Origin of the sequence: Paenibacillus sp. BC26, assembly GCF_900116125.1 — a bacterium.
Lineage (GTDB): Bacteria > Bacillota > Bacilli > Paenibacillales > Paenibacillaceae > Paenibacillus_Z > Paenibacillus_Z lignilyticus.
In genome coordinates this window covers 2,191,325-2,422,010 of the sequence record NZ_FPAD01000001.1, presented here as the reverse complement: position 1 = coordinate 2,422,010, position 230,686 = coordinate 2,191,325, and the positions used below count along the sequence as shown (strand labels likewise).

Genomic DNA, 230,686 nt, shown 5'->3' with positions numbered 1-230,686 from the left:
ACGAATCGACAGGTAAACGCGTGCTGCTTGATGTTGCTTGCCGTATGGCGGATCATTACGATAGCTTATTTGGTCCCGGTAAACGGCATTGGGTAGAGGGGCATGAAGAAATTGAGCTCGCCCTCGTGAAGTTATACCGCGTTACGCAAGAAGAACGATACTGGAAGCTTGCATTATGGTTATTGGAAGAGCGGGGACATGGACATGGGGTCGGGGCAATCTGGGACAAGCCGGATTGGGGACCTGCATACTGCCAAGACGATGTTCCTGTACGCGATATCGAGAAGGTGACCGGACATGCCGTTCGTGCCATGTATTTGTATACGGCGATGGCAGATGTCGTCCATGCTTCGGGCGATCCTGCTTATGTAGGCGCGCTGCACCGGGTTTGGTCGCATACCGTGGAGCGCAACTTGTACCTAACCGGAGGCATCGGACCTTCGGTGCATAATGAAGGATTTACGCATGATTATGATCTCCCGAATGAATCAGCCTATTGCGAAACCTGTGCGGCTATTGCGATGGCATTCTGGAATAATCGCATGAATCTACTATTCGGCGACGCCAAATATGCGGATCTGGTAGAAAGAGAACTGTATAACGGCGGATTGTCCGGGATATCGCTCTCCGGCGATAAATTTTTCTATGTGAATCCGTTAGCTTCCAAAGGAGAGCATCATCGGGTGGAGTGGTTCCATACGTCCTGTTGTCCGACGAACCTTGTTCGTTTCCTGCCTTCTATCGGACAGTATACGTATGCGAGCACAAATGACGGAATTGCAGTGAATCAATATATGAGCGGCGATGCGGTTGTCACATATGGCGAGGGGCAGCAAGTGAGGCTCCAACAAACGACGAATTATCCGTGGCAAGGGTCCATTGCGATTACGGTGGAACCGGAGCGAGAAGAGGAGTTCGTTATTCGTCTTCGCTTACCTGACTGGTGTAGAGGCTATAGTTTGCGTATCGGTGGGGAGAAAGTGTCTGCGCTGCCTGTTCGAGGCTATTTGGAGGTTAACCGGAGATGGACTGCAGGAGAGGTCATCGAGCTAGTGCTGGACATGCCGGTTGAACTGGTGCGTGCCAGATACGACGTCGAAGCCAACCGCGGCCGTGTTGCCTTGCAACGAGGGCCGATTGTATACTGTATGGAAGAAGTAGACAATTCCAATCTAGCATTTGACGAGAGTGCGATTACCGATAGGGATTCGATCTACATTGATCACGAGCCCGAACTGCTAGGCGGCATCACGGTGCTGACTGTAAGCGGCAGAGAGGCAGGAGCAACACCGCTTCGGTTCATCCCTTATTATGCATGGGATAACAGAGAACCCGGCTATATGCAGGTCTGGATTCGCGAGCAAGACGCTACGCATCTCTATCGTTATTAAAGGATTATGGAGGGACTTATTCTAATGACTACAGGAAGCACATCTGCAAATGAAGGCAAGAAATTATCCGGTAATCCGATCGTGCCGGGCTGGTATGCGGATCCGGAAGCCAGAATATTTGAAGGCAGCTATTGGATTTATCCGACCTATTCAGCGCCGTACGATGAACAGCTGCATTTGGATGCTTTTCATTCGTCTGATTTGGTAGAGTGGACAAAGGTGACGAATATCCTGGAAATGAGCAGCATTTCTTGGGGAAGACGCGCGCTATGGGCTCCATCGCCGATTGAGCGGGATGGCAAGTACTATCTGTATTTTGCAGCAAATGATATTCAGAGCAACGACGAGCTTGGCGGCATCGGGGTAGCCGTTTCTGACCGGCCGGAAGGCCCCTTCCGTGACGCGATCGGCAAGCCGCTGATCGATAAGTTCTATTATGGAGCTCAACCAATTGATCCGCATGTATTCATCGATGATGATGGGACTGCTTATCTCTATTACGGCGGCTGGGGACATTGCAATGTCGTGAAGCTGAATGAAGATATGGTGAGTTTGGATTCCTTCGAGGATGGCACCACTTTCGTAGAAATAACGCCGGATCACTTCGTGGAAGGGCCTTGCATGATTAAGCGTAACGGCCTTTATTATTTCATGTGGGCCGAAGGCGGCTGGGGAGAGCCGGATTATTCCGTCGCGTATGCCGTCTCGCCATCGCCTATGGGTCCATTCGAACGCGTCGGCAAAATCTTGCAGCAAAATGCGGAAATCGCCACCAGCGCAGGTCATCACGGCATCATCGAGGTTCCGGGTGCCGACGAATGGTATATCGTGTATCACCGCAGACCGTTGACCGAAACAGATCGCAATCATCGTGTTCTCTGTATCGACCGGATGCATTTCGCCGAGGATGGCAGCATAGAGCCCGTGCAGATTACGTTCGAAGGCGTAAGCGAGAGATTGATATAAGTTCAGGTAGAAGTATGCATGAGAATCCGCGAATCGCCGCGGATTCTTTTTATTTTCCAATCGCTCGAAATTAGCTATACAAAAGCTGGTGAATCGTTTAACCTAAATAGAAATGACTTCAGCAGAGGGACGACATATGACTTGGAAATTGCCTTTTTTTCGTAACCGCAAAGATTCAGAGCAACGCAAGTATTTAAAGATCATTACCAGCGAAGGCATTTCGGGTGTTCTGCTGGCCGGCTTGATCGGGGGTCCATTCCTGACCGGTTACATGCTGCACTTAGGCGCATCGGCCGCGCAGATCGGAGTTGCGCTCGCCATTCCGGCCTTTGCCAACTTAGCTCAAATCTTCACCGCGATCGTCACGCATAACATTGATAATCGCAGAGCATATGTGTTTGGGTATGGTGTTATGTACCGATTGTTGTGGGTGATGACCGGACTTATTCCGTTTGTGCTTCCTCAGAGTTACTGGGTGTATACGTTTATTATCCTGTATTTTCTTTCTTACCTATGCTCTAATATTTCCGGTGTCATATGGGCGTCGCTGATCGGGGATATGGTTCCCGCAAAGGTTCGAGGACGTTATATGGGCATTCGAAATACAATCGTAGGCGGACTTGCTGCAGCAGCCGTATTGTTCGGCGGGCAGTTGTTGGAGCGCTATTCGCAGGAAAAAGGGTTTATCATCCTTTATTCCTTGGCAGCGGTTTGTATGGTGTGGAACGGGTACCACTTGTTCCGTTATCCGAACATCCCATTCGAGAAATCGAAGGAATCGCAGAAGCTGAAGCTGCTGCTTAAACCGCTTCAGGATCGTTCCTTCATGCGTGCAACTTTGTTTCTGGCTGCGTGGATTTTTATCCAAAATGTAGCCGTTCCGTTATTCTCCTATGCCATGCTCGACGTCATTAAAGTGAGTATTCAGTGGGTTTCGATCATCACAACGGTTCAGATGATTGTCATGATGATCAGCTATTATGTATGGGGAAATTTGAATGCGAAGTACGGCACGAAGAAAACGCTGATGTGGACGCTTCCGATTATTGCGGCTTCCTGCATGTTATGGGGAGGCATTGCGTGGTTGCCTGCGATACCGGTGCTGGTTATCGTACATGTGCTGTTAGGAATTGGGACAGGCGGCTTTACCCAGCTGACGTTTAATTTCACCATCGAAGATTCGCCGAGCGCAGAGCGTACTATCTATGTGGCGGTTTACGCGATGCTGACCGGTTTCACGGGGTTTATCGGACCCATTCTGGGCGGTGAAATCTATCATCAGCTGAAAACCATGCCGGCATGGATGGAACAGTATGGATTCAGCGCCATGATGGGGCTTGTACTGCTTGGCATTGCCATGACAGTGGGGCGTGCGATGTTATTGAGCAGTAACCCTGCCGGTAAGCCGGAGCGAACGACTATGGTGCGCAACAAGAAGAAAGAGCTGCTCGGTTAGCGGCATCGAAGTCTATCATGAGCTGTCGCGGAAGAAACCCAACGTTTTATAACGTTGGGTTTCTTTTTGCATTCGGTTTGTTTGAGCTGCACAGCCGCGCTGTTCTTGAGCGAATGTTTGGTTGAATTCCGTTCTTCGTTTATCTGAATAAACTTTAACGGTTGCCAGCGTGGCTATTCATGGAATGGGCAACTTTAATAATTCTAACGGTTGTGAGCCGCGTTATTCGCTGCCATTTAGTCGATTTCTATTGGAAAATGACCCAATAAGCTCGGTGGCAACCGTTAGAATAAAAAAAGGGGCTTTTTAGGGTAAATAAGCCCTGTCACAACCGTTACAGGTTATTAGTTTGCTCTAATGCAGTTCCGGAAAACTAATAACACGCTCAGAACAGCCGGAATAATGATTTCGGCAGCTTTATGGGAGCGGTTCTCATATTAAGGTGCTCTGGGATAATAAAGGAATTACTAGCTTGTGTCTCGAAATCCCATTATTAATAGTTGAGCGAAAGTGGGGTAATTGCATTGCAAACAACGATTTATCTGACAAGACACGGCGAAACCAAATGGAATGTTGAAGGTAGACTGCAAGGGCATATGGATTCCGACCTCACGGAGTTAGGCGTGCGACAAGCCGGTTGGTTAGGAATTTCATTGCAGGGCGTTCCTTTCGATGCGATCTATACGAGTATAAGTCCTAGAGCGCGACGTACTGCTGAGACTATTAGAGGCAATCGCAGCATAGAGTTGATCCCCTGCGAAGAGTTGAAGGAAATTTATTTAGGCACTTGGGAAGGACAGAAATTTACGGAGATTGAGCAAACGTTTCCGGAGGAACATATAGCCTTCTGGAATACTCCGCATCGGTATCGGCCACGCAATGGCGGCGAATCATTCGAGCAATTGCAGGAAAGAGTCATTCCGAAAGTAAAAGCAATAGAAGCTGCGCATCAGGGCGGAACGATTCTGATCGTTACGCATGCCGTTACATTGAAAACGATCATGGCGTATTTCAAAGGTGAACCGCTGGAGCAACTGTGGTCGCTGCCGCATATTCATCCTACTTCGTTGAATAAAGTGGTTACAACAAAGAATGGGTATCATATCGAGCTTCATGGCGATATCTCACATTATGAAGCTTAGTTCGCCGGTGCTCCGGCTAGCCTCTGCTCGAAGAGGTCGATGAGATGCAAGAACCGCTCCGCCTCGCGATACACGTGATCAGCAAGGAGAGGGTGGATAATGCTCTTGATCCGGCAAGCCTCAATGAGATCGCGAGCCGCTTTCTTGAAATCCCGCAGACTGGCAACCGAAACCCGGTTCTGATCCAGAAACTGCGTTAAGAGCGGCGTCGTTTGAGACTGCGGTCGCATCGAGCTGAGATCCTGGGCTTGAAACAGCAGCTGATCGAAATCATGGCTGAAATCTCTCGCTTGATCAACCAGCTTCCGCTCAGACGGATCCAGCAAATGTCCAATAAACTTGGCGTGATCAGCCATAATCTTGAGAAAAAATACGTTCTCGTCAATAATGGCATCCGGCAGCGGCTCCAGCTGACCCTCGTTTAATTCATGAAGACGGTTTCGAAAATAATTCGCTTCTCGGCTTACATGGTCCACTAAGAGTGGGAAGTTGTTGCCGCCTGGGAGTTTGCATGTAAGAATTAGCCCTAATATTTTGCGCTTGTATACCCAAATATGAGATGCAGCCGTACATACCTCTGTGTTAAACGCTCTGATTAGCTGAGGGTCTGTCGTGAGAGGAAGTGCGTTCGCTTTGGCCTCAATCTGTTCGAATACCGAGTAGAATCCGTTCGCTTCCTGGATGAGCTGCGTATCTTCGCAGCGAAATCCAAGCTTAAGGAATAAGGAATGCTCCTTCATGATGCGTGACCAGAAACGGATCTCTTCCAAGGATTGCGTGACAAAGCTATCTGCCATGGTACAACCTCCTTTGTTCGGCTGCCTTTATTACCATATGGGCGAATGTCGGAGGTTAGATGTTGTCCGCTGCTAACTTACTGAAAAAGGAATTATTGAGGAGGTTTTGGATATTGCATTTTTATTAATTTTCTTTATGTTTATTGTTGTTATGGGTTTAATCAGCTTAGATAAAAGCTTTAAACGCAAATTGGCGAATGATAAGAAAATCATTGCTCTTCTTACAGAAATTTCGGAGAAGATAAAGAAGGAATAACCTAGCCCCTAGGCGCCCATAGCATGATAGAAACGCCAATAAGACAAACAGCGGCGCCGACCCAGTCATACATGTCCGGTGATTTGCGATCGACTAACCAACCCCATAGAACGGCCAGGATGATGAATACACCGCCGTATGCTGCGTATACCCGTCCGAAAGACGGGAAATGTTGCAGCGTCGGAATGAGCCCGTATGCGATTAGGATCACGCTGCCGATTATGCCATACCAGAGCGGCTTGGATTCCCGCAGCCAGAGCCAAACCAGATAACCGCCGCCAATCTCGGCAAGACCGGCAATGACGAAGAGTAGAATTGCAAGCAGCATGGTTCATGTCCCCTATCTAATAAGCACAACAACAGCTCAGTTGTTGGCATTAGTTAGAGTATAGTGGGTAGCAGGGTGGGGGAGCAAATATAGAAAGGCCGCTTTCGATTGCTGCTTAGAAGCAGAATCGAAGGCGGCCTTTTAAGTCGATGCCTTAGCGGTGACTACGATTTATTGTCGGTAACGTCTTCTCTGGTATCAGAGACAAGTTCCTTCGCCGAGGTCTTAAACTCATGCAAGGTACGGCCAACCGCACGGCCAAGCTCAGGCAGTTTGGATGGCCCGAAGATAATAAGAACGACAACTAAGATCATCATTAGTCCCGGAAATCCAACATTTTGCAACATGCGAATCATCTCCTGTCGAATAGTAGTATTAATCCTGATTATGATTGCTTGGATAGGCCGCAACCGCTTCGATCTCAATCAGCCAGTCGGCATTCACGAGGCCGGCGACGCCGACAGTGGAGCGCGCGGTCTTGGTTGGATTTGTCTTAGTGTTGAAATATTTGGCGTACGCCTTGAACCAGCCGTCAAAGTCGAATTTGCCTTCCTTGGCAGCATCAGGCGCGATATACACGCGCAGATATGTAACATCCTTCATCGACAAGCCTTGTTCCTTCAATTGCTTCTCGATGTTTTGGAGAATGCTGGTTCCTTGGGCTTCCGTGTCCCCGTAACGCTCGTAGATGGTTTTACCATCTTTATGGATGACAGCCGGCGTTGTGCCGCTCGTCTCAAAAGTAGCTGTTCCGGCAGGCATGGCAACCGCGCTGGAGATCGAGGATTGAGGACTTCCGTAGAACTCAGGCTCATTGATCGGCGTGAGGGGATATTTGTGCGGTGTTACGGCGGCATAAACACTTGCCGTAGCTGCCAAGGAAGAGATAATGACGGTGAAGACGGCGATTTTGACCTTGCGTTTCAATTTCATGGTTCTTCCCTCCCGAATGTGTGGTCTATTCTTTCATGACACGCTCATGTATATCGGTGACGACTTCCCGTGCGGACTCAATGCCGCCCGCCATCCAAGCCGTAATGTAGCTGATATGCTCTCCTGCGAGATAGACGCGGCGATCAGGCTTGCAGAGCACGGGATAGTTGGTTTTTCTTTCTTCCGCGGAATAGGAAACCCAGCTGCCCATGTTATATTTGATCGTTTTCCAGTTCACGGAGAAGGAAGACTCGAATTCGCTGTAATATTGCGGATGAATCTTAGCCCCTTGTTCCAGCGCAAGCGCTTCGCGCTGCTGGAAGTTGAGCGCTCCGAACTTGTCGGCGCTTGCGCCAAACGCGTAGTAGCCGAGCAGTACCCCTTTCTTGGCAAAGTAGTTCGTAGGCGGGTAATAGATGGAGGAAATATCCAAGTTCGTCAGCGTGTTGCCTCCATAGATTTGATCGTCTTCCTCCCAAAATCTGCGCTTGAACTGCAGACCGATCTTGCCGGCGTTCGCGTAGCTGGTGTTGTTGATCGCTTTGGTCATCTCTGAAGATAGGTCATGTTTGATCGTCTTCAGCACGGACAAGGGGATTGTGCAGATACAGAAGTCGCCTTCGATTTGCTTAGCCTCTCCGCTTAGCAGGTCGGTGTAGGACACTTGGACTTTCTCCCCGACATGCTTGATCTCGGTTACTTCCATATTGTGTTTGATCCGGTTGCCAAGCCGCTTCTCGAAAGCCTTCGGAATCGCGTCTATGCCGCCAACGGGGTGGAACATCATCATCTGCTGATCATAGCTGTACTCGCTGCTGAAATAATTGGCGAACCCGGAATTAATGATGGCTTTCATATCGAATGGATCGCGGATGACGCCGGCATCGAGCCTTGAACCGGGCTCGTCTTTGTAGCCGCCTCGAGACGACCCCTTGTAGAACAAATCCGCATCCAGATTACCTTCGGAGCGAAGGTATGAGACGATTTTTTCTTTCTCTTCCGGTGAAATCGGCAGATCAAGGCCCGGCTGATTGACGGCTTTGGCGAGCAGCTCGCTGATATAACCTTTCGCATCGGCTTTCGCGGCACGTTTACGGACACGAGTGCCGGATAAAGCGCCGACTTTCTCATTGTAATAGTAGGCGCTGTCGTTCACGTTATTGAAAGGCTCCATTGGAATGCCGAACTCACGGCAATAGTCCATCGTGACATGAAATTGCGGGATACGCATTGGACCTGCGTTCAAGTAATGACCATCATCGAATCGAGCCACTTGCTTCTGCCCGCCTACCTCTGTCACCGTCGTGCCCCGGCGCACCGACCAGTTGCGACCGCCTGAACGAGCGCGGGCTTCGAGGATCGTACAATCGTAGCCGGCTTTGCCCAGTTCGTAAGCGGCTGTTAAGCCGGCGATGCCGGCGCCTAGGATGACGATCTTCTTGCCGGAGCGGTTCGTCCCTTTCAGATCCCAGCCGGAGGGAGGTGTGTATTCCGCCGCTTTCATCGTTTGGGGTGTAAAGAGGCCCATCGTGCCCATGACGCTGAATACGGCAGCAGCACCGCCGATCTTGCCGACCGTCGTCAGAAATTGTCTGCGCGACACTTCGTTTGGTGATTCTTTTGTTTCCATGCGCTTCAGCTCCCTTTGGTAGATCGTCTGTTCGACTCTGCGAGAAATGTATCATGGATTTTTTCGGAAGCGCCAATATTTTGTTAGAAAATCTAACATCAATAAAATTTATATAGTCGATAGAAATAATGAATCAGATTACAATAACCTTACAGTGGATGCTGATTTAACGCGGGTTTCAATCGAAGCACACGAGAGAGGACAAGGTAGTATTTACCAGGAAATCCGATATTCTGGGTAATCCGTCCCATTGAACATTCCAATAGATGGTGATAACATTTCAACCCAAGAAGGTTTATGTAATGTTTTCTAACATTCGAAGTTGTCAGAAGCACTTTCGACGATCAAATACTTGAAGTCTAGGGAGGCTGCCAGCAATGAATGACAAGGTGATGAGCATTGGTACGGTGTGCGACTTGACGGGATTGACGGAAAGACAGATTCGCTATTACGAAGAGAAGCAGTTGATTTTCCCGGTTCGAACCAAAGGCGGGGCACGCAAATACTCATTCGACGATGTGGAAAGAGTGAAAGAGATCAACATCAAACTCAGAGATGGCTTTCATACGTTTGAGCTTAGAAAAGCCGGAAGGGCGTGCGGGGAATGAAGCGCAGCGAAGAGACGATGACCATCATGTCACATATCATGGAGCTGCGAAGCCGAATATGGCGGATACTCGCCGTCGTGCTAGTGTCGCTGGGAGCAGGATTATATGTATCACCTAAGGTGCTTCGTTATTTGAAAAACGTGCCGCCGGGCTCGGATATCACCTGGAACGTGTTCTCGCCATGGGATGGTATTCGCATGTATATGACGATCGCGTTTGTTTTCGCATTGGCGGTATCTCTCCCGTATATTCTGTTTCAGTTGTGGAGCTTCGTGAGAAGAGGCCTTCATCCCGAAGAGCGGTCGGCAGCACTGCGTTATGTCCCTTACAGCGTGGCCTGTTTCTTGATAGGGCTGGCATTCGGGTATTTGGTCGTCTTCCCAATGAGTTTCGACTTTACTTCCAAAATCACGACAAGCATGGAATTGGTGGAGACTTACGGCGTCGCGCAATATTTTGGATTTATGTTCAATATCGTCATTCCGCTAGGTGTCGCTTTCGAGCTTCCTGTCGTTGTGATGTTCTTGACGAAGATCGGCGTACTGACGCCTCATGGGCTTAACCGGATGCGGAGATATGCGTATTTGGTGCTGGTCATCGTTGCGAGTCTGATCTCGCCTCCGGAGCTCATCTCACACCTGATGGTATTCATTCCGCTTGTCATTCTATATGAGATTAGTGTCCTGCTCTCTCGTGTTGTGTACGGGAGGAGAAGAAGCAGCGCCGCAGCCGAGATTTCCGGCTCGTTATAAGAAGAGCGCCCCGCAAAGTTGCGGGGCGCTTTTTGGTTTTATTCACGAATAATGTCCTGTTTCGTTCGCTGTTTCCGATAATCGGAGGGGGTGATTTGGAATAAACGCGTGAATGCGGACGAGAAATAATTAATGTTATTAAAGCCGGTTGAGTACGCGATGTGAGCAATGGACAAGTTCGTTTTACTCAAGAGATCGGTTGCTTTATTCATGCGAATCTGCATCAGAAACGCATGCGGTGAAATGCCGGCATGTCCTTTGAACATTTTCGTAAAATAACTGCGCTCTAAACCGAGCTGATCTGCGACGATAGGGACAGTTAACGGTTCGGCATAATTATCCGTAATGAATTGAATTGCTTTGGCGATATACACGTCAGCTGTAGAAGAGCTGCGGGAAATCGGTTCGCGATGCGCTGTGTCCCTCATGACATTCGCAAACAATTGATAGATAAGTCCTGTTACCAGAAATTCGGTATAAGCAGGACTTCCTTGGATTTCGAATAGCTGCTGGAAGTGGGCAACGATAGCTGCTGATGAGCTGTGCGTGATGACAGGGCATTCCGGCGTTAAACCGGCAAACTGCGCTTTCGAATCGCTCTTGGTAACGTTGAAACCGATCCACATATAGCTCCACGGGTCATGCTGGTCTGCTTGATAGTACCCCAATTGCTGCGGAAAAAGCAGGAAGCTGTCGTTTTCTTTTAACTCATAAGTCGTATCATTCAATCGGAAGATGCCTCTCCCATGCCTCACGAAGACATACAGATAATGATCTCGTATTGCCGGACCATACGAGTGGCCGGGTAAACATTCCGACTGCCCATAGAAATGCAGATGGATGGGAGGGGCATGATGATTGAACACATATTGTGAGGCTTGGATGTGAATCACGTCTCCTTCAAGTGGGTAACTCCAGATTACCACACAAAAGTGTAAATTTAGCACGCATTTATTCATATACGATGTCATTGATTCTGAATAAAATCAAGCTATATACCACGCCAAAGAGGTGAAGTACATTGTCGAATTTATCGATGGGCAAACAACAGCTGGAATGGAACAGTAAGTACTTAACAGAGCTTCGTGACTCCAATTCCTTGCTTGGGAATGTTCGTGCGTTGAAGCATAGATTGGAAGAGGATGGCTATATATTGCTGCGTTCGTTTCACGACCGTAATGCGGTCAATAGAGGCCGAATGGATATACTGCAGCAGCTGTCGGCGGCTGGTTGCTTGGATCCTCATGCACCAATGGAGGAAGGCGTAATTGGACCGGAGAACCGCGCCTATGGACTGGATTATAAACGTATGCCTGCTTTTCTTGACGTCGTAAACGCACCAAAACTGATGTCTTTCTTCGATGAATTGCTGGGAGGAAAGTCGATCACTTATGATCATAAATGGATTAGAGCCATCCAGCAAGGCGCCAATACTGGCGCGCATTATGATCGGGTGTACATGGGCAGAGGAACACAAAATCTGTATACGGTGTGGACTCCGTTCGGGGATATTGCAAAAGAACAAGGAACGCTTGCGATTACGCTCGGGTCGCAGCATTGGGACAAGGTCAAGAACACTTACGGGCAGGTCGATTCAGATTCGGGGCCGGTCAAAGATGCATTGTTCAGTCGCGATCCGTATGAAATCGTGGACAAATTCGGGGGGCGCTGGGGAACGACTGATTTCGAAGCCGGCGACATCATTATGTTCGGCATGTTCACGATGCATGCGTCGCTGGACAATAATACGAATCGTTATCGGTTAAGCTCCGACACGCGTTATCAATTGGAATCTGAACCGAAGGATATGCGGTGGATCGGGAAAGATCCCATCGGTCACAAAGGAGCCGATTCCTCGAATGAGCACAAGCAAACGATGGCGGAAGCGCGTAAGAGCTGGGGATTGGATTAACAGTAACATTCGTCGATTATAAGTAATCCACTTCGTTTATAATGAGAGGGTGGCCTTGTATATCGGCCAAGCTTATGGCGGAGGAGAGATTCGGTTCATGTACGAGACGAAAACCAAGGAGACGGACAAAAGCGTTCTGGAGTTTATCGAGAATGTGGAGAGTGTGGCAAAACGCGAGGATGCTTATAAGCTGCTGGATATTTTTACGGAAGAATCCGGATTTGAAGCGAAGATGTGGGGACCGAGCATTATTGGCTTTGGTTCGTATCATTATAAATACGAATCCGGCCATGAGGGCGATGCCCCGTATGTGGGATATTCCCCTCGCAAAGCCAAGATCAGCTTGTACTTTGCTCCGGATGACCCCCAGCGGGAAGAATTGCTGCAGCGATTAGGCAAACATACGTCGGGAAAATCATGTGTTTACATCAATAAAATAGCCGACATTGATGTTCAGGTCATGAGAGAGCTTATCCAAAATACGCTCGCGTATGTGCGTGAAAGATACGAATAAATAAGGCGATCGTAATCGCCAGCAACCTCCGTATGCCGCTTAAGAGCCGCATACGGAGGTTTTTTGCATATCGTACTTATCTAACATGTCCCGTAACTCCTCGGCAACATGGAGCGGTGTCAAGGGCATCTTGTTTATGATCCACCATTCCACGACGCCGACGTGTGCGGATAACAGAAATTGAACGGCAACCTGATTGTTACTCTCCTCGATATTTCCGCTCGCTTTCAGTCGTTCCACTATTCCGTTTTTGACCAGTTGAATCAATTGTTCCCGAAAACATGAGATTCCTGTGTGAGTAAGTACGGTGTAATAGAACGAGAAATGGGCTTCAAAATAAAGAAACATCTGAAGAAGGGAACGATCAAGATCTAATCTCTCTTCCGGAAGCTTGGATAGCATGCAAAATTTCATCATATTTCCCAAATGGTTTTTTATCACTTTTTCGAGCAGATCAAATTTGTCCGAGTAATGCAGATAGACGGTACCCCTGTGAATATTGGCTTTATTTGAAATATCGTTAATCGTAATCGCATCGAAATCTTTCTCGGACATTAATTCAATCAGAGCTTGATAGATGGCTTCCCTAGTCTTAATCGTTCTTCTGTCTAACTTTGACATGGAGTTATGACCTCCGTTCGGATTAAGTTTATGAACAAATTTGAACAAAGCGTCAATTACATGACATTATGCGCTATTTTGGCGATTGAGATCGAATGTGGACTCTCTATAATGTAAATCAATACATGTGAGTTAATCAACGGATGTCGTTTAATCTTGTTGAAAGATAAACACGTAAATCAAAACATGACGAAAAGAGGCGGAGAGATTATGAAAATCGAAGTTTGGTCGGATATCATGTGCCCTTTGTGTTATATCGGCAAAACGAATTTAGATAAAGCAGTAAACCAATTCGTTCATAAGGATCATGTCGAAGTCATCTATAGACCGTTTCAGTTATTTCCCAATGCTCCAAGCCATACGGGAAAATCTTACTATGAATGGACAGCCGAAATTCATGGCGGGGGAATGACCTCGGACTTTGTAAGAGAGAGCAACAAAGCTGTAGTCAAGATGGGAGCAGCTATTGGCCTCATTTATAATCTTGATTCATTGATTCCGTCCAATACGACAGATGCTTTGCGCGTGGCGATTTATGCGCAGGAACAGGGCAAGGCAGCGGAGTGGATGTCTGCCGTTTATAAGGCTTATTTTACGGATGCCTTGGATATCGGCGATCATGACACGCTAGCCAAGTTAGCGGGGGAGAGCGATCTTGACGCCAGCTTAGTTCTTACTATGTTATCCAGCGATCGATACAAGGATACAGTCACAAAGGAACGCGAAAACGGTTCAAAAAATGGGATTGGCGGAACGCCGTTTTATATTTTTAATGACAAATATGCGATTTCCGGAGTAAGAAGCAGCGACACATTTCTCGAAGTATTGGAACAGATCTGGAGAGAGGAGCATCCTCTGCAGATGATTGACAAGGGAGCAAACGGCAATTCCGAGGGCGGTATTTGCGGAGTAGACGGCATGTGCAACGTTACTAAATGATTACAAATTTAACCACATGACGAAGTCATGTGGTATTCTTTTGTCTATATGAATATGGTTGTTGCTTGAATACGAAATTCGAGGAATGGAGGGCATACCTTGTGACGCGAATTGGACTAATCAGACATGGGATAACGGACTGGAATGTGGAGGGACGAGCACAAGGTCAAAGCGATATCCCGCTCAATGATACCGGTAGATTACAAGCGCATGCACTTGCCGAGCGATTGCGGAATGAGCCATGGGATATGATTTACTCAAGTGACCTGTCGCGCGCCAAGGAAACAGCTGATATTGTGGCTGGGTTTATGGGATTGACGGTTCTAACGGATCGACGCTTAAGGGAAATGTATAAAGGCGAGATGGAAGGCACGACGTTACAGGAACGTTTGCAGAAATGGGGAGAACAATGGCCGCATTTAGCCCCTGGAATAGAAGATGACGACTCCATCATAAGTCGAGGAGCTTCGTTTATCTCAGAAGCTGCCGAAACTTATAAGGGCAAAAATATTCTGGTGATTAGTCATGGTGTTTTAATCGGCTCAACGATAAAGCATTTAATCCCTTCCGTTGACACGAAGGTGCATATCGATAACACCTCTGTCACAACTATAACGCAGCGTGGTTCGAGATGGGAATGTGAATTGTTTAACTGTTCCAAGCACGTAGTTAGAATCGATAAGGAATTGGAGGAATCCACATGAAACCAATCCAAACCACGAAACGAGCGCTTAGGCGGTTTTTACTGGAAAAGCAGCTATTGCTTGATTCGCAGGAGTCATCCATTAATGTTAATGTAACGATGCCGCAACGTGTGCTTGATGTAATCCGGCAGCTGGAATGTATCCAGATCGACCCGGTAGCAGCGGTACGTCCGAATCAGCATCTGGCTTTGGCTGCAAGAATTCCCGGCTATGAGCCTGATGTGCTGAATGAGTTGCTGAGCAGCAATGAGGTTTTCGAATACATGGCGAATGCGGCTTGCATCATCCCAATGAGCGATTACCCGATATTTGAACCTACAAGGCAGCGGTTTCGGGAGAACATCCAGCCTCATCTCGATCAAATTGCGCCTGTCGTTGAACAGGTACTGCAAAGATTGGAGATGGAAGGACCGCTGTCTGCAAAATCCTTCGATTCGAGCGAACGCGTACATGGGTATTGGGATAACGTTAACGTCAATGCGAAAACGAAAGCCACCTCACATGCACTTAATTTGTTAACTGACGCGGCTCAAATCCGCATAGTCGGAAGAGAAGGGAACCAGCGCAGGTTTCATCTCACCAGTCAAACTGTTCCTGCCCGGTTGATGCAGCAGGCGGAGAATATCGATGAACAGGTCGCGCTTCAAGCGATGCTGCTAAAGTATTTCCGGGCTTATCGCGTATTTGATGCAAGCGATCCTCGTTTGGGCTGGCAGCGGCTGCGCGCAAGCGAAAGAAGAGAAACGATCGATTCCCATATCAGAGACGGCATAGTGTCTCCGGTCGAAGTAACGGGTCTGGACAAGCCCTATTACATCTTAACTGAAGATGTGGAGCGTCTTCTTGCGCATATGGATGAAGCACGTGGGCTTCCTCATTACGAAGAGGACGCGGATTCAACCGTGCATTTCTTACCGCCGCTCGACAACCTATTATGGAGCCGAAAGAGGCTGACCGATTTATTCGAGTTCGACTATCGCTGGGAAATCTACACACCTGCAGTCAAACGGACCTATGGCTACTATGCGATGCCGATCTTAGCGGGAGATCGATTAATCGGCCGGATGGATCCGCGTCTGGATAAGAAACAAGGCCGCTTGACGGTGGAGTACCTGCAAATTGACCCTGTAATCGACTTTACCAAGAAGCTAAGGGATCAAGTTTACGGTTCGCTTGAAGCATTCGCAAAGGCTCATGGCGCGACTACCGTTTCCGTTGCCCGCTGTTCTTTTGAATAGTTTACGCATTTTGAATTTTTTTTGAAAATATAGTTTACCTCGCTACGGTTATTTGATACTATAAACGAAATGTTAAAATGCGATGAAGAGACGAGTAAATAAAAGAAACCTTTCACAGAGAGCTCCGGCAGCTGCAAAGGAGTAAAGGGTTCCTTATTGAAAAAAGACTCTGAGCAGCACATCGGCAACCTACGGTAGGTGATGGTGTGACAGGAGCTCCTGTTACAGAGCTAGAGTATAAACATGACACGTTCATGTCGTACTCGAAGAGGCTGATATGGCGACATGTCAGCGAATTTGGAGTGGTACCACGAGCGGATCAATCTCGTCTCCAAGACTTATTAAAGTCTTGGAGGTGGGATTTTTTTATTGTTTCAGAGGAAACACCGCTCGTTTGCACGCATAAGGTACACCAAATCAAACTTTACCGGAGTATGAAACCATTCTGAAGGGGATTGAATTGCTAATGACTAACAAGCTAAGAGTCGGTATCGTCGGAGGAACAGGCATGGTCGGCCAGCGTTTTGTACAGCTGCTGGATCAGCACCCATGGTTTGAAGTAACAGCGATTGCTGCCAGCAGCAGCTCCGCTGGTAAAACATATGAAGAAGCGGTAAAAGGAAGATGGAAGCTGTCCGGTTCGATTCCGGACGGAGTGAAACAAATCGTCGTTCAGGATGCTTCCCAAGTAGAAGAAGTCTCCGCTCACGTTGATTTTGTTTTCTGTGCTGTAGACATGAAGAAAGATGAAATTAAAGCATTGGAAGAGGCTTATGCCCGTACAGGTACGCCCGTTGTTTCCAATAACTCCGCACATCGCTGGACGCCGGATGTTCCTATGGTCATCCCGGAAATCAACCCAAGCCATCTTGAAGTCATCGCGGCGCAAAGAAAGCGTCTGGGCACATCCACTGGATTCATCGCGGTTAAGCCTAACTGCTCGATCCAAAGCTATGTACCGGCACTTCACGCATTGCTCGATTTCAAGCCTACTCAAGTAGTGGCTTCCACTTACCAAGCGATCTCCGGTGCGGGTAAAAACTTCACCGATTGGCCGGATATGCTGGACAATGTCATTCCGTACATTGGCGGCGAAGAGGAGAAAAGCGAGCAAGAACCGCTTCGCATCTGGGGAAGCGTTGAGAACGGTGAAATCGTGAAAGCGAGTGCTCCGCACATCACAACGCAATGTATCCGCGTTCCGGTAACCGATGGCCATCTGGCTACCGTATTCGCTTCGTTCGAGAATAAACCGGCGAAGGAAGAAATTCTTGCGCGCTGGAAGGCCTATCAAGGACGTCCGCAAGAGCTTGGCCTGCCAAGTGCGCCGAAACAGTTCATCACGTACTTCGAAGAAGAGAACCGGCCGCAAACGAAGCTGGATCGTGATATCGAGAACGGCATGGGCGTTTCGGTCGGCAGATTGCGCGAGGATTCCCTCTACGATTATAAATTCGTAGGGTTGTCGCACAATACGCTGCGCGGTGCTGCGGGCGGTGCCGTTCTGATCGCCGAATTGCTGAAAGCAGAAGGTTACATTCAAGCCAAATAAATCGCAAAGTCGTCATAAAGAAACAGCAAGCACGCTGATGTGCTTGCTGTTTCTGCATATTCGGGGCATAAATCAATTGAAGCTCCGCAGCACGAAAGTAGGTTTGTTATTGGCATCGACATCGATGCTCATCGCCTCATAATAACCGTCCGTTATCGATCGTTGTATCGCCTCTGTTTGAAGGTCAATCTTTATCACTTCGGTAACATATAAATTATGCCCTTCTTGATTGTCCTGATTATGGGTATAGCGATCATTTTGGTTATGATGCAGCAAGAAATACAGATTCCCATCATGCAGGTTGAGCTCTCCGAGGTCGGCGTAATTTTGCCTGAACAGAGTACTCACGGATTCACGTTTCAGATTAATCTTCAATATGCGGTACCCTTGCAGGAGGTATAGGGTATCGGATTGACTATCCAGGATGTATGAATTCTCGCCTTGTGTCGTGCGATCGTAAATCCCATCAGGCGTAGAACGCGGGAATTCGATGGTGCCAAGCCGTTTGCCTTGTCGATCGAAACGTTCCAGACGTCGGTCAAGCAGCACAATAACCTCATCCTGATGGGGAAATATCCGCACATGGGCCATCATGTTCTCGTTATCGCTTAAGTAGAAGGAGCGATATTGTTTCTTCTTGTCATGCACCTGATACAACGTACCGAGGAGGTAATACCAGGTGATTCCGCTATCCTTATCGTAATACCACTCTTGCTCATGAAAGTTGGGATAGTCCACCTTGCTCAGCTTAGCTGTCGACTGATAGCTCTGTGATTTGACATTGATCCGGTTCAAATCCTGATCAACGATCCAGGTAAGCGCAGTAGAAGCGATCTGCAGCTGTTTTCCTTTGAGCGTCAGCTTATAGGGAGTGGGCATGTAGATGACAGCGGTTATCTCCAGCTTGTCATTCAGCTTAATTACCCGTGATGCTTCCGTATCCGCAACAATCCAACTGCCTTGCCATCGCATGAAATCCCGGACACCGATTCCTCCGGCCGCTTCTCCAATTTTAACGGTCACCGTTACAGGCAGCTCTCCGATTTCCGTTAACGCTCCGGATTTGTAGGCATAGAAATGACGATCAACCGATACGAACCAGCCGGAACCGATCTTACGGAACGTTTTGGCATAACTATAATCTTCTTCGCGGTAGAGCTTATCTATTGCTTCATGCAGATCCTCAGGTATAGGAGCATTCGTGTTGTCTTCCTCGAATGTCCATTCCAGAATCTTGTGATTGAATGTAGCGTATGGCTTGCGATTCTCATTCTTGACAGTGAAATTCTGAAGTGGGGAAGACCAGATGGAATCCGGCTTTGCATCCTCGGAATTAATGAGATCAGGCCAGGATAAGGAGATGATCTTGCCTTTATCTTCATAATCAACCTGCGATCCGCGAGAAGCGATCCAGGTGAGCCCTGTCGTTGGGAACTGAGAGATTGCAGGCGGGTATTTCGCAATCATTTCGGCTACAGATTCAGCTCCGGATTCGGCTTCGAAATCATTACGCTCCTCTTCCGGATACTGAAGGATTTCCAGTTTGTCAGGCGCGACATGAGTGAACGTACGAAAATTGAATGCTTGCCAATCTTGCTGCCATAGCCTTGGTTCAACCGGAAGCGGGCTGAGTTCATAACCCAGGAATGACATGAATTCTTCACCGGTTTGGTTGCGGAAAAGACCGATCAGCTGCGGAGTATCTTCCAAGAAAGGGATCCGTTTCACTTGCAGCAATTCATACCCGACATACCGTCTCACGAGATAGTAAGGGTCTTTGAAGTAGACAATGCTGCTTCCCTCATCCAGGAATGTGTAAACCGTGGGTCCTTCCGGTAACGGAAAGACGCGATTGTTAGTTAATACTTGCGTTTCCGGCGTGTTAGCCGAAGTTTCGGGCACAACAGTATCAGTCGTTCCTCTATCGATGGTTTCCCAGCCGTCGTGAGAAGGATCGAATACTTCTTCGGAGAACCCTGATCCGTTGCGTACCTTCAGGAGGAATAGCCGTGGCTCCTCCGTAAGCCGGATCGACAATACTTCATGAGGCCCGAAGAAAAGGGTCGTATCCTCAATAACGACAGGCGCAGGCTCTATTCGAATGGCGATCCACGCACCGGTTGCGTTAGAAACACCATCTTGAGCGCTATTCTCGGTAAGCTGCGCGCCTATGAGCAAGTAATCTCCGTTCAACCATGCTTCCAGCGGGAGGGTGGTTTTCCATTCATATAAGAGTTGCTTGTCGGTACCGTCTGATGAGTAATACAGTTGAAGGTCTTGGACATAAATCATGGCTTGATCCTGCTTCCAGAGCACGTGGGCTTCCTTCGAGTCGGCCATGAATTCACCTTCAGAAAGCTTCCTGTCCGCATTTACAGGAGGTGATGGGGATTGATTCTCGGCAACGTTTGCAGTGGTTGGAGTCGGGTCAACGATTGCTGTCTTCTCCGAAGGAGAACTCCCGGTAATGGGGAGATTATCTTCTGATAGCCCATGAAAATAGAAGAATGCGATTGTGAGCAAAGAAAGTGCGATAAAGGTGATAATGATGAGCATACGACTTTGTGGTTTCATATAGCCACTCCTCAACACTCCCCAAATAATCTCAATAATTAGACGTCTTTTAGTGGGAAAAGTTGCTAGTTTACCCGATCATTTTGAAGGGCCGGTCGCACATTCAACAGCCAAAGAAAGAGAGTCAGTGCGACTCTCTTTCTTGACGAACGCTATGATGGTCTTGTGAAAAGTCGATTGATCGTTTCCATCGCAAGATTGACATTGATTAAAGCCTGCCGAATCATGTCTTCGGTCATCACGGCAGACTTGCTGCCTTGTTGAATCGGCTCCTTATACGCGATTTGCTCCATGAGTTGATTATTTTCCTCGATTCGAAATTCGGTTATCGCTTCAAGTGATTTCAGATGCTGTTCATACTTTTCGCGTTCAACGGACTTGTATGGCGTGCCTTGTTCCAATGAAATCAAGGCATCCTCAAAGAAATACTTCATATAAATGACTATAGGGCCTGCCAGCAGGTCCTTCATCGTTGCCAATTCTTCCTCCGTTGCGCCAACCTCATCTACCAGTTCCCAGAATTGTCGATGCGTTTCAGGGGTTAGATTGTTGCGATTGCGCAATACTCGTGCAAGAATTTCTTGAAAAATGTCCTTCTGATGTTCAGTCATGTTCGCAGTGAGGGTCTTCTGCGGTTCTTCTTCGACCGTACTAGGCTGGTTTGTGTTCACAGTACAACCAACGAGCATAACGACAGCCAGTAAGGAAATGATCAGCTTTTTCAGATCGATCGACACTCCCATCGGGCAACAATGCTGTGGAATTACATACCCAGATGTATATGCATAAAAATCCGCTACAGCACAGGAATATTCATCGATTTATCACTTGATTTAGGAGGACGGTGGGCATTTGAAAGTAAAATATGGACTAGTTTCATTGTTGATTGCGGGAACAGTTCTCTCGTTAACGGGATGTGTGCCCGGAGATGGAACGAATACGGTGAACCATCCTGCAGGTTTTTTCTGGGGGATCTGGCATGGCTGGGTTGCTCCGGTTTCCCTAATCATTGGCATCTTTAAACCTCACATCAGAGTTTATGAAGCGCTGAATACAGGCTGGTGGTACGATGCAGGGTTCTACATCGCCGTTATCTGCGGATTTGGCGGAGTATCCTTCCGTCGACGGAAGAAAGTCAAACCGGATTAACGAATGGCAAAAGGTGGGATGGTCGATATATTCGACTGTCCCATTATTTGGTATGATCACATTAGGAAATGAATGGATAAATAAAGTTGGTTACATATTTATAATTATGTAAACTAAATTACGAGTTTCGTAGGAGGCTTACAGCTATGATGGAAACAAAACGTTTAATCATAAGAGAATTTATCGCTTCCGATTTGGAAGCAGTCCATGCGTATGCCTCAGATCCTTTGGTCTGTACCCATACCATATGGGGGCCAAACACAATCGAAGATACACGGCATTATCTCAATAGTGTTATTGAAATGCAGGGACAGCAGCCGCGCATGGATTATGAGTTTGCTGTTGTTCTGAAGGAAAGCGGGAAATTGATCGGCGGTTGCGGCATGCACATCGGTAACCCTCTGCAAGCGGAGCTGGGTTATTGCTTCAATCGCGCATTCTGGGGCAACGGCTATGCCACTGAAGCGGCTGCTGCCTTACTGCAACTGGGTTTCCGTGAGCATGGACTTCATCGCATGTATGCAACCTGTCGCCCGGATAACGTAGGTTCAGCTACGGTGTTGCAGCGAATCGGGATGAAATTCGAAGGTCATCTGAGAGAACATATGCGGCACAAAGGAAAGTGGCATGACTCCTATCAATATTCCATTTTAGAGTATGAATGGGCGTAATCCGCAATCGGACGGAGATGATCATGAAGATGAAAGCAATCGTTTACACATCATATGGGCAACCGGAAGTTCTATCCCTTCAGGAGGTGCCCAAACCTACTCCTAAAGACAATGAAGTCCTTATTCAGGTTCATGCGGCATCGGTGAATTCTTGGGATTGGGATCTGCTTAGAGGGGTTCCGTATCTGGTTCGACTCGGAGGACTGCGGGGACCTAGATACCCTACTCTCGGAGCTGACGTGGCAGGACGAGTAGTAGCGGTTGGAAAGGATATCAAGCAGCTGCGCGCAGGTGATGAGGTGTTCGGTGACATCTCGGGATGCAACTGGGGCGGTTTTGCAGAGTATGTATGTGCGAGAGAAGAAGTTTTATCGATTAAGCCCGGAGGCATGTCATTCGAGGAAGCAGCAGCCTTACCGCAAGCAGCTGTTCTTGCTCTGCAGGGTCTTCGAAAAGGCGAGCTCCGAAAGGGGCACAAAGTACTCATTAATGGCGCCGGTGGAGGAGTGGGAACATTTGCACTTCAAATTGCAAAGTCATACGGTGCTGAAGTAACCGCTGTAGACCACGGGAGTAAATTGGATCTCTTACGTTCGCTGGGCGCGGACGAAGTCATTGATTATACGAAAGAGCATTTTACAAGTAATCGTCACCGGCGTTATGATCTGATTCTTGACGTTGCGGGTTTTCGCTCCATGTTCGACTACAAACGGGCATTATCGCCTACAGGTAGTTATGTCATGATTGGCGGTTCGACGCCTCGGATCCTTCAGTTAATCATTGTCGGGGCATGGACGAAGCGAACCGGAAACAAGAAAATGAATCTCTTATTGCACAAACCAAGCAGAGATGATCAAGATACCATCAGAAAGCTCTGTGAGACCGGTCAAATCAAACCCGTTATTGATCGGAAATACCCTTTAAGCCAAACAGCCGATGCGCTGAAGCAGCTCGGAGAAGGCAATGCGAAGGGGAAATTGATCATTCAGGTGATGGGGAATTGAGTTTTATATATATCGACTTCACTTTGCTGGGCTAGTATAATGAGTGGATAAAATCCTACGGACAGTGGAGTGTAGACATATGGACATTAGAATCGATGATCTTACCGGAGCCAAAATCATTGCGCTAATTGAGGAGCATGTTCAGAATATGGCTGAGCAATCTCCTGAAGAAAGCATGCATGCGCTGGACCTAGATGGACTAAAACAACCTGACATTACGTTCTGGAGCGCTTGGGATGGTGAGGAATTACTCGGCTGCGGCGCCATCAAGGAGCTGGATGCGGAGCATGGCGAGATTAAATCCATGCGGACTTCGGAGCAGCATTTGCGTAAAGGAGTTGCGAAGCGGCTGCTTGAACATATGATCGAAGAAGCGAAGAAACGCGGGTATACGCGGTTAAGTTTGGAGACGGGATCGCTGGAATCGTACAACCCCGCCAAGCGATTATATGGTAGTCTTGGCTTCGAAGAATGTGAGCCGTTCGCGGATTATGTCATAGACCCTTACAGTGTTTTTATGACGAAAGCATTATAAATAAACAGTCGTACTACTGAAGGACTGATAATCATGACCTTACAGCAATTAAAATATATACTGGCTATAGTCAGTTGCGGCTCCATCAGTGAGGCGGCCAAACAGCTATTTATTTCGCAGCCCAGCTTATCCAGTGCAGTGAAAGAATTGGAGCAGGAGATCGGCTTAGACATTTTTTTGCGGACATCCAAGGGAATCGCGCTTTCCAACGAAGGGGCTGAATTTTTATCCTACGCCAGGCAAGTCGTGGAGCAAGCAGAGCTGCTTGAGCAGCGGTACATGGATAAGAAACCAACGAAGAAGCTATGCTCCATATCGACGCAGCATTATGCTTTTGCCGTGCAAGCGTTCGTCAGTTTATTGAAGGATTTGAATACGAACGAATATGAATGCACGTTACGAGAAACCAGAACCTATGAAATTATCGAAGACGTGCGGCATATGCGCAGTGAGATCGGCATTCTGTACCTCAGTGATTTTAACCGGAAGGTTATCGAGAAGATAGTGAAAGAAAGCGGACTCCGATTCCATCCGCTGTTCGAAGCGGAACCGCATGTCTTTATCAGCACCGAGCATCCGCTGGCGGATAAGACGATGTTGGCGATTGAAGATTTGGACGAATACCCGTGTCTTGCCTTCGAGCAAGGGGAATATAATTCGTTTCATTTCTCGGAGGAAATTCTAAGTACGCGGTCCTACAAAAAGAAAATTATGGTGAGCGACCGGGCAACCTTGTTCAATCTACTGATCGGCCTGAATGGGTATACGATCAGTTCCGGTGTGCTTAATGAGGATTTGAACGGGGAAAATATTAAATCGGTGCGTTTGCGGACGGATGAGAATATGCAGATTGGCTATATCACGAACAAGAAAGCCAACTTAAGCCGGCTCGCCACCGATTATGTCGGCAAGCTTGAAAGCATCATCACGGATTTCGGATACGCCATTCTAAGTCAAAAGGATGAACTCAGTTGAGTTCATCCTTTTCTTGTATCCATTACAGCTTCGCTCTGACTTCTTTCGCAGCTTGTACCAAATGACGCAGGCTTTCCCATGTTTCGGTTACGCCGCGCGTCTTCAACCCGCAATCGGGATTAACCCATAGCTTAGTAACGTCGATCTTATCCAGCATGCGATTGAGCCCTTGCTTGAGTTCATCCACGCTTGGAATACGAGGGGAGTGGATATCGTAGACTCCTGGTCCCACTTCGGTTTGGAAGCCGCAATCATTGATGGCATCGATAATCGCAAGATCCGACCGGGATGCTTCAAACGTAATGACGTCGGCGTCCATAGCATCGATATCGCGAATAATATCGCTGAATTGGCTATAGCACATATGGGTGTGTATTTGCGTGTCGGCCTGTACGCCACTGTGCACCAAACGGAAAGCAGGGATGGCCCAGCTTAAGTACTCCGATTTCCAATCCGACTTCCGCAGCGGCAGCTTCTCTCTGAGCGCAGCTTCGTCGATCTGAATGATCTCGATATGATTCGCTTCCAAATCCAGCACTTCGTCCCGGATGGCAAGCGCGATCTGGAGGGCACTGTCTTTCAAGCTGATATCTTCGCGAGGGAAAGACCAGTTGAGAATGGTAACCGGACCGGTCAGCATTCCTTTTACAGGTTTGTCGGTCAAGCTCTTCGCATAGGCAGAGTACTCGACTGTCATCGGTTTGGAGCGGCTAATATCTCCCCATACGATCGGCGGTTTTACGCATCTGGTCCCGTAGGATTGCACCCAAGCGTTTTCCGTGAAAATAAAGCCGTCCAAGCTCTCGCCGAAGTATTCCACCATATCGTTGCGCTCATATTCGCCATGGACCAGTACATCCAAACCAATCTCTTCTTGAAGCTTGATACATGCCGCAATCTTGTCGAAATTGAACTGTTTGTATTGCTCTTCGGTAATTGCGCCTTTCTTGAAGGAGAAGCGGTTCGCTCTTACTTCAGCTGTCTGCGGGAACGATCCGATGGTAGTCGTCGGAAGCGGAGGCAGCTTGAACTTATCATTCTGTATGGCTTCACGTTCGGCAAAAGCAGGAAGTCTGGTGAAGTCGGCGTCCGTTAACGCGGACGTTCTCGATAGTACAGCCTCATTACTTGCGAAACGCACGCCATTGAAGAGCTCCTCGTTCTGTAAGTAGAGGTCGGAGGCATAGGGATTCGCATGTCCCAAGATCGCTTTGAGCTCCGCAAATTCACGAAGCTTCTCTTCCGCGAATGCGAAGTGGCGTTTATTGGCATCGGATAGCTTAGTTTCATTCTGCAAGGAGTATGGTACGTGCAGTAGGGAGCAAGAGGAGCTAAGCACCAGCTGCTTCGCCAGCCCGTTCAGCTCTTGCACGATTGCAAGCGTGTTTTTGTAGTTGTTTTTCCAAATATTCTTACCGTTTACGATACCGGCGAACAGTACTTTATCAGCCGGGAATCCATATTGGCGCACGAGCTCCAAGGATTGTTTTCCTTCAACAAAGTCGATTCCGATGCCATCGAATGGAAGGGTTTGAAGCGTTTGATAACAATCGCGTACGTCGCCGAAGTAGGTTTGAACAAGTACTTTGACATTGCCTTTGGCGGATAAAATTTGGGCATACAGCTTCGTGAACAGGGCAAGATCCTCTTGCGATAGATCTGTTACCAGCGCAGGCTCGTCCACTTGAACCCACTCAGCGCCAAGCTCGTTTAGCTTGTTCAATACGTCAGCATATGCTGCAGCCGTTTCTTGAACGAAATCCCCGGCTTGTTTGACGCCGGTATATTTAGCGAGCTTGAGCAGCGTGAAGGCACCGATCAACACCGGTTTCGTTGAGATATCAAGCTGTTTCGCTTCCAAGAACTCATCGAACAGCTTCGTGCCCGCCAATTGAATGCTGGTGGAATCGTCAACTACAGGAACCATGTAGTGGTAGTTGGTATTGAACCATTTTTTCATAGCCAGCGCTTTCACATCGCCTTCTGAACCTTGGTAACCTCTCGCCATAGCGAAATACGTTTCCAGCGGACTAAGACCGAGCGATTGATAACGTTCCGGAATGATATTGAACAAGCAAGCCGTATCAAGCAGGCCGTCGTAGAATGAAAAGTCGTTGGAAGGGATGAAGTCAATTCCGTTGTCTTGCTGTTTTTTCCAATGGTTCGCTCTAAGCTCAACGCCGGTCTGATGGAGTTCATAGATCGTAATGTCGCCTTTAAAATACTTCTCGGATGCGAATTTCAGCTCTCGCAATGATCCGACTCTAGGATAGCCAATAAGTGATGTTCTCAATGTCAATCTCTCCCTGCGCTGTGTGATGTGCTTATTATAGAGCTGGAAGTTTGCTATCGGAAAACACATAAATACTATGCCAGGGTATAGCTTTTTGCTATGGGTTTGAACCGCGAGTACCTAATTTCATAGACAAAAGCAATATTATTCTATAATATGAATAGCAATTGAATAGAACTAGTCAAGGTGCACGCTTAGTAGACAAGCGCTGCTTAATAGGGAAGACCGGTGAAAATCCGGCGCGGTCCCGCCACTGTAAATGAAGAGCTGATCTGGGAATTGCCACTGGCCGACAGGCTGGGAAGGTATAGAGAAGCGTTGACGCATAGCCAGGAGACCTGCCTTGATTTGATTTCACACACTCTACGGATGATGGAGGCGGTGCTTTTTTTGTTGTCTTTTCTAATAGCAGACGACGCCGGCAGCCCCTGATTGTTAGATGAATCGGGGGTTTTTTGTTATGTATGCCACAGATTGCTGTGGGAGGAAGGAATGATCGCGTGAGAGGCAGGTTAGGCAATCGAATACGCCCTGCATGTTTAATGTTATTAATTATCTTGATTTCTATGTTTTTGAATCCGAACTCAGCTAAGGCTGCTTCTACATCGGCATCCATTAAGGATGTGGATAGAGTTGTTGCGGATACGGCCGCTTTCATGCTGTCTACCGTAAAAGATCCGCAGGTTGGCTCTGTCGGCGGCGAGTGGGCCATTATCGGGCTTGCGCGGTCCGGCTACACCGTACCGCAGCGCTATTATGACGACTATTATAGTCATGTTGAGCAAGTCGTTACGGCAAACAGAGGTGTTCTTAGCGAGAAGAAGCATACCGAGTATTCACGCTTAATTCTGGCCCTAAGGGCAATCGGTGCGGACCCGGCCAATGTTGCCGGCTATAACTTGCTGATGCCTTTAGGCGATTATGACAAAACCGTTTGGCAAGGGATTAACGGTCCGATCTTTGCACTGCTTGCGCTGGATAGCGGCAATTACGAGATTCCTTTTAACAAATCTGCCGGTACACACGCCACCAGAGAAATGTATATCGATGACATTTTATCGCAGCAATTGAAGGATGGAGGTTTTGCGCTTTCCGGGATAGCGGCAGATCCCGACGTAACGGGCATGGCGATACAAGCTCTTGCCAAATATCAGAATCGAACAAGCGTAAAGGCTGCAATAGAGAAGGCGATTCAAACCCTATCTCGTCTCCAGGATGACGATGGCGGTTATGCAAGCCTAGGCGTAAAAAACGTCGAAAGCACCGTACAAGTGCTCATGGCGTTATGTGAACTTGGCATGCCATTAGACGACAGCCGCTTCGCCAAGAACGGGAAAACGATTCTCGATAATTTGCTGACTTACTATACCAAAGGACAGGGTTTCCGCCACAACGCAGATGGAAGCGGAGTAACAGGCATGTCGACGGAGCAGGCGCTGTATGGACTCGTCAATTACCAGCGAGCAGCAGCGGGGCGATCCAGCTTATACCGAATGAATGATGTCGCATCGCTGCTGTCCACCAACCATCAAGCTAATGTTGGATTGCCGAATAAGCATAAGGATGTTCAAGTTATGCCGGTCGTTGAGTCTGGAAAGACCTTCTCCGATATTCGTGAACATGCAAACAAGACTGCAATTGAAGCACTTGCAGCACGGGGGATTATCTCGGGGATTAACGCGACTACATTCGCGCCGAATCAATCCATGACAAGAGCTGAGTTTGCCGCCGTTATGACGAAAGGTCTGGGGCTTAAACCGAAAGCGACAAATGCCTTCAAGGATATTACTCCTGCAAGCTGGTATTCAGGTGCTGTAGGTACCGCTTATGCGTACGGTATCGTGAAAGGAACGTCGACTGCTGCATTTTCACCGAATCGCACAATATCGAAGCAAGAAGCAGCTGTAATGATTGCCAATGCGGCCAAGCTATGCGGAATGAATACGGCACTCGGCACCTTGGAGACGAGAGATATGTTAGCCCAATTCGGCGATTATACGAAGACGGCCGAGTGGGCGAGAGCTGCACTGGCATTCAACTACCGCGAGAACATCCTATCGCAGGATGTATGGAATATAGAACCAACGGCCGCAGTGAAACGCGCCGAAATTGCAGACATGCTGTACCGCATGCTTATCGCTGCGAAACTGTTATAGAACAGCGCTATTAAACTAAGAGAGAAGGCAGTACTATGCGTTCAAAGTTACTAAAATCATTTGCTCTTATCGTTTCATCCATGATGTTGCTCTTATCGATCACTGCAGGAATCGGTCCGGTGAAGACCGCTCAAGCCGCGGCAGCCTTCGACCTCGAAGAAACGATTGAGGCTGCATCGAGCTACTTCGAAAATAGTGCTAACGGTGTTGGCTCGGACTGGAGTGCGATCGGACTGATGAAAGCGGGTAAACAGATACCCGATACCTATGTTCAATCGTTAATTAATCGCGTTAAATATAGCAACGGCGAGTTTGATCGCGTCACTGAAATCGAACGCACCGTCATGGCCTTAACGGCTGCCGGTCAAGATGCAACCGATATTGCCGGCATTGATTTAATCGAGAAGCTTTATAATAGCGAAATCATGACAAGCCAAGGGATTAATGGACCGATATTCGCGTTAATCGCGTTGGATACCCTCCGCTATGAGGTTCAATCCGATGCAAGCTGGACAAGAGAAGCTATAATCGATGTCATTGCCGCTCGCCAAAATGCAGATGGGGGATTTTCACTCAGCGTCGGCAACAATAGTGACCCGGATATTACGGCAATGGCGTTAATCGCTCTTGCGCCTTACGGAGACAATCCAACCGTGAAGAGTATGGACTTGCTTGCGGATCTCACGCATTGGCTGTCTGTGAATCAATCGCCGGAAGGCGGATATGTCGTTACATATGGAAAAGGGATGCCTTGGGAAAGTAGCGTCGATTCCAGTGAAAGCGTCTCGCAGGCGATCATCGGTTTGACTGCGTCCGGGATCGATCCAACCGGTCCGGATTATACGAAGAATGGGATTACACTGATCGACAAGCTCATGCAATTCCGCTTGCCGGACGGAACGTTCTCACATACAGCTGACATGCTGATCTCAAACGGAATGGCTACGGAGCAAGCCTTGCAAGCATTAGATGCTTACAAGCTATTGCTAGAGGGAAAAGGCGAACGGTTATATGATTTCACCGGCACATTGCCCGGACTGAAGCCAATCCCGGCTGCGCCTGTTAAGATCCGAGTCGAAGGACCGGAACCTAATCAAACGTTTTCCGAGGGAACGGTAAACGCAGCTACCCCTTTAGAGGCGTTAAAATCATTGTCGACAGTAAGCGGCCTCGAGCTCGAAATTTCTTCAAAATGGGGCATGCTGGCGCTTGAGATTGAACGGATTGCATACGATCATTATAACGGCGACTACGGTAACTGGGATTTTGCGATTCATAGAGGCAATGATTGGTTGACGTCATCGGATGGCGCAATCGATCAGATTCCATTAAAGCCCTCGGACAAGCTTGTGATCTATTATAATAATTACGATACTGTGCCCATTGACTCGATCGAGGTGCTTCCTGAATCAGGTACATCTCTGAATGAAGAACATGCTTTCGACATCCGTGTCTATAAATTGAAAATGGACTACAGCACTTTTAAGCTAGTTCCGGTTTTGGCAGAGGGCGTATATGTCGACATCGTCCGCGATGGAGAAACGATCTCCACGCAGACGACCAATGCTGAAGGCACCGCAAGATTCGAAGGGGTATCTGCAGGAAGTTATACGGTATCCGTATCGAAATATATCACCGGCAGCGCTCCTGCGGTCGTACATACGACCATGCCGCTGGAAGTAAGAAGCGGAATACCGCCGATCGATCTGCCTTTACCAAGTGGGGATCAGCCAACGGTAACGATTCCGTCGGATGATCGCCCGTATATTATCGGCATAGCCGATGCGGATTCGCATAAGCAAATTGCCATCACGATTCCGGAAACCAATCAATCGCTGGTGATGTTGAACTTGCCACCAACTACTGACCTGCCTGCCATCGAGGCGAAGAAGGGAAGTTTAACCTTCAGTCTATCGCAAGGCACGCGGATCATTAGCGGCGACGGATCTTCCATAGAACTGTTAACTTCTAAGAATAAGTCGGATTCCGCGCTGGTCAGCCGCGTTAAAACCTTAATTCCGAGTGGCTCAGCGCTTGATCAGGTGAGCGAAGCGATTACGGTCGGAGGTGGAACCGGCAGAGTCGAGTTTAATTCGTTCTTAAAATTGACTTTCGCTGGATTCAAAGGCAACCAGGCTGCTTATATCGAGCACGGATCTCCTCATATGATCCAGCGATTCGGGAGCGATGCCGAGGGGCTGGCTAGCGGGAAAGACGAGTATGCCTACGACAGCGGCGATGATTTGATTGTAAAGACGAAGCATTTTACGGACTACATTGCCTTTACGACAAAAGCAGTAACAATTCCGTCGATCCCAACGCCTCGTGCTACTTTATCTGTAGATAAGCTCACTATCAACAAAGGTTACGTTCTGCAGAACACGAGCTTTGAACTGCAACCGGGCGATACCGCATGGAGCGTGCTCAAGCGATCGCTCGATGCTAAGGGAATCAGCTATAAAACGGAATATTATGCTTCGTTCGGTAGTGTTTATGTGCAAGCTATCGCTGGTGACGGAGAATTCGACCATGGAAGATATAGCGGTTGGATGTATAACGTGAACGGCCAATATCCTGGTTACGGCTCCAGCAGCTACACGTTGAAGGACGGCGATAAAGTCGAGTGGAGATATACGACTAATCTTGGTAAGGACTTAGGAGCGTCAAACAGCCAATGGCCGGATTTGTCGGAGGACACAACGACTATTGAAGTTTCCGCAAATAATCAGCAAGACCAGAGTATATCCATTACGCAAGCCATGAAGGACAAGGGGAAAGTGGCCATTCATATACCGGACATCTCGTCCAAAGTGTTTTTGGATTTGAATGAGGTGCGTAGCAGCAGTCCTTCGATCCTCGCGGAGAGAGGGGGCATTTCATTCACCATGGATAACGGAACCGCCATCCAATCCGGCAATGCGAAGTTTGAGTTATTATCGAAATACGCTGCGGATGATTCCGGCATGATTAAGCTTGTGAAAGACAGCCTTGCAAGTGGCAATAAGAAGCTGTCAGCTCTAAGTCATGGGATCGGAATGGGCGGTGACAAGGAGTCTTATGTATTCGATCGTCCGGTCACGATTATGGTTAAAGGTGGCAAAGATCAAACTGCCGGTTTCATCGAAAATAATACGTTTACGCCGATTACAAGTTACGATTCCGAAGAACAAGGGGCTAAGGCGACGAAAGATGATAAGAAGCTCACCTATGCTTTCGTTGCCGGAAATGATCTGGTTATCAAAACGAACCATTTTACCTCTTTCGTAACGTATTCTGTTGCAGACTCTGCTTCAAACGTGGATCTGAACAAGCAATATGCGGATGCGAAGCAAATTGCAACATGGGCAACCGGTTCCATTGAGGCGGCAACGAGCAAAGGCTTCGTGCAAGGCGTCTCAGGCAAGCTGAATCCGAAAACGAAGATAACAAGAGCTGAGTTTGCTAAACTCATGGTCGAAGTGCTAGGGGTGAAGCTGTCATCCGGTACAACAAGTAGCTTCACTGATGTTCCTCGGAACAAATGGTTTACAGCCTATATTAATACGGCATATGATGCAGGAATTATTGCGGGCTATGACAATCGGTTTCATCCGAATGAAACGATTACTCGTGAGCAGATGGCGGCTATGGTAGCGAGGGCTTTGAAACTTAAACCATCTTCATCGCCAGTGCCGTTCCTGGATCGAGATCTGGTATCCAAATGGGCGCAAGCTGACGTTCAGACCGTTATCGCGCTGCAAATCATGCAGGGATCCGATAACCGCTTTAACCCGGTTGATTCCGTTACACGCGAGATGGCTATAGTTGTCGCGATGCGAGCTTATACGTACATGCAAGACCACAATTGATCGTCAAAAATAAAGCAAGAGCGATTCGATCGCTCTTGCTTTTATTTTACACCGAGCAGTTCCAGTCCCAGCTGTACGCTTGGATTATCATGCTTCTCGGTAAGGAAGCTGGCATAAGCTTGTATCTTATTGATTTCCGGCATCGGGAAATCGCATTCCACCAAGAATAGCTTCTGCTCATCCAGGAAGGACCGGGCAGCTGATTTCGTTAGAAATCCGAAAGCCTCTCCGCGCATAATCAGCGTCATAATGATACCTGAATGGTCGATTTGCATCGTCGGAATGTATCCCGGTCCAACCATCTCCGAGAACCATTCCGGGAAAGAAAAGCCGACGTGGATATACCGCTGGGAGAAGAAATCCAATCTGCTGACCCGAAGATTCTTCTGCGCAGAGACTAGTACGAATTCATCCTCGAACAAGAGCATTTTCGACACCTTGGGATGATCCGGCGGATCGTAGCGAACTGCGATGTGAACCGTACCATCCAGCAGCAAATCTCGCACCATATAGCTGGAGTCGATATAACTGAATATTTTGAGGGCCGTATCCGGATGATTTCGTCTAAAAGCCAGAATGTCATCTAAGTAGCGATAATGCCATACGGCGCCGGGACCGCTAATGACGATATAATTCTCGAACTGTTCCGAAACCGTGAGCTTACTTTCCTCGAATAAACGCAGCATGCGTTCGGCATAGGGGAGGAAAGCCATTCCGGCTTGCGTCAAGCTGACATTGCGATTATCCCGCATGAATAACGTTTTCCCAATCGTAATTTCCAACGCTTTGATTCGCGCCGTAACGGCCGACTGCGAGATATGCAGGAACTCGGCGGCTTTCGTGAAATTCAGCGATTGATAAACGGCGATAAAGGCCTCCAATTGTGAAATGTCCACCCTGCACCTCATTGATTAATGACATTAATTATTAAGGTTTGTAGAATCGTTAACCAGATTATACGATAAACGCGCTGTTTTGCTAATAGTTGCATTTTGAACTTATGCCGAGTACGATTTAAGTTATGCGAAGAAAGGATCGTGACAACACTATGAATAACTTCGAGAATATCAAATTAACTTCACTCTCCAGTAAAGGAGGCTGCGGCTGCAAAATAGGGCCTTCGGATCTGTCGGAGGTGCTGCGTAATCTTCCTGCTGCCGAGCCGAATCCCAATCTGCTGGTAGGTTTAGATACGAGTGATGATGCCGGTGTATTTCGTTTGAGCAATGAGCTGGCACTGGTGCAAACGCTTGATTTCTTCACTCCGATTGTGGACGATCCCTATGATTTCGGACAAATTGCTGCGGCCAACGCGATCAGTGATATTTATGCGATGGGCGGAAAACCATTAACGGTATTAAATATCGTTGCTTTTCCGATATCTACATTGGACAAACGTATTCTCTCCGAAATCTTGCGGGGAGCAGCGGATAAGGTGCAGGAAGCAGGAGCAACGCTCGTCGGCGGGCATTCCATTGATGACAAAGAGCCAAAATTCGGGCTTGCGGTCACAGGTCTCGTGCATCCAGACAAGGTACGTACCAATGCCGGCGCGAAACCGGGAGATCGATTGATACTCACGAAGCCCATTGGAGTTGGAATCTTAACTACCTCGATAAAGAAGGATCAGCTATCGACCGAAGAGACGAAACGATTGACCGCAGTTATGGCTACTTTGAATAAAACAGCAGCAGAGATAATGGAGCCTTATCCGGTACATGCGTGTACGGATGTAACAGGATTTGGATTAATCGGCCATGCACTGGAGTTGGCTAAAGGCAGCAAAATGACTGTTAAACTTCACCACGGGGACGTTCCCCTGCTGCCGAGAGTTCGAGAGCTCGCGGATAAAGGATTTGTACCTGGCGGCACGAAGAATAACTATGCTCATGTACGGGATGATGTCTCATTCCCGGATGAGCTGGATCAGATCGGTCGTTGGATACTTTGCGACGCGGTTACTTCAGGAGGGCTGTTAATTTCTGTTGCCGGTGACCAAGCGGAAGCACTCTTAGAGGAACTGCTTCAAGCTGGGGTAGAGGCGAGTATGATCGGTGAGATTACGGATGAGAGACCAGGACATATTATTGTAGATTAGAAGGGGAAGCCGATATGTTTCAAGACCTAAAGCTCCATGCATTACTCGACTTGCGACAGCAGAAGAAAGTGGTAACGATTGATGTAAGATCGCCTACCGAGTTTGAGGAAGCCACCATTCCCGGTAGCTTGAATATCCCTTTCTTCGATGATAACGAGCGAGCAGAGATCGGCACCATCTACAAGCAAGTTAGCATCCAAGCGGCAAAAGAACGAGGACTGGAGATTTTCTCCGCAAAGCTGCCTTCTTTTATTAAACAATTCTCCCAGATCCCCGGCAAAAAGGCTGTTTTCTGCTGGAGAGGGGGGATGCGAAGTAAAACTACCGCCACGGTCTTGTCCTTAATGGACATACATGTAAGCAGGTTGGAGGGCGGATACCGCGCGTTTCGCCAAGGTGTGGTGCAAGCGCTTGATGAGCTAACAGTGTTACCTCCTGCTTATGTGCTTCATGGGAATACAGGTAGCGGGAAAACAGCTATTCTGCGTCGACTCCAACAATTAGGGTATCCCGTGCTGAATTTCGAGGAGCTGGCTGGGCATCGGGGGTCCGTATTCGGCAATATTGGGGTGAAGTCACATAACCAGAAGAAATTCGATGCTTCTCTAGTCGATGAACTACTGGGTATTCAGAAAGAGCCATATCTGATCTTCGAGGCGGAGAGTAAACGAATCGGTAAAGTCGTCATCCCCGATCAGCTACTGCAGATGAAAGAGGATGGGCATCAAATATGGCTGGAGGTCCCGCTCGAAACGCGTGTTCAGCATATATTGGAGGATTACCGTCCTTGGGAGCATCAAGAAGCTTGCTTGAAGTCGTTCCTTCAAATCAAATCACGCATTCATACTCCGGTTGCGGCTGAGATTGAACAGTGCTTGAAGGAAGAGAAGTATGAGCGTGCCGTGGAATTGCTGCTTGTCTATTACTATGATCAACGCTATGCTCATACGGCATCGGGATATAGCTCGGAGAACAAGACAGTTATTGCAGCGCAATCTACCGAAGAGGCAGTTGAGGCAATCAAGCAATTGTTACCTTCATAGCAGCCAACCCATTCGGCAGAAAAATTTAATAATTAATCAGTAAATAAATCCGTTAACATTAGCGGATTTATTTTTTTTGCCTTTGGACGAACATTTTTCGCGAGGGCAACTCTATTTACTCGTCCCACTTTTTTGAGCCGCATGACAAAACGTTTCTCTAGACCCACATCGTGGTTGGCTGTTACGATAAGTCGACAAAGCATTCGAGAAAGGGATTATTGCCGTAATGGAACAGCTAAAGTACGATCAATTGAAAATCGGAGAACGCGGTGCACTTATAAGCATAATCGCGTATATCATTTTATCTTCATTAAAGCTTGTGATCGGTTATTGGACCGGATCTGAAGCGTTGCAGGCGGACGGTTTGAACAATGCAACGGACATCGCGGCTTCAATCGCCGTACTTATTGGACTGCGGCTTGCACGCAAACCGGCTGATGATGATCATCCTTATGGCCACTGGAAATCAGAAACGATCTCTTCCATGCTCGCATCCTTTATTATGATGGTTGTCGGTTTGCAGGTTCTGTATCAATCCATAACGTCGATCTTTCAAGGCGGAGAGAAGTCCCCGGACCTGCTGGCGGCATGGGTAGGCATTTTCTCGGCGGTCGTCATGTATGGCGTGTATCGATATAACAAGAAATTGGCAACGCAAATAAACAGTCAAGCTGTTATGGCCGCCGCCAAAGATAATCTTTCGGATGCTTTCGTAAGCATTGGCACAGTCGTTGGCATCATCGGATCTCAATTTCATTTGGCGTGGCTGGACCCGCTTACCGCGATCATCGTAGGCATAATCATCTGTAAAACAGCATGGGAGATTTTCCGGGAAGCCTCACATCATCTCTCTGATGGGTTCAACGAAGAGACGATCCTCTCGTTTAAAGAAATTGTCATGAAGGTACAAGGCGTTGAGGACGTTCGGGATATTCGAGCCAGAAATTACGGCAGCAACGCAGTAGTTGACGTGACCTTGTTAATTAAGGCGGATATGGAGTTTCAAGAAGCTCATAATGTCGCGACACGCGTAGAGACGGAGTTGAAAAATTCATCGAACGACGTTTACGAAGTTCATGTGCATTACGAACCGATTGAATAAGCAGCAAGTAACACTTAACCCGCAGCCGATTGCTGCGGGTTTCTTTATTTCGCCAATTGGAAGATAGATGCAGCTTCCTAAAAGGTGATTATCACCTGAATGTAGAATTTTGTACATTCATGTAGAGGACTCTGAAGTGAAAGGTGTGGGTGTACATGGACGGAATGAAAACATACAGCGCTTTCTATGAGCTTAATCAATACATGCTGGATATTCGAAATCAAATTTCAGCCTCAGCGGTATCGGTAGTCGTGATCCACAATGAACAGATCGTAAGCGAATATTATTCAGGTCATCATGATAAATTGCCGAACAGTCGAGCGATCGATGAACAATCTCAATTCAACGTAGCATCCATTCGCAAAACGTACCTTGGACTCGCCATTAGTCTGGCCATGTATGAAGGGAAGATTAATAGCGTTAATGATTATGTGTCCGACTATCTGGATGATCTGGACGAGAGCGTAATCAGTCATACAACGATACGGCATCTATTAACCCATACGCACGGCTTACAAGGCCCTATGAAAAGGCTGTTCCCACCGGGAACGGACTGGAAATACAACAACGCCGGCGTGAATTTGCTTATTCGGATTGTTCAGAAGGTCTTTAATCAGCCACTTGCAGAAGTATTACACGAACGCGTATTTGAGCCACATGGATTCAAAGCGACTGGTTGGAGAAAAGAAAAGCATGATAAATTGGTATGGCTTGACGAGGAGTATGTAAGCGATCGAGGCGGCGAGGCGAATCTATTCGTAAGCTCAAGAGAGCTGGCCTACTGGGGACAGCTGCATTTGTCTAAAGGCAAGTATAAAGGGAAGCAAATCCTGCCTGCTGCACTGTTTGAACAAGTTGTTACCATCGCAACGCCGAGCCGCCTTGATGAATCATTACCTCGGCATGGTTTCTTCTGGTGGATACAGGACAAGTCCCGTCCTTTATCGGAGCTTGGGCATGAGCTTCCGAACGGTTCCTACCAGTCGCTTGGATTCTATGGGAATGCGGTATTGGTCATCCCCGCATATAACGCTGTGGCAGTTCGAATGCTTAACCAACTGGAGCCGAATCCACCGGGATATGATTATCTGCGGGATATTCAAGGCTTTGGTAATCTGGTCGCGAAATGTTTAGGTGAGCTATGAATACACAACCTATTCTAGGAAGTATCGACGCAGATCGAGTTCGGCTTATTTCAAACCTCAGTTTACAATTGGATAATGGCTCCCTATTAGAATGGCATTGTGAAACAATCAAAGCAGCCAGGCCTAATTTCGTGACCGGCGGCGTATATCGGATTTGGGGAAGTACGCGTGTTGATGGTAGAATCGACCGATCCAGGTCGTGGTCACTCATTATTAAAATCATCCTCGCTGACCCTAATCGAGATGATCCGACGCATTACAATTATTGGCGGCGTGAGATTGAAGCTTATAAGTCAGGTTATTTACGCCATTTACCCGCAGGGATGAAGGCACCGGAATGTTACGCGATCGACGAAAATGACGATGGCTCCGTATGGCTCTGGCTGGAGGATATGACTCACGAGTCTCGAGAATGGCAGTGGGACGACTATGCATACGCCGCCACGAAGCTGGGAGAGTTTCAAGGCGCCTATTTAGTCGGTGGTCCGATACCGGATTTACGATGGGCGAATCGACAATGGATGCGATCATGGATCCATGAATGTCAGACCTATCGGACCCTGTCATCAACCGATGTAGCTTCCGATTCAAATCCAAGATTGGAAGCTATCATCGATCGCTTCAATCAATGTGAACTGCTAATCCAAGATTGGCTGGTAGAGCTGGAGCGATTACCGAGAACGATTGCCCATCAAGATTTCTACGAACTAAACATTATGTTGGATAACGCATATACCCGAGATCGGAAGCTTGCGGTAATTGATTGGCAGTTTGCCAGCATATCCGGGATAGGAGAGGATCTGGGGCGTTTCTTAGGATTGTCACTGAGCCGCGGGAATGTACCAGCAGACCAATTTCACGACTATAAAGAACTGCTTATAACCTCTTATATGGAAGGATTGGGACGAGCTGGTTGGCATGGCGACGAGTCCCTTCCTCGATTCGGTTATTTGGCAGCCTTTGCTTTACGTTCCGTTTGGGAAGTACCGAAGCTACTGCGCAAAATGGAACAAGATGCAAAATCAGAAGCTTGTCAACGATTGCTGCTCCTTACAGAACTACAGATGGAAGCGGCGAACGAAGCGGAACGCCTGAGACCGCTGGGATTCATTCCCGGGAAGAATCAGGTGAGAGTATGAAGAAGATTTTCATCGTGGGCATTGTAGCCAGCGGTAAAACAACTTTAGCCAAACGATTATCCCGTACAATGAATCTCCCTTGGTATGAACTGGATTCGATCGTTCATCCTGAGACACCCGAAGGCCGAGCGAAACGAACACCGACTGAACAGCTTGAAGTGATTATGGATATTGATCGAGAAGGAATGTGGATCTTCGAAGGTACGGACCGTGAATCGTATCAATGTTTATATGAGATGGCAGACATCATTCTATTTGTGGATACACCGCTATGGAAGCGTAGAATTCGTATAGTTACCCGGTTTCTTAAGCAAAATCTCGGTATCGAAAGCTGTAACTACAAACCGAATCTGAAGATGTTGCAAATGATGTTTAAATGGACAAAGGACTTTGAACGGAACAGAAGCCGATTCGAAGCCAAGCTCCGAATGTATCCAGATAAACTGATCCGACTGCATGATAATAATGACAAAGAAGTCCTGTTCTGATGGATGAGCAGGGCTTCTTTTCTTTTCTTGAATAAGGAAATCCAAATGCTCACATGATAAAACCGAGTTGTTGGAAGGAGGTGGAAATGGAATGGAGCGAGGCGGCTTACCAGTCACTGTGAACGAAAGCTTGAAAATGAATCACGATGCGTTACTCCATATATTGGATAATTGTTCGGATATTGTATATCGGCCTTTAAAGCTATCGGATCAATCCGAAATTCTACTCGTTTATGTCGACGGGATGACAGATTCAACTAGATTGGAACAAATTATTTCGGCATGCATGATAAGCGGAGATATCGAACGGCTGACACAGTATACGATTGTGATTCAATTATCGGAAATCGTAGCCAAAGTGTTGAAAGGATGCACGGCCATATTTATTGATGGCAAGCCTTTTGCTTTTATGGCAGAATTGGCCGCGTACAAACAGCGCGCCATTGACGAGCCGTCAAATGAAGCCTCCATTCGAGGTCCTCGTGAAGGATTTACCGAGGATCTCAGGACGAATTTGAGCATGATTCGAAGAAAAATAAGTCACCCGACTTTAAAGTTTGAGATGCATCAAGCAGGCGAACTAACCAATACGGATTTTGTCGTTGCATATATCGAAGAGAAGGTCAAGCCAGAGCTGCTGCAAGAGGTCAGAAACAGACTTCAAGCGATTCGCACGAATCAATTGCTCGACTCCGGATACATTGAAGAATTTATCGAAGACAGGTCCTTATCCCTTTTTCCGCAAATCCAAAATACAGAACGTCCGGACACCGTGTCCTCAAGTTTATTGTCAGGCAGAGTAGCCATTATCGTGGACGGATCTCCGAACGCATTGCTGCTGCCGATGACTTTCTGGTCAGGCTTTCAAGCAGCGGAAGACCATTATGAACGGTTCATCTACGTCTCTGCGGTAAGAATTTTACGACTCTTGCTGGCCATGTTGTCTTGTTTGCTTCCTTCCGTATACGTTGCGCTTACGACGTTCCATCCCCAGATGATTCCGCTTGCCGTGATGCTGAGCATTTCCGCTTCCAGAGAAGGAATTCCGTTTCCGACCGTAATCGAAACCTTGTTAATGGAATTGATGTTCGAAGGATTGCGGGAAGCCGGTCTGCGGCTACCTAAAGCCATCGGTTCAGCTGTGAGTATTGTAGGCGCGTTGGTTATCGGAGAAGCAGCCGTCCAAGCGGGCTTTATATCGGCTCCAATTGTTATGATCGTAGCAGGTACCGGAATCGCTTCCTTTGCTTTCCCCAGCTATAGTTTGGCTTTGCCGTTTCGCTTGCTTCGGTTTCCGCTTCTAATCGTAGGCGGATTCCTGGGTCTGTATGGTGTGGCTATTGGCGTCATATTTATCATGATCCATCTTGTAACCCTGAAGTCATTCGGGGTCCCTTACTTAAAACCTGTATCGCCTATCGGAAAAAGTATATGGAAGGACACGCTAATACGATTGAATAAACGATTCGTACCGGCGCAACGAAAATAATGAGGAAAATAGGTTTATTGTCTTTGCTGCTGGCGACCATTCTCATCTCCGGATGTTGGGATCGGAATGAAATTAACGAATATGCCTTCTGGATCGGAACCGCTCTGGATTTAACGGAGGAGGGGGTCCTGCAAAAAAGTGCTCAGATCGCGGTTCCCGCTGAATTCAAGGGGAGAGGGGGCGGCAGCCAGCATCGGGCAAATATTGTTCTGACAACGACGGGTTCTTCGATCGTGGATTTGGAACAACAAATTCAAGACAAGCTGCCCCGTAAAGTTTTTCTGGGACATCGCAGGTCGATTTTCATCGGAGAGAAGCTTGCGCGTAAAGGGATAATTGATATCATGGATCAATTTACGCGAAATACCGATACGCGCATGCGCACGGATATTTTTGTTGTCAATCACGGAAAAGGGAGCGATGTATTGAAAATCAACAGTCCCTTTAATCAGTTTTCAGCGATTGTAGCCGTGGATCAAGACCGGTATTGCCGTTTAGGAGACTCTGCGTTACGCGATGTCTTACTTGATGTAGGACGTGACGGAATCCGTCCCGCCATGCCGATGGTAGAGACATCGCCGAATAATGAGCTGGAGAAAGATAAAATCATCGAGGTGAAATCCGTTGCCATCTTTAATCGTCGTTTGCAGATGGTAGGAGAAGTGTCGGGTAGAGAATCGCTGGAGTTGTTCTGGGTGAAAGGCGTATTGAAAAATCAATTTATTTCGCTCGAAACGGGGGAAGGAAGCGTATCTTTATTCGAAACCAACTTAAGGAAAACCGTTCGTACCGAATTCGAAGGAAATAAACTTAAAGTGTACGTGAAGCTGGAAGGGACCGGAAGAATCCTTGAAAACAACACGAATATCGACATTTCGGTAACCTCGGAACGTGTTCCGTTAGAGCGTAAATTAAATGAAATGAAAGCCAAGCAAGTTGAGGCAACCATTAAGAAAGTGCAGCAACAGTTCGGACAAGACGTGTTTGGCTTCGGAGAAGAGGTTCACAGAGAACACCCTTACCGGTGGAAAGAAATCAAGAACAGATGGGATCAATTGTTCCCTGCAGCGGAGGTATCGGTTACTGTGAAATTGAAAATCCAGAATACGGGGGCAATAGGAAGACGAGTCCCGGGAATAGGAGACAGAAAGTGAAGATTTCTCCTTGGCAGTTGTTTTGGATGTTCACCACTTTAGAAATCTCAATGAGTATCTGGCTCACGGTGTCTCCTTCCATCGAGATTGCCAGACAGGACGCTTGGATATCGCTGGTAGTGGCTGGGGTCATCGGATTATTCGTGACCCTGATTTGTATTCGAGTTTCGCAAAGGCATTCTTCGCATACCTTGGTGGAGTTTGCCCAAAAGCTGTTTGGCAAGTGGATCGGAAAGCTAATTGCTGTATTGTATATTTTGATGTGGTTTTCCGTTTCGTCCGATATCTTGCGTATTTTTTCATTGTTTATCAAGCAGTTTTTATTTCACAATACGCCGATTTGGGTTATCGCATCGCTAATGGTCGCGGCTATGATATATATTAATTACGCCGGCAGCATCGAAGCGATCGCTCGTTTTAGCGAAATGGCCGGACCGTTGCTTCTGGTCGGCATACTCATTACATTCGGATTAAACTTAACGAATCTGCATCCGTCGCTTATATTACCGATCTACGCAGATACCGGGATACAGGCCATATTGAAGGGGTCTTTTGTAAACGCGTCATTTCTGGGTGAATCTATGATGATCATGATGTTAACGCCTTTTATCGCAAACTCGCAAAAAATGGTTAAACCAACGCTGCTTGCGATTCTCGTTCCATCCGTGATCGCCGTAATGACAGCCATTATGGTCATCATGACGTTCGGTGCCAATATCGGTTCAACCTTAATCTTCCCGTATTTCAGCATGGTCCGATTTATTAATTATCTGGAGTTTGTTCAAAATATGGATGTTTGGATCATGTTCATCTGGATCTTCAGCGTCTTCGTGAAGTTGGCGATATATTTATTCATTAACAGTTATGGAACCGCGCAGCTGCTCGGCATCAAGAACTGGCGGAACGTAATCCTATTTGCTGCTATTCTCATATTCACGATCTCACTCGTGCCTGCAAACATTGTAGGGATGCTGGATTATGCGAAATACGTTTGGATCTTATATGTTTTTCCCATATTTATCGTAGGTTTGCCGCTAATCTTTTTGCTCGTTAGCCTAGTCAGAGGTCAATCGCTCGCACAGGAACCGAAATAAAAAAAGCCGCGTAATCGCGGCTTATTCACGAATCCAAACCAGCATTTCCCCCGGCTTGCGATTCCCCCACTGCGTATAAGGAACCGCATAGATACTCTGTTTCTCAAGCTTCAGTGATGAGGTCCTGTAAAGCGATGCGTTCGCAGGGTCCGAATCTTCTTGGCGATACCCCTCGGCATGGAGCGCAACGGAATTCCCATTATGGACGAGACGAATGTCAGCGTCTGCCGGAAGAATAAGATTCGGCAGGGCAGCACCATTGTCCATCTCCTCAAAACAATATACGAGAGGTCCTCTCTGTAAAGCTACTCGGCCGGCATTAGCGCGAACGTTAGGGTGGGCATAGATGCGCTTAGGTTCCATGTCGAAATCTAGGGAGATGACATCGCCTTCTTGCCAGTCACGAGTGAAGTAGGCGTAGCCTTGACGGATTTCAGGTTCCACGGGACTGCCGTTCAAGGAGAAAGCGGTTTGGTCTGACCATGACGGAATGCGCATCGCTATGGTGAAGACACCATTGCCAGCCGCTGTTGCAACCCGAAGACGAACATGGCCGTTCCAAGGTAAGCCGCTCTCGAGTTTAAGGCCGACATTGCGTCCGGCTAGCGTTAGATTCGTCGTATCTGTACCGATATACAGATGGGTGAAGAGTACATCCGGACCGGAAGTAAAGACGTACTGCCCGAGTGAAGAGAGAAGGCGCGATATATTCGGCGGGCAGCAGGCGCAAGCAAACCATTTTTGCCGGACGGACTTAATGTGATGTTTGCCTGGATTGCCTCTTCCTGCAGCAGGAAACACTTCGAGTGGATTGACGTAGAAAAAGCTCTTCCCGTCATTAGCCAGCGCTGCCGTCACCGTATTATAGAGTGCTCGTTCCATCACATCGCCGTATTCGCCGCTTGGTTCCAACTGCAGCATTCGCCTTGCGAAGAAGATCAGTCCGATCGATGCGCAGGTTTCGGAATAGTTCGTGTCATTGGGCAAGTCGTAGTCGAACGTGAACGCTTCGCCGTGATGCGTTGAACCGATACTTCCGGTTATATACATTTGCTTGTGCACTACATTGCTCCATAGCCGCTTACATGCAGCCAATAAACTTTCATCCCCCAGATGAAGAGCAAGATCGGCCATTGCGGTGTACATATAGACCGCTCTAACCGCATGACCTGTTGCTGCTTCTTGTTCGCGTACCGGCTTATGAGCTTGCAGATACCGCAGATCCTGATGGTTGTTCTGCACAACTCCGGGCGACCAATAGCTGATTCGACCGCGTTTCTCCCATTCCTCTACCAAGTAATTCGGCTGTTGCCCACGCTCTTCAATGAGGAAGCTGGCCAGCTTCAAATACTTCTCTTCTCTGGTCACTTCATAAAGCTTGACGAGCGCCAGTTCGATCTCCTGATGTCCATCATATCCGCGCAGCTGACCCGGAGCATCTCCGAATCGTGCATCGATATGATCGGCCAATCGCTTGGCTACGCTTAGCAGGGTGGCCTTGCCGGTTCCTTGATAATAGGCTACGGCTGCTTCGATAAGATGGCCGGCCGTGTACATTTCATGGCAGTCCATCAAATTGGTCCAACGTTTACCCGGTTCCGCAATCGCGAAATAAGTATTCAAATAACCGTCCTCCAGCTGGGCGGAGGCAATCAGATTAATCGCTTCGTCGGCAATCAGCTCCAAATCTGCATCCGGTATAACCGCAAGGGAGTATCCGACAGCTTCCAGCCATTTGTAGAGATCCGTATCTTGAAAAACAAAACCTCCGAAATTGCCTTCTTCCAGGCCGGCGGCTATACGGAAATTACGCATGACATAGCTGGGCTCCGCTGATTCAACGCGGTCATTCATCGCTTCCCATTGATAGGGAATGACCGTTTCTCGGATGAGATTTACGTAAGTGGACCAATAATGATCTTGGATATGAACGGCAAGAAGATCGAGTGGGGATGAAGAGGCATGACTATGCTCGGTATTCATAGGTGGTTTCGCTCCTTTAGTTGAACTTGCAAATCTATCATAATGGAAGAGGGAATTGGCTGTCGGTAGACGAACTAGTAGATTAGGTGTCAAAAACTGACTTCATTTCAATGAACTCGGCAAGAGAGGAGTTGCTGCCGATTGCTTCCGCTTTATTTACATGAACCTTATCGTCTGGTCATGGGCGGTCAGTTTATGTCCGATGAAACATGGTCTCATATGGATCGAACGATATATGATTATGAACTGATTATTGGCGTTTCCGGAGTGGTGTTCATGGAAGCCGATGGTCTGATGTATGAGGTGAAAGCAGGGGATATCCTATTCCTGATGCCCGGAGAGCGACATCGCGGGTACCGGCTGTCTTCGCCGGGGGTGTCTTTCTATTGGTTTCATTTTCATCTGCCTGAAACGCTGGGGACGGAACCGTTACGTTCAGTACCTCGTTATGCGGAATGCTCGAATCAAAGCCGGGTCCATATATTAGCCCGGCAATTACTTCATGCGGCCAATGGCGGCTACCGGATTCCGCGAGCGGGGGACTATTTTCTGACCTGTCTGCTGATTGAATTGGCGGAGCAGCTAGAGCATTCGAATGAGCTGGAAGCGATGGACCCGAGGCTGCCGCAATTGCTGGAGTGGACGCGACTTCACGCGTTGGAACGCGATATTTCCGTTGAGCGGATTGCAGCCCATCTGGGCTATAACAAAGATTATCTCTCTCGGATGTTCAAGCAGCGATTCGGTTCCGGTCTGCTTACCTATATCCACCACATCAAGCTGGAGGCAGCGAAGGAGATTCTCGCAGACTCGAAGCTGCACATCAAAGAAGTGGCTGTACAGGTAGGCATCCATGACGACAAACAGTTTGCCAAATGGTTCAAACGATTATCCGGCGTGACGCCGACGGCTTATCGGGAAGCTTTTGCGCGGACGCGGTTAAATAAGCCATAAAGGGTGATTAGATGATTACAGTGAGACCTATGGAGCAGGAAGATTTTGATTTTCTGATGGATATGCATTATGAATCGATTCATATTCCGGAAGGCAAGCCGCCTAAACAGGAGCTTCTGAATGCCCCTGCCATCAAGAAATACAGCGAGGGGTGGGGCCGAAGAGGAGATCGTGCTTTAATCGCATGGGACGACGATACGAAAGCAGTCGGCGCAGTTTGGTTTCGCTTATTCGATGAAACGGACAAAGGCTACGGATTCGTTGATTGTGATACACCGGAATTAGGAATCGCAGTATTGCCTGATGTCAGAGGACAAGGCATGGGGAACCGGCTAATGAACGAGATCATGCTGCTAGCTAAACTTGACGGGTATAAGTCTCTTTCCTTAAGCGTCGACCCAGACAATCAAGCAGCGGTTCGTATGTATAAGAAGCTTGGATTCGCGTATTGGGGGATGTGTGGGACTTCTTGGACGATGCAGGTAACTTTGTAGGAATTCATGGCGATACAATAAAAGAGGTTGCCGAATGAATCGGCAACCTCAGGATACTCGAGAAAGTTTGGATCGAGTCGCTTTTGACTAAGCTAGATGAGCTAAACTTTAACGGTTGTCAGAGCGGTTATTTTATGAAAAAAGCCTTTTTGAAACTCTAACGGTTGTGACAGATGTTATTTGGAGCGAATTGGTCGATTCCTAGTGAAATTTGTTCAAATAAGCGCTCTGGCAACCGTTAGCATATCAAGAGGGTAAATTTATGCCTAATAACCACTATTACATCCGTTAGAGTTGGAATACAACAAAGCATGCACCGCATTCTTATTTGGGATTGGTAATATCGAATATTTTACCGATCATTCCGGCAGATCCGAGCGCGTTCACGGCATCCGTGGGGATAAAGATCGTGGTTGCTCGACCTTCAGCCATTTGACTGAGCGCCTCGAAGGATTTATAGGCGAGTATTTGGGCATCCAGGCCGGCTACTTTAATAGCCTCGATTCTTGCTCGTTCCGCATTTGCGACATGCTTAATGGCTTCCGACTTTCCGAGCGCTTCCAGCTCCTGCGCTTTCTGCTTGGCTTCCGCATCCAAGATCTGCCGCTGTTTCTCCGCTTCCGCAGCAAGGACGACTGCAGCTCTCTGCGCCTCAGCGCGCAATACGGTGGATTGCTTCTCACCTTCGGCCTGCAGGATGATAGCACGCTTCTCGCGCTCCGCCCGCATTTGTTTCTCCATCGAATTCTGAATATCGGCAGGAATGGCCAATTGCAGCACTTCAACGCGCTCGATACGCACACCCCAATTCTCCGATGCCTGGTCGAGTACCAGACGCAGATCCGTTTGGATACGGTCGCGATTGGAGAGGATTTCGTCCAATTCCATCTTGCCAATCGTCGCGCGCAGCGCCGATGCTACAATATTATGTATACCGCCAACATAATTGGCGATGCCGTAAGTCGCGAGCTTCGGATCAACAACGCTGAAGAACGTCGCAAGCTCTATGCCGATCGCAACATTATCCTTCGTAATGACGGATTGTGAGGGCACCGTTTCTTGGTGAATGCGAAGATCATGGCGAAGCCGAATCTTATCGATGACCGGGATAATCAAATTCACCCCGGCATGAAGCGTTTTATTGTATTTTCCGAGTCTCTCCACAATCGCTACGGTTTGCTGCGGAATTATGCGAATCCCCTTGATTACGATGGCAACGACTACGGCCAATATAACGATAAATACGATTATGCCGACCAATCTGCATCTACTCCTTAGTCACGATTAATTTGGTAACGCGGACCTCTGCGACAATCACTTTACTTCCTTCTTCAATCCTTTCAGTAGCAACCGCGGACCATATTTCGCCATGAAGCTTGACCAAACCGGCCTCATCCGGAGTAATGGTCTGCACGACAAATGCCTCTTGTCCCACTAAATAATCGGAGAGCTGGGGTATCATGGATTTCGAAGTCGAGGGGATTAATTTACGAAGGAGCGGCAGCAAGAAGATATACATAAGGGCAATGGCGACAACAAAGGTGAAGCATTGAACCAATATCGGGAGACCGGCAAGTGCGGTAATCATGGTGAGGATGGATGCGGCAGCAAGGAGTAGGAAATAGAAGGTTCCCGTATGCAGCTCGATCAGTACGAGCACGGCAGTCAGAATCAACCAAGCTAACGCGTACATGAATCTCCTCCTTCACAAAGCGTCCATTTCTATTCCTATGTTTCTACTTCTTGTTCAGAACATCTGCAAGCGATATATGGCAATAAAATCCTGCAAAAGATTGTCTCATCCCCTATACTAATAGAGTAAAACGAAGAAGCAGAAGGAGGACATGCCCATATGGATATGCACCAGATGCTAGAGGAGCTTGGCGTTACAGCTGACACACTAAGCGTAGAGGATAAGCGGACGCTTGATGAACATGGCTACATTGTTTTCGAACGGGTGATTAGTGAGGAATGGTTGTCGGAATTACGGGAGAAGTATGAGGAGCTTATGGCGAAAGCTGCGGGAACGATTGCGCATCAGCGTGAAGCCGGAACCAGAAGGCTGTTTGATTTGGAAAATCAAGGCCACGTATTCGATGGGTTATATACGCTGCCGAAGGTAGTTGCATCCGTCGCTTATTTGATCAAACGGGAGTTTAAGTTCGTCACCTTGAACGGACGCGATGCCGTACCCGGAGAGGGGCATCAATCCCTGCATAGTGATTGGCCTTGTGCACCGGGAGGGCCGATTAATGCCGTCACTTGTGTGCTGATGCTGGATGACTTTACACTTGAAAACGGGTCAACGCGCGTTGTTCCTGGAACGCATCGCTCGGGGGTTAATCCCGTTGCCGACTGGGAAAATGGCATGGCGCTGGAGTCTCATCCGGAGGAAGTTCAATTGATTGCTCCGGCAGGCTCCGTTGCTGTTATGGTTAGCCATCTCTGGCATGGAGGTACAATAAACCGGACAACAGGAACCCGCCGAGCCGTGCATCCTTTCTATATGGCGAGGGATCAGCATCAATCTCCGGGACATCTTAATGCCAAGGAGTACATTCGCGTCAAGACGTACAAGAGGCTGTCGCCGGCAGCACGTTATCTGCTTGATGTCGAGTGGGACACGATTTGAGTTTTTAATACTAGGAGGGTACAGCATGGAGGTTTTTGCAGACTATTTAGACGGAATTGAAAACCCGCATCATCGGGCTCGAACGGAAGAAGTTTTGGAGTGGGTAGCTAAGACATTTCCGGGGTTAGAGCCTAAATTCGCTTGGAAACAGCCCATGTATACCGATCATGGCACCTTTATTATTGGCTTTAGCATATCCAAACAACATTTGGCGGTTGCCCCCGAGAAAGCGGGAATGAACCAGTTTGCGGATCAAATTAAGCAGGCTGGCTACGATCAAACCAAGCTGTTATTTCGTATTGGGTGGGATAGTCCGGTAAATTATGAGTTGCTGGAGCAAATTATTGAATTTAATCGAATGGATAAAGCAGATTGCTCCACTTTCTGGCGAGTCTAAGGAGGTCCCGGGGATGACGAAACTTCGATGTGCAATTCTGGATGATTATCAGCAAGTAGCATTGACTGCAGCCGATTGGTCGCCCATTCTGGATCGGGTGGAGGTGAAGACCATTACTCGGCATATTGATCAACAAGACGAATTGGTCGAGCTAATCGCTGATTGTGAGATTGTGGTCATAATGCGTGAGCGGACGCCATTTCGAGCCTCTATGCTGGACCGGCTTCCTCGCTTGAAGCTGCTGATTACGACGGGTATGCGCAATGCGTCGATTGATTTAGAAGCAGCCGCATCAAAAGGAATTACCGTATGTGGGACGGGAGGTGCCGGCAATTCAACAGCCGAACTTACTTGGGCCCTATTGCTGGGATTAGCTCGAAATATCGTTCAGGAGCATCATGCAATCCGAAGCGGTCAGTGGCAAAGCACGATTGGCGTAGATTTGTACGGCAAAACGCTCGGCTTGCTTGGTCTTGGCAAACTGGGCAGCCAGATCGCGAAGGTTGGACAAGCGTTCGGTATGGATGTTATGGCATGGAGCCAAAATTTATCGCAGCAACGCGCGGACGAGGCAGGAGTAAAATTAGCTGCTTCCAAGGAAGAGCTTCTGGAGAACAGTGATTTTGTGTCGATCCACCTTGTGTTGAGCGACCGGACACGAGGACTGATTGGCGCTGAGGACTTCAAACGAATGCGCCCTTCAGCATTTCTAATCAATACTTCTCGCGCACCGATCGTGGATCAAACCGCACTCGCGGAAGCCTTACGGAATGGCTGGATTGCCGGTGCCGGAGTGGATGTATTTGAAGTAGAACCATTGCCAAAGGACGATCCATACCGGTCGCTTCCAAATCTGCTAACTACGCCTCATATCGGGTATGTTTCAGAAGCCAATTATGAGGCATTTTATAGAGACATCGTGCAAGATATTGGAGCTTATTTATCCGGAGAACCGATTCGGATCATTTCCTAGCCGCGGGTATATTACATATGTAGCAAGAGTGCGAGCTGGTGATTTATGCCGGACGTACGTATAAGGCAAAATGGTGGTCCAAAGGAGATATTCCGGGGAAAACCGATGTCTGGACATTAATCGCATAATCGGATAATTGAGAAAACCTTCCAATTCTTATTGGAAGGTTTTTCGAATATACAGTAAAGTACCGGAGAAGGATGTGATCCCACTTCGAGGAGGTCATCTTTTGGATTTCAACAAACTACTGAGTTTGAACCTAGGTGCATACACGCGCAATATCCCGCTAAAGAATTCATTCGGCAACGTGTATCCGGTACTAAATGATGAACTTCTGACACAAATGCTTGATATTCAGCCGGGTGAAACAGTACTCGATATTGGCGGCGGATCCAATCCGTTCTCCCGCGCAAGTACGGTGACAGAGCCTTTTCTAACCCATAACGCTCATCGTTCCGGGGCCGGTATTGATACGCGGTTCGATTATGTGGAATGTTTCGCGGAGAAATTGCCTTTCCAAGATAAGAGCTTCGATTTTGCGCTTTCTCGCCAAGTGTTTGAACACACCAACTCTCCTTCGGACGCTTGCGAGGAAATGATGCGAGTCGCCAAGCGCGGGTTTATCGAAACGCCGCAGAAAATCTTCGAGCTGCTGCTGGGACCTAATCCGTCTCATAATTGGTTTGTTTCGCTGCAGAGCGATACGATTATCTTCGAGCGGCGCCAGTTCATTCGCCACCCGCTCGGTCATCTCTCGCTAAGCGCCGTACCTTCCTCGCCGGAGCTTCAAGTGCTCACGCATTGGGAACTCAAAAACCTCAGCAATGTGCAATATTACTGGGACGGCGTTATTAAGTATGAGGTGTTCGACGATCCGAACGGGTTTGATTATAACAACCCGGATCATGCCTCCCAGTCGCATCTCGACGTTGCGCTATGCGCGCTCCGGCAAGGCGGTCATTATCTTGATCACCGGGAAGCGGATGCGAGGGAAGCCGTACGACTAAAGCCCGATTGGGCACTTGCTCGCAACACGCTGGGCATCATCCTGTGGCGACAAGGCAAACTTCGCGATGCAGAAGTCGAGTTCGCGAACGCGCTTCAACTTGATACTCGTGAAGAATACGCGCATAATGCGCATTTGCCTGCCGGTGATTCGCCGGTGCTAGTCAGTTTCGAAGATACGCTCGCGATGGATGAAGCGTTCTACAAACGGTATAGTCTGAGCAGCTATTTTGATATGAATGCGTATCTGCATCGGCCACATGTGAAAACAAAACTTTAACGGTTGTCAGTGAGGCTATTTCTTGAAAATAAGCCTTTTTATAACGCTAACGGTTGTCACAGACGTTATTTGGAGTAATTGGGTCGATTCCCGTTGGAAAACGTTCAAATAGGCTCGCTGGCAACCCTTAGAATACAAAATGGCGAAATTTATGCCAAATAGCCACTATCACAACCGTTAGAGCTGGAATGGGATAAAGCATCCGTTTATCACGAGACTACACTGAGAAGCGATGATTCGCTTTTTTTTTATTATCCGCGGAACTTACAAGTAAAGGAAAGAGCTTCTTCATGAACGAATAGTTAGGAGTAGTTCAATGTAATCCATCCTTGAAGTGACTCACGACAGGAGGTCCTATGAGAACCTATATTTACATGGTAAGACATGCGGAATCGCCAAAGTCCGATCCCAATGAACGAACACGGGGGCTCACGGACAAAGGCTGGGCTGATTCGCGAAAAATAACCGAAATACTCAAAGAAGAAGGTATTGATACATTTATATCCAGCCCCTATCGGCGAGCAGTGCTTACAATCGAGGAACTAGCCACCAGCTGCGGTAAAGAAATCATTCTATTCGAAGATTTGCGTGAGATGACGTTCTCGGGCGCTGATGGCACGATGACCGATAAGGATTTTTATCTGTTTGTGGAGAAGATGTTCCGTGACCCTGATCTCGCGTTGCCCGGCAGCGAAACGATTAAAGCGTGCATGGATCGTGCTGTTCATGTATTAGCGGAAATTCTTGTGAACTATAGGGGGCAGAAAATCGTTATCGGCACGCACGGCATGGTTATGACGTTAATGATGCGGTATTTTGACAGTCAATATAATTACGAGTTTCTGTTACAGACCTCCAAACCTGATATCTACATCATGGCATTCGATGGGGATGTGCTGGTAGACGTACGGAGAATGCAGCTGCCTTACATTTCTTTATAGTACTTGTAACGGTAATACGTACAATAAACAATGATAAACAAATAGGTGAAAACCAGCAGCAATACCAAGATTATATCAATACCCATCAAAGCAACGGCTGTAATTAAAGCTCCGAACACAAAAACCATCATGTCATAAGCTTTCGCTTTGGCCCGATTGGCGATTGCTAAATTTCGCTCATCATTCCGGTCAATCTCCAGCTGCTTTGCTGCTGCGGGATCCTTCTTCATTGCGCTTCGAAGGATGACTTCCCCCACACCGTGACCAAACATGCCGCAGCCGAGTCCCACACAGATATACGGCAACGCTCGCAGCACACTTTGCGGATCTTCGATTGTTTTGATGAAATAAATACCGCATACTAGCAGTCCTAGGCCTGCAGCGGTAAGAAAATAATACGAAAATGTGTTCTTCATACGTTCTCTTCCTCCTCATAAATAAAGACTTCTTCGATACTCAACCCGAAATAACGAGCAATCTTGAACGCTAACAGGATCGAGGGGTTATAGCGTCCGTTTTCCAGCGAACCGATCGTTTGCCTGGACACTTCAAGAGCCGCAGCTAATTCTTCTTGCTTTATTCCGCGTTGTTTGCGGATTTCTTCTAAACGGTTGTTCAATGCGTTGCCCCTCCTTACGGAAAGCTAACTTTCCATAAGAGGAGCATATCGCGAGATGGCTGCAATGTCAAGCGAGCTTTCCATTTTGATTGTTATCCACTCGTAAACAAAACAGGCTGCCTCGCGGCAGCCTGTTTGATTTCCATATGGAACTTTATTTGAAAAATAGGAAATGGGTCGGTACCGGTCGAAGTTGTCCGTCCGACGGGTGATTGACGACGCGGCCATTGAAGACGAGTGATGACGACCCGCCGCCGTCGAGGTTATAGCCGTCGATCGCGCCGAATCGCTGAAGTATCAGCTGCGCTTCCTGAAGCGTCGCGCCGGAGCTGCCATTCTCGTTGCGCCCATCGATTACGAGGAAGAGAAGCTGGTTGTCTTTGTAATTGGCGATGATAGTCCGCGGAGCACGTAACGGGCTGGTCCGCCACTTGTCGGGAATCGGAAGCGCAGTGCCGTTTTGCAAGAGTACGGGTACAAATGAAGCGCCGAATTTCGGATTCTCACTGTCCAGGTGAGATTTGCTCATATATTTGCCACCGATCAGCTCCAGCTTATCGTTTAGCCCAACGAAGAACAAATCTTTATAAGACGGAGCAAAGCCGTTTAAATAATTGCCGTTCATCACCGTGGTGCCAAGAGGATAACGCTTGTTGCCATCATCTGCGAAACCGCCGGCATTAACGCCGGCAATGGCATTATATCGATCAACGGCAGCGAGCGTCGTTTCAGCTCCGCCATTCTTATCTTGACCGAGCACCATTTTCATCGCTTTGGGCGATTTCAGCTTGACCTTCAGCGCATAGCCGTTAAAGTGCTGCGCATGAATCACAAAAAGCTGCGCACGAACGTTATCTGACTCAATCTGCTGCGTCGGTGCACCGATCTTCCGCGTAATGCGGCGGTCATAGATGCGGTATGGCCTGTTTGTCTGTGAAACGGCGATGGAGACGATGGCATCCATGTTTCTGTTCGTAGTGGTATAAAGCTGAATTGATTTCTTGAGCGACTTTGCGGTGACGAGTGCCGTCTTCTTCGCTTGGTCCAAACCAGCTGTCAGCTTCGCGGTATCCGCCGGCACGGTTGCATGCGTTAATGCGTGCTTCGGATACGAGCTCTCCGGAAGTGTAATAGACAGTTCCGAAAGCAACAGCCAAATGATTAGCCCGATGAACGGGGCGCATGCCATAAGAAAGAAACGGTTGATTTGCTTGATATTCAACGTCATTTCAGCACATCCAAACTTTTCTGCAGTTCGGCCAGTTTTTTCTTAACTTCATTCAGCTGCGTAAACAGCTTATTGCTATTGTCGGTTTTGGAATTCGTATTATCTTTAGTAAACTCCAAAAGTTCGTTAAGCGCGTCAACTTTGCCTTGCACCTTATTCAGTTCGCCTGAAAAATTGGCCTGCATCTGCTTCAGCTGCGCATCGTAATTTTGCTGCATTGTCGTAATTTGCTGCGCCGTTTGAGCGCTTATGTCTTGTGTCAGTTTGTCCTTCACTTGACCGGTATACCAGACTGTGCCTACTACGCCACAGCTGATCAACAGCACCCAGGCTGCAAGAAACATAGGGACAGATGGCTTTGATTTGCGGGAAGTTCTCTCGAGAGATCGGTTTGCCGACGTCGGGACATTCGTTTCCATGCTATGAATCGCTCCTCTTACTATCATTCAGAACTTATATTTTACCACAAAAGTACTAGGGGAAAAAGAAAGGATAATATGCTACTATTTTCATAAAGAGTGTTAAGGAGGGAATCCATTTGTCAGATCATGACGAATTATCGGAAAGACGAAAGAATAAGTTGAAGCTTATTCAATTCAACCAGGATGACCAATCCATCATTGAATCAGATAAACCGAAGGAAACCTTCGAAGATGTCGGTGGTCTTGAAGATGTGAAGAAGAAGATTCGGATGAACTTCATTCTCCCTCTGAAGCAGCCGGAAATTTTCAAAGCCTATGGCAAACAAGCAGGCGGAAGTTTGCTGTTGTTCGGGCCTCCCGGATGCGGGAAGACTTTCCTCGCACGTGCGGTTGCCGGCGAGATTGATGCGAATTTTATTCATATCGAGTTGCAGGCTATTCTGTCCATGTATGTAGGACAAAGCGAGCATAATTTACATGATGTATTTCAGAAAGCGCGCGAAAACAAGCCATGCGTCATCTTTATCGATGAACTGGATGCCATGGGCGGAAGCCGGCATCAGATGAGGCAGCATCATGAGCGCATGCTCGTCAATCAGCTGTTGACCGAGCTCGACGGATTGCAAGCCGGCAATGATCAGGTGTTTGTCATTGGTGCAACGAATACGCCATGGTATCTGGATTCTGCTTTGCGGAGACCGGGGCGGTTCAATCACCTGGTATTCGTTCCGCCGCCGGAGGAGGAAGAGCGGAGTACGATCCTGAAACTGAAGCTTGCGGATAAGCCGACAGCCTCACTGAATTTGTCCAAGCTGGCAGCGGAAACGAAGTTGTTCTCCGGCGCGGATCTGGAACAAGTCGTCAAGGATGCCGTGGATTACGCAATGGAGCGGACGTTTGAGACGGGTGAAATTCAGCCGATCGTGCAGGAAGATCTCCGTAAATCACTGAAAGCACGGAAGGCTACAACCATTGAATGGTTCTCAACCGCAAGAAACTATGCCACATTCAGCGATGTGAACGGCGATTACCAGATCGTGCTAGACTACGTGAAGAAGCATGGTATTAAATAGCCGAATGATCAGGAGGATAGTGCAATGGAAGAAACTATACGTCCAGCAGCTTCTTCAGCTTACAGTGCCGTCTATCAGCTGATTGCCTGGAAACGATATAAGGAAGCATTGGTTGAAACGGAGAAACTGCTGCGGGATGATCCTCATGATCCGGATCCGTATGCCATATATGCTCAAATTTTTGCGTTAATGGGGGAGTATGAGAAAGCTCAGCACTGGGCGAAAGAAGCATTGAGTCGGGATCCCGAACATCATCTGGGCTGGTATGTGCGCGTTTCGGTTTATTATGAGACCGGTAATGAGAAAGCCTTTGATAAGGCGCTCCAAGAAGCGCTGCGCATAAACCCATACGAATCCCACTATTATTATTTAGCAGCCAATCAATTGAACAAGAAGGGCAAGTTCAAGGAAGCGAAGGAACAAATTGAGACTGCCCTTGAACTGGATGCCGAGAATCCCCAATATCTGGCTGTTCTCTGTTATATCGAAGCTCTTCTTGGTGAAGTGGTCGAATCAAGGAGATTGAACCGTGAAGCAATCCGTTATGGAGCCGAAGAGCCTGTCGTCTTGATGTATCTTGCATGGGCGGCAGCGAGCCGTAATGAGTATAAACTGCAAGAGACTTATATGCGCAGCGCGATCCGGTTGAATCCTGATGAGAAGCAGTACCAAGACGAATATTTGGAATCGCTTCGTCATCACTATTTCCTTTATCGAATCTGTATGTGGCCCAATAAATTATTACGCAAAATGAAGCCATGGCAAATCTTGCTGGTGTGGATTGGCAGCTGGATCTTGTTCAAGCCGCTCGTAGTGGTATTTATTGTCCTACATATTCTGGCCCATTGGTCGACAAGAGCCATCGTTCACATCAGTGTGTTCGGCTGGCGCAGACGGAGGACATAATAGTCATTAATAAACCATTTTTCTAAGCTGCCGACAAGTTCGGCAGCTTATTTGAGTTCAGTGTGGTGCAAAAGCTGGCAGAGCGTGAGAATTGCCTCGCGAATTCGTGCTTCCGCCAACGCCGCAAAGCCGATTCGCAGACTGTTTCTCTCGGCATTTCCTGAATAGAAGAAAGACCCCGGAAAGAATAAAACGCCTTGGCGTTCGGCCTCGACGAACAAAGCATCCGTGTTCACGCTACCTGTCGATGTCAGCCAAAAAAAAGGGCCGGCAGCCGGAGGCGTCCAGGTCCAAGCGGAGGGAGCATGACGTTTCAGAAGTTGATGAATCTCGTCACGTCTCTTTGTTAATTGGCCGCGGACTTTGCGAAAATGTTCATTCATGTTTTGTTCCAACAGGTGCAGCAAAATACGCTGATTAAATAAAGGGGTACTTAAATCGGTTACTGCTTTTGCATGGAGTAAGCGTTGGTACACCGAACCTCTTGCCGCGATTACGGACAGACGGAGTCCCGGTGCAATTGATTTGCTATATCCCTGCATATAGATCACATGTCCGGTTTGATCCAAGCTAAACAGGGAACGCGGCGGCAGATCCTCGAAGTAAAGTTCCTCCCAGGGATCATCTTCCACAATCAAGGTGTTATAGCTCTTTGCGATTTCCAGCAAAGTCAGACGTTTCTGAACAGACATGACGCTGCCCGTCGGGTTTTGGCCTGTAGGCAGTGTGTAGATTAATTTCGGGGGATGGATGTCGCACAGCTGCTGAAGGATATCGAGTCTCATGCCTGTATGGTCAGTCGGAATGGAAATCAAGGTGGCACCGCGCGAGCGAAAAGCATCCAAAGCACCGGGGTATGTAGGAGATTCAACGGCGACAAGATCCCCAGGTCCAAGAAACGTTCGTGCGATAAGGTCAATGGCTTGCTGGGTTCCCGTTGTAATCAACAATTCCGATGCTGTAAGCACAGAACTCTTGTGACGGAAAGTAGAAGCCAGTTTGCTACGCAACGCTTCGTCTCCCGCGGCCGGTGCATAATCGCCAATTGACGATCGATCGGATGAAGCTTGTTGAACTGCCCGTTGAAAGTGTTGGAGAGGTAAGAGTTCCTCCGCATGTAATTTGATCCTGTGCAGCGGGTATTTCACGTCTTTACGATTTACAGCCCCTACATGCCGGAACATCGACCTGCCTAAATAATCGGGAATCGCCAACTGCCAATCATACGAAGGTTTTGGATGGATTCCCTCTAGAATCTCGTCTTTTTCCGGTCTTGGTATACTGACGAATGTGCCTTTACCGTGATGGCGCTGCGCATATCCGGTTGCTTCTAACTTCTCGTAAGCAAGGACTGCCGTCATCAAACTAACCCCAATCTCACGACTCAATTCTCGCACGGAGGGAAGAAGATCACCTGCTTGATACAAGCCCGAACGAATGCGCTCTACCAAGGCCAATTGAATTTGTTCAGCCAGTGGAACACGTGATTTGCGATCCAACGGTATGTTCATTTCCATCCGCACTCCTTCCTGCCAACTGTTATAACATGTCGTTTACTGTTATAGCAAGTTCATGGTTTTATAGGGGTGAATCGTAGACCTACAGGATGGGAGCAAATGAAGATGATGATCGCGTATATCGCTATGTGTTTGATTTTCGGGACGACTTTTCTGTCGATCGAGATTGGAATTGAAGGAGGAATGCCTCCTTTTTTCTTTGCAGGCGCTCGTTTTTTCCTCGCAGGGGTCATTATTTTGTTCTTGCTCAGGGGAGCTAAATCACTCAAGCACCCGATATTTACAACGTTGCTGGCGATGTGGACCGGTCAAAAGAAAAGGAGCCTACAACTTGTGATCGGAATTGCACTTGGCTTTATTGGCACCTACTTAGTGGCAACAGGTACAAGCCATGAGACTTCAAGCGGAGGAGAAAAGAAGATGGTTTATGCGGGGATCGCATTGCTTCTGTTCATAAAGTTTATTTATGCGCTTGCGTTGACTCGGTTTCAAAAACATACAAGCTCTGTACCATCCATGACCAGTAATGGTTTGCAGATGATCGTAGGTAGTTTGTTTTTACTGTTGCTCTCTATCTGCTTTGAGCATGTGACTCCAAGTGAGTATTCCCCGGCAGCTCTCGGAGCTCTAGCGTACTTGATCGTTTTCGGATCCGTAGTAGGCTATTCCATCTTTTATTGGTTACTACGTGTCACGAACGCCGTCTTTCCTACTACATTTACTTTTATTTCACCTGTGATCGCGATGTATGTAGGGGTGTTGTTCATGAACGAAGAATTCACCATTGCGATGGGAATAGGGGCAGGCACTGTCATTTCCAGCGTGGTGTTTTTGAGTTGGGGGGTACGGGGGAAATCCAAACGTCTGCAGATGGATGTGCTTAAGAGTGATAGTTAAGATAGCGATAGAAAGTGTAATACCGGAGAGCTTTTCGCCTTCCGTTAGAAGGGGATTAAGCCAATCTATCGAATAATCACTTGAAGGCCCATAAAGCGATTCGGTGGAGGATTGCGGTGAAGCGATCGTACTAGTGAAATAAAAGAGGAGAGGCTTCAGGATGAAAGATAAAACGTTTATTCCTTTCGGTTTTCAATACTACCGCTCGCCTACACCGCACCGCGATCATTGGGCGATGGACATGGAAAGGATTTCGCTTAACGGCTTTAACTGCGTCAAGCTCTGGGTGCAATGGAGGGATTGTCATCCAGCCGAGAACACCTTTGTATTCGACGGTATTGCGGAGTTGATGGATTTGGCGGCAAGCCATCGACTGAAGTTGTACTTAATGTCATCTTCGACGTCGCTCCGGTATGGTTTTATAAGAAATATCCCGATTCCTTGATGGTAACGGCTGACGGTATCGTGCTTAAACCGCAAGCGCTTAGTTATCGGCAAATCGGCGGGGCCCCGGGACCTTGCTATCATCACGAGCCTGCACAACGAGAGAAGGATCATTTTCTCGCGGAAGCCGTTAAGAGACTGGGCCGACACTCCGCGCTCTGGGTATGGGATCTATGGAACGAGCCGGAGCTGACGACTGGTATTAAGCGAAAACTTTCGTTCGAAAACCAAGTTTGCTATTGCGATCATTCTCATCAAGCATTCGCGGTTTGGTTACGCAACAAATACGGCTCATTGGACGCCTTTAATGCCAAATGGCAGCGCAGGTACAGCGATTGGGCCGAAGTCGAACCTCCGCGAGGCCAAGCGATATTTAACGACATGGTGGACTGGCGGCTCTTTATGTCCGATGCGCTTACAGAGGACTTAAAGCGAAGAATCAAGGTAGTCAAGGAATTGGATCTAGACCATCCCGTCATGGTCCATACCGTGCCCTCACCGATTTTTAACTTGATAACGGCAGGTTCGGACGATTTCATGCTGGCCGAACCTTGCGATCTGTTTGGCAACAGCCTAGGTTCATCGGCATGGTCAGCCGACCTTTTATTGTCCGCGGCAGGAGGGAAACCCGTCATCAATTCCGAAATTCACGCTCTCCCCGGCACTACCGCTCTGAAGCCTCAGAAGCTCGGTTGGACGGAATTGAAGCGGCATATTCTCATTCCGCTTTCCAGGGGGATACTCGGCTATCTATTCTGGCAGTATCGTCCGGAAACGCTGGGACATGAGACTCCCGCATGGGGCAGCACCTATATGGATGGTAGCGAAACACCTTGGCTGAGGGATATGGCTGCATTGAATTCGACCATCCAACTTCACGGCGACAGACTTTCCGAATCAACCCGTCCTTCGGATGGGATTGCGATACTGTTCAGTTCGGAGAATCAAATTGCCAATTTCGCGGCTTATGCGCACTTAGACACCTACAACGACTCCGTGCAAGGCGTGCATCAACTGCTCCACGATCTTAACTACAAAGTGGAATTTGTCCACGACCGGAGGTTGAACCGGGAAACGTTGGCACGGTTCCGATGTTTATGGATGCCATATCCCCTTTATTTAAACAGGGACATGTGTAACTTGATCCGTGATTGGGTGGCAGGCGGCGGTATTCTTCTGTCCGAAAATTCCTTCGGCGCACTTCAAGCAGAAGACGGGACGCATAGCCCTGTTGTTCCCGGATACGGCTTCGACGAAATATTCGGTGTCCGTGAAACATGGATACACTCGGTCGAGCACCTGGACCACAGTTATCATCAAGTGAGCGCGGAGTCTCGAAATGCGATTCCGATTATAGCAACCGTCAACTCGGAAGAAGCGAGCGGCGCATCTGTAACGTTGGAAGGTTCCTATTACATAACGGACATTAAAGTCCGGCAAGATGTAGACGTAGTGGCCCAATTTGAGGAAGGCGGGATGGCAGCCATCACCTGTGCCGATTACGGGCGCGGCAAGGCGGTTTGGATTGGCACATTGCTGGCGGCTGCTTATTATCGGAATCCGCATGGCGGAACGAGGGCATTTTTCAAAAAATTGCTTCAATCTACATTCGGCTTAACGCCATATGTAGCGATGGAAGGTGGGGACGGCGTTCGCGGCGATGCGTTGTCCTGGGAAAAGGAAGGGGAAAGCGGGTGTTTCATGTTCGCCTACAATTGGAGCAATTCCGCTAAGGAAGTCTGCATCCGGATACCGAAGCCATATTCGGTTGTAGGGAGTTGGTTTGAAGATGGTGACGGTACATTGGAGTCAAATGATGATGCGTCCTCAGGTCTTCACGTTCGACTGGCACCGGGGGATATTCAGGTCTTTACAATGAGGGAATAGGGTATTGCGAGGCTGTCGAATTTTATCCGGCAGCCTCGCTTTTTATTTGTGTGTAAACATTTATAGTCAAAATGTATATTATAATATACAAAATGACAATAATCATGTATGATTTCAATGTGGAGGTGATGTAGTGGGTGAATTACGCAACCGCGTCCGAGAGCTGAGAGCTCGCGATCGATTGTCGCAAGGCGATCTCGCCCAATTAATCGGGGCATCCAGACAAACGATTGCCTTGATCGAAAGAGGGGATTACGCGCCTTCGATCGTATTAGCCTTGAAGATCTCGGCTGTTTTTCAAGAACAAGTGGATTCCATATTTTTCCTGGAGGGGGATGAGGAGAACAATGAACAATAAATCGAAAAAAATCAGCGCGCTGTACTTGGTGTTCATGATGGCCGTTGGAGGGGTTTGCGGTTTCCTTCTAACCAGCGAGTCGATTCCGCATCCGGAGAATTTATCGTTTAACCCCGGAATCTATTACGATTACGATCTTATCTTTGGGGTTATAGGTGTAGCTTGTCTTGTTTTGACAATATGGAACATCATCGGAATTATGAGGTACTCCTCCAAACCGGAGAACGAGTTATCGGATGAAGGACCGACAGCAGGCGAGCGTGCCATTGGCTTACTCATGAAGATCAGCGCCTTCAACTATATTTCAGCTTCTTTGTGGTTCGCGCTTTGCATGGCTTATTTCGCGAGCAGGGAAGCACAAGACAAGGATCAAATCGTCTTTCTGAGCGTGAACCTCTTATGTGCTGTTGTATTTATCGTCATAGCGGTTCTTTTGCAGTCGATCATCCTTCGTCACTATAACAAGCTGTACCCGGATCGTTCGATTTCGATGCGATCAAGAAACACGCAGCGAGAGTTGTTTGATAAACTGGATGAAGCTGAGCGATTCACCGTCTATCGCTCTGCCTACAGCTCCTTCAAGGCTGTCAATGTGATGATCTATTGCGGCATTTTGTTCTTTATTCTATATTCCTTCCTGTTTGAATTTTCTCCGCTGCCCATTATTGTCCTCACCGTCATTTCTATTGTCCAGAAAGCTGTATATTTTCGCGAAGCAAGCAAAATGGGCAAGTAACATTCAGAATGACGGCGATTTGCAGATAGCAATTGATCATAATCCAAAAAAACCGTAATAGTATGAATTTGATCGGAGTTCGAAATAACAAGGGGGATATCGATTGCTCGAAGAATATCTGGAAGAATGGTCTTACCTGGCGGTATTCGTCTTGTCGGCGCTGCCCTGGGTAGAGTCTGCGGCGATTGTCGTGCTGGCTATAGCGCTTGGATTAAATCCGATTTGGTCCACTGTTCTTGCTTTTACGGGGAACTGGATAACCGTAGCCCTGTTGATCACCCTCTTCCATAGATGGCAGGAGTGGAGAAACAAAAAACAACCTGCAGAGGTAAGGCAGCAGCAGGAGAGCAAGAAGAGCAGACGGGCTCATAAAGTATTCGTTAAGTATGGATTACCCGGCCTTGCCGTAATCGGTCCGCTATTGATCGGAACGGAAGTCGCAGTGGTCTTCGCCATGATTTTCAAAGCCCCGCGTAAAAACGTTCTCTTCTGGATGACGACGAGCCTTGCCTTCTGGACTGTTCTATTCGCGGCAGGTGCCTATTACGGTTTTAGCATTATCTAATTATTAACTTTTCATAAGGCAGTCGTTTCAAGATTGAAAAGTAAAAAACTTTATGATAAGATGAAGTCTAATTTAACGATTGGAGTTGAAAAGGATTATGTAATATTTCTTGCTTATGTCGTAAAGAATAATTCAGCACGTCTGTTTTATTCTTTATAAGCAAGGAAGTTACGAATTCTTTTCACTCAATCTAAATATTCATTCCTGCCCTCATTAAGGTCGGATTTGTTATATTTGTTTGAGCCACAAGAAGGTAACTTTCTTGTGGCTTTTTTGTTATCAATTGGACTATTTAAGAAACAACAGGATCGAAGAAGCTTATCTAAAAAGGAGAGGTAACATGAGCACAGACACGGTCATTACACATGATTTACTCCGTATAAGTCGTTAATATCCATTGAACTTATGCGGAGCGACTAAGGAGAGATGGGTATGAACCGACTTTTTATAAAAAGGAAATGCGTTATAAAAAGGAGGAACTTACCATGTCAATGATACATGTACAAAACCTGACATTTTCATATCCCAGCAGCTTTGATGCTATTTTTGAAGATGTTAGCTTTCAAATCGATACGGATTGGAAGCTTGGATTTATTGGCCGTAATGGTCGTGGCAAGACAACTTTTTTCAATTTGTTATTAGGAAAATATGAATACCATGGAACGATTATTTCTTCCGTTGAATTTAATCATTTTCCATATCCTGTATCTGATAAAAGCAGATTCACGCATGAAATATTAGAAGAAATATGTCCTCAGGCAGAGGATTGGGAGCTGCTTCGGGAAATATCTTATTTAGATGTCGATGCCGAAGTGATGTACAGACCATTCGAAACGTTATCGAACGGGGAACAAACGAAGGTTTTGCTGGCTGCGCTCTTTTTGAATGAAGGGCAGTTTTTGTTAATTGACGAGCCAACCAATCACCTGGACAGTCATGCACGAAAGATGGTTTCGAATTATTTGAAGAAGAAAAAAGGATTCATTCTCATTTCACATGATAGAAACTTTTTGGATGGCTGTGTGGACCACATCTTGTCGATCAACAGAGCCGATATCGAAGTTCAAAGTGGCAACTATTCTTCTTGGAAGCTGAATTTCGACAGACAGCAGGAACATGAAGAAAGAACAAACGAGCGTTTACGAAAAGATATCGGAAGGCTGCAGCAATCTTCAAAACGTTCTGCCAATTGGTCTAATCAAGTAGAGGCTTCCAAAAATGGCACAACGAATTCCGGTTCCAAATTGGACAAGGGGTACGTGGGACATAAAGCTGCCAAAATGATGAAACGTGCAAAGAACCTGGAAACAAGGCAGAATAAAGCGATTGAAGAAAAGTCAACACTGCTTAAAAATGCGGAAAAAACGGAGTTGTTACAATTAGCGCCTCTTGAATGCAAAGCTAAAGAACTGATTCAGTTAACGGACGTGGCTGTTCGGTATGATGGTGAATTGGTTCATGCGCCAATAAGTTTTAACGTTGAAGCAGGGGACCGGGTCGTGCTTGATGGACGGAATGGCAGTGGAAAAAGCAGTATTTTAAAATTAATTTTAGGGTATCCACTCCAATATACAGGTGCTTTGAGCATTAGCTCTGGCCTAGTCATATCTTATGTACAACAAGATACGTCTCACTTAAAGGGGAAGTTATCAGACTTTATTGAAGAACATCAGATTGATGAACCGAAATTTAAATCCATTCTACGCAAGTTGGATTTTGACCGTATCCAGTTTGAAAAAGATATTTCCCACTACTCCGGCGGACAAAAGAAAAAGTTGCTTATCGCCAAGAGTTTATGTGAAAAAGCTCATTTATACATTTGGGATGAACCGCTAAACTTTATTGATGTTTATTCACGCATGCAAATTGAAGAGCTTATCAAAAGCTTTCATCCAACCATGATTTTTGTTGAGCATGACCAGACATTCCAAGAAGAAATTGCAACGAAAAGAGTTGTCTTATAGTAGATAGCGATTTGCATGAACTTCAAGCTGAAGTATAGCCATTTTCAAAGACAGCCGCCGGCAATATTGGCGGCTGTCTTTCATTCAACGTTAGCTTCGCATAAGGACAAACCTTCCAAACCATCCTCTTTCGTACATCCCTACAGAAAATCCTTCGTTACCTACTTGTAACTGTTTCGTTAACGTTCTGTCATTCCTTTCGAGGCTGGTGTGGGTAATATGAGGTTGTAAGCCAACAGTCGCTTGTCTCTAATAAAAACAGAGATGAAATTCTAACGAATAGCTTTGAGGAGGAAATGAATATGAAAAAGAAAAACAAGATAGCCGCAGCGCTTCTGGTGGCTGTTGTCGCCGTATCCGTACCGGCTATAGTATCCGCAAACAGAGCGGCGAATCATGCTGAACAGGTAGTGCCAATCGTTGCACAAGCGAATCAGGTTCAGCAAGCCGTCTATGAGAATACTCAATATGGCTTCCGTTTCACGCTGCCGGAAAGTTGGAAAGGGTACACGATCATAACGGACAAATGGACAGGTCAGGATGTGACAGACGGTAAGGTCATAGAAAGCGGTGCGTCCATCGGCATCCGCCATCCCGAATGGACAGCTGACAAGCCTAGACAGGACATCCCTATTTATGTCTTTACGATCGATCAATGGAACGCGATTCAGCAGGAGAAATTTTTCATCGGAGCTGCGCCTGTGGGACCAAGCGAACTAACTCGCAATGACAAATACGTGTTCGCACTTCCGGCACGATATAACTTTGCCTACCCTGAGGGCTACCAAGAGGTGGAAGACATCTTGAAGGGCAATCCCATTCAACCGATGTAATCGAATAGAAAGAAAGAAGAATCCGCTGAAATGAACTGCACCTCGCTTGTTAGACATCATCTAACAAGCGGTTTTTTTATTTTTCGGATCTTATCATGAATACAAACCGGCTGAAATATATTTTTGTGAAGAAAACGGCTATCCTTCATGCGAATGATAGGGAGGCAGAGGTTTATGGCAAAACGAAAATCGATGATCAAAAAAACAAGGAGAAGAAAAACTCCTGTCGATCCTCGTGCTAATTCATCAGCTCTTACTAAAGAAAGTAGTCCCATCACAAACCAGGTATATCGAGACGGAGCCTCTGGCTCCTACAGTAACAGTGCGATTGCAATGATCCCACCTGGTCAACCATTCCCAACATCAAAGCAAGAACAGACCCTCGGTGTTAAGATTGCCAGAGCAATGTTGTCCGGCCCTCGGAACATTACCAGAGATGCAACAGTTGCAGAAATGGATCGCGACGGCAATCTGGTTATCCTGCGGAGAGGGACCAATAATTGGATATGTTTTCCCGGTGATGAGAATCAGATTGGCAAACCTCCTATGTGTGCTGATCCGATGGGATTGCAATGGTTCATGGACTGCATCGACAAGAAGCCACAGCCTACGAATAGGGCTCCGGGCATTATCTATATGCTCTGCGGTGCCACGCAGCATAGCAATACCGATCCTTTTGATAGAACAAGCCCCGCGATTCCGATTGGTCCGCACTGGATGATCGTCTGGCCTTTTAATGCCAAGCAGAGCGGACTGCCGAATACGATTAGAGATGCAGGTGCCTGGGTGATGTACGATGGCACTCCCTACGCCTATCTTCACATCTGCGGCTCACCTTGGATTGGCAATGTGTACAATGAGGGTATGGATCCAATTTGGACGATGGCATATGGGACGGTTCAAGATTAATGAGCGAGTGTGATGATCCAATACATTAAATGCATGCATTTTGGCCCAAAACCATGCTATAATAAGTGCGCAAAACACATATTTTGCGCACTTTCGTCTCAGATCGACAAAAGTCTTCGAAGTCAGCCTACGATAGAGGTGAATGCATGCCCCACAACCATGAAACGGATGAACAATACGAGGAAGAGCTGCGTGCATTTCATATATGGATGAAGCAAGCGGGATATACACCGACAACGCAAAGAGAATATAAGAGAGAAGCGCATTCCTATCTCCAATCGCTCGATGGTCTCTCCGCCCAGAAAGCCGGAAAGATGGATGTAGTCGGATATTTGGTTTCCAAGCAGGATTCAACCGGTGATCGCACGAGAAACCGAACACTTTCGGCTATTCGTTCCTTCTATGTAGCCTTAATAGATTTCGAGATGGCAACGAGGAACCCGGCAATGGAAGTGAAGAAATCCAAGACAGAGAAGAACAAGAAACCGGTCTACCTGGAGGAAGAGGAGCTTGTCCAAAGTCTCGCTTTTGTCGATGGCCGGTACCGAGATCGGAATCTGGCGATTTTCTTGTTGATGAGCTATTGCGGCCTAAGGGTTGGAGAAGTGCATCGCTTGAATCTCAAAGACTTCAAGAAAGCGAAAGGAACGATCGAAGTATTCGGCAAAGGGAGAAAATGGAACGAAATCCCCGTACCCGAAATGCTGAGCTCGATTCTGGATAAAGTAGAGCAGGAGAGAATTGCCCCCTATCGGGAGAAAGAAGAAGCTTTCTTCGTGTCTCAGAAGGGGAAGAGATTGTCCATTCGGCAGATTCAGAAGATCGCCGAGCAGACCTTCGCGGCCTTCAAATTAGACAAACCCGGGTTGTCCGACATGAAGTTATCCTGTCATAAATTGCGACATACTTTCGCGACGATGCTGCTCCGTAATGGTGTGGATATTCGGGTTGTTAAAGAGCTGCTCGGTCATTCCTCGATTGAAACGACGATGATTTATACGCATGTCAATGACGATCAGAAGAAACAAGCCATGTCGACCATTAACATTCCGGTTTTGATCTAATTCCATATTCAAATGCGTTCAAGAGCTGCCATAAGGCGGCTCTTTTTCATTTACTTCCAAATTGTTTAGGATAGTTCATCCTTAAGCTGAATAAATATTAGCATAGCTGCTTCGACAACGTCCGCAGGTGCTGAATAAGATAACGGCAAGAGGAAGCGGCGTTCGCCGTGAGAAAAAGGGTGAGACATCATGAAGAAACAACGACGGATCAATTCGCAATCATCGGATATGTTTCCGGTCAGAGGAATCGACTTTCTCGAAATTTATGTCGGCAATGCGAAACAAGCCGCTCATTATCTTAGCAAGGGGTTCGGATTCAAGGTGGTGGCTTACGCAGGTTTAGAAACAGGGGAAGCCAATAAGGTCTCGTATCTGCTGGAGCAGCATCAAGCGCGTTTTGTACTCAGTGGATCGCTGACGCCGGATCATCCCATTGCAGAGTTTGTCAAAAAGCACGGAGATGGCGTGAAGGACATCGCGATGCGTATCGATGATGTAGAGAAAGCTTACCATGACGCTGTTGCGAGAGGCGGCATCCCCATTCTGGAGCCGCGGGAACATAAGGATTCGAATGGAACCGTGACGACGGCAGCCATCGGAACGTATGGGGACACCATCCACACATTAATTAATCGCAGCAACTATAAAGGCGTGTTTTTACCTCATTACGAGCCCTGCGACCTGAACATCCCGCATCGATCGACCGGATTAATCGGGATTGATCATGTTGTCGGCAATGTGGAGCAGATGGAGGAATGGGTGTCGTATTACGAGAAGGTCATGGGCTTTAAGCAAATGATTCATTTCGATGATAAGGACATCTCTACCGAATATTCGGCGCTCATGTCGAAGGTGATGTTTGGCGGCGGACGGATTAAGTTTCCGATTAACGAACCCGCGACAGGTAAACGCAAATCGCAGATTCAAGAATTTCTCGATTATTATCATGGCGCCGGCGTCCAGCATATCGCGATTTTGTCGAATGACATCATTGCAACGGTAACGGCATTGCGAGATAACGGCATCGAGTTCCTAAGTACACCTGACAGCTATTATGAAATGCTAACAGAGCGAGTAGGTACGATCGATGAAGAGATTGCAAAGCTCCAAGAGTTGAACATTCTTGTAGACCGTGACGATGAAGGTTATTTGCTGCAAATTTTCACGAAACCGATTGTGGATCGACCGACTTTATTTATCGAAATCATTCAGCGAAAAGGCGCCGTTGGATTCGGAGAAGGCAACTTTAAAGCGTTGTTCGAGTCGATCGAACGGGAGCAAGCGCGAAGAGGTAATTTATAAGGAATTACGACAAATCGGAGGGGGAGTTGCGATGAAAGTGGATCCTGATACGCTGCCGTGGAGGGACGCCTACAAGCTGCTGATTGGCTCCGTTCTGCCGCGTCCTATCGCTTTTGTCTCCACTGTCGATCTTCAAGGCCGCAATAATTTAGCTCCGTTCAGCTTCTTCACCGGCATCTGTGCGAAGCCGATGATGGTTTGTTTTGCGCCGATGATACGAGGTTCGGACGGGAAGAAGAAGGATACGCTGGCCAATATTGAAGCGACCAAGCAGTTTGTTATCAATATTGTAGGAGAGAAAATTGCCGCTCAAATGAATGACTGCGCCATCGAATTCCCACCCGAGGTGGATGAATTCACTTATACGGGACTGACGAAAGTACCGAGCCACAGCGTTCTGCCGCCGCGAGTGCAAGAAAGCGATGTGCAGCTTGAATGTACGTTACATCAAATCGTATCCATAGGCGAGCTGCCCGGCGCCGGCAGCCTCGTGATCGGCCGGGTCGTTTGCGTTCATGTACAGGATGAACTATTCGAAGGCGGCAAAATCAACAGCGAACTGTTAAGACCGATCGGCAGAATGGCAGGGCAAACCTACACGAGGGCGATTTCCGACACATTTGATCTGGAAAGGAAGTAGCAGCCCGAAGCTGAGGGGAGAGAACGAATATGGCGTTCTATCATCGGATGGGGGAGATTCCGCCGAAACGACATACGCAATTTCGTCAGCCTGACGGTAGTCTGTACCGTGAACAAGTGATGGGAACCAAAGGGTTCTCGGGCATCCAATCGATTCTCTATCATCACCATCCGCCGACCGAGATTACGAAAGCATCCTTGTTGTCAGCGAGCAAACCGCAATTTGAGACGCAAGGCGCGCTTCGTCATCGCCATTTTCGCACCAATCGATTGATCTTGAAAGGAGATGCCATCTACGGCAGGCAATATATGTTCGGCAACGACGATATCTTAATCGCTGTCGCGCATCCTACTGAAGCGATGGACTTCTACTATCGCAATGGGGATGGCGATGAATTGATATTCGTCCATAAAGGCTTCGGCAAAGTGGAGACGATGTTCGGCACTTTACGCTATCGGCCAGGCGACTACATTGTCATTCCAATCGGAACCATCTACAGAGTCGTACCGGATTCCGGCAAAACGAAGCTTCTCATCGTGGAAACGAACAGCTGGATCACGACACCGAAACGATACCGCAATGAGCAGGGTCAGCTGCTGGAGCACAGCCCGTACTGCGAGCGGGATATACGGCTCCCAGAACAATTGGAAACGTTTGCAGAAAGAGGCGAATTTGAAGTTCGTACTCGCAAAGGCGGTTATCTGCATGCCCACATTTTCGCCCATCATCCACTGGATGTTGTCGGGTGGGATGGCTACCTCTATCCGTGGATTTTGAATATTCGCGATTTTGAACCGATTACGGGACGGATCCATATGCCTCCTCCGATTCATCAAACATTCGAAGGCAACCAGTTCGTGATTTGTTCGTTCTGTCCAAGGCTCTATGATTATCATCCCGATTCGATTCCTGCGCCTTATTATCACAGCAATGTCGATAGCGATGAGGTGCTTTATTATGTGAAAGGGAATTTTGGCAGCCGCAAAGGGATTGAAGAAGGTTCGATGACGCTGCATCCGTCAGGAATACCACATGGGCCGCATCCCGGCAAAGTAGAAGAGAGCATTGGCAAGAAGGAAACCAATGAGCTGGCCGTTATGATCGATACGTTCCGTCCCTTGCAAGTCGTCGAGCACCTGCAGTCGGTAGAGGATATGAATTACGTATACAGCTGGGTATTGCGACCGGACACGTAGTCCGGCCGGATACTGAAGGAGATGCTGCCTATGCGGCAACAACCGGTGTGGTTCCCGAACCAGCCCGATATGGAACAAACACGTCTATATCAGTTCATGCTCAAGTATGGATTTACCGATTATGAGGCTTTTTATCGCAAATCGATTGAGGACATCAGCTGGTTCTGGCATGCGGTCGTGCAAGATATGGGGATCGAATGGGCAAGTCCTTATGAGCAGGTTGTAGATTTTACTGCGGGCTTACAATGGCCATCCTGGTTTAAGCAGGGGCAGTTGAACATCGCTTCCAATGCTGTCGACAAATGGTTAATCGACCCCGCCGCAGCCGGCAGGAACGCAATCATCTGGGAAGGTGAGGATCATCAAACCCGGAAGTTCACCTATATCGAGCTTAATGAGCAAGTGAATCGCGCAGCGCATGGTTTAAGGCGGCAATTGGGAATAAGTCCGGGTCAGCGTGTTGCTCTTTATATGCCTATGATTCCGGAAACCGTGATAGCGATGCTTGCCTTAGCCAAACTAGGCGCTGTGGCGGTACCCATCTATTCGGGTTATAGCGCTGAAGCTGCAGCTAAACGAATGGAAGGGGCCGGATGTACAGTTCTGATCACAGCCGACGGCTACTACCGGCGCGGCAAACCGATTCCCATGAAGGAAGAGGCTGACAAAGCGGCTGATGCGGCGGTTCTTATTGTTTCAATGGTTGTTGTTCGGCGGTTGGGCAATCCGATCACTTGGCGGCAAAAGCGTGATGTCGACTGGGTGGAACTCTTGGACAGTGAAAATAATGAGGCTTCCGGAACCTTCGCAGCTGTGCCAATGAACAGCAGCGATCCGTTGATGCTCCTCTACACCTCCGGAACAACCGGATTACCTAAAGGGATTGTTCATACGCACAGCGGATTTCCGCTCAAAGCCGCATTCGATGCCGGTTACGTGATGGATTTTCAGCAAGGCGACACGATGTTATGGATCACGGATATGGGTTGGATGATGGGACCTTTCATGGTGTATGGCACCTTGTTAAGCGGCGGTACGATGGTATTGTACGAAGGAGCGCCCGATTATCCCGGCCCGAATCGAATATTTAACCTCATTAACAAACATAAAGTGACCCATCTCGGCGTTTCGCCAACGCTGATTCGCAGCTTGATGAAGCATGGCGATGCGTGTTACAGGGAAAGCGATCTAACGTCGCTAAAGGTAATCGGATCGTCAGGCGAACCTTGGAATCCCGAGCCGTGGCAATGGCTGTTCCATGAAGTCGGCCAAGACAGAATTCCCATTGTTAATTACTCGGGCGGTACCGAAATATCAGGAGGCATTCTGGGAAATGTACTGCTGAAGTCGATCGCCCCGGCCGGCTTTAACACGGCGATACCGGGCATGCATGCGGATGTATTTTCCCAAGAAGGGAAGCCCGTTCGCAGTGAGGTTGGGGAACTGGTGCTCAAGAACGCTTGGGTCGGAATGGCAAGCGGATTCTGGCAAGAACCGGAACGCTACGAGCAAACCTATTGGTCGCGATGGCCTGATATATGGGTTCATGGCGATTGGGTCGAGCTGGACGAAGATGGATTCTGGACGATCACCGGACGCTCCGACGACACCTTGAATGTGGCAGGCAAGCGGCTTGGACCAACCGAAATCGAATCCTTGCTTGTCGAGCATTCTCGCGTGGCAGAAGCCGCCGCGATTGGCGTGCCGGATGATCTGAAAGGAGAAACGGCCGTTTGTTTCGTCGTACTGAATCATCCGTTACTCCGTCCTGATGAAATGACTGCTTTGACAGCCGAACTATTGGAGTGGGTGACCAGCCATCTCGGCAAAACATTCAAACCTTCAGCCATTCACATGGTGGACGCATTACCGAAAACAAGAAATGCGAAGGTGATGCGCAGAGTCATCCGAGCTGCCTATTTAGCCATGGATCCGGGCGACCTATCCGCACTCGAAAACCCGGAATCATTAGAAGCGATAGCGAGCTTTAAAGAGCAGGGTAAGTCACCGCGTGAAAGCAATTAATCTCCATGTGATGTAAAGGAGTATATTCTATGGCATGTTCATTCATTAAAGTGGATGCGGATTCGCATTTTCCGATACAGAATTTGCCCTATGGCGTATTTCGTCCATTGCGTCATCCTGGCTGTATGCCACGAATCGGAGTAGCAATCGGAGATTACGTGCTGGATTTAGAGGTATTGGACAAAGCCGGCTGCTTCGACCATTCGCGAGTATCCGGGAAAGGCGTATTTGCCCAGTCCTCGCTCAACGCGTTCATGGCGATGGGTCGTGATGTATGGCGCGAGGTTCGATCCATCATCTCGAGGTTGCTCGATTCGAATGAGCCTACGCTTCGAGATAACTTCCCGCTCCGATCGACGGCATTTTACCGTCAACGTGATGTCGAGATGCTGCTGCCTGCGGAAATCGGTGATTATACCGATTTCTATGCATCCAAGACTCATGCCGTTAATGTCGGTACTTTATTCCGAGGCAAAGAACAGGCATTGATGCCGAATTGGCTGCACCTTCCGGTCGGTTATCATGGAAGGGCAAGCTCCATTGTCATCAGTGGAACGAACGTTCGCCGCCCCTGCGGACAGATCAAACCTCAGGACTCCGCTGTGCCAACATTCGGCCCGAGCATCCAGCTGGATTTTGAACTGGAGATGGGCTGGTTAATTGGAACCGGCAATAAGCTTGGGGAGCCGATCCCAATCGGAGAAGCGGAACAGCATCTATTCGGTCTTGTTCTCGTCAATGATTGGAGTGCTCGGGACATTCAAGCTTGGGAGTACCAGCCGCTTGGCCCTTTCCTCGGTAAAAACTTCGCGACTTCCATTTCCCCCTGGGTCGTCCCAATAGAGGCTATTGCACCTTTTCGTGTCCCGGCAGCTACGTTACAAGAGCCTAACCCGCTTCCCTATCTGCAGCATAGGACAATGAGTTCCTTCGATATTCAATTAGAGGTGTACTGGCAGCAAGCAACAAATGCTAGCCGGGAACGAATTACCGCAAGCAATTACAGCAATCTGTATTGGACGATTGAGCAGCAGGTCGCACATCATACGGTTGGCGGCTGTAATTTACGACCGGGGGATCTGCTCGCTTCCGGTACGATCAGCGGCCCTGCGAAGGATTCAAGAGGCTGCATGCTGGAGCTTACTTGGCGGGGAACAGAACCGCTTCGCTTGAATAACGACCAAGAGAAACGCACATGGCTTGCCGATGGCGACCGAATTACGATGACCGGCTGGTGCCAAGGCGATGGATATAAAATCGGCTTCGGAGAGGTAACAGGGATGGTATTGCCGGCAGCCAGATAGATCACGCGAACAGCAGAGGGAGTGGAAGACATGAGAATGATTCCGCCTCATTTGTCCCCCTATATATCCGAACAAGATTACGATCGGTACACGCCGATTGATCACGCAGTGTGGCGTTATGTGATGCGTCAGAATCATCATGCGTTAAGAGATACGGCTCATGCGGCTTTCGTTAGCGGACTGCTGAAGTCCGGTATTCAGAAGGAGAGTATTCCCCGAGTATCCGAGATGAACGCATGCCTTGCCAAAATCGGATGGGGCGCTGTAATCGTCAAAGGACTCATTCCCGGAGCTGTGTTCTACGAGCTGCTCGCGAATGGAATATTGCCGATTGCAGCTGAAATTCGTAAATTATCGAACATCGAGTACACCCCGGCTCCTGATATTATCCACGAAGCTGCCGGCCATGCCCCGATCTTGTTTGATCCTGAATACAGGGCTTATGTGCAAACAATCGGGTCCATAGGTACTAAGGCTTTCTCCATGAAAGAGAGAGGGGAGGCTTTCGAGGCGCTGCGCTTATTAACGATCGTCATGGAAGATCCCAAATCAACTGCGGAAGAGAAGGCTGCTGCGCAGAAGCTGGTGGAGGAGAAACAACAGGCGATTACGGAGTTAACGGAAGCTGAGAAAGTGTCTCGACTCTTCTGGGCAACCGTCGAATACGGCCTGATCGGGGAGCTGGATGATCCGAAAATCTACGGTGCCGGTCTGCTGTCATCCGTCGGAGAGAGCAAGCATTGCTTCACGGATGCGGTAAAGAAGCTGCCCTATTCCGTTGATGCTTGCGTCGCCAGCCCAAAGGTCGTAACGGAGATGCAATCCCGCCTCTTTGTTTGCCATAGCTTCGAGCAATTATTAGAAGGCGTGGAAGCATTGGCGAATACAATGGCATTTCGAGTCGGTGGCACGGATAGCTTGGAGAAGGCGCTGCGTTCGCGTCATGTGGCGACGATTGCATTCAACTCGGGCATTTGTGTTACGGGGATCATCCATAGCATCGAGAAAGACTCGAACGGCGAAGCTGTCTATGTGAAGACGACAGGCGAAACGGCGTTGTCAGTGCATCAACAGCAATTAAGCGGTCATGGCAAGCAGTATCATGCCGCAGGATTTGGCACGCCCATTGGCAAGCTGCAAGGCGGGATTGCATTGGAAGAATGCGATGATCACATGCTTACCGGGTTAGGCGTACTTCAAGGAAATCACACGGAGCTGGTTTTCGAAAGTGGCATTCATGTTGCCGGACGGATCAAGAGCATACTCAAAAACGATCAACAAGTCATGCTTCTATCCTTCGAGGACTGTTCGGTCACTTGGGATGGTAAGGTACTGTTCAAGAAAGAATGGGGCACGTACGATATGGCGGTAGGTTCGCATATCGTCTCTGCATATCCCGGTGCCGCTGACCCGGCAGCCTACTACAGCGCAACAGTACCTCTCGTACATGAAACCGTAGTAGATCCGGGTCCTCCCACACCGCTTAACGAGCTTGAAACCCTCTATCAACAAGTAGCAGCCATAAGAGAGTCGGACAGCTTCGCAGACCAATCGCTCCAAGCACTCACTGAGATCCACAACGAGCTCATCCAAACCTATCCGAACGACTGGTTATTGCGATTGGAAATGCTCGAATTGGCCGTTGCCAACCAGGAACTGCAAGCACTGGAGCCCCCCTTGCAACAAGAATTGAATGATCTTTGCAATGAAGCTCCCATTCGGAATCTCATCCTAAATGGTTTAGCTATACTAAAGTTCCACTAAAGATTAGAAAAAGCAGTGGTGCAGAGACATCCCCGTTCATACATTGATATGTATATCAATATTTGAATATGGAGCTAGTACTCCTATTTATGTATTGAGAAAGTATGCAAGTATGGAACGGGAGGTTATCTGTCTTGGGTCGGAATGGGTTGAGAATCGTTGTCCTCACTTTCATAGTTTCACTGCTGCTGAGTGTGTTCCCACTTGCGACTGCAAGTGCTAAAGCAAGTAATAACCAGTTGATTGTTATAAATAAAAGCACGAATAAATTGGCGTATTTCAATAACGGGGAGCTTATTAAAACCTTCTCCGTCGCGACTGGGAGAACGAGTACATTAACACCGGAAGGAAGCTTCCAGATCGTCAACAAAATCAAAAACAGACCTTATTACAAAGAGAAAATTCCCGGTGGCGACCCTCGGAATCCGCTTGGCGACCGGTGGTTAGGGCTGGAGGTTGACGGCACGGAAGGCACAACCTATGCGATTCACGGCAATAATAACAGCAAATCGATTGGCAAGTACGTCAGCGCAGGCTGCATTCGGATGAAGAACGATGAGATTCACTGGTTATTTCCGCAAATTGAAATCGGAACGCTCGTTGTTATAACGAGTTCGGAGCATACTTTAACCGAAATTGCTGAAGCACATGATTACCCGGTCATGAAGAATTATGAGGGAAAGCTGCTCGTTAACGGAGAACCGAAGGACTTGGAAGATGCCTTGTTAATTGCCGATTCGCGCGTCTTTATTCCGATGAGGGAAGTGTTTGAGCTGTTGGGAGCAGAAGTAACCTGGGATGATGCAACGAAGACGGTGACGGCTGTCATCGGCGATCGAACACTCACCCATACGATTCAATCGACAACCGTCGATTTGAATGGGGAGGCCGTAACCATAACCGCGTCAAAACTGGTCGCGAATAAGGTGCTGCTGCCGCTGCGAAATATATCGGAGCTGATTGGTTATTACGTTGAATGGGACGCTAATACCAAAGAAATCCGAATTACCAAGTAATCCCGAGAACGTGTAACCCCTGGTTCTACTTAGGGTTGCACGTTTTTCAATTTTCATCCGTCTCTCGACCGATTCCGTTTAGCGTCGAAATCGATTAGACTATACAAGTACGAATGGAACGGAAAGGGGGGATATCATTGTTCGAGCCGTATGATGCGCTTCTATATGCGATGTCGATTTGTACACTGGTTTCATTGGCTTACTTATGCTTCGTTTGGATTCCGACAGCCGCCGATGATGCGAGATGGACGAGAATACGTGAAGCGGATATGCCGTTATCATTGCTGAAGAAACCACCCGGCGTTATTCTAACGCGGCGACAGCGGCTAACACGGCATACGAAACGCAAAGAAGCGCCTGACGATGATACATCCCCGTGCACGACCCTGTTGATTGCTGCAGCATAACAACAACAGGGAGGACTATTAATCATGTTAAATATGCACGCTCAAGTTAGCTTTTTTCATCAGTACTTTGTTTCGCCGTTTTCTTGGATGATTGATCATTTTGCAGGATGGTTCGGAGGCAGCTTCGGACTTGCCGTTATCGCGATTACAGTGATCGTGCGGCTAGCGCTAATGCCGTTCATGATTAACCAATATAAGCAGCAGCAGAAGATGAGACGCAAGATGACGGCCATGCAGCCTGAGCTTGATGCGATAAAGCAGAAATACGTTAACAATACGGATGCCGATAAGCAGCGTAAGCAAACAGAGGAAACGATGGCAGTCTACAGCAAGCACGGGTACAACCCGCTGAACATAGGCTGCCTTCCGATGCTGCTTCAAATTCCAATTCTGTCCGGCATGTATTATGCCATACGGTCTAACCCTGAGCTTGCCCATCATACGTTTCTATGGTTCCAGCTGGGGAAACCGGATCTTATCTTGCCGTTCTTGGCTGCCGGTGTGTACTTAGCCCAAGCTTTGATTGCCAAGAGTGCGGCACCTCAGATGAATGCAGCCAAAGGGATGGGCTGGATTGTATATCTTTCCCCGGTCATGATGGGCATATTCTCATTCTCCGCACCCGCTGCGATGCCGCTCTACTGGTGCATTGGGGGAATGATCATCATCCTGCAGACGTTGATTTCCAAATGGATGTATCCAATGGAAGAGACTACTGTAATATCAGCAAAGACAGCCCAATCGTAAATCGACAAAGAACCGAATGGATCGCCGATCCTTCGGTTCTTCTTTATTTAGCGGCATTAATCCATTTGATTTCAGCGTTGGAAAGAGAGATAATGACCATGCTGTATCTACTATTTTCTTAAACCTAAAGGAGCAACCCATGACACCTATTCTCCTCATTCCCGTCGCAATTATGATTCCGGTCATTCTTTTCATTATCTTCATCATTATTTACAACAAGCGGCAAAAGGATAATAAAGCAGAGTAGTCGGCCTTTCCCGGCTGCGAGCATGTAATTCGTGTATCGGAATAGAGGCGCATAACCATATAACGACTGCTTCTCGGTATTGTAGCCGGGAAGCAGTCGTTTTCGTTAGTCAGAGTTATGCAGCTACTGGTGCATATCCTTCAGATGTTCGATAATAATGAAACAATCTAATGAATAGTGGTGGTGTTTACAACATGGAACATGCTAAACCGAGGACAGAGATCGCAACCTTTGCAGGCGGCTGCTTCTGGTGTATGGTTCAGCCATTTGATACCCTTCCGGGGATTGAATCTGTCATTTCCGGTTATACCGGAGGCCACACCGAGAATCCGACCTACCAAGAAGTCGGGACGGAAACGACTGGCCATGCTGAAGCCGTTCAAATTACATTTCAGCCGGAGTTGTTTCCTTATGAGCGGCTGCTGGATATCTATTGGCAGTTGATCGATCCAACGGATCGCGGCGGGCAATTCGGCGACCGAGGAGCGTCTTACCGAACTGCGATATTCGTACATAACCAGGAGCAGCGCAAGAAAGCGGAAGCCTCCAAGCAAGCGCTGCAGAAGAGCAAAAGGTTCAAGAAGCCGATTGTGACCGAGATCGTACCCGCAGCGAAATTCTATCCTGCTGAGGACGAACATCAGGATTATTACAATACGCACCGAAGATCATACAATATGTATCATGATTACAGTGGTCGCGATGAATTCGCCGAGCGAAGCTGGAACACGAAGAAAGACAAGGATCGACTGCGTCAGCAATTAACGGAGCCGCAATACAGTGTCACACAGAACAGGGAGACGGAACCCGCGTTCAGGAACGAATATTGGAATAACGAACGTGCTGGCTTATATGTTGACATCATTAACGGCGATCCGCTGTTCAGCTCTAAGGACAAGTACGATGCGGGAACAGGATGGCCGACGTTCTCGAAGCCGATTGAGGAGGGCTGGATCCGCAAAGAATCCGATTTGAGCAACGGTCAGGCGCGAACGGCGCTGCGCGGCCGAATTTCCAAATCGCATCTGGGACACTTAGTCCAAGACAGCGTTAAACCTCAATATCGGATCAATTCCGCTTCGTTACGTTTTATTCCGGCAGCTGAATTGGAGGCGGAAGGGTACGGCCGCTTTAAGCACCATTTTGCATAAATTTGGGTCTTCGGGCGAATACTTTCTGTGATCCTATTCTATTGCTGGCCCTGGAGAACAGAAATGATAATCGATCCTTCCGTTGCACGGAACATGAGCAATTTGGAGCAAATGTACGTGGATAACAACTACTTTCGCTTCCAGCACTTCGATTCGAAACAAGGAAAACGACTGGCTGCCGTTGCTTATTTAAGTGTGATTGTCAATCAGCAAACCTTGAACAAGCAGTTCGTAAGGAAGATCAATGAAGATATTCTAGCCCAAGAGAACCCTACGGCCGAGTCGATTCTCGTATCGCTTCGCTCATTAGGCATCGTCACCGAAATAGACGAAATGGGCATGGTCGCCGATATGATTTCGGATGCCGGAATTGTCATTTTCATCGAAGGCTTAACGGTGTGTTATGGGATTGGGATACCCGGTTATGAGACGCGGGCAGTTGACCAACCATCTTCGGAAATCAATGTGCGGGGACCTCGCGAAGGATTCACAGAGGACTTGAAAGTGAATATGGGCTTGGTTTATCGCAGAATGAAGACCACCAAACTGAAATCCAAAATCTTTGTTCTCGGACGTGAAAGCCAAACGAAAGTCATGGTCGTTTATCTAGATGATCAAGTGGATGCTTCCGTTCTTCGCGAGGTTGAAGAGAGAATAGAGTCGGTCAAGCTGAATATCGTTGTAGACAGTGCCCAAATTGAAGAATGGATTCAAGACAGTCCGTATTCTCCGTTTCCCCAGATTATGAATACGGAGAGACCGGACCGTGTCGTCACCGCATTAAATCTTGGTAAAGTGATTATTTTCACGGACGGTAGCCCGAATGCGCTTATTGCACCATCCACCTTTACTGATTTCTTGCACCCCAGCGAGGATCTCTACGAAAAGTTTTATTTTGCCAATTTTCTACGTCTATTACGCATGCTTACATTGCTTATTTCGCTCTGCGGACCTTCTTTATACATAGCCCTAACGACGTTCCATCTTGAGATGATTCCGACTCCGCTAATGCTTACGTTCCTCTCCACCAAAGCAGGCATTCCGTTCCCGACTTTTCTGGAGGCGCTTATCATGGAGGTAGCTTTCGAGATTCTTAGAGAAGCAAGCATTAGGCTGCCTCGTACGGTTGGACAATCCGTAAGCATCGTTGGTGCGCTCATTATCGGAGAAGCAGCTGTTCAATCAGGCATAATCTCGAGACCGATGGTCATTGTCGTCGCGATGACCGGCATTGCTTCATTTACGATTCCGTCATTCAATACGGCAATTACGCTGCGGTTGCTGCGTTTTCCGTTGATCTTTATTGCTGCTTGGACGGGTGTACTCGGCCTGGCTCTTGGCATGTTTGCAATCGTCCTGCATTTATGTTCGCTTCGGTCTTTCGGGAAATTGTATTTGCCTACGTTTAATTCACATCGCTGGAAGGACGTAACCGAACATTATCTGCTGCTCCCGATTAAGCACCGAAGACAGTCCAAGAATGACACTTCATATGCATCCATGGAAGGGCAGGTTAGGGAACATGAGGATCATTAACCTTCTCTTGCTGGGGTTTATTCCCTTGTTCCTGCTTGCGGGGTGCTCTCCTGATGTAAGAGAAATTAACAGTATCGCGCTTGTTACGATTACAGGGGTCGATTACGATGAGCAATCCAAGAAATTCATAATTACGTTGTATTGCAATTACACCCCCTCGGCCAGCAAGGATATGCCGGAAAAGACATTAGAGTGGATCGCAAGTTCATCCGGCGAGTCGATTCTCGATGCGGCGCGGAATATAAGAAGCCGGGCCGGAAAACAATTGATCTGGCAGCATGACAAGTTTTTCATCGTGGGGGAAAGCGCGGCGAGGCATAAGTTCTATGAAATTATCGATTATTTCAATCGGTCCCGCGAAATTCGGATGTCCGGCTATTTGGCGATCAGCAAAGGAAAAGCATCTGATATTCTCCAGTTGAAGTCAGAATCCGGTGATCTGATCACGAATGAAATCGAGGGCAAGGTTAGGAACGAGCATCTGTGGGGCAAAAGCATCAACATTGAGTTGAAGGACATCGTCAATTATTACACGGATCCGAATCGCGGCTTTGTTATTGGGAAAATGAATATTTCGAAGCCGATCAACAGTGATCGCTCGGTCATGATTCTGAGCGGTGGCTCCGTCATCAATAAGGGGAAGCTCGTAGGTTGGATGAGTGCCGATGATGTGCTGAGCGTTCATATGCTTATGGGGAAGAAGAAATGGAGATACCTGGAATTCGTGCAATCCGTGCCATTTAAATCAGAGAAAGTGTCGCTGATGATGAAGATATTGAAAAGTAAAACCCACTACAAGTCCATCAACGGAAGGCCGGCATTAACCATTGACGTGAAATTAAAAGGCACATTAATCGATACGAGCGGTCCCATTCTATTAACGGCTAACCGTACGCTGGAGCAGCTGGAAGATGCGGCTGAGAAGGTAGTTCAGCAGCAGCTTAAGGTAAGCTTGTCTCACTTTCAGCGTGATATGAAAGTTGACGTTCTCGGCTTCTCCGATTTCCTTAGGCAATATCACCCGAATGTATGGAAGAGAACGAGACAGAATTGGATGGAAGTCTATCCTACTTTACCCGTAACGATTACTGTCAGCGCGAGCATCCCTAATCTCGGCATGAGCCAAGTTCTTGGAGGAGGACAATGATATGCTGATCTTTACCATCCTTATGCTTTTCTTCGTTTACGTGATTGCGACATACGTTAAGCTTTGGAAGCAAAAGAATAGAAAAGAAGCCATCGTACTGTTACTCTTTGGCCTGTTTATTGCCTGTTATTTCATACCGGTGATTGAGAATTGGATGCCAACCTCCGAGTCCATTAATACGTTTTTGTATAAGCCTATTTCCGTGTATGTGCGAAGTGCGTTGAATATAAATTTGGGAGTCGATTAGACGTGAAGCAGGAGAAAATAACGAGTTTCCAGCTGGGGTGCCTGTGTTTCGCGTTTATGTCGGGTTTCTCGACTTTATATTTGCTCGAAGCCAAATGTCTGACCCAGGATGTATGGATCTCGAATATTTTAGCTACGGTTGCCGTGATTCTTACGTTGGTCATCACCTCCTATATACAAAAACAATTTCCTCAGCTCAATCTAAGCGATATTATCATCATCCTATTAGGGAAATGGGTCGGGAAGCTGCTTCTAACTGTTTTTATGATTGACTTAGTCGGACTAGGCGTGTTGTCGGTTCGATCGATAGCGCTGTTTTATACAAGCGCAATCCTGCCCAATACCTCGCCGAATTTGATTATGCTCATTGTATTTATCGTGACGATCTATGCTGTTTCACTTGGTATTGGCACGATCGTCCGAAGCGTTCTTGTGATCCTGCCGTTCTTCATCATCTCGATTATAGTGATCTGCATATTCATCTATCGAGATGTGGAATACAATCCGTTTCTTCCTCAGTTTCAACATCCGTTAAACATGTATGTATACGGCACCATGATTTCATTCGGATTTCCTTTTGGAAAATCAAGCGTGATGGCGTTTCTGTTTTCAGACGTGAACAATCCGAAGAAAGTATTGTTAAGCTGCAGCGTAAGCGTCATGTTCTCGTGCCTATATCTGTTAACGTCAACGTTTCTTGCATTCGGCTGTTTGGGAATAGGGATGTTCCAGTCGTCATCGTTTCCATTCTTCTCGTCGATTCAGCTTGTTAAATTCGGAGAATACATCGAACGGATTGAGATTCTGATCATCGGCATTTGGACCATATTCACGTTATTCGAGATCATTATTGTTCAATATGTATTTGTCAAACTATTAGGCAAAGTGTTTGAACTCAAAAATACGAAATCCTTTATTGTACCTGTAGGAGCCTTATACCTTGCGATCGCAATCAAAAGCTTCCTGCTGCCGACGGATTTACTATCCTATGACGTCAATATTTTGCCATTTACGATTATATTGCCTGTTGTAATTGTGCCTATCGTGCTCCTTATTTTAACGTGGCTGAAGGGGAGAAGGTCAGGGGTAAGGCCTGTTTAACGGCAACAATCGATGCCAGCGAGATGCAAAGATGATACGATAGAAAGGAAGTGAGAGATAAAGGGGAAAATAACGTGGTATTGACAGGGGCGGTCGTAAACGCGGCAGCGATAATTGGCGGAGGTGTACTTGGCATTGTATTGCCTCGCGTCAAGGATGAGATGAAGAAAACGGTTATGGCCGCGATGGGCATGCTGGTGCTCGTGCTGGGGATTGGAATGGCATTAAAGTCGGATAACTTTGTCCTTGTGGCATTCAGCTTGGCGATCGGCGGTGTCCTGGGCGAGCTCTTGAACATTGAAGGGAAACTGCAGAAGCTGGGAGAGCAGCTGCAAGCCGTTGTAGCGCGCAACAAACCAAGCAACATTGCGGAAGGGTTCGTCACAACGACGCTCGTATTCTGTATTGGGGCTATGGCGGTGCTTGGTTCGCTGGAGAGCGGCTTGCACGATAATCATAACATCCTATTTACAAAATCGATCCTGGATGGTTTTCTGGCGCTGCTTTTCGCGTCGACCTTGGGAGTAGGCGTGTTATTCTCAGCGATACCCATCTTGTTGTATGAAGGGGCACTGACGCTGTTCGCTTCGGTGATCACGTCCTGGATAGGCGATCAAGTTTTGGATGCAATCATTCTTGAAATTACATCCATCGGCGGCATTTTAATCATGGGTATCGGCATTAATATCTTGAATGTGATGCGAATCAGAGTCGCGAACTTGCTTCCGGCGATTGTGATCGGAGCATGTCTGGTTCCGATTATGAAGTGGTTGGCGATTTAATGGGGTTACATAAAAAACAGCGTATTTGCAAGCATGCTTGCAAATACGCTGTTTTTTGTTTGCCATTACACCGAAGTAACCGAAGTACCTTTATCCCGTTGATGGGCTGTTCGGTGCAAAGCCTTTCTGATTGCGGTTCCGATCCGTTGAACCGGCAACATCATTCTCGGCTTGCTTGGATTCCGTCTGCATGGCGTTCATTTTACCCTGCAGCGTTTTGTTCTTATTTCTGGACAATGCTCATCCTCCTCGACGATATGTAGTTGCCTTGAGGGAGGCGGTCATAGGTTGCCCAATCCGCTCTTCACCAATTCTTCCTCATCTTGGCTGCCATTTATGTCCTGATCGCAACAGTTATTGTCCAGATCGACCATGATTCCATGCTTTAGGTTGATTATGATGAGGGAAGTAATCGTTTACATGGTCAGAAAACAACAAAGTGATAGCTGAATGCTGCATGTCCGATCTTTGGATCGTACACGCAAACCAATCAGCAGTGAAGGAGAGGTATGAACCCAATGATTGGAGTTGGAATCCTCGGATTTGCCCATGGGCATGTCAATGCTTATTGTGACGAATGGAAGACGGCTGATTACGGCGTGAAGGTGCTTGCTGCTTGGGATCATGATGCGAAGCGATTGGAGACGGCCTGCACGACGTATGACCTGCAAGGGTATGCGGATGCGGTCAAAGTAGTCGAACGAAGCGACATTCAAGCGGTAGTGATTGCTTCCGAGACATCGCGTCATGCCGAATTGGCAGAGCTCGCCGCTGCTCATGGCAAGGCGATTATCTTGCAGAAGCCGATGGCGCTAACCCTGGCGGAAGCGGATCGAATCGTGGCGGCCGTGCAGCAGCATCAAGTTCCGTTTACGCTGGCTTGGCAGATGAGAACGGACCCTCAGAACATCCAGATGAAGCAATGGCTGGAGAGCGGAGAGCTTGGTCAAATCTTTATGGTCCGACGCAGACACGGCTTGCCGGTGGGTCTCCATGCTGATTTTGCCAACAGCTGGCATGTCGATCCGGCAGCCAACCGCGATATTTGGGCAGATGATTCCGCGCATCCGACTGACTTTATTCACTGGCTGCTCGGTGCTCCGGTAAGTGTAACGGCCGAAATTGGTTCCATGTATAACCCGCGTATCCCCATGGATAACGGAATTGCCGTGTATCGTTATGCGGACGGTCCGATTGCTGAGGTTAGCTGCTCATTTACATGTACTTCGGCTCAGAATACGACAGAAATTATCGGGGAGCTTGGCACGATCGTTCAGAATTACGGGGACGCCACCAGCTGCAATGTTCCTCGTCCCGACGATGGCGCAGGGCTTATGAAATATACGGCTGCAACAGGCGCTTGGACCGCTAGCGACATTGCGACGCCGGCGAACCATGGCATTCGTATCCGCGGACTTGCGAAGCCGCTGGCTGAATTCCTTCGGGGCGAACGTGCGCCGATTGCGACGGCCGAAGAAGGACGCACCTCATTGCGAATGGTGCTTGCTTCGTACGTTTCGAGCGAAGAAGGCCGCCGTGTACAGCTTAATGATCCGAAGATCGAGAACGTTTAACAGACACACCAATACCTATAAAACTATTTCAGGAGGACTCAACCATGGCAGTTAAAATCGGAATTGTAGGGATGAACGGAATCGGGAATTTACACGCGGTATGTCACAAAGAAGATGAGCTCGCTGACCTCGTAGCGGTATGCGACATCATCAAAGAACGTGCGGATGCCGCAGCAGAGAAGTACGGGGTGAAAGCTTACTACAGCTTGAAAGACATGATTGAGAACGAGCCGGATATCGAAGTCATCGACGTCACGACAGGCGGAATCGACAACGGAAGCTGGCATTTCGAGCCTGCGATGGAAGCCATCAGCTACGGGAAGCATGTGCTGGTCGAGAAACCGCTGTGCCACGATATTCGCGAGGCGCGCGAGCTCGTTGCTTATGCAGAGAAGCAGAAGGTTTACCTCGGCTGCAACCTGAACCATTATTTCACCGAACCGGCCGCGAAAGGCAAGCAATATATCGAGAACGGCGAAATCGGCGAGCTTGTGTACTGCTTGGCGAAGATGGGCTTCAACGGTGGTGAGGCTAATTACGGTCCTGCAGGATCCGGCAAAGTCAAAGGTCATCCGTATTTCCATATGAAGGCGTTTCTTACGCATCCACTTAGCGTAATGAGACATTTCTGCGGGGACATCACGCATATTCAGACGTTCTCGGATCGTCCGGGCTTCCGCAGAAGCGCCGGCGATGTCATGGCCTCGATCAACAGCATCCATTTGAAATTTGCCAACGGCGGCGTCGGTTACTTGCTCAGCCAGCGCGGCGATGCAGTGTACGGCCTTGGCGGCTGGTGGAGTCTGGAGATGGCCGGAACGAAAGGAACGTTCTGCATCGAGAACTGCGTGGAGAAAATCTCGTACTGGAAAGCGGAGAAGGGCATTCCGGCCATCAGCGTTCAGCCGGAGCCGGTAGTGACGGATTATGGCACCAACGACTTCAATACGACGTTTAATCACAGGCTGCATGCTTTCTTGGAAGATGTATCGAACAAGGTGCCATTCGAGGAGCTGCGCGCTAATGGCCGCGATGCGCTCGCAGTATTGGAATATACCTTCGCCGTTATCGAGTCGTTCGAGCGTGGGGGAGAAATGGTTCGACCGCATCCGCTTCCGCCGCTTCACGGCGATCCGCTGTTCTTGAAATAAAACCAACACTATTTCGATCCTTGAGGAGGATATAACAATGATACAAATCGGCGTGAACTCGGTACTATTCAAATCTTATGATTTCGCTCAAGCAGCCAAATTAATTGCGCAATGCGGATACGACGGCGTGGAAATCTCGGCGATTCAAGGCATGTGCGAGCATCTGGATCTCAGCCGCTGGCAGGAACAGAAGGATGAGCTGCAAGCGATCGTGCAAGAGAATGGCTTGAAATTCCTCTCGATGGAGGTTGCTTCGCTGAACGAAGATCGCCTGCTGCTTGCTTTCGAAGCGGCGCAAGCCATCGGAATCCCGATTATTAATGTCGGTCCCGGCGGTAAATCAGGCGTTGACGAGGACTTGGCTGCATCGATCGCGACGCTGAGCCGCTTGTCAGAGATCGCCGGTACTTACGGCGTTACGCTTTGCGTGAAAGCACATGTCGGCAGCTCCATCTACAACACGCCGACTACACTTGCGGCGATGGAACAAATTCCGTCATCCTCATTCGGTATCGATATGGATCCAAGCCATATTCACCGTTCCGGCGAGAATGCGGAAGAAGCACTCCCTGCCGTAATCAGCCGCGTGAAGCATATTCACATCCGCGACTGCAAGGGCCGCGAGCAAGGACCGGGTTCAATCGAGCTGCAAGCATGCGGACGCGGTGAAATCGATCTGTTTGGATACTGTGAGGCACTGGTAGCCGGCGCTTATGACGGCCCGGTAGTGCTCGAAGTTATCGGCGCGCAGCCGACACATACCATTGAACAAGTTACTGCTGTTGCCGCCGAGTCCTATGGGTATCTGAATGCTGTCTTCAAGAAATTAAACGCTCGTTAGACGGTACGATTGTACTTATAAATTCACATTATTGCTCGTCCGACCAAACAATTTCGCTTAGGAGGCAACTGCCATGTCTGCAAAAAAACCTAATATTCTATTCTTCGGTATCGACAGCTTGCGCCGCGACCATATGAGCGGTTATGGTTATTCCCGTCTAACGACGCCATACATTGATAAGCTTGCTTCGCAAGGCGTGCTGTTCGAGCAGCATTTTAGCCCGAGCATTCCGACTACGCCTGCTTACGCTTCCATGCTGACAGGGATGGACGTGTTCGGAACAGACGTTGTCGCGCTTCGCCATGAAGGCCCGCTAGGCGGACATGTGGACACGTTGGCAGAGGTGCTGGAGGCGAACGGTTACAATACGACTTGCATCGGATTTACCGGCAATCCATCGGCGCGCGGTTTCCAGAACTACCTGAATTATGAGTCTTGGCTTCCGGAAGAAGAGAGCGGCCGTGCCCCGAAGGCAGAGAACCTCAACGATGTTGCGATTCCGGAGCTGGAACGCCTCGCGGCGGAAGATAAACCGTTCTTCCTGTTCCTGCGTCATATGGATCCGCATTCGCCGTATTTGCCTCCTCAGCCGTTCGAGCGGATGTTCTATGGCAAAGACGAGAAAGATCCGTCCAATACTTCGATGGAGCCGGTATATGATTTCAAACCGTTCGGCGATTATTTGAAATCCTGGATCGGGGAAGACGTAACCGATCATGAATATGTAACGGCCCAGTACGATGGTTCTATTGCTTATATGGACATTGCCATCCAAACGTTATTCACGAAACTGACCGATATGGGCATCGAGGAAGATACGCTGATCGTCATTACCTCCGATCATGGCGAAACGCTGTATGAGCATGATTGTTATTTTGATCACCATGGTCTATATGACTGTACGCTGGTCGTGCCGCTTATCATCAAGTTCCCGGGACGCGTGCCCGCCGGCAAGAGAGTATCGAGCGTCAGCGTCATCTCCGACATTATGCCTACGGTTCTCGACTTGCTCCAAATTGAAACGAATACGCCTTATGACGGACGCAGCTTGAATGCCTTCATCAAAGGGGAAGCCGACAGCAGCCTGGAGAAAACCGAGCTCTATATCACAGAGTGCACATGGATGCGCAAACACGGCTGGCGTACGCCGGAGTGGAAGCTTATCTGCTCGCTCGAACCCGATTTCCATCACAAACCGGAGATCGAGCTGTACAATTTGATTCGCGATCCGCAAGAGAATGAGAACGTAGCGGATCAAGAGCCGGAAGTGGTTGCCTTCTTGCAGCAGCGGATGAACGAATACATCGCTAAACGCGAAGAAGAAGTAAACCGGACCAATCCAATCTACACGAACACCAACTGGCACGGACAGAACAAGATTTTCACCTCCTCGCAGGAAGCATACGACTCGCTCTATATCGGGTCGATCAATAATGCACGCAAACTGCAGCAGAAGGAAAAGGAACAAGAAGCAGCCAAAGAAACGGTTGAAAGCAATGATTAAGGTAGCAGTCGTTGGCGTTAACCATATTGGCAAAATCCACTGCCACGCTTATAAGCGGCACCCGGATACGGAGCTGACGGCGGTATGCGATCTCATGCAAGATCGCGCCGAGGCGGCGGGGAAGCTGCATGGCGTTCCATACTATACGAATTTAAGTGAACTGCTGCAGAAGGAAGACGTGGATGTTGTCGTTGTGGCAACGGCCGGCGTAGAGAAGGGCAGCCACCACTTCGCTCCGACGATGATTGCAATCGAGGCGGGCAAGAGTGTCTTCGTCGAGAAGCCAATCTCGAACAACATTGAAGAGGCACGCGCGATGGTGGCCGCAGCAAGAGAGAAAGGCGTTCGACTCGCTTGCAACCTGAATCACCGGTTCACGCCTGCCGCATATAAAGCCAAGGAGCTTGTCGCTTCCGGCAAGCTCGGCTCCTTGCTCTTCCTGAATATGCGGCTTACGATCCGCAATCCGCAGGAGGATACGGAATGGCTGCATATGCGTGCGCTGCATCCGCATTCCATCGATGTCATGCGCTATTTTGCAGGGGACATCAAGCGCGTGCAATCCTTTATGACCAAAGCTCCGGGACGCCAATCGTGGTCAACCGTATCGATTAACATGGAATTCGAATCCGGTGCTGTCGGACATTTGACGGGCAGCTACGATATGTCGATGCGGCATCCGATAGAATATTGCGAGGTAGCAGGGAATGAAGGCCGGATCGTCGTAGATAACGTATATGAAAGCATGACGTATTACCCGCATGAATCCGATGAGCTGACCGTCGTTCGGAATCCGCTGTTCGGCGGCATGAAAGGCTTCGACGATACGTTTGATCAGCGCATCAATTGTTTTATTGAAGAATTGAAATCAGGCGTAACGCCTGAACAGATAACGGCATCAGGAGCAGACGCGCTTGCAGCCCAAGAAGTCATAGAAGCGGCCATTAAGTCGCATCAGCTTGGAGGAGCTCCGGTTACAGTCCTTTCTTAGGGATGCTGCAGGAGATACGGAGGGAACAAACATGAAGAACGGTTATGGCTCGGTACTTTGGTTTACCGGACTATCCGGAGCAGGAAAAACAACGACAGCCAAAGCCGTGGAGAAGAAACTGCTGGAGCGTGGAAGACGGGTAGAGCTGCTTGATGGCGATGAGCTGCGAGCTACGGTTTGCAAAGGGCTTGGCTTTAGTATGGAGGATCGATTCGAGAACATTCGCAGAATCTCCTACATCGCGAATTTGCTATCCCGTAACGGGGTTGATGTGCTGGTCTCAGCCATCAGCCCTTACAAAGCCATGCGAGAATACGCGAAAGAGCAAATTCCGACGTTTGTGGAAATTTACGTGAAATGCCCGCTCCATGTGTGCGAAATGCGCGATGTGAAGGGTTTGTACGCCAAAGCGAGATCCGGGGAAATCACAAGGTTTACCGGCGTATCGGATCCTTATGAGGAACCGGATAATCCCGCGATTACGCTGTGCACCTCCACTTCGACGCCGGAGCAAAACGTGGATCAGGTTCTGGCCTGGATCGATGTAAACGCGTCGACGATGTACAAAGACCACCAGAAAGGACTAAGTGGGCTATGAAAATTATTCTAATCTCGCTGGATACGCTTCGGGCCTCTCGTTTAAGCAGCTATGGCTATGCGAAGCGAACAAGTCCCCATATGGATCAAATCGCTCGCGACGGCGTACTCTTCGAGCAGGCTTATGCAGCCGATATTCCGACAGAGGTTGCCCATACAGGCGTCTTTACCGGCAAAATCGGGCTGACTACCGGCGCTGTCTCGCACGGCTCTGATTTGACGCAGCTCCCGAAATCCGTGGAGTGGCTGCCCAATATATTGCGATCAGCCGGGTTTACGACGGCGGCCGTCGATAATATGTATCAGCTGAAGGAATGGTTCGCCCGCGGCTACAACTACTATATTAACAGCGTTGGCGGCAACCGCTGGATTGATGGCAGCACCGTGAACAAACTGGCTTTGCCATGGATCGATCAGCATAAGGACGAATCGTTCTTCTTATTTCTGCATTATTGGGATGCCCATACACCGTATTTGCCGCCCGAGTCCTATATTCCGGAATTTTATGATTCGGCGAAGGATCCGTATGATCCGCGCAACAAAAGCATGGAGCCTGCTTATAATCATTCGGCTTACCCGTTCTTCAAGCACCATCATTATGATCTCGTCGGTGAAGTGACCGACAGCGATTATTATGATGCGCTCTATGACGCGGAAATCCGTTATTTGGACGATCGTTTGAAGGAACTCGACGATCATTTGGCGAAACTAGGTATTCAAGATGACACGTTGCTCGTCCTATTCGGCGATCATGGCGAGAGCTTGACCGAACATGATATTTATTGGGATCATTGCGGCTTGTATGAGCCGACCGTTCATGTACCCGTCATTATGAGATGGCCGGGACGTATGCCGGAAGGAAGACGCGCGTCAGGACTTGTGCAGCAGGTCGATCTGCTTCCAACCTTGCTCGAAGCGATTCGCAAGGAAGCGCCAAACGGAATCGATCTGTCGAAGCTGAAGGACCCTACCGGTCTTGACGGCAGAAGCTTGTGGCAAACGATCGACGGTTCGTCTGAAGGGACGCATGAAACGGTCTACTTGAGCGAATGCGCGTGGCAGGCAGCCAGAGGGATTCGGACGGATCGTTACAAATTTATTCGAACCTATGATGCCGGACCTTTCACAAGGCCGCCGCGTGAATTATATGATTTATCCGTGGATCCCGAGGAGCAAATAAATCTGGCGGATACAGAGCCGGCGCTGGCTGAAGCGTTCGAGCTTGAGCTGGAAGATTGGGTTCAACGAAAGCTTCACGGGCGGCAAGACCCGATGGTCGTGCAGCTTGAAGAGAGAGGTCTGCCATTCCGCAGACGGATCGAACAGATTTTGGCGGGTGCGGGAATGACTTGGGATGAGTGGAAGAGCAATCCCGACCGCGCTCAGTTTGATGAAGCAGCCAATAAACATTCACACAGCAAATAACCGGATGGGCAAGTCAGACTTATTGGTGAAGGTGGGGCGTGTATGAAGGATATCTTGAGCAGTACCGGATTTATGAAAGTCGAATTTCCTTTCTGGATTACACGCACGGTTCAAGGCTCTATCCGTGAGCATGGGCATGAATTCGTCGAGCTGGTGTATGTCGTGCGGGGGAAGGGGATGCATGTCTTCGAAGGCACCCATTATGCCGTTCATGCCGGAGACGTGTTTATTATCAATCCCGGAGAAACCCATGCTTACGAAGTAGAGAAAGGCGAGCAGATGGAAATTATCAACTGCTTGTTTATGCCCTCCTTCATCCCGGATGCCTTGCTTGCCGAGCTGGAGATCACCGGATCCATGGATTATTTCTATGTGCATCCTTTCCTGAAGGAAGATGTCCGGTTCAATCACCGCCTTAATTTGCATGGGCAGGATGCGGCTCATGTGCTGATGCTGCTCGAAAATATGCTCAGAGAGATGAATGGACGCTCGATCGGACACACCACGCTAATTCGGCTGCAGCTCATCGAGCTGCTTGTCCTGCTCTCTCGTTATTACACGCTGATGCAGCAGCAGCGCGCACATCCTTCGCCGCGTCAGATGGAACGTGAAATGACGGCGAAGCGCATTTACGGCTATCTCGAACGTAATTATGAGAAGAAGATTACGCTCCAATCGTTGTCTTATTTGTTTAGTTCCAGCATCAGGCAGCTAAATCGGTTGATGCAGGAGGAATACAATCGCAGCGTATTCGAAGCGCTGCATGAAGTGCGTATCGAACGTGCCAAACATTTGCTCATGGAATCCGACGAGAAGGTCATTGTCATTGCGACGATGGTTGGCTATGAAGATCAATCCTTCTTCAACCGGCTGTTCCTCAGACATGTAGGCTGTTCGCCGAGCCAATACCGTGTAAGCGGCTAAACGAGAGGAGACAACAACCGTAATGGTACAGCGCCCTCCCAATATATTGCTCATTACAGCCGACCAATTGCGTTATGATTGTGTCGGCTACAGCCGCGTCTATCCCGTCCAAACGCCGAATCTGGATCGGCTTGCGGCGCAAAGCACCGTGTTTCACCATGCCTACTCGCATATACCGGTTTGCAGCCCAGCCAGACAGTCGATGCTGCATGGCAGAAGGGCCGAAACAATCGGCGCTCTGTGGAATTATAATGCGTTTCTGCCGGTTGGTTGTCTGCAGCCGGAGCAGTATTCGTGGAGTGCGGCACTTGCGGAGAAGGGATATCGGTCTGCATTTCTCGGCAAATGGGGCGTCAATCCGAGCGAAGATCCCACCGCTTTCGGTTATGACTCTTATGTAAGTGAATCCTCGTACAGGGAGTTCCGGAAGAAACGTTATCCGGAGTTAGCCTATACGAACGGCTATTTCGGCGAGACCAATCCGATTCCGCTTGCGGATTCGGAAACGCATTGGTTCGCGGATCGAACCATCGAAGCGATCGATCAGCTGAACGCCGGGGAGGAGCCATGGCATGTGGCGGTCCACTTCGCAGAGCCGCATCTGCCATGCCGTCCTGCCGGCAGGTTTGCTGACATGTATGACCCGGACGAGATTCCGGAATGGCACGGTTTTCGCGAAACGTTTGTAGGCAAACCCTATATCCAGCAGCAGCAGCTTGTCAGCTGGGGAGTAGAGAACTACACTTGGGACGACTGGGCACCTGTAGTTGCTCGTTATTACGGGATCATCAGCCAACTGGATGAGGCGATCGGCCGAATCCTTGAGGCGCTTGAGCAGAAAGGCGCTGCCGAGAATACCGTCGTTATTTTCACGGCTGACCATGGCGATTTGTGCGGCTCTCATCGGATGATGGATAAGCATTACATCCTCTATGACGATGTGGTGCGCGTACCGCTAATGATTTCTTGGCCGGGCCAATTGCAAGCCGGCGCCGCAAACGATGATTTTGTCTATAACTTGCTCGATCTGGGTCCAACCGTGCTGGAGCTTGCCGGCGTTACCGATAATCCGCCTTTCAAATTTCATGGCCAATCCATCGTACCTCTGTTGCATGTCAGTGCGCCGCAAGGCGCCGGCTGGCGGGAAGAGATCGTAGCTTCCTATAATGGTCAGCAATTTGGGCTGTATACGCAGCGTATGATTCGCACGCAAACCTGGAAATACATTTGGAACTTAACCGATACGGATGAGCTCTATCATATGCAGTCTGATCCGGCGGAGTTAATTAATCTTATTGGGGAATCAGAACACGCAGACGTGGTGGTTGATCTTAGGAAACGCCTGTATAACCGCCTTGCCGCAGACGAAGACCCGGTCGTGTCCAACGAGTGGACACGCAGACAGCTTCTAAATGGAGCGAAGTTGCATAAGTAAATAAATAAGACATAGGTGGGAGTGCGAGCTGACAACAGCAGAAGCACTCCTTTTTGAATGTTTCGTATTTTAGTATAGCTTTTCCAAGGTGTTCCTTTTATAATGAATTCACATATTCTTGTTAGTTTATCTGACATGGCGAAGTGGAGGGAAGACGAATGCAAGAACTTTGGAAACAGCGCAAAACGTGGGCAGGCTACATCATCGTCGTCTTGGCTCTGCATCTCCTGGGTTTCATGGGGTTAATGGTGGCGGTGCGTGCCGATGCCGGCTTCTGGAGTCTCGGATTATTGGCCTATACGCTTGGCATGCGTCACGCGTTCGACGTGGATCATATTGCGGCAATCGATAATACGGTGCGAAAGCTGGTTCAGCAGAAACGTAATCCGCTCGGCGTCGGCTTTTATTTCTCGCTTGGCCATTCGTCGGTCGTATTCTTGATGGTGTTGGCTATTGCCCTCTCGGTCAAATGGATTCAGAACGAAATGCCGTTCTTGCAGCATACGGGCAAGCTGATCGGCACATCGGTTTCGGGTATTTTCCTGCTGCTGATCGGTATTATCAACTTACTCGTTCTCATTAATTTGTTTCAGTTGTTTCGCAGCATGCGCAGCGGCAAGCATAATCAGAATGAACTGGAAGAGCTGTTAGAGGCTCGAGGTTTATTCTCCCGGATGTTTAAGCCGCTGTTTCGTCTCATCACCCGCAGCTGGCATGTGTATCCGCTCGGCTTCCTGTTCGGGCTTGGCTTCGACACCGCAACGGAGGTGGGGCTGATGGCCATATCCGCCGGAGCGGCGCAGAGCTCCGTGTCTATTATCGGCATTCTCGCGCTGCCGCTGTTATTCGCTTCCGGCATGAGTTTGCTGGATACGGCGGATGGCATGTTTATGACAAAAGCTTACCGCTGGGCGTTCAACACCCCGCTTCGGAAAATGTTCTATAACGTTACCGTCACAAGCGTATCGGTTATTTCGGCGTTGTTAATCGGCATGGTGGAGCTGCTGCAAATTATGACGGAGAGACTGAACCTGCAGGCTCCGTTTCTGCAATGGGTTAGCAGGCTTGATTTGGGAGACCTCGGTTATTTCTTAGTCGCCTTGTTCGCTATTGCTTGGCTTGTGTCTGTAATTGTTTGGAAGTCGATGAAGCTTGAGCAACGTTACTAGTGGCTGGAAGAGTGTTGCTTCTGCTAGAAGAGCCGATGAACCAGAGTACTGGAAACGAAGCGCTATGACTTGCTATAATGTTCCCAGGTAGGTGATCACGATGGCAAAGAAAGCAAAGTACAAACCCGCTTCCCATTCGCAGCAGCAGCAGAATAAGCAATCCAATGAGGAGAAGCCTGCGACACTGAAGGATCTATTGCGACCGGACGTGCTGGATAAGCTCAAAGGCGCCGCTCAGGAAATGAAGAATGCGGAAGAGAAGCGTAAGGCAGACCTTCGCAAGCAGGAAGAAGAAGCACGCGCGGCCGAGAAGAAACGGCAAGAGAACGACTTCGAGTATCTGCTGAACAACAGCAAGATGGACTGGCGGAATAACAAAAGCTAAATGCAAATAAAAGCTCCTGTCTGGAAATTAGACGGGAGCTTTTATTTTCTATGGAATTATTTGGATCAAGAGACCACATGTCCAAACTTTATTATTCTACTTTACATATGAATACATAAAGGAGGTGATGTATTATGGCTGCTATTTTGCTAGATTCGAAAACATCACAAAATGCGAGTTATGCCAACTCCATTAACGTTCCGATCTTGGTCATCAACACGCCAAACTTGATTGCTCAGCAAACCCTTGATTTATCTGCAGGCGTAGCCGGGCAAACACGGGTCGAATTTACAGGCGTTGCAGCGGTTCAATTGCCGCTTATTCCGCTTTTGACGACGGTAACAGTCTTCGTAACAAGAGGTCTGACAGCAGGAGATGTCAACGTTTTCTCGGCTGCGTCAAACCTTTCGCTGAGCGTCCTCGGACCACAGCTGATCTCGTTCTCCGGCTCGGATTTCAACGCGCCTAATATTGCGAACCAGGCTTACTCTGTGTGGATCCAGACGTCTGCCGTTGGTACAATTCGTGTAGGACCAGAGAGCTTTAACTTCACCGCTTTCACGAACTAAACTTATTTTTTTGGATATAGAGAGGTGCAAGCGCGACATCGCCATGCTATAATGGAGTATCTTGAAAGTTCTAGGAGGTATCCAATTAGACATCATGTGGACCTAATTTTCTGTCGATCATGATTTTCGAAAATGACGATAAGAGATGAGCTCAGCCTGTGCGCGGAGCGGAATAGGTTACGTGTGTCTATAGGAGACGACTCCTTCTGCCTGATTGGATGCCAATTGTTGGCGTCTTCTTGAGGTATTTTCACGCTATCCCTATATCCGCATATCCTTAGCCGCAGGCGTGCCTTGCGGTTTTTTTGTTGTCTTCGACAATCATCGCCCATGTCAGTTGTTCAACTAAACTAAAAGTGGTGATTGGTATGACATTATTAACATTACGCGGAATTAAGAAGAGCTTCGGCGATACAGATGTGCTACTGAAGGTAGACGCCGATCTGGCAAGCCGAGAACGAGTGGGCTTGGTCGGGATGAATGGCGCAGGTAAAACCACGTTGGCCAATATGATCTTCGGCAGCATCCAGCCTGACGAAGGCAAGCTTACGTTCCATAAGGATCAGCTGCGGATCGGGTATTTGCTGCAATCGACCTCGTATACGGTCAATACCTTCAGCCAAATGATGGATCCCGCAGCGGAATCGCGCGAAACCGAGCAATTCCTGCAAACGGCAAGCCATCTGGGCTTGCAGAAGGTGAAGGAATGGGACGGCGAACGTCTTGCCGGACTAAGCGGAGGCGAGAAAACAAAGCTGGCCATTGCCCATATCTGGGCTTCGAAGCCGGACATTCTGCTGCTCGATGAACCGACGAATCATTTGGATTTTGACGGCGTCGATTGGCTTGTGCAGGAGCTGAGACGATACAGCGGGACGACGATCGTCATCTCGCATGACCGTTATTTCCTCGATCAGACCGTTGACCGGATAATCGAGCTGCAAGATGGCGTTTCGACGTCCTTCCCCGGCAATTATACGTTCTATCGGGAGGAGAAGGCACACCGCTTCCAGAGCCAGCTGCATCAGTTTGAAGAGCAGCAGAAGTACGAGCAGAAGATCGAAGCGGAAATCAATCGGCTGAAGAATTGGTCCGATAAAGCGCATCGCGAAGCAGGCAAGGTCGGGAAAATGGCTGAAATGCGCACCGGCGTGAAAGAGTTTTACCGCAGTAAGGCCAAAGCTATGGATAAGCAGATCAAGTCGCGATTGCACCGTTTGGAGAAGATTGATCTGGAAGGCGTGAAGAAGCCGGTAGAGGAAGCGAAGGTGTCCTTCGGCTGGGACCAGCCGGAGAAACGCGGACGCCGCATCGTGGAGGCGCTGCGGATCGGTAAATCGTATGGCGGCAGATCGCTCTTTGCAGACAGCTCGTTCTATCTGCAGCGGGGAGAGAAGATCGGCTTGCTAGGACCAAACGGCAGCGGGAAGACGACGCTCATTCAAATGCTGCTTGGTCAGAAAGCCGTTGATACCGGCCAGCTGTGGATCAGCCCGACTGCAAAGGTCGCTTATTTAACGCAGGATGTAACGGATCTGGATCAGCGCCGCACCGTCCTGGAACTGCTTCAAGACAGTCATGAAATTCGCAGCGATGTCGGGAAAGCGCGGACGATGCTGGCCAATATGGGCTTTGATGCTTCCATGCTGCAGAAGCCGATCGCTCAGTTAAGTCTCGGGGAGCGAACGCGCATCAAGCTATCCCAGCTCATGATGCGCGAGCAGGATCTGCTGATTTTGGATGAACCGACGAATCATCTGGATTTGACCAGCCGTGAGCAGCTGGAAGCAACGCTATCGGACTATCGGGGCACGCTGATTGTAGTCTCTCATGACAGGTATCTGATGGATAAGATTTGCTCGAAGCTGCTCGTATTCCAAGATGGCGGAATAAAGCGGATCGAATCCGGCTATGAGGCATTTCGCGAGAAGCCGCAAAGCATGAAGGCTGCGGAAAACGATGACCAAGGTGCGAAGCAGCAGCTGGAGGAGGAGAAGATGGTAATCGCGAATCGGATCGCCTTTCTTCTTGGCGAATTCAGTTTGCTCAAGCCAACCGACAGCCGTTATACGGAACTGGATGCCGAGTATAAGCAGCTCCTGGCCCAGAGGAAGCAATTAAATACACGATAACAAGGTTCAAGGGTTATGTTGGCATGCTATGGCTGCCGCATAACTCTTTTTTATGGTCAAGTAGCCATCGGTCATGTGCTTCAATTGCTTGAAAATGAGAAACGACTCCGCAGGTTTCGAATATAATATCTTAACGTTTGCAGCAGTGAATGACAACGTATTCACCGCCGCATACTAAGTGCTGACGGTCGTACTAGCTTAATCGGCCAACACAACAGGGCGGTGACAACAGCATGCAGGCAGATGTTACCTTGGATTGGGATGTCTACTTATTGGCGGGCATAGGCTCGAGTCGTACGATTTTTGCGGAATGTGTGAAGGAGCTGCAGCAGCGATATGCCGAAGCCGGCAAAGCTTCGAGTATCAGGGAATTATTCCCATATGGCGATCATACGCACAATTTCTTTCAGCAGCTGATGAAGGTACGCAAGGATCTATACCGGTTTCGACGTGCCGTACAGTTTGGTGCTCGCGCCGTCGCGGGACAGGTGCGCACGCAATCCGCAGGCAAGCCCGTGCTGTTCATTGGGCATAGCGGAGGAGGCGTTGCGGCTTACCAAGCGGCAGTTATGCTGCATAAAGAAGGCGTGATTCCGGATTGGAGAGTTGTGCAGGTAGGTTCGCCCAAGATGCCGATTGCAACGGACTACATCAGTAAAGTACATTATGTCGTGGCGGTAAACGAGAAGGGTGCGTGTGCCGATTTAATAACTCGGCTGGGCAGTTGGGGCGGCATTAGCCGAAACCGGTATGGCATGTGGTACTGGAATCGTGTAAAATATGCTCCGAAACATATTATTCCGCTTCCGTTAATCGGGGGGCATCAACACTATTTCCGCAAAGAAGCGCCATACATTCATCCCATTCGAGGCTCTAACCTTGTGGTCATGATCGACGTGATTTGGGAGCGAGTAGCCAGGGAACTGGCGCTTGCGGCTTCGAGTTTGATGTAAGCGCAGACTTGCGGGGCATGAAGGGAATGTGCCATGATACGTACCATTCTAACGTACCAAGCGACGATGCAAGACCTTCCGGAGTTAGCTGTCTTATTTGATCAATACCGGCAATTTTACGGCCAGTCTGCAGACCTTGAAGGCGCACTGCAATTTCTGAAGGAGCGCTTCATTCATCGGCAATCGGTCATATTTGTCGCGAAGAGCGAGGATCAATTGATCGGATTCACGCAGCTGTACCCGACTTTCTCCTCAATCTCCATGCAGAGTTCGTGGATTCTCAATGATTTGTATGTCTCGGAAGCGTGTCGAAGCTTCGGTGCCGGCCAGCTGCTGCTTGATGCGGCGAAACAGTACGGTGAGCAGACCGAGGCCAAAGGGATCGAATTGTCCACGGCTATTGATAACAAGGTGGCGCAGCGACTTTATGGGCGCAATGGCTATGAGAAGGACGAAGTGTACTTCCATTATTATCGTAAGTTATAAGAAAAAGCTTGGTGAGCGGCGCAATCGACTTGCATTGCGCGCACCAAGCTTTTTTTATGTTCCTGTTACACTTCGGTTGTCGTTTCACTGCTGCTGTTGCTGCCGGATTCGCCAGACTCGCTTACTTCCGGTTTGGTTGAGCTGCTGCGGATTTTGCGTGGTCCTTTGGCCATTTCTGCATCGAAATAAGCTTCCAGCTCGGCAACTTTACGCGGGTCCTCGAGTGTAACCTTGCCGCTGAGCACATGCTCTACGATCATCGCCCAAGTCGGCGTCACTTTCTGGGATGCGATAATGCGGATCGCGTTCTTGACGATTTTGCGTTCCTTCGCGTTGGAATAGACGTCCTTGAACTGCTGAATCCGCTCGAAATCCATATGCTCAAATACAGCGCGAAAGATGTCCGCCGTCATTCGTGCATCCTCTAACGCGCGATGGGCATTATTCTCTTCGCCGCCAAGTCCAAGCTCGTTCAAGGCCGTTTCCACACTCACATCGTTCGTGACATCCTTGTAACGGATATAACCTTTCAACAAATCGAAGTAATTGACCGCAAGCCAATAGGCATCGTCCAAGTTATGCATGCGCGTATCGAACACGATGCGCTTCATATCTTCGCCGCCCCAAGTGACGAACAGGAAGTTCTCGTTCGCGCCAAGCCAATTCATAAAGTCGCCAACGACGGCCGGGAAGCCTTCTGCCGCATCGATGCCTTCTTGCGGAATGCCGGTTTTCTTCTTAATGAATTCGTTAAGCTTGGCAAAATAAACCGGTTTGACCAAAGCGGAGAATTCAGAAATGGGCTGCAAGGCCGCATCTAATCTGACCGCTCCGATTTCGATAACCTCCATCGGCAAATCGCTTGCGAATTTGCGTCCGTTAAACTCGATGTCTAGAATAATGTAGTCCAATGATGAAACCTCCGCTGCATTGTTGTCGTCCTTCATTGTAACAGAATAGGGCCATGCTGTCTTGCGAAGCGCGAAGTTATCGCTTTGATCGCGATTCTGGCATTTTGAGCCAAATTGATAGATAATGGAGTCCGAATAACCGATTGTTCGGTACATAGCAGGAGGTGCCTGTGGTCACTTTTCTACAGCTGAATACGATCTTTCTAAGCATGATCATGGAAGCGATTCCGTTTATCCTGCTCGGTGTCATCATTTCCGGACTAATCCAGACATTTCTATCTGAAAGGTTGATCGCACGAATCCTTCCGCGTAATCGTTATTTGGCTTCTTTAATCGGATGCGGAGTGGGTTTGTTCTTCCCGGCATGCGAATGCGGTATAGTCCCCATTACAAGGCGGCTGATTCGCAAGGGTGTACCGCTGCACGCGGGCATTGCGTTCATGCTGACGGGGCCGATCATTAATCCGATTGTGTTGTTCGCGACCTACATCGCATTCGGGAACGATTGGAACATGGTGCTGATTCGCGGCGGAATGGCTATCGTTGTCGCCTATGTGACGGCGATCGTCATCTCCTATCTGTATCCGAAGCTTCCGCTTAGAGGAATGGAGGGGGCGAGTGCTGAAATCGCAGCAGGTGCGGAATCGTTAGCCGGCGAGCGCGCTAGAGTGCCGATGCGTTCACGATTATACGATGTGATGCTGCACGCCATTGACGAGTTCTTCTCCGTCGGTAAATATTTGGTGCTTGGTGCATTCATCGCAGCTTCGATGCAAACCTTCATTCCGACGTCCACGTTGATGCATATCGGAAGCACGCCGATCACGGCCTCTTTGGTAATGATTGGACTGGCATTCATCATGTCGCTGTGTTCGGAAGCCGATGCTTTCATTGCATCATCGTTTCGCAGTACGTTCTCCATCGGTTCGTTATCTGCTTTTCTCGTATTCGGGCCCATGATTGACATTAAGAACACGCTTATGCTGCTGGCTGTTTTCCGCGGGAAATTCGTGCTCGTTCTCATTGCATTGGTTGCGGCATGCACGCTGGCTTCGTCATTGCTCGTGGGGAGGTTGATGGGATGATTCGTTTATATGTGCTTGCCGGATTCGCATGCTTGTTTATTATGATGCACCTCGGCGGCAATTTGAATAAATACATTAATCTGAAATATGCGTATTTGACCCAAAGCGCGATCGTCATGTTAATCATTCTGTTTCTATTCGAGTTTGTGAGGCTGTATAGGAAGGAAAGGGATGAGCACAAGCGGAAGTCGAAGGAGGAGCGCCGCGATCACAACCATGAGCACAACCATGAGCATGACCATGAACACGGCCACGCACACGGCAATGTCCATTCACATACGCATCATGAGCGCCATGACGAATCGCATGCGCATCATGATCATTTTGGCCATTCGCATGAACAGCCGATACGTTGGAAACGTATGGTTTCATACAGTATCTTGATTTTTCCGCTGCTGACCGGATTCTTGTTGCCAGTCCAAACGCTGGATTCCAGTTTCGTGAAGGCCAAGGGCTTCTCGTTTCCGAATTTCGACGCATCCGCCGATAATCCCGGCTTCCATCAGTTTCTAAAGCCTGATTCCAGTGTGTTCTACGGCAAACAAGGTTATGCGAAGGTGTCACGCGAAGAGCTTCAAGAATTCCTGCCTTTGAAGGAGGTAGGACTGACCGATACCAACTACTTGAAGGGACTGGAAGCCATATATAACTTCCCCGATGCGTTTATCGGCCGGAAGATCAGCTTTGACGGGTTCGTCTATACGGGGGAGCAGTCGGAAGCGAATCATTATTTCGTTTTCCGCTTCGGATTCATTCATTGCGTTGCGGACTCAGGCGTCTTCGGAATGCTCGTCGATTTCCCTTCCGACACAGCCGCCTTTCATAACGATGAGTGGGTAAGAGTGACCGGCACCTTAACATCGTCGTTCTATCAGCCATTCAAGCAAACGATTCCGATGCTGCGAGTGACGGAGTGGAAGACAATCCCCAAACCGCAAGACCCCTATGTATACCGGGCATAACGCAAACAACAATAAAGGCTCTCCGCTCAGCAATTGAATGAGCAGAGAGCCTTTATTTCCGTTTCGGGATCTGATCGCCTTGCGGCGTGTTACTCTTCATGGGTTTCGATCACAATCGTAACCTCGTTGGAATAAACCGAGCTGGTGAACCATTCACCATTAACTTCGTAACTAAATTGCGCAAGCACGCGGAACCGCAGGCGATTTTGAAGGGGGTGCGCGGTCAATCGCAGACGATACTGAACGATGATCGTCTGGTTCGGTGCCAGTATGCCAATCGGCAGCCCTTCCCCCGGCGTGAAGGGAACCTCGACGCCATTGATCCGTATACTCGCAATTTCGATACTAGTTTCGTCAGGGATGAGTGCGAACAGCGTTACGGCGGCTGCGTAATTCCCCGTATTAGTAATCGCTACGGAAACCGCGATATATTCGCCCGGTCCAACGAGAGGCGGCGCTGCGTTCAGCTCCGCTCGTATAACCGGCACGACGACGGAAGTAACAACATCATTGGTTGTTACCGCATCCGTAACGAGAACGCCGCTCGGAAGACGGAAAGAATACTCCACGGTAGCCCTGTTGATTAGCTCCGATTGATTGCCTGATCGCGTAACGGTAACCAGGAAGGATAGGACGTATTGCACACCGGGCTGCACCAAACCCAGCTGGATTCCGGCATCCGGGTTCGCGCCGGGCAGCGGACGACCGTTCACTTCAGCGCTGCCTTGCACGAAGAGGGCTCCGGCAGGAATCGCATCGCGTACGGTAACTTCGGCGCCGGTTGTACCGCTGTTAAAGATCGTGATCGAATATCGTATGGTTTGACCAACGGTAGCTTGCGATAAACTTGCGGATTTATGGACCGACAGAGCAGGTCCGGATACAAGGGAAGAAACCGTATTGGACGTTACGGATTGGTCGAAAGTGCCGAATTGAAACCTCAACTCCGCACTGTTCGCTAACTGGGTGTGGACGGGAACATCCAATACGATGACGCTGAATGTCACTACGAAGGATACACCGGGCTGAATGAGTCCCAGTGTGATTCCGGTAATAGGTGAAGCCGATGGAGAGCGAACACCATTAATGGTGACGCTCCCCTGAACAAACAGCGTTCCTTTCGGCAGTGCATCATACAGCACGCTCTGCCGCATCGGCTCCGTTCCTTCATTCGCAGCCGTAGTGGTATAAACCAGCATATCGCCGGAGTACGTATAGGCCGTATTCACGCCTTTTAGCAGACTGACTTGCTGTACCGTAACGGGCAGCGTTACGACGTTCGAGCTTTCGGAGCCGGTAATCGTTCGACCATCGGTCGTTTCAAAATAATACGATGCCGTCGCTTGATTATCGAGCTGGCCGGAAGGCGGCGCGGAAACAAGCAGCAGTTGAAAATAAATCGTTATCGTACTGCCCGGACTGACATCTCCGAGCGGAATGCCGCCATCCGGTGTTACGCCGGGTACAGGTGAACCGTTGACGATGACGCTGTTGGCCACGAACACGGTACCCGGCGGCAATAGGTCATACACGGTCACATTTGCGGAGCGATTCCCGCTATTGGTGACCGTAATCTGATACGTAACCGGCAGGGTCAAACCTGCTTGCGTCGAAGTCGTCGACAATGCAACGGAGATGACCGGCCCATTCACAGTGGTATTGACGATATTCGAGTACGAGAAGCTTGTTGCGCCGGCGGAAGAGAAGGACACGACGGACTGGTTGCGAATCGTCTGCGGCGGGTCCGGAACTGCCATCATACTACCTGCACCTGGAATTGAACGGTAGATACCGCGCCGACCGCGATTGAGCCGATATGGATACCCGTATTCGGACTGTCGGCAGGCATCGGTACTCCATTGACGGTGACCGTTCCAGGGATGAAGCTAGCACTTGGCGGAAGCGGGTCAACCAGGGTGACATTATTAACCGGCGATAGGCCGTTATTCGTGACCGTAATGGTATAGAAAATGGTATCGCCTACAACGGCATCGATGGCGTTGCTGCTCTTCACTACAGATACATCCGGTGAGGAAACCGGAATGATGACGGTGTTCGAGTTAACCGTGGCATTAATAATACGGCCATCCGGCGGCGAGAACGAATAGGCGGCCGTCGCTTGGTTGGCGAGTTGCTGCGGAGAAGGAAGGGCTTCGACGGTAACCTGCAGCGTAACGAGCACGTGAACGGATGCACCTGCAGGTACGACGCCGACATTAATGCCTGTTACAGGGTCCGCCCCCGGCTGCGGAACGCCGCCGATCGCGACGCTGTTCGGTATGAATTCGGCCCCGGTCGGAATCGTATCGTACAAGGTAACGGTAGCTTCCAGGTTACCGGTATTCGAGATGAGCAAGGAGTACGTAATGGTATCTCCGACAGTAGCATTCGCCGTGCTTGCGCTCTTCACGACAGACATGATCGGATTGTAGACCGGTGTCGTCAAGACATTCGACAATCCCGTGCCGGAGAAGACGCCCGATGTGAAGGACACGGTGGATTGGTTGTTTAACTGGCCGCCCGCCGGAATTGAATTCACCGTAATGTTAAAGGTGACGGTAACTGAGGTTGACGGTGGAATGACGCCAAGCGCGATACCCGATGCCGGATTGGCATTCGGAAACGGCACGCCGTTTACGAGCACCGAACCAGGTACGAAGGTCGTGCCTGCAGGTATCGGATCGGACAGAACGGCACTGTTCAAGTTCGCAATGCCGGTATTTGTGACGACATTCGAATAGGTAATCACATCCCCGAGAATCGCATCCGTGGCCAACGTGCTCTTCACGATGCTTATATTAGGCGATGTGACCGGAATCGTAAGCGTATTGGACGCCGCGGAGCGTATGAACGATCTGGAATCCGGCAGCGTAAATGCATAGCTGGCCGTCGCTTGGTTGGTCAATTGCTGATTAGGCGGCATCGTGTTGATGGTGTACTCAAATGTCGTCTGCACGGTCGCTCCCGGTGCAACGACGCCGATACTGTAACCGGCCGCCGGATCCGCGCCTGCTTGCGGAGCACCGCTGACAATGACGCTGTTTGGTACCAAAGAGGTGCCGGTTGGAGTAGGATCCGTGATTGTGACGGTTGTCGGATAGTTTCCGCTGTTCGTTACGTTGACCCGATAGACGACCGTGTTCCCGACGCTGGCGAGCGAAGTGTTAGCCGACTTTACAAGCGTAATAACAGGCTGATAAACAGGCGTCGTGACAGTATTCGAGAACGTAACCGCCGAGAATACGCCGGAGGTGAAGCTTACCGATGAGCGGTTGCTGACCAGTTCTCCTTCCGGAACGGCGGTCACGGTTACGCTGAAGGCGACAGTGACTGAAGCGCCGGCTGCAATCGGGTCGAGCGAGAAGCCGGCTGCCGGATTCGCGTTCGGAAGCGGCACTCCATTAAGGGTGACGCTGCCCGATAGGAAGGAGGTTCCCGACGGGATCGGATCCGCAAAGATAATATTATCGACCGTGGCAATCCCGCTGTTGGTCACAAGAATGCTGTACGTTTGAATATCGCCGACCGTGAGGGCAGTCTGCGTAGCGCTCTTCACGACATCGACATCCGGAGAGGATACCGGGTAGGACAGTGTATTGGAAACCGATGAGCCGTTAAGTGTACGGCTGTCAGGCAGCGTATAGCTGTATGCAGCCGTCGCTTGGTTGGACAATTGCTGCGTTGGCGGCAAAGATGTGATAACCGCCGTAAAGGTGACATTCACTGTAGCCCCTGGCTGTACGACACCGACGGGAATACCGGTAATCGGATCCACGCCAGCTTGCGGCGAACCTCCGACGATAACGCTGTTAGGAACAAAAGAAAGCTCGGGCGCGAGTGTCGGGTCGGATAGAATGACGGACGCGGCATAGTTCCCGGAGTTGGTGACAGCCATGGTGTAGATAACGGTTTGGCCAACGGAAGCATTAGTCGTGCTTGCGCTTTTTACAACACTGATGACCGGCTGATAGACAGGAATGTCTACGCCATTGGAGAAGGAAGAGCTGGAGAATGCGCCGGAAGTGTAGGTTACAGTAGCTTGGTTAGATATAAACGGAGGCGTTGGCACCGAAACGACCAGCAGATTGAATGTCACGGTAGCCGAGCCGCCGTTTGGGATCGTGCCTACATTTACACCCAGCGCCGGATTCGCGCCGGGAACGGGGACGCTATTGATGGCTACGCTTCCTGCTACAAATACGGTGCCGCTAGGGATACCATCGATAAATACCGTATTTGTGATCGGTGCGATCCCGTTATTGGATACGAGCACGACATAAGGGATCGTATCTCCGATCGAGACAGACGTTGCGGTCGAGGACTTAAACGCGTTTACATTCGGTGAAGATACGGATATCGAGAGCGTATTCGATAATGACGTTCCTGTCAGCAAACGTCCGTCCGGCGGGGTGAACTGATAAGTAGCCGTCGCTTGGTTGACGATTTGCTGCGGATTGGGGAGCGAATCGATGACGACGGAGAACATGAGGTAGACGGTTTGATTCACGTCAACCGTGCCCGCATTTATTCCGCCGGAAGGCGTCGCGCTAGGCTGCGGAATGCCGGCGACGATGACGCTGTTAGCTACGAAAGTCGTATTCGCCGGAATCGTATCGGTTACCGTTACGGTGGCAGGCAGATTGCCGGTATTGCTAACCGCAATCGTGTATACGATGGTATCGCCTACTGTGGCAGAGCTGGTGCCCGCCGATTTAACCACGTTGATTTGCGGCTGCGTAATCGGAGTCGTTACGACGTTGGACGATGATGTGCTCGAGAAGCTGCCGGATGTAAAGCTTACTGTCGACTGGTTAACAATTTGATCGGACACAGGCATGATTAGTTTCACCTCATAGGTCACGGTTGCGAAGGCACTTGGTGCCAGGGAACCGATCGGAATACCAGCGGTCACATCCGCCTGGGGAAGTGCAATACCGTTCACTGTCACGCTGCCCGGAACGAAGGCAGTGCCTGGGATGGGCGTACCGACATAGATGATGTTGTTGACGTTCGTAATCCCGTTGTTCGTAATGACGGCGGCGTACAGAATCGTATCGCCTGTCGTGATATCTGTAGCAGGCGTGCTGAGCACAACCGACACATTCGGCGCGGATACCGGGATCGTTACCGTATTCGAGTTTGCCGAACCGTTAACCACGCGTCCGGCGGGAAGCGTATAGGTATACGAGGCCGTTCCTTGGTCCACAAGCTGCTGCGGGCTAGGAAGCGAATCGACGGATACTTGAAATGTAACCGCGGACGTTTGAAGAGGAGGAACAATGACGCTGGGAATGCCTGTAACCGGATCAACGCCCGGCTGAGGAGTCCCATTTACAATTACGGAGTTCACAACGAATGTCGACCCTGCCGGGATGTTATCCGTCAGTGTAACATCGGCACTGATATTCCCGCTGTTGTTGATTTGAAGCGTATAGACGACCGCATCACCAAGTGTAGCAGCAGCGGAATTGGCACTCTTGGAAACGGCGAGTATCGGAGCATATACGGGAATATTCACGGTATCGGAAAAGGACGTTCCCATAAATGCACCGGACGTATAGTTGACTGCAGCTCGATTGGATAAGATGGCAGAAGTCGTGAGCGACGTAACGCGAATCCGGAAGCTGATAATCGAAATTGCAGACGGCGCAAGTGTCCCAACCAGAATACCCGCCGCGGGATCTGCGCTTGGCGACGGAATGCCCCCGACGGTCACGCTGCCGGCTATAAATTGTGAGCCGTCCGGAATGGGGTCGGACACGAATACTTGATTGACAGGAACGATGCTGTTGTTAGAGACGATGATGGTATACGTAATTTCATCGTTCAGGGTCGCTTCCGAGAAATCAGCGCCTTTACTGATGCTTACGTTAGGCGCTGAAGCGGGAATTGACACCGTGTTCGAGCTGCCGCTGCCGTTGAACACACGACTGTCCGGAAGGGTGTACGTATACGTATACGTCCCGAAGTTCGTCAGCGTAGGCGGATTAGGCAGAGATTGAAGCACGACTTGAAAGACGACGTTCACTGTACTCCCTGCAGGCACCGGCCCGACCGGGATTCCGGTTTGCGGTGTTGAACCCGGACGTGGAGAACCATCGACGGTAATACTGTTTGCGACATATGTCGTTCCGGAAGGCAGCGTATCGGTCAACGTAAGCTGCGCGCCGAAATTACCGGTATTTTGGACGGCGAAGGAATACGTTAATGTATCGCCGACCGTTGCACGAGTCGAGTTTACCGCTTTCTGTACGGCGATAATCGGTTGATAGACCGGAACGGATATGGTGTTTGATAGGGACGAACCGTTAAATGTGCCTGAGCTGTAAGATACCGTAGCACGGTTATCGATTTGGGCAGGTGATGGAAGCGATGTGACATTGAGCTGGAAGACGACGTTTACGGATGCGCCGGATGCAATGGTGCCGATTGAAATACCGCCGGCAGGATTGGCGGTTGGCCTGGCGACACCGCCTACCGTGACCGATCCATCGATGAAGCTGGTCCCGGCCGGTATAGGATCACTGAATACGACGTTCGAAACGGCGGCAACGCCGTTGTTGGAAATCAAGGTCGAGAATTGGATCGTATCGCCGACTGTCGTTGCGGTGCGATTCGAGCTCTTCACCACATTCACATTCGGCAGTGAAACAGGAATGACAAGCGTATTCGACGTGGCCGATCCGCTAAGCGTTCTGCCGCTTCCGTCAGGCGGCGAGTAGGTATAGGCTGCAGCTGCCTGATTCGAAATTTGCGGCTGCACGGGAGTCGGCAGCGAATTGACGATGACTTGAAAGGTAACGGTCGTTGAACCGCCAAGAGGCACGATTCCGATAGGAACACCGATAACGGGATTAGCCCCTGGCTGGGTCACTCCGTTTACAGTTACGCTGTTCGGGACAAAGGTCGTGCTGCCCGGAATATTATCCGTGAACGTGGTTGTCGCGCCGATACTGCCGGAGTTCGCAATCAGCACCGAATACGTGACGGTTGTACCGACAGCGGCATTCGTTGTATCCGCGCTCTTCGTAAGGGTAAGCACAGGTGAGTAGACCGGTGTTGACACCGTGTTCGAAGGAATGACACCGCTAATAACGTCCCCGCCGGCGACACTTTGGAAGGTGAAGGCGGCTTTGGCGACGTTTGGAATTTGGGGCGGATTCGGCAGAGAGGTGACCTTGGCTTTGTATGTAATGGTTACGGAGCTGTTCAGGGCAAGGGAACCTATCGGCACGCCGGCAACGATATCGAAAGTCGGTTTGGCTACACCGGCTACGACCACACTGCCTGCAACAAAAGTGGAACCTGTTGGTATGGCGTCTGATACGACGACGCTTGCCGCGTTCGCATTACCGGTATTGCTGACCGTGACTGTATACGTAATCGTATCGCCAATGACGGTTCCGGTAACGTTTGCGCTCTTCGTTGTTGAAATGTTAGGCGCATTGATATTGATCTGTAACGCGTTGGCATTGACGACGTAGGCGTCTCCCGAAGTGGTTAGCGTCAATACTGCCGAGGATTGATTGTTCGCAAGGTTGGCCGAAACATTGACATTCGTGATGTCCCAGCCTTGCCGTCCGCCGGTAATGTTCGAGCCCGGAGCTCCGTTAATCTGATTTCGTGTCCCGAATGTGCCGGTTGTATTCAGCGCGCCGGTATCGTCATTTATCTGAGACGCGAAAAAATTGTTGGCGAAATTGTTGGTTCCGGACAAAGCAACCTGTGTGCCGGTTGTCGGCCCGAATAGCGCCTGGTCGCCTGTGCGATTCGCATCGCCTTCCTGGGCGCTGAAAAGCGCTCTGCCGCCTAGCGCGCCGGTGACAGGCGTGGCGAATCCGGTTATCGTCGTTACAACCGGGGCAGAGGTGGATTGAACAAGTACGGCTCCAACACGAAGTGACATGTTTCTGAAGGGCAAAGTGGGATTCTGATAGATCACTGCGAGTGTCCAGCCAGCATGGTTAGCCGTTGGATCCGTAACCGTGATGGTACCGACAACGGCTCCTACTGTATACGTACCGGCTCCGCCTGTCGTGATTCGCGAGGTCACGTTAGCGGATCGCGTATAACCGAATGCGCCGCTGCCGAGATCGAATGTATTTGCGGTTGCCGCGTCAGGTGTAATGCTGACGTTCGTCGCGTTCGGCAATGTAAGCGTAACGGGATTGTTGATGGCCGCCGATAAATTGACGCCGGGTACGATATAGGTGCCGCCCCAGATCAATTCCGCATACAGCACAGTACTGCCTGCCGGCAGCACAAGAATGGCAGATGAGTTGTTGAGCAGATAGTTGTTGGTCGTTCCAAAGGGATAGGTACCGAACCGAACTGCTGTATTGGTCGTGACGAATGCGCCGATACTGTCTTGGGTACCGGGAACCCCTTCCACCGTGGAACGGCTTAGACCGAGCGTATTACCGGTGAAGGTAATCGCGCCGGTAGCATTGAGGGTAGCCCGAACTACTAGTGCAATGCTCCTCGCCCCCCCCTTAGGATTGCCTTTTTCAAATTCGATGCAGTTTGCACACTAACTCAAACATATGCACCTGCTTAAGGGGCTATGCTACGAAGCATGGTTACGGCATGCGGCTCAGGGTGAACTTCATTACACAGCGCTAACCATTCCTCATCCGTCAGTGGCGCCTTCACGACGACATAATAATACAGAATCTCATCTACAACGTTAGCTTGCAGCTCTTTGAGTACTTCGAGCTCATCGGGTTCATAGAGATCGGTTAGATAAGGGGCTTGATAGAATAGCTCCATGCGAAGCAGCCTGAAATCATAAGGAGGAGGCGTGACATAGCTGTACGGCGATAGGGGAGGACAGATCGGACTTCCGGGAGGTTGTTTGAAAGAGGCCGTCATATAACGAGGCGTGTGTTCATCGAACCGATGCTTTAAGAAGGGATTAGAGCTGTGTCGAAAATTATGCGCGTACGGGCACAGCAAACAAACTACAGTCTTGTGAACGCTGACTCGGTAGATTTCACGCAGAGTGAAGTTTAGGTCGCTTACGTAAGGCAGCATGCGGCTCACGGCAATGAAATCGATGGCATTATCGGGAAACGGAATCTCGGTATTCAGATCGCTGACCAGATTGACACCCGGCAGTGCATAACGGTCAATCCCATAGCAATCCGGGAGTTTATTGGCGCCGCAACCGATATCCAGTTTCATTGTTTGAACCCCCCTTACACGCGAATACTCTATTAGCTTCTAGTGTATGGAGACCAAGGGGAGCCTGTATATACGCTTGCCCAACGAAACGAAAAACGTGCAGAGCACCTAGATGCCCTGCACGAAACGGAACTTAAATGACATCGCGAGCCGTTACGAATGTTTTGTCCCAAATGCTGCCTTTGAATGTGGAAATGGTAACGCCGATTCCAACGCGGTACGTTTGAAGTACTTTGCCGTTGCCGATATAGATGCTGACATGATTGATTTTGCCGTCACGATTCGTATCCGAGAAAATAAGATCGCCCTTTTTCAGGTTGCTTTTCAGAACCCGGGTTCCTTTAAGCGCTTGCTGTCTCGACGAACGCGGAAGGCTGATGCCATTCTTTTTATAAACATATTGCACGAATGACGAACAATCAAATGCGCTCGTAATGCCGGATTTGGCACCGAATTTGTAAGGTACGCCCATATATTGTTTGCCCTTATTAATGATGTTGCTCGCAACGACGGAGTCGGATGCAGCGTGAGTCGTCTTCGGCGTAAGAAGCATGCTTCCGGCAAAAGCGATAGATAGGCTGAGTGCTACACCTGCTAGTTTTCTACCTATACGCTTGTTTGTTGTGTTATTCATGACTTCCTCCTATTAATTGAGAGTATAGTGTGATTACTGGATGTCGTGATCACCTGGAGACCACTATATCACAGCTAGAAAAACCACTACTTACCAATGTGGAGGAAAACTCTGCATTACGAACGCTTTCACTGTAATTGTTAGAATATGATTAGAAAACATTCATTCATTTCCCATTGACAATGAGAAAAGGCCAATCAGGAACATCCTGATTGGCCTCTTGCTTAATAATGTAGGGTTTAAGTGCGTTGAATGAGCGTGAAATCATCATAATGAAAGCCCGGTGCGACAACACAGGATACAAAGACGGGCTCATCGCCGAGCGGCTTGGCCATCTGCCATACATTTGCCGGAACCAGCGCTTGAGGGCGCTGACCCTTCGCGATATCCGGTCCGATAATAATGTCTTCGGTCTTCTCCGGATTCTCTCCCGTACCGCCTAAGCGGAGCAGAAGCGGGCTGCCGGAATGCCAGAGCCACAATTCATCCGACAGTACCGTATGCCAGTCTGAGGTTTCTTCCGGATGCAGAACAAAGTAAATGGATGTTGCGGCAAACCGTGCGCCGGAATAGCGTTCTCCCAGAATAGCTTGCGGAATCTCGAAGGAGGCTTTCCACAATTCTTTGTACCAGCCGCCTTCCGGATGCGGTTTAAGGTCCAAAGCTTGTACAAGCGGCGATAATTCTTTCGTTAACATCAGTTTGGTGGCTCCTTTAGCTGCTCTCTATATAAGATCTATAAGTCCATCTCCATGTTTCAATTTAACGTATGACAAGACCGGTTGTAAATGGCCATGATCCTCGCGATATACGAAGTCATGGCCATGGATGGCAACACGATTGCTTTATTGTATGACTCCGCATACAATGCGATTTCCTGAATTTCCGGATGGGTCGGTTGCGTAATCATCGGCTTTCTCATGAATGACAAGCGCAGTTCCGCCTGTTTTCCGGAGCGAATTAGGTTGGTTCGGCGCTAGCGTAACGATTCTTGTCTCGATATCTACTTTGACCGAGCCATCCGCAGCTACGGAGATATTCGGTAAATCCCCAACATGGAACCCCTTCGGATTGTTAAATCCATGCTGTTTGGTCTGCGGGTTGAAATGTGCGCCTGCCGTCTTAAAGTCAGGCGCTTCGCATTTCCCGGTTTCATGAAAATGAATGCCATGGACACCCGGGGGCAAGTTTTTGGCTTCTACGTGCAGCACGACGGCATCGTTTTTCTGAGTTAAGGATGCCATTCCGACTTCGGTGCCGGCTGCTCCAAGCAGTTTCACTTGAACGACGGTCGGTGCCGCTTCTTGAACGGGGTGCGCGCCGGCAGGACCGCCAATGGATGCAGCCAGCAGAACGAAGCAAACGGCCGTTCGGGTTGTATGTTGCAAAATTCTTTTCATAACGCTGTGTATTCCTCCTGTGCATTGATCACGAGCTCTTGCTTATCATTACCTACTTTGTAATTGTCCAAACGTGGACATCGCTTAGCATATCTTGTCGCATATTTGGATTGGTAGCGGCTTTGATTTGTGTTAGCTTAGTGTGGAGATGTCTTATTTAACCAAATGCCTTATCTATTTGAAGCATAAGCGGGAGGGAAAATAATGAGCTTGATTCGAGTTGGGATGATTGGAACCGGCGGCATAGCGGGGTGGCACGCGCGTCAGCTGTCTGAGCTGCCGGAAGTGCAAATTACAGCATTAGCAGATCCGAATGCAGCAGGCAGAGCACAGTTTGCCGCGCAGAATCAATTAGGTGATATTCCGGCATTCGCGGAATACTCCGAGATGCTGAATGAAGTGGAGCTGGATGCGGTCGTCATTTGTTCACCGCATACGCTGCACTTTGAGCAGGCAAGCGCCGTATTGCGCAAAGGCCTTCATGTATTAATCGAGAAACCGATGACTTGCTCCTCTGAGGAAGCGAAGACACTAATCGAGCTGGCTGAAGAAGCCGGAAAAATCATGCAAGTTTCGTATCAGCGTCATTTTCAGCCTGAATTTCTCTATATCCGGGATGCCATTGCAAGAGGCGAGATCGGCAAGCTGACTTCGATTACCGCCTCTCTGTATCAAGAGTGGAGACAGGGGACGCCGGGCTCTTGGCGCCAGGACCCTGCGCTGTCCGGCGGCGGTTTCCTGATGGATTCCGGCAGCCATATCATTGATGTTCTGCTATGGACGACGGGACTGACACCGATTGAGGTTAAACCTCAGCTGCATATGCACGGCACGCCTGTAGAAATCGATACGTTCACTTCGATTCGATTTGCCGAAGGTGCCGTTGCGGGTCTGAATCTGGTTGGTTTCGCGCCTTGCTGGCATGAGACCTTTGTCTTCTGCGGAGAAGAAGGCGGAATCTTCTATGATAACGGCCGCATCACGCTTCGCCGCTTGAGACAAGAGCCCATCGTTCCTGAGCTGCCTCCGGTATCGACTAATCAGGATAAGAGCTTTATTGATGCGATCTTGGGTCGCCATGATGTGCTTGTACCCGGCGAGTATGCGCTTAAAGTCGTGCAATTATCCGAAATGATTTATGAAGCCGCAGGATATTCGCCGTTGGGACATTTGGAATCTGAGGAGGTAAGCTAAAGATGACGTATTCCATTGGCATGCGTATTCCGCCCATCATTGGCCGTGGAGGCATTCGAAATACCGCTGCATGGGCAGCAGAAATCGGACTCGACATCTTAGATGTTTCCGAGTTGACATCCGAGGCGAAGCAAGCCTGCAATGAGTTTGGCATTGGCATCGGATCCGTCGATGCACGACATACCGCGCAGTTGCTCAGCCGTGATGATGCCCGCCGCTCGGAAGCGGTCGAGGCGACCAAACGCCAGATGGACACGATGGCTGAGCTTGGCGGCAGCGTCATGTTTATGTGTTTGGTTCCGGAGGATCTTTCACTTCCTCGTTCGGAGGGCTTCGCCATCTGGAAGGATTCCTTCCCGGAAGTCGTGCGACATGCCGAGCAGCGCGGCATCTACATTGCGATCAAAGGCTGGCCGGGTCCGGCACCTCATTATCCTACGCTTGGCTGCACGCCTGAGATGTGGAGAGCGATGTTCGAGGCGATACCTTCGAAACATTTTGGCCTCAATTATGATCCTTCTCATCTTGTCCGCCTCGGCATCGACCACTTACGCGCATTATCGGAGTTCGGTGAACGCGTCAACCATTGTCATGGCAAGGATACGGAGCTTCTTAATGAAGAGCTGTATGAATCCGGCGTGCTGCCGGCAACATTCGGCGCGAAATACGGTTTCTCGGAAGGATCGTGGCGTTATACGATACCGGGTCACGGTGCGGTCGAATGGAGCAAGGTGGCCGTTCGCTTGGATCGCCTTGGGTATAAGGGGGCCATCAGCATTGAGCTGGAGGATCATCGTTTCTGGGGAAGCTTGGAGAAGGAACAGCAGGGAATTGTGAAAGCGGCGGAGCATTTGCGGACTTATTTTAAATAAGAGAGGGAACGAGAATCGAAGTGTCGAAGTCGGACGCGGGGTTCTCGTTTTTTCATGGCGCGCCGTTTGACCTCGTTCATTTGATTTTAGTACACTTAATGTAAGGAGTGGATATGAAAGTGGACCAAATTCATTTTACATTAAGCGAAGCGAATGCACTATTACCGCAGCTGCAGGAAGATCTGCTGAAGCTGCAGCTGCTGACGCAGCAATTCGAAGAAAAGTTTGATGAATTGCAAGTATTGAAGGCGACTACATCCCGAGAAAATGAGGATCCTTTCTTTGAGGTGGAGAGTCAGCTTGAATTTATGCGGATGGAAATTGACCTGCACATCGGAAATTTTGATCGGAAAGGCGTTTTTCTCAAAATGATTAACCCGGGATTGATCGATTTTCCCTCGATTCTCAATGGTGAGGAAATTCTAATCTGTTGGAAGCAAGGCGAGGATCGAATCTCTCACTATCACGGCTGGAATGACGGTTTTATGGGGCGCAAGGCGTTTCCGGAAGCGTGAAAAAAGATTAAAAAACACTCATAAAGGAGCCTGAATCACTCAGGCTTCTTTTTTGTTCGCTAAAGAAGGAATGTCCATCGACAAAAGTACATATTTTTCTTACAGAAGGTTTGACATGCTTTTCAGAAGATAGCATTTACAATCTAACCTATATCGGAAAGGCCCTTAAATCCAAGGAAGAGGTGTTTCAATGACTAGAACCATCCAGTGGAATGTAGTGGCTTATATGATTTGTGCTTTGTTTGTAACGACAATTATCCTATCCTTTACCTTTACGAATGCACTTTGGAATTCCCAAATAGCCGGAATATCTGCTCCGCACTGGCTTACTAACAAGACGGCTTCATCAACCAAGTCTCTAACGCCTGCATCACAAGTCATACATCTGCCGAAATCATTGTTTCAGCCCGTAACCGTCATCCCCAAAGCATCGACCATCGAAATGGTTGAACCAATACGACAAATCCCCGTACCAGCAACGCCTGTCACCGTCGTTCCGATGGCAAAACCTATCCATACATATAAAGTAACGGCATTCTACCTCAATGTACGTTCCATGCCGGACGCAAGCTCAACCATCCTTACCGAAGTGAAGCAAGGCGAGCTGCTTCAAGTTGTTAGCGTAACCGAATCGGGCTGGCTGTCACTCAAAGATGGCGGCTATGTCCATGGCGGCTATGCAGAGGAAGTGCCGCAGATAGCACAAACGGTATCGCAAACGACCGCAGTACCCGTAAACCAAGTGAAAGACGCTAAAGTCGAAGTGTCCACCGCATCTGTGGCTAATCAGACAGTTAAGAAAGTGAATGCGCCAACGGCTGCTATTGATCATTTACCCATTAAGAAGAAGCTTGTAACGCCTCTGGAGAAGCTGGCTAAACCGACATCCAAAGTGATGTCCGACTCGGGTCTAAACAAAGAGCAAATCGCGACTATTCTGAAAGGAACGAAGCTTGCCGGCCATGGACTGGAGGCAGCCGTTCTGGCCATTGAAGATAAATATGGCATTAATGCGTTCTTCACGATCGCCGTCATGAAGCTTGAAAGCGGTAACGGGTCGAGCCGATTGGCGCAAAATAAAAATAATTTGTTCGGTTTGAACGCCGTCACAGGCAAGAACGCCTATAAAAAAGCCTTTTCCTTCGCCACCAAGGGGGAGAGCGTGAGGAAATTCGGACAACTCCTCTCCGCCAATTACGTCGAGCGCGGCTATACGACGATTGAGAAGGTTGCGAAGAAATATTGTCCTGCAAACGGCCGATGGGCAGGGCATGTCCGAAGTATCATGCGAAGTGACTTTCTGAAATTAGCTTAATTTCCGTCAATCACCTGTTGACAGAAACTAACGAGTCATGTTACATTTCCATGAGTGATCACAAGCAGTTGCAACGGAAAACATACTTAACTTCATAATAAATTCGTATAACCTCACGAACAACAGGGTGAGGGTATCTACAGGAAGCCTTAACTTCCTTACTACGAATACGGAATGATCGGTCGATGATTCTGTATTTGTGGTAAGGAAGTTTTTTGTGTTTTGGTTTCTGATTATACGCAAGTTTCGAAAGGGGCATCTTAGAGATGAAATATATGATATCTGTATTTCTAGGCGCGGTCAGCTACGGGATTCTGTCGACGATCGTGGTGAAAGCTTATGGACAAGGCTACAGCCTTGGTGAGGTTGTCGGCACGCAGCTGCTAACCGGATTTATTCTATCCTGGCTGCTGGTTCTTGTGTTGAAATTACGCAGTAAACGGCAAGCATCGAAGTCAACGGAACCGGTGCTGCAATCGCTCAGCTTAACATGGAAACAACGTTTCATGTTGATGTCGGCAGGGATTCCGACGGCATTGACGGGGCTCTTGTATTATCAATCGTTACGTTACATTCCGAATTCACTTGCGATTGTACTGTTGTTCCAATTTACCTGGATGGGCGTACTCATTCATGCAATCAGCACGCGTAAACGTCCCAACGGAATCATGCTGTTAACGCTTAGCATCTTATTCGGCGGAACTTTGCTCGCTGCCGGAATTTTGGAGCAAGGTATTTCCGAGTTCAACTGGACCGGTATCGCGCTTGGATTGCTCGCTGCAGTCAGTTATTCGCTCTTTATTATTTTCAGCGGAAAAGCCGTCCCGGCTGTTCATCCCGCTCAACGTAGCTTGTGGATGATCACAGGCGGAATGATCTTCGTGTTTATTCTATTCCCGCCGGTGTATCTGTTTAACGGCGTGATCTGGAGCAGCTTGCTGCTGTTCGGTTTCCTGCTTGGTCTGTTCGGTGCTTTTATTCCTCCCGTGCTGTTCGCAGCGGGGGTACCGCATATCGGCGGAGGGATGGCCGGTATTCTTGGCGCATCGGAGCTGCCTGTAGCGGTAATGCTATCAGCGGTTGTGCTGCATGAGCAGGTAAGTGCGCTACAGTGGGCCGGAGTCGTTCTGGTGCTGCTAGGCGTTGCACTGCCTGAACTGGTTAAGGGATCTCGAAACAAAGGCAATACGACGCGCAAAAAGCTTGAATATTCCGCCGGTTAGTTCGTAATTACTTCGACTGGCTTGAGCAAAATAAGTGAAGCCCGATTCCATAAGGAACGGGCTTCATGTTTTGTTTGGTATCCGATTAGGGACTACTCTTGATCTTCAGCTTCATTAGCAGCAACATTAGCTGCCGTTTGGTTCGAAGCAGGGTTATGCTGGAATACTTCAGCCGCTTCTTCTGCGGAGAACTCGGTGTCTGCTGCACCTGCAACCGGAAGCTTGTTTAATGCCACGGATTGCACGTCTGCTTTAGAAACTTCATTTTGTCCGTTTGCCATGTGTGTGATCCTCCTCATTCTAAGTAAATTGCAACAGACATTAATGTACCCAAGCAGGTATCGATGTTATGCATGACGAATTGAAAAATTAAACTTTTTATCGATTTAATCCGTTATTAAGATTAGCTTCATTTCAATTTTATGTCGATCTGGTATGGTAGTGGAGCATCAAGATGCAAACGTAAGGAGGACGTTTCTGAAATGAGAAGGCGAAAGAAGAAATCCCCCGGCACTGCCTTGCTTGCCTTAATCGTCTTTGCCGCGGCTTTATTCATAGTCCAAGCCCATAATCGTGCCAATGGATCAAGCGATAATCACGCAGCGGCAGGTGAGCCGATCGTCGCAAGCCAGAACCTGCTGCTTGCCGGCAAAACGATTGTATTGGATGCCGGACATGGCGGGAAAGACGCCGGTTCGATCGGACAACAAGGAACGTTTGAGAAGGATGTCACTTTGCAGACGGTTCTTCACATTCGGGACGAGCTGGTGAAGAGAACGGGAGCTAAAGTAATCCTGACCCGCCCGGACGACGAAACCGTATCTCTGGACGAACGCGTGGAAGTTGCAAATAATTCGAACGCAGATGTGTTTATCAGTATTCATTACGACGCTTTCGAATCCAATGATGTAGCGGGGATGACAACGTACTATTACAACGAAGCGGATAGCGGACTTGCCGAGCTTATGCATAGCGAGCTGGTGAAATCTATTGATGCCAAGGATCGCGGCGTGAAGGTGGGCAATTATCAAGTCATTCGCGAGAATACGAGACCGGCGCTGCTGCTTGAGCTTGGATATATTTCGAATCAAGCCGAGGAAGAACGGATGCTGTCAGCCGCCTTCCAGGAAACGGTATCGAGTGCGATTGCATCGGGAATTATCGATTATCTATCCTAATAGAAAGCGGCACAAGTGATGAGCACTTGTGCCGCTTTTGTCATTACATCAGGAATGTGCCGATTACGATCGACGATCCCAGAATGATAGCGCGGAGCAGCTGAGCAACCGATTTGTTGCCTTTGGCAATCTCTTCGCAAACGTTAAGTTTAGGCGTAAGGAAATCAAATAGGACATAGACGAGACAGAGAAGGAGGATGCCAATTCCCGACCAGATGAGCATTGCCTCCCAATCATGGGAGCTGTACGATACCATTGCAACGATGATGCCAAGTCCAAGCAGCTTGCTGCCCATGTAAATGCCTGCAGCCTCATTGCCTTTTCTAATTTCCTCCCAATCATTGAACCGGGTCAGCTTGCTAAATACGAATGATCCAACCAGCAGTGCCGCGAGCAAAATAAGAATCCCAATTCCTACGTTCAACAGATCATTTCCAAAGTTATTCACGCCTTGATCCTCCTTGGGTTGTGTATGTAATTGCTGCCGGACAATAATAAGCCATATCGCCGGTAATTTTACCGCCTATACGCGGGAGTAAGCCGGCGTAGCGTCCGCCGATGACATAGGCTCCGGTAAGCAGATAACCATCGAATGAACCTTCTTCCGTCTCTACATGAGCTTCTTGCATAGGGAACATGTGCTGATAGATCTTAGGCTGGTTGTCGTAATAATCTTGAACTTCGAGGACATCCGCTTCCTCATGACCCCATTCCGCTTGTTTGAACTGCCCTTCGCCATCATAGAGTGAGGTACCTTTGCCTTCTCGTCCCCAATATCCTTTGGCTACATAAGGTGTACCGGCTTGCACGAACGGAGCTGCTTCATAATAGGTCGGAAGCAGGTAACGGTCTATATCCTCGATGTCGGTTCCATCGAAGAGGGTGAACCCGACAAACTCCTCGGTTTGATCTCTACGCGCGTAGAGCGACCAAATAAGCGCCATAAACCCTTTGCTCTGTGTAATGATGCTCTGAGCCGGATTGATCAGCCCGAGCTTGCCTTCTTCAACTAGTTGAATCAGCGCTTCGCCTATCGGCATGTTGCCTTGTTCTTCGTCTGTATCATGAATTAGATATTCAAGTGGATACAGACGGTATAACACCGCAATACGTCGGCCGCCGGCATAGAGTCCGTCGCCGGGGATGATTTCAAGCTCTTCGAGAGGAACATATAGCGTTTCGTATCCCAGCTCATTGACGGCCTGCATCAAATACTCGGTATTCGTACGATCCTCGAGATGCCAGCCATAACTGGAAAATACGATCGGACCAGAGAGACCTTGTTCGGCATAATGACGAATCAACCGGTCGAAGGCAGTCTGAATTTCCTTGCGCATGCCGATTGAAGCTGCTGTAAACGTGGTATAAGTATGAATGAGCTGCTCGGCCAAGTAAGCTGTTTCGGGAATGCCCGTTGGCGTATCCGTGTTATTCTCGATACATTTCATGCCGTGTTCATTAATGATCCAATCTTGCCTGGAAACGCCATGATACGGAACTTGCATGCGTGCTGCAGATAAAAGAGCGGGATGAAGTCCTAATTGCTGAACGAGAAACTCATCGGGCAAATATTGTTGGGCGAAACGCAGTACTTTCCGGTAAATGCGGTCTACTGATTCGGAAGCGGCTTGAATTGCGCCTGCTTCTTCGGGTTGAAACAGCGTTATGGCCGGAAGACAGTACTGTTTGCCATTCATCCGATGATAGGGGATACGCTGGGCAATCTCGCCGCTGAATATCTCATCATGGTCCCCGTCAAGCTGCACAATCCGGTTCATCATGCCTTAACCTCCGCTGCCGTGGCTGCCGCTGCTGCCAAACCCCTTGAAGGAGCCGGAGCTGCTGCCAGAGCCTTTGACAACGCCGGAGCTGCTGCTTGAACCATCCGAGTTGTAAGTCGGGTTCTTGGTCGTTGAACCGCCGCTAGAGTAATAGGTGCCGCCCGAACTGCCGTAATAACCATCATCACAATCCTCGTAATTCGGGTCGCAATTATAGCTGGAGCTGGTGTTGCATCCGCTAAGTGCGACAGGCACGGCAAGTAATAACGCGAATTTCAACAGTTTGGTAGGCGTTATTTCGTCTTTCATCTAAACGTGAACCTCCTTCATATACAATACGACTTTATTGCGGTCATCATCGAGCACGGAATATAAGGACTCGAAGGTGCGATTCTGCTTCACCAAATAATGATCGAGGAGCAGCCTGGCGATATCTTGAGATCCCGTCGTTCGGACCAGCTGCTCGCCTAAGTCGAAATTTCGTCCGTTCCAATAGAGAAACTCGGTTTCCAGAAACACAGATCGGTCACAACGCTCAAGCAGCGCCGGCTTAACTTCCGCTCCATAGCCGTCCAGATCGCTGGGTTGGAACGAAGACGCATAGATATGATGGACGCCGGTATCTTCGGATTCATGGGAGCTGTGGTGGAGCAGCCTATTCTGGATGACCGTTGCATTAACAAGCTTACGGACGAATAGCTCATCCGTATCGAGCGAATATTGTTTGAGCGTTCGTACTACCCGCTGTGTGGATTCATCCCATTCTTGATAACAAATCGTATGCATTAAGCGCGCACTCCCTTGGTAATAGTCTGGTAGACATCGACATCACAGACGACGAAGAGCTTGGCGTTCGCAGGAATCGGAGCGTTCAGCTTCGTGTTGATGGACATATCTCCGCGGTCTGAGATCAATGTCGCGCCTTGTTTTAAGAGAGAGAGGAAGGCATCCTCATACGTCTTCCACTCCGGTGAGACGGGTATAGGGAACACATCGGCACCATGCTGGCGACTCAGCAACTGGGTGAAGATTTCCACGCTGCCATCATTCAGTGCGGATCGAACCGCCAGTCTGGCAACGGCATCGTGAGAGAGTACAAATTCATTCACTTTGACATGTTTGAAATTGTGGATATGCTTCTCAAGCATGATCTCAACGGTCGTATGGACCTGAGGAGCGATACTTTCAATACTAGATGCAATCAGCAGTGATTTTCCGTCGACCAGCGAAGATTCATCGATGCGATAGTCAGCGAAGATGATGGCTGCTTGCGCGCTGGCAATGCCGGCTCTCTCCAGAATGTCGCCGGAGCTTGGATCGCCGCTGACAAAGTGAACATTGTGATGCTCGTAGGGATGTTGATCGATGGCATCAATAATCACGATATGAGTGGTAGGAGAGATGGATAGCAGCTCATCAACCGCGTATCTGGCCTTCTTGCTCCAATTAATGAAAATGACGTGCTGTTTACCGGAATAGGTCAACTTCCCAGCTCTCCTTTGTCGATGATATTGTGACACCGAATCGATAATTTTGCCGATTATCAAGCTTAGTAAGCCGATTCCAAACACATAAATAAATAGAGTAAGCAACTTGCCTGCGAACGTATGCGCAAAATAATCGCCGTACCCGACTGTTGCCATCGTGGTCATTACCCAGTAGAGGGCATTGAACCAGGTTTCGAATGTTTCAGGCTCCAGCCAGTAGGCTAACGTTGAGAGGATGAGCAGGAAGGCAATGAAAAGAATGGCAATAGCTGAGTTCTTAAGCCTTAGCAGCTTTAACGACAGCGTGTGCAGAAACAGTGGCATGCAAGGATCCTCCTTCTCCGGTCAGGCGTCGCAAGGCACTGTCAACCCGCGAAGCCCTTTACAATAGTACACTATTTCAGTTCATACGAGAACCATATCCATAGGTGTCAATTTATTGAAAAATGAACAGAACGATACAGTTCCAAAGTCGGTTATTTAGGTCAGACATGAGCATAAATGTTTATTGTTTATTAAGGTTGGTTTCCTATATAATCAAGTTTAGTAAAGGAAGGGAGGCGACGCTTCATGCTGATCAGACAACAACAAGTTCCAGTAGAGCGTGATGCGTCGATATCCTTTCCAATTTCATATGTGATCCGCAAACACTAAGGCATTTGCTTTAGTGTTTTATTTTTGTCCAAGGAGGATTGTAATGAGCACATACAAGAGGGTACTGATCAAGTTAAGCGGCGGAGCCGTTGCGGGAAGCAGCGAGTTTGGGTTTGATCCGGGCAGGCTGGAGCATATCGCAGGTGAGATATTGTCGGTCGTGAGCAAAGGTGTCGAGGTATCCTTGGTTATTGGCGGAGGCAACATCTTCAGAGGCAATATGGCGGAGAGCTGGGGCATTGAGCGCGCGGAAGCCGATAATATCGGTACACTTGCAACGGTAGTGAACAGTTTAATGCTAAGAGGCGTGTTGAAGGCAAAATGCAGCAACGAAGTGCGCGTGATGACAGCCATTCCGCTCACCTCCGTCGCAGAGCCCTATATCCGGCTGCGAGCGATTCATCATTTGGAGAAAGGGTATATCGTCATCTTCGCCGGCGGCAATGGCCAGCCCTATGTGACAACTGACTATCCTTCTGTGCAACGTGCTATTGAGGTGAATTGCGATGCCTTATTTGTTGCGAAGCAAGGGGTGGACGGTGTATATGAAGCAGATCCGAAGAAGTATAGGGACGCGAGGAAATTCCAATCGCTTCACTATAACGATGTGGTCAAGAATGACTTGCGGGTCATGGATCAGTCTGCGTTTCTGCTCGCGCGAGACTACAAGCTCCCGATTCATGTGTTCAATTTCGATGAGCCGGGCTCCATGGCTGCGATATGCGAAGGTGAATCGATCGGTACAGCCATTAACGGCGAATCCGTCATGACCTTTGCTTAATCCAAGTGGACCGTTAATCCGGGCATGATAAAAGGCTGTCTCAGAAGTGCGAAATCGCACGATCGAGACAGCCTTCTCTTCTTCAATGACTCAGCAGCTGTTACCTTGAGACTTGTTGTCGCTCTCTTCCGAGAGCTTCTCTCCGTATTGATCCAGACGTCCCGGATGGGAGGCCGGACCTTTCTTCTTCGGTTTGCTGTTTCGACCTGTCATGGTAATGCTCACCTCCGTCATCCATAAGATGAGCGGAGAGAGCTGAAATCATTCACCTAGGGGGAATTAACGGTTGGACGGCGATGATTAGCCCATATCTACGGCATGCGCCGGAGCTTGAACCCCGTTTGCTTGAGGTCGTTTCAAGGTGACGGCGAGCAGCAGACCGAAGATAGCCAGCCCGGCAAGCGCTAAGTACGTATCGTGGAAGCCGTGTGCCATCGCATCGGGCATCGGTTTCTCCCCTTCAGCAACATGATGCGTTGTACGGCTGACGATTAATGTCGTTAATCCTGCGACCGCAAACGATGTAACGACTTGTTGTGCGGCGCTCGTAAGCGACGTAACCCTGCTGACCAAATTGCTTGGCGCAGATTGAATGAGATGCGTATTCAGAGCTAGGAAAGACAAGCCCATTCCCATTCCGAGCATGGCGCGGGGAAGAAGGAACATCACTGCACTGTCGGACGGATCGATGCGCGAGATGAGGAATGCGCCAACCGCAACAATCGACAAGCCGGTGACAACCAGCGGACGGGCGCCGATTTTGTCATATAAGCGGCCTCCGATCGGCATAAACAGTCCTGCGGCAATCGCTTGCGGCAGTGTCCACATGCCGGCATGGAACGCGCTCATGCCCATAAGCTCCTGCATGAAGTAAGGGACGGTAAAGATAATCCCGAACATTACAAATTGCAGGACCCACTGGACGATAATGCCTCGTGTGAACAATGGGGAGCGGAATACACGAAGCTCCAGGAGCGGTTCTTTCTTACGTTTCAATTCAACGATGATAAAGAGAATGAGCGATACCGAACCAACGACGAGACCGATGATGGTCTTGTCAGACGTCCAGCTTGCAGAACCTTCGCTAAGTCCATATGACAAGCCGGCAAATGCAAGCGGTCCGAGCAGAATGCCCAACATATCAAGGGAAGTGAAAGCTTTCTTCGGCAGCTTCGGCAGCAAGGTTACACATAGGATGACGCCAAGTATGCCGATCGGAACGTTGATGAAGAAGATCCATTCCCAAGCGACATAATCGACTAAATACCCAGAAACGATCGGGCCGAGTGCAGGCGCCAGCAGAATCGGCATTCCCATGAGGCCCATGATGGAGCCTGCTTTCTCGGGAGGACTGAGCTGGTACGTCATCGCGAATGCGATCGGAAGCACCATACCGCCGCCGAGTCCTTGCAGAACGCGGAACATAATCAGCTGCTCTGCTGTCGTTGCCAGTGCGCACAACACCGATCCGACTGTAAACAGAATGAGGGAAATGATGAAAATTTGCTTCGAGCCGAACCGATCTGTCATCCAGCCGGCCAGCGGGATGACGGCTGCTTGAGCCAGCGCATAACCGGTAACGGTCCACTGCACGGTGCTCAGCGTGCTGTCGAAATCTTTCACAAGAACAGGGATGGCTACATTGACAGCGGTACTGTCAAGGATAACCATGAAGATGCCGACAATAATGGCGAGCAGCGGGCCAACAAGTTGTCGCATGGTGGTAAACGGGATAACAGGTGATTCTTTACGTGCAGCGCTCATGGCAGCCTCCTTGAATACTTTTTTAACCTACTTTTACCACTTTACTTTCCTCTTATTGGCTTGTCAAAAAGGGGCTTAAAATAACAAAAGAGAGGCTAAAATCGCCTCTCCGCGTCTTCTTATTCGGTTTCGGACTCCGGCTCAACCTCGCGGAAAGCTTGATTGTAGCAGCGTCTGCAAACCGGCTTATAATCTTCATTACCGCCGATCTGGATTTGTTCACCCGCGTTAACCGGCTGACCATCGCGAAAGCGGATAACCATCGTAGCTTTGCGGTCGCAGAACCAGCAGATCGTCTTGATCTCTTCGATCTTATCGGCTTGCACCAGCAGGTTGTAACTGCCTTCAAACAACTGATTCTGGAAGTCGTTCTTCAGTCCGAACGCCATAACCGGGATGTTCAACTCGTCAACGACTTGCGTGAGCTCTAGGATATGATGTTTCTTCAGAAATTGAGCTTCATCGATAAGGACGCAATAAATTTTGTTAGGACCGGATGAGGTAGATAAATGCGACTTGACGCTTTCATATAGGTTCGTGTGCTCGTCGACCGGAATGGCAGCCCGCTCGAAGCCTACTCGCGAGCCGACCAGCTCTGCGCCGTCTCTTGCACTGAAAGAAGGGGAATAGATGAGAACCTGCTTGCCTTGTTCCTCGTAGTTGTGGGCAACTTTAATAATTTCGAATGATTTCCCACTGTTCATCGTGCCATATTTGTAATAGAGCTGTGCCATCTGAATCTCTCCTAAGCAATATCGTCCTTTACTTATTTAACATATTTAACTGAAAGTGACAAGCCTGTTTTACAAACGAAACAGGCTGCCGGACGGTGCCGGCAGCCTGCAAGAAATGCGGGCAATGGAGCTACTGCTGTAGCGATTACATTTTTCCTTTTAGGTCCATGAGATACTTGAATACAACTCCGAATGCACCGACGTAGTAAGCGGTCAACATCATCCAGCCCCAGTGATCGAGAGACTGCATGTTCGCAAACATGAATAACGGCAATACAAAGTAAACCATGTCTTTGAGATACCCAAGTACAAAATCGGTGGAAAATGTGCCTGACTTCATCATTTTGAACATATCCATTAAGAAGTTCAGGCCCATAAATCCAAGTACTGCCCACATCGAGTAGAGCATCCAGTCTGTGAGTGCAAATGTCATTAGAATCACCTCCCCTAAAGAAAGAAGAGTTGTTGCATACGTTATCATATGAGGCATGGACGATATGCGTACTGGGGCAACGCTCATTTTTGGGGCGAGCAATGTTCGGAAAGCTTGAAGTGATACCGCCCGAACGAGTACAATATGACAACAGCAATTGAAGGAGATGGATGATCCGCATGACGGCATTACTAGAGGCTTTTAACCAAACTACCTACCCGGTTACCGGTCACAGCAAGTATACGGTGCAGATTTTACTGGAAGCATTTCGCGGTATGGACGGCAGCGCGGATAGCGACGTATATGGCAACGGGAAACTGATTGAGGACTTTCAACGGAAGATGGCCGACTTTCTGGGCAAAGAATCCGCCGTATTCTTCCCGAGCGGAACGATGGCTCAACAAATCGCGCTGCGCATCTGGAGCGATGAGCTCGGAAACAAGAAGGTCGCCTATCATCCGCTTTGCCATCTTGAAATTCACGAGAAGGACGGCTTGAAGGAACTGCATCATTTGGAGCCGATTCTGCTTGCGGACAAAGATCGCCTGATTACACTGGATGATGTAGTGAACATGAAAGAAAATATCTCTTGTTTGCTGCTGGAGCTGCCGCAGCGCGAGATCGGCGGTCAGCTGCCTACCTTTGAAGAGTTGGAATCCATCGCGTCACATTGTCGCGAGCGCGGGATCAAGCTGCATCTGGACGGGGCCAGACTGTTCGAAATCTTGCCGTATTACGGCAAGTCGGCTGCTGAGGTATGCGCATTGTTCGATAGTGTGTACATATCGTTTTACAAAGGAATCGGAGGTATTGCAGGGGCGATCTTAGCCGGAGGAGAGGCTTTTACCGAGCAATCCAAGATTTGGAAAAGACGCCATGGCGGCGATCTGATAAGCCTGTATCCGTATATCGTTAGCAGCGACTATTATTTCGAGCAGCGAGTAGCGAAGATGGGGCATTATCACGAGTCCGCGGTTGAGCTGGCACAGCTCTATAACGAATGCGAAGGGCTGAAGACGAACCCGGAATTCCCGGTGTCGAATATGTTCCACGTTCACGCTGCCATTGCGAAAGACAAATTAGAGCCGATTTTCTTAGAGCTCTACAAGGAGACAGGAATTGGACTCACAAGATATATTAATGTCGTTAATGATTCATTAAGCGCATACGAGGTTAGCCTTGGCGACCGTTATGACCAGATTCCTAAGGCACAACTCAAAGAAGCGTTTGATTTGCTAAAGCAGAAATTGCAAGCTATCGTCGTCGATTAGACTTCATCGCAGTACAGAAGAAGACAGGCCGTCCATATGGACAGCCTGTCTTCTTCTGCATTCATCCTGCGGTATATTTGCTAACAGCTAATGGCAAAATATGAAATACGATCAAGTCAGAAGCGAATGCTGAGGTGCGCCATGGAGTTCTTCCTTCGATTATTCAAATTTCTCAATCGCCGCCATATTCAGTCCTTCCAAGCCATGAAAGAAGACCATACTCCAGCACGCGGTGAACTACAAAGCAGCTTAAAGGCAAATGTCGATTCGATCATCGCGATTTTTAGCAAAGCTCCTGACCTTGTCATTCGGTCTTTCTATTATAAGCAGACTGAAAGTCAGGCCGTTCTTGTGTATTTGTCAGGATTGGCAGACAAGAATTCCATCAACAATAACGTGCTGAATCAGCTGATGTTTGAGTCCGTCGATATTAACAGAGGCATTAGCGGTAAAAGCGTTCTTCCCGTTACGCTAGGCGACATTCGCACACTGAGCAGCTTGCAGCATGTTGAGAATGCGGTTCTTCAAGGTCAAAGCGTCTTTATCATGGACGGTCAGCTGCAAGCGTATGCCTTTGATACGCAGGGATGGCCGCAGCGCGCAATTACCGATTCACAAGTAGAAGCTTCCCTTAAAGGTGCTCACCAAGGGTTTATTGAGACTGCAGGCTTAAATATCGCGCTGATTCGCCGTTATATAAGCAGCAGAGAGCTGAAGATTAAAGAGCTGCATATCGGTTCCAGAGTACCCTGCAAAGTGTCGGTTCTATATCTGGAGGATGTCACCCATCCTGATTTAGTACAGGAAATGGAGAAAAGATTAACCTCATTACATGTTGATTGCATTCTAAATACCGGTGAACTGGCAGAACTGATCGAAGATAATCCGTTCTCGCTGCTGCCGCAGTTTATTACCACGGAACGACCGGATACCGCAGCCTCGCAAATCTTACAGGGTCGCATTTGCGTTGTCGTCGACCGCTCGTCAAGTGTATTAATTGCCCCTGCCAGCATTGCCGCGTTCTTTCAGGGCATTGATGATTACAGCACGCGCTGGCCAATTGCCAGTTTCTTACGTATGCTGCGGTTCTTTGCTTGTATAATCGCCGCCTTCTTGCCTGGTATCTATATTGCCTGCATTTCATTTAATCACGAGGTGATCCCGCTCGATCTGATCCTTTCCATCGGACAATTTCGGGCAGCGGTCCCGTTTCCGCCGTTCATCGAAGCCTTTATTATGGAGCTTATGCTTGAAATGCTTCGCGAAGCCGGAGTCCGTTTACCGGCTCCTGTCGGCCAAACAGTCGGGATCGTTGGCGGTATCGTAATTGGTCAAGGTGCCGTGCAAGCCGGGATCGTAAGTAATTTGATGGTCGTCGTCGTTGCGTCAACCGCCGTTGCTTCGTTTATTTTGCCGAATTACGATATGGCTGCATCGATCAGGCTTATCCGATTTCCGGTTATGATCATCGCGTCGATGTTCGGCATGATTGGCATCATTGCAGCATTTATGGTGCTCGTCGCTCATGTAATCAACTTGAAATCGCTTGGAGAACCATACAGCACACCAATTGCGCCTTTACGCATGGGGGATTGGAAGGACGTATTTATCCGCCTTCCCTTGTGGAACATGCTGAAGAGACCAAGGAGCGTGCGATCGCTGCAGAAGAACAGAATGGGGTTAAACCGCCTTGAAGGTGATGAGGAATGACTGGATTTAGCATGAAGGCTAACAAAGCGAACTCGATAACGCTGCTTCAATTTATCGTCATCATCCATAGTACGCAGCTTGGGGTTGGCGTCATCTCCATGCCTCGCGATCTGGCTAAGACGGCGGGGACGGATGGCTGGATCGCCCTCATTCTCGGGTATGCGATGTCTGTGATTGCGAGTATCATCATCATTCAAATTATGAAGAAACATCCGAATGGCACGATCATCGATTTGATCTCACATTTTTTCGGCAAATTTGTCGGACATCTGATGTCACTCGTATTTGGCATCTACATGTGCTTGTTTGCCTATTTGATTCTGGATCGTATGGTCCTGTTAATCCGCAGCTGGATCATGCAGCAATCGCAGGATTATGTGCTGATGCTGCTCTTTGTCGTTCCTGCTTACATGATTGTGAAAGGCGGCATTCGCATTCTTGCGCGATACGCGGAGGTTGTGATTATGTGCTCTCTATGGATGCCAATTGTCCTATTAACGCTGTTCCATGAGGCTCATTGGCTGAATATGCTTCCTATTCTCAAAGATGGTTGGATGCCCGTACTGCAGACCGTGAATACGACGGTCATCTCATTTCTGGGATTCGAGGCGGCATTCTTTATCTACCCCCATTTGGAAAACAAAAAGAAAGCTACGTTTGGCATCATCATCGCAAATACGCTGACTTTACTCGTTTATTTGTACGTGACGATACTCTGCTTCGTTGTGTATAGTCCGGATGAAATTCAATATTTTAATGACACGATGCTGACCGTTGTTAAAGTGATCGAATATCGATTCCTGGAACGATTCGATATCGTGATGTTGACCTGTTATTTGCTTGTTATCTCCAAGACCTGGATACCTGCGCTGTATATGACGGTGTATTGCTCCAAGAGGTTGTTCCATATCGGAACCGCAGGTAAACATATCGCGGTACTGCTTGCCGGAATGGTATTGATTACTTATATTTGGGAGCCGGGGTGGAATGCCAGTACGACGATGATCCAATATTTCACTTATTTCGGGATCGTCATGGCTTTTATTTTCCCGCTCTGTTTGTGGGGGATCTTGTCCGTCATGACAAGTTTCCCTAGGTGGAACAAATGAGTCGGTTCTATCGCGTTGCCTTGCTGTTTCTCATGCTGACTCTCGTCTTAACGAGCTGCAAAGATCGTCTTGATCTTGAGAATATTACACTCGTGCTCATGATGGGCATCGATTTGGACGAGGATAATAATCTGGTCATCTTCTCCTCATCTCCTGTCTTCAGCAAGGAAGCAAAGAAGAAGAACGAGACGACGAAAGTGCAAGCGATCACGAGCCGACAAGCTAGAGGAGAGTTTGAAGCTCGCGTATCCGCTCTTATCAGCAATGGGAAACTGCAGAATATTTTGATCGGCAGAAAGGTGCTGCAGCACGAAGGATGGATGAATCTGCTCGATGTTTTAATGCGTGATTCGAAATCGAGAATCAATGTAAGAATGATTGCAGTGGACGGACCGGTGGAGGAGGTCATGTTTTTCACGCCGGATGACAAACGAAGGCTTCCTCTGCATATCGCTAAGCTTGTCGATACTGCGCACATGCGCAATCTGGTTGAAAAGACGACCCTTTTCGAATTTGTTCGGCTTGTCTTTGAGAAAGGGGTCACGCCATATGTAACGGAGCTGCACAAAACGCCAAAAGAGGTAGTCGTTACCGGAACGGCGTTGCTTGACGACAAAGGCCTATATCGCGACTCGCTTAATCTGATGGAGAATGAACTGCTGCAGATACTTCAGGATGAGAAGCTGGCGGATTTGACGCTGACCGTTATTTTGGATGATCTAAAGCATAAGAAATCGATTTTCGAAACCAGAGCGGTTAGCTTTTACATTACGAAAGTCATTCAGAAAGTAAAGGTAGACTATATAAGTGATCACTTTCGTTTCGATATCCGATTAAAGCTGCCAGTTCATTTGACGGAGCAGATGTTTCGGCTTAATGCAGAGAAGCACACGAAAGAGCTTGAAACGATGATTAATAAACAGCTAGAGCTGGAAATGACTACACTGGTGAAGAAAATCCAAAAAAACAAATTGGATCCCATTGGATTAGGGCTATATGCACGGGCATATCAATACAAGGCTTGGAAAAAGGTTGAAAATGACTGGGGTGGCGCATTCGCGAAAGCGGAGGTCAACATTCATATCGAAACGACGATCAAGGATCATGGGGAGGTCCAATAGAAGTAAGAATGCCCAAGCGGGGAGGCAGGGATGCGGCCATTACTTGCTTGGGCATCGTTCATTAGCTTTCCAGCGGTTTGTGCCGAAAGAATCGTAAGCGAAATGATTGAGTTGTGAGGCGTCTAACGCTATAATATAACGAGAAAAAAGTCTAACAGAAAAGGTGTCATTCATGAGTATATTAAACGTAGAACGACTGAGCCACGGTTTCGGAGACCGTGCAATCTTCAACGATGTATCTTTCCGCTTGCTTAAGGGAGAGCATATCGGACTTATCGGCGCGAACGGCGAAGGTAAATCCACTTTCATGAATATCATTACCGGCAAACTGCAGCCCGATGACGGGAAAGTCGAATGGTCCAAGCGGATGCGCGTTGGCTATCTCGACCAGCATGCCGTACTGAACAAAGGCATGACGATCCGTGACGTGCTGAAGGGCGCTTTCCAATACTTGTTCGACATGGAACAAGAGATGAACGACATGTACGGCAGAATGGGCGATGTGACGCCCGAAGAGCTGGACCAAATGCTTGAGGATGTCGGAACGATTCAAGATACCCTCACCAATCAGGATTTCTACATGATCGACGCCAAGATTGAGGAAACGGCACGCGGACTTGGTCTGACGGATATCGGTCTGGACAAAGACGTTAACGATCTAAGCGGCGGTCAACGTACGAAAGTACTGCTTGCGAAATTGCTGCTGGAGAAGCCGGATATCCTCTTGTTGGATGAGCCGACGAACTATCTCGACGAACAGCATATCGAGTGGCTGAAGCGTTACCTGCAAGAGTATGAGAATGCCTTCATCCTGATCTCGCATGATATTCCATTCTTGAACAGCGTAATCAACTTGATCTATCACATGGAAAATCAAGAGCTGAATCGTTACGTCGGCGATTACTCGCATTTCCAGCAAGTGCATGAGATGAAGAAACAACAGCTGGAATCCGCGTTCAAACGTCAACAGCAAGAAATCGCGGACTTGAAGGATTTCGTTGCGCGTAATAAAGCAAGCGTAGCTACGCGTAATATGGCCATGTCCAGACAGAAGAAGCTGGATAAGATGGATGTTATCGAGCTGGCGAAGGAGAAGCCGAAGCCGCAATTTAACTTCAAGGATGCCAGAGCTTCAAGCAAGCTGATCTTCGAAGCGAAGGATCTCGTCATCGGATACGACACGCCGTTATCCAGACCGCTTGATCTGCTTATGGAACGCGGTCAGAAGATTGCGCTGGTCGGGGCAAACGGCATCGGAAAGACTACGCTGCTGCGGAGTATTCTTGGCGAAATCACGCCGATTTCCGGTACGGTGCAACGCGGTGAAATCTTGTCGATCGGGTACTTCGAGCAAGAAGCGAAAGACGCGAATTACAATACGTGTATCGATGAAATATGGAATGAGTTCCCTTCCCTGAATCAATTCGAGGTGCGGGCCGCACTGGCGAAATGCGGATTGACTACGAAACATATCGAGAGCAAAATCGCGGTATTAAGCGGCGGCGAGAAGGCGAAAGTACGCCTGTGCAAGCTGATCAACCGCGAGACGAACCTGCTCGTGCTCGATGAGCCTACGAACCACTTGGACGTAGACGCGAAGGATGAGCTCAAACGTGCGCTCAAAGCTTATAAAGGCAGCATTCTGCTGATTTCCCATGAACCTGATTTCTACCGCGATGTTGTAACCGATACTTGGAACTGTGAATCGTGGACGACGAAGGTATTCTAATTGAGCTGCAACAAGTGAAAAGCCGCTCCAAACAGTCATTGACCTGGCTGCTTGGAGCGGCTTTCTTTTATTCCGGCAGATTAGTAAACCAGAGGTCGCGAAAATGTACCCATCCGAGCGATTCCAGCGAAATTCCCCGTATCGAAGGATGGAAGGCGGTTTTGAGATGCTTGCGATACAGGAACATGAGGCTGTGAGCTGCAGTTAGCAGCTGCTCGATCTGACGGAATCGATCTGCTCTGCGCTTGGCATCGGACTCGGACAACAAGTCGGTCAGCAGCTGCTCCAGAATCGCCTGCGTATCCGGCCGCATATGCAGCTGCATGCTCTTGAACAAATCAATGAGTCGCAGCTCGCGGTGCTCGTCCAGCATGATCGCAAACAGCAGCAAATCGGCATGCAAGCGCTCTTCGCCTTTGAATTGTTCAGCGGGAATGAACTTGATCACAAGCGTAATGCCTGCTAACGCGCAAACCTGCTGCACGATTATCGCATCGGCTTCATATTGCGGTATAGTCGCAAGAATGATCGGTTCGCCCTTATAGCCTGCCTCTGCAAGGCGTTGCTGCGCGTCATCCGGAGCCGCTGCGTAAGGATATCCGCTCGTAGAAGACTGAGGCCAGAAGCTGTCGGCAGGCTCGATAACGTCCCCGGAGAGACGTTCTATGATTTCTGCGCGATTAAGCAGCATATCGAACGTTTCGCGCATAACGGCATCTGTAAGAGGGCCTTCACGCAGCTCGTTCACGGTCAGAAACTTGCAAGTCGTACCGGATTGGCGAACCTGCTGCCATTGCTCCGTTGCCGTTTCGGATAAGCGGACGTTATGCATAACCTGGAAGGCCGGCTGCTCTGCTTGTCCGTCCAGCTGTTGCTGCAGCGGCTGAGTCCATACCTCAACGCGGTCCAGAAAGCCCCGTCCTTGAAAGTAAGCAGGGAAGGCCTCCAGCACCATGACCCCATGCTCACGATCTACAAGGCGAAACGGGCCTGTACCGATCGGTTGCAGCCCAAACTCCGTATAGGAGAACCGATCGGAACCATTATGGACCGCTTTCGACGATGGCGAAGCTTCCGGAGCCGGGACAATGGATGCTCGATTCGTAGCCAAGAAGGGGAGAAAAGCTTCATTTCGCTGCTCGAGTACAAATCGAACGGTGCGTTCATCCAACATTTCGATGGAGACGATGCCCCTGTAAACCCAGTTATACAAGCCCCGCGGGGCAAGAGCCTTCAGACGCTCGAAAGTGAATACGACATCGGCTGCGACCATCTCTCGTCCGTGATGAAAGAGGACCCCTTTGCGGAGGTAAAAGGTCCATAAGGTGCGCGTCTTATCGATATCCCATGTATGCGCAAGATGCGGAAGAATGGTCTCGCCTGAAGGATTTATGCGTACAAGCCCGTCGAAGAGCTGATTGACCAGATGTGCTTCTCCGGAGTAATGGATGGAGGCGGGGTCCAGAGAATGAATGGTCTGTGGGAGCGGAAATCGCAGGATGTCCAAGCGACGCTCACCCAATACTTCGGAATGAAAGCCGAACCGTTTCGACAGCCACTCTTGAAACTGTGCTCGCAGCCCCCATGAGCCCTCGCTGTCCATCGCTTGCAAATAGGAGATTGCCACCTGCAAGTCCTGCTTCTGGGCAATTTCTTGCGCTTCCTGCAGCACGATCTCTTCTTTCCTCGCCAGAAATTTCAGGACTGAGCGATTTCCGCGCCCGCGTCTCGGTTCCCAGCTTAACCAGCCTTCACGCTGCATGCGCTGCAGCAGGAGGACCATATTGCGATGCGTGCAATCCAGCGCTGCGGCCAATTCCTGCGTCGTTACTTCATAAGGTTCTTGCTCCTGCAGCTGCGGCAGAGCGCTTCGAAGCGCGATGTAATGCTGCCTCATTTTCATCGTGAGTTCGTCTCCCGACTTAAAATATGAAATTTATTTATGAAATCTTACACTTTTTCTTCTTATTTTATAGGCTACAATAATATAGGAGAAATGTACAATCGTTGCTAATGCATTACACATGTCGGGAGTGAGCCCTTTGAGAGATCCAGCACCATGGCAAAGAAGATATGAGAAGATGGCGCTTTGCTCATTAGCATTTGGGGTGTTCAGTCAGTATTTATTCGTTGGAAATAGTTTGGGGATATCGGTAGCACTGTTTACCTGTGTATTCTATGGCTTGTTCTTCTACGCCATTAAAGGGAGAATTGGCGGATTCGATCAATGGCGCGGACAATCCAAATCAGGCTGGCTGCTGAGTTTGCCGGTCGCGCTTCTGTCGCTCTGCTATATGCTCTTTAACAATGAGCTGTTTCGTTTGCTCAATATTGTTGTATTGCCGGCCCTTGTCGCAGCCCAAACGGTATTGCTTTCACGAAGCAGTACGAAGCCTTGGTTTCGAACTGCATTCTATCAAGACGTGCTTTATTTAAGTCTTATCAAGCCGTTTTCTTACTTCACCGTTCCATTTGGTCTGCTCGCGAATCGTGTTTCTCCTCTGCAAAATAGCGGGGGAAATCCGGGAAGCGGTAAGGTTCGCCGGATTTTGCTCGGTCTCCTTCTCGCGTCACCGCTTCTGATTGTCGTGATCTTGCTGCTCGCTTCGGCGGACCGTATCTTTATGGATTTATTAAACCGATTACCTGAGGTATTCGGCGATTACTCGATTCGCACCTTGTTTACCAGAACAGTACTGGCAGTGTTCATTGCAGTCTTTTCGTTCAGCTATTTATGGACGCTGCTCTTCCGCAGAACGGATGACCAGTGGAGGGATGGCAGTGACGTAGGCTCCGCCGGCGCTCTTACAGCCGCTGGATCTACTGCTGTGAAACAGCAAGCACCGCTTTCACTCGATGCGCTTACAGCCGGTACGCTGCTCATCAGTTTCAACATTGTTTATATTGTTTTCGCAGCGATTCAATTCTCTTATTTATTCGGGGCTGCGAATGGTTTGCTGCCTGATGGTGTTGCCTATGCCGAGTACGCGAGGCAGGGGTTCGCTCAGCTGGTCGTTGTTGCCCTTATTAACCTCGTCTTGCTGCTCAGCGGCCTTCATTTCATTCGAAGAGAGGGGACAGTGGCCGAATGGGTACGTAAGCTCTCTCTTAGCATGCTGGTCGGTTGTACGGTCGTTATGCTGGTATCTGCGTATAGCAGGCTGTCGCTCTATGAATCAGCTTATGGGTATACGCAAACAAGAATACTCGTTCAAGGCTTTATGCTGTTTCTGGGTCTCATCCTCATCGTTTCCTTCATGCGGATCTGGAGTGAGCATTTCTCGTTGGCGAAGGCTTACATAGGACTTGCCGTTACTGCTTATATCATCATTAACTTTGTGAACGTGGATGCGATTATCGCGAAGCAGAACATGATTCGTTACCAGGATACCGGAAAGATCGATATGCAGTATTTGGGATCGCTCTCGACGGATGCTTTTCCTACACTTATCAAGCTGCAGAAAGAAGAACCAGCGCTTGCTGAGGCCATTGAGAATGTGAAGAAAAGCATGCTCGATGAGGCGAATCAGCGTGGCGGGTGGCCGGCTTGGAATATGTCAGTGGCGAGAGTAGTGAATGAGAAATAGTTAGATTATTAATGTGGTTAATTCTATTATTAACGGCATGAAATATTGGAGATGTCAGAGAAAAGTTCGCGAACCGCGGGCTTTTTTTGTTTGCGAAGTGAATGGTTCTCAACTTGGGAATATATAGGAAGTCGAGATGGTGCTTAGAACGTGCATTTATCGCACGATGCCGGCGTGTTGAATATTAGAGAGAGCTGAAGGCGATATGTGGCGGCGGGATGGGGCAGTGAGTTCGATTTTGGCAGTTGGCCGATTGGGGTTGCTTGTGGTAGTTGGATGGGAGTAGTGAGTATCGGATTGTAGCAGCTGGCTGGAGGGGGCAGTGAGTTCCGGTCATGGCAACTAGATGGGCAAAGTTTATTTAAGTTAGAAACATCGGAGTAGCGAATTCGAATGTGGCAGTTGGCCGAATAGGGGTAGCTAGAGTTGGCTTGTGGTAGGTGGGTGGTAATAGTGAGTTTCGGATTGTGGCGAGAAAGTTGGTTTGGGAGCGGCACAAGGGTTCGAAGTATTTGCAGGCTGTAATCTCTAACGAATCGTATAGGTCTTATTTACCCTGAAAATGAGCTGGACAAATTTTAACGAATCGTAGTGGTCTTATTTGATGTGTTTTACGTTTTTTGGAGCTGATTATCCCAATATAAGACCTCTACGATTCGTTAGATTCTCGAAGAGCCGAAATCCTGCCTAATAAGACCTCTACGATTCGTTAGAATCAAGAAGACCGGCCCGACCGACCCGATCGACAAGAAATCCGGATCGATACCACCTTTCGGATCGTCGGCTTGTTTTAAATATTAATATGCCATGCAGCGCAAGAAGCGTACACCAATTCAAGTTGCGAGTTTCGGCATGTGGCATTCGTATTGAAAGGACGCGAACGGTGTGCATCTGTCGCAACGTCGGGTTCTTTTTATTTTGCAGTGAAGAAATTTATGGTTTACAAACGCAGTGGTTCAGCATATATTTAAGTCATTCGAGTTTTGCTCTAGGGAAACATTTTGTCCCTTGTCCACATAAATATTTTTTTAGTTATTTTTTTGCACTCGGAAAACTTAATTTACTTTACGCAAAATAGGAGGTGGCATCATGGCATTTAATCTCAAACGCCCTGTCTCCAGGCGCGATGTACTGAAATGGGGAGCTGCAGGTGTCTTAGGTGCTTTCACCGGAGGCTTATTCAGCCCGGGCTCATTACTGGGAAAGCCGGTCAAGGCGATGACCAAACATGAGGTGCACTCGGCATTAAAGCAGCATAAACATCAGACAATGGCGCATGGATATGATCCCGGCAAAGACCAGACCTATGGTCTGCAAGCCGCGATCAAATCGCTGACAGAATTCGATTACGGGAAAGTAAGTACCCGTGCGGACGGAAAGACAGTACGCGAATATACCATGGTGGCTTCGGATTCGAATGTCGAAATTGCGAAAGGCATCACGTTTCCCGGTTGGACCTATAACGGGACCATTCCCGGACCTACGATCCGCTGCACGGAGGGAGATATCGTTCGGGTGAAGTTCTGGAACGGCTCCTCGCACCCGCATTCGATTCATTTTCACGGCGTGCATCCAACCCGAATGGACGGCATTGAACCGGTTCCCACAGGAACGGAATTTATCTATGAATTTGAAGCCAAACCTGCCGGCATGCATGTGTACCATTGTCATATTCCGCCTTTATCCAAACACATTCATAAGGGACTGTACGGGAATTTCATCGTGGATCCGAAGGTGCCGAGGAAGAAGGCTCGTGAGCTTAATATGGTTATGAATGGCTTCGATCTGGACTTAGACGGGGAGAATGAAATCTACACCGTTAATGGTTATGCTTTCGCATTCCAAGCTTGGCCGATTCCGGTGAAAGCCGGCGAGCTCGTCCGCGTTTACTTAAGCAATTTAACTGAATTTGATCTAATTAACTCCTTCCATCTTCATGCGAACTTCTTTAAGTACTACGAGGTTGGAGCGGACCCGGATGCCAGACCTGTCATGACCGACACCATCATGCAGTGTCAAGGACAGCGCGGAATTCTGGAGATTGTATTCCCGGAACCCGGTCAGTACATGTTCCACGCCCATCAAAGTGAATTTGCAGAGCTTGGCTGGATGGGATTCTTCGATGTCAAATAGGAGGGAGGGGTTAACATGGAGATAAAAGTCGCGAATACCAATAAACAAAAGCCCAGAAGTAAGCTGCTCTGGATATGGGGAGGCGCTCCGCTCATTCTCCTTATTCTGATTATTTACTTCATCTCGACTATAGGAACCGGCATTAAGGATGAGCCTGTCGCGCCGATCGAAGCGCTTAACGTTCAGAAGATCGTGCTCACCGAGGAAGGTTTTACTCTGCATGTGCTGAACACCGGGCCAGAGGAAGTTACGATCGCACAGGTGCTTGTGAATGATGCATTCTGGAATGCGGATTTTCATCCCGGTGCATCAATCGGACGACTCGGTCAAACCGAAATTTTCATTCCTTACGGCTGGGTTGAGGGAGATCCATACGAAATCAAGCTCATTACGACGAACGGATTGATATTCGCAGGTGAAGTGCCTGTTGCCGCGTTGACGCCGGTACCGGATGTTACGCGCATAGCCCAATTTGCCTTGATCGGGTTCTATGTAGGTGTCATTCCCGTTGGATTAGGACTGCTCTGGTTCCCCTTCTTACGTCGATTCTCGCAGCGCGGGATGCAGGCTGTACTGGCTCTCACGGTGGGATTGCTGTTCTTCCTTGTCATTGATACGTTTGAGGAAGGATTTGAATTAGGCGCAGAAGCAGCCGGTATCTTCCAAGGCAACGGTCTCGTTTGGTTCGGCGCACTGCTCAGTTTCTTGTTCCTCGTAGCGATAGATCAAGCCAACGAGCGAAAAGGTGCGGTTAGCGGCAAACAAGTCGCATACAAAATCGCCGGAGGGATCGGAATTCACAATCTCGGCGAAGGTCTTGCCATCGGTGCTGCATTCGCAGCCGGTGAAGCGGCGCTCGGCACCTTCCTCATCATTGGATTTACGCTTCACAACATCACGGAAGGCGTCGGAATTGCCGCTCCGCTGCTGCAAGATCGCCCGACTTGGCGAACATTCGTGGGATTGGCGTTACTCGGCGGAGGACCTGCGATTATCGGAACGTGGACTGGGGGCTTTATTTTCAACGAAGCTTTCGCTGCATTGTTCTTCGGCATTGGCGCAGGTGCGATTCTGCAGGTCATTTACGTGATTAGTAAAATGGTTGTCAGAGAGGCGGGAAAGAGCAACAGAGCAGTGGTGTCCTGGAGCAATCTGGGGAGTCTGTTTCTGGGAATTCTGATTATGTATGTTACGGCATTGTTTGTTAATGTTTGATTGCACGAGCAAACGAGTGACATAAATATAATTATGTAAACCAAACAAAATGGATGAACTAAAAAAACGGTGCACATCACAAAGAAAGGAGAGGCGCAGCCGGCCTCTCCTTATTGTTATCCTCTAGAACACTTGAATGCCATTCGTCGGATCCCACGTCATGTATCCGCCTTGGAAATTTTGTCTCGTGCCTGCCCCATATGCGAATTCATCGCTCGTCGGAAACTGGAGGTAAGTATGGTTTGTGCCCTGCAGGTACGTTTGCCAGAAGCCGTTGCGGACTTGGAATGTCCCGCTGCCGGATGTCATTATAGCGCTCGGTCCGATGCTTCCGCCGTCAAAATCCTGTACATACCCATAGTCCCAATAGTGAACATATGCGCTTCCTCCATTGTCATACGGGGACCCGTTTGTCGCCATCCCGCCGTGGCTGTTGAAATAATTGAGGATGTTTGTATTCGTTGTTCCACCGGACAGCTTGCCTTCGTAGGCCGTAGCATTGCGGAAATTGGTCCAGCCCGTTTTCTTATCCGTAGAGCCGAGTCCGCTGGATTTGAAAATACCATAGCTGAGCGACGGCTCATCTTGGAGGTAGAACCATACGCCGCTTTGTATATACGGCGAGGCTTTCATGACGTTGTAAGCTGTCGTAATATTGGAGGCTTGCACCGCCTCGCTGACGGCATCTGTCGTCCAGCCGATCTCTGTCATGAAGATTTTCTTAGTCGTTCCCGAACCTTCATAGGCTGCGTATGCGCTGTGTACGTAGTTGATGTAATTGTTCAGCTGTGTGGTGGATACGCTGCCGCCTTGATCGATATAGATATGCTGTCCGATATGATCGAGAGGATAGGATCCTGCATTGGATTGAATCCAATTCCAGCTCCCTACGGTCGTGCCTTCATAGTACGTATCGCTAAGATAGTCGGCACCTGAGCCGCCGGAGGAGTAACCAGCAATATCGTGTCCGAATATACCGCCGCTAATGACTTCGACATCGTAGTTGTTGTAGTATTTCATCTGCGTGTAGACGTGGCCCAGCATTGCCGCGAAATTCGAAGGGTAAATGAAGGAACATCCGGTGTACACGCCGGGTGACGGATTCGAGCCCCAGCAATTCGGTTCATTCCAGATTTCCCAATACTTGATGACGCCGTCGTAATGGCCGGCCATCCGTCCGGCTAAGTAGCCGAACTGGTCGATAAAGTTGTTGTAGCCATCTCCTCCGGGCGTATTCTCTGCATTATTATTCGTCCAATCTGACTGGGTACCGGGCCAGGATTCATTAGAAATCAGTCCGATAACTTGAAGCCCTTTGCTTCGCAGCCTATTCACGATCGTATCGTAGGTGCTGTAAAATGCCGCTGTATCCGAGGTGTAGGGACCGAGGCGGAAGTTAAGCCGGACAAATCCCGCTCCACTGTCGGCAAGCGCTTGCGCAACTTGATTCGTAATGAGAATGTTACCGGAATCGTCGATAGGACGTCCGAATTGGATCCCTTGCGGACCGGCTGCCGCAGCTTCGCGGACGCCTATGAAGTTAAAACCTGCGAATACAAGGACGGCGATCATCAGAGCTGCCACCCATTTTGATACTCGTTTCATCACGATACCTCCTTAAAAGTTGAAATCGCTTACACAGTCATTGTATGCGGTCGATTTAGAGATCCCTCCTTTACATTCCGGACCTAATTCGGGAGAGGATTATTGTGACGTATGTGATGTGAAAGAGGCGTTGATATTGTTACAAGTGGATGAGTTTCGCGGTATTTTTGATGTATAGCTTATAATTTTGGGACGATATTCGGTATTAGCAGTGGGTGTTCGCATTCATGCGCTGCTCGCTTGGGGGATAACCGTAGACACGACGGAAGAGCAGACTCAGATAGCTGCCATTCGCAAATCCAATTTCTTGCGCGATTCGATCCAAGGAGTAATCGGACTGTCGCAGCAGATGAATCGCTCGGTTTAAACGGATTTCGGTGAGGTACCGATTCATCGTTTTACCGGTGACAAGTTTAAACATCCGGCCAAGGTGCCGCGGGCTGAAATGCACATGATCGGCGACTTGCTCAAGCGTTATCTGGTGCTGGTAGTTATCTTCAAGGAACAGGATCGTTTCGAGGATGACTTCATAGCCTTGCCGTTTGACGGGCACGGAATAGGTAGCCCGTAAGTCATTACCGGCAAGCATTCTGGCCGTAGAAATAATGACGCCGGCAATCCGGCTCTGTATCGCCGAATAGTAGCCGACAAGTTGACGGTTTGCTTCATCTGCACATGACATGAATAAAGGAATGGCACCGCGGAGGTCGGGGAGACTGCAGTAAACAGGCGTGTTGAATATGTCGAGCAGCTGCTTGGCTTCTTCGAAGGTATGGCGGTCGACATTCTCCTGGACCGTAAATTGACATTGCAAACATAGCTCAGCCATCGGTTCCTGCTGATCGGAGAACTGCGCATGGATGATTTCAGGGCCGGTTAAGTAAAAATGGTGAGGTTCGACGTGGAAAGGGATCTCTTCCATGCGAACGAGCCCCTTACCCGAGGTGATGAAGTGAAATTCATAGGAGGAATGCTTATGTTCGGGTACTTGCCAGCCCGGGCCGGGAGGGACGTAGTTGATTTTGATCACATCGACCTGTAGAGCCCCGATTGCAAGCCGAACAGGCATCCGTTCCAAATTGCGAAAATGTCGTTTGATCGGGTCAAGATCGAGCAAGTCGAACCACCTGCTTTCATCTTCGTTCTAGTACTAGCCTATTCGCGTTTGCCGGTTGACTTGCAGCTAAACTTGTTGTACCTTTAGAATCACATTAAATTGAACGACCGTGATCAAGGATATGCTTTCTTGTTATTCTGTGCCCAGAGAGGGAGTCCCCCGGCTGAGAGACTTCCCGCAGATCCAAGAGCTGCCCAGCCTTGTAGTCGCTGCAAGGAACCTTGCTTTCCGTATTTGCAGCCGGGACCGCCCCGTTATCCGTACAAGAGAGCCGCATTGTTAGACGGCTGAATTTTGGGTGGTACCACGAGCACGCACTCGTCCCTTAACCAGGGATGGGTGCGTGTTTTTTGTATTCTACTGTATGGTGAAAGGATGGGTTTACGATGAGACAGAAGTCAGTATTCTTGCCAACAATGAGGGAAGTGCCTGCAGACGCGGAAGCCGTCAGTCATAAGTGGCTTGTGAAAGGCGGATTTATTCGTCAGCTCTCCGCCGGCGTCTATTCCTTCATGCCTTTAGGGCGACGCGTGCTGCGTAAGGTAGAAGCTATCGTTCGCCACGAAATGGAGCAGACCGGAGCACAAGAGGTACTGCTGCCCGCTTTCCAGCCTGCTGATCTATGGCAGCAATCAGGGAGATATGAGGTTTACGGGCCGGAACTGGTACGGCTGCAGGATCGTAACGGTCGCGAATTCGTGCTTGGACCGACGCATGAAGAAGTCATTACGCAGCTTGTCGGTCAGGAGATCTCGACCTATCGGAAGCTTCCTGTCACATTGTTCCAGCTGCAAACGAAGTTCCGCGATGAACGTCGGCCACGTTTTGGTTTGCTGCGATGCAGAGAGTTTGTCATGAAGGATGCGTATTCTTTTGACAGCGATTGGGAGGGCTTGGATCGGACGTATCAGGCGATGTATGAGGCGTATCATCGAATCTTCGAGCGAAGTGGACTGGAGTTCCGAGCGGTTCAAGCAGATGCCGGGGCAATAGGCGGAGAAGGCGGAACCCATGAATTCATGGCGATAGCGGAATCCGGCGAGGATGACGTGGTGACTTGCAGTTCTTGTGATTATGCGGCGAATATGGAGAAAGCGATTAGTCGTGAAGCAGCATTAGTGGAAGCGGACAAGAGACGTCTAATTAGAGATCAGGCTGAGGATGGTTTGCAAGCCGCGGCGGAACAATTCCATACCCCTGGCATGAGAACGATTGACGAGTTGGTTTCAGGGCTTGGCATAGGCCATAATGGACTGATTAAAACGCTGATCTACTTAGCTGATGGTAAACCCGTTGCGGTTCTTGTACGCGGTGACCACAGCATTAACGAAACGAAAGTGCTCAATGCGCTCCAAGCCGTAACGCTTACTCTCGCTGATTCGGATACGGTTAGAACGGTTACCGGTGCGGGAACCGGATTCGCCGGGCCAATTGGACTGGCGATTCCGCTGCTGGTTGATCTGGAAGTTGCACAGATGAAGGCCGGAATCGCTGGTGCTAATGTAACGGACCATCATGTTCGTCAAGTTGTGCCTGGGAGAGACTTCTCTCTGGAGAGGACCGGAGATTTCCGCAATGTAGAGGTAGGCGATCGTTGTCCGAGCTGCGAGCATGGGGAGCTGCGCACGATTCGCGGTATCGAGATCGGACATGTGTTCAAGCTCGGCACCAAGTACAGTGAGAAGCTTGGCGCGCAGTTCGTGGATTCCACCGGTGAAACGAAGCCGATCATTATGGGCTGTTACGGGATTGGCATCTCGCGGCTGCTCTCGGCTATCATTGAGCAGCATCATGACGAGAACGGCATGATATGGCCTAGCGCCGTTGCGCCGTATGATGTTCACCTCATTCCGGTTTCAACGCAGGATAGCCTGCAGATGGATGTGGCTGAACATCTATATGCGCACTTGCAGGCAGCCGGTATCGATGTTCTGCTGGATGATCGCGATGAGCGGCTTGGCGTGAAGCTCAAGGACAGCGATTTGATCGGCATTCCAATTCGAATTGTAGTTGGAAAAGGGGTGGCGGACGGCCAAGTGGAATGGAAGTTGCGCGGCGTGAGCGGCGCAGCGGATCGAATGGCGATTACGGATGTGCTTACGGCTGTTCAAGGTGCAATGCGCGGTTAGAATTTGATTTAAAGATGAAGTTACGTTGCATGAACAAAAGCCCCATACCAACCCGGTATGGGGCTTTTCTTATGCTTCTTTCGGCCGATCGATGGCTTCGGCCATCGTTTTGTCCGTCAGATGCGCGTAAATTTGCGTTGTTTCCGGTGAGGCGTGGCCGAGCTGTTCCTGCGTCTTGTATAGGTCATTGCGCAGATAGTAGTCGGTCGCGAAGGAATGGCGCAGCTTATGTACCGAGAGATACGGTTTGCCGAAACGTTTGGCATATTTGATGACCATCTCTTGAATGGCTCGCTTCGTCATCCGGGAGCCTTCCTTCTTGCCGTTCGGAATGGCGAGGAAGAGAGCTTTCTCACGCTTCGGTGCTTTATACTGCGAATCCCGCTGCGACATATACAACTGAAGATCACGCATAGCCTCTTGGCGGAAATAAACCGGCGTCTTAAACGAGTCGTCGTTCTTCCCTTTACGGTACACGTAGAGCAGCCGTTTCTTCAGATCGATGTCATCGACGTTCATATTGAACACCTCAGATACGCGCAGCCCGGAATTGAGGATAAGACTTACTATCGAAGTATCGCGCGTACGGTTATTCGTATAGGAGTAGAGCGCTTGCTTATTCGTGGCGATCTCCGTGCCGTAATCCTCGTTGATGTACCGAATAAACTCATCAATCTCCTGCTCCTGCAGCAGCTTGCCTTCAAGCTTAGCAGCAGTATCCTTCGGCTTGGACGTTCGTTTGATCGATACCTTTGCCATCACGTTGCGCTTCAATAGCGGATAGAACTGTTCATCCTCAGCAATTTGACTCAAATAATGAAAGAGCGAGCGAAGGGAGGAAAGTTTGCGAGAGATGGTCGTTCGGCTGTTGGCTTGCTGTTGGCGAGTAGCCAGGAACATTTTGAAATGATCGATACTGTCCATATGCAGTCGTTCCAGCTCGATCAGCTCTACATCGCGCAGCGTCGGTCCGGCAGCCAGTCCTTCCGCAAGCAGCCAAGAAAGAAACGTATCATAATCCCGCACATATTCAAGCAGCGAAGAAGGCGAGAGGTCGGGAAGCTTATAGTTAATGAATTTCTCGATATACCAGGGCATTGATGGCGTTCTGCGGTCAAGCTCCTGTCGATCTTTAATTTTTATAATATTCATTCGCAGCCACCTCCATTATTTCTCATTTTAAAGCAGTGGGAGGGCAATGTAAACCGCGCATTGGAACGAATGTTCGTACTGGGCTGCTGTGGAAATCCGAGAAACACTCTTGACGAAAGCGTTCATTACTTATATAGTTAGTTACATGAGTAACTAACCGATGTGGTGGTGTAGCGATGGGTATCAAAATCGATGACAGCCGTCCCATATTCGTCCAGATTGCAGAACGAATTGAGGATGACATTATTGGAGGCGGAATGCCGGAGGAATCACAGGTTCCTTCGACGAATCAGTTCGCTGCCTTCTACGGAATTAATCCGGCCACAGCAGCTAAAGGCGTGAATCTGCTAGTCGATGAAGAGATTCTATATAAGAAACGGGGAATTGGCATGTTTGTCGCAACCGGCGCTAGAGCGAAGCTGATGGAGAAGCGGAAAGAGCAGTTTTTCGAACAATATGTCGTAACGATGATTCAAGAAGCAGAGAAGCTTGGCATTACGATTGAACAATTAACGGATATGATCCGCAGGAGAGGATGAGCCTGACCTATGAAGACTGTAATTGAAGCGAAGCATTTAACGAAGGTGTTCGGGAATTACAAAGCTATCGATGATATCAGCTTCGAAATTGAAGAGAATAAGATCTATGGGCTGCTTGGACGCAATGGTGCAGGCAAAACAACGATTATGCATATGATAACCGCGCAATTGTTTAAAACGAGCGGAGAGCTTCTTGTATTCGGCGAAGACCCGTACGAGAACAATCGCGTGCTGCGTCAAATTTGCTTTATTAAAGAAAGTCAGAAGTATCCGGATAACTTCAAAGTGGTGGATGTTTTGGAGACTGCTGCTTTATTTTTCCCCCAATGGGATAGCGCATATGCACGTGAGCTGGTCGCGGAATTCAAGCTTCCGCTCAAGCGCAGAGTGAAGAAATTATCCCGAGGCATGCTGTCCGCCGTCGGCATCATTGTTGGCCTTGCCAGCCGCGCGCCGATTACGATTTTTGATGAGCCCTACTTGGGACTCGATGCCGTGGCGCGGACGATATTCTACGATCGGTTAATGGAAGACTATGCGCTTCATCCTCGCACTGTTATTCTGTCGACACATCTCATTGATGAAGTAAGCCGGCTGCTGGAGCATATCATCGTCATTAATGAAGGAAAATTACTGCTCAATGAGGAAGCAGATTCGCTGCGCGGCCGTGCTTATACGGTAACCGGACCGATAGCCAAAATCGAATCCTATACGGCAAATAAGAAAATCATCCACAGTGAGGGAATGGGCGGTTATCGTTCTGCGACGATCTATGGCAGCTTGGTTGCCAGTGATCAGAAGACGGCAGAAGCATTGGGATTGGACATTTCGACGGTTACCATTCAACAGTTGATTGTCTACCTAACAAGTAATCAAGTGCGTAAAGAGGTGACGTTACGATGAATATGGTACAAAATGTAGTCAAAATGTACGCAAGAGACAAATGGGGCTGGTTTTTTCTCCCTTGGGTCATTCTGTTTTCCAGCTTTATAGTCAATCTGTTTATTGCCGCTTTCCTTCCGGTGGACGACAAAATCGTTACCGGCGGCCTGATGTCGATCTTCATCTATATGATGGTAATCGGAATTGTTTCATTGTCGCAAACATTCCCATTTGCACTGGGTCTAAGCGTTAGGAGACGCGATTTCTTCTTAGGCTCCATGCTTATGATTTCATTGCTGAGCGCGGGGATCGCCATCATTTTATGTTTGCTTTCTTATATTGAAGGAAGTGTAATTGATGGCTGGGGAGTGAGTTTGTATTTCTTCCATTTGCCCTACATTTCAGACGGTAATGCTTTCTTGCAAATCGTAATCTTCTTCTCTGTCATGCTGAATCTCTACATGATTGGGTTCCTGTGTGCCAGCGTTCATCGTCGATTCGGCCGAAATGGGATGTATGTGTTTTCAATTGTTGCCGTTCTCGTCTTGACCGTAATTACTTATATAGTTAAATATATGGGATGGTGGTCCGATATCTTCAATTTCTTCGGCGACCATACGGCTGTCCAATTTGCCCTAATGTTGTTTCCGATTACGATTTGTCTATCTCTCGTGTCCTATTTACTGCTGCGCAGAGCTACAGTGTGAATAAGCCGCTGGTTGTTATTCGTGCAGTATGAGAGATTTTTAAGTTCATTAGAATATCCCCTTAATTCGCATGGCAGATGTTGATTCATGTTACAATCAGCCTCATACCAGACGATATGGAGGGGTTTCAACACCATGGTAAGACACAAAAGAATAGCCGCGGCACTAGTATTCTTCGTACTTCTATCCGGAGGCTCGATATTTAGTTCAGAATCACATGCTGCTGCAGCACCGACACTCAAAGCGGGAAGTCAGGGCGGAGATGTATCGGATCTACAGTTCCGATTGCAAACGCTCGGCTACTACAAAGATAAGATCACGACCACATATGGCATGGCGACGCGCAACGCCGTTGCAAACTTTCAACGTGCTAATGGGATCACCAGCGATGGGATCGCCGGACCTAAGACATGGGCTAAGCTGAAGAAGCTTTCGGTAAACAAGCCTGAGCTGTCGAAGCTGGCTCGAATCATCTACTCTGAAGCACGTGGAGAGGTGTATAAAGGTCAAGTCGCGGTAGGGGCTGTCGTCATGAACCGCTTGAAATCGCCGCTGTTCCCGAAGAACTTAACCGAAGTGATCATGCAGCCATATGCATTTACCGCTGTAGCCGATGGTCAATATTGGCTGCTTCCGAACAACACCGCATTCCTGGCAGCTAAGGATGCTGTTCGTGGATGGGATCCGACAAAAGAAGCGCTGTTCTATTACAATCCGATCACGGCCAAGTCAGAGTGGATTCGCTCCCGGAAAATTACAACTAAGATTGGAAGCCATGTTTTTGCGATCTAATCGAACTAAAACCGCCTTTGGAGGCGGTTTTTTTTATCTTATTTTCCTGCAACAAATTTGGATCTTCAACCGTTTGAAGGATAGATGAAAACGACGGAGTCGCGAATGCGCCATTTGGATACAGTTAACGACAGAAAATGAAATTTATTCCTAAATGGCCCCCGTAAACATGCCCATGGCGACGAAATGTATCTGTAGTGAGCGTTTTCACTAATTTATGGTGTAGGGAGAGAGGATCATGAAGAAGTGGACAGTAATTATGCTTGTCCTTTCCATGTGTCTACTTGGCAGCAGCACCGCACTCGCACATGGGAATAGCCACAATGATAGTCGCCAGCAGCAATTGCAATCCTGTAAAGACGCTGTGAATCGCCTGAACGCAGTACTCGCTAAAGTGAAGAATGAACGTACGCGTGCGATCCTAAAGCGAATGATTGCAAGTTTCAAAGCGGAATGTGAAGCTGGCACTAATGGCGACAGCACGTATCAGAAAGATCTGGCCAAAGTAAACGCCGACAAGAATGCACTGGCTATTCAGTTTCTCGGTAATGACAATGCGAAATCCGTAACCTTGCCAGTCATTCTCTTCACGAAAGGGAAGAATGGATCTGCTATTACTTGGACTTCCAGCAATACTTCCATACTGTCGAGTAATGGATTACTTATTAATCGACCACAGAATAACGATGCTACGGTCGATATGACGGCAACGATACGTTCCGGCAACGCAACAACGACCAAGACATTCCGCCTCATCGTAAAATCTACTGCACCGGCCATGTCCGATATCGATCGAGTGAAGAAGGATTATGAGGCATTAAACATTGTGTTCGGCGGTACTGATACGATCGATAGCGTTACACAACCGTTTAAAGAGCTTCCGAGCAAAGGCGTGAACGGCTCCATAGTCACCTGGGAATCGACGCTGCCATCCGTAATCTCCAATGATGGCAAGAAGGTGGTAAGACCTCCTAGCGGCTCCGGCAGCACGACAGTCGTCTTTACAGCTCAAGTTCGATCCGGCAGCTATAAAGAAATGAAGGTCTTTATCGTCAAGGTCAAAGAACAGTTGCCTGATGCCCAGCGCGTTGCTGCAGATAAAGCAGCTCTTCAAATTGATTTTGGCGGATCAGACTCTGCCGGGCGCGTTACCCGTCCGTTTGATGCATTACCGGCATACGGCGTGAATGGCTCTTCGATTAAATGGATGTCCAGTTCACCTGCCGTGTTGTCCGATGACGGCAAAACGCTTCACCGTCCGGCGGCGAGTGTGGGAGATACTTTTGTCCTGATGTCGGCCGTGATTACAAGCGGATCTGCGGTCGATGTGAAGCAGTTTACATTGACTGTGAAGGCGGATTATACAAGTTCCGATAAGGTTGCAGCAGATAAGGCCGATCTTGCGATTACGTTTAAAGATTCCGACAATGCCGGCTATGTCACAAAGCCGCTCGGACTGCCTTCCAAGGGCTATTATGGCAGCACAATCATCTGGTACTCCAGCAACACTTCCGTGTTGTCAGACAACGGCACCGTGCTGCATCGTCCCGCGCATGGTCAAGGTGACGTAACTGTGAATTTGACCGCTTTTATCAGCAATAACGGCGTTGGCGATGTTAAGGTGTTCACGGTAACCGTGAAGCAACAATAACATTCTAAAGCTCTCGAATTGACCTATTGAACTCTAGACCGACTGGCGCTATGATTAACGAAGCTGAGTGGGAGATGGAACGATCTCGGCAGCTCGAAATTATGGCAATTCAATATCGGACAATTCGGGAGAGTTCACTTATGGGGATTAATTTTTGTTTGACTTGTGGGGCTCCGCTGGAAGTTCGAGATGTAGACGGAACGCCTCGGAAAGCCTGCACGGCTGATGGCTGCAATTTCGTGCATTGGGGAAATTACAGTGTCGGTGTTGGCGCTTTGGTTGTTCGCAATGAAAAAGTCCTTCTGGTTCGTCGCGCTCAAGAGCCGGGTAAAGGGTATTGGACGAATCCTGGCGGTTATATTGAACAGCATGAGCTCATTCATGAAACGATAAAGCGCGAGGTTATGGAAGAGGCCGGCGTAGAAGCTGAGGTTCGGAACATCGTTGCCGTCCGTGATCATCCGAGAAACATTCACAACGTCTATCTTGCTTTTGCGATGGACTATGTTTCCGGTGATCCGGTTCCCGACGGTGTTGAAGTTGATGCAGCCGGCTTCTACAGTTTACAGGAGATGGAATTGATGAACGTAGCCGGTTTCACGAAGTGGCTGGTTGATGTAGCATTGCATGGTCAAGGCGAAGGCTTGAAGGAAGACAAAGAGCCAATTGTACAATTTGACGGATATGGGTTGTTCCGCATATGAGTCGAGGGTTGGCGTGATGAGAAAAGAGCCTGATAAGAGGAGATGCGGATCGGTTCCGTATACCATCTTAACAGGCTCTTATTTGAGGTTAACTGAGGACGCGTCTTGCGGTTACAAATGATTTCTTCCAATAGCCTGACGACATATCGGAGATCTTCACGCTTTTGCCGGCACTATGCAGAATCTTATTATCTCCGGCGTAGATCGCAACATGGCTGATTCCGATCCCATTGGTGTTGAAGAAGACCAGATCGCCTATACTTAAGTATCCTTTGGCAATTTTCTTGCCTTTGGCCGATTGATCGGAAGACGAGCGCGGCAGTGAAATATCGAAGTTATCAAATACATATTGTGTAAAGGATGAGCAATCGAATGCATTCGTCATATATGGTACCGCGCCATATAGATAAGGAGTACCTATGTATTTCTCTCCATAAGTGATCAATTCTTTCGATTTCTCCGTTGCAGCGCTTGCTTGCGATGCTGTGCTAAGTGACATTGCAGTAAATCCAACCGTGGCGCAAAGGCTCACACTTAGGATGCTCTTGAGTAAACGTTTGTTAGTTGTTGCTATCATCTGTTTATTCCCTCCAGCTCTTCAAGGTGCCATTTGTCTTTACACACTATAACACACTCCCAAAACACCCTTTTTGCACCATTAGGAGTCAACAGCGAGTGTTCTATAGCGATTAGAGCCTTTATGAGAATTACGTGAGAAATTTCTCATGATTGAGGGCGAATAAATGAGAATGGCGTCGTTTGGAATGATGGTCCAGCTTTGATATGATAGAAACAGAGTAAAATCGACAAGAAGAAAGGGGATTCATTATCATGTCAGATCATGTGAATGTTACTAATAATGAGCCTTCGGGCAGTGTGGAACAAGCAACCTTTGCAGGTGGCTGTTTCTGGTGTATGGTGACTCCTTTTGAGGAGCAGCCCGGAATTATCAGTGTAATTTCCGGTTATATGGGCGGTCACACAGAGAATCCAACCTATGAAGAAGTGTGTTCCGAAACGACTGGACACGCTGAAGTGGTACAAATTACTTTCGATTCCTCGATTTTTCCCTATGCGAAATTGCTCGATGTTTACTGGAGACAAATCGACCCGACAGATGCCGGCGGACAATTCCATGACCGCGGTAATTCGTACCGGACTTCCATTTTCTATCATAGTGAAGAACAGCGCGTTATTGCGGAACGTTCCAAGCTAGAACTAGCGCAGAGCGGTCGATTCGATAAGCCGATTGCAACTGAAATCGTTGCTGCAACACCGTTCTATCCGGCTGAAGACTATCATCAAGGCTACCATCACAAGAATCCGCTTCGTTACCGGATGTATCGTGAAGGTTCAGGACGTGATTCGTTTATAAAGGGTCATTGGAATACGAAGGAAGATCGTGAAGCAAGACGTCAGAAGCTGACACCGCTTCAATTCGAAGTCACTCAGAATAACGCGACAGAAGCGCCTTTCGAGAACGAATATTGGGATTTTAACGGAGAAGGTATCTATGTAGATATCGTGTCCGGAGAGCCGTTGTTCAGTTCAGCGGATAAATTCGATGCGCACTGCGGATGGCCTAGCTTCACCAAACCACTTGTTGGCGGAAATGTGAAGGAAAAGCAGGATTTGAGCCACCGTATGATTCGCACGGAGGTACGCAGTGTGAATGCGGACTCGCATTTGGGTCATGTGTTCAATGACGGGCCGGGCCCAACGAAGCTGCGGTATTGCATAAACTCTGCGGCTCTGCGGTTTATTCCGAAGGAAGATATGGAGCAAGAAGGTTACGGGTATTTGTTGGATTCGGTATAAGCGTGATTCAGGTTGGTTTACATAACTATTGTTAAGTAAACCAAGTAGGTTGATAAGTAGAGAAATGAAAAACTCTCGTTCGATGCAGCGGCGGATATCGCGCTGATGAGCGAGAGTTTTTTTAGTAATTCCATTATGATTTTGACTTGGTTTCGGTTAGGAAATATAAGAAAGCTAAGAATGGCAACGCTCCACCTACACATGTACTCCATACCCAGCCGCCGTGCGCATAGGTTAATCCTCCCAAGAATGAACCGACCGCTCCACCAATGAAGAAAATCGCCATAAACAACCCATTTAATCTTCCCCGGGCTTCATTCCCTAGCGAATAGATGATTCGCTGACTTGTGACCAAATTTGCGGAAACCGCCATATCCAATGTAATCGCAACGAGGAAGAGCAGCGCTAGCGAGAGATGTGATTTGTCATGAAATACGGCAATGAGTAGGAAAGACATGACCGCAGTGATGATGGCTGTTATGGTAATGGTTTTGGTAAACCCTTTGTCAGCCCATCTACCGCCAATCGGTGCGGCGATTGCCCCGGCTACCCCAACCAAGGCAAATAAGGCGATCCCTTGCTGGGACATTTCATACTCGTCAACCAGCCGTAGTGGCACAGTAGTCCAGAAGAGGCTGAAGGACCCGAACAGGCAGGCTTGATAAATGGCTCGACGGCGTAAGATCGGATACATTCTCAATAGTTGAATTAAAGAAGCAACGAGTTGAATGTAGCTTAATTTGCTTTCCGGGTATCTTGTAGGCAAAGCACGCGCCAGCATTAAGGCTAACAATGCCATGAGAACAGCGGATAAAACAAATATCGTCCGCCATCCCCAGAGTCCGGCGACAAGACTGGAAATCGGCCGGGCAAGCATGATACCCAGCAATAGTCCGCTCATGACGTTGCCAACAACTCGGCCGCGCTGCTGTTCGCTAGCCATCGATGCAGCCAGTGGGACTAGAATTTGAGCAACGACTGAGCCGGTTCCGATTAATAAGGCGGCAGTCAGGAAAAGAATGGCTCCGGGCGAAACAGCAGCCAGAATCAAAGCTAAGACGACAACGAGAAGCGAGCTCACGATGAGTCGGCGATTCTCAAGCTTATCGCTTAGCGGAACGATGAAGAGTAAACCGGATACATAGCCAATTTGCGTAAACGTTACGATTAAACCGGCTACACCTGGCGGAAGTCCAAGTGCCTTACTTATGGGACCAACAAGGGTTTGGGAATAGTAAAGATTAGCCACGACCAGACCACATGCGACAGCCAAGATAACCATCATGGCCGTTGAAATATTGTTTTGTTGCTTTGAAACAGCCTTACCAGTACTCATGATAATCGAATTCCTCTCTATATAATGAATGATTATGGATTAAGTAGACGTATCGTTTACTTAATGTGTGGATAAAACTATATACTGAACGCAGCGTTTTGTAAATACGCCGTTTTCCCGATATACTGATATCAAAAGCGTTAGAATTGAAAGTGGGATGGATATGGCTCAAAAAGGACGCCCCAGAGATGTCAAGCTTCAACAATTAATATTATCGGTTTCGTATGAGCTGCTGCTCGGGAACGGTTATGAAGCCGTTACCATAGAGAAAATAGCCGAAAAGGCCGGCGTGAGTAAGGCGACCATCTATAAATGGTGGCCAAACAAGGCAGCTGTCGTAGCAGACGGGTTTTTCAATGCCGCAGCGAGCCAGATGCCCGTACCGGATACCGGATCTGTCATGGAAGATATTTTGATCCACGCGATTAATTTAGCTGTATTTATGGAAAGCAAAGAAGGAAACATGATTGCCGAATTAATCGGTCAAGGTCAAATGAATCAGACGTTAATGCAAGTATTCCGCGAATACTACGTAAAGCCAAGACGTGCGGAATCCGCGATGATCTTAACCAGAGGCATTAATCGCGGCGAACTCAGTCCAAACCTGGATGTGAATTCCAGTATTGATTTGTTATACGGGCCGTTATTTTATCGTTTGTTAGTTTCGGGAGAATCATTAACGCCGGACACAGTTAGAGGAATTATTATGATGGCTTTTAATGGCTTGAGGAATTTGGAGTGAAAGATTTGCTTGGAGGAAATGAAATAATTGAGAGAATGAAAATAATTGAAGGAAAAGTTTGAAAGTTTGAGCGTTGCGAAACAGAGCAAGAACAAAAAGCAAAAACCGCGCTGTATTACTACTTCACAAAACCCGTATTTTATACAGATGTCGTTTGCTTCAGTCTTACACCTCCCAGTTGTTTCTTAAAAACTACTTTGCCCGTTAGCGGAACAGGCCGCCGATAACTTCCTCGAGTTGTTTTGCTGGTAATGTTGACAAGCTATTAGCTGGTATAGTTCAACAAGTTACCGGCCAACCGGCTGCTTGTCGGGAATCGGATCAAGTTCTTGTCATCGCCAAATGACAAGAACTTGATCCGATAACTAAAAAAGCCCGCGATTTACGCGGATTTCATTCGGATAATGTTCTTGTCACTCGACAATTTTCGCGCGACCCATTCAAAAATATACGTGCACCTGTCAGTCTCCAGATAGAAAAAACGAAAGCCCGAATCTGGAAGACGGGCTTTCGTTTGGAAGCGGGTATCTCGTCCTTCCCTTCTCGATGAGACCCGTCAGTCGAAGTAGACCGGCTTCCCGGTTTCGGCGGAGATATAGACCGCCTCCAGAATCGCCGAAACAACCATCGCCTCTCTGGGCTTCACGAGTGGCTCCTCATCGTTCACTATGCAGTTGATCCACTGCTTGGCTTCGTACTCGAAATCCGTCAGATTCTCGCCTCTAAATCGTTCCCTTGCCTTGGGATCTACGTCGATGACGTTCAGGAACAGGCTGCCGTCCCGCTCGCCGTTGATTCGCAGGCCGCCGTTAAAGTCCGCTCCACCCTTCGTGCCGCACAAATACGACCCTTCCGGCTTGGCGACATTAAGCGCCCAACTGGTTTCAATCGAAACGACGGCGCCGTTCTTGAATTTCACATAGCCGAAGGCCGAATCTTCCACTTCGAATTCATTCGGATCCCAGGGGCCCCACTCATTCGCTGCGTTCTCCGTATGTTTTAATTTATGGAAGACACTGCCTACGACACTTTCCGGCTCGTAATTGTTCATCAGCCAAAGGATGAGATCCAGAGAGTGGGTGCCAATGTCGATCATCGGTCCTCCGCCTTGCTTCTCCTTATCCAGAAACACACCCCATGTGGGGACGCCCCTCCGTCTGGTCGCGACTGCTTTGGCAAAATAGATTTCGCCAAGTTCGTCGTTCTCGATCATTTTCTTCAGCAGCTGGGACTGCGCCTTGCTCCGGTTCTGGTAGCCGACAGTCAATTTTTTCCCTGCCCGGACATGTGCGTCGTACATGGCTTTTGCTTCGGCTCCGGTTTTTGCCATCGGTTTCTCGCACATGACATGTTTCCCAGCCTCCAATGCCGCTATTGAAATCTCAGCATGGGAGATATTCGGTGTCAGAACATGAATGACTTCGATTTCTGGCATGGCGAGCAGCTGCTTGTAATCCGTGAATACCCTGGCGTCAGGCGCGCCGTACTTCTCGGCGGCTTCACGCGCGCGTTCCTCAATCAGATCGCAGAACGCAACCATCTCTGCCTGTTCCACTTTGTTCAGGCTCGGCATATGCTTGCCGTTCGCGATCATGCCGCATCCGATGATTCCTATCTTGACTGTCCGCATTGCTTACATCCCTCCCGTCTGTTTGAACTCTACTGTTCGTCGTTCGCGATGCGCAATATAGGCCGTTTCCAGCAGCTCCGTCAGCTTCGTGCCGTCCTCCAGGCCAAAAGGCATCGGACCGTCATTCATGACGCCGTTTACCCATTGCGTCAACGGCAGCGGCTGAGCTTCGGGCATCCGGTACGGTGCAATCCAGCCCTGCAGCGGTGAATCGGCATACTTGGATGCGACATGCACGCTGTCTCCTGAGACGATAAGTGTTCCTTCCGTTCCGTAGAGTTCGAAAGCCGGCGGCGTCCGGTAAGTAACCAGACTCGTTTCCAGCAGCGCGACAGCATTGTTAGCGAATTCGATCGAGCATTGCGCGTTGTCTTCCACTGCCCTGCCCGTGAAATGGTTGAACATGGACGTGATGCGCTTCGGTTGGCCGAGCAGCCAGCTGGCCAGGTACATCGGGTGGCAGCCGAGATCCATCATGGCGCCTCCGCCTGCGAGTTTCTCATCATACCAGTAGTCGGGCAGCCAATTACGGAGCGCGCCGTCATGTCCGTTCCGAATGCGCAATAGCGTGATCGCGCCTAGCAGGCCGTCGTCCAGCAGCTGCTTGGCGAACAGATGATGCGGCCTCGTCCGGGCGGGAAATGAAATGCAGAACTTGACGCCAGCCTGCCGGACGGCTGCGGAGATAAGATCGCAATCCGCTACGGTAAGCGCCATCGCTTTCTCGGTGAAAATATGCTTGCCCGCGTTTGCGGCGGCAATCATCACTTCGGCGTGCATGCTGGTTGGGGCGTTGACGACTACGGCGTCCACATCCTCCCGGCGTAGCAGCGCGTCCAAGTCGGTCTCGAACATGGCTCCGAGCTCATCCGCCCAGGCGATTCCGCGTTCCTTGTTCTCATCCCATACGGCCGTTATGTTAACGTTTCCAAGTGATTGCAGGTGCTTGGCGTACCCATCGGCATGAACATGCCATTTGCTGAGCATGGCAACATTTAGCATTCGAGAATCCCTCCAACTCCATGATATGAAACGGCGGCTCGCTGCTTATTCGATTTTGGATATATGCGTCTTGCAAAGGTTAGGAAGTGCGGGCAGTCATGCAGTGGAAGCGGGCAATTAATTGTTGCATTCAGGTTAGTAGTGGGAAATTCAACAGTTGGAGAAATCATTCAGTGGATTATACGCATCTACGCCGAACAGACTATCGGGTCTCGGAATCAAAAGAGTCAGCGTGGACTTGAGGTACAGCACCTCACTCTGTGCAGCTAGATCACCTCCAATGTGTTCGTTCAACCAGAATATATCATACATATTAAATATGAAACAATAATACATATGGACAGAAATACCATAAGATCACGACGAAAGTCTGCTCTTGTCGCTCTAAACGGACCACTATAAACGATTCCTTGTAAAACCTAACTGCCCGTAAGCCACGAAAACGGCAACCATTATGCCGGTTGCCGTTGTTTCGTGTTTATTGAACTATCGTACCCGTTAGTTTAATGAAGAGAACCTATTTACGCTTTTTTTAGCGCATTAAATCAAACTGTTGGCTCCAATACGAAAAACAGTACTTGACGAGGTTACGGAATTCATTAATTTCCATCAAAATCATTTACTAATAAGTTTATGTTTTCAACTGCCCAATTCCTATGTTCTTTGTCTACTGTTTGCTCTGGATTGAAATAGAAAGTATTAAATTCAGAAGGCAGGCATGGAAACCTTGAATATTCCCATGCATTATCATCAGAAAAAATAATTCCTTCTGTTAATTCGGCAAGAGCAGATGCAAATAAACCGTACGATAAATTGTAAAATGGATCTGTTCCTGCATATCTTACTACACTCCAATGATATGGCCTCTCTATACTTTTTATTATTTTCTTCTCATATTTTTGAGATTGTTCTCTTCTTAACTCGTCTTCCCATAACTCCTTATACATTTGATCATTATTATATTGATAAATACAAAATCCACCGCTGATTCTATCTGTCGAAACCCAAATGTAATATTCTTCATGAATATCGAATTTATCAGTTAATTTCACAGGAATTGATTCATTTTTATTCTGTAGTGAAATATTAAGCTCAAATTCAGAGTTATTCTTTAAAGACTTCATTCTTGAATTGACTAATTGATTTGCTTTTTCTAAAAGCGCAGAATAAGTTGGTACATTAAAGGTAGTTGGATATACATCAAAACTTGTGCTCATTAGTTCTATCCTTTCATTCCATAATTTCGTCTAACATCGCAAATTATCTATTTTGTTCCGGCAGCCTCGACCTGGTGATTGTTCTGTTTCTGATAACGTACCCGATATTCAGTCACCAATAGTTATAATTTTATTCCCTTCTTTAGATTCGCCGATTATTGAAGGTAGAGGCGAACCAATGAGATTTTCATAAGTTATGTACCATATTCTAGTTCCATCGGGGACTTGAATAATTTTTGCTTTGATACCCGATGAATGAACTACGTAAATATTTGGGTCAGTAATTACGCCATATGAAAAATACAGGGGAATCGTATCCATATTGGAGTAAATTGCTGACAAACCATCATCTGGATTAAGTCGTGAGTATCCTGTTCCGTCTACCCATTCCCAATTTTCTGATTTTGGTTTGATAAATCCTACACCTAAACCTTCGTTATGTCTATAAAAGACAAGTAAACCATTTTTGTTTATTTCAGTATGATAAACCTCATCATTTTGAACATGATTAGGAAATGCTTGTTGAATCTTATCAATTAGTATTGAATCATTCTTGGAACACCCACTTAACACAGATAAAATTACCACCAAGGAAATGACCATAATAAATTTATTCTTCACTTTATATTCCCCCTAAACATGTACTCAACCTCCCATAAGAATCCTGAGCAAATGCCTGTTAGCGTAACAAAAAATGGAGCAACTGCCGCAGGAAATCTACTCCTTGATGCGTTCTGTTTGCTCCAAATTTTTGACTAACAAGACGAATGAGGAACCATTGATGATAATCTCTGTCATAGTGAACACTCCATATATCGTACAATTGAAAAAGGGGCAGTTAGCGGCTTCTTAAGCATATATGTTCGTGTCATCCGACAGTTTCTGCCGGATGACAAGAACAATATTTCTGTCGTTCTTCAATCATGCAAAAGCATCCCTCCTCATACCTTTCTATATACCCAAAGGAGGTAGAGGGATGAACGAGAATAATGACCATCGTGCGGATAACTGGCCGGGCCAGACTCCGCCTGCCCAGCACTCGCAAACGGTCGGCGAACGAGGCCCCGTCCTCGAACAGGACAGCCTGCTGCATGAAACGCTGGAGACATTCGTACATTCGACCTTGCTGGAAAGGCCAGTGCACGTCAAAGGCTGCGGCGCGTTCGGCTACTTTCAGACGACGCATGCCATGTCGGCGCACACGAAGCTTTGTTTTCTGCAACAGCCGGGACAGCAAGTCCCTGTCACGGTGAGATTTTCACTGGCCGTCAGCAACAAAGGCACGCCGGATACGTCCCGAAACATACGTGGCTTCGCCACAAAGTTCTATACGGATCATGGCGTGTTCGATCTGGTCTTCAATCATATCCCCGTGTTCCTAGTCAGGGACGCCGTCCGTTTCCCGGAAGCGGTTAAAGCGCTCTCGCCGTCGCCCGTCAACAACCTCATTAACCCGGAAATTTTCTGGAACTTCATCGCCCGGGCGCCGGAAGCGACCCATCTTATCCTCTGGCTCTTCTCCGACGCGGGCACGGCCAAGAGTCTGCGCCATATTCCGGGCCACAGCGTCAATACATACGTCTGGGTCAACGCGCAAGGTTTCCGAAGCTACGTCAAATATCATTGGCTGCCTCTCGCCGGCACGCAGTATATTGACAGCAGTGAAGCGGCCCGGCTCGCAGGTGAGAATCCGGATTATGCCGCGCAAGAATTGTATGACACGCTGCACGCCGGCAAAACGATTGAATACGGGCTCTACGTGCAGCTGATGAACCCCCAAGACGTGGTCGCCCTCCCTTATGATCCGCTAGACGATACGAAGCTATGGGATGAACGTCAGTACCCGCTGCTCCCGGTCGGGAAGCTGGTCTTGAACCGCAATCCGAGCAATTATAAGGAGCAAGTGGAGAAACTCGCGTTCTCCCCATCCAATCTGCTGGAAGGCGCTGAACTATCCGACGATAAAATGCTGCAAGGCCGCGCCAATATTTACACGGATTCGCAGCGGCGGCGGCTTGGGCCGGATTTCCGTAGCATTCCGATTAATCATCAGTTGAACTGGACGCCTGACTCGCAGATCACCAGCGGCAACGGGAGATTTGTTGAAGGACGCCTGACGCGATCCGATATCCCGAAGCAGGATGATTTTACGCAGGCTGGTCAGTATTATAGGGCGCTTCCGCCAATTCAGCAGGAGCATCTCGTCGATAACCTGGGTGCCAATTTGGCTGCTGTCTCTCCCGGCACGCAAACGTTCGTACTCGGCTACCTCACCCAAGCAGATGCCGGGCTCGGTCAGCGGGTCGCCCGCAAGATTCAGGCACAGCCTAAAGGCTAGGCTGCGTTACGAGGATTTCGGAAATGGGATCAAGTTCTTGTCATCTGGTTTTGACAAGAACTTGATATCATAAATAAAAAAGGCTCCGATATTGAAGCCCCTGCAAAGCCTTGCATTTGATTAAAAGTGAGCTATAAATTGAAACTTATTGAGAAACATTATCAATAACGGGCAACAATTGTATGAGTCAATCGATTTATTTTTTAACTTTTTAATAATTCCTATAACTTTTAAAAAAAGTTTACGTCAGACGGAGGACGCTGTGTAAACTGTCCGATAATGGAATGAAGCCGCCAATCGTGCCAGCTTTGAAGACATCCTATATTGGTTGCAACTTGGAAAAGCTGGCATATAATATTCGCGAAATTGGTTAAACTATCCTGCCCGTTAACGTAATGAAGCCACCGATCGTTCAGGCAGCTTCGTCTTAGATGTATGTATTGAGCTAACGTGCCCGTTAGCCCAACGATCGATCTGACAATTATTCAATAAATTGAATAATCAATTTCATCTCCATCTGGGGTAACTAATTGAAAGATTTGGCTCGTTTCCAATTCCTTGAATATATGTCACTATGGCAACTTTGAACATGTTAATAATAAGTCGTAACCAAATTCAACGTGACAGAAAAGCACCGTTAAACTTAGATAACGGGGTAACGGGAACGATAGTTCAACGACAGCTGTCTGGGAGAACAATAGCACAATAGAAAACTACGGCAGCTGGGTTGGATTATCGGCTGCCGTTTTTCATTGAAACGGGCAGTTATGAGCATTGAATACCACTTTTTTCTTGGGGGAAGATGAATGCCATTCGTAATAAAAAGAAGCTAGGGTGGAATTACATTTGAGTATGTATTTTCCGCTGCAACTCAAGAATAAGAACACGTTCGAGCTGCTCGACACGGGTAATCGGTTCCTTAGTAAAGGGATCTTTTTTTAATTCAATATTTGGACTGGAAGTTGGCACAGCTGCATTGCAAATCGGAATACATACAATCAGAGAGAGAATAACAGCAACAATAAGTTTCATTCTATGGAACCCCCAATCAAGACTATTCGACTAATTTAAAGGGTATCTTTTCCATGCTTTATTAATTGTATCCCCCCCAATATTGAAACAGGCTACCAATTAATCGGCAGCCTGTTATATATTGAACTAACGTGCCCGTTAGCTTAATGATTAATAATGCCTCGTAGCGTAAATTCGGTTTTTAACTGACGTGCGCCATTTCTCAGAATTACTTACATAAATGTGTTCTTAAAAAATCAACAACATTTTGAAATGCTCTTTGAACCATCGGATCATGAAAATTTCGATCAAAATCATGATCCGCTCCTTCAATCGTTATCAACTCAGTATATACTCCATGTTCTTGAAGCTTCTTATACATCATCACCGATTGCTCATATGGCGTTATTTTATCTTTATCTCCATGTAGAAATAACGTAGGCGGATACTCCGCAGTGATATTATGAATAGGGCTATATTGTGTTAATTTATTATAATCATTAGCCGGATCGAATCCGGTCACTTCATTAACCCAAACACCTTGCTGAAAACAATAAAATAATAAATTGCCCCGTTCTTCCCACTGACCATCCGTTATTTCTTTTTCCCCTATGAATTGATAGGCGCTTTGCTTATCAACGATTTCATATTGTTGGCGGAAATGTTCACTCGGTTTCGTCGCCCATTCCCCTAGAATATCATGTCCAAAACAAGAAACTATCGCTTTTGGTTTAATGTCCATAGTGCCTATTAACAAGCTTAGATAACCACCAGAGGCTTTACCAAATAGAGCTATGTTATTTGTATTAAAATCATACCATTCCGTTGCTTTGGTTCGAGCCCATTCAAGTGCATCTCTAATATCTTCTACAATCGATTCCAATTTTGTTTCAGGAGCCAGTCGGTGATCAATATTCACAACACTAAATCCAGCCTGACAAAAATACTCAATTTGTTCTAAAGACATCCAAGCTCTAGTTCCAGCAATTAAGCCACCACCATGAATGTAAATAATGACAGGCGAATTTCTTCCTTGGTAATATATGTCAGCATTAATAGAACAATTATTCACTTGTTTAAAAATCTTTGTTTCTTTCATCTTCTTTGTCTCCTTCCGAACCTTGCCTCATTAATGCTTTACTTTAAGGTATTACTTGATGACGTCCAATTGCGCAGTCTCCAACCATTTCAACGAGAAATAGAGACGTCCGTTCTTCATCAGCGGAGCAGCGTGACGCTCCTCTCATATTCGGACAATGCCAAGAGCCGGCATGTTTCATTCCATAGACTAATAGACGATTTTAATTTCCTAAATGTTACAGTAATTCCAGCGTTATCGGGAAAATTTTCATTTTTCAGGGGTCCTCATTTGGCGCTAAACCGTTACATAGAAAAAAGGAAGCGCATCTGCGCTTCCTTTTCTCCTTGCCAAGCTGCTTATTCGGATAACCCTAAATCCAAGCTCGCATTCAGCGCACGCAGGATGAGGACAACAGCCTCTTCGCGCGTTGCATTCGCGTTCGGTGCAAAGGTATGTTCCCCTCTGCCTTTCACGACGCCTGCTTCAGTCAATGCATCAATCGCTTTAGCTGCCCAATGATTATTCAAATCGGCAAACGTGCTGGTATGAGTGGCTTTGCCAAAGTCGATGACCTTAGCAAGAATCGTTACCATTTCTGCACGCGTAATCTGCTGGTTCAGCTTAAAGGTGCCGTCGCCGTAGCCCTTAATGAAGCCCAAGGCTTCCAGTGCGCTGATCGCGCCATGTGCCCAGTGGTCGTCTTTCACATCTGTGAACGAGACCTTGGCCGATCCAGTCAGGCCAAACGCATTCGCAAGCATCGAAGCAAATTCGGCGCGCGTCACGTTCTTCTTCGGCAGGAACGAGCCGTCCGCATAACCTTGGACAAACCCGGCTTTCGAAGCCAATTCGATGGACGAAGCGCTCCAAGAAGTAGACGGAACGTCGCTGAACGTAACGGACGTCGCATCGGCCTTTGCTTTGCCGATCCGATCTTTCACCGCCGCACCATCCACGGAAGCGTTCAATACAGGCGTTTCTGGCGTTGGCGTAACCGGATCCGTTACTGGAGGCGACGGAGGCGTTACAATCGGGCCCGAACCGCCCGTATTAGCTTGCGAAACCGTAATCGTCAGGTATTCATTGAAGCCCCAATAGTAAACGCGCAGCTTCGCCGTACCCGGCTTAACGGCGGTTACGAGACCATCTTGGCTGACGGTAACCACGTCCGGATTTTTCGATTCGAACATCGCGAGATCCGTCACAACAGGTTCGCTTAGATCGCTCATCGTTGCCGTTGCCTTCAACTGTTGCGTTCCGCCGACCGTCATCGAATTCAAGTCAGGTGTAATTGTCAAGCCTGTAGCCACCGGCGTCGCATCCGAATACGTCGCGATTACCGGTATTCTGACTCCGATACCCTTGTATTGGCCAACGACGTTGGTTCCGCCTTTACGGTTCGTTCGCGTAATTTTGCCGTCCTCCGTAAGATCGGCAATCGTCGGCTCGCCGCTGAACCACGTCAGATCTGCATTGTTCAGTGTCTGAACGGTCGCGTCACTATAGATGGCTTTGACCACAGGAACAACCGGCTGATCGTCGGCATCATCGAACACGTAATACGTTGGATCTGCGACAAGCGTCATGATTTTCGGCTTGATCGGGTTCTTCGTCACCGTCACGTCGAATGCGATCGTATGGCCGAAGTACTCCCCAGTCACCCGCGTCGTGCCCTCTTTCGTCCCAGCGACAAAACGAACATAAGGCTGCTCGTCGTAAACGGCGACGAGATCAGGATCATCGATCTGCCAATCGACGAACCCGGATAGAGGGTCGGTATACGATTGCCCGTCTTTATCCGTATACGTTTCATTCAAGCCGACGAGCGAGGAACCTTGCGGATGAACGTCGACAGAATAAACGCCAGCCGCTTCGTCCGCATCGGCTGCGATGCCTTCCAGGTCGACAACCTCGAAGTGAAGCGTACGCTTATAGGTCACGCCGTAACGCTCGTACGTGAACACAGCATCCGTCTTCCCGGTTCCTACGGCCTCAAAGCCGTTGTCCGTGTTGACGTTCACGACGTCCGGCTGCGAGAATGTCCACGCTCCGTCTTCCACCGGGTAGGTATCACCCGTCGTATCCAAAGCGAATGGCTTCAGCTCGTATGGCGATTGTCCGTTGTACAATCTGAAGGACGCGCCGTCAAAGTACCACGAATAGTCGGAAGTCCGGAAGCCGATGTCGAGCACGTCGGGCTGATCCGGCTGCTCGCTAACGGACACGTTCACGATCGTCGGCGTAAAATCGCCGTATCCGACGGTAAGCGTCGTTCTGCCAAACTTCTGATAGCCCGGATCTGGATTAACGTCACCCGTCGATTTTCCGAGGATGCTGACTGCGCCGTTATCCTTCACCACGTCTGCAATTTCGGTATCATAGACCGACCATGCTGCTTGGTCACTCACGTCCTCCGTCGTGCCGTCACTCTTGACAGCGAGCAGCTGGACGGGGAATTTAGCCCCTTTTTGCACCAAAATCTTTGTGGTCGACAGAAGCAGCGCGTCAACCGTCGGTTCCGCTGCCGCGCCTTCACCTGCCACTCTGACGTTGGAGGAGTAGTCGCCTTCCTTAACGGTGACGCGAACTGCGATGACTGCGCCGTCCAGTACCAGATGCACGCGGGTAGAGCCCGGAGCCACCGGCGTCAAGACGCCGTCCTTAACCGTAACCACGCCGGCATCCTGCGTCGACCACTTGCCTTGCGCGGTTACGTCCGCACTCGTGCCGTCACTGTAGTCAGCCTGCACGGTAACCGGGCGAGGGCCAGCCGTAACATCCAGCGTTATTTTCGGATCACTTACAGTAATACCGGTAATCTGCTTCGGTGTCTCTGCAACCGGCGGCAATCCCTCGGAAGCAGCAACCTCAATCGTGACCGATTGCTTCTGTCCGCCGTACGACACCTCGATAGCTGCCGTTCCTTTGCCGACTGCTGTGATCTCTCCCTTGCGGTTAACGGAGACCACCTGCAGGTTGGCCGAGCGATAGACAGCTGCCTGTGTTTTATTCAGCGTCTCGCCGCCGGACATGACCGCTTCGACTGACAACGCTTCATGCTTGCCGAGCTGCAAGTTCAGCGAATCTGGCGTAACGGAAAGGGAGACCGCCGTCTTCGGATCTGTTTGCTTCACGATAACAGGTATAATGGCAACTTCATTCTTGTAGATCGCGCCGAGAACGGCCGAGCCGACGGATTCAGCAACGATCGTACCGTTGTCGCTGTGGTACGCTACCGATGCATCGGAAGCGAGCCAATCGCTGTCGGCGATTTTGGACGTGACGTCTTCAACTGTGCCGTCATTGTAAATGGCTTTGATGATTGGCGGCTGAGCAGGTTTGCCATCCTTAATTTCCACGAAGGTCGGCTCAGCTACCAAATTCAGCACCTTGTTTGCAGCAGCGGCCTTCGTCACCGTCACGTTGAACGTGAACGGTTCGAGCGCTAAATAATGGCCCGTAATGGTCGTCGTGCCTTCCTTGCCGCCTGCAAAGATACGGCCGGAGTCGTTGATGGACACGATGGATTTATCCGCGACAGTCCATTCGATATCGCCCGTGACGTCATCTTCGTTATAGTTTTGGCCAGTCCGAGGATCCTCGGAGTAAACGCCCATGATCGTAATTTCCTGATAGCTCCGCGGCGGGAGTGAAATAGGCGTGTCCAGCTCCAGCTGCGCCATCATGTCCGGCGTATAGCGCTCCAGCTTGAACGGTCCGCCGACGAACACCTGCACGGCATTGACAAGCAGGCCGTCGTCATAGCCTTCTTCGCCTTCCGTGCCGGTCGGCGCCGTATACTTATATTCGAAGTAAATATAGGCCATGCCTTTGCCGACCGGCGTAATGACGCCGGTCTGGTCGACAGTGGCTATGGATTCATTAGACGAATACCATTTGCCAAGATTCGTCACCTCGTAAAGATCCTGATCGGGATATTCCAGGTCCGCATAGATTTGATGTGGCGCGTCGGTCTCCATGATCTTCAGTACGCTTTCCGACATCATAAGACCGAACAACTGAAACGGAATCGGATCCTTCTGAACGGTGACTGCGATCGACAGTGTCGGCATGCTGCCGTATTTTACACGGATGAACGTCGAAGCCCCGCCCTTGATGCCCTTGATCATGCCGTGCGAAACGGTCGCAACCGCGGCATCGTCCGTGCTCCAGACGGCATCGGCCGTAATATCCCGCGTCGACCCGTCCGTGAACGTCCCATGCAGATGAAGCGGATAGTTCGTATCCGCCTCGACGAACACGTTCAGCGTGGACAGCAGGTATGTGACAAGCGTCGGCTCCGAAGGCTCTGCCGCTTCCGGCGCTCCGGCGCCTGCGGTGATCGTAACAGGAACGTTGACGACGGCGTCGCCGAGATTGAGGCGCACTTCCGTCGTTCCGGCCGCTTTGGCCGTAATGACGCCCCGGTCGACGACGGCGACGGCTGGATTCATGGACATCCAAGCGCCTTGCGTCGTCACGTCTTTCGCCGAACCGTCCTTATACTTCGCTTCGACTGTTACCGGATGGCTTCCCTCCGACAAGGCGAAGGCAACCTTCGACTCGCTTGGCGTCAGCGTGTCGAACTGCGCGGACGCGGCATCCTGAACGGCCGGTTGTTCATGCGCGGTTCCCGGCTCGACGCCGATACTCGTGCTTGGCGAGGCAAAAGCCAAGCTGCCGAACAACGAACCAAGGAGTACTGTTATTACGAGCGATAATGATAGAGCTTTTCTGACAACCTTCCGATGATGCATAACTTTCCTCCTAAATCAATTTTATATGTAACCCTTTTCAAAGAAAGGTTCATATACAACTAAAAAGCTGTTATTCTATCTACTAGAAGATAGGTTTATTAAATTAAACAAGACATAAAACACTTAATTTTCTGATATATTGTCAGGTTCATAATACCCGAACATTTTCCATTTATCAATCATCTCTTTGCTAAAACTTATCATTTAACTGCCATAGAACTAGTTTTTACGCTCTTTATAGGTATTTTGATGCAATAACGTGTCATAATTTATCACATATTGACGTTAGGTTATTGCCTGCGCCGAAAAACAGAAAAGAGGCAAAGGCAAATAAACCGCACCGAGACGGCGCGGTTTATTGTTTCACTACGTGTTATACGGATCGTATGCTTTATAACAAAGGGATAATAGCTTTGGCGTATGCCCTTGCGCCATTCGTGTTCGGATGGCCAATCGAAGCCCGTTTGCAAATTTCCAGCTCCATGCCCGTGCAGCCCGAAACTACGCACGATACAGCGCGAGAAGGCGCGATATTAGCGTCTTGCGGCGATAAGTCGGCGTGCAGGCCGAACAGCAGCGGATCAGGAGCGAACATCGAGTTCGCAGGTATAAACCCGGGGTCGGCGAAGAAGAACCGTTTCGCTGGAAGGGTTGCGTTCACTTCGTCTACCGCTTCCTCCAGATGGATCCGGCTGAATTTGGCCAGCTCCGCGCAGCGATCCAGCACGAGATTAAGCTCATTGTTCCCGAATAGCTCCATCGAGACTCCGCCTGCCACGCCGCCTAGTATAGGGCCTGCGACCGTCCCTCCTATTAGGATCCCGAGAGCGACGAGTATCGCCTTGATTCCTTCTAGGTCGCTCTCCCTGGACAACGGCGCATAGTAGCCGGTTACGATCGTTTTGGCGTTCGGATAGTCCCGGGCGATTTTGAGCAGCATCTCCTTCAAGTGATCGTGGCAAAATTGTTGGGACAGCGCGGGAACGTCGATCGGATTAAACGGGTTAAGCAAGTCCTCCAGATTGATATCGTTAATGCCGCCATCAATTAAGATTAAATCCACCGATGGCTTATGGCCGCCGAACAAATCGCACTGCTGAAAGATCGTCGGGTAATGCGTCGGCACTTCGCCCGGCTTCGGAGCCTCCACATGCTGATCATTAAAGCCGATGTAAGCGCCGGAATGCGCGATGACCTCTTTATAGATGCCTATATTCCCTTGCCGGACCGCCACCGCCGCGCCGACGAGCGAATGGATTTTCTCGTTATCCGCAAGCCCCTGTCCCCACTGAATCGAATCTCCGAGCACAAGGATGTTGTACGTATCGAGCACGAGGTCGATTTCATTCGACGCCAGTCCGCCCGCGATGGAAACTTTGACCTTCACCGCTTCTCCGGACGGATTTGGATTGATTTTAGCGGGACGGATGAACAAGTACTCAAGTTGGGTCGGGCTAATATAACGCACTCCCGGCATATCCTGCTGGTTGACGCTCACGGTCGCGCCCGGCGCGAAGCCGCTTCCGTTCAACACGACTGTCGTCCCCGGTGTCAACCTCGTTACGACCGCATTGTTCTGTTGAACGTATTGCAGTCTCGGTTGAACGACGACCGTCCCTTTGTTGGACAACGTGCCGTCCGTCTGCTTAACGTAGACTGCATGCGGTCCGCCAGATACGGACGGCACGGTGAACTGCAGTCTCGTATCGCCGAAATAGCTCGGCTTAACCGCAATATCGTCTATTAGTACCGTATCCGTACGCGTAAACCTTAGCCCTTCCAAAGTAACGACGTCGTTTATGTAAACGGATGATGGCGACGTATTCATAATAACCGGTTCAAGTAAGGCTCGTCTGAAATCATCCTCCTCGATCGCGTTCATCGAGATCGCGTTCGAATACTTATCTCCCGTACGTCCGTATGCCCCTTGAGCGCCGGCTGCTCCTTGCGCACCCGGTGCGCCTGCCGTCCTGCCATTGCTGCCGCATACGCTGCCAAAGTTCGCTGTGACGGAATCGCCGACCTGTCCCCCTGGACCACCTGCTCCAGGCGTGCCTGGAATGCCGCCCGCTCCGCTCGTGCCTCCATCTACCGAAATGAAAAACCCGGCCGTATATTGATTAATGATCGCTTGTGGCGCATAAAGCGTAATTTTGCCCCCGTGCCCGCCGTTGCCTCCGTCGCCCCCAGTGCCTGCAGCTCCCCCGCGTCCACCGTTGCCGCCCGCGCCCGAGCCGGCCTTACAGAAACCGAAGGCATCCAGCTGCGCCCTTATGCCTTTGGAGCCTTGACCGCCATTACCGCCGTCTTGACCTTTGCCGCCTTGGCCACCGTCTTGTCCGCGCGCTTCGAAGATCGGGCTGCCTTGAAGCGAGAGCATCCACACTTCGATTTCGGGCGCGTCCGACCCATCTCCTCCGCGATTCCCTCTAACTCCGTTCGTACCGTCCGTTCCGGTAACGCCGCCAAGCGAATTCGGTGTAGGCACCTGCGGCGGAGTCGCCGGTTTGCTCAATACTTGAGGCGAAGACAGCGTTTGACGCTCCCACGTGAACGTCACGTTTTTTCCAACTATTAATTTCTCCGTGATGATGAACAAATGCTTCTGTGGATATTTCAGAATAACTGTCGTGTTGTCCTTCAGCTCGATTTCGCTGGCAGCCCAATACGCATCGTTGATAAAGATGGAACTAGCGGCATCGGGAGTACGCGTAAACGGGGTCGCGTTTAAGAAATTAGCGGATCCGCCCCACAGCTCGAGCTCCGGCGCATTAGGCAATGCACTGGCTTTCACCCGGTAAGCCGCTTGAAAGGTCGTCAAGCCGCCTACGATATTAGCTCCCGGCTTCAGCAATCCTGCTTTCGGTACGATGTTGCCGGAGATTGTAATCTTGCCGAGTGCTGATACCTGCTGAATGCCGAACGATTCCAGTACTGCTTTGTGTTGAAGGAGTCTCGTCTGGATCACGTTTGGAGCTAGCATGACATTGGCAGCGGGATTAATCTTGACCGAGTTCAGCTTCAGATTGGCTAGGTTAATGTTGTACCCAATCGGCATATGTAACCCTCTTTCGCGGTTTCGATTTGCACTCCATTAGAAGTGCCTATTTACAATAATATCCTATTTATCCATATCGTTTAAATTGGCGGGAAGACCTACGCACGGTCAGCCTTTCCGACAAGCGGTGCATGCTCCCTCAGCCCTACCGGAACTAAATAGGCCGAGGAAATAACAAGAAACGCCATCGTTTTGCGGGCAATCCCGACAAATTAAAAACGCAGTCCGATAAAGACTGCGTTTCCCCTAAACTTGTTCAATTTTCTCACTATTTTTCAAAAAAAGGTATCTTCTTTGTCATCCCAGTTGCATTCCAATCTGGGTCGCACGAAAAAAGGTTAAAAGCCTCGCTTCCTTCGTACTGGGCTGTTGCCGGAGCAGTTATAACTTCTGTTCTCTCATCTTCGTCATAAAAAACGCAGCCAAAATCATTAGTGCTTTTATGGACATTTAGGTAACTGTCCGTTAACGTAATGAAGCCGCCAATCGTGCCGGCAGCTTCGTCATATGTGTGTATTGAGCTATTACGCCCGTTAATTTAATCTTTCCTCCTCCATAATCCTCGTGGACCCTTACCCATCTAATTTCCAAGTTCCTCAGCCCCATCAAGCTCCTTGCTTCCAAATTTATTCAGCAATACATGCACTTCACTTTTTGATTTGGCGTTCATCAAGCTGGTTCTGAGTTCACTTGCCCCTCGAAATCCACGGACATAGATTTTGAAGAAACGGGTAAGCGCACTAAACGAACGTGGTTCCTCTGCTGAGTATTGATCATGCAGATCCAGATGGAGCCGCAGCAGATCAAGCAATTCTTCACTGCTGTGCTCCTTCGGCTCTTTCTCAAATGCATATGGATTTTGAAAAATACCGCGACCAATCATAATACCGTCGACACCGTATTGCTCTGCAAGCTGCTGGCCGGTCTGACGGTCAGGGATATCCCCGTTAATGGTCAGAAGTGTATCTGGCGCGACCTCATCACGAAGCTTCTTAATTTCCGGAATCAGTTCCCAATGAGCTTGTACTTTGCTCATTTCCTCTCTTGTCCGAAGATGAATGGACAGATTAACAATGTCTTGTTTCAAAATATGGGATAACCAGTCACGCCATTCGTCTAGGTCACTAAAACCGAGCCTTGTTTTTACACTGACAGGCAGTCCCCCGGCTTTGGCGGCTTGGATGATATCCGCTGCGATTTCAGGACGGCAGATCAGGCCGCTGCCCTTCCCATTCTCTGCTACATTCGCTACTGGACAACCCATATTAATATCAATGCCTTTGAATCCTTCTTTCGCCATGCCGATGCTCATTTCACGGAAAAATTCCGGCTTATCTCCCCAGATATGTGCTACAATGGGCTGTTCATCTGGGGTAAAAGTCAAGCGCCCACGTACACTTTTGTTCCCCTCTGGGTGACAATAACTCTCCGTATTCGCAAACTCCGTAAAGTACACATCCGGTCTGCCTGCCTCACTTACCACATGGCGAAACACAACATCTGTCACATCTTCCATGGGCGCTAGTACAAAAAAAGGTCGTGGTAAATCGCGCCAAAAGTTTTCTTTCATCATTAAAAACCCCTTTATACCTACCAGAACAATCGTTGTCCTTAGAATAGTAAAATACTTGCTGTCAGTGGAACATTGTTCAAACACCATCACAGGTTAACAACAGACATTCCACAAAGTACACGACTTTATTATAAACTGAATAACGACATGATGGGTATGTCCCCTTCGTAAAGATTGAACTATGCTGCCCGTTAGTTCAACGAAGTGCAGTCGGTCATTTCTGGCTTGGTGCTTCATTTATATGATCTTCAAGCTTTTCGTGGGAATGAGATCAAGTTCTTGTCATTTGATTTTGACAAGAACTTGATCCCATAAATAAAAAAGCCGCGATTTTCGCGGCCTTTAATGTAATAATATTCTGGTCACCCGACATTTCGGAAGTCTCTGTTTAGTGATCAGCTATCCGTTCGGCATCTCTCATAAATACGACGATTTCATTAGTAAGATATTCGTATGAAGCAACCCACTCGTTAGAAATTAAAAGCTCGCTTAACGCCTCATCGCTTACTAGCCCCTTCCGATTCATACTAATCAATTGATGCAGGGCTAGCTTGTCCCATCCGATACAATCTCTTGCTGCGATTCCAAGCTCATGGCACCGACTCTTCTTCCTTTCCTTTTCAGAATCGTGCTTGTCTTGTAGACTGAGGAAGTGCATGAGTAACTCATCTAGAAGAGCGATGCTAGATTCGCTGATCTGTCGTTCTCTCAGTTCAAGAATTTTATCCGATATGTCCAAAATGGCTTTATCATGCTCACTTAACTTGCCGGGGATGAATGGTTTGACTGTCGAAGCAGGAATCTCCCATCTGCTTTTTCTTCCCTTGTTTCTGCGCTTCCCATGCAGGGTGCCCGCTGCCAACCACTGATAAATAATGCGCTTATCCTTATTTAGCATAATTGCGACTTCTTCCACAGTGAACATAAGCTCATAGGTCATATCATCCGCCTCCTCAGCTGTGAAACTATCAATTAATTTCATAGCTATGTTCCGATAGAGGAAGATATGACAGAAAATAAAAGACTGAGCCTAGAAATTGAAACAGCGGCAGCCACGAACGAGAAAATAAAGTCCTAGACTGGCGCTGTTTGATTGCGCTCACGACAAGGACTTCTATACAAAAAAATAAAAGCCGCAATTTAAGCGGCTTTAGTTGTATATATGTTCTTGTTGTCCGACAACTGTTGTGACTAACTAGGAATTGCCATCAGCCTCTCGCCTGGGAAGGACCCAGTTATGGCGCGGGAAGTGGCAGGTGTAACCGCTCGGATAGCGCTCCAGATAGTCCTGGTGCTCCGGCTCTGCTTCCCAGAAGTCGCCGACAGGCGTCACTTCGGTGACGACCTTGCCCGGCCATAAATCCGACGCGTTCACGTCGGCGATCGTCTCTTCCGCCACCTTTCTCTGCTCGTCGCTCTCATAGTAGATCGCCGAACGGTAGCTTGTGCCGATATCGTTGCCCTGACGGTTCCGCGTCGTAGGATCGTGGATTTGAAAAAAATACTCCAGGATGCGACGGTAACTCGTCTCCGCCGTATCGAAGACGATTTCGATCCCCTCCGCATGAGTGCCATGGTTGCGATAGGTCGCGTTCGGAGTGTCACCGCCAGTATAGCCGACTCGAGTCGAGACGACGCCCGGAAGCTTGCGGATCAAGTCTTGCATTCCCCAGAAGCATCCCCCAGCGAGTACAGCGCGCTGATTCATGTTAAACCTCCTCAACCAGATCAAGATATTTGCCGAAGCCCTCGCTCTCCATGTCGTCGCGATAAACGATCGGCATCGTGAAATCATCAACCATTATACCCGCGGTATGCGTGACTCAAACCTGTTGTTTTATTTGTGCTATCGTATCCGTTAGCGTAAAGCATCCGTGCTTTCAAGTACTGCCTTTATCCTCCTTACGCTAGAAGACGAGCTCTCTTCCTTAACAATTTTAAAAGTACCAAGATCAGCCGTATTCACCGCGTGAGGACCGCCGCATATCTCTTGGGAGAATTTGCCCATCGTATAGACTTTTACCATCTGGCCATACTTGCTCTCGAATAGACCAATAGCCCCTGTTCTACGTGCATCTTCAAGCGTCATCTCTTCGAACGTAATCCCGACGCCTTCGGCAATCGCTTCATTGACCAGACTCTCGGTTGCCACGATCTCTTCTTCAGTCATTTTACGATGGAACGAAAAATCAAAGCGCAGTCTCTCAGCCGTTATATTGCTGCCCTTTTGCGCCACCTCATCTCCGAGAACCTTTCGTAGTGCAGCATGCAAAAGATGAGTTGCCGTATGCAGATTTGCCGTCTGTGCAGAATTATCTGCTAAACCGCCTTTAAACTTTTGGGCTGCTCCGGCTTGAGATAACTCTCTATGCTTCTGAAATTTCTCTAGATATCCTTCCAGATCGATGGCGATGGAACGCTCTGTTGCCAGTTCCATGGTCAATTCGATGGGAAACCCATACGTATCATAAAGTTTGAATGCAGCTGCACCGTCTATTTGACCATTTACTAATGAAATCGAAAGCTTATCGAATTCACGAAGTCCCTGCGCGAGCGTTTTTTGAAAACGAGCTTCTTCCGCCTGGAGTTCCCTGATAATTTTATCGCGATTGCTTTGCAGCTCTGGGTATATTAGCTCGTACTTGTCAATCACAGCGCTAGCGATATTCGCTAGACCGCCTTCTTGAATACTCAATTGCATTGCGAATCTAACAGCTCGGCGAATCAATCTTCGCAGCACATAGCCTTGGTCGACATTAGACGGAGTAATGCCGTGATTATCACCAAGGATAAATACTGCCGTGCGGGTATGATCCGCAACAATTCGATACGCTTTGGGTTGATTTTCGTACGCCGTCCCAGACAGTTCTGCAATTCGTGAGAATATCGCAGTAAACAGGTCGCTATCATAGACTGTTCCTCCATTCAAAGCGACTAGCACTCTCTCTAAGCCCATTCCCGTATCGACGTTTTTTTGATCAAGCGGTTCAAACGTTCCCTCCGCCGTTTTATTATATTTCATAAATACATTATTCCAGAATTCAACATAACGCCCACATCCACATGCTGGCGAACATGTAGGACCGCAACGTTCTTTATCCGAGATAATGAAGATTTCCGTATCGGGACCGCAAGGACCTGTTTGACCTGCTGGCCCCCACCAATTATCGGCTTTAGGCAAGAAGAAGATCTCTTCCTCACATTGACCTAATGCACACCATATCTCGTACGACTCCTGATCACGGGGAGCATCATCATCTCCTTCGAATACAGTAACCGCAATTTTATGCTTGGGTATATCGAGCCAGTTCGGCGAAGTGACGAATTCCCAGCTCCACGAAATGGATTCATGTTTGAAATAATCGCCAAGTGACCAGTTGCCCATCATCTCAAAAAAGGTGCAATGGGTATCATCACCGACTTCATCTATATCCACAGTACGTATACACTTCTGAACATTGGTTAACCTCGTTCCGGATGGATGCTTCTCTCCAAGTAAATAGGGTACCAGCGGGTGCATGCCCGCTGTCGTAAACAATACGGTGGGATCGTTATCGGGTATAACGGAATCGCTAGAAATGACGGCATGACCTTTTTCTTGAAAAAACTGAATATACTTCTCTCTAATCTCTTCAGATGTATACAGTTTCATTGATATTTCTCCTTTTCACAATTTTAGACAACAAAAAAACGCCCCAAGATTGGGACGAATTAATCGCGGTACCACCCAAGTTATTGTCTTCGCATTTAGCGATACAATCAGCTCAATAGACTATAACGAGTCAAACCGGCGGGCATTAACCGCACTCCTGAACCGGCAACATACTAAGTTTCGTAGGATTTCACACCGAAACATCCCTCTCTGAACGAAATGTAGCATATTTTGTTCATTCATTGATTTCATTTCTATCATTTCCTAATTATTGTAATTGTAGCCAGTCAGAATTCAGATGTCAATCGTGTATATTAGCAATCTGCATCATACTCGAAAACCCACTCGTAATTAACGTAAACTGTCCGCCTCCGAATAAGCGAACCATTCTTGAGAAAACTAAATCGTCAGTTTGTTCGGTTATTCGATTCAACCGCCGTAAACTTAACTAACTCGTCCCTTAGTGAAAATCGTTCTGGTTCCTGCACGACGGCGCGCTGCGTTCGTTTTATCCGCTGGCAGCAGTAAGATCAAGACGACAACGAGTGAGGCAGTCAAGAAAATGACCGAACCCCAGATTGAAACTGATATTGCATGGGCAAAAGATGCGATTGACGGAGCTGCCCCCCTGTTCGCCGCTTCAAAGACGGCAATTAGAACCGCAAGCCCAAGCGACGCGCCAGTCTGATGAGCGACATTGACCATACCCGACGCCGCTCCCGCATCCTTGGCGTCCACGTGTGACAAGCCTAACGTCGTGAATGGTTGGAAGATCATACCGGCCCCGCCCCCCATCACGATTAACGGGAAGAACATATCAGGGAAGAAGCTCGAATCCGCAGAAACGAAGCTGAGCCAGCCCGTTCCGGCGATCGCGATTCCGAGTCCGGCGATTAATACTTTTACATTTCCGAAGCGGGTTACGAGCAAAGGCATGGCATACATCATTGCGAACTGAACGACCGTGAAAGGCATGATTGCAAGCCCAGCTTCCAATGCATTGAAGTGAAGGACATGCTGTAGAAACTGCGGAACGAAGAAAAAAATCGGATAATTCCCGCAAATGAGCAATAACCTACCCAAATAAGCTCCGGAACGCATTCTGCTCGCGAAGAGGCGAAGCGGCGTAATCGGTTCTTTCGCTCGCGCTTCTATCCATACGAATGCCGCCAGTGAGATTCCACCCAGAGCAAGCGAGCCCCAAACCTCTATCTCGATCCATCCGACAGACGCGGCTTGTACAAAACCAAATGCCAGCGCCGTCATGCCGATTACCGATGTCATGGCTCCTAGTATATCCAGACGGCCAGCTTTCGTCTCTGTCTCCCGCAAATATCGGGGCGCCAAAAGGAGCAGCGCGATGCCAATCGGAACATTAAGGAACATCCCGGCACGCCAAGAGATCACATCAGTCAGCAATCCCCCGATAATCAGGCCGACGCTGCCTCCGGCTCCCGTTGTGCCGCTGTAAACGGCAATTGCCTTCATCCGTTCCCGGGCTTCCGAGAAGTTGACAGACAATAAGGCTAGCGCCGACGGCGTCGCCATTGCAGCGGCCAATCCTTGGAGAGCGCGAGCCGCAAGCAGAAGCGAAGAGGACGGTGCCAAGCCAGCTAGTATCGATGCAAGCGAAAACAAAGCGATCCCAGCGCTGAATATTTTTCTCCTTCCTAGGATGTCCCCAGCCCGAGCACCTAACAACAAGAACCCACCGAAGGCTAAAATATAACTGTTCTGCACCCAAGTCAAAGCAGCTGTAGACAGATGCAGCGTGCGACCAATTTCGGGTAATGCTGTAACCAATACGGAACTGTCGAGCACCATCATCAGCTGACAGGCAACGATCATCGTCAAAACAATCCGTTTCGAATGTTCATTCAAGAGGATAACCTCCCTTTCATGTGCTACGCTCATTATGACGCGAAACGACACCGGGAAGTAGTTCATTTCTGCTTATAATTTGCTCAATCCTGCAAATCATATTGCAAACGATTAGATATTCATGATGGCGATCTTTATGAAGTCAGCGTATAATTGGAGAGGAACATTAGATAAGGGGGGCTTTCCCATGCATACGAAATTGGGCCAATTATTGAAGATGACAGCTGCTTTCAATCTCGCAGAAGGTCGTACGGAGACATCAGTCCCCTTCTTCTCTATAGTCCGGCGCAGCCAGCCGACTGCGATAGTCCCCGGCGTCCTTACCCCCTCATTTTGCCTGATTCTACAAGGCGCTAAGAAGCTCCATCTCGGTCAGGACACGATTTATTATGGTCCAGGCGACTATTTGGTTTCGCTAATTGATATACCCGCTTCCGGCCAGGTTGTCGGAGCTACTCCGCAATCGCCGTATTTCGGCTTGCGAGTCGATATAACGGCAGACGAAATTGCTTCTGTCATGACGGATTCCGGTATTGGTGTGAAGCCGCTCGACCGAAATCTTGGCCCTGGCGCCTACGTAGGTAAATCCGATGACCATTTACATCTTCTATTCATCCGGCTGTTGGAGTTGCATGGGAAACCTGAAGTGGAAATCCGTTTTCTCTCTTCGCTGATCAAGCGCGAGATGATCTTCCGCTTGCTTACCGGAGATCACGGTCACTTGTTTGTCCAACGCGTATTCATGGATCAACAGAACGAGGGGATCAACAGAGCCATTGAATGGATCAAGGAGAACTACAACAGAACCTTCACGATCGAAGAGGTGGCAAGATCGTCCAAGATGAGCGTCTCCGGACTTCATCATAAATTCAAAGCTGTCACAACGATGGCTCCCCAGCAATATCAGAAACAGCTTCGCCTCCAAGAGGCGAGACGCCTTATGCTGAACGGCTCTGCGAATGCGACCGCCGCGGCGCTGGAAGTCGGTTACGAAAGTCCAGCTCAATTCAACCGGGAATACCGCCGGCTATTCGGGCTCCCTCCGCTTCAAGATATCAAAGCTTTTCACAGAAAACCAATACCGGAAGTGTTCGAGAGCAGCTAAGAGCCTACTTATTCTCTGTCCATTTCAAAAGTGCTCGCGAATTAGAAAAACGCCAAGGCAAAATGCATTGGCGTTTCATTTATCGTTGATTCTCAGTCTTAAACTTTTTACTGTAAACTTCCACTACGCTATCACATATTGTTGCAGTTCTTTGATTTCGTGGCTGCCTCTTCTAAGAGTTATTGAGCTATCGTGCCCGTTAGCTTAAAGCCCGAATCTATGTACGTCATCACTGCCGGGAGCCACATTGCATTTGTACTACTCAATACGCAATTTCCTACTAGAATTCAAAAATCAATTATTTGTTTTTTCTAAAATATCAACTATACTGGTTAATTCATTTTTTCTTGCTATTTCCAAAGGAGTCTTTCCGTTTTTATCTTTAATATTAATGTCTGCACCGTGTTTAATTAGTAAATTTGTTATGTCTGCATATTTTCCCCCTCTGTTAGGGCGAAATGTTACTTCATGCAGAGCGGTATATCCTAATTTATTAATATGGTTAACTTCTACATCTGTTTTTTCTAACAGTATTTTTGCCACTTCATAATAACCTTGTTCGCAAGCAGGTATTAATGGAGTTCCGCCATAAATATTTAGAAGCTTCATATTTGGTTCATATTCAAGCAATACTTTAACAACATCAAGTAAGCCATTAGCAGAAGCATAATTTATAGGATTTCTGTCTTCAGTATGAATGCCATAAGCATTTACATCAGCTTTATTTTCAAGCAAATATTTCACTACTGCTGGGTAATTATTCATAACTGCAACCATTAGTGCCGTCTGGCCGTTTACATCTTTTTCGTTAATATCAACACCATTTTCAATAAATAATCTTATTTTGTTTAAATCTCCATTAGCTATTTCTTTAAAAAATTCTTCAATCCTGTTCATTTAGCACCTCGTTATTCAATATATTGAAATAGATTATGGCCAAAATAATTATTCGATAAATTAGCGACATTTTCTAGTAATTAGGTGAATAGTTTACCTTAATTACTAATCTTTATTTTTGTTATTTCTAAACAAAGCGATTGCTAATCCGACTACAAATCCAAATACAAGTCCAAGACCTACATTACCGAATACTGCTCCAAATGCGACACCAAAAGACGAACCTAAAGCAATTCCAACGCCTATGAAAGCACCATTTCCGGCATCTTTCATTATCAAATATCACTCCGCTTCTTAATTTCATTCCAAAGGCTTTACTGCTGCTGTGACAGTTTTGCCTCATACAACGACTTTCCAAAAGATGTAGGTATAACTCTATACGTTGCCAACTACTTAATGCTACGATATTCTGCCCGTTAGCTGAACGAATTGTTATCGGTTGTCTCTGGCTGTCTTCAATATGCGATGTGATTCCTTGCCATTCGTCGGGAATGAGATCAAGTTCTTGTCACCCGACAATTAATAATTACATGTCGTATGCTTCGATTGATCTCAGCTTAGTCTATTCTATGACGAAGTTGATATTAATTGTTCGAACAACTACCGGGGAACGTTTGTTCAATTAAACAGCAGCAGTCTTGGACTTTGCAGCTCCGGCTTAGTATAAAAAATGGCTTCCCTTATTTCCGCTCACTTCAGTTCCACTAACCAGAAGTCGGAGCAAATACCTCAAACCTCCATAACGAGTACCCGTAAGCCGAACCCCGCTTCAGACCCAGCATCCGTACATATCTTGCGCTTTTGGCTGAGAACGAGATATCGTCGATCCCCCCGTCCCCGGAAGTGGTCGCGAATACATCCGTCCAGGTCTTGGCATCATTCGATACTTGGATCTTGTAGGCTTTCGCATAGGCTGCCTCCCAGCTCAGATAAACCCGGTTCACCGTCTTGACCGCGCCGAGATCGGCATAGATCCACTCGTCGTCGGTATAGTTCGAGCCCCAGCGCGTCGCCCCGTCGCCGTCGACCGCGTTAGCGGGCGCAAGCGTTGCAACATGGGTCGAACTGGCCGCGACTGCAGCACCGTCGGCGAGGTTAATGCCGTACAGATGGATGTTTTCCAATCCCGCGTGAGCCATCTTCATAATGCTGACCATATCCGTGTATGGCTGATCCTGCTGATTGACGAGTCCGATATTGTAGCTTTCTCCGTCCACGCGTCCGGTGACGGCCTGATCGAAATAGGCATACCAGCCTGAGCCGACGAACAGCGGATTCTGTGCCTGGCTTTCCGCGAATCCCCGGTAGGCTACTCCCCGCTCAACGGTACTGGTCGTCTTCGTAGGGGCGCTGATATATGACAAACCGCGGTCGGACGAGCCGAAGGAATGCTCGAGATTAAGCAGCGGCTTCCCGAAAGCCTCGTATTCGTCCATCCAGCTGCCATCCCTCGTATAACTGTCCACCGAGAAGGCATCGACATACGGCATCGCCCCCCGATCCCAATCCAAGCTCGTTCGCCAAGTAGGGACGATCGTGGAGCCGAGAAACAAATGATTCGGGTCATTCCGCTTCAGGATGTCGCGGATCATAGCGTAATACGTCTCGGATGCCAAGGTGATAAAGCCGGATACGTCCGCAGGGGATACCTTGGTGATTGCGATCGGAGTGTCCTTGAGCGCGTTGAACGAAACGGCGTTCATGCCGAGCAGCATATTGATGTTATCGAGACTGCCGTGTCGCGTGGCATAATAATCGATGAAGGCGCCCTTCGCCGGAGAATCCGCCCCGTACATCAGCAGCTCTTTGACGATATCGGTTGTCCAGCCGGCTTCGTTATCGTAGGTGTATCCGATTAACCACTTGCTGGTGCGCGCGTTTTGCAGCTGCGTCTTTAGCGTACTCTCGATGATCGGCGCGGTCTGAGGATCGAACATGTCGTACGACCATAGGATTCTTCGCAAGTTAGCAGGGTCCTGCAGCACCTGAACGTACGGAAAAGTGACGCCTTTCGGCTTGGTCCACTTGCTGAAGGCGTTGAACCCCCACTGTATCAGGCGTTTGCGCGTGATATCCCCCCATTTTGCCTCGTAATCGCTGCCGTACTTCTTCATTACGTTCGAGACAATGAAGCTGACGTACTCGCCGTTCTCGTCCTTGGTATAAGCCGGCGCGTAGAGCATCCGGTCGGGCAGCTGCTCGAAAATTTGCCTTGGCGTGCCGTCCGGCTTCTGCGTCGGCGTCTTGTAGCCAGCTTCCCATAAACTTGCGGCATCCACCCCTTTTAATAAGAAAGGATACCCGTCCGGCGTAATGAACCACCATTTGCCGTTGACCTGCTCCAGCCTGAAATAGCCGGTACTCTCGTATTTCCCAATACGCTTGATGCCGCCGTAAGAATCGTAGATTGCCTGGTCATATGCGACGTTCGCCAAGGCGGCGGCTTCGTCCGTATAGTTCTGACGTAACTGCGCGTCGGAGGTGATTTTACCTGGCCAAGCATCGATCATCCATTGGCCGTAACGGTCCACCAGCAAGGCGTCCTTGTTCAGCTCGGCCTTTAGCTGTTCCGCGGTGAACGAGGGCTTCGGATTTTGCCCCGGCGTGCCGCTGCCTTGCATGATTTCAACTTCCGTCAGAGGGATATGCTGAAAGGCTTGCGTGCGTGTGATGTCCAGCACGATGAACCTGGCCGTCACGCCCGCTATCGGCACGTTGACCGTATAGTTCAGCTCGCTGCCTTGTCTGATATGCCTGGTTGCGATGTAATAACCCGTTGCCGCTTCCGGTCGGTATTTGACGGTCATATCTTTGAAGCCCCAGTATTTGTTCGGTGAGTTCATCACCACACGCAATTGATCAAGGGGATAGTCCCTGAGCAAGTCGATCACCACATGCACCGTCATCGGCGATTTCGCTTTCCCCATCCAGCCTGCATAGGCGGTTGTGCCGTCGTACAATACGCCTTTCGCCGCCGCCATCAGACCGGTCGATAGCAGATCCGGTGAATTGCCTCCATCCGGAGAGACACTATAGACATAATTGCCCGTTTTGAGCATCGTTCCTTCACCTCGAGCGTGACCGATTGGAATAAATGCCGCCAAGGCGGTCATTGCCATTAGGAAAGCCAACACAATTCTTGTATACATCATTACCCTGTTCTTCATCCGTTCCAACCTCCTTTCTTCCTGTATCGTCCCCTGCAACGGATATGCTTAGAATTATTTGACATAATTTACCTTAAAACGAAAAAGGGTACCCCAGACCCAACGTTGCTTGAGTCCGAGGTACCCCAATGACTAGGAAGGCATGCGGGACGCGAAACCTTCCTTACCTATTTTGCGAATCGGAGAGAACCACCCAGTCCGGTCGCACACGAAGTGTTAGGTTGTCTGCTGATTCCTCCGATAATTTTTTATAAGTTCTTCTACCAGTATCCCGTTTATTCTCATACCTTTTAATTCGCAATCCAATATCTCTACATTGCTAAGGTCACAGTTTGAAATCTGGCTACCCCTTAGTTCACAATTCTCAAATCTTATTGGCTGACCTGCGGTTTTTGGATTGTAATGGGGATCTCCTTCTTTAGGGATACCAATGTTATGTATATAGGCTCCACCCATTTGAACTTCAGAAATTTCAAGATTGCTCAAATTAGCGTCCGAAATTTTAAATCCAGACATATTAACATCATTTAAAGTCATTCCACTCATATTTACATTATTAATTTGCGTTCTTGCCAAATTGACATTATTAAAATTTAGTTCCTCTGCTTTTACCTTTTCAAACCGAGACCCTGAAATATCAGCCATTTCAACATTTAAACGCTCAACCTTTAATTCCATCTTTATCAACCTCCAAATATTCGATATTAAAAAAGTATTCGACGCTACTTTAGGATTACCTTTAATTCCCATTAGATAGAGGATCTACCACGCTCTACGGATCTCTACACTCAAGTCAAACTGCAATTCCAAGCTGTCTTAGATCAGGTTTTTCCTGAGTATAAAGGTGTTTTGGGGACTTACACTCTGCGGTATCGCTGAATACGTGGTTGGCATTTCCGACTTCTGACGCTGCTCTTAAAGCCGGGAAAACTCCGCCGTTTTCATAAAAGATGTACATTCTTCTGATGAATCTCTAATTATATCGAAATCCCGCGTGTGCCTTGAAGAGTTCTCCCTCTCTCTGTCATATAAATATAGAATGATAAGTTGAAAGGAGATGAATGAACGATGGATATCCCGATTACCGGTTTCATTGTGCATAACGGCTATTCCGATGAGGACCATACTCACATTCTCTACTTAACCAGCTGGGATGGCAAACCGATGCATGTACATGATTTCTCAGGAGTCACTTCTGTGGAAATAGGTCATCATCATCAATATGCCGGCACAACGGAACCTGCACCTTCCGGCGTACAGCATTGCCACTATTACTGCACGGTAACTTCAGTAAACAGCGGACATAAGCACACGATTAAAGGTACGACAGGCCCTGCCCTCCCGCTATCCGGAGGCGGTCATTATCATTATTTCGAAGGTTGCACTACGGTTGATGGTTTGACACCGCATGCACATTTCTATTGTGGACATACCGGTAATGCAATTGCCGACAATCGCTGCTGACTGGAGCATAGAGTGAATAGCAAAACGACAATCACAAAGATGAACTACCCGTTAGATGAGAAATCGGCAACCACTACGCTGGCTGCCGTTTCTTCGTACTTGTATCGTTAAAATGAAAAAAGCCGCAACCACGCGGCTTCTTAAGTATATAAGCACTTGTCAACCGACACCGGAGGCAATTGCACCTTGGTTGCTTACATAATATATGAATCAGTCGATAGATGCTCTGGCTGCAGAATTACATGAGTATAAGTTGATCCAATCGATACCCGGCATCGGCACCGGCATTGCTGCAACAATTCTGGCTGAGGTCGGAGAAATCGTTCGATTTGATCACGCAATAAAGCTTGTTGCATTTGCCGGTGTTGATCCAAGCGTCTTCTCTTCCGGCAAGTTTACAGCTACTCGAAACACGACGGCGCGCGCAGCCCCTGCGCCTGCGTCACCCCATGCGCGAACGCTCATTTGCAGTAGCTAAGAGATATAGAAAATATGGCGCCCCAATAATGGCAACAGACATTCCCTGAAGATGCTCTATATTTAAGCCAATAATGACTCATCGACCACCGCTAACATTTATGATTTCTCCTAATATGTAATTCGAGGCATCTGATGAAAGAAAACTTATACATTCCGCGATCTCAATGGGCTGTGCTACTCGTTTAATGGGTATGGAGGTAGACATTCGGGCAATTCGATCGTCTTCTGGCGCAAATTTTTGATGAAACGGCGTATCGACCACACCTGGTGCAACTCCGTTAACAATGATTCCGTATTCTATTAATTCTCGCGACATTCCGATTGTCATCGTATTTAATGCTCCTTTGGCAGAAGCATAATGAATACTTTCTCCCGCTCCACCGTAACGGGCTGCCGTTGAGGAAATATTTATTATCTTACCTTTCTCTTTTGGAATCATGTGCTTTAATACTGCTTGTGAACACAATAGGACGCTAATGATATTCAATTTATAATTTTCTTCCCATAATTTTTCGCTGGCATCCATAAAAGTACTTTGACGTACACCCCCTGCAGCATTATTGACTAAAACATCTATCTTCCCGAAGGTTGAAATGACTTGCTCAACCATCTTTTCGACTTGTTCTTTTTGGGTAACATCGGCTTGTACGGACAAGGCCTCCCCGCCTATTTCCCGAATATGGTTAACGACTTCCACTGCGCGATTCTCGTCTGAACGATAGTTAACGACGACTTTGGCTCCTTTTAATGCAAGTAATTCGGCAGTCGCACGCCCAATGCCCGAGGTGGCGCCTGTAATTAATATGACTTTTCCCAATAAGTCTTTCATGTTTATCCTCCCAATGAAGTAAATTGAATTTGCAAAAACGGCAGCTGATCCTCCGATCGGCTGCCATAACTGTAACTTTATTATAAACGATTTCCCGTTCCCTCCTGAATCGGTCGAACGTACGACGGGTTTTTATATTTATTCAATCCTGCCGATACTCGAGAATATCTCCAGGCTGGCAATCGAGTGCTTTGCAGATCGATTCGAGTGTTGAGATTCGAAAGGCTTTAGCTTTTCCGTTTTTAAGTATCGACAGGTTCGCCATTGTAATGCCGACTTTCTCCGAAAGCTCAGTAACGCTCATTTTCCGCTTTGCAAGCATGACGTCAATGTTAATCACTATCATACGGTCAACTCCTGTTCTTCTTTGAGCTCGATCGCGTTTTTGAGCAGTTTCTCTAGGACTGCGGCAAATACTGCGATTACGATTGGCACACAGGTTGTAAATAGCCCCATGACCATGACGCCCGGTGCTTCTGCACCGTCAGCTACAAAGTAGAAAAGCGGGAGATTACAAGCAAACATGAGTGATACGACAACCGCCGCTCGCTTTATTTTCTTAAGCGCTATAACAGAGGTTTGCGAAAAAGCGGTATTTCTATCGATGTACCTAAGAAGCTTAAATGCCTGAAGTAGCGTAAATAAATACGCGATAGACGCCACATACGCAGCCAAAGCGGAAAGATAAACTTTAATATCCGGGAAATCCGGCATCATACTATGCGCCATCGCAGGGAGTCCATAAAAACACATCACTAATGCAGGGATTGCCATAACAACCAGAACAACTTTTAAAAAGAGCGTCTCTTTTTTCATCTTTTTCACCTCATTTTTGATTTTATCACTTAATTTATCGTTTTACAATAAAAATGTATTGATTCATTTGTTTGAGCATAACAAGTTATTTAAATTCATTTCGGGGATGAGATAAATGCAAAAAGCCGCGATTTTCGCGGCTTTAATAGTTAATGTTCTTGTCACCAGGACATTTCGCGAACGCAGCTTCAGTGGTTGTCATACTGAATGGCCACATAAACGAGAACTTTCTCATTCTGACTATAATCGTTGTCCGAATGACCCTTTACCTTCCACACGGCAGCGCCATCTCGAGGAACAACCGATTTACTGAACTCGGTACCATCCGGGTTTTCCCCCGTTTCTCCTGGCGATAGAGTGTCTTTTCCAACTGTCGCCAGACTAAGGTCATAATCTACTCCCGCTGGGGAAAGCATGGAGACCGTTACGGTTCCGTGGAAACCCATGGAAGGGCTCCAAGACCCACTCAATTCTTGTCCAGATGAAGAAATGTATCCGTAATATAACGAATACTCAAAAAGGGACCCACCTTTTTCATAAGATTTGGAATCAGAAAGCTGGAAAAAGCCAGTTTGATTCAGATCAACCTGAACGGGAGCATCACGGTCTGTCATGGTTCCGTCTCCCAGTTGACCATAGAGATTACCCCCCCATGTCAAGAGTGTTCCGCTTTCGAAAACCATATTATGGAGATGTCCTGCGGCGATGGAGTCTACCGAACGGAGTCCCTGCACCTGAACCGGAGGATCTGCACTCTCGTCACCTAGTCCGCCATTCCCCCAAGACCAGACGGTTCCGTCGTCTTTGAGGGCCAAATTATGATCAACTGCTGCAGCGATGGCGACTGCCGAATGAAGACCTTGCACCTGAAATGGCGGATCTGCTCTGTAGCCCTGTGAACCGTCCGTTTCAGTTTGAAATCCCCCCCATTCCCATACGGTCCCATCGTTCTGGAGTGCCAGGCTTTGATCGATCCCAGCTGCGACGGCAATCACCGATTTGAGGTTGGGTACTTGAGTAAGATTCGTCATTTCATATAGCGGGCCAGTGCCAATCTGGCCTGTACCATTGGATCCCCATGCCCAGACGGTCCCGTCCTTTTTAAGTGCTAAATTATGTTCACCGCCTGCAGCGATCGCGACGACCGAATTGAGATTGTGCCCTACCAAATCTTGCGTGATCACTTTAACGGGGATATGGCGGTCTATATTAGTCCAGTCGCCTAGCTGGGCCCAGTCGTTACTACCCCACGCCCACACGGTTCCATCGCTTTTGAGGGCCAAATTATGATCACGCCCCGCATCGATGGCGATGACCTCATCGAGACCCTGCACTTGCACAGGTGTATCCCTGTCTATCGTACTCCCATCACCGAGTTGCCCATTGGAATTGCTTCCCCAAGCCCAGACGGTTCCATCACTCTTGAGGGCTAAACTATGCCAACTGCCTGCAGCTACATCGACCACATCCGTAACGCTCTTGACCTGAATGGGAGTGACATTGCCTGTCTTACTTCCAATGCCGAGCTGGCCGTCCCAATTATTTCCCCATGCCCATACTGTACCGTCATTTTGAAGAGCGATCGTATGAAAAGCCCCTCCATCAACCTGTAGCACCGGAATTTCCGCAGCAACCGCTATGTTGGATACAGATACAGATGTCAAACCAACCAGCAGACAGATGATGATCATGAATCGCAGAGATCGTTTTACCATCATGATTCTCCTCTCCTCTCGTTCTGTTCATCACCTAAATTTTACCATGAGCAAATCAGGTTTCAATGTGCTGATGGGACTACTTACTCGTGACTTATCACCGACTAAGATAAGGATGTTGTATGCATATATTTTCTTGTCCTCTTACAATTCGCCGCTTCTGATCGATTCGTATGAAGTTGCCAAGACGCCTATAGACATTGTTCTTGTCATCAAAAAATGACAAGAACTTGATCCGATAACTAAAAAAGTCCGCGTTTTATGCGGACTTCATTTGGTCAATGTTCTTGTCACTCGACATAACTAAATTAATTGAATAGTGTTGGGGACAAGACTACCGAGTTATCAATTCGGTAGCCTTCAACGCCTATTTACCTATTCTGAATGGATCGAATCGTGATGTTTTGGAAGCTCACAGTTCCGAATTGAGCAAAGAATCGCAAATAGGCATGCTCTCTATGGATCCGGCTAATTGATGTACGATTATCGTTTATACAAATGTCAATGAAACCTTCCTTTACGGTCGCCTCTACATGGACGCGCCTATCTAATCCATGCACATGATAAATGGACGAAACCTCATCCTCTTGGAAACCGACGCAGACCGTATCATGTACGCCAAGCTTATTGTTTGAAGGCTCGAACCGGATATCGTTTCCTTGCTTGAAATCGGAATCACTTGCTAAGGAAAATCCGTAATACATTGTTGAATTTTCTGGAACCGCTTCGAAGGTCAGAATATAATCGCCTTCTACTTTTCCAATTGTCCTCTCGGAGAATCCATTTATATTGGTAATAGATAGGAGCGCTTCTTTCTGTGTTACCACATGGCTTGTTAAATCGGCGAATTCAGCAGGTATCTTAAGTCCAAGCGATCCACCCTCTTCCTGAACAAGCTCTCGGATGATTAATTCGCCGCCATATCGGCCCGGTCCAGAGAGAAAACCCGTAACTATTCGTCTTCTTCCCAAGAAGGCTGCTGTCTTGGGTACCCGTAGCTGAACGCTGTCAATCGTATCCATCGCAGGACGCAGCCATGGCCCAAACGGATTTTTGGAATATCGGTAACGAGCAAGCCCATCATTGCTGAAAATCAGGTAATACCAACCGTTCCATTCAAAGTAATCCGAGCATTCCGGTTCACCATGGTAACCCGGAACGATAAACGGTTCTTCCTCTTGCCAATTTTGCAGATCGCTTGAGACAAGATGAGCGAGGCATCCCTCATGTTTGACACCATCCACCAGGCTTGTCGTAATCAGCATATGGTAGATGCCGCTCTCATCCTTAAAGACATGCGGATCCCTGACGGAGGATAACAAATATCGGTTTGAGAGTTTTATGTATGACTCCGTCTTAGTGAATTGAATACCGTCATTACTAACCGCATAGGTGAGCTGAGCTGGAGAGCCATCCACCGCACGCACAGCATAGAAAGCATAATAAACGTTATTCTCCTTAAATACAGAACCTGTGCAAATCGATCCTTCCCACTCTTGCGTCACAGCAACAGCCATCGGATGATGTGTCCAGTTTTTCAGATCCTGCGTAGAAATATGTGCCCATTGATGCGCGCCTAGGCTCCATTTGCTGGCATGGCCTCGCCGATCAAACAAATAATAGACATGGAACGTTTCCCCGTCGAAAAAAGGCATGCAATCGCCGACGCCAGTATTGAACCCTCTCGGTTTCCAATACTGGATGGAGTCAGGCTCAGTTCCAAGGTACAACGTCTCCCGGCTCCCAAGAAGCTGCTTATCTTGGACGAGGCTATTTCGCTCTACTTCAGTCAAGGCATATGGCCATATTTTCGCTTCCAGTGTCCCATCATATGCTTGAGCTCTAGCATTCTCTAATCGAACGGATCCCATTGGCCAATCCTCATCAACCAATACTCCGTCTACGAACAGCTCGATTATATGACCGCTATAACGCAAAAGAAGATCATGCTCCCCTGCGCCGATCGCTTGCCAAGGAACGGATAACGTCAATGGTCTTTCTTTAGCGTCCGTATAGAAGTCAGCATAGAGTAACAGTCCTTTACCCTCTGTCTGTTCTCCAGAATGGATGCGAATCACTTCAATTTCATCATCGCCTTGAATACGGAGCAGCTCTTCGCTACTTTCTCCGCCTCTCACAAGGACACCAACAGTTAGTGCTTTGATGGTTCCGAAGGTCAGGGTTTGTTCAGTCTTCTTATTCTTAAGCTCGATATAATTACTTCCATCCGTCGCATGAATCATTATTTTGACACTCCATTCGCATTTGTACTATTTTTTAAAATAGGAAAGAGCTCCCGATTTTGCTCATATAACTTGCGATAGACGGCATAATTCCGGTCATAAACTGCCTGGTTCCCAAGATTGGGCTGAACAGGATGTTCATGCAGCCTGACGACCGTTTTACAAGCCTGTTCGACGGAATCAAATCGGCTCACACCTACTCCAGCCATAATCGACGCTCCTACGCATGCCTGTTCTTCCACGGTGCTTACATAGACATCACGGTTCAAAATATCAGCAAGAATCTGGCTCCACAGCTGACTCTTCGCGCCACCACCGGATATGATGATCCTTCTCAAATCAACACCAAGAGAACGGATGATTTCAACGCCGTCACGAAGTGAATAACAAACTCCTTCAAGCACTGCTCTGATCAGATGTGCCTCATGGTGGTCAAGCGTGAGTCCGAAGAACATTCCGCTTGCTTGCGGATCCATATGAGGAGTGCGATCACCGGTCAAATACGGCAGGAACAGCAACCCCTCACTTCCCGCGGCAATCTCTCTCGCTTTCAAGTCAAGCGCCTTGTAATCCTTACTCTTCAGCACTTGCGAAGCCAGCCACTTTAACGATAGCCCAGCACTCATCGTCGCCCCCAACAGATACCACCGGTCTGGAATGGCATGAACATAAGTGTGCGTTCGAAGCCTCTTGTCATAGACTGGCTGATCGATGGTAGTGAACAACTGTCCTCCGGTTCCGATAGTAACGGAGATGTCCCCAGAATTAATGATACCGTTTCCAACTGCTTGCATGGCTTGGTCAGCCCCACCGTATACAACCGGAGTACCTGCTATGAAGCAACTTTCGGATTCGGCTTCTCTCGTAACGCAACCTGCAATCTCCCACGGTTTCCCTACAGGCGGAAGCATTCTACTTTCCATACCTGCTATTGCAAGTAATGATTCCGACCAATGAAGAGATGCTGTATCAAAGAGCGAGGTACCGGAGGCATCCGTCGTATCCGTTCCGATTTCACCGGTCAATCGGTAACGTACATAATCCTTCGGCAACATGACTCGGTCGATTCGGTTGTAGATATCAGGTTCATTTTCTTTGATCCACATCAACGAGAGAATCATAAATCCGGTAGATACAGGGTTCTGAATCATATCTCCCAGCTGTTCCATCGTAACCATGGATTCCAATGTTGCTTTCTGAGCTATCGTTCTCTGATCACACCATATGATGGATGGGCGAAGCACTTGAGCATCTTTGTCGAGTACCACCAATCCGTGCATTTGACCGGAGAAACCAATGCCCTCCAATGCCCTGCCGCTTATGCCAGCTTTGTTTAACGCTTGAGCGCTAGTCTTTTTAACCAACTCCCACCATTCATCGGGGTTCTGTTCGGCGTACCCTGAGATAGGAATATTGATGTCATACTCTATTTGCGCAAATCCGAGTATTTTGCCTGAATGTTCCATGACCATGGATTTCACACTCGAGGTTCCGATATCAATCCCCATCAGAAACGACATGCTGCGCCCTCCCTTTGTTCAATATGTTTTAATATTATCAATTATATTGTTACTATAAATATATTAATTGATTTAATCAAGTGATAATTCGAGATCCACTTCATAAAAAAAAGCCCGTGATCACAATCACAGACTGGGTAGGAAATATGAATTTGCTTTACTTTTCATTTTGCAGATTCAAGTAGCTGGAAGGCAGGTCCAATATACTTTCGATCGCTACGATTGCCGAGCCGAGCAGCATGGTGTCCTTGTCTTCATAAGCAAGATCTATGGTTAATTTTCTCGATATTTCGGGCAGTACATATTCGTTAATGACCGATTTCACCGTATCATGAACTAAATCCCCGGCTTCTGCCAACTCATCCCCGAGGATGATCCGATCCGGATTAAATGTATTAATTATGCTTACGAGCCCGAAACCAAGAAACCATGCTGCCTGTCTAACCGCCTCCTTCGTCTCGCTGCTCCTATCCTCATTTATTTCTTTCCAGACTGACTCAAGCGAAGGATATTCTTTTTTTAAGGTTTGCAGCAGTGCTGAGGTGGAGCAATATAATTCAAGACAGCCTCTATTGCCGCATTCGCACAGCGGTCCGTTGTAATCGATACTCATATGGCCGATTTCGCCTGCCATGCCGAGTGATCCTCGGAAGACCTTGCCGTCGATAACAATTCCTGCTCCAACGCCTTGACCTGCGGCCACATAGATCATTACGCCATGGTCTTGATGAGACGAGCCGAACCACCAGTGCGCGAGAGCTCCTGCCTTGGCATCATGTTCGATATAGACAGGCAGTGCGAACTCATTCATTAATTCTTCCTGAATGTTAATTTTCTCCCATCCCGGAAAATATGTCATTAGACCGATCCGACCTTCATCACGAAGTAGCGGTCCGGGAGTAACCACGCCAATCGCTACGACTTGTCCTATCGAATTGAATTCTATCATATCCCCAATCATTTCCTTCATCCGATTGAAGGCATTAGCTGAACCGTCCATTTTATGGATAGGAATTTGCTGTTTCCTGTACTCGGTTCCCTCCAAATCGAATAAGGCAACAGTTATCGTGTTCCTAGCGAGACGGATCCCAATGATCTTATAAGGTTCGCCATTTAACTTTATTCCGATGGAACGCCGTCCTTTCTTGCCGTCGATAACACCCGTCTCCACGACAATCCCCCAACTAATTAACTCGTTAATTATATTTGTAATCGTCGATTGATTGAGTCCGGATGCCTGTGTTAATTCTGCTCTTGAGCATACCGACCTTCTTCGCATGAGACGAATAATCAATGAACGATTCATTTCCTGCACATCTTCAAGATTGGTTCCACGCTTCGTCTTTGTTACAATCACTGCGTATCCCTCACGATATTATATGATTAAATCAATTGTTACACTTAATGAAAATAGTATCTCATTTTCAAATAAACGACAAGTTCGTAAATAGGTCTTAACACTTGCATCAAAAGAAGGAGCAGCTGCCGTTGGCAGACTGCCCCTTCTGTTCGGCGCTAGTTTCTATTTCTTGGCGTCGATCGGAATTGAAATCGTCTTCTTATATGGCTTGATATAGTGGAAGCCGGTTAACAGAAGAAATTCCGGCTTATCCCTCGTAGTCACGGAATACGTCTGCTCCCAGAACACGTTATTGTTCCCCAAATCCCATGGACGCGCCTTCGAAATTGCATCGACCGGTATGCGCTTGCCTCCGGCTTGCACGAATAGCCGGTCGGTGTCGAGCTGCGTAAACTGGGCTTTTGCTATGACGATATCATAACCCGACGCAGTCTTGGTGACGCTTCGAATGAATAACTTCTCCGTGTTGATTCGGATCGATCGATCTGAAGGCGAAGTAAGCGAAATCGGTTCCGTCACCTTCTGATATCCTGTGAAGCTTTCAAGTACGATATCAATCGTTTCGATTTTGTCGGTCGGCAGCACGTCATAACCGAGCTCGAAATTCGTAATGCCCTTCTCGCGCGATGCGCTTGATCTCATTCCCCATGAATTCACTTCAACCCCATTCACCATAAGCTTCATCGTGCCCGGATATCTCGGAGGTTCGCCATCGTTCATCTCGTAGTGCCCTTTAATCACCGTTGAAGTCGGTGAAGCCGTAATCGAGTCGTAAACCACCATCCCTTCGTCGACGGGCACGGATGTCGCTATTTCCGCTCGAAGGATGCTCTTCATCGCTTTATTCGCCTCGAATTTGAACGAGATTGGATACACCTTCGTCTTGCCAATGTCCAACCACTCGAAGAATTCGACTTTTAATGTTCGCGAGAAAGGGCTGACCGGCTCGAATTTTTGGACGCCCTGCAGCTGGGTCCGATCCTTATTGTACCCGCTGCCACCCTCCGTCGTGTTTGAATCCGTCAGAAAACCTGTTACTTTATTGATACCAAACCGGCTGGAATCTTCGATCTTAAACGTCTTGCCCTCCGGAAGATCAATCGTATAATACATCAGAAACTCATTATCGTCTGCGATTACGCCGTTAACGGTAATGACGGTGCCGTCTTTGAGCGTCGTACTTTTGCCGATGGTTTGTCCATAGCCTCGATCGGCGACTTCGGAGAAACTAAGCGAGGTCAGCTCGCTGCGATTCAGCAGCTTGCCCCCGTAATACGCGAAGGCCGGGTACTGGTACGTCAAGATGAAGAGCAATAGTGCAGCAGCTGCCGATAGGCTCCATGACAATGCCCGTTTAAGCTTTCGCTTCTTTGCCGGGACGCGATAAAGCGCTTGCCGCAGCCGATCCTCCATTTCACTTGGCGCTTTGATCTGATTCAAGTTTTCTTTATGATGATTGAATTTCTCTTCAATGGTATTCATAGCGCTCACCTCCAATGATGTCTTTCAATTTCTGCATGCCCAGCGAAATTCGCGACTTGATCGTGCCTAACGGTACGCCTGTCATATCCGCGATCGTCTGATAGGGAAAGTCATGCACGTAACGAAGCTCAATCGCTTCCCGCTGCTGCGCGTTTAAGTGGGCGAGCAACGTCTGCATGTCCATCTCGGCTTCCGTACTCCGGTACGGATCGGCTTCCGTTAATGCTGGCACCGACGCATCGAGTTCCTCTTCCAGCGGCTGAAATTTCCCGTTCTTGCGGAGCAGCGCTTTGCATCGATTGACGAGGATGGTTTTGCTCCAGCTGTAGAACGCTTCCCTCTTCTGCAATTGCTCGATCTTCTCATAGAGCGTGACGATCATATCCTCCATCGCATCCATCGCGTCATGCTCGTTCCCCATGTAGGAATAGGCAAGACGATAATAAGCGTCCCGGTCGGCCATGATAAGTTGTAGTAGTGCATCTTTATTTCCTTTTTTAGCTTGTCTGACAAGACGGCTTACCATCAAGTTCTCTCCCCTTTCATAGCTAAGAGCATGCAGAAGCGCAAAAAGTTCATTGCCGCGCAAATAAATCGTCTGGCAAGTATTAACAGTCGCTGTAACTAAGTCTTTCCTTAGAGCAGTAAGAATCCTCAACAAATCTTATCCTTAACGCCTATGTTCCTCATTATTTCCTCGAATGAAATGTTTTTCTTTATCTCATCCAAATCGTTCGGGTAATTTTGTATTTTCTTAGGGAAAGGATATAATGGGACTAACTGTATATTTTGAAAGATGCTCTGTTTTTTATGTGGATCAAAACACCTTGAGTTTCTCGTCAAAATGTAGCTATCAGATCGGTTTTAGGAGGAGTCCAGTGGATGCAAAATGTAAAAATATTTTCCGGTTCATCGAACCTCCCGCTCGCGGAAGAGCTATGCAGGCAGCTTAATGTTTCTCTTGGAGACATTGAGATTTCCAGGTTGCAAAGCGGTGAAATCAGCCTACGTTATATCGAATCGATTCGCTCTGCTCATGTCTATATCGTTCAATCCTTGTCTCATCCCGTAAATGAGCATTTAGTCGAACTCATGATTATGATTGATGCTGCAAAACGGGCTTCAGCCAAAACGATAAATATCGTTATGCCGTATTATGGCTATGCTCGTCAGGAACGGAAAGCAGCCCCGCGAGAACCAATTTCCGCGAAGCTCGTAGCCGATGTGCTGACAACAGTAGGCGCTGACCGCATCATTACGGTTGATCTTCATGCCGATCCGATACAAGGTTTCTTCGATATCCCTGTTGATCATATTACCGCTTTGGATCTCATTACGGATTATTTGAAGTCAATGAACATTAAAAATCCGGTAGTTGTTTCACCTGATGCTGGTCGGGCAACAACCGCTGAGAAGCTTGCGAACTATATGGACTGTCCTTTCGCAATTATGATTAAGAACCGCCCTGCTCACAATAAGACGAAAATCACTCATATTATCGGTGAAGTCGAAGGCATGACTCCTATTATTATTGAAGATTTAATCGATACAGGTGGTACGATTGTGAACGTTGTTGAGGCGCTGCATAAAAGAGGCGCGAATGACGCTTATATTTGCGCAACACATGGGTTGTTCTCGGAAAATGCGCTCGAGAAGTTATCGCATCCCTACATAAAAAAGGTCGTTATTACGGATACCATCGCAATTGACCCGAACCATTCGGATAAGTTCGTAGTACTTCCAATGGCAGAGCTTCTCGCAACTGCGCTCCGAATTATTAATAACGGCGGATCGATTAATACGCTGTTTAAGACGAAGCAAATGTAAGGAATCGTGAGATTGAGGAAACCGGGCTCTTACGCGGTTGCCTTAATAAAGCTAGAAGCATTCGAATAAGCAAAAAGGACACCCTCAAAGGTGTCCTTGTTTGATTTCAATCGCATTTGGCAAGTTATCTTGGTACAATTTCCAATCACGATTCATCTCGGAGTCGGTTAACAGGCAGTCATCGAGAGCAGATGTAAGCTTCTCTCTGTCCATTTCGATTCCGATAAAGACGACTTTGTTGATGCGATCACCGAATTCCTTTGACCAGTTGCTGCTTAGCATGGGGTCCTCTTGCAAATAATACGCCTGCTCTTCCGGCGGTAATGCGGCAACCCAATAACCTGACGGTCCGAATTGAATTGAAGGGCCAGCTTGACTAATACTTTGGCCTACATCGTTACGACTGGCGACCCACATAATCCCTTTTGCGCGAACGACTTCTACGGGCCAATTTTGCATCCATTTCATCAAACGTCCTGGGTGAAACGGCTTTACGCGTTCGTAGACGAACGAAGAGATGCCATATTCTTCTGTTTCAGGCATATGAACAGACTTCTCCATTTCCTTCAACCAACCGGCAGATTGACTCGCTTCGTCAAAGTTGAACAATCCCGTATTCAATATTTCCGCTGGATGGACTTTTCCGTTCACGATCTTGATCAGCTTCGCCCGAGGCTGCAGTTTTCGAAGTACGGCTTCTAGCTGCACAAGCTCGCTCCTATTAATCATGTCGCATTTATTAAGCAAGAGTACATCGCAAAATTCAATCTGATCGATAAGCAAATCAACGACATCTCGCGTATCGTCTTCGCCTACGGCCTCGTTTCGTTCAAGTAGAGATTCTCCGGAGGAAAAGTCATGCCAGAATCGATAGGCGTCGACGACCGTCACCATGCAATCTAGGCGGCAGTACTTCGTTAAATCGATTTCATGTTCCTCATCGCTATACGTGAAAGTTTGCGCGACTGGAATAGGTTCTCCGACACCCGTCGACTCAATCAGGATGTAATCGAAACGTCCATCTTGCGCGAGCCTCTCTACCTCACGAAGCAAGTCTTCCCGGAGGGTACAACAGATGCAGCCGTTAGACATCTCGACCAGCTTTTCTTCGGTTCTGGATAAACCTCCTCCATCTTTTACAAGTGCTGCATCAATATTGACCTCGCTTAGATCATTTACGATAACAGCCACCTTCAAGCCATCGCGGTTATTCAGCACGTGGTTAAGCACTGTCGTTTTCCCAGCGCCTAAATAACCGCTAAGTACGGTTACAGGTATTCTCTTTGTTTGCATGTCATCACCTAAATCGTAATAATTACGATTATTATTGAAATTAAAAACCGGCCTATTCCGGTTTCTTTTCTCTTATGCATTTTTCTAATTTAGCGCTCTTTGCAACGCTTCAAGATTTTGCAGCATGACGGTGATGTAGTCTCGATTATGGTTGAGATCATCATCCGTCAAACCTTCAAGAGGATTGAGTACATCCGTCTTGGCACCTATTTCGTTCGCAACAACTTGAGCGACTTTCGGTTCGACCAGCGTTTCGAAAAAAATCGTTTTTACTTGATGCTTCTTGGCAAACTCGACAACTTCGGCCATCTCCTCTGGCGAAGGTTCCAGTTCGGGGGACAAGCCCGCGATCGGAATCTGCTTCAATCCGTACTCCTGAGCTAAATAACCGAATGCTGCATGCTGAGTTACAAACTCCTTTCTCTTGGTATCCTTCAATCCATCTCTATACGCCTGGTCAAGTTCCTTAAGTCTCTCGATATAGGCTTCGGCATTGTTCTTGTAATCGTCTGCGTTCGCGGGATCCGCTTTCACCAGAGCCGTTTGTATGGCCGAAACTTCATCCTGGGCCAACGCCGGGCTTAGCCATACGTGAGGATCTAATCCATGTACCACTTCTTCGTTACCACCTTCCTCACCAGATTGTTCCTCCTCGTGTTCGTGTTCCTCTTCTATTTCTCCCTCGACTAAAGGTAATCCATGGGTTGCTTCCACAACAATGCGTTTATCGTTTGAGGCGCTGGTAAGCGCATCCTCCGCCCATCCTTCTACAATACCGTTATAGACGAACACGTCCGCTTCTTTCAGAAGAGCCATATCCTTTGCGCTCGGTTCCCAATCGTGAGGTTCCACGCCGGTAGGTATTAACGCAATCACCTCCGCATGATCCCCTGCCACCTGCTTGCTGAATTCATACATCGGATAAAACGTCGTAACGACCTTTAATTTACCTGCAGCAGACTCTTCCGCATTGTTAGTGCAGCCGGATAAAATCAATGCCAAACCTGCACCTAAAACTAATGATGATGTTAACCAACGTTTCATGTTTTTCATGACCTCCATTATAGTGATGTATGATGAATACCCTTCTCTCGTATCCCAGTTTAGATCAATCATCAGCTCCAACGCTCATACTGTGAGTTACGGGTAATTCCGATGCTCGAACATGGACTTTTGATTTCGAACGGAAGAGATAAATTATTTTTTGAAACGATAAGCCGATAATAAGAAACAGAAGCAGAATGAAAGCAATTGTACCTCCTGGAGGCGTGCTCAGCTCATATGAAGCTGATAATCCCATAAACACGCCAGCCAAACCGATCCCCACGGAAATGAATATCGCTGCAGTAAAGTTTGGTGATATCCTAATGGCTAATGAGGCAGGTAATACAATTAATGAAGAAACCAGCAGCACGCCGACAATCGGCATCGCGGCGGCAACAATCATTCCTGTCAGGATGCTAAAAGAAAGAGATATCCACGAAACCGGTAACCCATTCGTTCTCGCTGTATCTTCGTCAAAAGCCAATAAATAGAGCGGTTTTCGTAGAAAATAAAAAAAGAATAAGCCAGTCAAAGCCACAGCCAGCATGAGCATCAAATCCGAACGAGTGACCGCAACCACCGAGCCGAACAAATACGAAGTGAAGCTTTTATTGACCGATTTATTCATCCCCATTAAGATAACAGAAGCCGATAATCCCCCTACCATGATGATGGCGATGGATATTTCATTGTACGTTTTGTAAGCTCTTCGGACATATTCAACGACAATGGCGCCAATGACCGCAACGATAAATCCGGCTGTAGTCGGATTTATATGTAAATACGCTCCACCAGCTACGCCGGACAGCGACACATGAGACAGCATATCCGCCATTAAAGCTTGGCGCCTAAGCAATAAATAGACACCTAGCGCAGAAGCCACCAATGCAATTAGCCCGCCGGCACAAAATGCCCTCTGCATGAAGTCGTAGTGCAGCATTTCCAAGCGTTCTCCTCCTTTCTTTCCAGCGTTATAATCCGATCCAATTCATGTTCAATTTCGTTCATGTTGTGCGTAACCATGAGCACCGTTCGGCCATTTCCACTGACTTGCTCTCGCATTAATCCGTAAAATCGATTTCTGCTATCTTTGTCCATTCCTGTGGTTGGCTCATCCAGCACGAACAAATCCGGAGACATCGCCAAAGCTCTGGCTATGCATATTCGCTGCTTTTGTCCTCCAGACAATTCACCGATTTTCCGATGACGATATTCCCACATTTCCATTTGATTAAGCGCTTCATCGGCGGCTTCTTTATCCTCGGACTTCTGTCTGCTCCACCATTTCCCCCGACTAAATCGACCGGATCGGACAAACTCCTGAACACTGCTGGGAAAACCGCCGTTAAAGGCGGATATCTGCTGCGGTACATAAGCAATGACTCGCTTGTTACCTTCAGAATTATAAGGGGCAATAGTAACCTCCCCCTTCCAAGGTTGGAGCAAACCTAACGCCAGCTTGAGTAATGTCGTCTTCGCCGCGCCGTTCGGACCGGTGACCGCAATAAATTCGCCAGAACGAATTTCGATTGTAGCTTCTTCCAAGCAAGGCACATCGCCATATCCGAACATAACATCTTGAAGCGCAGCCAATTGCAATAGACTCACACCTTTCGTATGGGATAATCAAACTAATACGTAATAATTACGATTTAAGTTAAAAAATAAATGTCCAACCATTTCAGTTGAACGTAATTATTACAATTAAGAACGATATCAGATTATGGATTGATCGTCAACCTATTTTCAGGTAATTGCCTCGTTGTGTATCTTGTACAAACGTTTAAGCTTTACATGAATCCCCTCCACAACCTAAAACAAATTTTTAAAGATAAAGAAGCAATTGCCGATCGTATACGATAGCAGCTGCTTCTTTATCTGAGGCCTTGAGTCTAGGGACTAAGCAACCGAATGTTTATGGCCGAATTTAGAATGGTTATCCTGTAGTGTTCAGCAATCATAATACGGTGCCAAGTTCTTGCCCTTAGTCAGCATCCCATTCTTACTCATCTGCAATAATCGCAAAACCGTAGATATGAACTGCCCGGCCTTCATCATTGTATAGACGCAAGGTATTGTTGCCTGCTTGCATCCAAATGCGAATTTCACGCTGGTCTTTGATATCCCAACTAGGGAAGCCCCAGCCGGCTGTGTTGTGCAAATTTGTTCTGTATGTGTGCGCTCCTCCGTTAAGCTCTACACTGAGGTCTCTGCTTTCCCCTGCACAGTAGTCAAAGCGCATTAGATAGTAGCCATCCTTAGGCAGCATAATATGGTCGAACTTAAGCTCGCCTCCATTACCAAGACCTGTTACCTTTTCCATGCCTGCTGCGTCCAAAACAAATTCCGCGCCACCGCTCAAGCTGCCTTTCCCAACAGGAATATACAACTCTTGCTGCGGTTTGTTATCAATAATATGGATTTTTTCCAAAGCGGGCACGACTCCTGCAATACGTTCGATGATCAAAGCGCTCTCGCCGCCGACGAAAGGAAATACCACGTCTTTGGCTAGAAAGATTTTATCAGAGCCGCTTTGCGGCATGTCCATGTCCACTTTGTTGATTCCGTCGCTTACGCGCATCGTCCAAGGTTCTTTTGCCGCATAGAACAGTCTTAGGGTCTGAGGCGAGTCCGTTGTTTTCACTGCGAACACGATACTGCCATTGAGCAATACGGCTTCCTGTTCGTTTTCATACACGACAGGCTCGCTGCCTTGCAGCGTTTTTCCGGCTAACGCTACGTACTCTGTTCTTGCTTCGCTCATGTAACCGGAACAAATCCCTTTTGGCAGCCCCGAGATTTCTTGGGCGATATAGATTCCGGCGCCGCCGCTCTTCAGAAGCGGAAGTTCGATTACATCGGCGGAGGTCACTTTGCGGCGCTTCACTTTCATCATTTCGCCGCTGGAGTCATCCTCATAAATTTCAGCCTCGAACTCTCCTTCGGGCAGGAAATCCATTTTCAGACGCACGATCATCGCTTCGTTGGTTATGCAGCCAATCAACCACTCTTCTTGGGAACGGCGCATAATGGCGGCATGATGGCCCGGGAATCCGGACAACACCTTTACTTCATCGTAAACAGGCTTCATGCGGCGTAAGAAATCGGTCCCTCTCCACGCCTCCAAATAGTAAATAGAAGCTGCGATATGCGAAGCGCCTGATTCGTATACGACTGAAAGCGCCATTTGATGCGCTAACGTCGTGTTTCGGTTTTTGTTCGAGAATCCTGTCGGCGTATAATCCATCGGACCGACCACATTGCGCGTAAACGGAACCGTACAATTATGCTGAGCGTCCGGCAAGCCGCTCCACATATAATGTTCGAGTCCCAAGATTCCTTCCGCCGTCATAAAGTTCGGCCATGTACGTCCTTCGCCCATACATTTGGTTGCCCCATGGAAGTTAATCATCAACCGATGTTCCGTCATGACGTTAGCTATCATTTCATATTGCCACATCGTGTGCTGAGAATCGTTCTGGAAGAAATCGACCTTAAGCCCGTCTACCCCGCAGCTTGCCCAGAGCGGAATTTTCTCCTGCGCTTTTTCAGGGGTGTCGATATACTGCATGGCGCTCCACAGCCATACGACAATCCCTTTCGAATGAGCATAATCGCACAACTCTTTCAGCCACGTCATATCCCAATCCGCATCCACGGTGAGTCCTTCGAATCCGATCCCTGCCGCAAAATCCACATACCGTTTTTGCTCCGTGTATAGCTGTGCGCTATTCATATATTCCCACCAAGCCCATAAACAACGTCCCGGCTTGATCCAGCTTGTATCCTCCATGGTAGAAGGCGGATTCAAGTTATAGTTAATCGTTGTATTCACCATTTCGTTCAAGTCGTCTGTCACCACGATGACGCGCCAAGGAGAGGAGAACGGCAGTTTACAGGAGAGAGGCGAGCCCAGCTCCTCCGGAGCGAATTCCAAAGATAGGGTTCGCTTGCCCGCTCCGCGCAAATGACAAGAGCAATAGCTGCCGTCCGTGTTATAGACCTCTGCTTCCGTAATCATGACCCAACCGCCGTTGTCGGCGTGGAACAAGCTTGGCATTCCGTAATCTCTGCCTTCTTTGTCTTCCCATCCGGTATGATCATAGGTAGCTTCATAGCTGCTGGTCAAGTGCTGCAACCACAAGTCGTCGTAGGCCTCCGCCAAAGTGAAGTTTGTTGCTTCGCGGATTACTTTCATCGGTATTTCTGCATCGGACAGGACTTGATAGCGGAAAGCAGCCCCATCATCGTAAGCACGCGCGCACAGTACGAACGTATACGCTCCGCGCTCGAACTCTAACGTCATTTCATTCGCATGGTTACCATAAACCGCTTTTTTGCCCGCTGGTATCGAATAGGTCTCGTCAACTACGACACGGGCTTCCTTTACGAAACGAAAGGCCTTCGTGAAATTTTCCAAATCGCTTTCAAAGCCAAGCTTGCTCTGCTCGATTACCGTTTGGCCATTGCGCTCGACAGCGTACTCTAATTCCTTCTCGGAATTCTCGAATACCGTAAGACTAACCGCACGATTAGGCGAATACAGTTTCCACATAGATGCAATCCCCTATCCATTCGTTTTTATTTGTTATTTGATCATCATCTAAGTACTTAACGATCCGGCAACAAGCGCACCATGCAACTTGCATAATCATGATTCAGTACTATGCGGAGACCGCTGTTCATCAAAAACGCGCCTGAATAGTTCTGCTGTTGCTGCCCTTCTATCTCCACCCGGTAACTCGTATTCGCATCCAACCCTCTTGGACGAATCGTGAAGGTTGTGCGCCAGCGAGAGGGATGATCCAGGAATGCAAACAATACGCTTTCTTCTCCATTTTCGTACTGCACGGCCTGCAATCCGTCCGCTTGCAACGAAGCCAATCGGTGCAAGTGCCCAAACTGTATAATCGGACGCACTTCTTTATAGAGCGCCACGTTTTTTTTCAGAAGGTCCGTCTCCTCTTCCGTACTCTCATTCAAATTGAGACCGATGCCAAGCGCGCCGCACATCGAGCAATGCAACCGGAATAACAGCGGCATCGCGCGTTTGCCATTGCTCCCCGAATCCGTCACCCATGCACGCATATACTTGATAGGATAGAGATAGCTATATCCTTCTTGAATAGATAATCGGTCCAGTGGATCCGTGTTATCGCTTGGCCAGAATTCATCGAAATAGGACATGGCGCCATAATCCACGCGGCCACCGCCGCTTGCGCAAGCTTCCCACTCTACCTCGGGATGCAGCGCCCTCAACGATTGGATAATATGGTAGAACCCTTTCGTATGCCGGTACCAAATGCTTTTAAATTCGCTGCGATCCAACATAGCGGAAGCAACCTCGCTTATGCCTCTGTTCATATCCCATTTGATATAGGAGATATCGTTCTCCGTAAGCAGCCGATCGATTTCTCCAATGATATAATCCTGTACATCTTGCCTAGTAAGATCCAGCATATATTGGTAACGCCCTTCCATCACCGGACGGCTTGCGTAATGATAGACCCAGTCAGGATGAGCGCGATACAATTCACTGCCTTGGTTCACCATTTCAGGCTCAATCCACAAACCGAAATGCATCCCGTAGCTCTTCAGCTTTTGGATCAGCGGTGCCAGTCCGTTTGGAAACTTGACAGTGTTCACCTGCCAATCTCCCAGACCTGCATGATCGTCTTTGCGCTGTCCGAACCAACCGTCATCCATGACGAACAGCTCTACGCCTACTTGCGCGGCTTTTTCTATCAACTGAAGCTGCGCCTGCTCGTTCACGTCAAAATACGTGGCTTCCCAGGAGTTATATAAAACGGAAAGAGGCTTTGCTGCCATGGGCTCCGGCATCACGTACTTTCTTGCGAATTCCCCCATCGAATTCGACATTCGATCGAATCCATCCGGAGAATAGCCCAGATAAAGAGCCGGCGTTTCCAAAGTTGCCCCGCCCGTTAATCGCCATTCAAAGTCCGTATCGCCTATGCCCGCCAATATATTTAAATACTCGTAAGGAGTTTGCTCCAATACGATTTTGAAATTTCCTGACCATGCCAGAACGCCGTAATAGACTTCACCGTATGTTTCCCCAGCATTTTGATGCAGAACAAAGCTCGGATTGGCTACATGGCCCGTTGCGCCGCGCAAACTTTCCAACACCGTTTTTCCGCCCGTTATTTTTTGCTCGTAAGCATCAAAATCGGAATTCCACATGCCGTTAAAGTTTTTTAGATTCCAGCCTGCTCCGGGCAACGAACACTCTCCCGAATGCAAACGTTCAACCGTAACGACTTCGCTGCCGCTGTTTTTTACCGTACGACGCTTTTCAATGATGTCTACTTCTTCATACACCTTGTAGTGCAGGGACATTTGAAGCGGATACACCGTGTCTTCCAGGAGCACTGTGAGTTCGTCTTTGTCAATCGTATGCCCTACGTAACGATAACGAAAATCTCTGACGCCATCGGCAAACGTTACTTTGAAAGAGGTTTCTTTGAACCGCATCGTGCCAAAAGAGGAGCATTCTTCTCTCTTGACGTCATGGATGGGATGAAAGCCCTGCTCCCACACATACGGATCATTCTTGAAATCCTCGATCGCATCTATGCGCGCGCCCCAATACAGATGCCGCAAGAGCCCTTCCTGATCCACGCAAAAGCTATACGAACAATGTTTTGTGCTTAACAAAAAAACATTGTTTTCTCCAATATGAATAGCCATCTTATATCTCCTTGGAAATCGAATTCTCCTACATGAATCGTACATGGGGCAGCATACATCTTGTCGCATTCTGCCCCGTCACCATAGCGATGCTTCTTGGATTGCTACATGCTTATTTGCTTTCGGCGTTATTGTACAACTCCATACGAACCTTGTAGTTAGCCGTGTAAATATCTTCAATTTTCACGGCTTGATTGGCTTCCAGCTCATCAATCATTTTTTTGTACATGTCGTCAATTTCAGCATGCGATTTGGCATACACCATATTAGAGAAAGTATTGTCGATAATATCCTTGATTTTTTGCTCGCTCAGTGCGTCAGGCGTGCCACCCTTTGGACCTAGATCATCATAAAGCGCGGTATCCCAAGTGGAACCTTCCATTGATTTCAGCGCATGTTGATTCACGTTATCTCTGTTGTAACGGAACATTAAGTCATAGGGAGTGCCGTCTTCGCCCAATCCATTTCGAATCATCCATGTCCATTTGCGCGCGCCCGTCGTTTTCGAGAATTCCGCCCAATCCGCTCTAATGGCATCGAGCGCTTCTTGCGTCGGTACATGAACGCCGTTCTCCATATTCCAGTTCATGCCCTCTTTGCCCCACATCAGCAAATACTGACCTTCTTCGCTTGCCAGGAAGTCCAAGAATTTGATCGTTTCTACCGGATGCTTATTCGCTACCGTAATGCCGACGCCGTCCCAACCCAAGGAACTGCGAGGCCCGAAAGTCGTGTCTGCCGGTTCGACGCCCGGGGCCGTTACTTTAAATCCGTAGAACAATTTATGGGTATCCTCGCCGTTTTGAGCGCGGAACGCACTGTTGGCTTCGTTCACGATGCCGCCCGCCGTTGCGAACACCCGTCCGCTGGACGTTTTTTGCTCGTAATTTTGAGCTTTGTTGATTCCCCATTCACGGTCAAGCAAACCTTCCGTATAGAGCGTGTTGATGAATTTGATCATTTCCAAGTAACGCGGATCCCTTACGATAAACTCAAGACGGCCATCTTTCTCATAATACGTTTTCATCCCATACATCGCCTTGAATGAACCAATGATAGTAGGCATGTGTTCCGCGTTCACCGTCATCGGTATGGAAGGATTTCCGTCTACGGATGGATATTTGGCCTTAAATTTTCTCAGCAAGTCTAGAAATTCATCCTGCGTGAAGGAATCTCCGGCCAATGCTCGCTCGCCATATCCGAACTCTTCCAGGACATCCATACGCATATTGATTGCCCAGTTTGGATCCGGATCCAAGCCGTACCAGTTGTTCAAGTAATAATTTTTGCCATCCTCGTACACGCTTTTGGAAAGCACGTCGCCATAACGCGCCTTGATATTCGGAGCGTACTTCTCAATCAAATCATTCAGCGGAATCAAAGCTCCGCCGGCAATGTATTTGTTCAAGGTTGCTTCACGTCTGTCGATTAGAGCAATATCAGGCAAATCACCGCTGACTAACATCAAATTCAGTTTCTCGTCCGGATTGCCGGTAGGCTGCTGAATCTCGATAAACACGCCCGTACGTTCCGTAATTTCTTGCGCAACAGGATTAGTAAACGGATCGCCCACGTTTTTGTCGAACAACGTCAACGTAATCGGCTTCTTCGTTGTACTGGTTGTTTCTTCTCCTTTGGTTACATTTTCGGCAACCTTGTTGTTTCCGGAACTACAAGCACTCAGAAGCATAGTGCCTGCAAGTACCGCGGTCATGACGATTCTTTTTCTCATTCCGATACCCCTCCTATGAATGAAATAGCTTCTTGCTTCCCTCCTACTTCTGTAAGGGGGATTTATATTTCAACCTTAGCCCGTTACTTGATGTCAGCTTCGGGATATGGGCGAAATCGAGATCTATCTAAGTCGAATATCGCTTAGCCTTTAACCGCCCCGATAAGCATTCCTTTTAGGAAGTACTTTTGCAGTAACGGGTACATAAGAATGATCGGCAGCGTAGCTACCATAGTAACGGCCATGCGGATACTCTCGCTGGATACCGGCAACTTACGCTGTTCATTGGCAAGCTGCTGTGCCGCGTTTAACATGTCACTGGTTTGGAACTGATTCAGAATTTTCACCAATACAGCCGACAAGGTTTTCAAATCGGGATTATAGGTATAAATGTAGGCATCATACCAAGCATTCCAATGACCAATGGCTGAAAACAAGGTGATCGTTGCCAGTACCGGAGTACACACGGGTATGATTACTTTCAGAAAAATCTCAATGTCATTTGCACCTTCGATTTGCGCCGCTTCCTCCATCTCTTTAGGCAAACCTTCCATATAGGTGCGGACTAATATCATCCAAAATATACTCATAATCCCGGGGAAGATAAAAACCCAGAAGCTGTCGATCAGATTCAAGCTGCGCACGACCATGTAAGTGGGGATCAATCCGCCGCTGAAATACATCGTAAATACAAAAAACAAATTAATGCCGCGCCAGCCTACAAGTTCTCTTTTGCTTAGCGCATAAGCCAGCATGGAAACGCAAGCCAGCGTAAGAGGGACTCCGATCACCGTTCGACCTACCGTCACTAGGATGGAATTCAGAATTTCCGCATCATTCAAAACGGTTTTGTAAGACTCCAGGCTGAAATCGCTTGGCCATAGCATAAATTGTCCATAAGTCGGGTCGGACGCATCGTTCAAGGACAAAACGAAGATATGCCAGAACGGAAAAAACGTAACGATGAACAATAACAATAAAAATCCGTAAATGATCGTACTCCCCGTAATGGTTGCCAGCGTATAGCGCTGTGACCGCTTGCTTCCAGCGCCTGTCTTGTTCCACCGCGCAACTTCATGATCCATTTACTTATTCCTCCCCCAGCCGCATGCACAAACGTTTAAAACAGATGTGTTTGCCCCATTTTTTTAGAAATATGGTTTACAGTTATCACCAGAACAAAAGCGATGACGGATTTAAACATACTTACGGCAGCTGCATAGGAGAACATGCCATTCTGAATGCCGTAACGGAACGCATAAGTATCAATGACATCGGAATAGGATCTGTTCAGTGAATTACCCAGTAAAAAATATTGATCGAATCCGGTATTCATCAAGTTGCCAATGTTCAAAATCAACAGAATAATAATCGTAGGCCGCAGCATCGGCAGCAGAACGTGCCAGATTTGCTTCAATCGATTGGCGCCGTCCACTTTCGCGGCTTCGAATAACTCCGTTGGAATGGCCGCAATGGCTGCCAGATACATGATGGAATTGTAGCCCATGTCTTTCCAGGCATTCGAAAGGGCGATAATGATCCAGAACATCTTGCCTTCCTGCATAAACAAAACGCCTTGTTCGACAACTCCGACTTTCATGAGCAGTTGATTGACAGGTCCTTCAGCGGACAACAATGTAATCACGATACTCGCGGCGACGACCCATGAGATAAAGAATGGCAAATAGGAGGCTGTTTGTACCGTCCGTTTAAACCAGTTTATCCTTACTTCATTCAGCGTTATCGCAATAAAAATGGGAAGAACAAACCCTATGGACAGCGTTAGCACGCTTGAAACCAAAGTATTGCGCATCACTCGCCCAAAATCTTGCCCCGAAAAGAAGTATTCAAACCACTGAAATCCCACGAAGTCCGCTTTAAAAAGCGAGCCCCAGAAATCCCCTAACGTTGGCTTATAATCTACGAATGCCATAAACAAACCAACCATGGGAGCATAAGCAAACAGTGCCGCCCATATCACTCCCGGGATGAGAAGCAAATAAACATATCGCTGACGAACCATTTTTTTAATCGTAGGACTTTTAAGAAACGGTATTTTCTCGTTGCTTTTATCCACCTCGAATTCCATTCTCCCGCCTCCTCGTGTCCAATTTATGTTTATGAATTCATCATAGGGAATCTTGAATTGTATGGCTATATCACGATGTTCCGATTTCTATCGCAAAAAAACTAACTTTCGCAATATCAAGCATTTGGGCGGAAAATATGGATTTAAGTGTAAAAATACACAAAAAACGCAGACAAAATCAGGGATCCGGCAAACGGAATCCATTCCATTGACAATGCCTACATCGAAACTTATACTCTGTTCTAAGTAAGGGTTTTTAAGAGATTACACCCTATTGTTCCTGCTAAACTATATCTAACGACATGCGCGGAGGGTCTATGTACACTATTATTTTAGTCGATGACGAACGGCTTACCTTGAACGCCCTTGCCCATTATATCGATTGGGAACAAATGTCCTGCCGTGTCGTTGCCACTGCCAGCAACGGAAGAGATGCAATGAAACAAATAGAAGCCCTGCAACCTGATATTCTCATTACCGACGTTAAAATGCCCGTCATGGACGGCATTGAGCTCTGTAAGCAAGTTCATACTCGCTTTCCTAACATTCAAATTGTTTTTCTAAGCGGATACAATGAATTTGATTATGCTTGTGCCGCGCTGCAACATGGTGCATGCGGTTATTTGCTGAAGCCGATTGACCACGAAGAACTGGCTGCCACGATGAGGACGGTTCGTCAACGTTGCGAGCAGCAGAAAAACCGGCTCAATTCCGCCTTATTGACATCGGGAGAATACCTGCGCGAACTTCTTCAAATCGGGGGTAATCTGCTCTCCGGCTTAGCGGAAGAAGTGACAACCGTATACAACCACCATTTGCATCTTCCTGCGGATAACAAAACATTTTACTTCGTGTTTATCAGTATTGACGAATATGCTCTGTTGGCAGAGAACCCGCTTGCATTCGACGCGCCTTCCGGCGATTTTTCCACTGTGGAACGATTGGAATTTTCTATCGCCGGATTGCCCAGCTTTTCTCCCGGCATACTGACCAAGCTGCGCGATGGCCAATGGATATTCATCACGAAGGAAGCCGATAGCAATGCGTTAACGCATTGGCGGAATCAGACCGCGAATGCGGGGCGCTCTATATCTCTGTTCCTGACGGACAACCCGCAATCGCTGCTCTCCTTTACAAAACAATGGCCAAAGATGCTGCAAATGCGCAATCAAATGGTTGCGATTCACGGCACCGGACTTGTCGACAAATATGTGGAAAACAGGCAAGTTTTATGGCGCAAGGATCCATTCCCCAGAACGGAGCACTTGATTGCCGCCGTGCAACAAAACCGCAGGGACCAAGTTGAAGAATGGCTCCATGACTTTTACGATGGCGGTCTGCCGCCGGGAAATATCAGTCAAGTTTTTGTAGAAAGCGTTTCCGTTTTTGATACGGTACGGTCCGCAGTTGCGGCTAATAACCGTCATTTGCAAGACATAATCGAAAAAGATTCCCCTTTTTTCGGGCGCCTTTCCCTGATGGAAAGCATGCAGTCCATGAAGACGCACATGCGGCAAATCCTGAGCATCATGATGGACGAGCTGGAAGCATCTCCTGTCGATCGACATATCGAAATTGTCAACGAAGTATGCCAAATCATACAAAATAATTATGGACAGGTTATTTCGATTGATATGCTGGCTGAACTCATCTTTCTTTCACCCAACTATCTCCGAACGATATTCAAAGATGTTACCGGAAAAACGGTAATCGAATATGTCACTCAGATCCGCATGGACCATGCTTGCCTCATGCTGCAGGAAACGAATATCAGAGTTCATGAGATTGCCAAACGGGTCGGCTATGAAAGTCCTTCCTATTTCGGCTCTATCTTTTTCAAACGCACGGGGCTTACCCCTAACCAATACCGTACGCATGCGAAAAAGGGACTACGAACATGAAAACATTGAAAAAGCTGTTCAACAATTCGACTTTGCTGCAGAAACTGCTGCTCATGTTTCTTACCGTCACGATCACGCCTCTTATATTCATTACGGTTTTCTTCTATGACCGTACGGAGCAACGGCTGCTCGAATTGACTTATGAAAATATGTCTAGCAGCAACCAACAAATCAGCAGCAATGTAAACGCCCATTTAGATAATCTTCGCCAAATTTCATCTATGATTTATACGGATGAGACCTTACAAGCTTATCTTACGCAAACCTACACAAGCGACATTTCGATCCTCGAAGCATACCGATATATCGATGGACTTTTATACAGCTTGATGACTGCGAACAACAACCTTGCCAGCATCAACCTTTATGTAGACAATCAAACGCTTCCGGAGGATGGTCTGTTTCTCAAACATATCACGCATGAAAATCTACCGATTGAGTACCTCATTCAATTACAACAAACGTACGGCAACAATATATTCAGCAACGTCATTCAAGAAGACAAAAACGGGAAAAACGTCATCTATCTCGGGCGTATTCTCAACTTTAACGCGCAAAACCAATTTTACGGCATGGTGACGATCGGTCTCCATGAAGAATTACTCTACAAGTTAATCGAAAAAGAAGAGCAGAACAAAAGCGTCTACTTGCTCAATGAACACAATCAAATCATCTCCGCATCCGATAAATCGCTGTTAAACCTGTCATTCAGCGAAGCCATCGGCCCCGACTTGTCCGGCAACCAAGAAATCGTGACCATTAACGGACATCCCAATCTGCTGGTGTACAACACTATGCATGATGGTTGGAAAACCGTTTCTCTCACGCCGGTGGACGAAATCATGCGTTCATCTCGTCAAACAGCTATGCAAATTGTTGTCATTGCGCTCTTTTGTCTTGTCTTATCCGTCTTAATGATCATTGTCATTGCCAAATACCTTTCGCGCCGCCTGCGTAAATTAAACCGTCAAGCAGCTCAAGTAGAGCAAGGAAATTTCACTCTCTTGCTCACTGATTCCAGCAGGGATGAAATCGGTCAATTAAGCGCGGCTTTCAACAAGATGAGCACGCGTCTCAAAGACTTGATCGATAAGCTGTACGTCAAGGAAATTGCCAAGCGCGATGCGGAACTTTATGCCTTGCAAAGCCAGATCAATCCGCATTTTCTTTATAATACGCTGTCGGGTATTTCCTCTCTGGCCATCCAAAACGATGATATTGAAGTAAGCAAAATCGTCAACCATCTCGCAAAATTCTATCAAACCTCACTCAATATGGGGCATCAATATATTACGCTGGAAAAAGAAATCGCCCTTACCAAACACTATCTTGCAATCCAGCATATGCGCTTTGATGATAGCTTTATTGAACGCTGGGAAGTTGACGAAAGCTTGTCAACGTATGAAACATTAAAATTGTTGTTGCAGCCTTTTGTCGAAAACGCCATTAATCACGCCATATATGATGTTCATACAAGTCTGATAATCAACATCCGTGTTTACCGATCCATGCACGTTGGTGCTCCAGCGCTCTTGCTTGAAGTAGAAGACGACGGTTGCGGAATGTCTTCTGAACAAGTAGAAACCCTGTTATCCTCCGAATCGAAAGCAGGATATGGAATCAAAAACGTTCATGAACGCGTGCAACTTGCTTACGGACAAAACTACGGCGTAACCATTCATAGCCAAGCTGGATTGGGCACTAAAATTACCATCATGCTACCTTTGCAGCATGACGATTGAGCAGCGGCAAAGCCGACACTAACGTTTCATAAGCCAATGCAAAAACACCTCCAAGGTGACCTCCATATCTTTCGACACGGAATCATTTTCTTGAAGGTGTTTTGATTTGTCTCACATTTAACGGCATGAAATAAAGGCTGCTGAGGCTATTCCAGATTCGCGTGATTGTTGAACATGGCCGCGCCTTCGAGCGCCTTCTTATCCATCAGGTGCAGGATTATCGTATCGAGCAACAGCAGCAGCGATTGCTCGAACAAGCTGCCCATCGGCTGAGCGGTAAATGCCATGCCCGTCGAACCGTCTTTGGTCGCGGCCGGAACGATGACGCAGGCGGACGCCAGCTGGCCCAAGGTGGATTCCGGAACAACGGTCAGGACAGCGACCTCTGCTCCGAGACTCTTAGCCTTGGCGGCCATGGCCGCAAGCGTTCTCGTCTCGCCCGAACCGGAGCCAATCACGAGCAGATCGCCCGCGGCAATGCCCGGTGTAACGGACTCCCCTACAACGTGGGCACGAAAGCCCATATGCATCAATCGCATCGCGAACGCGCGCATCATTAATCCGGAGCGGCCAGCCCCTGCGACGAAAATCGCTCCCGCGTTTGCAACAGACTCCGCAAGAACCTCGATCTCTTCCGGCCGTACGAGATGCAATGTCCGCTCCAGTTCCAGCAGAATGGAAGATGCAGCAATATGCGTCTTCACAGGCGTTACCCTTGCTTGATCATTCGATGCATTTGGGCTGCGACCAGCTGCTTGTCGTCGGAGCCGGTAATTCCGCCTCCGACGATGACGAGATCCGGCTGCGCGCTGATTACCTCAGGCAGCGTTTGCAGCTTGATGCCGCCGGCGATCGCCGTTTTTGCCTGCTTCACCACGCGCTTGATCGTGGCCAGGTCCTCGAACGAATTTTTACCTGCTGCTTGGTGGTCGTAGCCGGAGTGGACGCAAATATAGTCGACGCCAAGGCTGTCGATCTCCTGCGCGCGGCCCGCGATATCTTTTACATTGATCATATCTACCATGATTTTCTTGTTCTGCTTGCGGGCTTCTTCGACTGCGCCTTTAATGGTCGTATCGTCCGATACGCCGAGTACCGTAATGATATCCGCGCCTGCTTCGGACGCTTTCATGACCTCATATCCCCCGGCGTCCATAATTTTCAGGTCAGCGAGTACTTTCAGCGACGGGAATTCGTCCTTAATCGCCTTTACGGCGTGAAGCCCTTCGTTGATGACGACAGGCGTGCCGATCTCCACGATGTCGATGTACGGCGCGACCTCTTTCACCACTTGCTTTGCCTCCGCGATGTTCACCAAATCCAATGCTAATTGCAGTTCCATGTATACCTCTCTCCTTTGATCCATTGTATTGACGGCAATGTTTCCATACTAAGTGGATACTGCTCAATAAGGAAGTACGCACTTTCAGGTAAGTCCGTATCCTCCAGGAAACTGTTCCGAACAAAAAAAACAGACCCCGCGTGGGATCTGCCTGATTGATACATAGCGATGAGAAGCAAAATTCACATGGATTCGGCAATCTTCGCGGTGTCTCTTCCGAGCACTTGCTGGCCGTAATTCATGCCCCATTCATACATCAGCTTCAGGATAGGGACTAAGCTCTCGCCGTAGGCGGTCAACTTATACTCGACCTTAGGCGGTACCACGGGGTAGACCGTTCGATCAATGAGCTTGTCTTCTTCCAATTCGCGGAGCTGGTTCGTCAATATTTTCTGCGTTATCGTGGGTATGAGCTTCTGGAGCTCGTTGAACCGTTTCGTGCCCTCAATGCCCAGATGCCAGAGTATGATGAGCTTCCACTTGCCGCCGATTAGTGCAAGCGTCAGTTCCTTCTCGCAGTTAATCTGGTCGATCTCGATTCGGGAACGGATATCCTTTGCCATTGCGAGGTGCCTCCCTGGAGATATCGTGTCTCAATAGATTAACGAATTGGCACGCATCTGTCTACGGATCCAAGGACCATTTTCTCAGTTGCCCGTTAGTTCAAAATCGATAGGGGCTGATTAGGGATATATTTTTTCACCTTTTTCAAGCATCGCTACAAACTGTTGAATTCGTTTCGCCCGGGTTTCTTGCTTCTTGGCATTATGGATTCTGAACAGGATTGCATATTTATTTTGGCTATTCAACGTATCATAGAATGCCTTCGCTTTGACACTACGCTCTAGTTCAATTGCGAAATCCTCAGGTATAGTAGCGATACTTTGCGATTCGTAGGCTTTATCCCATTGCCCATTCTTTTTGGCAACTTCAATCGCTTTGAACCCAGAGGGCTTCATTCTTCCACTTGTAATGAGAAGCTCTGCTTTGTCTTTATTTATTTTCGACCAGATGCTCTTAGCCCTACGCGGAGTAAATCGTTGAACCCACATTTTTTCATCAAACTTTTCCTTCTGGCTGTCAACCCATCCGTAACACAAGGCAATTTCAAGTGCCTCATCGTAGGATACGGTAACTGCACCGGAATTTTTTTTCGTAATTTGCAGCCGGATTCCCGGTGAAGTGTCATGATTGTTCTCAAGCCAATTCTCGAGAGATTGTTGTTCGCCAAAAAACATAACCGGTAATTCATTGGCCTTATGGATCACTTGAATCGCCTCCTACTTGCAGTGTACTTCAATATAGTTGACAGATACAGTCAGTGATAGTCTTGCCTTGCTTGAGCTATTGCTAATATTTCAATTATACGATTCCCTGCCTATTCGTTGGAATGAGATCAAGTTCTTGTCATTTGGCATTGTTCGACCGCATTCTACAACTTATACTTAATCTAATCAATCACATTGCCGATAAAGGAGCTGTTAACGCTGGGCATCGACGATTCTACCAAGTTGTTCAACGATATGCTTTCGCTGACCGTGCAGCTCTTCTTTGAGCGTGAGCGTTCGCTGGTCCTGCATGAGCCGCTTCAAGCCGCTTCGTCCGTACTTGATATCGGCTGTGGAAACGGTGCCTATTTGGAGGCTGTCAAACAGGACTACCCGCACTTGAAATGCATCGGTCTCGAAAAGGATGAACGCATTTACCGCTTTGCTGCGGAAAGAACCGCGCCGGGCCTGCAATTTGTTCAGGCTGATTATCGGGAGTGGACGCCACAGGCCAAGCCGTTCGATGTCGTCATCGCTAGACTGGTCGCCCTGCATCTCCCCGACTTCGGGCATTTTCTGACTTGGCTGGGAACCGTCACCCATGCCGATTCCTTGATCATCGTCATCGATTTGGACGACGACGCAACCGGTCCCTTGCCCGCCGACTGCCTGCCTCGATTCGAAACGTTATTCAGGGCTTCGCGCAAGCCGCTGCTGGATCGCATTCCGAAGCCGGTCGGCAAACAGCTGGCCGAATTAACCTCGGCTCTCGGCGGCTTACAAACGAAGCTGCAGCCATATCGCATCCTGGCTGAAGACGGCGAAACGAAGCGGTTGCTGCACCGCTACATGGAAACCGTGACCCGGATCATGCAAAGCAATCATTTGTCCGATGAGCGAAAGCAGGAATTGGACAAATGGCTTAGCGAAGAGTCCTTCTCCTATGGGGCTGGCATGTTCGCCTTATCGATTCAACGCATTTGATTACCAACCCGGGAGGACCAAGAAACGATGTCATGGAGATCCGATTACGAACAAGAACTTGTCTATGTGTTCCGGGAAGCGGAACGGCTGATCGATGCCTTTCCGGCACCTTTAAACGACAAAGGGCGCGATTATTTGCAAGCCTTCAACCCGCTGAATCCTTCCGGTACGAAGAACCATATCTGCTACTTGCTGCCGTATTGGATGCAGCCCATTACGGAGTTGGATTCACAGCGCTATCGCGATTTGTCGCTCGCTAACGTATTCGTCATGCTGTATTTTTTCATCCAGGACGATCTCATGGATACCGCCCCGTCCGATTGGAAAGAGCAGCTGGCCCTCGGCAATTTGTTCCATCTAAGCATGATGGACCTGTACCGCTCGTTGTTTGATAGCAGCTCCCCTTTTTGGAGCTATTATCGCGCTTACGTGACGGACTGGTCCATGGCGGTTGCCTATGAGAGTCCTTCCGTCAGCCTATCTCCGGCCAAGCTCGCGCAAAAGGCGGCACCCGTCAAATTGGCGAGTACCGGCGCCCTGCTACTCGCCGGTCGCCGCGAGCTTGAGCCCGCCGTTTCCGAGGCGGTCGATCTCGTATTGGCTACGCTGCAAATGTCTGACGATTGGTCCGATTGGGAAGAAGACTTCGACTTGCATAACGCCAACAGCTTGATTGGCATGATTGCCTCCGAGAAAGCGGCGTCCCCCTCCCTGATTACGAAAACCGATATCAGGAATGCCATCTACATCGACGGCGCCTTAAGCCGTTACTCGAAGCTAACGCAAGCGAATGGCGATGCTCTTACTAGACTGGAGCTTGCTCTCCCCCATTTGGCCGCGTTCCAATCTCATTTGGCTGACAAGCTGACAGAAGCGGGCGAGCAATTGAGCCAAACGAAGAAACAGCTTCTAGGCGGTGGATTTGCGTACTGGCTTTCGCACAATAAACGGTAATTAACATGCAATCTTTCCGATATCGGCCTACGAGTCATGGTAAGAAAGACATATGAAAGAAACGACTAAGGGAATCGCCCGCCCAGGGGGTTCCTTTTTTCGGTGCAAAAATTGTCGCATTCTAGCGATTAATAGTAGAATTGTCCCAATAATAGTGATAAGCTTTATATGGTAGTATATTCCTATTAAAGAGGTGCAGCCAGATGTCCGAACAAGAATTGCAGCAACAAATCATCGAGAAAGCATGGTCCGACGAATCTTTCAAAGCCCAATTGCTGGCAGACCCGAAAGCAGCGTTGAAAGAAGCCTTCAATCTGACTTTACCGGAAGACGTGGAACTGGTCGTCATCGAAGAAACGCCTTCCAAGCTCGCGCTCGTCATCCCTCAAAACCCGAGTGAAGTCGCAAAAACGGATAGCACACTCAGTACCTGGTAATGCTCGGCTTTTGCTACAGTGCAATATTTCCTGCAAAAAAACGCGAAGGTCATATAGAGACCTTCGCGTTTGTTTCTACATAGCGCGCGGCGGGGAAACGAATCATCGCTTCGGTGCCAACGCCCTTCTGACTTTTGAATTTGATTGTCCCCTGCATGACCTCGATGATCCTGAACGTCACCATGAGCCCAAGACCGGTCCCCTTAGTTTTGTTGGTGAAATACGGTTCCCCCAGCCTTTCGAGTATGCGCTCATCCATCCCGGCGCCGCTGTCCGCAATATGAATGACGACCTGTTCGCGCTCCTCGTATGCCCAAATCTTCACGACGCCGGAGCCTTCCAGCGCTTCGATACTATTCTTAATGATGTTAATCAATGCCTGCTTCAGCTTCGAGGAATTGCCCATGATCCGCAGCGATCGGGGCACGCTCATCTCCAAGTGGCCGCCCTGAAGGTTGGCCAGCGGGACGATAATGCCTTCCACGTGCTTGAATTCGTCTGCCAAATCCAATTCGTCGACTTGTTCCAGCTCCGGCTTCGCGAAGGTAAGAAAATCGGTAATGATCGTCGAAGCCCGATCAAGCTCGTCGATGGCAAGCTGGTAAAAGTTCTCGGTATTCGGCGCGATGTCGTGGCGTTTCTCGAGTATTTGCAGCACGCCGCGCGTGACCTGAAGCGGGTTGCGGACCTCGTGCGCAACCGAAGCCGCTAGTTGGCTGATAATCTCCATTTTCTCCGATCGCTGCATCTCGGAGTTGTAAATTTCCAAGTCCCGCGAGTAGGTAATGATTAATTTATGCTGGTAGGAGATTCGGCGTCCGAGCAGCACGATGAGCGATAACACGAAGGCGACCAGCCCCCATTTCCACCACGACAGGTCGTACGTCTTGGAAGATGCGTAGAATTTCAACAGTTCCGCCACGCTGACCGCTGCAAAGACAGCCAATCCGATAGAGAGGATAATCGAATCGATATTCCGATTCCACAGCTGCCTGACCAGAATGATGAGGATCAGGATAAATTGGGCCAGCATGATTATGCCGATGCACGTAACCGATACGAAAAAGTAATATTGCTGTAATGCGTAGCCAGATGCCCAGTTGACAGTCAATGCAATGCTACCAAAGATGGAATAGGCGATCTGGAATCGGCGGAAATGCTTGACTATGCCGCGATGGCCGCTTCCGAACAACTGCTCGAAAAAGATCATTAAGGACGGCAAGAACACGTACAAGGAAAGATCGAACATTCCTTGATAAAGGAAACCGTACTCTCCGTAGAAGGTATACAGGAACGGCGAGTATCCGAACAAGATCCCGCCTATCGGGAGAATGATAAAGCATAGCGCGAGCCAGCTCTTCAATTGATTCCGGTCGAGAAAAACCGTACATACGAGCATGACGAAGGCGACGAAGACAAAAGCGCTGCCCAAGATGATGTCGAGCAAATCGAATTTCGCGTACAAACGCAGGAGATCCTGGTAATCCGAGATGTTAATTCCGCGGCCGAGGCCCAGTCTGTCCGTTTGGCTTTCCAGATGCAGGACCAGCTCTTGACCGGAGTCGTGATTCTCAAGCGGAATCAAAACGCGGTTCAGATCGAACCAATACTTGCGTTCCGAACGAAAGACCTCTTCCCCGCCCAGAAAAGCGGTGATGTTCTGCGCATAAATCGAACGAAAGAACACCCCTTGGTTCATTCCGATTTCGGGAAGCTTAATCCGGATCCATGCGGACACCGCGTATTCCGGTTTGGATACTGCCGGCTCCGAAGCCTGGATGTCCTGCCACCCATCGGCTTTCAGCGCCTGATCGGGCGCCGCAAGCCGATCTGCTTCCGTCTCCCATTTGATCTGCCAGGATGAAATCGAAGAATCGGCCGAAGCCGGAGATGCTCCCGCGAGATTCGGTACGATCGGCAAGATACTCGCTATAATCAAAAAAATTCGGATGAATACGTTTAGCCTCATTCCTGCGGACACCTCGACCTATAGGTAAATTTAACCACTCCTATCTACTATAATTCGACTAAATTCCGAGGATTGCCTGCTTGAAATTCGACAAAAAATAAATATTTAACATTCTTTTTTCTCGCGAGGGACTATTTCACCCCAAAGAGGCCGCGCATGGCATGAAAAAAGCCGCGAATCGCGGCTTTTTTTGTCATACTGGACGATATTATACCTACTAAATTATTCAAAGGTAATTATTCATGAAGTCGTTTGTTTACTTCAATCGTAATGAACTCCGGTAAATAGCTTGGCGTACATCCTTTTGCTACTATTTCATCTTTGTAAAGACCCGTTTCCTCACCAAGTGTAATACACCGTGCACGATTCTTTTCATCATAAACGCCTATCCAGCCTGCGGTGAAATTCATAGCCCATTGAACTTCCGGTTCTTCCTGCGTAATAGTGGCTTCTAATGTTGATAGTAAGTCTTCGGTGTTATCAGGCGGTGTTTGTCCAGTCCATCTCAATCGGGCTTGATAATACCAGCAAGCTCGTCTTTGAAGAGCAGAAGGGCTATTTGCCCATGACTCCATTAATGCAATTGTCTTCTTGTCTTTGGTGAGCTGATTAGCCATTAACCAATCCATTAAGTGATTTCGCTCATCAAAAGTATGAGTCTGCATATCCTTATCAAGTTTATCTAGCACTTCTTGTGTTAGAAGTTTTTTATCCATAATTAAGATTGCTAATAGTCTGGGCAAAAACTTTTCGGTTGACCAAAGTTCCATAGCTAGTTCGTGATCTTTATTAATGTCCTTTGCGATTTTTCGTATGTTGCCCAGCTTAGTTTTACTGTTGATCTGAGGTAGAATGTTTTCTGCTTTTGAAGAACGTTTTGTTTCTGTACTTTTATTTTCATTCATTTTATACAGCTCCTTTATTAAAGCACTGTTAGATAAAATGTCCTTGTTGGGGATCTATCAAGAACTTAATTTCGTTAGAAGTCTTATTGCTGTGGTGTGCCTGCAAAGTTTACCTTTCTAATATTGTAACATATATGATGTGACAAGAACTTTATCTCATAACACAAAAAAGCCGCGATTTACGCGGCTTTCACATTATACTTTTCATCTCTAGCAGAATTCCTGGCTCAGCACATTGGTACGCGATTTTACTTTCGGCAGATAAAGATTAGTTCATGGTGGTCTGCGTTAGCTGGTTCGTCACTGAAATCTCCAAAGATCTGTATGTCGCTGAAGCCTGCGCGCTCAAGCATCAACACCAACTCGTTCTTCGTATAGTCATCCAATCTTTGCGTTTGAACTTCTTCCTTGATAAGGTTCCCCTCGTGCCACAGCCGGAGCCGCATCTGACGGGTGGACACATTCTCCAGGGGATCTGTCTCAAGTGAGCGGGCAGCGATTTCAAGCTCCGTGCCGTCGGCCAGAAGCTGACGCTCACTGGATGCGGGCCATCCCTCGGGTTCAGCCCGCCTGTATGCAGGCAACCTCGCCAACCAAGCAGGCGGATCGTTCCATCGCGCCGTATAGTTGAATGCGAACGTGCCGCCCTGACGTAGATGCTCATGGCAGCGCTGCATGGCCTGCATAGTCAGACGACGCTCTCCCCCGAGACCAATCACACCGCAGGCAAAAATCGTCAAATAGCGCCGGGGCAGATCTAGCTCGTGCATGGCCTGCGCATAGAGCCGAGGTGAAAGGTTTTGCTTTGCCGTTCGTTCCCGGCAGACTGCAAGCATATCCTCCGAATAGTCGCAGCCATCAACATCCAGGCCAGCTTGCAATAAGTGGAGCAATAAGCGTCCGCCGCCGCAGCCCAGATCAAGCGCCGGTTGTCCGGATGTCTCGATCAGCTTCTTGTAGTACGCCGTTTCCGGACCAGCTTCCGTCCACAATTCGGCATGCGCACGCGCGACAAGGCCATAGTGCCATATTTGGGGTCGTTGCATATAGTGATGACCTCCCTGATATTAGGTGAAATCATTAGCCGTAAATCGCCTATTCGTCGTTACATAGATACCGTTGCGAAATTCATCCAAACATTTGGCTGCCTTCAGTAAACAAAATTAAGGTTATTGTAGTCACATCGACCACTCCCTTTCATAGGAATGGTTTTACCATAGCATGAATTCCCACTTCTTCCCAGTCGCGATGTCAGGTTATAAATGATTGTAATCATTCTTTACAGGGCGTTTCTCGTTCTTTTGGAAAGGACAAGAAGTTGTATCCATAACAAAAAGCCGCGATTAAGCGGCGCATTTAATCGGTTTATATTTAAGTGAACCTGCACGAAGTCATAGCATACTCATGCCATTCTGGTTAATTCACTGTTGATTACTCGATGCGCGGCAACAAAACGATCTTTCGGACTGATCCCAAACGATGCAAATTGAACATTAGAAAGATTGGTTATAAATTGGACTTCATACTGCTTCGCATTTCCGACAAAAAAACTATTATATGTTGATGCGTTCGGTTTCACAGTTAACGCAATGTTATGAATCAATTTCTTTTTCCCATTTAATGCATACACTTTGATTCTAACTTTAACATTCTTATGTTGATTCTGGTTTAACGAGTTTACAACAATATCTTTGGAGACAGTCTTATCTTTCTCCGTTAAATTATTCAGAGGTCCAGTCGTATATTTACGAACCATACATACTCCCCCTTTCATAAACAAGATATTATGAGAAAGTCGTGTCGCGGTACTATCTTATTCATTCAGTTGTGGTACGGTGTCCTTCCGTTAACGCAATGACTTGCACCATTTTAGAACTGCCCGAAAAAAAAGGCCAAGGAAATTTACTCCTTGGCCAATTTTTTATTTACTGGTACGTGATCGACAGCTTCGGCCGGTTTGCTGCTGTGGCGTCTTCTGCGGAGTAGATATCAACCGCTATGTTAGTTGGATTATCAATATACAGCAGAACGCCCTGATTGGTGGACGGTGTGGTTAGCCAGCCCTGTACGACGGTCGGATCGAGGGTAATATCAATCACTTGATCACCGGTCGCTGTGAAGCTGGATATCGCAAACGATTTGCCAGACATATAATCGGTCCCGTTGCCTTTGGCTCCTGCCGTCGCCCATTGCGCTCCGGATTTGCGGTTCTGCCACCCGATGAGCGAATAAGTCGGATCGTAATCGGTCTGCATGTAGCGACCTTCCATCGTAAAGCCGGACGCCCATGTGTTCATCTTGAGTGTCAGCTTTGCCGATGCGACCGTTTTGCCGGCCGGAATTGATATGTTATCGAAGCGCAGCAGCGAATCGATTTCATACGGCGTTGTCTGACTGGTCTGATCGAATACTTTCAACGTGCCGCTGATAATATTGCCCCCGTTACCACTCCATTGCGATGTGAGCGACACATCCTTCGCGCCGGTGTAACTGCTCACTCCTTGCTGGAAGGTGACCGTTCCCGTTGCGCTATTCGATATGGTTACTGGCACCGAGGACGATGTCGTTGTATTTCCTGCAGCATCGCGCGCTACAGCCGTAATCGAATGTGAGCCGTTTGTAAGCGATGTCGTGTTATACGAGATTGAATACGGCGAAGTCGTGTCTTCCGTCCCGATATTGGTGCCATCGACTTTGAACTGGACGCCCGCGACGCCAACATTATCGGAGGCGTTTGCCGACACCGTTATCGCGCCCGATACCGTTTGGCCGCTTGTTGGCGCTGTGATCGATACCGTCGGCGCCGTCGTATCGGCAGCCGCGCTTTTTGTCACGGACACCGAGGACGATGTCGTCGTATTGCCCGCTGCATCACGCGCTACCGCCGTAATCGTGTGCGAGCCAGCCGCCAGGCCCGAGGTGTTGTACGAGATCGAATACGGTGAAGACGTGTCTTCGGTCCCGACATTCGTACCGTCGACCTTGAATTGTACGCCCGCGACGCCAACATTATCGGAGGCGTTCGCCGACACCGTTATCGTGCCCGATACCGTTTGCCCGCTAGTTGGCGCTGTGATCGACACCGTCGGGGCCGTCGTATCGCCAGGAGCGGAGCCGGTCAGCAGTTGGGATGCCAGCCACGTGAAGCTTCCGGTTGTGCGGAACTCCCAGCCCCACTTGCGGTTTGGCGTAATCCGATAAGCGGTTTTCCCCGCTGTTGGACCGGTCGGGCGAATCCAGAAGTTGACGCCGATATCATAGCCGTAGTAAAGATCGTTTACAGCCGATTCCCATGTCGTATTTGGCGAACCGCCGAGCAGCTGATTGAAGTAGTCGGCCCACAAAATCGCGTTCCCCACTTCCAGGTCATGCTCGATCGTCGTGCCGCCGGTCGGGTTGCTTGAGCTTCCGCGTCCGCCGTCCAGCGCATCGGAAGTACCGTCATATTTCACCATATAATCCGGATAGCGAAGCGCTCCGACATAAGTATCGTAGGCGTGATAAGCATCGGAACGTGAAGCGTTATTCAGGAAGGTGCCCATACGCTTCACAAAATTAGCGATATTCGTATCTTCCGTGAATGCGTAAGCACGGATCATGGCATCTTCTGTGAGCACGCTCATCCAGGTCGACGCGATCAAATCGCTGGTTACGCCGTCGCCATGCTGGCTGCCGTAATGATATAGTCCGCCGTCGACACGGTTTGCCGGTATAAGTCCGCCTGCACCGTTCTGATGCCAGATGAAATCAGCCGTTTGATTTTGCACGTTAGTCTTGTAGGTCGTGTTGCCCGTAACCTCGTAAGCGATCAGGTTGGCGAGCAGACGGAAAGCCGTATGCCGTTCGGTCCAAGTCCCCAAGCTCGGATCCCACCGCGTTGGCTCGTCATTCGTTTCATGCGCCTGAACGATCAGCGGGATGTAGGTCAGCATATCGTTGTCGCCCGTCAGCCAATACGTATAAGCCATCGACTCGTCGTAGCTGTACATGGCTCCGTTGCCGCCCGGCCAGCCGTTCGGATCAGGATTTTTTAACGTGAATAGTCCGATGGCACGGGAAGGCGTTGTTGTAGCCGGATAAATTTTCGTTTTGTAAAAGTCGGTATTCCGCACCGCCTCTCGCAGCGCTTTCAGCGAGCTGCTCCGCATGTATAACGTGTACATCGTTGCCGCGCGGTCATAAAGCCATGGATCGTAATTTGTTTTGTAGTCGCTCTTGTATCCGGAGCCGGAATCACCGGCGATAACGGCAGGATCATCCTCATTGATCAGCATATAGAAGTTGTTTTTGAACGCATGCTCCATCTCCGTGTAACCCGTCCAATGCTCGGTTGCATCCATCGTGGTCGGATTGTCCCTTGACTCGGTTATGCTGCTGTCGAACGTGCTCATCCGCGTACCTTTCAGCACGCCTTCAGCAAGAAAGTCTTTCGGCAGCACCGCATAAACGTCAGGCTCGTAAACATTGTCCGATGCTGTGAACGTACCCGACGTCACTTGATGCCATGCCGATCTCGGGTTCGTAAGTGTCGCAATGTTCTGGCTCCGGTTGTTGAGACCCCATTCTACTGTTATCGTCTCCGAATTCGGATATACGGAAGTAAACGTGTTCTGAATCTGGATGCGCGCAACTCGAACGGAAGCTCCATCCAGAGAAGCGTTTGTTATGCTGCGCCATGGCGTTTGCATTTCAACATAGGCGGGAATTTCCGTGCCTCCTTTCAGCACGCGAATTTTCGATACATTCGCAGGCGTTATGGAGCCTCTTGGAAACGGTACGCCGAACGTAACAAGCTTCGTTTGTCCTGAGGTGACATTTTCCATCGGATACAGTTTGACGGAGATGCTGCCGGATGTTTCAGCTGGCGCAAAGAACGATTGGGTCGCGCCAAACGAGATGATAGGAAATAAACCGGTAAGTAGAGCGATCGTACAAATAAAGGAAACTAATTTAACAGACAGCCTTCGCATAAATCCACACCTTCCAACATGAATTTGGTGGGTCTTCGAGTAAAAGCACGCTGTTGTCTTGGATGAGATAGCGAGCTAATACACTATGAAATATCTTTTTTTCTCACCCCCTCCTCGGATTGCGCTCATGTCCACGATTAAAATCTTCTCAATTTATTCCAATTAATGAAGAGTATGAGGGGTGTCTTCTATTTTTGATATATCGAATTTTTTCAAAACTACCGATTTTTATTGAAAGTATAAAATAAGTGAAGAAAGTGATAAAAGAGGCAAGAAAACTCAATAATTCACATCCTTAATTCACCTTTTAGACACCCAGGTCTGGTATAAGACAAGAGCTCAAAAAAACGTCGCTAAATGTTTGGTGATGGTTTTATTCATAAATGCAAAAAGCCGCGATTTACGCGGCCTTTAATGAGATAATGTGCTTGTCACACGACTAGCGAATCGGAGCTCGCTCATCCCGGATTCAAATTGCGTGTCTCATAGACCAGCAGAGACCCGCGCTCGTCGTCCGGCACCGCATACAGCCGCAGCTCCCTGCCCGCAGTCTCCAGAAAT

General features: G+C 48.4%; 200 protein-coding genes, 2 pseudogenes, 2 riboswitches and 1 other annotated feature (2 of these 205 cut by a window edge). Of the genes and pseudogenes, 114 read left to right on the top strand and 88 right to left on the bottom strand.

The window, feature by feature from the left end:
* The 4 genes from BM412_RS10490 to BM412_RS10475 form a co-directional block, all read left to right on the top strand.
* A protein-coding gene (locus BM412_RS10490; protein WP_371264756.1) for a glycoside hydrolase family 127 protein crosses the window boundary here: on the top strand, positions 1–1,391 show its 3' portion. Its footprint begins 469 nt before the window's first position; 1,391 of the gene's 1,860 nt are visible here — the last part of the coding sequence; its start codon lies beyond the left edge, outside the window; it ends in the stop codon at positions 1,389–1,391.
* 24 nt (positions 1,392–1,415) lie between these two features.
* Positions 1,416–2,357: a glycoside hydrolase family 43 protein gene (locus BM412_RS10485; protein ID WP_091217259.1), complete on the top strand. Its 942-nt coding sequence runs from the start codon at positions 1,416–1,418 to the stop codon at positions 2,355–2,357.
* A gap of 136 nt (positions 2,358–2,493) precedes the next feature.
* Positions 2,494–3,813 (top strand): MFS transporter, encoded by a 1,320-nt coding sequence (locus BM412_RS10480; RefSeq protein WP_177245758.1) that lies wholly within the window; start codon positions 2,494–2,496, stop codon positions 3,811–3,813.
* 524 nt (positions 3,814–4,337) lie between these two features.
* The gene (locus tag BM412_RS10475) at positions 4,338–4,955 is read left to right on the top strand and encodes a histidine phosphatase family protein (RefSeq protein WP_091217254.1); all 618 of its coding nucleotides are present in this window, start codon (positions 4,338–4,340) and stop codon (positions 4,953–4,955) included.
* On the opposite strand, the gene BM412_RS10470 is transcribed toward BM412_RS10475, so the two are convergent.
* The 5 genes from BM412_RS10470 to BM412_RS10450 form a co-directional block, all read right to left on the bottom strand.
* On the bottom strand, positions 4,952–5,752 hold the full coding sequence (locus BM412_RS10470; protein ID WP_091217253.1) for a DUF2935 domain-containing protein: 801 nt from the start codon (positions 5,750–5,752) through the stop codon (positions 4,952–4,954). The genes BM412_RS10475 and BM412_RS10470 overlap by 4 nt on opposite strands.
* Before the next feature lie 257 nt (positions 5,753–6,009).
* A complete protein-coding gene (locus BM412_RS10465; RefSeq protein WP_091217250.1) occupies positions 6,010–6,336 on the bottom strand; it encodes a YnfA family protein in 327 nt (108 codons plus the stop codon).
* 164 nt (positions 6,337–6,500) lie between these two features.
* Complete coding sequence (locus tag BM412_RS10460) at positions 6,501–6,683, bottom strand: twin-arginine translocase TatA/TatE family subunit (RefSeq protein ID WP_091217248.1); 183 nt, start codon at positions 6,681–6,683, stop codon at positions 6,501–6,503.
* Between the two features lie 28 nt (positions 6,684–6,711).
* A complete protein-coding gene (locus tag BM412_RS10455) occupies positions 6,712–7,269 on the bottom strand; it encodes a Rid family hydrolase (protein WP_091217246.1) in 558 nt (185 codons plus the stop codon).
* Between the two features lie 25 nt (positions 7,270–7,294).
* Positions 7,295–8,899, bottom strand: a complete 1,605-nt coding sequence (locus BM412_RS10450) for a flavin monoamine oxidase family protein (RefSeq protein ID WP_091217243.1) — start codon at positions 8,897–8,899, stop codon at positions 7,295–7,297.
* A gap of 377 nt (positions 8,900–9,276) precedes the next feature.
* On the opposite strand from BM412_RS10450, the gene BM412_RS10445 reads away from it, so the two are divergent.
* Both BM412_RS10445 and tatC read left to right on the top strand, forming a co-directional pair.
* Complete coding sequence (locus BM412_RS10445) at positions 9,277–9,507, top strand: MerR family transcriptional regulator (RefSeq protein ID WP_091217240.1); 231 nt, start codon at positions 9,277–9,279, stop codon at positions 9,505–9,507.
* Positions 9,504–10,259 (top strand): twin-arginine translocase subunit TatC, encoded by a 756-nt coding sequence (gene tatC, locus BM412_RS10440; protein WP_091217236.1) that lies wholly within the window; start codon positions 9,504–9,506, stop codon positions 10,257–10,259. The genes BM412_RS10445 and tatC overlap by 4 nt, the downstream gene beginning before the upstream one ends.
* Positions 10,260–10,297: 38 nt before the next feature.
* On the opposite strand, the gene BM412_RS10435 is transcribed toward tatC, so the two are convergent.
* Positions 10,298–11,152, bottom strand: coding sequence for an AraC family transcriptional regulator (locus BM412_RS10435; RefSeq protein WP_177245757.1), 855 nt, complete (start codon positions 11,150–11,152; stop codon positions 10,298–10,300).
* A 128-nt stretch (positions 11,153–11,280) separates the two neighbouring features.
* On the opposite strand from BM412_RS10435, the gene BM412_RS10430 reads away from it, so the two are divergent.
* Both BM412_RS10430 and BM412_RS10425 read left to right on the top strand, forming a co-directional pair.
* A complete protein-coding gene (locus BM412_RS10430; RefSeq protein WP_256256230.1) occupies positions 11,281–12,171 on the top strand; it encodes a phytanoyl-CoA dioxygenase family protein in 891 nt (296 codons plus the stop codon).
* Positions 12,172–12,268: 97 nt separating this feature from the next.
* Positions 12,269–12,685 (top strand): DUF1801 domain-containing protein, encoded by a 417-nt coding sequence (locus BM412_RS10425; RefSeq protein WP_091220325.1) that lies wholly within the window; start codon positions 12,269–12,271, stop codon positions 12,683–12,685.
* A 39-nt stretch (positions 12,686–12,724) separates the two neighbouring features.
* Here BM412_RS10425 and BM412_RS10420 read toward each other — a convergent pair whose 3' ends face one another.
* Positions 12,725–13,306: a TetR/AcrR family transcriptional regulator gene (locus BM412_RS10420; RefSeq protein ID WP_091217229.1), complete on the bottom strand. Its 582-nt coding sequence runs from the start codon at positions 13,304–13,306 to the stop codon at positions 12,725–12,727.
* Positions 13,307–13,516: 210 nt separating this feature from the next.
* Here BM412_RS10420 and BM412_RS10415 point away from each other — a divergent pair, with 210 nt between their 5' ends.
* The 4 genes from BM412_RS10415 to asd all read left to right on the top strand — a co-directional run bounded on the left by BM412_RS10415 (position 13,517) and on the right by asd (position 17,739).
* Entirely contained in the window at positions 13,517–14,245 is a 729-nt protein-coding gene (locus BM412_RS10415; RefSeq protein ID WP_177245756.1) for a DsbA family oxidoreductase, read from the top strand.
* Positions 14,246–14,346: 101 nt separating this feature from the next.
* Positions 14,347–14,949 carry a histidine phosphatase family protein gene (locus BM412_RS10410; protein WP_091217223.1) on the top strand — a complete coding sequence of 201 codons (603 nt, stop codon included), beginning with the start codon at positions 14,347–14,349 and terminating at the stop codon, positions 14,947–14,949.
* Positions 14,946–16,187, top strand: a complete 1,242-nt coding sequence (locus tag BM412_RS10405) for a winged helix-turn-helix domain-containing protein (protein ID WP_091217221.1) — start codon at positions 14,946–14,948, stop codon at positions 16,185–16,187. Before BM412_RS10410 ends, BM412_RS10405 begins: the two co-directional genes overlap by 4 nt.
* 73 nt (positions 16,188–16,260) lie before the next feature.
* Positions 16,261–16,523 (top strand) — a binding site (T-box leader).
* Between the two features lie 130 nt (positions 16,524–16,653).
* Complete coding sequence (gene asd, locus BM412_RS10400; RefSeq protein ID WP_091217218.1) at positions 16,654–17,739, top strand: aspartate-semialdehyde dehydrogenase; 1,086 nt, start codon at positions 16,654–16,656, stop codon at positions 17,737–17,739.
* A 72-nt stretch (positions 17,740–17,811) separates the two neighbouring features.
* Here asd and BM412_RS10395 read toward each other — a convergent pair whose 3' ends face one another.
* Positions 17,812–20,313 carry a hypothetical protein gene (locus tag BM412_RS10395; RefSeq protein ID WP_091217216.1) on the bottom strand — a complete coding sequence of 834 codons (2,502 nt, stop codon included), beginning with the start codon at positions 20,311–20,313 and terminating at the stop codon, positions 17,812–17,814.
* 152 nt (positions 20,314–20,465) lie between these two features.
* Positions 20,466–20,924 (bottom strand): hypothetical protein, encoded by a 459-nt coding sequence (locus tag BM412_RS10390; protein WP_143111588.1) that lies wholly within the window; start codon positions 20,922–20,924, stop codon positions 20,466–20,468.
* A 241-nt stretch (positions 20,925–21,165) separates the two neighbouring features.
* On the opposite strand from BM412_RS10390, the gene BM412_RS10385 reads away from it, so the two are divergent.
* The 5 genes from BM412_RS10385 (at position 21,166) to BM412_RS10365 (ending at position 24,647) form a co-directional block, all read left to right on the top strand.
* On the top strand, positions 21,166–21,462 hold the full coding sequence (locus BM412_RS10385) for a hypothetical protein (RefSeq protein WP_091217211.1): 297 nt from the start codon (positions 21,166–21,168) through the stop codon (positions 21,460–21,462).
* Positions 21,463–21,608: 146 nt separating this feature from the next.
* Complete coding sequence (locus BM412_RS10380; RefSeq protein ID WP_091217208.1) at positions 21,609–22,133, top strand: GNAT family N-acetyltransferase; 525 nt, start codon at positions 21,609–21,611, stop codon at positions 22,131–22,133.
* Between the two features lie 23 nt (positions 22,134–22,156).
* Positions 22,157–23,137: an NAD(P)-dependent alcohol dehydrogenase gene (locus tag BM412_RS10375; protein WP_371264755.1), complete on the top strand. Its 981-nt coding sequence runs from the start codon at positions 22,157–22,159 to the stop codon at positions 23,135–23,137.
* 79 nt (positions 23,138–23,216) lie between these two features.
* Positions 23,217–23,672 carry a GNAT family N-acetyltransferase gene (locus BM412_RS10370; protein WP_091217204.1) on the top strand — a complete coding sequence of 152 codons (456 nt, stop codon included), beginning with the start codon at positions 23,217–23,219 and terminating at the stop codon, positions 23,670–23,672.
* Between the two features lie 33 nt (positions 23,673–23,705).
* The gene (locus BM412_RS10365) at positions 23,706–24,647 is read left to right on the top strand and encodes a LysR family transcriptional regulator (RefSeq protein ID WP_091217201.1); all 942 of its coding nucleotides are present in this window, start codon (positions 23,706–23,708) and stop codon (positions 24,645–24,647) included.
* Between the two features lie 22 nt (positions 24,648–24,669).
* Here the strand turns inward: BM412_RS10365 and metE are convergent, their stop codons facing one another.
* Positions 24,670–26,940 carry a 5-methyltetrahydropteroyltriglutamate--homocysteine S-methyltransferase gene (gene metE / locus BM412_RS10360; RefSeq protein ID WP_091217197.1) on the bottom strand — a complete coding sequence of 757 codons (2,271 nt, stop codon included), beginning with the start codon at positions 26,938–26,940 and terminating at the stop codon, positions 24,670–24,672.
* Between the two features lie 167 nt (positions 26,941–27,107).
* Positions 27,108–27,301: riboswitch (cobalamin riboswitch) on the top strand.
* A gap of 181 nt (positions 27,302–27,482) precedes the next feature.
* On the opposite strand from metE, the gene BM412_RS10355 reads away from it, so the two are divergent.
* Positions 27,483–29,096 (top strand): S-layer homology domain-containing protein, encoded by a 1,614-nt coding sequence (locus BM412_RS10355; protein ID WP_177245755.1) that lies wholly within the window; start codon positions 27,483–27,485, stop codon positions 29,094–29,096.
* Positions 29,097–29,176: 80 nt separating this feature from the next.
* A complete protein-coding gene (locus tag BM412_RS10350) occupies positions 29,177–32,944 on the top strand; it encodes an S-layer homology domain-containing protein (RefSeq protein WP_177245754.1) in 3,768 nt (1,255 codons plus the stop codon).
* A gap of 41 nt (positions 32,945–32,985) precedes the next feature.
* Here BM412_RS10350 and BM412_RS10345 read toward each other — a convergent pair whose 3' ends face one another.
* On the bottom strand, positions 32,986–33,840 hold the full coding sequence (locus BM412_RS10345; RefSeq protein ID WP_091217189.1) for a LysR family transcriptional regulator: 855 nt from the start codon (positions 33,838–33,840) through the stop codon (positions 32,986–32,988).
* Between the two features lie 152 nt (positions 33,841–33,992).
* Here BM412_RS10345 and selD point away from each other — a divergent pair, with 152 nt between their 5' ends.
* The 9 genes from selD to BM412_RS10300 all read left to right on the top strand — a co-directional run bounded on the left by selD (position 33,993) and on the right by BM412_RS10300 (position 43,696).
* A complete protein-coding gene (gene selD / locus BM412_RS10340; protein WP_091217186.1) occupies positions 33,993–35,042 on the top strand; it encodes a selenide, water dikinase SelD in 1,050 nt (349 codons plus the stop codon).
* A 14-nt stretch (positions 35,043–35,056) separates the two neighbouring features.
* The gene (gene mnmH, locus BM412_RS10335; protein WP_091217183.1) at positions 35,057–36,085 is read left to right on the top strand and encodes a tRNA 2-selenouridine(34) synthase MnmH; all 1,029 of its coding nucleotides are present in this window, start codon (positions 35,057–35,059) and stop codon (positions 36,083–36,085) included.
* Between the two features lie 226 nt (positions 36,086–36,311).
* On the top strand, positions 36,312–37,187 hold the full coding sequence (locus BM412_RS10330) for a cation diffusion facilitator family transporter (protein WP_091217181.1): 876 nt from the start codon (positions 36,312–36,314) through the stop codon (positions 37,185–37,187).
* Between the two features lie 155 nt (positions 37,188–37,342).
* Complete coding sequence (locus BM412_RS10325; protein WP_091217178.1) at positions 37,343–38,332, top strand: serine hydrolase domain-containing protein; 990 nt, start codon at positions 37,343–37,345, stop codon at positions 38,330–38,332.
* Positions 38,333–38,463: 131 nt separating this feature from the next.
* The gene (locus BM412_RS10320; protein WP_256256228.1) at positions 38,464–39,471 is read left to right on the top strand and encodes a phosphotransferase; all 1,008 of its coding nucleotides are present in this window, start codon (positions 38,464–38,466) and stop codon (positions 39,469–39,471) included.
* Positions 39,468–39,959, top strand: coding sequence for a P-loop NTPase family protein (locus tag BM412_RS10315; protein WP_091217172.1), 492 nt, complete (start codon positions 39,468–39,470; stop codon positions 39,957–39,959). The genes BM412_RS10320 and BM412_RS10315 overlap by 4 nt, the downstream gene beginning before the upstream one ends.
* Before the next feature lie 91 nt (positions 39,960–40,050).
* Positions 40,051–41,448, top strand: a complete 1,398-nt coding sequence (locus BM412_RS10310) for a spore germination protein (protein WP_091217169.1) — start codon at positions 40,051–40,053, stop codon at positions 41,446–41,448.
* The gene (locus tag BM412_RS10305; protein ID WP_091217167.1) at positions 41,448–42,602 is read left to right on the top strand and encodes a Ger(x)C family spore germination protein; all 1,155 of its coding nucleotides are present in this window, start codon (positions 41,448–41,450) and stop codon (positions 42,600–42,602) included. The genes BM412_RS10310 and BM412_RS10305 overlap by 1 nt, the downstream gene beginning before the upstream one ends.
* Entirely contained in the window at positions 42,494–43,696 is a 1,203-nt protein-coding gene (locus tag BM412_RS10300) for a GerAB/ArcD/ProY family transporter (RefSeq protein ID WP_091217164.1), read from the top strand. Before BM412_RS10305 ends, BM412_RS10300 begins: the two co-directional genes overlap by 109 nt.
* 21 nt (positions 43,697–43,717) lie before the next feature.
* Here BM412_RS10300 and BM412_RS10295 read toward each other — a convergent pair whose 3' ends face one another.
* Complete coding sequence (locus BM412_RS10295) at positions 43,718–45,679, bottom strand: glycoside hydrolase family 127 protein (RefSeq protein ID WP_091217161.1); 1,962 nt, start codon at positions 45,677–45,679, stop codon at positions 43,718–43,720.
* A 141-nt stretch (positions 45,680–45,820) separates the two neighbouring features.
* On the opposite strand from BM412_RS10295, the gene BM412_RS10290 reads away from it, so the two are divergent.
* Together BM412_RS10290 and BM412_RS10285 are read left to right on the top strand one after the other, a co-directional pair.
* Positions 45,821–46,633 carry a helix-turn-helix domain-containing protein gene (locus tag BM412_RS10290; RefSeq protein WP_091217159.1) on the top strand — a complete coding sequence of 271 codons (813 nt, stop codon included), beginning with the start codon at positions 45,821–45,823 and terminating at the stop codon, positions 46,631–46,633.
* Positions 46,634–46,644: 11 nt separating this feature from the next.
* Positions 46,645–47,127 carry a GNAT family N-acetyltransferase gene (locus tag BM412_RS10285; protein ID WP_091217157.1) on the top strand — a complete coding sequence of 161 codons (483 nt, stop codon included), beginning with the start codon at positions 46,645–46,647 and terminating at the stop codon, positions 47,125–47,127.
* Positions 47,128–47,451: 324 nt separating this feature from the next.
* Here BM412_RS10285 and BM412_RS10280 read toward each other — a convergent pair whose 3' ends face one another.
* Both BM412_RS10280 and BM412_RS10275 read right to left on the bottom strand, forming a co-directional pair.
* The gene (locus tag BM412_RS10280; RefSeq protein WP_091217154.1) at positions 47,452–48,387 is read right to left on the bottom strand and encodes an SPFH domain-containing protein; all 936 of its coding nucleotides are present in this window, start codon (positions 48,385–48,387) and stop codon (positions 47,452–47,454) included.
* Between the two features lie 7 nt (positions 48,388–48,394).
* Positions 48,395–48,820 (bottom strand): NfeD family protein, encoded by a 426-nt coding sequence (locus BM412_RS10275; protein WP_091217151.1) that lies wholly within the window; start codon positions 48,818–48,820, stop codon positions 48,395–48,397.
* A 159-nt stretch (positions 48,821–48,979) separates the two neighbouring features.
* Between BM412_RS10275 and BM412_RS10270 the strand changes: the two genes are divergently transcribed.
* The 6 genes from BM412_RS10270 to BM412_RS10245 all read left to right on the top strand — a co-directional run bounded on the left by BM412_RS10270 (position 48,980) and on the right by BM412_RS10245 (position 53,355).
* Positions 48,980–49,759: a phytanoyl-CoA dioxygenase family protein gene (locus BM412_RS10270; protein WP_091217149.1), complete on the top strand. Its 780-nt coding sequence runs from the start codon at positions 48,980–48,982 to the stop codon at positions 49,757–49,759.
* A gap of 25 nt (positions 49,760–49,784) precedes the next feature.
* Positions 49,785–50,156, top strand: coding sequence for an iron chaperone (locus BM412_RS10265; RefSeq protein ID WP_091217146.1), 372 nt, complete (start codon positions 49,785–49,787; stop codon positions 50,154–50,156).
* Positions 50,157–50,169: 13 nt separating this feature from the next.
* The gene (locus tag BM412_RS10260; RefSeq protein WP_091217143.1) at positions 50,170–51,129 is read left to right on the top strand and encodes a D-2-hydroxyacid dehydrogenase family protein; all 960 of its coding nucleotides are present in this window, start codon (positions 50,170–50,172) and stop codon (positions 51,127–51,129) included.
* Positions 51,130–51,167: 38 nt separating this feature from the next.
* Positions 51,168–51,257 carry a carbohydrate-binding protein gene (locus tag BM412_RS32875; RefSeq protein WP_177245752.1) on the top strand — a complete coding sequence of 30 codons (90 nt, stop codon included), beginning with the start codon at positions 51,168–51,170 and terminating at the stop codon, positions 51,255–51,257.
* Positions 51,258–51,358: 101 nt separating this feature from the next.
* Positions 51,359–52,414 carry a class I SAM-dependent methyltransferase gene (locus BM412_RS10250; RefSeq protein ID WP_091217139.1) on the top strand — a complete coding sequence of 352 codons (1,056 nt, stop codon included), beginning with the start codon at positions 51,359–51,361 and terminating at the stop codon, positions 52,412–52,414.
* 356 nt (positions 52,415–52,770) lie between these two features.
* On the top strand, positions 52,771–53,355 hold the full coding sequence (locus tag BM412_RS10245; protein WP_091217136.1) for a histidine phosphatase family protein: 585 nt from the start codon (positions 52,771–52,773) through the stop codon (positions 53,353–53,355).
* Here BM412_RS10245 and BM412_RS10240 read toward each other — a convergent pair.
* The 4 genes from BM412_RS10240 to BM412_RS10225 all read right to left on the bottom strand — a co-directional run bounded on the left by BM412_RS10240 (position 53,340) and on the right by BM412_RS10225 (position 55,621).
* The gene (locus BM412_RS10240) at positions 53,340–53,771 is read right to left on the bottom strand and encodes a DUF6442 family protein (RefSeq protein ID WP_091217134.1); all 432 of its coding nucleotides are present in this window, start codon (positions 53,769–53,771) and stop codon (positions 53,340–53,342) included. The two genes, BM412_RS10245 and BM412_RS10240, sit on opposite strands and share 16 nt — an antisense overlap.
* Positions 53,768–53,974: a helix-turn-helix transcriptional regulator gene (locus BM412_RS10235; protein ID WP_091217131.1), complete on the bottom strand. Its 207-nt coding sequence runs from the start codon at positions 53,972–53,974 to the stop codon at positions 53,768–53,770. The genes BM412_RS10240 and BM412_RS10235 overlap by 4 nt, the downstream gene beginning before the upstream one ends.
* A 154-nt stretch (positions 53,975–54,128) precedes the next feature.
* Positions 54,129–55,202, bottom strand: coding sequence for a phosphodiester glycosidase family protein (locus BM412_RS10230; protein ID WP_091217128.1), 1,074 nt, complete (start codon positions 55,200–55,202; stop codon positions 54,129–54,131).
* Positions 55,199–55,621 carry a hypothetical protein gene (locus BM412_RS10225; RefSeq protein WP_091217125.1) on the bottom strand — a complete coding sequence of 141 codons (423 nt, stop codon included), beginning with the start codon at positions 55,619–55,621 and terminating at the stop codon, positions 55,199–55,201. The genes BM412_RS10230 and BM412_RS10225 overlap by 4 nt, the downstream gene beginning before the upstream one ends.
* A gap of 119 nt (positions 55,622–55,740) precedes the next feature.
* On the opposite strand from BM412_RS10225, the gene BM412_RS10220 reads away from it, so the two are divergent.
* Entirely contained in the window at positions 55,741–56,697 is a 957-nt protein-coding gene (locus BM412_RS10220) for an ATP-binding protein (protein WP_091217123.1), read from the top strand.
* A gap of 24 nt (positions 56,698–56,721) precedes the next feature.
* Positions 56,722–57,603 (top strand): tetratricopeptide repeat protein, encoded by an 882-nt coding sequence (locus BM412_RS10215; protein ID WP_091217121.1) that lies wholly within the window; start codon positions 56,722–56,724, stop codon positions 57,601–57,603.
* A 47-nt stretch (positions 57,604–57,650) separates the two neighbouring features.
* Here BM412_RS10215 and BM412_RS10210 read toward each other — a convergent pair whose 3' ends face one another.
* Positions 57,651–59,120 carry an aminotransferase-like domain-containing protein gene (locus BM412_RS10210; RefSeq protein WP_091217119.1) on the bottom strand — a complete coding sequence of 490 codons (1,470 nt, stop codon included), beginning with the start codon at positions 59,118–59,120 and terminating at the stop codon, positions 57,651–57,653.
* A 99-nt stretch (positions 59,121–59,219) separates the two neighbouring features.
* On the opposite strand from BM412_RS10210, the gene BM412_RS10205 reads away from it, so the two are divergent.
* The 25 genes and pseudogenes from BM412_RS10205 (at position 59,220) to BM412_RS10090 (ending at position 85,388) form a co-directional block, all read left to right on the top strand.
* Positions 59,220–60,017: a DMT family transporter gene (locus tag BM412_RS10205; protein ID WP_091217116.1), complete on the top strand. Its 798-nt coding sequence runs from the start codon at positions 59,220–59,222 to the stop codon at positions 60,015–60,017.
* A gap of 160 nt (positions 60,018–60,177) precedes the next feature.
* Positions 60,178–61,268: pseudogene (locus BM412_RS32870) on the top strand (beta-galactosidase); the annotation flags it as partial.
* 6 nt (positions 61,269–61,274) lie between these two features.
* Positions 61,275–62,348: a beta-galactosidase trimerization domain-containing protein gene (locus BM412_RS32865; RefSeq protein WP_371264808.1), complete on the top strand. Its 1,074-nt coding sequence runs from the start codon at positions 61,275–61,277 to the stop codon at positions 62,346–62,348.
* A 133-nt stretch (positions 62,349–62,481) separates the two neighbouring features.
* Positions 62,482–62,706, top strand: a complete 225-nt coding sequence (locus tag BM412_RS10195) for a helix-turn-helix transcriptional regulator (RefSeq protein WP_091217111.1) — start codon at positions 62,482–62,484, stop codon at positions 62,704–62,706.
* Positions 62,696–63,442 (top strand): DUF3169 family protein, encoded by a 747-nt coding sequence (locus BM412_RS10190; RefSeq protein ID WP_177245751.1) that lies wholly within the window; start codon positions 62,696–62,698, stop codon positions 63,440–63,442. Before BM412_RS10195 ends, BM412_RS10190 begins: the two co-directional genes overlap by 11 nt.
* 103 nt (positions 63,443–63,545) lie before the next feature.
* The gene (locus BM412_RS10185) at positions 63,546–64,007 is read left to right on the top strand and encodes a small multi-drug export protein (protein WP_091217106.1); all 462 of its coding nucleotides are present in this window, start codon (positions 63,546–63,548) and stop codon (positions 64,005–64,007) included.
* A 485-nt stretch (positions 64,008–64,492) separates the two neighbouring features.
* The gene (locus tag BM412_RS10180) at positions 64,493–65,971 is read left to right on the top strand and encodes an Lsa family ABC-F type ribosomal protection protein (RefSeq protein ID WP_091217103.1); all 1,479 of its coding nucleotides are present in this window, start codon (positions 64,493–64,495) and stop codon (positions 65,969–65,971) included.
* A gap of 302 nt (positions 65,972–66,273) precedes the next feature.
* Positions 66,274–66,804 carry a hypothetical protein gene (locus BM412_RS10175; RefSeq protein ID WP_091217101.1) on the top strand — a complete coding sequence of 177 codons (531 nt, stop codon included), beginning with the start codon at positions 66,274–66,276 and terminating at the stop codon, positions 66,802–66,804.
* Between the two features lie 174 nt (positions 66,805–66,978).
* Positions 66,979–67,713 carry a hypothetical protein gene (locus BM412_RS10170; RefSeq protein WP_091217098.1) on the top strand — a complete coding sequence of 245 codons (735 nt, stop codon included), beginning with the start codon at positions 66,979–66,981 and terminating at the stop codon, positions 67,711–67,713.
* A 146-nt stretch (positions 67,714–67,859) separates the two neighbouring features.
* On the top strand, positions 67,860–68,777 hold the full coding sequence (locus BM412_RS10165; protein WP_091217095.1) for a tyrosine-type recombinase/integrase: 918 nt from the start codon (positions 67,860–67,862) through the stop codon (positions 68,775–68,777).
* 189 nt (positions 68,778–68,966) lie between these two features.
* Positions 68,967–70,079: a 4-hydroxyphenylpyruvate dioxygenase gene (gene hppD, locus BM412_RS10160; RefSeq protein ID WP_091217093.1), complete on the top strand. Its 1,113-nt coding sequence runs from the start codon at positions 68,967–68,969 to the stop codon at positions 70,077–70,079.
* A 31-nt stretch (positions 70,080–70,110) separates the two neighbouring features.
* Positions 70,111–70,719 carry a flavin reductase family protein gene (locus BM412_RS10155; protein ID WP_091217091.1) on the top strand — a complete coding sequence of 203 codons (609 nt, stop codon included), beginning with the start codon at positions 70,111–70,113 and terminating at the stop codon, positions 70,717–70,719.
* 29 nt (positions 70,720–70,748) lie between these two features.
* Positions 70,749–71,915, top strand: coding sequence for a homogentisate 1,2-dioxygenase (locus BM412_RS10150; protein WP_091217088.1), 1,167 nt, complete (start codon positions 70,749–70,751; stop codon positions 71,913–71,915).
* 30 nt (positions 71,916–71,945) lie between these two features.
* Positions 71,946–73,940, top strand: a complete 1,995-nt coding sequence (locus tag BM412_RS10145; RefSeq protein ID WP_091217086.1) for an AMP-binding protein — start codon at positions 71,946–71,948, stop codon at positions 73,938–73,940.
* 29 nt (positions 73,941–73,969) lie between these two features.
* Positions 73,970–75,244, top strand: coding sequence for a fumarylacetoacetase (gene fahA / locus BM412_RS10140; protein ID WP_091217083.1), 1,275 nt, complete (start codon positions 73,970–73,972; stop codon positions 75,242–75,244).
* A 30-nt stretch (positions 75,245–75,274) separates the two neighbouring features.
* Positions 75,275–77,008, top strand: coding sequence for an aromatic amino acid hydroxylase (locus BM412_RS10135; RefSeq protein WP_091217081.1), 1,734 nt, complete (start codon positions 75,275–75,277; stop codon positions 77,006–77,008).
* Positions 77,009–77,157: 149 nt separating this feature from the next.
* Entirely contained in the window at positions 77,158–78,024 is an 867-nt protein-coding gene (locus BM412_RS10130) for a L,D-transpeptidase family protein (RefSeq protein WP_256256227.1), read from the top strand.
* A 137-nt stretch (positions 78,025–78,161) separates the two neighbouring features.
* Entirely contained in the window at positions 78,162–78,431 is a 270-nt protein-coding gene (locus BM412_RS10125; protein WP_091217076.1) for a hypothetical protein, read from the top strand.
* A 24-nt stretch (positions 78,432–78,455) separates the two neighbouring features.
* Positions 78,456–79,178, top strand: a complete 723-nt coding sequence (gene yidC, locus BM412_RS10120; RefSeq protein WP_091217074.1) for a membrane protein insertase YidC — start codon at positions 78,456–78,458, stop codon at positions 79,176–79,178.
* A 16-nt stretch (positions 79,179–79,194) separates the two neighbouring features.
* Positions 79,195–79,425: a hypothetical protein gene (locus BM412_RS31810; protein ID WP_143111585.1), complete on the top strand. Its 231-nt coding sequence runs from the start codon at positions 79,195–79,197 to the stop codon at positions 79,423–79,425.
* 194 nt (positions 79,426–79,619) lie between these two features.
* Positions 79,620–80,576, top strand: a complete 957-nt coding sequence (msrA, locus tag BM412_RS10115) for a peptide-methionine (S)-S-oxide reductase MsrA (RefSeq protein WP_091217071.1) — start codon at positions 79,620–79,622, stop codon at positions 80,574–80,576.
* A gap of 93 nt (positions 80,577–80,669) precedes the next feature.
* Positions 80,670–82,112: a spore germination protein gene (locus BM412_RS10110; protein ID WP_177245750.1), complete on the top strand. Its 1,443-nt coding sequence runs from the start codon at positions 80,670–80,672 to the stop codon at positions 82,110–82,112.
* The gene (locus tag BM412_RS10105; RefSeq protein WP_177245749.1) at positions 82,099–83,259 is read left to right on the top strand and encodes a Ger(x)C family spore germination protein; all 1,161 of its coding nucleotides are present in this window, start codon (positions 82,099–82,101) and stop codon (positions 83,257–83,259) included. Before BM412_RS10110 ends, BM412_RS10105 begins: the two co-directional genes overlap by 14 nt.
* 249 nt (positions 83,260–83,508) lie before the next feature.
* Positions 83,509–84,606, top strand: coding sequence for a GerAB/ArcD/ProY family transporter (locus BM412_RS10095; protein WP_091217059.1), 1,098 nt, complete (start codon positions 83,509–83,511; stop codon positions 84,604–84,606).
* Positions 84,607–84,680: 74 nt separating this feature from the next.
* On the top strand, positions 84,681–85,388 hold the full coding sequence (locus BM412_RS10090; protein WP_091217057.1) for a DUF554 domain-containing protein: 708 nt from the start codon (positions 84,681–84,683) through the stop codon (positions 85,386–85,388).
* Positions 85,389–85,478: 90 nt separating this feature from the next.
* On the opposite strand, the gene BM412_RS32090 is transcribed toward BM412_RS10090, so the two are convergent.
* On the bottom strand, positions 85,479–85,625 hold the full coding sequence (locus tag BM412_RS32090) for a hypothetical protein (RefSeq protein WP_177245748.1): 147 nt from the start codon (positions 85,623–85,625) through the stop codon (positions 85,479–85,481).
* A gap of 281 nt (positions 85,626–85,906) precedes the next feature.
* Here BM412_RS32090 and BM412_RS10085 point away from each other — a divergent pair, with 281 nt between their 5' ends.
* The 15 genes from BM412_RS10085 to BM412_RS10015 all read left to right on the top strand — a co-directional run bounded on the left by BM412_RS10085 (position 85,907) and on the right by BM412_RS10015 (position 101,524).
* On the top strand, positions 85,907–86,962 hold the full coding sequence (locus tag BM412_RS10085) for a Gfo/Idh/MocA family protein (protein WP_177245747.1): 1,056 nt from the start codon (positions 85,907–85,909) through the stop codon (positions 86,960–86,962).
* A 44-nt stretch (positions 86,963–87,006) separates the two neighbouring features.
* Positions 87,007–88,113 (top strand): Gfo/Idh/MocA family protein, encoded by a 1,107-nt coding sequence (locus tag BM412_RS10080; protein WP_091217051.1) that lies wholly within the window; start codon positions 87,007–87,009, stop codon positions 88,111–88,113.
* A gap of 37 nt (positions 88,114–88,150) precedes the next feature.
* The gene (locus tag BM412_RS10075; RefSeq protein WP_091217049.1) at positions 88,151–88,954 is read left to right on the top strand and encodes a sugar phosphate isomerase/epimerase family protein; all 804 of its coding nucleotides are present in this window, start codon (positions 88,151–88,153) and stop codon (positions 88,952–88,954) included.
* A 73-nt stretch (positions 88,955–89,027) separates the two neighbouring features.
* A complete protein-coding gene (locus BM412_RS10070; RefSeq protein WP_091217046.1) occupies positions 89,028–90,458 on the top strand; it encodes a sulfatase family protein in 1,431 nt (476 codons plus the stop codon).
* Entirely contained in the window at positions 90,451–91,449 is a 999-nt protein-coding gene (locus tag BM412_RS10065) for a Gfo/Idh/MocA family protein (protein WP_091220322.1), read from the top strand. Before BM412_RS10070 ends, BM412_RS10065 begins: the two co-directional genes overlap by 8 nt.
* Before the next feature lie 31 nt (positions 91,450–91,480).
* Positions 91,481–92,047 (top strand): adenylyl-sulfate kinase, encoded by a 567-nt coding sequence (cysC, locus tag BM412_RS10060; protein WP_091217044.1) that lies wholly within the window; start codon positions 91,481–91,483, stop codon positions 92,045–92,047.
* Complete coding sequence (locus tag BM412_RS10055; protein ID WP_091217043.1) at positions 92,044–93,471, top strand: sulfatase family protein; 1,428 nt, start codon at positions 92,044–92,046, stop codon at positions 93,469–93,471. Before cysC ends, BM412_RS10055 begins: the two co-directional genes overlap by 4 nt.
* A 42-nt stretch (positions 93,472–93,513) precedes the next feature.
* Positions 93,514–94,395 carry an AraC family transcriptional regulator gene (locus BM412_RS10050; protein ID WP_091217040.1) on the top strand — a complete coding sequence of 294 codons (882 nt, stop codon included), beginning with the start codon at positions 93,514–93,516 and terminating at the stop codon, positions 94,393–94,395.
* A gap of 22 nt (positions 94,396–94,417) precedes the next feature.
* Positions 94,418–95,830 carry a sulfatase family protein gene (locus BM412_RS10045; RefSeq protein WP_091217038.1) on the top strand — a complete coding sequence of 471 codons (1,413 nt, stop codon included), beginning with the start codon at positions 94,418–94,420 and terminating at the stop codon, positions 95,828–95,830.
* A gap of 158 nt (positions 95,831–95,988) precedes the next feature.
* A complete protein-coding gene (locus BM412_RS10040; RefSeq protein ID WP_091217036.1) occupies positions 95,989–96,999 on the top strand; it encodes a HoxN/HupN/NixA family nickel/cobalt transporter in 1,011 nt (336 codons plus the stop codon).
* A gap of 100 nt (positions 97,000–97,099) precedes the next feature.
* The gene (locus tag BM412_RS10035; protein WP_091217034.1) at positions 97,100–97,384 is read left to right on the top strand and encodes a YqkE family protein; all 285 of its coding nucleotides are present in this window, start codon (positions 97,100–97,102) and stop codon (positions 97,382–97,384) included.
* Between the two features lie 134 nt (positions 97,385–97,518).
* A complete protein-coding gene (locus BM412_RS10030; RefSeq protein WP_091217031.1) occupies positions 97,519–97,953 on the top strand; it encodes a hypothetical protein in 435 nt (144 codons plus the stop codon).
* A gap of 368 nt (positions 97,954–98,321) precedes the next feature.
* Positions 98,322–100,085, top strand: coding sequence for a ribosomal protection-like ABC-F family protein (abc-f, locus tag BM412_RS10025; RefSeq protein ID WP_091217029.1), 1,764 nt, complete (start codon positions 98,322–98,324; stop codon positions 100,083–100,085).
* 233 nt (positions 100,086–100,318) lie between these two features.
* Positions 100,319–101,038, top strand: a complete 720-nt coding sequence (locus BM412_RS10020) for an alpha/beta hydrolase family protein (RefSeq protein ID WP_091217026.1) — start codon at positions 100,319–100,321, stop codon at positions 101,036–101,038.
* A 45-nt stretch (positions 101,039–101,083) separates the two neighbouring features.
* Positions 101,084–101,524: a GNAT family N-acetyltransferase gene (locus tag BM412_RS10015; protein ID WP_091220321.1), complete on the top strand. Its 441-nt coding sequence runs from the start codon at positions 101,084–101,086 to the stop codon at positions 101,522–101,524.
* Between the two features lie 65 nt (positions 101,525–101,589).
* Here BM412_RS10015 and BM412_RS10010 read toward each other — a convergent pair whose 3' ends face one another.
* On the bottom strand, positions 101,590–102,591 hold the full coding sequence (locus BM412_RS10010; RefSeq protein WP_256256226.1) for a 3'-5' exonuclease: 1,002 nt from the start codon (positions 102,589–102,591) through the stop codon (positions 101,590–101,592).
* Between the two features lie 53 nt (positions 102,592–102,644).
* On the opposite strand from BM412_RS10010, the gene BM412_RS10005 reads away from it, so the two are divergent.
* Both BM412_RS10005 and BM412_RS10000 read left to right on the top strand, forming a co-directional pair.
* On the top strand, positions 102,645–103,520 hold the full coding sequence (locus tag BM412_RS10005) for a permease (protein WP_371264807.1): 876 nt from the start codon (positions 102,645–102,647) through the stop codon (positions 103,518–103,520).
* Positions 103,517–104,482, top strand: coding sequence for a TIGR03943 family putative permease subunit (locus BM412_RS10000; RefSeq protein ID WP_177245746.1), 966 nt, complete (start codon positions 103,517–103,519; stop codon positions 104,480–104,482). The genes BM412_RS10005 and BM412_RS10000 overlap by 4 nt, the downstream gene beginning before the upstream one ends.
* Before the next feature lie 89 nt (positions 104,483–104,571).
* On the opposite strand, the gene BM412_RS09995 is transcribed toward BM412_RS10000, so the two are convergent.
* The 6 genes from BM412_RS09995 to BM412_RS09970 form a co-directional block, all read right to left on the bottom strand.
* The gene (locus tag BM412_RS09995) at positions 104,572–106,242 is read right to left on the bottom strand and encodes a DUF11 domain-containing protein (RefSeq protein WP_091217019.1); all 1,671 of its coding nucleotides are present in this window, start codon (positions 106,240–106,242) and stop codon (positions 104,572–104,574) included.
* Positions 106,239–112,874 (bottom strand): DUF7507 domain-containing protein, encoded by a 6,636-nt coding sequence (locus tag BM412_RS09990; protein ID WP_256256225.1) that lies wholly within the window; start codon positions 112,872–112,874, stop codon positions 106,239–106,241. The genes BM412_RS09995 and BM412_RS09990 overlap by 4 nt, the downstream gene beginning before the upstream one ends.
* A 161-nt stretch (positions 112,875–113,035) precedes the next feature.
* Positions 113,036–113,665 (bottom strand): methyltransferase domain-containing protein, encoded by a 630-nt coding sequence (locus BM412_RS09985; RefSeq protein WP_091217014.1) that lies wholly within the window; start codon positions 113,663–113,665, stop codon positions 113,036–113,038.
* A 133-nt stretch (positions 113,666–113,798) separates the two neighbouring features.
* The gene (locus tag BM412_RS09980; RefSeq protein ID WP_091217012.1) at positions 113,799–114,299 is read right to left on the bottom strand and encodes a C40 family peptidase; all 501 of its coding nucleotides are present in this window, start codon (positions 114,297–114,299) and stop codon (positions 113,799–113,801) included.
* 239 nt (positions 114,300–114,538) lie between these two features.
* Entirely contained in the window at positions 114,539–114,997 is a 459-nt protein-coding gene (locus tag BM412_RS09975) for a cupin domain-containing protein (RefSeq protein ID WP_091217009.1), read from the bottom strand.
* A 147-nt stretch (positions 114,998–115,144) separates the two neighbouring features.
* Positions 115,145–115,699 carry a superoxide dismutase family protein gene (locus tag BM412_RS09970; RefSeq protein ID WP_091217007.1) on the bottom strand — a complete coding sequence of 185 codons (555 nt, stop codon included), beginning with the start codon at positions 115,697–115,699 and terminating at the stop codon, positions 115,145–115,147.
* A gap of 204 nt (positions 115,700–115,903) precedes the next feature.
* Between BM412_RS09970 and BM412_RS09965 the strand changes: the two genes are divergently transcribed.
* The 5 genes from BM412_RS09965 (at position 115,904) to BM412_RS09945 (ending at position 120,818) form a co-directional block, all read left to right on the top strand.
* On the top strand, positions 115,904–116,893 hold the full coding sequence (locus BM412_RS09965) for a Gfo/Idh/MocA family protein (protein WP_091217005.1): 990 nt from the start codon (positions 115,904–115,906) through the stop codon (positions 116,891–116,893).
* 2 nt (positions 116,894–116,895) lie between these two features.
* Positions 116,896–117,765, top strand: coding sequence for a sugar phosphate isomerase/epimerase family protein (locus BM412_RS09960; protein ID WP_091217002.1), 870 nt, complete (start codon positions 116,896–116,898; stop codon positions 117,763–117,765).
* A gap of 113 nt (positions 117,766–117,878) precedes the next feature.
* The gene (locus BM412_RS09955; protein ID WP_256256224.1) at positions 117,879–118,280 is read left to right on the top strand and encodes a DUF2203 domain-containing protein; all 402 of its coding nucleotides are present in this window, start codon (positions 117,879–117,881) and stop codon (positions 118,278–118,280) included.
* A 190-nt stretch (positions 118,281–118,470) separates the two neighbouring features.
* On the top strand, positions 118,471–119,595 hold the full coding sequence (locus BM412_RS09950; protein WP_091217000.1) for a glucosaminidase domain-containing protein: 1,125 nt from the start codon (positions 118,471–118,473) through the stop codon (positions 119,593–119,595).
* 83 nt (positions 119,596–119,678) lie between these two features.
* A riboswitch (purine riboswitch) is annotated at positions 119,679–119,779 on the top strand.
* An 82-nt stretch (positions 119,780–119,861) separates the two neighbouring features.
* The gene (locus tag BM412_RS09945; protein ID WP_091216997.1) at positions 119,862–120,818 is read left to right on the top strand and encodes an EamA family transporter; all 957 of its coding nucleotides are present in this window, start codon (positions 119,862–119,864) and stop codon (positions 120,816–120,818) included.
* Between the two features lie 92 nt (positions 120,819–120,910).
* Here BM412_RS09945 and BM412_RS09940 read toward each other — a convergent pair whose 3' ends face one another.
* Entirely contained in the window at positions 120,911–121,099 is a 189-nt protein-coding gene (locus BM412_RS09940) for a hypothetical protein (protein WP_091216994.1), read from the bottom strand.
* 201 nt (positions 121,100–121,300) lie between these two features.
* On the opposite strand from BM412_RS09940, the gene BM412_RS09935 reads away from it, so the two are divergent.
* Complete coding sequence (locus tag BM412_RS09935) at positions 121,301–121,996, top strand: N-acetylmuramoyl-L-alanine amidase family protein (RefSeq protein WP_091216992.1); 696 nt, start codon at positions 121,301–121,303, stop codon at positions 121,994–121,996.
* A gap of 43 nt (positions 121,997–122,039) precedes the next feature.
* Here BM412_RS09935 and BM412_RS09930 read toward each other — a convergent pair whose 3' ends face one another.
* From BM412_RS09930 to BM412_RS09910, 5 genes are read right to left on the bottom strand one after another with little or no spacing between them, the layout of a single operon-like run.
* A complete protein-coding gene (locus BM412_RS09930; protein WP_091216989.1) occupies positions 122,040–122,444 on the bottom strand; it encodes a DUF350 domain-containing protein in 405 nt (134 codons plus the stop codon).
* Positions 122,437–123,777 carry a glutathionylspermidine synthase family protein gene (locus tag BM412_RS09925; protein WP_371264749.1) on the bottom strand — a complete coding sequence of 447 codons (1,341 nt, stop codon included), beginning with the start codon at positions 123,775–123,777 and terminating at the stop codon, positions 122,437–122,439. The genes BM412_RS09930 and BM412_RS09925 overlap by 8 nt, the downstream gene beginning before the upstream one ends.
* A 3-nt stretch (positions 123,778–123,780) precedes the next feature.
* Entirely contained in the window at positions 123,781–124,086 is a 306-nt protein-coding gene (locus BM412_RS09920; RefSeq protein WP_091216987.1) for a hypothetical protein, read from the bottom strand.
* A complete protein-coding gene (locus BM412_RS09915) occupies positions 124,087–124,563 on the bottom strand; it encodes a hypothetical protein (RefSeq protein WP_091216984.1) in 477 nt (158 codons plus the stop codon).
* On the bottom strand, positions 124,563–125,588 hold the full coding sequence (locus BM412_RS09910) for a potassium channel family protein (protein ID WP_091216982.1): 1,026 nt from the start codon (positions 125,586–125,588) through the stop codon (positions 124,563–124,565). The genes BM412_RS09915 and BM412_RS09910 overlap by 1 nt, the downstream gene beginning before the upstream one ends.
* Positions 125,589–125,961: 373 nt before the next feature.
* Between BM412_RS09910 and pyrH the strand changes: the two genes are divergently transcribed.
* The gene (gene pyrH / locus BM412_RS09905) at positions 125,962–126,699 is read left to right on the top strand and encodes a UMP kinase (RefSeq protein WP_091216979.1); all 738 of its coding nucleotides are present in this window, start codon (positions 125,962–125,964) and stop codon (positions 126,697–126,699) included.
* 90 nt (positions 126,700–126,789) lie between these two features.
* Here pyrH and BM412_RS32495 read toward each other — a convergent pair whose 3' ends face one another.
* The 4 genes from BM412_RS32495 to BM412_RS09890 form a co-directional block, all read right to left on the bottom strand.
* Positions 126,790–126,912: a hypothetical protein gene (locus BM412_RS32495; protein ID WP_256208255.1), complete on the bottom strand. Its 123-nt coding sequence runs from the start codon at positions 126,910–126,912 to the stop codon at positions 126,790–126,792.
* Between the two features lie 87 nt (positions 126,913–126,999).
* Positions 127,000–128,463, bottom strand: coding sequence for a DHA2 family efflux MFS transporter permease subunit (locus BM412_RS09900; RefSeq protein WP_091216977.1), 1,464 nt, complete (start codon positions 128,461–128,463; stop codon positions 127,000–127,002).
* 119 nt (positions 128,464–128,582) lie between these two features.
* A complete protein-coding gene (locus BM412_RS09895) occupies positions 128,583–129,197 on the bottom strand; it encodes a thymidine kinase (RefSeq protein ID WP_091216976.1) in 615 nt (204 codons plus the stop codon).
* Positions 129,198–129,342: 145 nt separating this feature from the next.
* The gene (locus BM412_RS09890; protein ID WP_090975602.1) at positions 129,343–129,630 is read right to left on the bottom strand and encodes a hypothetical protein; all 288 of its coding nucleotides are present in this window, start codon (positions 129,628–129,630) and stop codon (positions 129,343–129,345) included.
* 170 nt (positions 129,631–129,800) lie between these two features.
* On the opposite strand from BM412_RS09890, the gene BM412_RS09885 reads away from it, so the two are divergent.
* From BM412_RS09885 to BM412_RS09865, 5 genes are all read left to right on the top strand, one after another.
* Positions 129,801–130,901, top strand: coding sequence for a threonine aldolase family protein (locus tag BM412_RS09885; protein WP_091216973.1), 1,101 nt, complete (start codon positions 129,801–129,803; stop codon positions 130,899–130,901).
* A gap of 141 nt (positions 130,902–131,042) precedes the next feature.
* A complete protein-coding gene (locus BM412_RS09880) occupies positions 131,043–132,611 on the top strand; it encodes a spore germination protein (protein ID WP_091216971.1) in 1,569 nt (522 codons plus the stop codon).
* Positions 132,608–133,720, top strand: a complete 1,113-nt coding sequence (locus BM412_RS09875; protein WP_091216969.1) for a GerAB/ArcD/ProY family transporter — start codon at positions 132,608–132,610, stop codon at positions 133,718–133,720. The genes BM412_RS09880 and BM412_RS09875 overlap by 4 nt, the downstream gene beginning before the upstream one ends.
* Positions 133,717–134,841: a Ger(x)C family spore germination protein gene (locus BM412_RS09870; protein WP_091216966.1), complete on the top strand. Its 1,125-nt coding sequence runs from the start codon at positions 133,717–133,719 to the stop codon at positions 134,839–134,841. Before BM412_RS09875 ends, BM412_RS09870 begins: the two co-directional genes overlap by 4 nt.
* A gap of 172 nt (positions 134,842–135,013) precedes the next feature.
* A complete protein-coding gene (locus tag BM412_RS09865; RefSeq protein ID WP_091216964.1) occupies positions 135,014–136,570 on the top strand; it encodes an ABC-F family ATP-binding cassette domain-containing protein in 1,557 nt (518 codons plus the stop codon).
* 67 nt (positions 136,571–136,637) lie between these two features.
* Here the strand turns inward: BM412_RS09865 and BM412_RS09860 are convergent, their stop codons facing one another.
* Positions 136,638–138,473 carry an ABC transporter substrate-binding protein gene (locus tag BM412_RS09860; protein WP_091216961.1) on the bottom strand — a complete coding sequence of 612 codons (1,836 nt, stop codon included), beginning with the start codon at positions 138,471–138,473 and terminating at the stop codon, positions 136,638–136,640.
* A 139-nt stretch (positions 138,474–138,612) separates the two neighbouring features.
* Here BM412_RS09860 and BM412_RS09855 point away from each other — a divergent pair, with 139 nt between their 5' ends.
* The 3 genes from BM412_RS09855 (at position 138,613) to BM412_RS09845 (ending at position 143,505) form a co-directional block, all read left to right on the top strand.
* On the top strand, positions 138,613–140,157 hold the full coding sequence (locus BM412_RS09855) for a DUF4153 domain-containing protein (protein ID WP_177245744.1): 1,545 nt from the start codon (positions 138,613–138,615) through the stop codon (positions 140,155–140,157).
* A 1,089-nt stretch (positions 140,158–141,246) separates the two neighbouring features.
* Entirely contained in the window at positions 141,247–142,290 is a 1,044-nt protein-coding gene (locus BM412_RS09850; RefSeq protein WP_091216957.1) for a multicopper oxidase domain-containing protein, read from the top strand.
* Between the two features lie 15 nt (positions 142,291–142,305).
* Complete coding sequence (locus tag BM412_RS09845) at positions 142,306–143,505, top strand: ZIP family metal transporter (RefSeq protein WP_091216954.1); 1,200 nt, start codon at positions 142,306–142,308, stop codon at positions 143,503–143,505.
* A gap of 123 nt (positions 143,506–143,628) precedes the next feature.
* Here BM412_RS09845 and BM412_RS09840 read toward each other — a convergent pair whose 3' ends face one another.
* Complete coding sequence (locus tag BM412_RS09840) at positions 143,629–145,110, bottom strand: glycoside hydrolase family protein (protein ID WP_091216952.1); 1,482 nt, start codon at positions 145,108–145,110, stop codon at positions 143,629–143,631.
* A gap of 205 nt (positions 145,111–145,315) precedes the next feature.
* Positions 145,316–146,227 carry an AraC family transcriptional regulator gene (locus BM412_RS09835; RefSeq protein WP_091216948.1) on the bottom strand — a complete coding sequence of 304 codons (912 nt, stop codon included), beginning with the start codon at positions 146,225–146,227 and terminating at the stop codon, positions 145,316–145,318.
* A gap of 386 nt (positions 146,228–146,613) precedes the next feature.
* Between BM412_RS09835 and BM412_RS09830 the strand changes: the two genes are divergently transcribed.
* Positions 146,614–148,356 carry a proline--tRNA ligase gene (locus tag BM412_RS09830; protein WP_091216945.1) on the top strand — a complete coding sequence of 581 codons (1,743 nt, stop codon included), beginning with the start codon at positions 146,614–146,616 and terminating at the stop codon, positions 148,354–148,356.
* 69 nt (positions 148,357–148,425) lie between these two features.
* Here the strand turns inward: BM412_RS09830 and xerS are convergent, their stop codons facing one another.
* Complete coding sequence (gene xerS, locus BM412_RS09825; protein ID WP_091216942.1) at positions 148,426–149,508, bottom strand: tyrosine recombinase XerS; 1,083 nt, start codon at positions 149,506–149,508, stop codon at positions 148,426–148,428.
* Between the two features lie 176 nt (positions 149,509–149,684).
* Between xerS and BM412_RS09820 the strand changes: the two genes are divergently transcribed.
* The 6 genes from BM412_RS09820 to BM412_RS09795 all read left to right on the top strand — a co-directional run bounded on the left by BM412_RS09820 (position 149,685) and on the right by BM412_RS09795 (position 154,783).
* Positions 149,685–150,047 carry a GntR family transcriptional regulator gene (locus BM412_RS09820; RefSeq protein ID WP_091216939.1) on the top strand — a complete coding sequence of 121 codons (363 nt, stop codon included), beginning with the start codon at positions 149,685–149,687 and terminating at the stop codon, positions 150,045–150,047.
* A gap of 9 nt (positions 150,048–150,056) precedes the next feature.
* Positions 150,057–150,950 carry an ABC transporter ATP-binding protein gene (locus BM412_RS09815; protein WP_091216937.1) on the top strand — a complete coding sequence of 298 codons (894 nt, stop codon included), beginning with the start codon at positions 150,057–150,059 and terminating at the stop codon, positions 150,948–150,950.
* The gene (locus BM412_RS09810; RefSeq protein ID WP_091216934.1) at positions 150,947–151,636 is read left to right on the top strand and encodes a hypothetical protein; all 690 of its coding nucleotides are present in this window, start codon (positions 150,947–150,949) and stop codon (positions 151,634–151,636) included. The genes BM412_RS09815 and BM412_RS09810 overlap by 4 nt, the downstream gene beginning before the upstream one ends.
* Positions 151,637–151,771: 135 nt before the next feature.
* On the top strand, positions 151,772–152,428 hold the full coding sequence (locus tag BM412_RS09805; protein WP_091216932.1) for a cell wall hydrolase: 657 nt from the start codon (positions 151,772–151,774) through the stop codon (positions 152,426–152,428).
* A 238-nt stretch (positions 152,429–152,666) separates the two neighbouring features.
* The gene (locus BM412_RS09800) at positions 152,667–154,079 is read left to right on the top strand and encodes an immunoglobulin-like domain-containing protein (RefSeq protein WP_091216929.1); all 1,413 of its coding nucleotides are present in this window, start codon (positions 152,667–152,669) and stop codon (positions 154,077–154,079) included.
* 140 nt (positions 154,080–154,219) lie between these two features.
* Positions 154,220–154,783 carry an NUDIX domain-containing protein gene (locus tag BM412_RS09795; RefSeq protein WP_091216926.1) on the top strand — a complete coding sequence of 188 codons (564 nt, stop codon included), beginning with the start codon at positions 154,220–154,222 and terminating at the stop codon, positions 154,781–154,783.
* A gap of 88 nt (positions 154,784–154,871) precedes the next feature.
* On the opposite strand, the gene BM412_RS09790 is transcribed toward BM412_RS09795, so the two are convergent.
* Complete coding sequence (locus tag BM412_RS09790; RefSeq protein WP_091216925.1) at positions 154,872–155,360, bottom strand: C40 family peptidase; 489 nt, start codon at positions 155,358–155,360, stop codon at positions 154,872–154,874.
* 254 nt (positions 155,361–155,614) lie between these two features.
* Here BM412_RS09790 and msrA (BM412_RS09785) point away from each other — a divergent pair, with 254 nt between their 5' ends.
* The gene (gene msrA / locus BM412_RS09785) at positions 155,615–156,601 is read left to right on the top strand and encodes a peptide-methionine (S)-S-oxide reductase MsrA (protein WP_091216921.1); all 987 of its coding nucleotides are present in this window, start codon (positions 155,615–155,617) and stop codon (positions 156,599–156,601) included.
* Between the two features lie 133 nt (positions 156,602–156,734).
* On the opposite strand, the gene BM412_RS09780 is transcribed toward msrA (BM412_RS09785), so the two are convergent.
* A complete protein-coding gene (locus BM412_RS09780) occupies positions 156,735–157,937 on the bottom strand; it encodes an MFS transporter (RefSeq protein ID WP_091216918.1) in 1,203 nt (400 codons plus the stop codon).
* Positions 157,938–158,100: 163 nt separating this feature from the next.
* Between BM412_RS09780 and BM412_RS09775 the strand changes: the two genes are divergently transcribed.
* Positions 158,101–158,679, top strand: coding sequence for a TetR/AcrR family transcriptional regulator (locus tag BM412_RS09775; RefSeq protein WP_371264747.1), 579 nt, complete (start codon positions 158,101–158,103; stop codon positions 158,677–158,679).
* Between the two features lie 556 nt (positions 158,680–159,235).
* Here BM412_RS09775 and BM412_RS09770 read toward each other — a convergent pair.
* The 4 genes from BM412_RS09770 to BM412_RS09755 form a co-directional block, all read right to left on the bottom strand.
* Positions 159,236–160,309, bottom strand: coding sequence for a Gfo/Idh/MocA family protein (locus BM412_RS09770; protein ID WP_091216913.1), 1,074 nt, complete (start codon positions 160,307–160,309; stop codon positions 159,236–159,238).
* Positions 160,310–160,312: 3 nt separating this feature from the next.
* On the bottom strand, positions 160,313–161,311 hold the full coding sequence (locus tag BM412_RS09765) for a Gfo/Idh/MocA family protein (protein ID WP_091216910.1): 999 nt from the start codon (positions 161,309–161,311) through the stop codon (positions 160,313–160,315).
* A gap of 599 nt (positions 161,312–161,910) precedes the next feature.
* Positions 161,911–162,528 carry a hypothetical protein gene (locus BM412_RS09760; RefSeq protein WP_091216907.1) on the bottom strand — a complete coding sequence of 206 codons (618 nt, stop codon included), beginning with the start codon at positions 162,526–162,528 and terminating at the stop codon, positions 161,911–161,913.
* A 108-nt stretch (positions 162,529–162,636) separates the two neighbouring features.
* Complete coding sequence (locus BM412_RS09755) at positions 162,637–163,149, bottom strand: hypothetical protein (protein WP_091216904.1); 513 nt, start codon at positions 163,147–163,149, stop codon at positions 162,637–162,639.
* Between the two features lie 355 nt (positions 163,150–163,504).
* Between BM412_RS09755 and BM412_RS09750 the strand changes: the two genes are divergently transcribed.
* Positions 163,505–164,866, top strand: a complete 1,362-nt coding sequence (locus BM412_RS09750) for a catalase (RefSeq protein ID WP_091216903.1) — start codon at positions 163,505–163,507, stop codon at positions 164,864–164,866.
* An 840-nt stretch (positions 164,867–165,706) separates the two neighbouring features.
* On the opposite strand, the gene BM412_RS09745 is transcribed toward BM412_RS09750, so the two are convergent.
* The 9 genes from BM412_RS09745 to BM412_RS09705 all read right to left on the bottom strand — a co-directional run bounded on the left by BM412_RS09745 (position 165,707) and on the right by BM412_RS09705 (position 181,879).
* A complete protein-coding gene (locus BM412_RS09745) occupies positions 165,707–165,898 on the bottom strand; it encodes a hypothetical protein (RefSeq protein ID WP_091216900.1) in 192 nt (63 codons plus the stop codon).
* A gap of 208 nt (positions 165,899–166,106) precedes the next feature.
* Entirely contained in the window at positions 166,107–166,976 is an 870-nt protein-coding gene (locus BM412_RS09740; RefSeq protein WP_091216898.1) for an alpha/beta hydrolase, read from the bottom strand.
* Between the two features lie 338 nt (positions 166,977–167,314).
* Positions 167,315–171,715, bottom strand: coding sequence for an S-layer homology domain-containing protein (locus tag BM412_RS09735; RefSeq protein ID WP_091216895.1), 4,401 nt, complete (start codon positions 171,713–171,715; stop codon positions 167,315–167,317).
* A gap of 391 nt (positions 171,716–172,106) precedes the next feature.
* Complete coding sequence (locus BM412_RS09730) at positions 172,107–174,773, bottom strand: IPT/TIG domain-containing protein (protein WP_091216892.1); 2,667 nt, start codon at positions 174,771–174,773, stop codon at positions 172,107–172,109.
* 580 nt (positions 174,774–175,353) lie between these two features.
* Positions 175,354–176,343: a tRNA dihydrouridine synthase gene (locus BM412_RS09725; RefSeq protein WP_091216890.1), complete on the bottom strand. Its 990-nt coding sequence runs from the start codon at positions 176,341–176,343 to the stop codon at positions 175,354–175,356.
* A gap of 391 nt (positions 176,344–176,734) precedes the next feature.
* The gene (locus BM412_RS09720; protein WP_091216887.1) at positions 176,735–177,286 is read right to left on the bottom strand and encodes a hypothetical protein; all 552 of its coding nucleotides are present in this window, start codon (positions 177,284–177,286) and stop codon (positions 176,735–176,737) included.
* A gap of 255 nt (positions 177,287–177,541) precedes the next feature.
* Complete coding sequence (gene msrA / locus BM412_RS09715) at positions 177,542–178,054, bottom strand: peptide-methionine (S)-S-oxide reductase MsrA (protein WP_091216884.1); 513 nt, start codon at positions 178,052–178,054, stop codon at positions 177,542–177,544.
* Positions 178,055–178,204: 150 nt separating this feature from the next.
* Positions 178,205–179,998, bottom strand: coding sequence for an alanine--tRNA ligase (locus tag BM412_RS09710; protein WP_091216882.1), 1,794 nt, complete (start codon positions 179,996–179,998; stop codon positions 178,205–178,207).
* Between the two features lie 444 nt (positions 179,999–180,442).
* The gene (locus BM412_RS09705) at positions 180,443–181,879 is read right to left on the bottom strand and encodes an MFS transporter (RefSeq protein WP_256256220.1); all 1,437 of its coding nucleotides are present in this window, start codon (positions 181,877–181,879) and stop codon (positions 180,443–180,445) included.
* Positions 181,880–182,066: 187 nt separating this feature from the next.
* On the opposite strand from BM412_RS09705, the gene BM412_RS09700 reads away from it, so the two are divergent.
* A complete protein-coding gene (locus BM412_RS09700) occupies positions 182,067–182,984 on the top strand; it encodes an AraC family transcriptional regulator (protein ID WP_091216879.1) in 918 nt (305 codons plus the stop codon).
* A 294-nt stretch (positions 182,985–183,278) separates the two neighbouring features.
* Here BM412_RS09700 and BM412_RS09695 read toward each other — a convergent pair whose 3' ends face one another.
* From BM412_RS09695 to BM412_RS09685, 4 genes are all read right to left on the bottom strand, one after another.
* The gene (locus BM412_RS09695) at positions 183,279–183,881 is read right to left on the bottom strand and encodes an ankyrin repeat domain-containing protein (protein ID WP_091216876.1); all 603 of its coding nucleotides are present in this window, start codon (positions 183,879–183,881) and stop codon (positions 183,279–183,281) included.
* A 105-nt stretch (positions 183,882–183,986) separates the two neighbouring features.
* Positions 183,987–184,154, bottom strand: a complete 168-nt coding sequence (locus BM412_RS32085) for a glycine zipper domain-containing protein (protein ID WP_177245742.1) — start codon at positions 184,152–184,154, stop codon at positions 183,987–183,989.
* A 431-nt stretch (positions 184,155–184,585) separates the two neighbouring features.
* Positions 184,586–187,048, bottom strand: coding sequence for a discoidin domain-containing protein (locus tag BM412_RS09690; protein ID WP_091216873.1), 2,463 nt, complete (start codon positions 187,046–187,048; stop codon positions 184,586–184,588).
* A 216-nt stretch (positions 187,049–187,264) separates the two neighbouring features.
* A complete protein-coding gene (locus tag BM412_RS09685; protein ID WP_091216870.1) occupies positions 187,265–187,726 on the bottom strand; it encodes a pentapeptide repeat-containing protein in 462 nt (153 codons plus the stop codon).
* Positions 187,727–188,116: 390 nt separating this feature from the next.
* Here BM412_RS09685 and BM412_RS09680 point away from each other — a divergent pair, with 390 nt between their 5' ends.
* Entirely contained in the window at positions 188,117–188,512 is a 396-nt protein-coding gene (locus tag BM412_RS09680; RefSeq protein ID WP_091216867.1) for a YmaF family protein, read from the top strand.
* Positions 188,513–188,717: 205 nt separating this feature from the next.
* Positions 188,718–188,924, top strand: a pseudogene (locus BM412_RS09675) (transposase); the annotation flags it as partial.
* Between the two features lie 144 nt (positions 188,925–189,068).
* Here the strand turns inward: BM412_RS09675 and BM412_RS09670 are convergent.
* From BM412_RS09670 to BM412_RS09630, 9 genes are all read right to left on the bottom strand, one after another.
* Positions 189,069–189,821, bottom strand: a complete 753-nt coding sequence (locus BM412_RS09670) for an SDR family NAD(P)-dependent oxidoreductase (protein ID WP_091216865.1) — start codon at positions 189,819–189,821, stop codon at positions 189,069–189,071.
* Positions 189,822–189,963: 142 nt separating this feature from the next.
* Positions 189,964–190,167 carry a helix-turn-helix domain-containing protein gene (locus BM412_RS09665; protein ID WP_091216862.1) on the bottom strand — a complete coding sequence of 68 codons (204 nt, stop codon included), beginning with the start codon at positions 190,165–190,167 and terminating at the stop codon, positions 189,964–189,966.
* Positions 190,164–190,637 carry a DUF2975 domain-containing protein gene (locus BM412_RS09660; protein WP_091216860.1) on the bottom strand — a complete coding sequence of 158 codons (474 nt, stop codon included), beginning with the start codon at positions 190,635–190,637 and terminating at the stop codon, positions 190,164–190,166. Before BM412_RS09660 ends, BM412_RS09665 begins: the two co-directional genes overlap by 4 nt.
* A gap of 188 nt (positions 190,638–190,825) precedes the next feature.
* Positions 190,826–192,355: an RCC1 domain-containing protein gene (locus BM412_RS09655; RefSeq protein ID WP_091216856.1), complete on the bottom strand. Its 1,530-nt coding sequence runs from the start codon at positions 192,353–192,355 to the stop codon at positions 190,826–190,828.
* A gap of 368 nt (positions 192,356–192,723) precedes the next feature.
* The gene (locus BM412_RS09650) at positions 192,724–194,595 is read right to left on the bottom strand and encodes a glycoside hydrolase family protein (RefSeq protein ID WP_256256217.1); all 1,872 of its coding nucleotides are present in this window, start codon (positions 194,593–194,595) and stop codon (positions 192,724–192,726) included.
* Positions 194,595–196,115 carry a xylulokinase gene (gene xylB / locus BM412_RS09645; RefSeq protein WP_091216853.1) on the bottom strand — a complete coding sequence of 507 codons (1,521 nt, stop codon included), beginning with the start codon at positions 196,113–196,115 and terminating at the stop codon, positions 194,595–194,597. Before xylB ends, BM412_RS09650 begins: the two co-directional genes overlap by 1 nt.
* A gap of 157 nt (positions 196,116–196,272) precedes the next feature.
* Entirely contained in the window at positions 196,273–197,472 is a 1,200-nt protein-coding gene (locus BM412_RS09640; RefSeq protein ID WP_091216850.1) for an ROK family protein, read from the bottom strand.
* Positions 197,473–197,637: 165 nt separating this feature from the next.
* Positions 197,638–198,957, bottom strand: coding sequence for a DUF4179 domain-containing protein (locus tag BM412_RS09635; protein ID WP_091216848.1), 1,320 nt, complete (start codon positions 198,955–198,957; stop codon positions 197,638–197,640).
* Positions 198,944–199,486 (bottom strand): RNA polymerase sigma factor, encoded by a 543-nt coding sequence (locus tag BM412_RS09630; protein WP_091216845.1) that lies wholly within the window; start codon positions 199,484–199,486, stop codon positions 198,944–198,946. The genes BM412_RS09635 and BM412_RS09630 overlap by 14 nt, the downstream gene beginning before the upstream one ends.
* Positions 199,487–199,839: 353 nt before the next feature.
* Between BM412_RS09630 and BM412_RS09625 the strand changes: the two genes are divergently transcribed.
* Positions 199,840–200,784, top strand: a complete 945-nt coding sequence (locus BM412_RS09625) for a ribose-phosphate diphosphokinase (RefSeq protein ID WP_091216843.1) — start codon at positions 199,840–199,842, stop codon at positions 200,782–200,784.
* 84 nt (positions 200,785–200,868) lie between these two features.
* On the opposite strand, the gene BM412_RS09620 is transcribed toward BM412_RS09625, so the two are convergent.
* The 9 genes from BM412_RS09620 to BM412_RS09580 all read right to left on the bottom strand — a co-directional run bounded on the left by BM412_RS09620 (position 200,869) and on the right by BM412_RS09580 (position 213,653).
* Positions 200,869–202,077 carry a GTP-binding protein gene (locus tag BM412_RS09620; RefSeq protein ID WP_091216840.1) on the bottom strand — a complete coding sequence of 403 codons (1,209 nt, stop codon included), beginning with the start codon at positions 202,075–202,077 and terminating at the stop codon, positions 200,869–200,871.
* Between the two features lie 84 nt (positions 202,078–202,161).
* Entirely contained in the window at positions 202,162–203,121 is a 960-nt protein-coding gene (locus BM412_RS09615; RefSeq protein ID WP_091216838.1) for a metal ABC transporter substrate-binding protein, read from the bottom strand.
* A 64-nt stretch (positions 203,122–203,185) separates the two neighbouring features.
* Positions 203,186–204,067, bottom strand: coding sequence for a metal ABC transporter permease (locus BM412_RS09610; RefSeq protein ID WP_091216835.1), 882 nt, complete (start codon positions 204,065–204,067; stop codon positions 203,186–203,188).
* Entirely contained in the window at positions 204,013–204,720 is a 708-nt protein-coding gene (locus tag BM412_RS09605) for a metal ABC transporter ATP-binding protein (protein WP_091216832.1), read from the bottom strand. Before BM412_RS09605 ends, BM412_RS09610 begins: the two co-directional genes overlap by 55 nt.
* Positions 204,721–205,123: 403 nt before the next feature.
* A complete protein-coding gene (locus BM412_RS09600) occupies positions 205,124–207,676 on the bottom strand; it encodes a glycoside hydrolase family 97 N-terminal domain-containing protein (RefSeq protein ID WP_091216830.1) in 2,553 nt (850 codons plus the stop codon).
* A 56-nt stretch (positions 207,677–207,732) separates the two neighbouring features.
* Positions 207,733–209,763: an alpha-galactosidase gene (locus BM412_RS09595; RefSeq protein WP_177245741.1), complete on the bottom strand. Its 2,031-nt coding sequence runs from the start codon at positions 209,761–209,763 to the stop codon at positions 207,733–207,735.
* Positions 209,764–209,944: 181 nt separating this feature from the next.
* A complete protein-coding gene (locus BM412_RS09590; RefSeq protein ID WP_091216824.1) occupies positions 209,945–211,564 on the bottom strand; it encodes an extracellular solute-binding protein in 1,620 nt (539 codons plus the stop codon).
* Positions 211,565–211,707: 143 nt separating this feature from the next.
* Positions 211,708–212,649, bottom strand: coding sequence for a carbohydrate ABC transporter permease (locus BM412_RS09585; RefSeq protein ID WP_091216822.1), 942 nt, complete (start codon positions 212,647–212,649; stop codon positions 211,708–211,710).
* Between the two features lie 35 nt (positions 212,650–212,684).
* Positions 212,685–213,653, bottom strand: coding sequence for an ABC transporter permease (locus BM412_RS09580; RefSeq protein ID WP_091216819.1), 969 nt, complete (start codon positions 213,651–213,653; stop codon positions 212,685–212,687).
* A gap of 302 nt (positions 213,654–213,955) precedes the next feature.
* Between BM412_RS09580 and BM412_RS09575 the strand changes: the two genes are divergently transcribed.
* Positions 213,956–215,554 carry a response regulator gene (locus BM412_RS09575; RefSeq protein WP_091216818.1) on the top strand — a complete coding sequence of 533 codons (1,599 nt, stop codon included), beginning with the start codon at positions 213,956–213,958 and terminating at the stop codon, positions 215,552–215,554.
* Positions 215,551–217,296, top strand: coding sequence for a sensor histidine kinase (locus BM412_RS09570; protein ID WP_091216815.1), 1,746 nt, complete (start codon positions 215,551–215,553; stop codon positions 217,294–217,296). The genes BM412_RS09575 and BM412_RS09570 overlap by 4 nt, the downstream gene beginning before the upstream one ends.
* A 146-nt stretch (positions 217,297–217,442) precedes the next feature.
* Here the strand turns inward: BM412_RS09570 and hxlB are convergent, their stop codons facing one another.
* From hxlB to BM412_RS09550, 4 genes are all read right to left on the bottom strand, one after another.
* Complete coding sequence (gene hxlB, locus BM412_RS09565; RefSeq protein WP_091216812.1) at positions 217,443–218,000, bottom strand: 6-phospho-3-hexuloisomerase; 558 nt, start codon at positions 217,998–218,000, stop codon at positions 217,443–217,445.
* Between the two features lie 5 nt (positions 218,001–218,005).
* Positions 218,006–218,638 (bottom strand): 3-hexulose-6-phosphate synthase, encoded by a 633-nt coding sequence (gene hxlA, locus BM412_RS09560; protein WP_091216809.1) that lies wholly within the window; start codon positions 218,636–218,638, stop codon positions 218,006–218,008.
* A gap of 182 nt (positions 218,639–218,820) precedes the next feature.
* On the bottom strand, positions 218,821–219,201 hold the full coding sequence (locus tag BM412_RS09555) for a winged helix-turn-helix transcriptional regulator (protein ID WP_091216807.1): 381 nt from the start codon (positions 219,199–219,201) through the stop codon (positions 218,821–218,823).
* A gap of 120 nt (positions 219,202–219,321) precedes the next feature.
* Complete coding sequence (locus BM412_RS09550) at positions 219,322–219,906, bottom strand: YdeI/OmpD-associated family protein (protein WP_091216804.1); 585 nt, start codon at positions 219,904–219,906, stop codon at positions 219,322–219,324.
* Positions 219,907–220,101: 195 nt separating this feature from the next.
* Between BM412_RS09550 and BM412_RS09545 the strand changes: the two genes are divergently transcribed.
* From BM412_RS09545 to BM412_RS09535, 3 genes are all read left to right on the top strand, one after another.
* The gene (locus BM412_RS09545) at positions 220,102–220,890 is read left to right on the top strand and encodes a class I SAM-dependent methyltransferase (protein WP_143111584.1); all 789 of its coding nucleotides are present in this window, start codon (positions 220,102–220,104) and stop codon (positions 220,888–220,890) included.
* Between the two features lie 27 nt (positions 220,891–220,917).
* The gene (locus tag BM412_RS09540; RefSeq protein WP_091216798.1) at positions 220,918–221,844 is read left to right on the top strand and encodes a hypothetical protein; all 927 of its coding nucleotides are present in this window, start codon (positions 220,918–220,920) and stop codon (positions 221,842–221,844) included.
* Positions 221,845–222,047: 203 nt separating this feature from the next.
* Complete coding sequence (locus tag BM412_RS09535; protein WP_091216796.1) at positions 222,048–222,281, top strand: NHLP leader peptide family RiPP precursor; 234 nt, start codon at positions 222,048–222,050, stop codon at positions 222,279–222,281.
* 49 nt (positions 222,282–222,330) lie between these two features.
* On the opposite strand, the gene BM412_RS09530 is transcribed toward BM412_RS09535, so the two are convergent.
* The 6 genes from BM412_RS09530 to BM412_RS09505 all read right to left on the bottom strand — a co-directional run.
* Complete coding sequence (locus BM412_RS09530) at positions 222,331–224,250, bottom strand: sensor histidine kinase (RefSeq protein ID WP_091216793.1); 1,920 nt, start codon at positions 224,248–224,250, stop codon at positions 222,331–222,333.
* A 236-nt stretch (positions 224,251–224,486) separates the two neighbouring features.
* Positions 224,487–225,155, bottom strand: coding sequence for a DNA alkylation repair protein (locus BM412_RS09525; protein WP_091216790.1), 669 nt, complete (start codon positions 225,153–225,155; stop codon positions 224,487–224,489).
* Positions 225,156–225,403: 248 nt separating this feature from the next.
* Complete coding sequence (locus BM412_RS09520; protein WP_091216787.1) at positions 225,404–226,201, bottom strand: class I SAM-dependent methyltransferase; 798 nt, start codon at positions 226,199–226,201, stop codon at positions 225,404–225,406.
* Positions 226,202–226,557: 356 nt separating this feature from the next.
* A complete protein-coding gene (locus tag BM412_RS09515; protein ID WP_091216784.1) occupies positions 226,558–226,911 on the bottom strand; it encodes a hypothetical protein in 354 nt (117 codons plus the stop codon).
* Positions 226,912–227,080: 169 nt separating this feature from the next.
* Positions 227,081–230,125, bottom strand: coding sequence for an Ig-like domain-containing protein (locus tag BM412_RS09510; RefSeq protein WP_091216782.1), 3,045 nt, complete (start codon positions 230,123–230,125; stop codon positions 227,081–227,083).
* A gap of 458 nt (positions 230,126–230,583) precedes the next feature.
* Positions 230,584–230,686 carry the 3' end of a DUF6454 family protein gene (locus tag BM412_RS09505; RefSeq protein WP_091216780.1) on the bottom strand. The gene runs 758 nt beyond the window's last position, so the window shows 103 of its 861 coding nt (coding positions 759–861); the start codon falls outside the window, past its right edge — the gene reads right to left on this strand; its stop codon occupies positions 230,584–230,586.

Bases quoted from the DNA above. Each gene is read 5' to 3' on its own strand.
- xylB (WP_091216853.1), bottom strand. From the start codon at position 196,115: ATGTCGTTTCTGATGGGGATTGATATCGGAACCTCGAGTGTGAAATCC.
- BM412_RS09730 (WP_091216892.1), bottom strand. From the start codon at position 174,773: ATGCCGATTGGGTACAACATTAACCTAGCCAATCTGAAGCTGAACTCG.
- BM412_RS09700 (WP_091216879.1), top strand. From the start codon at position 182,067: ATGCATACGAAATTGGGCCAATTATTGAAGATGACAGCTGCTTTCAAT.
- BM412_RS10110 (WP_177245750.1), top strand. From the start codon at position 80,670: ATGAGCAATTTGGAGCAAATGTACGTGGATAACAACTACTTTCGCTTC.
- BM412_RS09570 (WP_091216815.1), top strand. From the start codon at position 215,551: ATGAAAACATTGAAAAAGCTGTTCAACAATTCGACTTTGCTGCAGAAA.
- BM412_RS09985 (WP_091217014.1), bottom strand. From the start codon at position 113,665: ATGAAACTGGATATCGGTTGCGGCGCCAATAAACTCCCGGATTGCTAT.
- BM412_RS09740 (WP_091216898.1), bottom strand. From the start codon at position 166,976: ATGAAAGAAACAAAGATTTTTAAACAAGTGAATAATTGTTCTATTAAT.
- abc-f (WP_091217029.1), top strand. From the start codon at position 98,322: ATGACATTATTAACATTACGCGGAATTAAGAAGAGCTTCGGCGATACA.
- BM412_RS09665 (WP_091216862.1), bottom strand. From the start codon at position 190,167: ATGATAGTGATTAACATTGACGTCATGCTTGCAAAGCGGAAAATGAGC.
- BM412_RS10365 (WP_091217201.1), top strand. From the start codon at position 23,706: ATGACCTTACAGCAATTAAAATATATACTGGCTATAGTCAGTTGCGGC.
- BM412_RS10035 (WP_091217034.1), top strand. From the start codon at position 97,100: ATGGCAAAGAAAGCAAAGTACAAACCCGCTTCCCATTCGCAGCAGCAG.
- BM412_RS09770 (WP_091216913.1), bottom strand. From the start codon at position 160,309: ATGCGGACAGTCAAGATAGGAATCATCGGATGCGGCATGATCGCGAAC.
- BM412_RS10225 (WP_091217125.1), bottom strand. From the start codon at position 55,621: ATGGAAACGAATGTCCCGACGTCGGCAAACCGATCTCTCGAGAGAACT.
- BM412_RS10395 (WP_091217216.1), bottom strand. From the start codon at position 20,313: ATGAAACCACAAAGTCGTATGCTCATCATTATCACCTTTATCGCACTT.
- mnmH (WP_091217183.1), top strand. From the start codon at position 35,057: ATGTTTCAAGACCTAAAGCTCCATGCATTACTCGACTTGCGACAGCAG.
- BM412_RS10305 (WP_091217167.1), top strand. From the start codon at position 41,448: ATGAGGAAAATAGGTTTATTGTCTTTGCTGCTGGCGACCATTCTCATC.
- BM412_RS09685 (WP_091216870.1), bottom strand. From the start codon at position 187,726: ATGGAATTAAAGGTTGAGCGTTTAAATGTTGAAATGGCTGATATTTCA.
- BM412_RS10005 (WP_371264807.1), top strand. From the start codon at position 102,645: ATGATCATGGAAGCGATTCCGTTTATCCTGCTCGGTGTCATCATTTCC.
- BM412_RS10000 (WP_177245746.1), top strand. From the start codon at position 103,517: ATGATTCGTTTATATGTGCTTGCCGGATTCGCATGCTTGTTTATTATG.
- BM412_RS32495 (WP_256208255.1), bottom strand. From the start codon at position 126,912: ATGACAGGTCGAAACAGCAAACCGAAGAAGAAAGGTCCGGCCTCCCAT.
- BM412_RS10325 (WP_091217178.1), top strand. From the start codon at position 37,343: ATGGACGGAATGAAAACATACAGCGCTTTCTATGAGCTTAATCAATAC.
- BM412_RS09765 (WP_091216910.1), bottom strand. From the start codon at position 161,311: ATGCTAAATGTTGCCATGCTCAGCAAATGGCATGTTCATGCCGATGGG.
- BM412_RS09980 (WP_091217012.1), bottom strand. From the start codon at position 114,299: ATGAATAACACAACAAACAAGCGTATAGGTAGAAAACTAGCAGGTGTA.
- BM412_RS10265 (WP_091217146.1), top strand. From the start codon at position 49,785: ATGGAGGTTTTTGCAGACTATTTAGACGGAATTGAAAACCCGCATCAT.
- BM412_RS10175 (WP_091217101.1), top strand. From the start codon at position 66,274: ATGAAAAAGAAAAACAAGATAGCCGCAGCGCTTCTGGTGGCTGTTGTC.
- BM412_RS10270 (WP_091217149.1), top strand. From the start codon at position 48,980: ATGGATATGCACCAGATGCTAGAGGAGCTTGGCGTTACAGCTGACACA.
- BM412_RS09795 (WP_091216926.1), top strand. From the start codon at position 154,220: ATGGGGATTAATTTTTGTTTGACTTGTGGGGCTCCGCTGGAAGTTCGA.
- BM412_RS09925 (WP_371264749.1), bottom strand. From the start codon at position 123,777: ATGATGAACCGGATTGTGCAGCTTGACGGGGACCATGATGAGATATTC.
- BM412_RS09775 (WP_371264747.1), top strand. From the start codon at position 158,101: ATGGCTCAAAAAGGACGCCCCAGAGATGTCAAGCTTCAACAATTAATA.
- BM412_RS10030 (WP_091217031.1), top strand. From the start codon at position 97,519: ATGGCTGCTATTTTGCTAGATTCGAAAACATCACAAAATGCGAGTTAT.
- BM412_RS10010 (WP_256256226.1), bottom strand. From the start codon at position 102,591: ATGTACCGAACAATCGGTTATTCGGACTCCATTATCTATCAATTTGGC.
- BM412_RS09750 (WP_091216903.1), top strand. From the start codon at position 163,505: ATGAACGAGAATAATGACCATCGTGCGGATAACTGGCCGGGCCAGACT.
- BM412_RS09615 (WP_091216838.1), bottom strand. From the start codon at position 203,121: ATGAAACGTTGGTTAACATCATCATTAGTTTTAGGTGCAGGTTTGGCA.
- BM412_RS09520 (WP_091216787.1), bottom strand. From the start codon at position 226,201: ATGCAACGACCCCAAATATGGCACTATGGCCTTGTCGCGCGTGCGCAT.
- BM412_RS09965 (WP_091217005.1), top strand. From the start codon at position 115,904: ATGAGCTTGATTCGAGTTGGGATGATTGGAACCGGCGGCATAGCGGGG.
- BM412_RS09655 (WP_091216856.1), bottom strand. From the start codon at position 192,355: ATGATGGTAAAACGATCTCTGCGATTCATGATCATCATCTGTCTGCTG.
- BM412_RS10480 (WP_177245758.1), top strand. From the start codon at position 2,494: ATGACTTGGAAATTGCCTTTTTTTCGTAACCGCAAAGATTCAGAGCAA.
- BM412_RS10465 (WP_091217250.1), bottom strand. From the start codon at position 6,336: ATGCTGCTTGCAATTCTACTCTTCGTCATTGCCGGTCTTGCCGAGATT.
- pyrH (WP_091216979.1), top strand. From the start codon at position 125,962: ATGAGCACATACAAGAGGGTACTGATCAAGTTAAGCGGCGGAGCCGTT.
- BM412_RS09950 (WP_091217000.1), top strand. From the start codon at position 118,471: ATGACTAGAACCATCCAGTGGAATGTAGTGGCTTATATGATTTGTGCT.
- BM412_RS09920 (WP_091216987.1), bottom strand. From the start codon at position 124,086: ATGAAAGACGAAATAACGCCTACCAAACTGTTGAAATTCGCGTTATTA.
- BM412_RS09805 (WP_091216932.1), top strand. From the start codon at position 151,772: ATGGTAAGACACAAAAGAATAGCCGCGGCACTAGTATTCTTCGTACTT.
- BM412_RS32085 (WP_177245742.1), bottom strand. From the start codon at position 184,154: ATGAAAGATGCCGGAAATGGTGCTTTCATAGGCGTTGGAATTGCTTTA.
- BM412_RS10450 (WP_091217243.1), bottom strand. From the start codon at position 8,899: ATGGAAACAAAAGAATCACCAAACGAAGTGTCGCGCAGACAATTTCTG.
- BM412_RS09680 (WP_091216867.1), top strand. From the start codon at position 188,117: ATGGATATCCCGATTACCGGTTTCATTGTGCATAACGGCTATTCCGAT.
- BM412_RS09970 (WP_091217007.1), bottom strand. From the start codon at position 115,699: ATGAAAAGAATTTTGCAACATACAACCCGAACGGCCGTTTGCTTCGTT.
- BM412_RS09660 (WP_091216860.1), bottom strand. From the start codon at position 190,637: ATGAAAAAAGAGACGCTCTTTTTAAAAGTTGTTCTGGTTGTTATGGCA.
- BM412_RS09815 (WP_091216937.1), top strand. From the start codon at position 150,057: ATGAAGACTGTAATTGAAGCGAAGCATTTAACGAAGGTGTTCGGGAAT.
- BM412_RS09540 (WP_091216798.1), top strand. From the start codon at position 220,918: ATGTCATGGAGATCCGATTACGAACAAGAACTTGTCTATGTGTTCCGG.
- BM412_RS10210 (WP_091217119.1), bottom strand. From the start codon at position 59,120: ATGGAAATGAACATACCGTTGGATCGCAAATCACGTGTTCCACTGGCT.
- BM412_RS09710 (WP_091216882.1), bottom strand. From the start codon at position 179,998: ATGAAACTGTATACATCTGAAGAGATTAGAGAGAAGTATATTCAGTTT.
- BM412_RS10180 (WP_091217103.1), top strand. From the start codon at position 64,493: ATGTCAATGATACATGTACAAAACCTGACATTTTCATATCCCAGCAGC.
- BM412_RS09695 (WP_091216876.1), bottom strand. From the start codon at position 183,881: ATGAACAGGATTGAAGAATTTTTTAAAGAAATAGCTAATGGAGATTTA.
- BM412_RS10375 (WP_371264755.1), top strand. From the start codon at position 22,157: ATGAAGATGAAAGCAATCGTTTACACATCATATGGGCAACCGGAAGTT.
- BM412_RS09760 (WP_091216907.1), bottom strand. From the start codon at position 162,528: ATGAGCACAAGTTTTGATGTATATCCAACTACCTTTAATGTACCAACT.
- BM412_RS09555 (WP_091216807.1), bottom strand. From the start codon at position 219,201: ATGGCAAAGGATATCCGTTCCCGAATCGAGATCGACCAGATTAACTGC.
- BM412_RS31810 (WP_143111585.1), top strand. From the start codon at position 79,195: ATGGATCGCCGATCCTTCGGTTCTTCTTTATTTAGCGGCATTAATCCA.
- hxlA (WP_091216809.1), bottom strand. From the start codon at position 218,638: ATGGAACTGCAATTAGCATTGGATTTGGTGAACATCGCGGAGGCAAAG.
- fahA (WP_091217083.1), top strand. From the start codon at position 73,970: ATGGCATGTTCATTCATTAAAGTGGATGCGGATTCGCATTTTCCGATA.
- BM412_RS09860 (WP_091216961.1), bottom strand. From the start codon at position 138,473: ATGAAAATGAGGCAGCATTACATCGCGCTTCGAAGCGCTCTGCCGCAG.
- BM412_RS10055 (WP_091217043.1), top strand. From the start codon at position 92,044: ATGAAAATTATTCTAATCTCGCTGGATACGCTTCGGGCCTCTCGTTTA.
- BM412_RS10380 (WP_091217208.1), top strand. From the start codon at position 21,609: ATGATGGAAACAAAACGTTTAATCATAAGAGAATTTATCGCTTCCGAT.
- BM412_RS09830 (WP_091216945.1), top strand. From the start codon at position 146,614: ATGAGACAGAAGTCAGTATTCTTGCCAACAATGAGGGAAGTGCCTGCA.
- BM412_RS09625 (WP_091216843.1), top strand. From the start codon at position 199,840: ATGCAAAATGTAAAAATATTTTCCGGTTCATCGAACCTCCCGCTCGCG.
- BM412_RS10350 (WP_177245754.1), top strand. From the start codon at position 29,177: ATGATGTTGCTCTTATCGATCACTGCAGGAATCGGTCCGGTGAAGACC.
- BM412_RS09510 (WP_091216782.1), bottom strand. From the start codon at position 230,125: ATGCGAAGGCTGTCTGTTAAATTAGTTTCCTTTATTTGTACGATCGCT.
- BM412_RS09880 (WP_091216971.1), top strand. From the start codon at position 131,043: ATGGAGTTCTTCCTTCGATTATTCAAATTTCTCAATCGCCGCCATATT.
- BM412_RS09845 (WP_091216954.1), top strand. From the start codon at position 142,306: ATGGAGATAAAAGTCGCGAATACCAATAAACAAAAGCCCAGAAGTAAG.
- BM412_RS09865 (WP_091216964.1), top strand. From the start codon at position 135,014: ATGAGTATATTAAACGTAGAACGACTGAGCCACGGTTTCGGAGACCGT.
- BM412_RS09600 (WP_091216830.1), bottom strand. From the start codon at position 207,676: ATGTGGAAACTGTATTCGCCTAATCGTGCGGTTAGTCTTACGGTATTC.
- BM412_RS09910 (WP_091216982.1), bottom strand. From the start codon at position 125,588: ATGCCACTGTTTCTGCACACGCTGTCGTTAAAGCTGCTAAGGCTTAAG.
- xerS (WP_091216942.1), bottom strand. From the start codon at position 149,508: ATGAATATTATAAAAATTAAAGATCGACAGGAGCTTGACCGCAGAACG.
- BM412_RS10040 (WP_091217036.1), top strand. From the start codon at position 95,989: ATGCAAGAACTTTGGAAACAGCGCAAAACGTGGGCAGGCTACATCATC.
- BM412_RS10455 (WP_091217246.1), bottom strand. From the start codon at position 7,269: ATGAAATTGAAACGCAAGGTCAAAATCGCCGTCTTCACCGTCATTATC.
- tatC (WP_091217236.1), top strand. From the start codon at position 9,504: ATGAAGCGCAGCGAAGAGACGATGACCATCATGTCACATATCATGGAG.
- BM412_RS10075 (WP_091217049.1), top strand. From the start codon at position 88,151: ATGATACAAATCGGCGTGAACTCGGTACTATTCAAATCTTATGATTTC.
- BM412_RS09885 (WP_091216973.1), top strand. From the start codon at position 129,801: ATGATCCGCATGACGGCATTACTAGAGGCTTTTAACCAAACTACCTAC.
- BM412_RS09890 (WP_090975602.1), bottom strand. From the start codon at position 129,630: ATGACATTTGCACTCACAGACTGGATGCTCTACTCGATGTGGGCAGTA.
- BM412_RS10240 (WP_091217134.1), bottom strand. From the start codon at position 53,771: ATGAAGAACACATTTTCGTATTATTTTCTTACCGCTGCAGGCCTAGGA.
- BM412_RS10205 (WP_091217116.1), top strand. From the start codon at position 59,220: ATGAAGATGATGATCGCGTATATCGCTATGTGTTTGATTTTCGGGACG.
- BM412_RS09940 (WP_091216994.1), bottom strand. From the start codon at position 121,099: ATGGCAAACGGACAAAATGAAGTTTCTAAAGCAGACGTGCAATCCGTG.
- BM412_RS10355 (WP_177245755.1), top strand. From the start codon at position 27,483: ATGTTATTAATTATCTTGATTTCTATGTTTTTGAATCCGAACTCAGCT.
- BM412_RS10420 (WP_091217229.1), bottom strand. From the start codon at position 13,306: ATGTCAAAGTTAGACAGAAGAACGATTAAGACTAGGGAAGCCATCTAT.
- cysC (WP_091217044.1), top strand. From the start codon at position 91,481: ATGAAGAACGGTTATGGCTCGGTACTTTGGTTTACCGGACTATCCGGA.
- BM412_RS09620 (WP_091216840.1), bottom strand. From the start codon at position 202,077: ATGCAAACAAAGAGAATACCTGTAACCGTACTTAGCGGTTATTTAGGC.
- BM412_RS10230 (WP_091217128.1), bottom strand. From the start codon at position 55,202: ATGACGTTGAATATCAAGCAAATCAACCGTTTCTTTCTTATGGCATGC.
- BM412_RS10155 (WP_091217091.1), top strand. From the start codon at position 70,111: ATGAAAGTGGATCCTGATACGCTGCCGTGGAGGGACGCCTACAAGCTG.
- BM412_RS10275 (WP_091217151.1), bottom strand. From the start codon at position 48,820: ATGTACGCGTTAGCTTGGTTGATTCTGACTGCCGTGCTCGTACTGATC.
- BM412_RS09585 (WP_091216822.1), bottom strand. From the start codon at position 212,649: ATGGATCATGAAGTTGCGCGGTGGAACAAGACAGGCGCTGGAAGCAAG.
- BM412_RS10460 (WP_091217248.1), bottom strand. From the start codon at position 6,683: ATGTTGCAAAATGTTGGATTTCCGGGACTAATGATGATCTTAGTTGTC.
- BM412_RS32865 (WP_371264808.1), top strand. From the start codon at position 61,275: ATGGATGGTAGCGAAACACCTTGGCTGAGGGATATGGCTGCATTGAAT.
- BM412_RS09955 (WP_256256224.1), top strand. From the start codon at position 117,879: ATGAAAGTGGACCAAATTCATTTTACATTAAGCGAAGCGAATGCACTA.
- BM412_RS09870 (WP_091216966.1), top strand. From the start codon at position 133,717: ATGAGTCGGTTCTATCGCGTTGCCTTGCTGTTTCTCATGCTGACTCTC.
- BM412_RS10260 (WP_091217143.1), top strand. From the start codon at position 50,170: ATGACGAAACTTCGATGTGCAATTCTGGATGATTATCAGCAAGTAGCA.
- BM412_RS10300 (WP_091217164.1), top strand. From the start codon at position 42,494: ATGGGATCAATTGTTCCCTGCAGCGGAGGTATCGGTTACTGTGAAATT.
- BM412_RS10330 (WP_091217181.1), top strand. From the start codon at position 36,312: ATGGAACAGCTAAAGTACGATCAATTGAAAATCGGAGAACGCGGTGCA.
- BM412_RS09635 (WP_091216848.1), bottom strand. From the start codon at position 198,957: ATGAATACCATTGAAGAGAAATTCAATCATCATAAAGAAAACTTGAAT.
- BM412_RS10150 (WP_091217088.1), top strand. From the start codon at position 70,749: ATGGCGTTCTATCATCGGATGGGGGAGATTCCGCCGAAACGACATACG.
- BM412_RS10310 (WP_091217169.1), top strand. From the start codon at position 40,051: ATGGAGCGAGGCGGCTTACCAGTCACTGTGAACGAAAGCTTGAAAATG.
- BM412_RS10415 (WP_177245756.1), top strand. From the start codon at position 13,517: ATGAAAATCGAAGTTTGGTCGGATATCATGTGCCCTTTGTGTTATATC.
- selD (WP_091217186.1), top strand. From the start codon at position 33,993: ATGAATAACTTCGAGAATATCAAATTAACTTCACTCTCCAGTAAAGGA.
- BM412_RS09670 (WP_091216865.1), bottom strand. From the start codon at position 189,821: ATGAAAGACTTATTGGGAAAAGTCATATTAATTACAGGCGCCACCTCG.
- BM412_RS09790 (WP_091216925.1), bottom strand. From the start codon at position 155,360: ATGATAGCAACAACTAACAAACGTTTACTCAAGAGCATCCTAAGTGTG.
- BM412_RS09735 (WP_091216895.1), bottom strand. From the start codon at position 171,715: ATGCATCATCGGAAGGTTGTCAGAAAAGCTCTATCATTATCGCTCGTA.
- BM412_RS09915 (WP_091216984.1), bottom strand. From the start codon at position 124,563: ATGCATACGATTTGTTATCAAGAATGGGATGAATCCACACAGCGGGTA.
- asd (WP_091217218.1), top strand. From the start codon at position 16,654: ATGACTAACAAGCTAAGAGTCGGTATCGTCGGAGGAACAGGCATGGTC.
- BM412_RS10080 (WP_091217051.1), top strand. From the start codon at position 87,007: ATGGCAGTTAAAATCGGAATTGTAGGGATGAACGGAATCGGGAATTTA.
- BM412_RS09960 (WP_091217002.1), top strand. From the start codon at position 116,896: ATGACGTATTCCATTGGCATGCGTATTCCGCCCATCATTGGCCGTGGA.
- msrA (WP_091216921.1), top strand. From the start codon at position 155,615: ATGTCAGATCATGTGAATGTTACTAATAATGAGCCTTCGGGCAGTGTG.
- hppD (WP_091217093.1), top strand. From the start codon at position 68,967: ATGAAGAAACAACGACGGATCAATTCGCAATCATCGGATATGTTTCCG.
- BM412_RS10085 (WP_177245747.1), top strand. From the start codon at position 85,907: ATGATTGGAGTTGGAATCCTCGGATTTGCCCATGGGCATGTCAATGCT.
- BM412_RS09580 (WP_091216819.1), bottom strand. From the start codon at position 213,653: ATGGAATTCGAGGTGGATAAAAGCAACGAGAAAATACCGTTTCTTAAA.
- BM412_RS10045 (WP_091217038.1), top strand. From the start codon at position 94,418: ATGGTACAGCGCCCTCCCAATATATTGCTCATTACAGCCGACCAATTG.
- BM412_RS09745 (WP_091216900.1), bottom strand. From the start codon at position 165,898: ATGAAACTTATTGTTGCTGTTATTCTCTCTCTGATTGTATGTATTCCG.
- BM412_RS10215 (WP_091217121.1), top strand. From the start codon at position 56,722: ATGGAAGAAACTATACGTCCAGCAGCTTCTTCAGCTTACAGTGCCGTC.
- BM412_RS09935 (WP_091216992.1), top strand. From the start codon at position 121,301: ATGAGAAGGCGAAAGAAGAAATCCCCCGGCACTGCCTTGCTTGCCTTA.
- BM412_RS09535 (WP_091216796.1), top strand. From the start codon at position 222,048: ATGTCCGAACAAGAATTGCAGCAACAAATCATCGAGAAAGCATGGTCC.
- BM412_RS09900 (WP_091216977.1), bottom strand. From the start codon at position 128,463: ATGAGCGCTGCACGTAAAGAATCACCTGTTATCCCGTTTACCACCATG.
- BM412_RS10065 (WP_091220322.1), top strand. From the start codon at position 90,451: ATGATTAAGGTAGCAGTCGTTGGCGTTAACCATATTGGCAAAATCCAC.
- BM412_RS10390 (WP_143111588.1), bottom strand. From the start codon at position 20,924: ATGACTGAACATCAGAAGGACATTTTTCAAGAAATTCTTGCACGAGTA.
- BM412_RS09725 (WP_091216890.1), bottom strand. From the start codon at position 176,343: ATGAAAGAAAACTTTTGGCGCGATTTACCACGACCTTTTTTTGTACTA.
- BM412_RS09995 (WP_091217019.1), bottom strand. From the start codon at position 106,242: ATGATGGCAGTTCCGGACCCGCCGCAGACGATTCGCAACCAGTCCGTC.
- BM412_RS09530 (WP_091216793.1), bottom strand. From the start codon at position 224,250: ATGAGGCTAAACGTATTCATCCGAATTTTTTTGATTATAGCGAGTATC.
- BM412_RS10165 (WP_091217095.1), top strand. From the start codon at position 67,860: ATGCCCCACAACCATGAAACGGATGAACAATACGAGGAAGAGCTGCGT.
- BM412_RS09515 (WP_091216784.1), bottom strand. From the start codon at position 226,911: ATGGTTCGTAAATATACGACTGGACCTCTGAATAATTTAACGGAGAAA.
- BM412_RS10370 (WP_091217204.1), top strand. From the start codon at position 23,217: ATGGACATTAGAATCGATGATCTTACCGGAGCCAAAATCATTGCGCTA.
- msrA (WP_091216884.1), bottom strand. From the start codon at position 178,054: ATGAATCAGCGCGCTGTACTCGCTGGGGGATGCTTCTGGGGAATGCAA.
- BM412_RS09575 (WP_091216818.1), top strand. From the start codon at position 213,956: ATGCGCGGAGGGTCTATGTACACTATTATTTTAGTCGATGACGAACGG.
- BM412_RS10170 (WP_091217098.1), top strand. From the start codon at position 66,979: ATGGCAAAACGAAAATCGATGATCAAAAAAACAAGGAGAAGAAAAACT.
- BM412_RS10245 (WP_091217136.1), top strand. From the start codon at position 52,771: ATGAGAACCTATATTTACATGGTAAGACATGCGGAATCGCCAAAGTCC.
- BM412_RS10135 (WP_091217081.1), top strand. From the start codon at position 75,275: ATGAGAATGATTCCGCCTCATTTGTCCCCCTATATATCCGAACAAGAT.
- BM412_RS09975 (WP_091217009.1), bottom strand. From the start codon at position 114,997: ATGTTAACGAAAGAATTATCGCCGCTTGTACAAGCTTTGGACCTTAAA.
- BM412_RS09525 (WP_091216790.1), bottom strand. From the start codon at position 225,155: ATGAATGAAAATAAAAGTACAGAAACAAAACGTTCTTCAAAAGCAGAA.
- BM412_RS09820 (WP_091216939.1), top strand. From the start codon at position 149,685: ATGGGTATCAAAATCGATGACAGCCGTCCCATATTCGTCCAGATTGCA.
- BM412_RS10190 (WP_177245751.1), top strand. From the start codon at position 62,696: ATGAACAATAAATCGAAAAAAATCAGCGCGCTGTACTTGGTGTTCATG.
- BM412_RS10070 (WP_091217046.1), top strand. From the start codon at position 89,028: ATGTCTGCAAAAAAACCTAATATTCTATTCTTCGGTATCGACAGCTTG.
- msrA (WP_091217071.1), top strand. From the start codon at position 79,620: ATGGAACATGCTAAACCGAGGACAGAGATCGCAACCTTTGCAGGCGGC.
- BM412_RS09895 (WP_091216976.1), bottom strand. From the start codon at position 129,197: ATGGCACAGCTCTATTACAAATATGGCACGATGAACAGTGGGAAATCA.
- BM412_RS10020 (WP_091217026.1), top strand. From the start codon at position 100,319: ATGCAGGCAGATGTTACCTTGGATTGGGATGTCTACTTATTGGCGGGC.
- BM412_RS10470 (WP_091217253.1), bottom strand. From the start codon at position 5,752: ATGGCAGATAGCTTTGTCACGCAATCCTTGGAAGAGATCCGTTTCTGG.
- BM412_RS09840 (WP_091216952.1), bottom strand. From the start codon at position 145,110: ATGAAACGAGTATCAAAATGGGTGGCAGCTCTGATGATCGCCGTCCTT.
- yidC (WP_091217074.1), top strand. From the start codon at position 78,456: ATGTTAAATATGCACGCTCAAGTTAGCTTTTTTCATCAGTACTTTGTT.
- BM412_RS10285 (WP_091217157.1), top strand. From the start codon at position 46,645: ATGATTACAGTGAGACCTATGGAGCAGGAAGATTTTGATTTTCTGATG.
- BM412_RS09780 (WP_091216918.1), bottom strand. From the start codon at position 157,937: ATGAGTACTGGTAAGGCTGTTTCAAAGCAACAAAACAATATTTCAACG.
- BM412_RS09875 (WP_091216969.1), top strand. From the start codon at position 132,608: ATGACTGGATTTAGCATGAAGGCTAACAAAGCGAACTCGATAACGCTG.
- BM412_RS10145 (WP_091217086.1), top strand. From the start codon at position 71,946: ATGCGGCAACAACCGGTGTGGTTCCCGAACCAGCCCGATATGGAACAA.
- BM412_RS10425 (WP_091220325.1), top strand. From the start codon at position 12,269: ATGTACGAGACGAAAACCAAGGAGACGGACAAAAGCGTTCTGGAGTTT.
- BM412_RS09945 (WP_091216997.1), top strand. From the start codon at position 119,862: ATGAAATATATGATATCTGTATTTCTAGGCGCGGTCAGCTACGGGATT.
- BM412_RS09650 (WP_256256217.1), bottom strand. From the start codon at position 194,595: ATGATTCATGCGACGGATGGAAGTAATTATATCGAGCTTAAGAATAAG.
- BM412_RS10295 (WP_091217161.1), bottom strand. From the start codon at position 45,679: ATGAATACCGAGCATAGTCATGCCTCTTCATCCCCACTCGATCTTCTT.
- BM412_RS10405 (WP_091217221.1), top strand. From the start codon at position 14,946: ATGAAACCAATCCAAACCACGAAACGAGCGCTTAGGCGGTTTTTACTG.
- BM412_RS09690 (WP_091216873.1), bottom strand. From the start codon at position 187,048: ATGAAGAACAGGGTAATGATGTATACAAGAATTGTGTTGGCTTTCCTA.
- BM412_RS10105 (WP_177245749.1), top strand. From the start codon at position 82,099: ATGAGGATCATTAACCTTCTCTTGCTGGGGTTTATTCCCTTGTTCCTG.
- BM412_RS09810 (WP_091216934.1), top strand. From the start codon at position 150,947: ATGAATATGGTACAAAATGTAGTCAAAATGTACGCAAGAGACAAATGG.
- BM412_RS10315 (WP_091217172.1), top strand. From the start codon at position 39,468: ATGAAGAAGATTTTCATCGTGGGCATTGTAGCCAGCGGTAAAACAACT.
- BM412_RS10445 (WP_091217240.1), top strand. From the start codon at position 9,277: ATGAATGACAAGGTGATGAGCATTGGTACGGTGTGCGACTTGACGGGA.
- BM412_RS09720 (WP_091216887.1), bottom strand. From the start codon at position 177,286: ATGACCTATGAGCTTATGTTCACTGTGGAAGAAGTCGCAATTATGCTA.
- BM412_RS10050 (WP_091217040.1), top strand. From the start codon at position 93,514: ATGAAGGATATCTTGAGCAGTACCGGATTTATGAAAGTCGAATTTCCT.
- BM412_RS09800 (WP_091216929.1), top strand. From the start codon at position 152,667: ATGAAGAAGTGGACAGTAATTATGCTTGTCCTTTCCATGTGTCTACTT.
- BM412_RS09590 (WP_091216824.1), bottom strand. From the start codon at position 211,564: ATGAGAAAAAGAATCGTCATGACCGCGGTACTTGCAGGCACTATGCTT.
- BM412_RS10485 (WP_091217259.1), top strand. From the start codon at position 1,416: ATGACTACAGGAAGCACATCTGCAAATGAAGGCAAGAAATTATCCGGT.
- BM412_RS09850 (WP_091216957.1), top strand. From the start codon at position 141,247: ATGGCATTTAATCTCAAACGCCCTGTCTCCAGGCGCGATGTACTGAAA.